General features: G+C 65.3%; 209 protein-coding genes and 13 pseudogenes (2 of these 222 running past the window's edge). 136 read left to right on the top strand and 86 right to left on the bottom strand.

The genetic code is table 11. The annotated features are described in order from the left end of the window. On the bottom strand, window positions 1–366 hold the beginning of the coding sequence (locus tag MVA47_RS24685) for a site-2 protease family protein (RefSeq protein WP_247210248.1). The gene continues 420 nt to the left of window position 1, outside the view; 366 of the gene's 786 nt are visible here — the first part of the coding sequence; the start codon lies at window positions 364–366; its stop codon lies off the left edge, out of view. Then, window positions 363–1037, bottom strand: coding sequence for a hypothetical protein (locus MVA47_RS24680; protein ID WP_247210247.1), 675 nt, complete (start codon window positions 1035–1037; stop codon window positions 363–365). The genes MVA47_RS24685 and MVA47_RS24680 overlap by 4 nt, the downstream gene beginning before the upstream one ends. Before the next feature lie 205 nt (window positions 1038–1242). On the opposite strand from MVA47_RS24680, the gene MVA47_RS24675 reads away from it, so the two are divergent. The 5 genes and pseudogenes from MVA47_RS24675 (at window position 1243) to MVA47_RS24655 (ending at window position 8274) form a co-directional block, all read left to right on the top strand. After that, a complete protein-coding gene (locus tag MVA47_RS24675) occupies window positions 1243–2529 on the top strand; it encodes an adenylosuccinate synthase (RefSeq protein WP_099383603.1) in 1287 nt (428 codons plus the stop codon). A gap of 233 nt (window positions 2530–2762) precedes the next feature. Continuing rightward, window positions 2763–4232, top strand: a complete 1470-nt coding sequence (locus MVA47_RS24670; RefSeq protein ID WP_247210246.1) for a CitMHS family transporter — start codon at window positions 2763–2765, stop codon at window positions 4230–4232. A 74-nt stretch (window positions 4233–4306) separates the two neighbouring features. Continuing rightward, window positions 4307–5998 carry a sensor histidine kinase gene (locus MVA47_RS24665; protein ID WP_247210245.1) on the top strand — a complete coding sequence of 564 codons (1692 nt, stop codon included), beginning with the start codon at window positions 4307–4309 and terminating at the stop codon, window positions 5996–5998. Continuing rightward, window positions 5995–6684 carry a response regulator gene (locus tag MVA47_RS24660; protein WP_247210244.1) on the top strand — a complete coding sequence of 230 codons (690 nt, stop codon included), beginning with the start codon at window positions 5995–5997 and terminating at the stop codon, window positions 6682–6684. The genes MVA47_RS24665 and MVA47_RS24660 overlap by 4 nt, the downstream gene beginning before the upstream one ends. 37 nt (window positions 6685–6721) lie before the next feature. Beyond that, a pseudogene (locus MVA47_RS24655) lies at window positions 6722–8274 on the top strand (adenylate/guanylate cyclase domain-containing protein). Between the two features lie 88 nt (window positions 8275–8362). Here MVA47_RS24655 and MVA47_RS24650 read toward each other — a convergent pair. Beyond that, window positions 8363–9958: a Na+/H+ antiporter gene (locus MVA47_RS24650; RefSeq protein WP_247210243.1), complete on the bottom strand. Its 1596-nt coding sequence runs from the start codon at window positions 9956–9958 to the stop codon at window positions 8363–8365. 164 nt (window positions 9959–10122) lie between these two features. On the opposite strand from MVA47_RS24650, the gene MVA47_RS24645 reads away from it, so the two are divergent. The 3 genes from MVA47_RS24645 to MVA47_RS24635 all read left to right on the top strand — a co-directional run bounded on the left by MVA47_RS24645 (window position 10123) and on the right by MVA47_RS24635 (window position 12478). Continuing rightward, a complete protein-coding gene (locus tag MVA47_RS24645) occupies window positions 10123–10443 on the top strand; it encodes a UBP-type zinc finger domain-containing protein (protein WP_247211062.1) in 321 nt (106 codons plus the stop codon). 163 nt (window positions 10444–10606) lie between these two features. Then, on the top strand, window positions 10607–11986 hold the full coding sequence (gene purT / locus MVA47_RS24640) for a formate-dependent phosphoribosylglycinamide formyltransferase (RefSeq protein WP_247211061.1): 1380 nt from the start codon (window positions 10607–10609) through the stop codon (window positions 11984–11986). A gap of 12 nt (window positions 11987–11998) precedes the next feature. After that, entirely contained in the window at window positions 11999–12478 is a 480-nt protein-coding gene (locus MVA47_RS24635) for a DUF456 domain-containing protein (protein ID WP_247210242.1), read from the top strand. Between the two features lie 15 nt (window positions 12479–12493). Here MVA47_RS24635 and MVA47_RS24630 read toward each other — a convergent pair whose 3' ends face one another. Genes MVA47_RS24630 through MVA47_RS24620 form a run of 3 tightly spaced genes read right to left on the bottom strand, consistent with a single transcriptional unit; the run spans window position 12494 to window position 15430 of the window. Next, window positions 12494–13306: an ABC transporter ATP-binding protein gene (locus tag MVA47_RS24630; RefSeq protein WP_247210241.1), complete on the bottom strand. Its 813-nt coding sequence runs from the start codon at window positions 13304–13306 to the stop codon at window positions 12494–12496. Further along, the gene (locus tag MVA47_RS24625) at window positions 13303–14403 is read right to left on the bottom strand and encodes an iron chelate uptake ABC transporter family permease subunit (protein ID WP_247210240.1); all 1101 of its coding nucleotides are present in this window, start codon (window positions 14401–14403) and stop codon (window positions 13303–13305) included. Before MVA47_RS24625 ends, MVA47_RS24630 begins: the two co-directional genes overlap by 4 nt. A gap of 19 nt (window positions 14404–14422) precedes the next feature. Beyond that, window positions 14423–15430: an iron ABC transporter permease gene (locus tag MVA47_RS24620; RefSeq protein WP_247210239.1), complete on the bottom strand. Its 1008-nt coding sequence runs from the start codon at window positions 15428–15430 to the stop codon at window positions 14423–14425. Between the two features lie 270 nt (window positions 15431–15700). Here MVA47_RS24620 and MVA47_RS24615 point away from each other — a divergent pair, with 270 nt between their 5' ends. Then, window positions 15701–16123 (top strand): hypothetical protein, encoded by a 423-nt coding sequence (locus tag MVA47_RS24615; protein WP_030172470.1) that lies wholly within the window; start codon window positions 15701–15703, stop codon window positions 16121–16123. 177 nt (window positions 16124–16300) lie between these two features. Continuing rightward, entirely contained in the window at window positions 16301–17044 is a 744-nt protein-coding gene (locus tag MVA47_RS24610; RefSeq protein WP_247210238.1) for a MerR family transcriptional regulator, read from the top strand. A gap of 172 nt (window positions 17045–17216) precedes the next feature. Here the strand turns inward: MVA47_RS24610 and MVA47_RS24605 are convergent, their stop codons facing one another. Both MVA47_RS24605 and MVA47_RS24600 read right to left on the bottom strand, forming a co-directional pair. Next, window positions 17217–18605, bottom strand: a complete 1389-nt coding sequence (locus tag MVA47_RS24605; RefSeq protein ID WP_247210237.1) for an FAD-dependent oxidoreductase — start codon at window positions 18603–18605, stop codon at window positions 17217–17219. A gap of 215 nt (window positions 18606–18820) precedes the next feature. Continuing rightward, window positions 18821–19852 carry an ABC transporter substrate-binding protein gene (locus MVA47_RS24600; RefSeq protein WP_247210236.1) on the bottom strand — a complete coding sequence of 344 codons (1032 nt, stop codon included), beginning with the start codon at window positions 19850–19852 and terminating at the stop codon, window positions 18821–18823. 143 nt (window positions 19853–19995) lie between these two features. Here MVA47_RS24600 and MVA47_RS24595 point away from each other — a divergent pair, with 143 nt between their 5' ends. The 6 genes from MVA47_RS24595 to MVA47_RS24570 all read left to right on the top strand — a co-directional run bounded on the left by MVA47_RS24595 (window position 19996) and on the right by MVA47_RS24570 (window position 24294). Then, window positions 19996–20484 (top strand): hypothetical protein, encoded by a 489-nt coding sequence (locus MVA47_RS24595; RefSeq protein WP_247210235.1) that lies wholly within the window; start codon window positions 19996–19998, stop codon window positions 20482–20484. Beyond that, window positions 20481–20894: a rhodanese-like domain-containing protein gene (locus tag MVA47_RS24590; RefSeq protein WP_247210234.1), complete on the top strand. Its 414-nt coding sequence runs from the start codon at window positions 20481–20483 to the stop codon at window positions 20892–20894. Before MVA47_RS24595 ends, MVA47_RS24590 begins: the two co-directional genes overlap by 4 nt. A gap of 34 nt (window positions 20895–20928) precedes the next feature. Further along, window positions 20929–22137 carry an O-succinylhomoserine sulfhydrylase gene (locus tag MVA47_RS24585; protein WP_247210233.1) on the top strand — a complete coding sequence of 403 codons (1209 nt, stop codon included), beginning with the start codon at window positions 20929–20931 and terminating at the stop codon, window positions 22135–22137. A 68-nt stretch (window positions 22138–22205) separates the two neighbouring features. Then, window positions 22206–22829 (top strand): DedA family protein, encoded by a 624-nt coding sequence (locus MVA47_RS24580; protein ID WP_247210232.1) that lies wholly within the window; start codon window positions 22206–22208, stop codon window positions 22827–22829. Between the two features lie 122 nt (window positions 22830–22951). Continuing rightward, window positions 22952–23779 (top strand): aminotransferase class V-fold PLP-dependent enzyme, encoded by an 828-nt coding sequence (locus MVA47_RS24575; RefSeq protein WP_247210231.1) that lies wholly within the window; start codon window positions 22952–22954, stop codon window positions 23777–23779. Further along, window positions 23776–24294 carry a hypothetical protein gene (locus tag MVA47_RS24570; RefSeq protein WP_247210230.1) on the top strand — a complete coding sequence of 173 codons (519 nt, stop codon included), beginning with the start codon at window positions 23776–23778 and terminating at the stop codon, window positions 24292–24294. The genes MVA47_RS24575 and MVA47_RS24570 overlap by 4 nt, the downstream gene beginning before the upstream one ends. Before the next feature lie 36 nt (window positions 24295–24330). Here the strand turns inward: MVA47_RS24570 and alc are convergent, their stop codons facing one another. Next, complete coding sequence (gene alc / locus MVA47_RS24565) at window positions 24331–25356, bottom strand: allantoicase (protein ID WP_247210229.1); 1026 nt, start codon at window positions 25354–25356, stop codon at window positions 24331–24333. Between the two features lie 166 nt (window positions 25357–25522). Here alc and MVA47_RS24560 point away from each other — a divergent pair, with 166 nt between their 5' ends. Further along, window positions 25523–25993: a MarR family winged helix-turn-helix transcriptional regulator gene (locus MVA47_RS24560; RefSeq protein ID WP_247210228.1), complete on the top strand. Its 471-nt coding sequence runs from the start codon at window positions 25523–25525 to the stop codon at window positions 25991–25993. Next, window positions 25990–27674, top strand: a pseudogene (locus MVA47_RS24555) (MDR family MFS transporter). The gene MVA47_RS24560 and the pseudogene MVA47_RS24555 overlap by 4 nt, the downstream one beginning before the upstream one ends. Window positions 27675–27754: 80 nt before the next feature. Here MVA47_RS24555 and MVA47_RS24550 read toward each other — a convergent pair. Further along, entirely contained in the window at window positions 27755–28267 is a 513-nt protein-coding gene (locus tag MVA47_RS24550) for an inorganic diphosphatase (RefSeq protein ID WP_247210227.1), read from the bottom strand. 105 nt (window positions 28268–28372) lie between these two features. Here MVA47_RS24550 and dacB point away from each other — a divergent pair, with 105 nt between their 5' ends. From dacB to tilS, 3 genes are read left to right on the top strand one after another with little or no spacing between them, the layout of a single operon-like run. Then, window positions 28373–29746, top strand: a complete 1374-nt coding sequence (dacB, locus tag MVA47_RS24545) for a D-alanyl-D-alanine carboxypeptidase/D-alanyl-D-alanine-endopeptidase (RefSeq protein ID WP_247210226.1) — start codon at window positions 28373–28375, stop codon at window positions 29744–29746. Next, window positions 29743–30759, top strand: a complete 1017-nt coding sequence (locus MVA47_RS24540; protein WP_247210225.1) for a zinc-dependent metalloprotease — start codon at window positions 29743–29745, stop codon at window positions 30757–30759. The genes dacB and MVA47_RS24540 overlap by 4 nt, the downstream gene beginning before the upstream one ends. Further along, window positions 30756–31718: a tRNA lysidine(34) synthetase TilS gene (tilS, locus tag MVA47_RS24535; RefSeq protein ID WP_247210224.1), complete on the top strand. Its 963-nt coding sequence runs from the start codon at window positions 30756–30758 to the stop codon at window positions 31716–31718. The genes MVA47_RS24540 and tilS overlap by 4 nt, the downstream gene beginning before the upstream one ends. A 17-nt stretch (window positions 31719–31735) precedes the next feature. On the opposite strand, the gene MVA47_RS24530 is transcribed toward tilS, so the two are convergent. Beyond that, the gene (locus MVA47_RS24530; RefSeq protein WP_247210223.1) at window positions 31736–32359 is read right to left on the bottom strand and encodes a hypothetical protein; all 624 of its coding nucleotides are present in this window, start codon (window positions 32357–32359) and stop codon (window positions 31736–31738) included. Window positions 32360–32707: 348 nt separating this feature from the next. Between MVA47_RS24530 and hpt the strand changes: the two genes are divergently transcribed. The 16 genes and pseudogenes from hpt (at window position 32708) to MVA47_RS24450 (ending at window position 48191) form a co-directional block, all read left to right on the top strand. Then, window positions 32708–33280, top strand: a complete 573-nt coding sequence (hpt, locus tag MVA47_RS24525; RefSeq protein WP_030172532.1) for a hypoxanthine phosphoribosyltransferase — start codon at window positions 32708–32710, stop codon at window positions 33278–33280. Between the two features lie 12 nt (window positions 33281–33292). Continuing rightward, window positions 33293–34654: an amidase gene (locus MVA47_RS24520; RefSeq protein WP_247210222.1), complete on the top strand. Its 1362-nt coding sequence runs from the start codon at window positions 33293–33295 to the stop codon at window positions 34652–34654. Window positions 34655–35513: 859 nt separating this feature from the next. Then, on the top strand, window positions 35514–37928 hold the full coding sequence (gene ftsH, locus MVA47_RS24515) for an ATP-dependent zinc metalloprotease FtsH (protein ID WP_247210221.1): 2415 nt from the start codon (window positions 35514–35516) through the stop codon (window positions 37926–37928). Continuing rightward, window positions 37925–38536: a GTP cyclohydrolase I FolE gene (gene folE, locus MVA47_RS24510; protein ID WP_247210220.1), complete on the top strand. Its 612-nt coding sequence runs from the start codon at window positions 37925–37927 to the stop codon at window positions 38534–38536. Before ftsH ends, folE begins: the two co-directional genes overlap by 4 nt. 108 nt (window positions 38537–38644) lie before the next feature. Beyond that, window positions 38645–39523 carry a dihydropteroate synthase gene (gene folP / locus MVA47_RS24505; RefSeq protein WP_247211060.1) on the top strand — a complete coding sequence of 293 codons (879 nt, stop codon included), beginning with the start codon at window positions 38645–38647 and terminating at the stop codon, window positions 39521–39523. Continuing rightward, window positions 39516–39889, top strand: a pseudogene (gene folB / locus MVA47_RS24500) (dihydroneopterin aldolase). Before folP ends, folB begins: the two are co-directional and overlap by 8 nt. After that, entirely contained in the window at window positions 39886–40428 is a 543-nt protein-coding gene (gene folK / locus MVA47_RS24495) for a 2-amino-4-hydroxy-6-hydroxymethyldihydropteridine diphosphokinase (protein WP_247210219.1), read from the top strand. Before folB ends, folK begins: the two are co-directional and overlap by 4 nt. A 35-nt stretch (window positions 40429–40463) precedes the next feature. Beyond that, on the top strand, window positions 40464–40931 hold the full coding sequence (locus MVA47_RS24490; RefSeq protein ID WP_247211059.1) for a DUF3180 domain-containing protein: 468 nt from the start codon (window positions 40464–40466) through the stop codon (window positions 40929–40931). A 113-nt stretch (window positions 40932–41044) separates the two neighbouring features. Continuing rightward, window positions 41045–42223 carry a DUF6779 domain-containing protein gene (locus MVA47_RS24485; protein ID WP_247210218.1) on the top strand — a complete coding sequence of 393 codons (1179 nt, stop codon included), beginning with the start codon at window positions 41045–41047 and terminating at the stop codon, window positions 42221–42223. Between the two features lie 169 nt (window positions 42224–42392). Further along, window positions 42393–43331 carry a Rossmann-like and DUF2520 domain-containing protein gene (locus MVA47_RS24480; protein ID WP_247210217.1) on the top strand — a complete coding sequence of 313 codons (939 nt, stop codon included), beginning with the start codon at window positions 42393–42395 and terminating at the stop codon, window positions 43329–43331. After that, complete coding sequence (panC, locus tag MVA47_RS24475) at window positions 43328–44245, top strand: pantoate--beta-alanine ligase (protein ID WP_247210216.1); 918 nt, start codon at window positions 43328–43330, stop codon at window positions 44243–44245. Before MVA47_RS24480 ends, panC begins: the two co-directional genes overlap by 4 nt. After that, the gene (gene panD / locus MVA47_RS24470) at window positions 44242–44673 is read left to right on the top strand and encodes an aspartate 1-decarboxylase (RefSeq protein ID WP_247210215.1); all 432 of its coding nucleotides are present in this window, start codon (window positions 44242–44244) and stop codon (window positions 44671–44673) included. Before panC ends, panD begins: the two co-directional genes overlap by 4 nt. Before the next feature lies 1 nt (window position 44674). Further along, window positions 44675–45498, top strand: a pseudogene (locus MVA47_RS24465) (type III pantothenate kinase). Window positions 45499–45668: 170 nt separating this feature from the next. After that, complete coding sequence (locus MVA47_RS24460) at window positions 45669–46109, top strand: hypothetical protein (RefSeq protein ID WP_247210214.1); 441 nt, start codon at window positions 45669–45671, stop codon at window positions 46107–46109. Window positions 46110–46174: 65 nt separating this feature from the next. Next, a pseudogene (gene lysS, locus MVA47_RS24455) lies at window positions 46175–47709 on the top strand (lysine--tRNA ligase). 149 nt (window positions 47710–47858) lie between these two features. Then, window positions 47859–48191: an Lsr2 family protein gene (locus tag MVA47_RS24450; RefSeq protein ID WP_023961146.1), complete on the top strand. Its 333-nt coding sequence runs from the start codon at window positions 47859–47861 to the stop codon at window positions 48189–48191. Between the two features lie 256 nt (window positions 48192–48447). Here the strand turns inward: MVA47_RS24450 and MVA47_RS24445 are convergent, their stop codons facing one another. Beyond that, window positions 48448–50052 carry a FadD3 family acyl-CoA ligase gene (locus MVA47_RS24445; protein ID WP_308280597.1) on the bottom strand — a complete coding sequence of 535 codons (1605 nt, stop codon included), beginning with the start codon at window positions 50050–50052 and terminating at the stop codon, window positions 48448–48450. A gap of 131 nt (window positions 50053–50183) precedes the next feature. Between MVA47_RS24445 and MVA47_RS24440 the strand changes: the two are divergent. The 6 genes and pseudogenes from MVA47_RS24440 (at window position 50184) to MVA47_RS24415 (ending at window position 56889) form a co-directional block, all read left to right on the top strand. Then, a pseudogene (locus tag MVA47_RS24440) lies at window positions 50184–51436 on the top strand (acyl-CoA dehydrogenase family protein). Next, window positions 51433–52245, top strand: coding sequence for an SDR family oxidoreductase (locus MVA47_RS24435; protein WP_247210213.1), 813 nt, complete (start codon window positions 51433–51435; stop codon window positions 52243–52245). The pseudogene MVA47_RS24440 and the gene MVA47_RS24435 overlap by 4 nt, the downstream one beginning before the upstream one ends. Before the next feature lie 45 nt (window positions 52246–52290). Then, on the top strand, window positions 52291–53445 hold the full coding sequence (locus tag MVA47_RS24430; protein ID WP_030172582.1) for an acetyl-CoA C-acetyltransferase: 1155 nt from the start codon (window positions 52291–52293) through the stop codon (window positions 53443–53445). Between the two features lie 209 nt (window positions 53446–53654). After that, the gene (locus MVA47_RS24425) at window positions 53655–55163 is read left to right on the top strand and encodes an aldehyde dehydrogenase family protein (protein ID WP_247210212.1); all 1509 of its coding nucleotides are present in this window, start codon (window positions 53655–53657) and stop codon (window positions 55161–55163) included. Between the two features lie 94 nt (window positions 55164–55257). Continuing rightward, window positions 55258–55890: a TetR/AcrR family transcriptional regulator gene (locus MVA47_RS24420; RefSeq protein ID WP_308280596.1), complete on the top strand. Its 633-nt coding sequence runs from the start codon at window positions 55258–55260 to the stop codon at window positions 55888–55890. Between the two features lie 18 nt (window positions 55891–55908). Further along, window positions 55909–56889, top strand: a complete 981-nt coding sequence (locus MVA47_RS24415; RefSeq protein WP_247210211.1) for a DUF389 domain-containing protein — start codon at window positions 55909–55911, stop codon at window positions 56887–56889. On the opposite strand, the gene MVA47_RS24410 is transcribed toward MVA47_RS24415, so the two are convergent. From MVA47_RS24410 to echA20, 5 genes are all read right to left on the bottom strand, one after another. After that, window positions 56861–58123: an HNH endonuclease signature motif containing protein gene (locus MVA47_RS24410; RefSeq protein ID WP_247210210.1), complete on the bottom strand. Its 1263-nt coding sequence runs from the start codon at window positions 58121–58123 to the stop codon at window positions 56861–56863. The genes MVA47_RS24415 and MVA47_RS24410 overlap by 29 nt on opposite strands. A 174-nt stretch (window positions 58124–58297) precedes the next feature. Beyond that, window positions 58298–59386 carry a nitronate monooxygenase family protein gene (locus tag MVA47_RS24405; protein WP_247210209.1) on the bottom strand — a complete coding sequence of 363 codons (1089 nt, stop codon included), beginning with the start codon at window positions 59384–59386 and terminating at the stop codon, window positions 58298–58300. Beyond that, the gene (locus MVA47_RS24400) at window positions 59383–60207 is read right to left on the bottom strand and encodes a CoA-transferase (RefSeq protein WP_247210208.1); all 825 of its coding nucleotides are present in this window, start codon (window positions 60205–60207) and stop codon (window positions 59383–59385) included. Before MVA47_RS24400 ends, MVA47_RS24405 begins: the two co-directional genes overlap by 4 nt. Further along, window positions 60204–61094, bottom strand: a complete 891-nt coding sequence (locus tag MVA47_RS24395) for a CoA transferase subunit A (RefSeq protein WP_247210207.1) — start codon at window positions 61092–61094, stop codon at window positions 60204–60206. The genes MVA47_RS24400 and MVA47_RS24395 overlap by 4 nt, the downstream gene beginning before the upstream one ends. Window positions 61095–61099: 5 nt before the next feature. Further along, entirely contained in the window at window positions 61100–61873 is a 774-nt protein-coding gene (echA20, locus tag MVA47_RS24390; protein ID WP_247210206.1) for a (7aS)-7a-methyl-1,5-dioxo-2,3,5,6,7,7a-hexahydro-1H-indene-carboxyl-CoA hydrolase, read from the bottom strand. Between the two features lie 91 nt (window positions 61874–61964). Here echA20 and MVA47_RS24385 point away from each other — a divergent pair, with 91 nt between their 5' ends. Genes MVA47_RS24385 through MVA47_RS24375 form a run of 3 tightly spaced genes read left to right on the top strand, consistent with a single transcriptional unit; the run spans window position 61965 to window position 64087 of the window. Continuing rightward, the gene (locus MVA47_RS24385) at window positions 61965–62750 is read left to right on the top strand and encodes an SDR family oxidoreductase (RefSeq protein ID WP_247210205.1); all 786 of its coding nucleotides are present in this window, start codon (window positions 61965–61967) and stop codon (window positions 62748–62750) included. A gap of 40 nt (window positions 62751–62790) precedes the next feature. Then, on the top strand, window positions 62791–63711 hold the full coding sequence (locus MVA47_RS24380) for an SDR family oxidoreductase (protein WP_247210204.1): 921 nt from the start codon (window positions 62791–62793) through the stop codon (window positions 63709–63711). A gap of 16 nt (window positions 63712–63727) precedes the next feature. After that, complete coding sequence (locus MVA47_RS24375; RefSeq protein ID WP_247210203.1) at window positions 63728–64087, top strand: nuclear transport factor 2 family protein; 360 nt, start codon at window positions 63728–63730, stop codon at window positions 64085–64087. A gap of 71 nt (window positions 64088–64158) precedes the next feature. Here the strand turns inward: MVA47_RS24375 and MVA47_RS24370 are convergent, their stop codons facing one another. From MVA47_RS24370 to MVA47_RS24350, 5 genes are all read right to left on the bottom strand, one after another. Then, window positions 64159–64812 carry a GNAT family N-acetyltransferase gene (locus tag MVA47_RS24370; RefSeq protein WP_023961176.1) on the bottom strand — a complete coding sequence of 218 codons (654 nt, stop codon included), beginning with the start codon at window positions 64810–64812 and terminating at the stop codon, window positions 64159–64161. Window positions 64813–64844: 32 nt separating this feature from the next. After that, window positions 64845–65924: a metallophosphoesterase gene (locus tag MVA47_RS24365; RefSeq protein ID WP_247210202.1), complete on the bottom strand. Its 1080-nt coding sequence runs from the start codon at window positions 65922–65924 to the stop codon at window positions 64845–64847. 25 nt (window positions 65925–65949) lie between these two features. Beyond that, window positions 65950–67686 carry an alkaline phosphatase gene (locus MVA47_RS24360; RefSeq protein WP_247210201.1) on the bottom strand — a complete coding sequence of 579 codons (1737 nt, stop codon included), beginning with the start codon at window positions 67684–67686 and terminating at the stop codon, window positions 65950–65952. A gap of 115 nt (window positions 67687–67801) precedes the next feature. Beyond that, window positions 67802–68281 carry a nitroreductase family deazaflavin-dependent oxidoreductase gene (locus MVA47_RS24355; RefSeq protein ID WP_062797177.1) on the bottom strand — a complete coding sequence of 160 codons (480 nt, stop codon included), beginning with the start codon at window positions 68279–68281 and terminating at the stop codon, window positions 67802–67804. A gap of 6 nt (window positions 68282–68287) precedes the next feature. Then, complete coding sequence (locus tag MVA47_RS24350) at window positions 68288–69454, bottom strand: steroid 3-ketoacyl-CoA thiolase (protein WP_247210200.1); 1167 nt, start codon at window positions 69452–69454, stop codon at window positions 68288–68290. Window positions 69455–69607: 153 nt separating this feature from the next. On the opposite strand from MVA47_RS24350, the gene MVA47_RS24345 reads away from it, so the two are divergent. Further along, window positions 69608–70879 (top strand): cytochrome P450, encoded by a 1272-nt coding sequence (locus MVA47_RS24345; RefSeq protein WP_247210199.1) that lies wholly within the window; start codon window positions 69608–69610, stop codon window positions 70877–70879. A gap of 69 nt (window positions 70880–70948) precedes the next feature. On the opposite strand, the gene MVA47_RS24340 is transcribed toward MVA47_RS24345, so the two are convergent. From MVA47_RS24340 to MVA47_RS24320, 5 genes are all read right to left on the bottom strand, one after another. Continuing rightward, window positions 70949–71779, bottom strand: coding sequence for a class I SAM-dependent methyltransferase (locus MVA47_RS24340; protein ID WP_247210198.1), 831 nt, complete (start codon window positions 71777–71779; stop codon window positions 70949–70951). A gap of 71 nt (window positions 71780–71850) precedes the next feature. Continuing rightward, on the bottom strand, window positions 71851–72294 hold the full coding sequence (locus tag MVA47_RS24335) for a nuclear transport factor 2 family protein (protein ID WP_247210197.1): 444 nt from the start codon (window positions 72292–72294) through the stop codon (window positions 71851–71853). 34 nt (window positions 72295–72328) lie between these two features. After that, complete coding sequence (locus tag MVA47_RS24330) at window positions 72329–73504, bottom strand: thiolase domain-containing protein (RefSeq protein WP_062797183.1); 1176 nt, start codon at window positions 73502–73504, stop codon at window positions 72329–72331. Next, on the bottom strand, window positions 73504–74526 hold the full coding sequence (locus tag MVA47_RS24325) for a thiolase domain-containing protein (RefSeq protein WP_247211056.1): 1023 nt from the start codon (window positions 74524–74526) through the stop codon (window positions 73504–73506). The genes MVA47_RS24330 and MVA47_RS24325 overlap by 1 nt, the downstream gene beginning before the upstream one ends. Before the next feature lie 17 nt (window positions 74527–74543). Then, entirely contained in the window at window positions 74544–75560 is a 1017-nt protein-coding gene (locus tag MVA47_RS24320) for a Zn-ribbon domain-containing OB-fold protein (protein ID WP_247210196.1), read from the bottom strand. A gap of 64 nt (window positions 75561–75624) precedes the next feature. Here MVA47_RS24320 and MVA47_RS24315 point away from each other — a divergent pair, with 64 nt between their 5' ends. Next, window positions 75625–76662 carry an LLM class F420-dependent oxidoreductase gene (locus tag MVA47_RS24315; RefSeq protein ID WP_030172645.1) on the top strand — a complete coding sequence of 346 codons (1038 nt, stop codon included), beginning with the start codon at window positions 75625–75627 and terminating at the stop codon, window positions 76660–76662. Between the two features lie 88 nt (window positions 76663–76750). Here MVA47_RS24315 and MVA47_RS24310 read toward each other — a convergent pair whose 3' ends face one another. Then, the gene (locus tag MVA47_RS24310; protein WP_247210195.1) at window positions 76751–77671 is read right to left on the bottom strand and encodes an endonuclease domain-containing protein; all 921 of its coding nucleotides are present in this window, start codon (window positions 77669–77671) and stop codon (window positions 76751–76753) included. 144 nt (window positions 77672–77815) lie between these two features. Then, the gene (locus tag MVA47_RS24305) at window positions 77816–79243 is read right to left on the bottom strand and encodes a cytochrome P450 (protein ID WP_247210194.1); all 1428 of its coding nucleotides are present in this window, start codon (window positions 79241–79243) and stop codon (window positions 77816–77818) included. A gap of 77 nt (window positions 79244–79320) precedes the next feature. On the opposite strand from MVA47_RS24305, the gene MVA47_RS24300 reads away from it, so the two are divergent. The 4 genes from MVA47_RS24300 (at window position 79321) to MVA47_RS24285 (ending at window position 81894) form a co-directional block, all read left to right on the top strand. Then, entirely contained in the window at window positions 79321–79950 is a 630-nt protein-coding gene (locus MVA47_RS24300; protein WP_247210193.1) for a TetR/AcrR family transcriptional regulator, read from the top strand. Window positions 79951–80177: 227 nt separating this feature from the next. Further along, window positions 80178–80552, top strand: a complete 375-nt coding sequence (locus MVA47_RS24295) for a hypothetical protein (protein ID WP_374474303.1) — start codon at window positions 80178–80180, stop codon at window positions 80550–80552. Window positions 80553–80561: 9 nt separating this feature from the next. Next, the gene (locus tag MVA47_RS24290) at window positions 80562–81218 is read left to right on the top strand and encodes a TetR/AcrR family transcriptional regulator (protein ID WP_247210192.1); all 657 of its coding nucleotides are present in this window, start codon (window positions 80562–80564) and stop codon (window positions 81216–81218) included. Between the two features lie 31 nt (window positions 81219–81249). Further along, window positions 81250–81894, top strand: a complete 645-nt coding sequence (locus tag MVA47_RS24285) for a TetR/AcrR family transcriptional regulator (protein WP_247210191.1) — start codon at window positions 81250–81252, stop codon at window positions 81892–81894. On the opposite strand, the gene MVA47_RS24280 is transcribed toward MVA47_RS24285, so the two are convergent. Next, window positions 81881–82675, bottom strand: a complete 795-nt coding sequence (locus MVA47_RS24280; protein ID WP_023961206.1) for a crotonase/enoyl-CoA hydratase family protein — start codon at window positions 82673–82675, stop codon at window positions 81881–81883. The two genes, MVA47_RS24285 and MVA47_RS24280, sit on opposite strands and share 14 nt — an antisense overlap. Window positions 82676–82777: 102 nt before the next feature. On the opposite strand from MVA47_RS24280, the gene MVA47_RS24275 reads away from it, so the two are divergent. The 5 genes from MVA47_RS24275 (at window position 82778) to MVA47_RS24255 (ending at window position 87911) form a co-directional block, all read left to right on the top strand. Beyond that, window positions 82778–84415: an acyl-CoA synthetase gene (locus tag MVA47_RS24275; RefSeq protein ID WP_247210190.1), complete on the top strand. Its 1638-nt coding sequence runs from the start codon at window positions 82778–82780 to the stop codon at window positions 84413–84415. Between the two features lie 3 nt (window positions 84416–84418). Continuing rightward, window positions 84419–85549: a nitronate monooxygenase family protein gene (locus MVA47_RS24270; RefSeq protein WP_247210189.1), complete on the top strand. Its 1131-nt coding sequence runs from the start codon at window positions 84419–84421 to the stop codon at window positions 85547–85549. Window positions 85550–85640: 91 nt separating this feature from the next. Then, window positions 85641–86063, top strand: coding sequence for a DUF1810 domain-containing protein (locus tag MVA47_RS24265; RefSeq protein ID WP_247210188.1), 423 nt, complete (start codon window positions 85641–85643; stop codon window positions 86061–86063). A gap of 173 nt (window positions 86064–86236) precedes the next feature. Then, window positions 86237–87034, top strand: a complete 798-nt coding sequence (locus MVA47_RS24260) for an enoyl-CoA hydratase (protein WP_247210187.1) — start codon at window positions 86237–86239, stop codon at window positions 87032–87034. A 7-nt stretch (window positions 87035–87041) separates the two neighbouring features. Further along, entirely contained in the window at window positions 87042–87911 is an 870-nt protein-coding gene (locus MVA47_RS24255) for an SDR family oxidoreductase (protein WP_247210186.1), read from the top strand. Between the two features lie 58 nt (window positions 87912–87969). Here MVA47_RS24255 and MVA47_RS24250 read toward each other — a convergent pair whose 3' ends face one another. The 3 genes from MVA47_RS24250 to MVA47_RS24240 all read right to left on the bottom strand — a co-directional run bounded on the left by MVA47_RS24250 (window position 87970) and on the right by MVA47_RS24240 (window position 91953). Beyond that, the gene (locus MVA47_RS24250) at window positions 87970–89514 is read right to left on the bottom strand and encodes a long-chain-fatty-acid--CoA ligase (RefSeq protein WP_247210185.1); all 1545 of its coding nucleotides are present in this window, start codon (window positions 89512–89514) and stop codon (window positions 87970–87972) included. Between the two features lie 32 nt (window positions 89515–89546). Continuing rightward, on the bottom strand, window positions 89547–90680 hold the full coding sequence (locus MVA47_RS24245; protein ID WP_247210184.1) for an acyl-CoA dehydrogenase family protein: 1134 nt from the start codon (window positions 90678–90680) through the stop codon (window positions 89547–89549). Between the two features lie 85 nt (window positions 90681–90765). Continuing rightward, a complete protein-coding gene (locus MVA47_RS24240) occupies window positions 90766–91953 on the bottom strand; it encodes an acyl-CoA dehydrogenase family protein (protein ID WP_247210183.1) in 1188 nt (395 codons plus the stop codon). A gap of 141 nt (window positions 91954–92094) precedes the next feature. On the opposite strand from MVA47_RS24240, the gene MVA47_RS24235 reads away from it, so the two are divergent. The 12 genes and pseudogenes from MVA47_RS24235 (at window position 92095) to MVA47_RS24180 (ending at window position 104460) form a co-directional block, all read left to right on the top strand. Beyond that, window positions 92095–92286 carry a ferredoxin gene (locus MVA47_RS24235; protein ID WP_030172694.1) on the top strand — a complete coding sequence of 64 codons (192 nt, stop codon included), beginning with the start codon at window positions 92095–92097 and terminating at the stop codon, window positions 92284–92286. 160 nt (window positions 92287–92446) lie between these two features. Then, window positions 92447–93337 carry a 3-oxoacyl-ACP reductase gene (locus MVA47_RS24230; protein ID WP_030172697.1) on the top strand — a complete coding sequence of 297 codons (891 nt, stop codon included), beginning with the start codon at window positions 92447–92449 and terminating at the stop codon, window positions 93335–93337. A 291-nt stretch (window positions 93338–93628) separates the two neighbouring features. Further along, window positions 93629–94392 (top strand): annotated as a pseudogene (locus MVA47_RS24225) (MlaE family ABC transporter permease). 5 nt (window positions 94393–94397) lie between these two features. Further along, complete coding sequence (locus tag MVA47_RS24220; protein ID WP_030172703.1) at window positions 94398–95249, top strand: ABC transporter permease; 852 nt, start codon at window positions 94398–94400, stop codon at window positions 95247–95249. A 2-nt stretch (window positions 95250–95251) separates the two neighbouring features. Continuing rightward, window positions 95252–96429: pseudogene (locus MVA47_RS24215) on the top strand (MCE family protein). A gap of 47 nt (window positions 96430–96476) precedes the next feature. Continuing rightward, window positions 96477–97538 (top strand): MCE family protein, encoded by a 1062-nt coding sequence (locus MVA47_RS24210; protein ID WP_247210182.1) that lies wholly within the window; start codon window positions 96477–96479, stop codon window positions 97536–97538. Beyond that, on the top strand, window positions 97538–98731 hold the full coding sequence (locus MVA47_RS24205) for an MCE family protein (protein ID WP_247211054.1): 1194 nt from the start codon (window positions 97538–97540) through the stop codon (window positions 98729–98731). The genes MVA47_RS24210 and MVA47_RS24205 overlap by 1 nt, the downstream gene beginning before the upstream one ends. Then, on the top strand, window positions 98731–99996 hold the full coding sequence (locus MVA47_RS24200) for an MCE family protein (protein WP_247211053.1): 1266 nt from the start codon (window positions 98731–98733) through the stop codon (window positions 99994–99996). The genes MVA47_RS24205 and MVA47_RS24200 overlap by 1 nt, the downstream gene beginning before the upstream one ends. Further along, window positions 99996–101291, top strand: a complete 1296-nt coding sequence (locus tag MVA47_RS24195) for an MCE family protein (RefSeq protein WP_247210181.1) — start codon at window positions 99996–99998, stop codon at window positions 101289–101291. The genes MVA47_RS24200 and MVA47_RS24195 overlap by 1 nt, the downstream gene beginning before the upstream one ends. Continuing rightward, window positions 101288–102760, top strand: a complete 1473-nt coding sequence (locus MVA47_RS24190; protein WP_247210180.1) for an MCE family protein — start codon at window positions 101288–101290, stop codon at window positions 102758–102760. The genes MVA47_RS24195 and MVA47_RS24190 overlap by 4 nt, the downstream gene beginning before the upstream one ends. Window positions 102761–103062: 302 nt before the next feature. Continuing rightward, entirely contained in the window at window positions 103063–103830 is a 768-nt protein-coding gene (locus MVA47_RS24185) for a hypothetical protein (RefSeq protein ID WP_247210179.1), read from the top strand. Continuing rightward, window positions 103831–104460, top strand: coding sequence for a hypothetical protein (locus tag MVA47_RS24180; RefSeq protein ID WP_247210178.1), 630 nt, complete (start codon window positions 103831–103833; stop codon window positions 104458–104460). It begins immediately after the preceding gene. A gap of 146 nt (window positions 104461–104606) precedes the next feature. Here the strand turns inward: MVA47_RS24180 and MVA47_RS24175 are convergent, their stop codons facing one another. Further along, window positions 104607–106094, bottom strand: a complete 1488-nt coding sequence (locus tag MVA47_RS24175; protein ID WP_247210177.1) for an aldehyde dehydrogenase — start codon at window positions 106092–106094, stop codon at window positions 104607–104609. A 196-nt stretch (window positions 106095–106290) separates the two neighbouring features. On the opposite strand from MVA47_RS24175, the gene MVA47_RS24170 reads away from it, so the two are divergent. Then, window positions 106291–107073, top strand: a complete 783-nt coding sequence (locus tag MVA47_RS24170) for a putative protein N(5)-glutamine methyltransferase (protein WP_247210176.1) — start codon at window positions 106291–106293, stop codon at window positions 107071–107073. On the opposite strand, the gene MVA47_RS24165 is transcribed toward MVA47_RS24170, so the two are convergent. Then, window positions 107060–107365 carry an antibiotic biosynthesis monooxygenase gene (locus MVA47_RS24165; protein WP_247210175.1) on the bottom strand — a complete coding sequence of 102 codons (306 nt, stop codon included), beginning with the start codon at window positions 107363–107365 and terminating at the stop codon, window positions 107060–107062. The two genes, MVA47_RS24170 and MVA47_RS24165, sit on opposite strands and share 14 nt — an antisense overlap. Window positions 107366–107481: 116 nt before the next feature. Between MVA47_RS24165 and MVA47_RS24160 the strand changes: the two genes are divergently transcribed. Further along, a complete protein-coding gene (locus MVA47_RS24160; protein WP_247210174.1) occupies window positions 107482–108252 on the top strand; it encodes an alpha/beta fold hydrolase in 771 nt (256 codons plus the stop codon). A 12-nt stretch (window positions 108253–108264) separates the two neighbouring features. On the opposite strand, the gene MVA47_RS24155 is transcribed toward MVA47_RS24160, so the two are convergent. Then, window positions 108265–109158: an A/G-specific adenine glycosylase gene (locus tag MVA47_RS24155; protein ID WP_247210173.1), complete on the bottom strand. Its 894-nt coding sequence runs from the start codon at window positions 109156–109158 to the stop codon at window positions 108265–108267. Here MVA47_RS24155 and MVA47_RS24150 point away from each other — a divergent pair. Continuing rightward, window positions 109157–109801: a carbonic anhydrase gene (locus MVA47_RS24150; protein ID WP_247210172.1), complete on the top strand. Its 645-nt coding sequence runs from the start codon at window positions 109157–109159 to the stop codon at window positions 109799–109801. The genes MVA47_RS24155 and MVA47_RS24150 overlap by 2 nt on opposite strands. 62 nt (window positions 109802–109863) lie before the next feature. Continuing rightward, window positions 109864–110661 (top strand): hypothetical protein, encoded by a 798-nt coding sequence (locus tag MVA47_RS24145; protein WP_308280595.1) that lies wholly within the window; start codon window positions 109864–109866, stop codon window positions 110659–110661. A 261-nt stretch (window positions 110662–110922) separates the two neighbouring features. Here MVA47_RS24145 and disA read toward each other — a convergent pair whose 3' ends face one another. Next, a complete protein-coding gene (gene disA / locus MVA47_RS24140) occupies window positions 110923–112005 on the bottom strand; it encodes a DNA integrity scanning diadenylate cyclase DisA (RefSeq protein WP_023961255.1) in 1083 nt (360 codons plus the stop codon). A 47-nt stretch (window positions 112006–112052) separates the two neighbouring features. Between disA and MVA47_RS24135 the strand changes: the two genes are divergently transcribed. After that, window positions 112053–112622, top strand: a complete 570-nt coding sequence (locus MVA47_RS24135) for a PaaI family thioesterase (RefSeq protein WP_247210171.1) — start codon at window positions 112053–112055, stop codon at window positions 112620–112622. Here the strand turns inward: MVA47_RS24135 and radA are convergent. After that, window positions 112619–114016, bottom strand: coding sequence for a DNA repair protein RadA (gene radA, locus MVA47_RS24130; protein ID WP_247210170.1), 1398 nt, complete (start codon window positions 114014–114016; stop codon window positions 112619–112621). The genes MVA47_RS24135 and radA overlap by 4 nt on opposite strands. Window positions 114017–114062: 46 nt before the next feature. Further along, a complete protein-coding gene (locus MVA47_RS24125) occupies window positions 114063–114692 on the bottom strand; it encodes a hypothetical protein (RefSeq protein WP_247210169.1) in 630 nt (209 codons plus the stop codon). Between the two features lie 358 nt (window positions 114693–115050). On the opposite strand from MVA47_RS24125, the gene MVA47_RS24120 reads away from it, so the two are divergent. From MVA47_RS24120 to rlmB, 5 genes and pseudogenes are all read left to right on the top strand, one after another. Further along, window positions 115051–115539 (top strand): CarD family transcriptional regulator, encoded by a 489-nt coding sequence (locus tag MVA47_RS24120; RefSeq protein WP_030172741.1) that lies wholly within the window; start codon window positions 115051–115053, stop codon window positions 115537–115539. Between the two features lie 18 nt (window positions 115540–115557). Further along, a complete protein-coding gene (gene ispD, locus MVA47_RS24115; protein WP_247210168.1) occupies window positions 115558–116226 on the top strand; it encodes a 2-C-methyl-D-erythritol 4-phosphate cytidylyltransferase in 669 nt (222 codons plus the stop codon). Then, entirely contained in the window at window positions 116223–116687 is a 465-nt protein-coding gene (gene ispF / locus MVA47_RS24110; RefSeq protein WP_247210167.1) for a 2-C-methyl-D-erythritol 2,4-cyclodiphosphate synthase, read from the top strand. The genes ispD and ispF overlap by 4 nt, the downstream gene beginning before the upstream one ends. Before the next feature lie 11 nt (window positions 116688–116698). After that, a pseudogene (gene cysS, locus MVA47_RS24105) lies at window positions 116699–118086 on the top strand (cysteine--tRNA ligase). A gap of 95 nt (window positions 118087–118181) precedes the next feature. Next, a complete protein-coding gene (gene rlmB, locus MVA47_RS24100; RefSeq protein WP_247210166.1) occupies window positions 118182–119141 on the top strand; it encodes a 23S rRNA (guanosine(2251)-2'-O)-methyltransferase RlmB in 960 nt (319 codons plus the stop codon). Window positions 119142–119185: 44 nt separating this feature from the next. Here the strand turns inward: rlmB and MVA47_RS24095 are convergent, their stop codons facing one another. Then, on the bottom strand, window positions 119186–119914 hold the full coding sequence (locus MVA47_RS24095; RefSeq protein WP_247210165.1) for a hypothetical protein: 729 nt from the start codon (window positions 119912–119914) through the stop codon (window positions 119186–119188). Window positions 119915–120096: 182 nt separating this feature from the next. Next, entirely contained in the window at window positions 120097–120867 is a 771-nt protein-coding gene (locus MVA47_RS24090) for an alpha/beta fold hydrolase (RefSeq protein WP_247210164.1), read from the bottom strand. A gap of 93 nt (window positions 120868–120960) precedes the next feature. Between MVA47_RS24090 and MVA47_RS24085 the strand changes: the two genes are divergently transcribed. From MVA47_RS24085 to MVA47_RS24075, 3 genes are read left to right on the top strand one after another with little or no spacing between them, the layout of a single operon-like run. Further along, window positions 120961–122523, top strand: a complete 1563-nt coding sequence (locus tag MVA47_RS24085) for a carboxylesterase/lipase family protein (RefSeq protein ID WP_247210163.1) — start codon at window positions 120961–120963, stop codon at window positions 122521–122523. A 41-nt stretch (window positions 122524–122564) separates the two neighbouring features. After that, window positions 122565–123023, top strand: coding sequence for a MaoC family dehydratase (locus MVA47_RS24080; protein WP_030172773.1), 459 nt, complete (start codon window positions 122565–122567; stop codon window positions 123021–123023). Between the two features lie 14 nt (window positions 123024–123037). Next, complete coding sequence (locus tag MVA47_RS24075) at window positions 123038–123532, top strand: DUF2599 domain-containing protein (protein WP_247210162.1); 495 nt, start codon at window positions 123038–123040, stop codon at window positions 123530–123532. Here the strand turns inward: MVA47_RS24075 and MVA47_RS24070 are convergent. The 9 genes from MVA47_RS24070 to MVA47_RS24030 all read right to left on the bottom strand — a co-directional run bounded on the left by MVA47_RS24070 (window position 123521) and on the right by MVA47_RS24030 (window position 134425). Next, on the bottom strand, window positions 123521–124918 hold the full coding sequence (locus MVA47_RS24070) for an FAD-binding oxidoreductase (protein ID WP_247211052.1): 1398 nt from the start codon (window positions 124916–124918) through the stop codon (window positions 123521–123523). The two genes, MVA47_RS24075 and MVA47_RS24070, sit on opposite strands and share 12 nt — an antisense overlap. Before the next feature lie 140 nt (window positions 124919–125058). Beyond that, window positions 125059–127110: a hypothetical protein gene (locus tag MVA47_RS24065; protein ID WP_247210161.1), complete on the bottom strand. Its 2052-nt coding sequence runs from the start codon at window positions 127108–127110 to the stop codon at window positions 125059–125061. After that, complete coding sequence (locus tag MVA47_RS24060; RefSeq protein ID WP_247210160.1) at window positions 127023–128519, bottom strand: BTAD domain-containing putative transcriptional regulator; 1497 nt, start codon at window positions 128517–128519, stop codon at window positions 127023–127025. The genes MVA47_RS24065 and MVA47_RS24060 overlap by 88 nt, the downstream gene beginning before the upstream one ends. 116 nt (window positions 128520–128635) lie before the next feature. Then, complete coding sequence (locus MVA47_RS24055) at window positions 128636–129535, bottom strand: metal ABC transporter permease (RefSeq protein ID WP_247210159.1); 900 nt, start codon at window positions 129533–129535, stop codon at window positions 128636–128638. Next, entirely contained in the window at window positions 129532–130407 is an 876-nt protein-coding gene (locus MVA47_RS24050; protein ID WP_247211051.1) for a metal ABC transporter ATP-binding protein, read from the bottom strand. The genes MVA47_RS24055 and MVA47_RS24050 overlap by 4 nt, the downstream gene beginning before the upstream one ends. 47 nt (window positions 130408–130454) lie before the next feature. After that, a complete protein-coding gene (locus MVA47_RS24045; protein ID WP_247210158.1) occupies window positions 130455–131471 on the bottom strand; it encodes a metal ABC transporter solute-binding protein, Zn/Mn family in 1017 nt (338 codons plus the stop codon). A 100-nt stretch (window positions 131472–131571) separates the two neighbouring features. Beyond that, a complete protein-coding gene (locus MVA47_RS24040; RefSeq protein ID WP_247210157.1) occupies window positions 131572–132168 on the bottom strand; it encodes a TetR/AcrR family transcriptional regulator in 597 nt (198 codons plus the stop codon). After that, the gene (locus MVA47_RS24035; protein WP_247210156.1) at window positions 132165–133403 is read right to left on the bottom strand and encodes a cytochrome P450; all 1239 of its coding nucleotides are present in this window, start codon (window positions 133401–133403) and stop codon (window positions 132165–132167) included. The genes MVA47_RS24040 and MVA47_RS24035 overlap by 4 nt, the downstream gene beginning before the upstream one ends. Window positions 133404–133450: 47 nt before the next feature. Next, window positions 133451–134425 (bottom strand): pirin family protein, encoded by a 975-nt coding sequence (locus tag MVA47_RS24030; RefSeq protein WP_247210155.1) that lies wholly within the window; start codon window positions 134423–134425, stop codon window positions 133451–133453. Between the two features lie 119 nt (window positions 134426–134544). On the opposite strand from MVA47_RS24030, the gene MVA47_RS24025 reads away from it, so the two are divergent. The 4 genes and pseudogenes from MVA47_RS24025 (at window position 134545) to MVA47_RS24010 (ending at window position 139300) form a co-directional block, all read left to right on the top strand. After that, window positions 134545–135432: an alpha/beta fold hydrolase gene (locus tag MVA47_RS24025; protein WP_247210154.1), complete on the top strand. Its 888-nt coding sequence runs from the start codon at window positions 134545–134547 to the stop codon at window positions 135430–135432. Continuing rightward, on the top strand, window positions 135360–136859 hold the full coding sequence (mshA, locus tag MVA47_RS24020; RefSeq protein ID WP_374474456.1) for a D-inositol-3-phosphate glycosyltransferase: 1500 nt from the start codon (window positions 135360–135362) through the stop codon (window positions 136857–136859). The genes MVA47_RS24025 and mshA overlap by 73 nt, the downstream gene beginning before the upstream one ends. Further along, window positions 136856–137458 (top strand): annotated as a pseudogene (locus MVA47_RS24015) (YbjN domain-containing protein); the annotation flags it as partial. The gene mshA and the pseudogene MVA47_RS24015, both read left to right, overlap by 4 nt. Before the next feature lie 237 nt (window positions 137459–137695). Beyond that, window positions 137696–139300, top strand: a complete 1605-nt coding sequence (locus MVA47_RS24010) for a 4-coumarate--CoA ligase family protein (RefSeq protein ID WP_247210153.1) — start codon at window positions 137696–137698, stop codon at window positions 139298–139300. A 107-nt stretch (window positions 139301–139407) separates the two neighbouring features. Here MVA47_RS24010 and MVA47_RS24005 read toward each other — a convergent pair whose 3' ends face one another. Together MVA47_RS24005 and MVA47_RS24000 are read right to left on the bottom strand one after the other, a co-directional pair. After that, window positions 139408–140799, bottom strand: a complete 1392-nt coding sequence (locus MVA47_RS24005; protein ID WP_247210152.1) for an MFS transporter — start codon at window positions 140797–140799, stop codon at window positions 139408–139410. A gap of 170 nt (window positions 140800–140969) precedes the next feature. After that, window positions 140970–141713 (bottom strand): tyrosine-protein phosphatase, encoded by a 744-nt coding sequence (locus MVA47_RS24000; RefSeq protein ID WP_247210151.1) that lies wholly within the window; start codon window positions 141711–141713, stop codon window positions 140970–140972. 132 nt (window positions 141714–141845) lie between these two features. Here MVA47_RS24000 and MVA47_RS23995 point away from each other — a divergent pair, with 132 nt between their 5' ends. From MVA47_RS23995 to MVA47_RS23980, 4 genes are all read left to right on the top strand, one after another. Further along, window positions 141846–142592, top strand: coding sequence for a phosphoglyceromutase (locus tag MVA47_RS23995; RefSeq protein WP_247210150.1), 747 nt, complete (start codon window positions 141846–141848; stop codon window positions 142590–142592). Window positions 142593–142740: 148 nt separating this feature from the next. Beyond that, the gene (locus MVA47_RS23990; protein ID WP_023961312.1) at window positions 142741–143034 is read left to right on the top strand and encodes a GNAT family N-acetyltransferase; all 294 of its coding nucleotides are present in this window, start codon (window positions 142741–142743) and stop codon (window positions 143032–143034) included. A 168-nt stretch (window positions 143035–143202) separates the two neighbouring features. Beyond that, window positions 143203–144522 carry a cell wall metabolism sensor histidine kinase WalK gene (locus tag MVA47_RS23985; protein WP_247210149.1) on the top strand — a complete coding sequence of 440 codons (1320 nt, stop codon included), beginning with the start codon at window positions 143203–143205 and terminating at the stop codon, window positions 144520–144522. After that, window positions 144519–145208 (top strand): response regulator transcription factor, encoded by a 690-nt coding sequence (locus tag MVA47_RS23980; protein WP_023961315.1) that lies wholly within the window; start codon window positions 144519–144521, stop codon window positions 145206–145208. The genes MVA47_RS23985 and MVA47_RS23980 overlap by 4 nt, the downstream gene beginning before the upstream one ends. Before the next feature lie 4 nt (window positions 145209–145212). Here MVA47_RS23980 and MVA47_RS23975 read toward each other — a convergent pair whose 3' ends face one another. Beyond that, window positions 145213–146079: a hypothetical protein gene (locus MVA47_RS23975; protein WP_247211049.1), complete on the bottom strand. Its 867-nt coding sequence runs from the start codon at window positions 146077–146079 to the stop codon at window positions 145213–145215. Window positions 146080–146131: 52 nt separating this feature from the next. On the opposite strand from MVA47_RS23975, the gene MVA47_RS23970 reads away from it, so the two are divergent. The 9 genes from MVA47_RS23970 (at window position 146132) to MVA47_RS23930 (ending at window position 154688) form a co-directional block, all read left to right on the top strand. Beyond that, window positions 146132–147088 carry a Ppx/GppA phosphatase family protein gene (locus tag MVA47_RS23970; RefSeq protein ID WP_247210148.1) on the top strand — a complete coding sequence of 319 codons (957 nt, stop codon included), beginning with the start codon at window positions 146132–146134 and terminating at the stop codon, window positions 147086–147088. Window positions 147089–147105: 17 nt separating this feature from the next. Continuing rightward, window positions 147106–148686, top strand: coding sequence for a hypothetical protein (locus MVA47_RS23965; RefSeq protein WP_247210147.1), 1581 nt, complete (start codon window positions 147106–147108; stop codon window positions 148684–148686). A gap of 50 nt (window positions 148687–148736) precedes the next feature. Next, entirely contained in the window at window positions 148737–149585 is an 849-nt protein-coding gene (locus tag MVA47_RS23960; RefSeq protein WP_247211048.1) for a sugar phosphate isomerase/epimerase, read from the top strand. A gap of 82 nt (window positions 149586–149667) precedes the next feature. Next, window positions 149668–150516, top strand: a complete 849-nt coding sequence (locus tag MVA47_RS23955; protein WP_247210146.1) for a thioesterase family protein — start codon at window positions 149668–149670, stop codon at window positions 150514–150516. A 137-nt stretch (window positions 150517–150653) separates the two neighbouring features. Beyond that, on the top strand, window positions 150654–151490 hold the full coding sequence (gene proC / locus MVA47_RS23950; RefSeq protein ID WP_023961327.1) for a pyrroline-5-carboxylate reductase: 837 nt from the start codon (window positions 150654–150656) through the stop codon (window positions 151488–151490). Between the two features lie 177 nt (window positions 151491–151667). Next, a complete protein-coding gene (locus MVA47_RS23945; protein ID WP_023961329.1) occupies window positions 151668–151883 on the top strand; it encodes a helix-turn-helix domain-containing protein in 216 nt (71 codons plus the stop codon). Window positions 151884–152108: 225 nt separating this feature from the next. Further along, window positions 152109–152210 carry a 30S ribosomal protein bS22 gene (locus tag MVA47_RS23940; protein WP_003402602.1) on the top strand — a complete coding sequence of 34 codons (102 nt, stop codon included), beginning with the start codon at window positions 152109–152111 and terminating at the stop codon, window positions 152208–152210. Between the two features lie 143 nt (window positions 152211–152353). After that, complete coding sequence (locus MVA47_RS23935) at window positions 152354–153415, top strand: NAD-dependent epimerase/dehydratase family protein (protein ID WP_247210145.1); 1062 nt, start codon at window positions 152354–152356, stop codon at window positions 153413–153415. Window positions 153416–153542: 127 nt separating this feature from the next. Continuing rightward, window positions 153543–154688: a lysophospholipid acyltransferase family protein gene (locus tag MVA47_RS23930; protein WP_374474452.1), complete on the top strand. Its 1146-nt coding sequence runs from the start codon at window positions 153543–153545 to the stop codon at window positions 154686–154688. Between the two features lie 88 nt (window positions 154689–154776). Here MVA47_RS23930 and MVA47_RS23925 read toward each other — a convergent pair whose 3' ends face one another. Then, on the bottom strand, window positions 154777–156012 hold the full coding sequence (locus MVA47_RS23925) for an HAD family hydrolase (RefSeq protein ID WP_374474299.1): 1236 nt from the start codon (window positions 156010–156012) through the stop codon (window positions 154777–154779). Window positions 156013–156072: 60 nt separating this feature from the next. On the opposite strand from MVA47_RS23925, the gene MVA47_RS23920 reads away from it, so the two are divergent. From MVA47_RS23920 to MVA47_RS23880, 9 genes and pseudogenes are all read left to right on the top strand, one after another. After that, window positions 156073–156330: a glutaredoxin family protein gene (locus MVA47_RS23920; protein ID WP_247210143.1), complete on the top strand. Its 258-nt coding sequence runs from the start codon at window positions 156073–156075 to the stop codon at window positions 156328–156330. Window positions 156331–156428: 98 nt separating this feature from the next. After that, window positions 156429–157259: a redox-sensing transcriptional repressor Rex gene (locus tag MVA47_RS23915; RefSeq protein WP_247210142.1), complete on the top strand. Its 831-nt coding sequence runs from the start codon at window positions 156429–156431 to the stop codon at window positions 157257–157259. Beyond that, window positions 157256–158614 carry a glutamyl-tRNA reductase gene (locus MVA47_RS23910; protein WP_247210141.1) on the top strand — a complete coding sequence of 453 codons (1359 nt, stop codon included), beginning with the start codon at window positions 157256–157258 and terminating at the stop codon, window positions 158612–158614. The genes MVA47_RS23915 and MVA47_RS23910 overlap by 4 nt, the downstream gene beginning before the upstream one ends. A gap of 3 nt (window positions 158615–158617) precedes the next feature. Next, complete coding sequence (hemC, locus tag MVA47_RS23905; RefSeq protein WP_247210140.1) at window positions 158618–159553, top strand: hydroxymethylbilane synthase; 936 nt, start codon at window positions 158618–158620, stop codon at window positions 159551–159553. A 45-nt stretch (window positions 159554–159598) separates the two neighbouring features. Continuing rightward, window positions 159599–161301, top strand: a pseudogene (locus MVA47_RS23900) (uroporphyrinogen-III synthase). Window positions 161302–161311: 10 nt separating this feature from the next. Further along, window positions 161312–162292, top strand: a complete 981-nt coding sequence (hemB, locus tag MVA47_RS23895) for a porphobilinogen synthase (protein ID WP_247210139.1) — start codon at window positions 161312–161314, stop codon at window positions 162290–162292. Between the two features lie 133 nt (window positions 162293–162425). Beyond that, complete coding sequence (locus MVA47_RS23890) at window positions 162426–163187, top strand: hypothetical protein (RefSeq protein WP_247210138.1); 762 nt, start codon at window positions 162426–162428, stop codon at window positions 163185–163187. Continuing rightward, window positions 163184–163570 (top strand): hypothetical protein, encoded by a 387-nt coding sequence (locus tag MVA47_RS23885; RefSeq protein WP_223249300.1) that lies wholly within the window; start codon window positions 163184–163186, stop codon window positions 163568–163570. The genes MVA47_RS23890 and MVA47_RS23885 overlap by 4 nt, the downstream gene beginning before the upstream one ends. A 12-nt stretch (window positions 163571–163582) precedes the next feature. Beyond that, a complete protein-coding gene (locus tag MVA47_RS23880) occupies window positions 163583–164176 on the top strand; it encodes a hypothetical protein (protein ID WP_247210137.1) in 594 nt (197 codons plus the stop codon). Between the two features lie 8 nt (window positions 164177–164184). Here MVA47_RS23880 and MVA47_RS23875 read toward each other — a convergent pair whose 3' ends face one another. The 3 genes from MVA47_RS23875 to MVA47_RS23865 form a co-directional block, all read right to left on the bottom strand. Further along, a complete protein-coding gene (locus MVA47_RS23875) occupies window positions 164185–166209 on the bottom strand; it encodes an acyl-CoA dehydrogenase (RefSeq protein WP_247210136.1) in 2025 nt (674 codons plus the stop codon). 78 nt (window positions 166210–166287) lie between these two features. Next, window positions 166288–167259 carry an isopenicillin N synthase family oxygenase gene (locus MVA47_RS23870; protein WP_247210135.1) on the bottom strand — a complete coding sequence of 324 codons (972 nt, stop codon included), beginning with the start codon at window positions 167257–167259 and terminating at the stop codon, window positions 166288–166290. Further along, on the bottom strand, window positions 167256–167732 hold the full coding sequence (locus MVA47_RS23865; RefSeq protein ID WP_247210134.1) for a nucleoside deaminase: 477 nt from the start codon (window positions 167730–167732) through the stop codon (window positions 167256–167258). Before MVA47_RS23865 ends, MVA47_RS23870 begins: the two co-directional genes overlap by 4 nt. 104 nt (window positions 167733–167836) lie before the next feature. Between MVA47_RS23865 and MVA47_RS23860 the strand changes: the two genes are divergently transcribed. Next, window positions 167837–169372 (top strand): PucR family transcriptional regulator, encoded by a 1536-nt coding sequence (locus MVA47_RS23860; RefSeq protein WP_247210133.1) that lies wholly within the window; start codon window positions 167837–167839, stop codon window positions 169370–169372. On the opposite strand, the gene MVA47_RS23855 is transcribed toward MVA47_RS23860, so the two are convergent. From MVA47_RS23855 to MVA47_RS23825, 7 genes and pseudogenes are all read right to left on the bottom strand, one after another. Beyond that, window positions 169360–170769 carry a cytosine permease gene (locus tag MVA47_RS23855; protein ID WP_247210132.1) on the bottom strand — a complete coding sequence of 470 codons (1410 nt, stop codon included), beginning with the start codon at window positions 170767–170769 and terminating at the stop codon, window positions 169360–169362. The genes MVA47_RS23860 and MVA47_RS23855 overlap by 13 nt on opposite strands. 114 nt (window positions 170770–170883) lie before the next feature. Then, window positions 170884–171903 carry an agmatine/peptidylarginine deiminase gene (locus MVA47_RS23850; RefSeq protein WP_247210131.1) on the bottom strand — a complete coding sequence of 340 codons (1020 nt, stop codon included), beginning with the start codon at window positions 171901–171903 and terminating at the stop codon, window positions 170884–170886. Further along, window positions 171903–172889: a nitrilase-related carbon-nitrogen hydrolase gene (locus MVA47_RS23845; protein WP_247210130.1), complete on the bottom strand. Its 987-nt coding sequence runs from the start codon at window positions 172887–172889 to the stop codon at window positions 171903–171905. The genes MVA47_RS23850 and MVA47_RS23845 overlap by 1 nt, the downstream gene beginning before the upstream one ends. A gap of 58 nt (window positions 172890–172947) precedes the next feature. Continuing rightward, on the bottom strand, window positions 172948–174441 hold the full coding sequence (locus MVA47_RS23840) for an NAD-dependent succinate-semialdehyde dehydrogenase (protein WP_247210129.1): 1494 nt from the start codon (window positions 174439–174441) through the stop codon (window positions 172948–172950). Continuing rightward, a pseudogene (locus tag MVA47_RS23835) lies at window positions 174434–176427 on the bottom strand (primary-amine oxidase). Before MVA47_RS23835 ends, MVA47_RS23840 begins: the two are co-directional and overlap by 8 nt. Next, complete coding sequence (gene gabT, locus MVA47_RS23830; RefSeq protein WP_247210128.1) at window positions 176417–177787, bottom strand: 4-aminobutyrate--2-oxoglutarate transaminase; 1371 nt, start codon at window positions 177785–177787, stop codon at window positions 176417–176419. The pseudogene MVA47_RS23835 and the gene gabT overlap by 11 nt, the downstream one beginning before the upstream one ends. 2 nt (window positions 177788–177789) lie before the next feature. After that, the gene (locus tag MVA47_RS23825; protein ID WP_247210127.1) at window positions 177790–179187 is read right to left on the bottom strand and encodes an aminobutyraldehyde dehydrogenase; all 1398 of its coding nucleotides are present in this window, start codon (window positions 179185–179187) and stop codon (window positions 177790–177792) included. A gap of 248 nt (window positions 179188–179435) precedes the next feature. Here MVA47_RS23825 and MVA47_RS23820 point away from each other — a divergent pair, with 248 nt between their 5' ends. Then, entirely contained in the window at window positions 179436–180935 is a 1500-nt protein-coding gene (locus MVA47_RS23820) for a PucR family transcriptional regulator (protein ID WP_247210126.1), read from the top strand. 88 nt (window positions 180936–181023) lie between these two features. Next, window positions 181024–182508, top strand: coding sequence for an FGGY-family carbohydrate kinase (locus MVA47_RS23815; protein ID WP_247210125.1), 1485 nt, complete (start codon window positions 181024–181026; stop codon window positions 182506–182508). 53 nt (window positions 182509–182561) lie between these two features. Here MVA47_RS23815 and MVA47_RS23810 read toward each other — a convergent pair whose 3' ends face one another. Continuing rightward, window positions 182562–183347, bottom strand: a complete 786-nt coding sequence (locus tag MVA47_RS23810) for an SDR family NAD(P)-dependent oxidoreductase (RefSeq protein WP_247210124.1) — start codon at window positions 183345–183347, stop codon at window positions 182562–182564. After that, window positions 183344–184357, bottom strand: coding sequence for a sugar-binding transcriptional regulator (locus tag MVA47_RS23805; protein WP_247210123.1), 1014 nt, complete (start codon window positions 184355–184357; stop codon window positions 183344–183346). Before MVA47_RS23805 ends, MVA47_RS23810 begins: the two co-directional genes overlap by 4 nt. Window positions 184358–184527: 170 nt before the next feature. Between MVA47_RS23805 and eltD the strand changes: the two genes are divergently transcribed. The 14 genes from eltD (at window position 184528) to ccsB (ending at window position 199826) form a co-directional block, all read left to right on the top strand. Beyond that, window positions 184528–185616 carry an erythritol/L-threitol dehyrogenase gene (gene eltD / locus MVA47_RS23800; protein WP_062797314.1) on the top strand — a complete coding sequence of 363 codons (1089 nt, stop codon included), beginning with the start codon at window positions 184528–184530 and terminating at the stop codon, window positions 185614–185616. A 15-nt stretch (window positions 185617–185631) separates the two neighbouring features. Beyond that, a complete protein-coding gene (locus MVA47_RS23795) occupies window positions 185632–187053 on the top strand; it encodes an ABC transporter substrate-binding protein (RefSeq protein WP_062797316.1) in 1422 nt (473 codons plus the stop codon). Window positions 187054–187070: 17 nt separating this feature from the next. Further along, on the top strand, window positions 187071–188027 hold the full coding sequence (locus tag MVA47_RS23790; RefSeq protein ID WP_030165525.1) for a carbohydrate ABC transporter permease: 957 nt from the start codon (window positions 187071–187073) through the stop codon (window positions 188025–188027). Between the two features lies 1 nt (window position 188028). After that, window positions 188029–188892 carry a carbohydrate ABC transporter permease gene (locus MVA47_RS23785; protein WP_062797320.1) on the top strand — a complete coding sequence of 288 codons (864 nt, stop codon included), beginning with the start codon at window positions 188029–188031 and terminating at the stop codon, window positions 188890–188892. Next, the gene (locus MVA47_RS23780) at window positions 188889–190028 is read left to right on the top strand and encodes an ABC transporter ATP-binding protein (RefSeq protein ID WP_247210122.1); all 1140 of its coding nucleotides are present in this window, start codon (window positions 188889–188891) and stop codon (window positions 190026–190028) included. Before MVA47_RS23785 ends, MVA47_RS23780 begins: the two co-directional genes overlap by 4 nt. Continuing rightward, window positions 190025–191170, top strand: coding sequence for an ABC transporter ATP-binding protein (locus MVA47_RS23775; protein ID WP_247210121.1), 1146 nt, complete (start codon window positions 190025–190027; stop codon window positions 191168–191170). The genes MVA47_RS23780 and MVA47_RS23775 overlap by 4 nt, the downstream gene beginning before the upstream one ends. Continuing rightward, complete coding sequence (locus MVA47_RS23770; protein ID WP_247210120.1) at window positions 191167–192948, top strand: dihydroxyacetone kinase family protein; 1782 nt, start codon at window positions 191167–191169, stop codon at window positions 192946–192948. The genes MVA47_RS23775 and MVA47_RS23770 overlap by 4 nt, the downstream gene beginning before the upstream one ends. Further along, a complete protein-coding gene (locus MVA47_RS23765; RefSeq protein WP_023961388.1) occupies window positions 192945–193430 on the top strand; it encodes a ribose-5-phosphate isomerase in 486 nt (161 codons plus the stop codon). The genes MVA47_RS23770 and MVA47_RS23765 overlap by 4 nt, the downstream gene beginning before the upstream one ends. A gap of 147 nt (window positions 193431–193577) precedes the next feature. Beyond that, window positions 193578–194897: a glutamate-1-semialdehyde 2,1-aminomutase gene (gene hemL / locus MVA47_RS23760; protein ID WP_247211046.1), complete on the top strand. Its 1320-nt coding sequence runs from the start codon at window positions 193578–193580 to the stop codon at window positions 194895–194897. Then, a complete protein-coding gene (locus tag MVA47_RS23755; protein ID WP_247210119.1) occupies window positions 194897–195529 on the top strand; it encodes a histidine phosphatase family protein in 633 nt (210 codons plus the stop codon). Before hemL ends, MVA47_RS23755 begins: the two co-directional genes overlap by 1 nt. Before the next feature lie 136 nt (window positions 195530–195665). After that, complete coding sequence (locus tag MVA47_RS23750; RefSeq protein ID WP_247211045.1) at window positions 195666–196211, top strand: TlpA disulfide reductase family protein; 546 nt, start codon at window positions 195666–195668, stop codon at window positions 196209–196211. Between the two features lie 8 nt (window positions 196212–196219). Further along, window positions 196220–197041: a cytochrome c biogenesis CcdA family protein gene (locus MVA47_RS23745; protein ID WP_247210118.1), complete on the top strand. Its 822-nt coding sequence runs from the start codon at window positions 196220–196222 to the stop codon at window positions 197039–197041. After that, complete coding sequence (locus tag MVA47_RS23740) at window positions 197038–198828, top strand: cytochrome c biogenesis protein ResB (RefSeq protein WP_247210117.1); 1791 nt, start codon at window positions 197038–197040, stop codon at window positions 198826–198828. The genes MVA47_RS23745 and MVA47_RS23740 overlap by 4 nt, the downstream gene beginning before the upstream one ends. A 23-nt stretch (window positions 198829–198851) precedes the next feature. After that, entirely contained in the window at window positions 198852–199826 is a 975-nt protein-coding gene (gene ccsB, locus MVA47_RS23735; protein ID WP_247210116.1) for a c-type cytochrome biogenesis protein CcsB, read from the top strand. Between the two features lie 47 nt (window positions 199827–199873). On the opposite strand, the gene MVA47_RS23730 is transcribed toward ccsB, so the two are convergent. The 3 genes from MVA47_RS23730 to MVA47_RS23720 form a co-directional block, all read right to left on the bottom strand. Next, the gene (locus MVA47_RS23730) at window positions 199874–200296 is read right to left on the bottom strand and encodes a helix-turn-helix domain-containing protein (protein ID WP_023961395.1); all 423 of its coding nucleotides are present in this window, start codon (window positions 200294–200296) and stop codon (window positions 199874–199876) included. A 238-nt stretch (window positions 200297–200534) separates the two neighbouring features. After that, entirely contained in the window at window positions 200535–200783 is a 249-nt protein-coding gene (locus tag MVA47_RS23725; protein ID WP_062797331.1) for a hypothetical protein, read from the bottom strand. A 125-nt stretch (window positions 200784–200908) separates the two neighbouring features. Further along, on the bottom strand, window positions 200909–201160 hold the full coding sequence (locus tag MVA47_RS23720) for a BldC family transcriptional regulator (protein ID WP_062797656.1): 252 nt from the start codon (window positions 201158–201160) through the stop codon (window positions 200909–200911). A gap of 258 nt (window positions 201161–201418) precedes the next feature. On the opposite strand from MVA47_RS23720, the gene MVA47_RS23715 reads away from it, so the two are divergent. The 7 genes and pseudogenes from MVA47_RS23715 to MVA47_RS23685 all read left to right on the top strand — a co-directional run bounded on the left by MVA47_RS23715 (window position 201419) and on the right by MVA47_RS23685 (window position 208501). Continuing rightward, window positions 201419–201865: a DUF4229 domain-containing protein gene (locus MVA47_RS23715; RefSeq protein ID WP_247210115.1), complete on the top strand. Its 447-nt coding sequence runs from the start codon at window positions 201419–201421 to the stop codon at window positions 201863–201865. 15 nt (window positions 201866–201880) lie between these two features. After that, a complete protein-coding gene (locus tag MVA47_RS23710) occupies window positions 201881–203023 on the top strand; it encodes a PLP-dependent cysteine synthase family protein (protein WP_247210114.1) in 1143 nt (380 codons plus the stop codon). Window positions 203024–203084: 61 nt separating this feature from the next. Further along, window positions 203085–203753 carry an ABC transporter ATP-binding protein gene (locus MVA47_RS23705; protein WP_023961404.1) on the top strand — a complete coding sequence of 223 codons (669 nt, stop codon included), beginning with the start codon at window positions 203085–203087 and terminating at the stop codon, window positions 203751–203753. Then, window positions 203750–206289 (top strand): annotated as a pseudogene (locus MVA47_RS23700) (FtsX-like permease family protein). The gene MVA47_RS23705 and the pseudogene MVA47_RS23700 overlap by 4 nt, the downstream one beginning before the upstream one ends. A gap of 140 nt (window positions 206290–206429) precedes the next feature. After that, the gene (locus tag MVA47_RS23695; RefSeq protein ID WP_247210113.1) at window positions 206430–207278 is read left to right on the top strand and encodes an endonuclease domain-containing protein; all 849 of its coding nucleotides are present in this window, start codon (window positions 206430–206432) and stop codon (window positions 207276–207278) included. A 132-nt stretch (window positions 207279–207410) separates the two neighbouring features. Then, on the top strand, window positions 207411–207626 hold the full coding sequence (locus MVA47_RS23690) for a hypothetical protein (RefSeq protein WP_023961410.1): 216 nt from the start codon (window positions 207411–207413) through the stop codon (window positions 207624–207626). Between the two features lie 32 nt (window positions 207627–207658). Next, window positions 207659–208501 carry a Clp protease N-terminal domain-containing protein gene (locus tag MVA47_RS23685; protein ID WP_247210112.1) on the top strand — a complete coding sequence of 281 codons (843 nt, stop codon included), beginning with the start codon at window positions 207659–207661 and terminating at the stop codon, window positions 208499–208501. 74 nt (window positions 208502–208575) lie between these two features. Here MVA47_RS23685 and MVA47_RS23680 read toward each other — a convergent pair whose 3' ends face one another. After that, entirely contained in the window at window positions 208576–209445 is an 870-nt protein-coding gene (locus MVA47_RS23680) for a 1,4-dihydroxy-2-naphthoate polyprenyltransferase (protein WP_247210111.1), read from the bottom strand. A gap of 123 nt (window positions 209446–209568) precedes the next feature. On the opposite strand from MVA47_RS23680, the gene MVA47_RS23675 reads away from it, so the two are divergent. Further along, window positions 209569–212793, top strand: coding sequence for a BTAD domain-containing putative transcriptional regulator (locus tag MVA47_RS23675; RefSeq protein ID WP_247210110.1), 3225 nt, complete (start codon window positions 209569–209571; stop codon window positions 212791–212793). On the opposite strand, the gene MVA47_RS23670 is transcribed toward MVA47_RS23675, so the two are convergent. From MVA47_RS23670 to MVA47_RS23620, 11 genes are all read right to left on the bottom strand, one after another. Next, the gene (locus tag MVA47_RS23670; RefSeq protein WP_247210109.1) at window positions 212790–213614 is read right to left on the bottom strand and encodes an ABC transporter permease; all 825 of its coding nucleotides are present in this window, start codon (window positions 213612–213614) and stop codon (window positions 212790–212792) included. The two genes, MVA47_RS23675 and MVA47_RS23670, sit on opposite strands and share 4 nt — an antisense overlap. Beyond that, on the bottom strand, window positions 213611–214594 hold the full coding sequence (locus MVA47_RS23665) for an ATP-binding cassette domain-containing protein (RefSeq protein ID WP_247210108.1): 984 nt from the start codon (window positions 214592–214594) through the stop codon (window positions 213611–213613). The genes MVA47_RS23670 and MVA47_RS23665 overlap by 4 nt, the downstream gene beginning before the upstream one ends. Before the next feature lie 119 nt (window positions 214595–214713). Continuing rightward, the gene (locus MVA47_RS23660) at window positions 214714–214971 is read right to left on the bottom strand and encodes a response regulator transcription factor (RefSeq protein ID WP_247210107.1); all 258 of its coding nucleotides are present in this window, start codon (window positions 214969–214971) and stop codon (window positions 214714–214716) included. 143 nt (window positions 214972–215114) lie between these two features. Beyond that, window positions 215115–216206, bottom strand: a complete 1092-nt coding sequence (locus MVA47_RS23655) for a hypothetical protein (RefSeq protein ID WP_247210106.1) — start codon at window positions 216204–216206, stop codon at window positions 215115–215117. Next, window positions 216188–217423, bottom strand: a complete 1236-nt coding sequence (locus MVA47_RS23650; RefSeq protein WP_247210105.1) for a sensor histidine kinase — start codon at window positions 217421–217423, stop codon at window positions 216188–216190. The genes MVA47_RS23655 and MVA47_RS23650 overlap by 19 nt, the downstream gene beginning before the upstream one ends. Then, window positions 217390–218058, bottom strand: a complete 669-nt coding sequence (locus MVA47_RS23645) for a response regulator transcription factor (RefSeq protein ID WP_247210104.1) — start codon at window positions 218056–218058, stop codon at window positions 217390–217392. The genes MVA47_RS23650 and MVA47_RS23645 overlap by 34 nt, the downstream gene beginning before the upstream one ends. Before the next feature lie 156 nt (window positions 218059–218214). Beyond that, entirely contained in the window at window positions 218215–219351 is a 1137-nt protein-coding gene (gene menE, locus MVA47_RS23640; RefSeq protein WP_247211044.1) for an o-succinylbenzoate--CoA ligase, read from the bottom strand. A gap of 19 nt (window positions 219352–219370) precedes the next feature. Further along, on the bottom strand, window positions 219371–219721 hold the full coding sequence (locus MVA47_RS23635) for a DUF3349 domain-containing protein (protein WP_099383746.1): 351 nt from the start codon (window positions 219719–219721) through the stop codon (window positions 219371–219373). 109 nt (window positions 219722–219830) lie between these two features. Beyond that, window positions 219831–220139 (bottom strand): DUF3349 domain-containing protein, encoded by a 309-nt coding sequence (locus MVA47_RS23630; protein WP_247210103.1) that lies wholly within the window; start codon window positions 220137–220139, stop codon window positions 219831–219833. Between the two features lie 13 nt (window positions 220140–220152). Further along, window positions 220153–220431: a hypothetical protein gene (locus MVA47_RS23625; RefSeq protein WP_030165443.1), complete on the bottom strand. Its 279-nt coding sequence runs from the start codon at window positions 220429–220431 to the stop codon at window positions 220153–220155. 3 nt (window positions 220432–220434) lie between these two features. Further along, window positions 220435–221667, bottom strand: a complete 1233-nt coding sequence (locus MVA47_RS23620) for an inorganic phosphate transporter (RefSeq protein ID WP_247210102.1) — start codon at window positions 221665–221667, stop codon at window positions 220435–220437. 213 nt (window positions 221668–221880) lie between these two features. On the opposite strand from MVA47_RS23620, the gene MVA47_RS23615 reads away from it, so the two are divergent. Further along, the gene (locus MVA47_RS23615) at window positions 221881–222933 is read left to right on the top strand and encodes an LLM class F420-dependent oxidoreductase (protein ID WP_247210101.1); all 1053 of its coding nucleotides are present in this window, start codon (window positions 221881–221883) and stop codon (window positions 222931–222933) included. Window positions 222934–223380: 447 nt separating this feature from the next. Here MVA47_RS23615 and MVA47_RS23610 read toward each other — a convergent pair whose 3' ends face one another. Both MVA47_RS23610 and MVA47_RS23605 read right to left on the bottom strand, forming a co-directional pair. After that, window positions 223381–223617 (bottom strand): hypothetical protein, encoded by a 237-nt coding sequence (locus MVA47_RS23610; RefSeq protein WP_247210100.1) that lies wholly within the window; start codon window positions 223615–223617, stop codon window positions 223381–223383. Next, window positions 223566–224309 (bottom strand): type IV toxin-antitoxin system AbiEi family antitoxin domain-containing protein, encoded by a 744-nt coding sequence (locus MVA47_RS23605; RefSeq protein ID WP_247210099.1) that lies wholly within the window; start codon window positions 224307–224309, stop codon window positions 223566–223568. The genes MVA47_RS23610 and MVA47_RS23605 overlap by 52 nt, the downstream gene beginning before the upstream one ends. Window positions 224310–224747: 438 nt before the next feature. Here MVA47_RS23605 and MVA47_RS23600 point away from each other — a divergent pair, with 438 nt between their 5' ends. Further along, the gene (locus tag MVA47_RS23600) at window positions 224748–225602 is read left to right on the top strand and encodes an oxygenase MpaB family protein (protein ID WP_247210098.1); all 855 of its coding nucleotides are present in this window, start codon (window positions 224748–224750) and stop codon (window positions 225600–225602) included. A 5-nt stretch (window positions 225603–225607) separates the two neighbouring features. On the opposite strand, the gene MVA47_RS23595 is transcribed toward MVA47_RS23600, so the two are convergent. From MVA47_RS23595 to MVA47_RS23585, 3 genes are all read right to left on the bottom strand, one after another. Further along, complete coding sequence (locus MVA47_RS23595) at window positions 225608–227482, bottom strand: ABC transporter ATP-binding protein (protein WP_247210097.1); 1875 nt, start codon at window positions 227480–227482, stop codon at window positions 225608–225610. Continuing rightward, window positions 227479–229224 (bottom strand): ABC transporter ATP-binding protein, encoded by a 1746-nt coding sequence (locus MVA47_RS23590; protein ID WP_247210096.1) that lies wholly within the window; start codon window positions 229222–229224, stop codon window positions 227479–227481. Before MVA47_RS23590 ends, MVA47_RS23595 begins: the two co-directional genes overlap by 4 nt. 444 nt (window positions 229225–229668) lie before the next feature. Then, the gene (locus MVA47_RS23585) at window positions 229669–229887 is read right to left on the bottom strand and encodes a hypothetical protein (protein ID WP_247210095.1); all 219 of its coding nucleotides are present in this window, start codon (window positions 229885–229887) and stop codon (window positions 229669–229671) included. 403 nt (window positions 229888–230290) lie between these two features. Here MVA47_RS23585 and MVA47_RS23580 point away from each other — a divergent pair, with 403 nt between their 5' ends. Beyond that, window positions 230291–230686, top strand: partial view of an alpha/beta hydrolase family protein gene (locus MVA47_RS23580; protein WP_247211043.1) — the start only. The gene runs 564 nt beyond the window's last position; only the first 396 of its 960 coding nucleotides appear in the window; it begins with the start codon at window positions 230291–230293; its stop codon lies beyond the right edge, outside the window.

Genomic DNA, 230686 nt, shown 5'->3' with positions numbered 1-230686 from the left:
CGACTTGTTCACGTAGACGGCGCCACCGGGAAAACCGATGCCGCCCAACAGGATGATGACCAGGGGCAGCCCGATCGACAGGCCGGGATGGGCGTACTTGAGAGGGTTGAGTGTGAGGTAGCCGCGGAGCTCGGCGCCGCGGTCGCCGAACTTGAACGCGGTGACGGCGTGCCCGAACTCGTGCAGCGACAGCGAGATCACCCAGCCGCCCACGACGAGCAGGAGCGCCCCGACCACCGCCACGGGGTCGTTGTTCCGGCCCGATGTCCAGAGCAGTGCACCGCCCAGCGCGGTGGCCGCGACCACGGCGAGGAACACCGGCCCAGGACGCACCGAGCGGATGATCTCGGTGGTGGTGGTGCTCAAGGGCGGACCAACTTCCAGTTGACGTGATGGCGGTAGAAGGTCGACCTCTTGACCGGCCGGGGACCGGGGACCCCGTCGCGGTCGACGACCAATTGTGGTGCGCCGGTCTGGACGGCCCTGCCGGTGAGCCAGGACGAACGCCAGCGGCGGTCGAGCTTGGCCCTGACCCCGGGCATCGTCATCAGCGGTTCGATGACAACTCCCTTGGTCCGCCCGCGGTAGAGCAGGTCGTTGTCGACGTAACTCTCGCCGCCGAGGTCGCCGTCGACGCCGCGCTGGTGGGCGCGGCCGAGCAACACGATGGCCGCATCGTCTCGGACCAGTGGTAGTTCGACGGCGGTGCCGGTCTGGGCCAGTTCGACGGCCGGCGCCCCGAACGGCAGCTCGTAGATCTTGGTGGCGAGAGTGGGGGCGGGCAGGACGAGGGCGACCTCGACGTCGAGCCGTTCGACGAGCATGAGTCGTGCCACCACGGCCGCGCAGAAGGCGTCGGGCAACTCGGGCCCGGCGACCACGACGACCCGTCGCATGTCCGGATCGGCCAGTGTGGCGGTGACGGCACCGATGATCGACGCGCGTTCGCGCACCGCCCGGACCGTGGCGACGCCCGGCGGGATGAGATCGTCGGCCGCGTCTTGCTCGGCGATCACGCGTAGACCCTGTGGCGCCACCGGTCACCTCACTCGTCTCTTCACCTGCGGCGATCATCCTCGTGACGCCCGTCCGTGATCGTACTGGCGGGCACCGCGGATGGGCTCGGCGCGGCGCCGTGAGGGGCTCGGGCCACCGGGATCGGGTAATCGTCGGTCCGAACAAGTAGGGTTGTCCCACGGTTCGGTGTGTCTACGTCACGCTCGAACCGGAAGGAGCGCATAAATGCCTGCGATCGTGCTGATCGGCGCCCAATGGGGCGATGAAGGTAAGGGCAAAGCCACAGATCTACTCGGTGGTCGACTGCAATGGGTGGTGCGATACCAGGGCGGCAACAATGCCGGTCACACGGTGGTTCTGCCCAACGGGGAGACCTTCGCTCTGCATCTGATCCCGTCAGGCATCTTGACTCCGGGAGTCAACAACGTCATCGGCAACGGTGTGGTCGTCGACCCGGGGGTGCTGCTCACCGAGCTCAGTGGCCTCGAGGATCGTGACGTCGACACCACGGGTCTGATGATCTCGGCCGACGCGCATCTGCTGATGCCGTACCACGTCGCCATCGACAAGGTCACCGAGAGATTCCTCGGGAACAAGAAGATCGGCACCACCGGCCGCGGCATCGGACCCTGCTACCAGGACAAGATCGCCCGGGTCGGCGTGCGGGTCGCCGATGTGCTCGACGAGAGCATCCTGACCCAGAAGGTCGAGGCTGCGCTCGAGATCAAGAACCAGATCCTCACCAAGATCTACAACCGCCGTGCTCTCGAACCGGCGCGCGTCGTCGAGGAGGTGCTGGGTCAGGCAGACGGTTTCAAACACCGCATCGCCGACACCAGGCTGCTGCTCAACCAAGCGCTCGAGGCCGGCGAGACGGTGCTGCTCGAAGGCTCGCAGGGCACCCTGCTGGACGTCGACCACGGCACCTATCCCTTTGTGACGTCGTCCAACCCGACGTCGGGTGGCGCGGCGGTCGGCTCGGGCATCGGCCCAACCCGGATCACCACCGTGCTCGGAATCCTCAAGGCCTACACCACGCGGGTGGGGTCGGGGCCATTCCCCACCGAGCTGTTCGACGAGTGGGGTGCCTACCTGGCCAAGACCGGCGGCGAGGTGGGCGTCACCACCGGCCGCGCGCGTCGCTGCGGCTGGTTCGATGCCGTGATCGCTCGGTACGCCACCCGGGTCAACGGAATCACCGACTACTTCCTGACCAAGCTCGATGTGCTCTCCAGCCTCGACACCGTGCCGATCTGCGTCGCCTACGAGGTGGACGGGGAGCGGGTGGACGAGATGCCGATGACGCAGACCGGATTCCACCACGCCAAGCCGATCTACGAGGAGATGCCCGGCTGGTGGGAGGACATCTCACAGTGCCGCACCTTCGACGACCTGCCGAAGAATGCCCAGGACTACGTGCTCCGACTCGAAGAGCTGTCCGGCGCGCACATCTCGTGCATCGGCGTGGGCCCCGGCCGGGAGCAGACCATCGTGCGGCGCGACATTCTCTAGCGCTCGGACCGTACTGCTTTCGGCGCAATAATCGTCCCCCTCGGCAGGGGCTGAGGGAAATAGTCCCTCGGCTCCAGTCGTGGGGAACGATTTTAGGTGCGAGCCAGTGAGCAAAACGCTCAAAACGCGACTTACGCGCTCAAGCGTGACTGTGACGTGCGCTACCTCAAGACTTCGGATGTAGCGGAGATCACTCCTCCAGTCCACAGTCGCCAACCGAGAGCAGCGTTGTCATGTTAGTAGCCTTGGGCCTCCTGATGGTGGCCACCTTCATGTTCCTGATCATGACCAAGAGGGCCACTCCGGTGGTGGGCCTCATCCTGGTCCCGATTGCCTTCGGTCTGTTTGCCGGCGCGGGCCTGGGGATCAGCGACATGATCACCGACGGCATCGAGGACCTGGCCCCGACAGCGGCGATGCTCTTCTTCGCCATCATCTACTTCGGCATCATGATCGACGTCGGCCTGTTCGACCCGATCGTGCGCGGAGTCGTTCGGGCGGTGAAGGCCGATCCGGCGCGGCTGGTGGTGGGAACGGCGTTGCTGGCGATGGTGGTCTCCCTCGACGGTGACGGCTCCACCACATTCATCATCGTCACCTCGGCACTGCTGCCCCTCTACCTCAAGCTGGGTGTCAGTCCGGTGGTCTTGACGGTCACCGCGGGTCTGGCCAACGGCACTCTGAACATCCTCCCGTGGGGTGGGCCGACCGCGCGTGCCGCTGCGGCACTGGGCATCTCACCGTCCGAGGTGTTCATCCCGATGATCCCGTCGCTGGTTGTCGGTCTTGTCATCGTGCTCCTGTTCTCCTACCACCTCGGCCTGATGGAACGTCGCAGGATCGGTTCGATCACCATCAAGGAATCGGTACTGTCCCGTGAGTCCGCCGACGTCCTGGTCGGCAGTGGCGGCGGCACCGGCACCGGCACCGGCAACGGCCGTGGTCGCGGACCGCGTCGAGGCGCCGGTGGTTCGGGCACAGGCGCATTCGGTGCAGGCTCCGGCGAGGACGTCCGAAACACCGATTCGGGTGCCGCCGCAGACGCCGGCATCGTCGCAGGCGCGCTGGACCCTGATCGCTCCACGTTGCGGCCCAAGCTCTTCTGGATCAACGCGGCGCTGACCGTCGTCCTGCTCGCGGTGCTCGGAATGGACGTCGTCGCCATCCCGGTGCTGTTCATGGTGGCCGCCGGCATCGCGCTGGTGATCAACTTCCCGCACATCAAGGACCAGCAGCAGGCGATCACCAGGCACTCGTCGAGCATCGTCTCCGTGGTGGCCATGGTCCTCGCGGCGGCAGTCCTCACCGGGGTCTTCGCAGGCACCGGCATGGTCGAGGCGATCGCACAGTGGCTGACCTCCGTGCTCCCTGATTCGATGGGACCGCACCTGGCCGTCATCACCGGCCTCCTGTCGATGCCGTTCACGTTCCTGATGAGCAACGACGCCTTCTATTTCGGTGTGCTGCCGGTGCTCTCGGAAACCGCCGCCACCTACGGGATCACCCCCGCCGAGATGGCACGGGCCTCCATCACGGGCCAGACCGTGCACATGCAGAGCCCGCTGGTTCCCGCGATCTTGTTGCTGGTGTCGCTCGCCGGGGTCTCGCTGGCCGACCACCACAAGAAGGTGCTGTGGCGGGCCGCGGCGGTCTCGGTCGCGATGCTCGTGGTCGGCACCCTTGTGGGAGCCATCCCCATCTGATCGACAACTCGATCGCCGAACTGTTGGCAGGCAACGTGGGCACCCGTCGGATGGCGGGTGCCTACGCTGTGTTCATGCGGTTGCGAAACCAGGTCCTGCTGCTGCAGGTGGTGGTGATCCTGGTCAGTCTCGGTGTCGGCTTCGGCATCGTGATCTCCGGCAGCGACGACAAACTGCGCGAGGAGTACGGCCAGCGCGCACTCGCCATCGCCAGATCGGTGGCGACCGACGATCAGGTGCGCGCCGAGGTGGCCGCGGGCAGCGGTGACTCGCTCGACCAGAACGCCCTGGCCGACGGACCGCTCCAAGCCCAGGCAGTCGCCGTTGCCGACCGCACCGGCGCCCTCTTCGTGGTCATCGCCAACAATCGCGGACTGAGGCTTGCGCACCCCGACACGACCGAACTGACCCGCCCCCTCAGTACCGATCCGGGCCGTGCACTCGGCGGTCGTGAGGACCTGGCCACCGACCGTGGAACGCTGGGCGAATCGGTCCGCGCCAAGGTGCCGGTCCTCGCCCCGGACTCCACCGAGGTCGTCGGGCTTGTGAGCGTCGGGATCTCCACGGAGAAGATCAGCGACGACCTCCGCGGTGACGTGATCGCCCTTGTCCTCATCGCACTTGCGGCGCTGGTCACCGGTGTCATCGGCTCGGCGCTGCTCGCGCGGCGGTGGCGTCGCCTCACCCTCGGCCTGGAACCGGATCAACTGGCCGAGCTGGTGCGTGAACAAGGGGCGGTGCTGCACTCGATCGGTGAAGGTGTGGTTGCCATCGACCCGTCCGGTGTGGTCCGGGTGATCAACGACAAGGCGCGCACCCTGTTGGGCGTGACCGCCGACATCGGCACCCCGGTCACCGAGGCGGGTCTGACCGCACGGGTACTCGAGGTCGCGACCACGCCCGTGCAGACGCCGCGGTCGGCCGCAGTGGGTGACCGTGTGGTGCTGGTCAGTTCCCACCGGGTGCGGCGCGACGGCACAGATCTCGGCATCGTGCTGTCGGTGGTGGACCGCACCGACGTGGAAGCCCTTACCCGACAACTCGATTCGATCAAGTCGATGACGGATGCGCTGCGCGCCCAGCGACACGAATCGGCCAATCGGATGCACGTCACCGCCGGTTTGCTGCGGCAAGGCGATGCCGGCGCTGCACTCGACTATCTGGACGAGGTGATGGGCACGGGTCCTTACGGCATCGACCTGCCCGGCAGCGAGAACATCAACGAGCCCCACCTGCGGGCATTCCTCGACGCCAAGGCCGCCTCGGCCCGCGAGCACGGCGTACTGCTCACGCTGGGTCCACAGACGTTGGTCTCCGGGACATTGCAGGACCCGGTGGCCGCAACGACCATCGTGGGCAACCTGATCGACAATGCAATCGAGGCCGCCTCCGGCGGGGCGCTAGAGGCCGCCTCCCGCGGGGCACCCGCCCAGGTCGAGGTGGAACTGATCGTCGCAGACGACACCTTGCTGGTGGTCGTGTCGGACTCCGGGCCCGGTGTGAGGCTCGCCGATCCGCAGCAGGTCTTCACCGAGGGCGTCACCACCCACAAGGACAACTCCGTGCCCGGCGGGCGGGGGATGGGTCTGGCGCTGTCGCGACAGCTGGCGCGAACCCGCGGCGGGGACCTGACGCTCGTGGACGCGGGCGGCGACGCCAGGCAACCCGACAACGTCCTCGGTGGCGCCGTCTTCGTCGCGCGGCTGCCCAGGATGCTGAGCCCGCACGAACCAGTCGAACCGCTGGACGAGGAGCCGGTGCGATGACAGCCCGGGAGTTCAAGGTGCTCATCGTGGACGACGACTTCCGGGTCGCCGGTTTGCACGCGTCCATCGTCGAGGCCGTCGGTGGGTTCTCGGTGGCAGGCACAGCAGGCAATCGCGAGCAGGCCCTCTCGGTCCTCGCCGCTCAACCCGACGTCGACCTCGCCCTCATCGACGTCCACCTGCCCGACGGTTCCGGACTCGAACTCGCGGCCCAGATCGGCTGCGACACGTTTGTCGTGAGCGCCGAGACCGACAGCGCTGCCATCCGGCGCGCATTCCGCGGTGGGGCGCTGACGTACCTGATCAAACCGTTCGAGAACACCGAACTCGCACGTCGACTGTCCGCATACGCGCAATACCGGCGCATCCTGGCTGCACCGGCGATCGACCAGAGCTCTGTCGACGCCGCGGTCAGCGCATTGCGATTCGGCCGCGTCATGCGAGAGAGCTCCGAGAGTGGCTCGCACACAGAGCAACTGATTTTGGAAGCGTTCGCGCAGTCGGGCCAGGTGATGTTCGCCGACGAGGTGTCCGCGGCGGTCGGCATCTCTCCACCCACCGCCCGGCGGCATCTCGCCCACATGGTGGCGTCGGGAAAGCTGGCGATGCGCCTGCGCTACGGCGCCACCGGCAGGCCCAAACAGGAGTACCGCTTGCCTGGTGAGCGCCGATCCGCAGTAGATTGACCGGCGTGAAACCCACTCGCACCACACCGGAGCGCCGATGAGGCTCTGGCGGCGCGAATCGGACTACGGATCCATCCTCCTGGGGTCAACGCAGGACTCCATCCACAAGAAGCGGATCCGGATCCAACTCCTGATCTCCGTCGGTGTGCTCACCGCCAACGCCATCGGTGCCGGCATGGTGATCCTGCTGGTGACCATCGGCATCCCGGAGCCGAGCGTGCTGCAGTCCGGTCTGTGGTGGGTCAACTTCATCGTGGTGCCGGTCTATGTGTCGCTGGCGTTCCTGATCGGACTGTGGGTGGGCACCACGCGGGTACTACGACGACTCCGGTGGGCGTTGCGCGACGAACCGCCGACGGCGGCCCAGGCGCGCGCAGCACTGAAGGCGCCCGCACTGCTCACCAGGCTGCAGGCCGCGCTGTGGGTGGTGGCAGGCATCCTGTTCACCACCGCGTACGGGGTCTACGACGCTGCCCTCATCCCCAAGATCGCATTCGTGGTCGGGCTCTCGGCAGCCGTGGTCTGCGCCATCGCGTATCTGCTGACCGAGTTCTCCCTCCGGCCGGTGGCGGCTCAGGCACTCGAAGCCGGACACGTTCGCGCCGCCCGCCGCGGCAGCCTGCGCACCCGCGGAATGCTGACCTGGTCGGTGGGATCAGGCATCCCCATCGTCGGGGTGATGCTCGTGGTCATCTTCGGGCTGTTCCGCGACGACACCACCAAGGTCGACATCTTCATCGCCGTCACGGTCCTGAGCGCCACCGCACTGTTCACCGGCTCGATCCTCAACTTCCTCAGCATGGACAGCATCGTCGCGCCCATCCGCACCGTCCGGCAGGGGATGAGCCGGGTTCGCAGCGGAGACAACGACGTACGGGTGGTGGTCTTCGACGGCACCGAACTCGGCGACCTGCAGGCGGGCTTCAACTCGATGGTCGCCGGGCTCGGCGAACGCGAACGCCTGCGCGACCTGTTCGGTCGCCACGTCGGCAAGGAGGTCGCCGAGGCCGCCTTGGCGCAGGACCCCGAACTCGGCGGCAGCGAACAGACTGTCGCTGTGCTGTTCATCGACGTCATCGGCTCCACCACCTTGGCCGCCACCCGGCCGCCCGCCGATGTGGTGAACATCCTGAACCAGTTCTTCGCCGTGGTGGTGTCGACCGTCGAGAAGCACGACGGGCTGGTCAACAAGTTCCAGGGCGACGCGGTGCTCGCCGTGTTCGGGGCCCCGATCGGCCTGTCCGATTCCGCCGCATCGGCCCTCGTCGCCGCGCGTGAGATCAGCGAGGAACTGGCCATCAAGGTGCCGCAACTGCAGGCGGGCATCGGGGTCGCCTACGGTCCGGTGGTCGCGGGCAACGTGGGCGCCATCCAGCGTTTCGAGTACACCGTCATCGGCGACGCCGTGAACGAGGCCGCCCGGCTCAGTGAACTCGCGAAAAAGACCCGGGCCGACCTCTCTCATCGGGCCGCGCGGTGGAGGCGGCATCGAAATCCGAAGCGTCACAATGGCACCACCAGGACTCGACGGTGTTACGCGGCCGCTCCGAGGCCACCGAGGTGTACGCGACCCAGACCTCTGCCGACTGACAGACCGCCCGTCACAACTGCTTTCGGCTGTCGGCTGCCACAACCGCTTCGGCTGTCGGCTGTCACAACTGCTTTCGGCTGTCGGCTGTCACAACTGCTTTCGGCTGTCGCCGAGACCTTCGGCGAGATCGAGCTGCCGCAACGCGCTCCGAAGCACCTCGTCGTCGATCCGCCCGCGGTCGCGTTCGTCGATGAACACCTCGCGCTGAATCTGGATGAGCTCGTTGCGGATCCGGTTGTACGCCTCCGTCGGACTCTCGCCGATCTCGTCGGAGTCCCGGCCCAGTCCTTCCCACGCAAGGTTCTTGCGGGCCCGGATCCAGTGCTCCAAGATCTTCACCTGCTCCAGGCGGGCGTCACCCTCGGGTATCTCGGCCTTGATCTGCTCGAGCCGCGCGAACGCGGTCCGACCGGCGCGGTCCTGGGCGCGGGCCAGGCCCACCAGATCGGCCTGCCTCTCATCACCCTGCACACCGAGCCACCTGATGAGCAGCGGCAGCGTGGTCCCCTGCAACAACAAGGTCCCGACCACCACCACGAAGGTGAGGAACAAGATCGCGTCGCGGGCCGGGAACCGGGAACCGTCGTCGACGGTGAGTGGAATGGCAAAGGCCGCAGCAAGACTGACCACCCCGCGCATGCCCGCCCACGACACCACGAACACCGCGCCGGGCTGTGGAGACGGTTCACGCTCACGTATTCGTGGGAACAGCCGGGCGCCGTATGTCGCGCCGAACACCCAGACGATGCGGATCGCGATGGTCGCGGCGAACACCGCCGCCCCTGCCCAGCAGATCGCGGCAGTCGACCGGTCTCCCAGCCCTTCGATGACCTGCGGGAGCTGAAGTCCGATGAGCAGGAACACAAACGACTCGAGGATGGCGTCGATCGAACGCCAGACGGCAGTGTCCTGCAGGCGGGTGGCGTATCCCTCGCGCACCGACCGCTGACCCAGATAGAGGCCCGCCGCGACAACCGCGATCACACCCGATGCGTGGATCTCCTCTGCGACGAAGTAGATCGCAAACGGCGCGATGATTCCCAGGGCCGTCTCCATCGGGGGATCGGTGAGAAAGTGGCGCATGAAGGCGACCGCGAGTCCGGCAGCAAGTCCAACGATCAGGCCGCCGACGGCAGCGATCAGGAAGGCCAGAATGCCGTCCCAGACGGTGGTGGTCGCGCCGACCGCCGCGGCCAGCGCCAAGCGGTAGGCCGTCAGGGCGGTGGCGTCGTTGAGCAGGCTCTCGCCGCCCAGCAGCGTCATCACGCGCCGGGGCAGACCCAGACGACGACCGACGGCTTGCGCAGACACCGCGTCGGGCGGGGCGATCACCGCACCCAGAACGAAGGCGGCGGCCCAGGGGAGGTCGGGGACGGCGTAGTACGCCACCACTCCGACCCCCGCGGTGGTCGCGAGCGGCAGCCCGACGGCCAGCAGTCCGACCGCGCGGACGTTTTTGCGCAGAGCCACATAGGAACTGTCCAGGGCCGCCGAGTAGAGCAGCGGCGGCAACACCGCGAACAGGACCAGCTCGGGTTCCAGGGTGAACTCGGGAAGACCTGGGATCCAGCCGAGCCCCAGCCCCACCACGACCAGCACCAACGGGGCAGAGAGACCGAATCGGCGACAGATCGCGGCCAGGATCACCGCGACCACCGCGACGATCAACAGTCCTTCGTCCACCGCCCGAATTCCTCCCTCAGCGCACACCCGACCGAACCAGCCAAAGATACGGGAGAATGGAATTGTTCTCGCCGCAGACGTCTCCCGCCGCCGAGGCCGGCCGCCTGAGCCCGCTCGCGATCCACATGAGGAAGGACCTGATGCGCAACCCCATCCGGTCGGTCATGCACCGCAACATCAAACCGTCCACGTTGCTCGCCGACGTGGCGGACGAATTGTGCCCCGAACTCGTCCAGACCAGCGAGGATCCGTCGGCGGACCCACCCGTCGACTCGCAAGGTGCATGCCAGGACTGCGTTGCCGAGGGCGTCGATCACTGGGCGCACCTTCGTAAATGCCTGACCTGCGGACACGTCGCCTGCTGTGATTCGAGCCCCCGTAAGCACGCCACCGCACATTTCAAGTCCACCGGGCACCCGGTGATGCGTTCGGCCGAGCCCGGCGAGACGTGGCGCTGGTGCTATCGGCATGCCCAGATGGGCTGACCCGGCCCCGGCAGTTCGCGCCCGGTCATCGTCAGGTGTAAAACGGCCGACCGAAGGCGCTAGCCTTAGCTCTGTGACTACCAATACCTCGGGAAGCGGCGTTGTCATCTCTGCCGTGCCCGACCGTATCGGCACTCCACTGACCCCGGGCGCCACCAAGGTGATGTTGCTCGGCGCCGGGGAACTCGGCAAAGAAGTGATCATCGCCTTCCAGCGGCTCGGCGTCGAAGTGGTTGCGGTCGATCGCTATCCGAACGCTCCGGGCCACCAGGTCGCCCATCGCTCACACGTGGTGAACATGACCGACCCGCGCGCACTGCGTGCCGTGATCGAGGCCGAGCAACCCGACTTCGTGGTCCCCGAGATCGAGGCCATTGCCACCGAGGTCCTCGTCGAAGTCCACGAAGACGGTCTGACGGAGGTCATCCCCACCGCGCGTGCCACGGCCCTGACGATGAACCGCGAGGGTATCCGTCGGCTGGCCGACGAGAGGCTGGGTCTTCCGACGTCGCCGTACGCGTTCGCTGATTCGGCCGACGAGGTCCGCGCCGCGACCAACCGGGTCGGGTTCCCGTGTGTGGTCAAACCGGTGATGTCGTCGTCGGGCAAGGGTCAGAGTGTGGTGCGCGGGCCGGACGAGGTCGACCGGGCCTGGGACCACGCCGTCGCCGGCGGTCGCGTCCAGGGTGGACGGGTCATCGTCGAAGGTTTCATCGACTTCGACTACGAGATCACCCTGCTGACCGTGCGCGCCGTCGATCCGAACACCGGCCGTCTCGGCACGTATTTCTGCGCACCGATCGGACACCGTCAGCAGCAGGGTGACTACGTCGAGTCGTGGCAGCCTCAGCCGATGAGCGAGACCGCGCTGGGCGGCGCCACGTCGGTGGCCGCGCGCATTGCCGCGGCGCTCGGCGACGGCCGGCTCGGTGGCCGCGGCATCTTCGGTGTCGAGATGTTCGTCAAAGACGACGACGTGTACTTCTCCGAGGTCAGCCCCCGACCGCACGACACCGGCCTGGTGACCCTCGGAACCCAGCGGCTCTCCGAGTTCGACATGCATGCGCGCGCGATCCTCGGGTTGCCGGTGGACGTCACGCTGGCCTCGCCGGGCGCATCCGCGGTGATCTACGGCGGCCTGGACGAACCGGCGATCGCCTTCGAGAACGTCGCTGCCGCCCTGGCTGTCCCGGAAACGGACATCCGGTTGTTCGGCAAACCCGAAAGCTTTGCGCGTCGCCGGATGGGCGTGGTGATCGCGACCGCCGACGACATCCAGACGGCCCGCGCCCGCGCCGGAGAAGCGGCCCGCCTGGTGCGGCCGATCAGCACGTCACCGCAGGCCGACACCCGTGCGGTGCCCGCAATCCGCGATGAACCACCGCGCGAGTCGACCCCTCCCGATCCGGGGATGACCCGGGTCACCCGACGTCCGCCGGGAGCGCAGTCCCCGCCGCCCAAGACTCCTGCCCCGGCACAGGCCGGACCGCCGGCCGGTCCCCGGCTGAACAAACCCGCCGGCTCGGGCGACGAGAACCGGTAGCGGGGAGAACACGTGCCTTTTGTCGGCGAGGTCATCGTCGCCCTGGTGATCTTTCTGGGGTTGTGCGGTGTAGTCGTGCCGGTGCTCCCCGGACTGAGTCTCATCTTCGTTGCCATCGGGGTGTGGGCGTTTGTCGTCGGTGGCGCGGGTTGGCTGGTGTTCGCCGGCGCTGCCGCGTTGCTCGGCGTCTCGGCCATCGTCAAGTACGTCTTCGCGAACAAGTCGATGAAGGACTCGGGGGTGCCCGGACGAACGGTGGTCCTGGGCGGTCTGCTCGGGATCGTCGGGTTCTTCGTGATCCCGGTGGTGGGCCTTCCGATCGGGTTCGTGCTCGGCGCGTTCCTCGCAGAGTGGGCGCGGCTCAAGAGCATCGAAGCGGGCTGGCGTGGAGCCATCGCCGCGACGAAGGCCGCGGGACTGGCCATCGTGATCGAACTGGCCGGCGCCCTCCTTGCCGCGTCGCTGTGGTTCGGAGCGACGTTCGCTTTCTAGTGGGCCGGCGGTCGGTCAGCGCTTGCGCCCGATGGGAACGATCATCGGCCCACCCGACACCGGGTCGGTGAGCACCTGCGACGACAACCCGAAGGCCTCTTGCAACAGATCGGTTGTGATGACGTCGGAGGGCGTTCCCTCTCGGATGATCTCTCCCTCCCTCATCACCACCAGCCAATCGCTGTAGCGCACAGCCAGATTGAGGTCGTGGAGCACCATCACCACGGTCTTGCCGTGCACGCGGCACAGGTCGTCGACGAGGTCGAGCACATCGATCGAATGTGACAGGTCGAGGTAGGTGGTCGGCTCGTCCAGCATCACCACATCGGTCTGCTGTGCCAGCGTCAACGCGATCCAGACCCGTTGTCGCTGACCACCGGACAGTGCGTCGATGGTCCGTTCGGCAAGGTCGGTGCAGTCGGTCAGTTCGAGCGCCTGCGCAACAGCGACCTCGTCTTCCGGGGACCACTGCTTGTACCAGGACTGGTGGGGGTGGCGACCTCGCGAGACCAGGTCGACAACCGTCAAACCCTCTGGCGCAACGGGGTTCTGGGGCAGCAGCCCGAGGATCTTGGCCACCTCTTTGGTGCGCAGCGTCGCGATGTCGCGGCCGTCGAGCAGCACCTGCCCCGCGGTCGGCTTGAGCAGACGTACCAGCGAGCGCAGCAGTGTGGATTTACCGCACCCGTTGGGGCCGACGATGGTGGTGACCTTGCCGTCGGGGATCGAGATGTCGAGATCGTCGATGATGGGTCGGTCGCCGTAGCCGACCTGGAGGCCGGTGGCCGCGATGCGTCCCGCGGACTGTTCCGAGTAGAGGGCACTCATACCGAGGCCTTTCGGTTGATCTGGACCATGAGGTAGATGAGGGCGGGGCCGCCGATGCCTGCGGTGACGACACCGACGGGGAGTCCGGCCGGCAACACCGTGCGGCACAACAGGTCTCCACCCAACACGAGACACGCACCCGTCAGCCCGGCGGTGATCGGTCCCGGGACTTCCGCTCGGGTGAGCCGCATCGCGATCTGAGGTGCGAGCAAGGCGACAAACGCGATCGGGCCGGCGGAGGAGACGCTGACAGCCGCCACGATGACCGCGACGATGAGGATGAGCGCCGACACCGGGTTGGCGCGGATACCCAGCCCGCGGCACACGTCCTCGCCCAGACTGAGGATCGAGAGATTTCGTGACTGGGCGAGAACGATCAGGATGGCCGGGATCAGCACGATCAACGGGGGCCACACCGCTTTCCAGCCCGCACCTGACACAGATCCGACGATCCACAGCTGTGCCCGCTGCACCTGGTCCACATTGGCGCGGGTGAGCAGATAGGCGATCACGGCCTGCAGACCCCACGTCAGTGCGACGCCGACCAGCACAAGACGGATGGGGTCGATGCCCTTGCGCCAGGTGAGGACGTACATCGCGGTGGCGGTGAGAAGTCCGCCGAGCATGGCCGCCACGGCGAGCCCGAGGTCGGCCAGCCACGAGGCCCACGTGGATCCGAAGGCGATCACGGCCACCGCGGCCGCACTCGCCCCGGAGGTGATGCCGAGCATGTCGGGCGTGGCCAAAGGGTTGCGGGCGATCACCTGGGTGAGTGCGCCGGACATGCCCAGACCCATCCCGACCAGCAGACTCACCAGGCCGATCGGCAGCTGGGTGTCGAAGACGACCACGTTCTCCGCGCGGGTTCCGCCACCGAGCAGGATCCGCCCGACGTCGATGGGGGACATCGGGAAGTCGCTGGTTCCGATGCTGACCGCGAACAGGACGACGGCCAGCGCGGCCAGCACCAGCCCGACGCCCGTTGCCCACGGCCGCACGATGAACGAGCCGCCGGCCACCCGCACCGTGGTGCGGCGCAGGTGCCGGGCCGGCAGCGGTGCCGGTTTGTGCTCGGGAGGATCGGCCAGTGCGGTCATGCCGCCACCGACATCACGGTCATACCGCCACCAACTTCTTTGCGCGTACCAAGGCGATGAAGAACGGGGCGCCGACGGCAGCCAGGACGATGCCGGCCTGGATCTCGCCGGGGCGGGCGATCATCCGGCCGAGCACGTCGCAACCGACGAGGGCGACGGCACCGATGAGCGCCGAGTAGGGAACCACCCAGCGATAGTCGGGGCCGGTGAAGAACCGGGCCACGTGCGGCGCCACCAGGCCGAGGAACACGATTGGCCCGCACGCAGCGGTCGCCGATCCGACGAGCAGGGTGATCGCGAGAATCCCGACGATCCGCACCTGGACGATCCGCGAACCCAGAGCTTTAGTCATCTCGTCGCCCAGGGACAGGATGTTGAGGAAGAAGCCGCTGGCGATGGCCAGGATGAGCCCGGGGATGATGAACGGCAGCGTGGCGAGGATGACGTCGAAGCCGCGTCCGGCCACCGACCCCACCTGCCAGAAGCGCCAGGCTTCCAGGGATGCGGTGTCGATCAGGACGATCGCGGACGTCAGTGCCACCAGCATCGCCGAGAGTCCGGTGCCTGCGAGGATCAGCGTCAGCGGGCTGGCGCCCTTGCCCACCGACGCGAGGAAGAACACCAGCGTGGAGGCTGCCATCGCGCCGAGCAACCCGAAACCCATGTACTGGATGGGTGTGGTGATACCGAGGACGTAAACGCCCGTGACCACTGCAAAAGCAGCTCCCGCGTTGACGCCGAGGATGCCCGGGTCGGCCAGCGGGTTACGCGTGTGACCCTGCGTGAGTGCACCTGCGGCGCCGACCGCAAGACCGACCACCAGGCCCAATACGGTGCGCGGGATGCGTAGGTCATGCACGATTCCGACAGCGTCGGGTGCTCCCGGGGCGTTGTCCGCCCACAGGGCGTCCCAGACCTCGGGCAAGGGGATGACGCGGGACCCGATCGCGATCGAGGCCGCGCAGACGATGGCCAGGAGGATCAGTAGCAGTACCACCCCGGGTATGCGTCGCGATTTGTTGACCAAGATCTACGGGACCTGTCTTGTGTAGTTCAATGCATGTGTATGCGGTAGTTGTGCGGGTGGTCGTGTCGGGATGACAACGTCGACGGTAGGCAGGTTACCCTAACCTTCTCCGCTACTGCGAAATCTTCCCGCGGTCCACGGCTTTGGATCACGGAACGGTAACGAATCGCAGACACCGTGTTTCTTATCTGTTTCTTGGCTAACACTCAGGCTGTCATCAGGCGATAACCCCATGAGTCACATCCGTGGCCAGACCTGGAGGAGTGAAGAATGAAACAGAAGTTGATTCGCGCCGCCGCAGCCGTAGCCGCGACTGTGGGTATTGCCGCAGGCAGCGTTGTTGCCGCCGCGCCCGCACAGGCCGCCCCCGTGGGCCCGTTCGACCTCGACCTCACCGGCGGCGTCAGCTGCGAATGGGGCAAGCCCGGTGATCCCTGGGTCAACGCCTGGCACACCAAGCGCTGGATGAAGGTCACCGCTTACGGCCGCGACTGGCCCAACGTCACGCTCCAGGAGTTCAACGGCGCGCAGAAGTTCGCCCCGGTCCTCAAGAAGGGTCAGTCCCTGACCATCGAGACCAAGTGGTTCGGCTGCTTCCCGACGTCCATCTCCGGCTACACGATCTCCAGCGAGATCGACCCGCTGCAGAACAACATCGGCTACTGGTTCAGCGTTCAGAGCATCCCGAACTGACGCTCGCACCCAGCACCCACCACGGCGGGTGAACGGCACCAAACACGATCCCTCTCCCGGACACGATCTGTCTGGGGGAGGGATCGTTGCGTCTCCAGGTGCGGGTGCTGCCAAAGGTCTTGCGGTTGACGCAGCGTCAACGGGCACAGTGGTTCTCGACCGCCTGAGGAGGCCGAGATGGATCATCCGATCGGGGAGATCGCCCGTAGTTCGGGCGTCACGTCGCGCACTTTGCGGCACTACGAACAGATCGGGCTGCTGTTGCCGTCACGGACGGGCGCCGGCGGCATCCGGTACTACGACTCGGCAGCAGTGGTCCGTCTGCAGCGCATCCTGATCTTGCGCGAGTTGGGTCTGTCGCTGCCACGAATCGCTGACGTGCTTGCCGGACAACAAGATCCACGAACAGCGCTCGGGGAACTCCTCACGACACTGCGGTCTCGACGCGACGCCATCGATGCCCAGGTGTCGTCGGTCGAACACACCATCACCCACCTGGAGAAGGGACTCGACATCATGCCCACCGACGCGTTCGCCGGATTCGACCACACCGTTCATCGCGAGGAGGTCGAAAGTCGTTGGGGCGCTGACACCTACGCGACATCCGATCGCTGGTATCGCTCACTCAGCGATGAGCAGCGTGCAGACTTCGCCGCAGAACATCGGGACATCGCTGCACAGTGGATCGAGCTCGTCGATGCGGGGGAGGGCCCGTCAGGGGAGCGAGCCCGCCACCTTGCAACCCGTCATCTGGACTGGCTCGCGCTGAGCGGTGCGACAGTGTCGGCCGACTACGTGCGTGGCCTCGGCCAGATGTACGTCGACGACGAGCGGTTCGGCAAGAACTACGCACCCACCGGTGTTGACCATCGCCGATACGCCGAGTTCGTGCGGGATGCGTTGGTGTTTGCTGTCGATTGAGGGGTTGGCTCTGCGAGGTTGGTGCGCTGGCCATCCCGGTCGCTCGGATAACCGGCGGATGCGCGGTTCGTAGGCCGAGCGTTGGCGAGTTTCGCGAGCGGCCAGTTTCGGCCGCTCACCGAACCGGCAGAAGCTCTGTCTACAGACCGAGCTTCCGCGACCCAACCCAGCGTCAGGCCCTGTTGACCTTGTCGGGCTCAGAGGCTGCGAGCATGTCTTCGCGTTCGACGACCTTCACGCGTTCGCGGCCCTCGGCGGCTCCGAGTGCGCGTTCGTGCTCGTCGAGCCGGTACCAGCCGTCCCAGGTGGTGAAGGCGACGCTCTTGTCCTCGAGGTACTTGATGATCGCGTCCTCGCCGGGCTCGGCCGGTTCGAGGAGCTTGCCCTCGTGCATGTCGTCGAGCAGGCAGTCGACGGTCTCGTTGGCGTCGCCCTTGGTGTGGCCGATGAGGCCGACGGGTCCGCGCTTGATCCAGCCGGTGGTGTACATGCCGGTCATGTGGGCGCCGTCGTTGAAGATGCGGCCCGCTTCGTTGGGGATGACGCCGGCCTGGTCGTCGAACGGGATCTGCGGCAGGTTGTCCGAGAGGTAGCCCACGGCCCGGTAGACCGCACCCAGTTCCCAGTCGGTGAAGTTGCCGGTGCCCTTGACGTTGCCGGTGCCGTCGAGCTCGGTCCGTTCGGTGCGCAGACCGACGACCTTGCCGTCGTCGCCCAGGATTTCCACGGGCGACTCGAAGAAATGCAGGAACAGCTTGTGCGGGCGGCCCTTGGGGTCGCGGATCGCGTACTGCTCGATGATCGTCGCGACCTGATCGGTGATCTTCGACGACCGACGGGCGACGGTGGAACCCTCGTCGTAGTCGATGTCCTCGGGATTGACGATCACGTCGATGGTGGGCGAGTGGTCGAGCTCTTTGAGCTCGAGCGGGGTGAACTTGGCCTGAGCCGGTCCGCGGCGTCCGAACACGTGGACCTCGGTGGCCTTGTTGTTCTTGAGGCCCTCGTAGACGTTGGCGGGGATCTCGGTGGGCAGCAGTTCGTCGCCGGTCTTGGCCAGCACGCGCGCCACGTCCAGGGCGACGTTGCCGACACCGATCACCGCGACCTTCTCGGCCTCGAGAGGCCAGGTGCGTGGGAAGTCGGGATGTCCGTCGTACCAGGCCACGAATTGAGCGGCGCCGTAGGAGCCGTCGAGGTCGATGCCGGGCAGGTTCATCGCCCGGTCGTCGGTGGCACCGGTGGAGAAGATGACAGCGTCGTACATCTGCTGCAAGTCTTCGAGGGCGATGTCGCTGCCGTAGTTGACGTTGCCGATCAACCGGATCTGCGGCTTGTCCAGCACCTTGTGCAGCGCGGTGATGATGCCCTTGATGCGCGGATGATCCGGTGCCACGCCGTAGCGGATCAGGCCGAACGGTGCCGGCATCCGCTCGAACAGATCGATCGAGACACCACGGTCTTTGGCCTTCTCCGACTTCATCAGGGCATCAGCGGCATAGATGCCGGCCGGACCGGCACCGACGATGGCCACGCGAAGCGGACGGTTCTGATCGCTCATGAGTCGGAGTGTCTTTCTCGTTCTGTTGGGGTCGCTGCCGAAAGCCGGGCGACCTGCCTGGTGCTGGCGTTGTGGACAGTCTGCCCACCACGGTAGGCGCTGGACCTGGCCGGAACAAAAACCTCATCCCAGACCAGGTCCAGCGGAGCTGTGACCTCGGGTTGTGCTGGGTCCAGCGGAGCTGTGACCTCGGGTCGTGCCGAGTCCAGCAGCGCCTATTTGCCGAGCTGCGGGGCGATCTGGTCGACAGCCCAGGGGATGGTCAGCACGGTCGGCACCGACATCGCGGTTCCGGTCTGCTGGTCGAGGTAGATGACGCCCCCGCGCTTGACGATGTCGAGGTTGTTGAAGACCGGGTTCGTCTTCATCCGCTCGTTGGAGCCCTCCCAGTCGATGGCCACGACCTGGTCGAGGTTGTTGAGCAGGTTGAGGTTCTCGTTCGAGATGGTTCCGTAGAAGCCGCTGGTCACGAGCTGCTCGAGTTCCTTGGGGAACACCTGTCCGAGGTTGGTCAGCATCTGGCCGCGACCGTCACCGGGGCCGTAGATGGAGATGGAGCCGTCGGTGCCGGCGATGATCACGGCCGACTTCTTGCCGACCATGTTCGGGTACTGCGCCTTGGCGTCCTCGAACTTCTGGTTGGTCTGGTCGATCAGTTCCTGGGTCTTCTCGGGCATGCCGACTGCCTTGCCGATCTCGGCGGTGGATGCGGCCCAGGGGATCAGCCAGTCCTGGTACTGCGCTTCGCGTACGAGGGTGGGTGCGACCTTCTTGAGGTTGTCGTACTGCTCTTGGGTGACCGCGTTGTTCACCGCGACGATCATGTCGGGGTTGGTGGCCAGTGCCTTGGGGATCTCACCGTTCAGGTCCTGTGCGGCCAGTCCGAGGATCTCGGGGGTGTTCTCGGCGATGTACTTCTCATTCCACGGCGCGACCGCGTTCTTACCGGTCGAATCGCCGAACGGCACGATGGTGGTCGGCATGATGCCGAGGGCCAGCAGGATGTCTGAATCGCCGGGGCCGAGCGTCGCGATGCGCTTGGGCTCGGTCTCGATGGTGGTCTCGCCGAGGTTGTGGGTGATGGTGACTGGCAGGGCGCCGGCTTCTGCGGAGACCGAAGCACCTGAGCTGTCACTGTCTTCATCGGGAGCCGAGCATGCCGCTGTTCCCACCAGGGCGGCAACTGCCACCGTGGCGACGGCCGTGCGGGTGAATCCGCGCGACAACCGGGCTGTCTTGATACGCACTTTTCTTGTCCTTACGTCCGGCAATCCAGAGGTCGAGTTCGCCCCCGACGGCGTCGATCAAGTTAGGATTGGCTCACCAATATCCGGATCAGCGTCTCACGGCGGCGCGGCATCCGGCAAATGCGGGTTATAAGCTCGCGACCATGGCATCAAGGAACGCCGGGACGTCCGGTGAAGGTGGTAAGTCGGGGCCGCCGAGCGATGACGAACGCCGGACCATGTGGCCGTTTCTCATCGCGGTGGTGATCGTCGTACTGACGCTCGGCACCATCGCCGTCACCTACGTGGTGCGCCCGGCGGACGAACGGCTCACCGAAGAGGCCAAGGTGGCCCGCTCCATCAACGACCACTACACCGCGAAGAACGCCGTCAACTATGCGAACTTCCGCGCCGCCACCTGTACTGCGGACCTTTCGTCGGTCGACTTCCCGACCGAGGACGAGTTCACCATCGAGAACTCCGACGCCCGCGACGCAGACGGGGCCATCGAGATCGATGACATCTCCGAGACGGTTGTCAACGGCAACCGCGCAACCGCGAATGTGCACTGGTCTCGCAAGGAGAGGGCCGAGACCCAGATCACCGGGGTGGTGCTGGTGAACGAAGAAGGCGACTGGAAGGTGTGCTCGTGAGCTACGCAGGAGACATCACGCCGGAGCAGGCGTGGACGATTCTGTCGGAAAACCCCGACGCTGTGCTGGTGGACGTGCGGACCAAGGCCGAATGGAGTTACGTCGGCATTCCCGACCTCACCGAGCTGGGCAAGCAGACCGTGCTGATCGAGTGGGTCACATTTCCTGACGGACAACGCAATCCGGATTTCGTCGGCCAGCTGCGCGAGGCCGGCGTCGCCGACGACCAGCCGGTGGTGTTCCTCTGCCGTTCCGGTCAGCGGTCGATCGGTGCCGCAGAGGCCGCCACTGCTGATGGGGTCTCAGAGGCGTACAACGTGTCCGACGGATTCGAAGGCGGCCTCGATTCGGCCGGTCATCGCGGGGCCGTAGGTTGGAAGGCGCTGGGGCTGCCCTGGCGCCAATCCTGAGGAACCGGCTCACCGGCCGGGGTGCTCATCTGCCATGGAGGAACATGTGATCAGCGAACTGCCCGACGGGGTGTCGCCGGATACGCTCGCGGTTCGCGGTGGTCTCGACCGCTCGGGGTTCGAGGAGACGTCCGAGGCGATGTACCTCACCTCGGGCTACGTCTACTCGTCGGCTGCTGCCGCTGAGCGCGCCTTCACCGGCGAGGATAAACGGTTTGTGTACTCGCGCTACGGGAATCCGACCGTCGCGATGTTCCAGGAACGCCTCCGACTGCTCGAAGGTGCCGAAGCATGCTTTGCCACCGCCAGTGGAATGGCCGCTGTGTTCGTCGCTCTCGGTGCGCTGCTCAAGGCCGGTGACAGGCTGGTGGCAGCACGGAGTCTGTTCGGATCCTGCTTCGTGGTCTGCAACGAGATCTTGCCGCGCTGGGGTGTGGAGACCGTCTTCGTCGACGGCGAAGACCTCGAACAGTGGGAACAAGCGCTCTCGACACCGACGACCGCCGTGTTCTTCGAGACCCCGTCGAATCCGATGCAGACGCTCGTCGATGTCGAGAAGGTGTGCGAGCTCGCCCATGCGGCTGGCGCAAAGGTGGTGCTGGACAACGTCTTCGCCACACCGCTGCTGCAGAAGGGGCTCGATCTCGGCGCCGACGTGATCGTCTATTCGGGCACCAAGCACATCGACGGTCAGGGCCGGGTGATGGGCGGAGCCGTCCTCGGTGACGCCGAGTACATCGACGGTCCGGTGCAGACCCTGATGCGGCACACCGGGCCCGCGCTCAGCCCGTTCAATGCATGGACTCTTCTCAAAGGACTCGAGACGATGCGGCTGAGGGTGGACCACTCGGTGGCCTCTGCGCTCCGGATCGCCGAGTTCCTGCAGGAGGATCCGCGCGTCGCGTGGGTCAAATACCCGTTCCTGCAGTCGCATCCGCAGTACGACCTGGCCACCCGTCAGATGTCTGGCGGCGGTACGGTCCTCACCTTCGAGTTGGCCGACCGCGGGTCGGCGTCGGGTAAGGCAAGGGCGTTCGAGGTGCTCGACGGGCTGAAGATCATCGACATCTCCAACAACCTCGGCGACTCGAAGTCGCTGATCACCCATCCCGCCACCACGACTCACCGGGCGATGGGCCCCGAAGGGCGCGCCGCGATCGGACTGTCGGACTCCGTGGTCAGACTGTCGGTGGGACTCGAAGGTGTCGACGACCTGCTGCACGACATGGACCAGGCGCTCTAGCGGCGTCATTGCACGGCGCCGGCCCCGGTGCCTTCTTCGGATCGGAGGGTGGAGACATCCTTTCCTCATTGGTCGACTGGGTCATCTCGGTTGTCGAGTCCACTCCGCCCTGGGCCGTGTATCTCGTTGTGTGGGGGGTCATCTACGGAGAGGCCGCCGCGCTGATCGGCCTGATCCTCCCAGGTGAGACCGTTCTGCTGGCGGGTGCCGTCGCTGCCGCCATCGGTCCGACGAACATCGGCTGGCTGATCACCGGTGCCTGCCTCGCCGCGGTGCTCGGCGACTGGACCGGGTACATGCTGGGTCGACGATCAGGGGAACGGATAACCCACTCCAGACTGGGCTCGTGGATCGGTGAGGAGCGCTGGAACCGCGCCGAGGAGCTGATCCGCAACGGGGGTGTGGTGGCGGTGATCGGGGCACGCTGGATCGGTTACGTCCGCACGGTGACGCCGTTTGTGGCCGGGATGAGTCAGATGCCCACCAAGCAGTACCTTTTCGCGAACGTCCTGGGCGGTGTCGTGTGGGTGGTGGTTGTCGGGGTGACCGGATACGCCGTCGGCGAGACCATCGGGGCCACCTTGCTGCTGTACCTGGGGTTCGCGGCGGCTGTGGTGGTTCTCGGGTACTTCGCATTCCGCTGGTGGCGTCAGCGCGACAACTCCGAAATAGGCTCCACCAGCGCCGAATAACATTCACCCGGGGTTTTATTTGACACGGCAATTATTCCGGCGACATCGTTGTTGACATGGAGGGCCGACCCGCTTCGCCCACCAGTTCTCACCTCTCGCTCGGAAAGGAAACGTGCCCGGCCATGGCCTCCACGCGCGACCCGCACACGGTTCTGGCCGAGTTCGTCCACGCCCGTTCCGGTGACACCCTCGTGCTCGCCTCCGATGCGGATGACGCGGTGCGGAAGATGGTCGACACGGCACCAGGACAGTCCGTGGTGCTCGACCTGACGGCCGGTCTCGGACACCGTCGGACCGGGGGCGACGCCGGCGACAGGGTCGTTGCCGCGCAGGTGGATCTCACCACCACCCTTGCCGCCCTGGACCGCGAGCTCTCCGTCCGGCCTGCGGCTCTGCTGATCGTTCCGGGCGTCGCCCCGTCCACCGGTGAGGTACTGCCGCTGTCGAAGCTCGCTGCGGTGGCCCATCGCCATGGGGCCCGGCTCCTCGTGGACGCAAGCGAACTCGCGGCCCGACGGGTGATCAACATGACCAGCCACGGCATCGACTACGTCGTGTTCACCGGACGGCAACTGGCAGGCCACGGGCCCGCCGCCGTCGTCGGTCGGCCGGATTGGCTGCGCGATGTCATCGGTGTCGACGCGGAGCCGTCTGCGCTGAGCGAGTTCGCGCAGGGTTGCGACGAGGTCGCGGGCCTGGGTTTCGAGTGGATCGGGCTGCACGAACAGGCGTTGTCGGACACTCTCGACGAGGCGCTGCAACGGTTGCCCGGCACCCGGCGGCTCCGACTGTGGGCCGACGTTGCCGATCGTGTGGGCATCGCCTCGATCGCGGTGGCAGGACGCGAGGCGCCGTTCGCACTTCGCTGGGGTTTCGAGACCGGTCGGTACGACGTTGCGCAGCAATTGGATTCACTGGCAGATGTGGTGTTCGAGCAGGAGAAGTCATGACATTTGAAGCTGTCGGTGCACCACGCAACCGGCCAGAACTACTCGTCGCCATCGACGGCGACGACAATCCCATCGCCTGGAGTGGTCCTCGTCCGCGCGACGCGCATGCAGGGGTGATCCGCCGGATCCGCCAGCAAGAACTGCGTGGTGGGATCCGGGAAAGAACGCAGATGCGAGCGGCGTGGACCAGCCTGGGCAATGAGCCCGCCGATCTTGTTGTCGCTCTCGAGGTCGATGTGCTGATCGCCGACGATGCCGCGACCGCACGAGCAAAACTGTTGCGACTCGGTGAGTCGAGGTTCGGGGACACCGTGCGCTACGTCGGAACGGCCAATGGTCTGTTGACGCTGATCCTCGACATCTACACCGCCGAGGTCGCCGATGCGGTGATCCTCCGGCCCATCGATTCCGCCGCAGGATCGGCCGACGACTCGGTGGACGCCGGCCGGAGCAGCGCTACATTGATCGCCGACCAGGTGTTGCCGCAACTGACCAAGAGGTCCGTCGCGGCCTGACCGGTCGTACGCTCCCGCGAAAGCCGTACGGGTGCGTCAGCTTTCGCCGTGTTCCCAGCGGTGGACGATCTGTTCTCGCGCACTGTCCGTCAGTTGACCGAAGAGTCGGAGCCTGGCCATCCCGCCGTCGGGGTAGATGTCCATGCGTGCTTCGGTGAGCGGTCGGTCCACGTCGACGAGGAAGCGGTGCCGGGTGTCGGGTTGCAGTGGAGTCCGCGGAACGAGGTCGAACCACTCGCCGTTCTCGCCGTAGCGACCACGGATCATCGCCGACCCCGGGGCGTTGCCGAGGAAGTAGCTGGTGTCGAGTTCGGTCAGACCGACGGTGGCCTCACCCGCCAATTTCACCTGCACCCAGTCGTTTCCGGAATCGCGGCGACGTGAGGTCTCCCATCCTTCACCCATGGTGCGGGCACGACCCGGCATCAGCAGGTTGTTCGGCGATCCGTAGAACATGTTGGAGCACGAGGTGATCATGCCGCCGTTCTCCAGCGCCGCGAGGTCGAAGTGCCCGTACGACAGGAACTTCGGATCGGGGATACCGCGTCCGTGTACGCGGAAACGGGCAACTCCTCCGTCGGGATAGATAGAGAGCCGCACGTGGGTGAACCGTTCCTTGGCGTCCACGCGGAACGGGTTGCGGGTGTCGCCGTTGACCTCGACGCGGTCGACGATCGTTGTCCACTCGGTCTCTTCGACCAGCTCCAGTGCGGTCGGAATGCCTTCCACCGCAGCAGCTTCCACAGAGATGTAAGGCGGGTAATTTCCCACGAACCACGATGTGTCCACGACGACGCCGTAGATCACGCCGGGAACTCCGAGCCGGACGATGGCCTGGTCGACGCCGTCTTCGCGACGCCGCCGGGTTTCCCAACCGTCGTAGACCTGACCTTTGTGACCAAATGTTGCGGGCTGGTACTCGGCCGCTGGGGTCTTGATCAGGTTCTGGGCTTCGGCGAACAGATCGTCGTTGGCCCAGATCACCGCTCCGCCGAGGGCACGCAACGCCAGATCCGGCATGGAGGTGAAGTGCGGGCGGGAGGCGGGCGGAGAGGGTGTCACGACATCTGAGGTTAGTGTGCCGGGGTCTGCGGGGCGAACCGGGCGGCGCCGATGGTTGCAGATGGCAACCGCGCCAGAGCATACTTGCAACGCACAAGTAGTTGCTGTGTGAAACTCGTGCTGCCGGCTAGATTGATGCATTTCGTGGGAAGGCTCGTTGCAGAAGATGTCCCGTTCGGACCAGGTTGAGGATTTCATCGAGGTACTCGCCCGATACGCACGCATCCGAGAACGACTGGCGACCACCCGCCTGCGCACCCCGGACGGCATCGTCGAAACGGCCGCCTACCAGTGCCTTTTCCGGCTGACCGACAAGCCGTCGCGGTCGGGCGAACTGGCCGAGGCCCTCTTCGCCGATCCATCCACCATCAGCCGTCACGTCGCTCACCTGGTACGCCTCGGCTATGTACGTCGCGAGGCCGACCCGCAGGACGGTCGTGCCACGATCCTGGTGGCCACCGATTCGGGCCGCGAGCGGGTGGCTGCGCTGCGTCAGCGACGCGGTGAGGAGCTCAAGTCGTTGATGTCGGATTGGCCCGACGACGACATAGACACCCTGATCCGGTTGATGGGCCGGTTCGTCGACAGTGCCGAAGATGCATTGACCTGTGCTCCAGCTGAGAGGCAACCGAATTGACCGACACCCCCGCTTCCGCTCCGGCTGGGAGCGCTGAGCTGTCGCACAAGAAGATCCTGACGATCCTCGGCGGACTGATGCTGGGGATGTTCCTGGCCGCACTCGACCAGACCATCGTCTCCACTGCCATCCGCACCATTGCCGATGACCTGCAAGGCTATTCGCTGCAGGCGTGGGTGACCACCGCGTATCTCGTCACGGCCACCATCGTGACCCCGCTCTACGGCAAGTTGTCGGACATGTACGGCCGCAAGAAGCTGTTCATGACGGCCATCACGATCTTCATCATCGGTTCGCTGCTGTGCACCACCGCGACCTCGATGTATCAGCTCTCGGGATACCGCGCGTTGCAGGGGCTCGGTGCCGGCGGCCTGATGTCGTTGGCGCTCACCATCGTCGGTGACATCGTGCCCCCGCGCGAGCGGGCGAAGTACCAGGGATATTTCCTCGCTGTCTTCGGCACCTCGAGCGTGGTGGGCCCCGTGCTCGGTGGCCTGCTCGCCGGTCAGGAGTCGATTTTGTTCGTGTCCGGCTGGCGTTGGGTGTTCCTCGTCAACGTGCCGATCGGTCTCATCGCCCTGGTGGTTGTCTACCGCGTGCTGGACTACGACCAGATCAGAGGCGCCCGCCGGCGGGTGGACTGGTCGGGAGCCGGCCTCCTGGCGCTGGGCGTGGTCCCGTTGCTGATCGTCGCCGAACAAGGTCGCGAATGGGGCTGGGCAGTGGGTGGGCCATCGCCTGTTACACGGCCGGTGTGGTGGGCACCGCAGGGTTTGTCTACGTCGAGCATCGGATGGGCGAAGCCGCCATCATCCCGTTGCGTATCTTCCGCAACCGGATCTTCGCGCAGGGCATCGTCATTTCCGTGGTGGTCGGCATGGTGATGTTCGGCTCGATCTCGATGCTGCCGCAATATTTCCAGGTGCTGCGAGGGTCGAGCCCCACCGTCGCCGGTCTGCAGATGTTGCCCATGGTCCTCGGTTTGATGATCGCTTCGGTGGCATCCGGACAGCTCATCTCCCGCACCGGCCACTACCGGATCTACCCGATCATCGGATCGATCCTCATCACCGTCTCGACGTTCCTGCTGCACCTGCTGAGCGTGGACACCCCGGTCGCACTGGTGATGACCCTGGCGTTCTTCCTCGGCTTCGGACTGGGCAACCTACTTCAGCCGATGACGCTGGCCTTGCAGAATGTGTTGCCGCCCAAGGACATGGGCGTCTCCACCGCCTCGGCCACCTTCTTCCGTCAGATAGGTGGAACGCTCGGCGTCGCGGTGTTCTTCTCGATCCTGTTCTCGCTGATGGGGCCCAACGTCACCGACGGGCTCAAGGACAGTGCGGACACCCCGCAGTTCAGGCAGGCCGTCGCTGCGGCCGCGCAGAGTCCGGACGCCCAGGTCGCCGCATTCGGGAAGGGCCTGATCGCTGCAGCCGCCGACCCGGATGCCCAGACCGGCAGTGTCATGGACGACACCTCGGTGATCCCCAAACTCCCCGAACCGATCTCGCGACCGATTCGCGTCGGGTTCGCCGACGCGATGGACACGGTGTTCCTGACCGTGTCGATCGTCTCGCTGATCTCGCTTGTGCTGGTGTTCTTCTGGAAAGAGGTTCCGCTGCGTACCAAGTCGGGGATGCAAGCAGCCAAAGACGACGAGGCCGCCGCCGAATCCTGAGGCCGAATCCTGAGGACGAACGCGAGCAGGGCCCGACTCCGTGGAGTCGGGCCCTGCTGTGCTGCGGGTGTGAGTGCAGATCAGCCGCGGGAGGGTTCGTTCGCCTCGTGCGGGTGAGCTTTGAGCCGATCGATGGCTTCCTGCGCCACCTTCTCGGCGTCGGCCTTCCCGGTCCAGCCGCCCGCCGTGACCTCTTTACCCGGCTCGAGATCCTTGTAGTGCTCGAAGAAGTGCGCAATTGCCTTGAGCTCGAACTCGGGCACATCGTCGATGTCCTGAATGTGGTCCCAGCGCACGTCCTTCGCCGGAACGGCCAGCAACTTGTCGTCGCCGCCTGCCTCGTCGGTCATCCGGAACATGCCGACGACCCGGGCCCGGACGATGACGCCCGGGAAGACCGACTCGGGCAGCAGGACCATGGCGTCCAGTGGGTCGCCGTCTTCGCCGAGGGTGTTGTCGATGAATCCGTAGTCCGCCGGATAGCCCATCGACGTGTACAGATAACGGTCGAGATAAACCTTCCCGGACTCGTGATCGACCTCGTATTTGTTGCGTTGTCCTTTGGGGATCTCGATCGTGACGTCGAAGTCCACGCTTCCTCCTGATGCATTCAGCGAATCCGGTCCGAAAATCGACTCAACGATACTGTGGACACAACGATCCGCCGCGCTCGGCGGCACAATTGACCGGAGGTATCGGTGGCAGGCACTTCGCTGGGCCGCAAAGGACTGTGGTGGACGCTCGTTCCCGTGGTGGCTCTCATCGCTGTGGCAGCTATTGCGCTGGTCATCGCCTTCCGCGTGGACGACGGCTCCGACGCCCTCCCCGCGGGTGCTTCGCCCCAGCCCTCGCCGGCGTCGCTGACACCGCGGATCAATCCGGTGCGAGCGGACGCGCCTGCGCCGACACCCGCAGGGGTACGAACCGAACTCACGCAGGCGTTGGCCAACCCGGATCTCGGTGAGTTGAGTGGCGAGATCTCCGACGCCCTGACCGGCGCCGAATTGTGGTCGACGAATCCGAATCGCGCGCTGATCCCGGCATCGACGATCAAGGTCCTCACCGCATCGGCTGCCCTGTTGGCACTGCCGCACGAGCAGAGGGTGACCACCACGGTGGTCGCGGGCGCGGGCGGACAGGTGATTCTCGTGGGCGCGGGCGACCCGACGCTGTCGGTGCAACCGGACGGGCAGGACACCTTCTTCACCGATGCTCCGCGGATCAGCGCGCTGGCCGACCAGATCAAGAAGGCCGGCATCGACGTCACCTCGGTGGCCGTGGACACCAACGCGTTCAGTGGTCCGACGCTGGCGCCGAGCTGGGATCCGGCCGACATCGCGGCGGGGAACATCACCCCGATCGAATCGCTGATCGCCGACTCGGGCCGCAACGACCCGCTTTTCATCGATTCGCCGCGCACCTCGACTCCGGCCCTGACCGCCGGCGCCGCTCTCGCCGACGCGCTCGGAGTGGACGCGGCGCCCACCGAGGCGACCGCACCCGCGAATGCCCGAGTGATCGCCCAGGTGCAGTCGGCGCCTCTCGTGACGCGCCTCGGGGACATGATGCGAGCCAGCGACAACGTACTGGCCGAGACCGTCTCCATCGAGATCGCGAAGGCCACCGGTGGTCGCCCGACGATGGCCGGTGGCATCGAGGCCGTGCGTAAGACGCTGAGCGACTACGGCTTCAACATGAACGGAACCGTGTTCGCCGATGTCAGTGGGCTGTCCGAGGACAATCGGGTCTCGGCGGCCCTGCTCGATCAGGTGGTCAACGCCGGTGCCGGAGACGCACAGCCCAAGCTGCGGCCCCTGCTCGACATGCTCCCCGTCGCAGGCGCCACCGGCACCCTCGCCGAGCGTTTCGACACCCAGAACAAGTCGGGTGCCGGCTGGGTGAGGGCCAAGACGGGAACACTGACCGGGGCGAGCGCGTTGGTGGGTGTGGTGCAGACGAGAGAAGGCCGCGTCCTGAGTTTCGCGCTGATGTCCAACGGGAGTTCGCCAGATGCGGCCCGCCCGGCGCTCGATGCAATCGCAGTGGCACTGCGGGAATGTGGATGCCGATGAGTATCGACTGGCAACTCGCCGCGACGGTGGGCAAGAAGGTCGCCCGTCCGGGGCCTGTCACCACCGACTACACGATCACCGCGGCGCAACAGGAACTCGCGCGGTCGTCGGCCGCTGCCGAAGGTCCCGTTCGTGAGGTCACCGGATTGGCCGACGGTCTGGCCGTACCCGCGGCCCAGATCCTCGACCGCAGTGGCTGGATCGAGGCCGCTGCGCTGTCGATGTCGGCGATGCTCGAGGGGCCTGAGCCCGACGGAAAACCGGGGATATCCGGACGCGTCGCCGGGGTCCAGGCCGGCGGACTGTTGGCGCTGCTCTCCGGCGCGATCCTCGGGCAATACGATCCGTTCACCGCCAACCCGGATACCGGCTCGGACGGGGTCTTGATGCTGGTGACGCCCAACATCATCGCCGTCGAACGGTCGTTGCGGGTTGTCCCTTCGGACTTTCGGTTGTGGGTGTGTCTGCACGAGGTGACGCACCGGGTGCAGTTCTCCGCGAACCCGTGGTTGCGCGACTACATGTCGTCCAATGTCGAAGCCCTGACAGCCGAGACCGCGGAATCCGCGGGTGAATTGGTGACGCGGATCAGTGCGGCGATGCGCAGCGACCAGCCTCGGGAAAAAGGCATCGTCGGTGCGATGCAGTTGTTGCAGAGCCCTGAGCAATACGAGGCATTCACCCGGATGATGATGCTGGGAACACTTCTCGAGGGCCACGCCGATCACGTCATGGATGCCGTCGGACCGCAGCACGTCCCGACCGTCGACACGATTCGCGCGGCATTCGACAAACGTCGGGGCCGGCCACAGAATCCCGTGCAACGGTTGCTGCGTGTGCTCCTCGGAATGGACGCCAAACTCGCTCAGTACATTCGCGGCAAAGCGTTTGTCGATGAAGTCGTCGGGACCGTGGGCATGACCCGCTTCAATGCGATCTGGACGGGGCCGGAGACCATGCCGCTGCCCGCCGAGATCGAAAAGCCACGATTGTGGATCGACCGGGTGTTGTGAACCCCGGGGTGAACTCGGGCGCCATCGCCGAGGTCACCGGCGTCGTGGCGTCGTTCGCCCACGATCATCTCGACGGGACCGCTGTGTGCGTGGGGTTGTCGGGCGGGGCAGATTCACTGGCACTCACCGCCGCTGCCGTCCGCGCCGGCCTGCAGGTGCACGCCCTGGTGGTCGACCACCGACTCCAGGAAGGCTCGGCCGCGGTCGCCGACGAGGCGGCGCAGTCGGCCCGGGCGATGGGTGCGCAGGCCACGGTGCTCCCCGTGGACGTGGTGGGTCGTGGTGGTCTAGAGGCGGCAGCACGCCGTGCGCGCTACGCCGCGCTCGACGAGGCGCGCGCGGGCAGGCCCGTCTTACTCGCGCACACCCTCGACGATCAGGCGGAGACCGTTCTCCTCGGCCTCGCCAGAGGGTCTGGGCCGCGGTCCATCGCCGGGATGCGTGCATGGATTCCGCCGTTCGGTCGCCCGTTGCTCGGTCTGCGGCGTGCGAGCACGGTGGCCGCGTGCACCGACCTGGGGTTGTCGCCGCATCACGACCCGCACAACACCGACCCTCGGTTCACGCGGGTTCGGTTGCGCACCGAGGTGCTGCCTCTGCTGGAGCAGGTGTTGCAGGGCGGGGTCGTCGAATCGTTGGGTCGCACGGCATCGCAGTTGCAGGACGACATCGACGTACTCGAGGACATGGCCGACGCCGCTGCCGAGGTCATCGCCGGAGACGAGGTGGTGTGCGCGGAGATGACACCCATACCGGCAGCGATCCGGCGGCGACTGCTGCGGCGCTGGCTCGTCGCGCAGGGGGCGACGGAACCGACCGGCTCAGTGGTGAACGCAGTGGACGGCCTGTTGGTGCGGTGGCGTGGGCAAGGGCCGGTCGCGGTCGGAGGGAACCCCGAGCACAGGCTGGAGATAGCGCGACGCGGCGCCCGACTCGTGGTCGAACGCCGCGTGCGTTGAGCTGTGTTCCGGCAGCCTTACTTGGCCGGCGGGACGAACGGGGAGTTGATGGTGTTGAAGAACTGGATGGCGGCACCGATGAGGACCGGACCACCCACGACGATGGTTCCGACGACGCCTCCGATGCCGGCTCCCGTCACGAGGCCGGGCAGGCACCCGGCAACAAAAGCGGGCAGGCCAACCACACATCCGATGACGCCGCCGACGATGGTCCCGATGAGGCCGCCGACCGCTGACGCGGTGTTGATGCTCTGGCTGAGGGTCTGCATCGCCTGGATGTCGCGTTGCTCTCGGGTGGCCGGGGCTGCGACCTGCTTGCGCACGGCATCGCTGACCTTGACGGGTTCAGCGGCGGCAGCATTGCGGACCGGTGTCAGAGTTGCGGTGCGGCCGTTGATGTCGGCGTTGATGGGGAACTGCTTGTCATTGAGGTTGTACGCCAGCGGAATGCTCGCAGCGACCTTGCCGGTGTTGTCGACGATCTGGAATTGACCGTCCGATGTGCGCAGTGAACCGATATCGGTCTTGAGCACAACGTGATCACCGACGATCTGTGCCGAATAACCGATGTTCTTCGCCGGCGGTGCGGCATTGGCCTGAGTTGCGGTGACCACGCTGGCGGCCGTGGCCAATACGACCATGGCCGAAACCACTGTCTGTCGGAACCTCATTGAGAATGAACCCCTCGTTCGTTTCTGTTTGTTCGCCTGCCCGCCTCGATCCCCACGTCGAAACAAGCAGAGACGACGTTTTCCTGGCCCCCGGGCAGAGGGGAATGTGACGCTCTGTAACGGCCTGATGTAGATCAAGCATCGCAATGCTAACGGCTGTCAAACTGGAGTTTGACCCAAATTGGGACAATTCGCAAAAAGTCATCTGAACCCCCGACGAATAGCGCGCGAAAACGGCGCATTGTTGTCATCCATTGGGGCTACCCGCGATTGAGCCGACGGCTGCGCGCCCCGGCCTGCGGCCGTTGAGGCATGATGATGTCCGTGAGCGAACAGCGCGATCCATATGGCGACGACATCGAAGCAGTTGTGGTCACCGAGGAGCAGATCCAACGGCGCATCGCCGAGCTCGCCGAGACGGTGGCGAACCGGTACCGGGACACTCCTGATGATCTGGTCCTCATTGGCGTGCTCAAAGGCGCGGTGATGTTCATGACCGACTTCGCGCGGGCGCTGCCGATCCCGTCGCAGCTCGAGTTCATGGCGGTGAGTTCCTATGGGTCCTCGACGTCGTCGTCGGGTGTGGTGCGCATCCTCAAGGACCTCGACCGCGACATCCACGACCGCGACGTCGTCATTGTCGAAGACATCATCGACTCCGGGCTGACGCTCTCGTGGCTGGTGAAGAACTTGCGTACCCGCCACCCCAGGTCGTTGGAGGTCTGCACACTGCTGCGTAAACCCGACGCCGTGCGGGTGGACGTGCACGTCGAGGATGTCGGCTTCGACATCCCGAACGAGTTCGTGGTCGGGTACGGGCTCGATTACGCCGAGAGGTACCGGGATCTGCCGTACGTGGGTCGGCTGAACCCGAACGTCTACTCCGATTAGAGGTCCGTTTCGGTGAGTGCGGTACAGACTGCAGAAGGTGTCCGGACCGGTCGCCTCGATCCGGTGGAGGTGACCCGGGATGCGCTGTCACGGATAGCTGATCGCGACGGTTCCATCGGCGCATTCGTCAAGGTCCGTGCCGGCAAGGCCGTCGCCGAGGCGGAACTGCTCACGGCCCATCCGGATCTGGCCAAGCTGCCCTTGGCCGGCGTGCCGGTAGCCATCAAGGACAACGTGTCCGTCGCAGGCGAGCCGATGACCGTGGGGTCGGCCGCAACAAGTCGAGCACCTGCGCTCAGTGACCACACCGTGGTCCGCAGGCTTCGAGCCGCGGGCGCAGTGGTCATCGGCCTCACCGCCGTACCCGAGCTGTGCCTGTGGGGGACCACCGACAACGAGCAGACCGTGACACGCAACCCGTGGAACCCGGCGCGAACCCCAGGCGGCTCGTCCGGTGGAGCGGCTGCGGCGGTGGCCAGTGGGCAGGTCGAGTTGGCGCACGGGAACGACGGCCTCGGCTCGATCCGCATCCCTGCCGCCGATTGCGGATTGTTCGGTTTCAAGCCCGGCCTCGGAGTGGTTCCCAGCGAGTTCGGCGGCAACGGCTGGTTCAAGATGAGCGAGAACGGGCCGCTTGCCACCACGGTTGCCGACGGCGCACTGATGCTGGGCGTGATGGCCGACGACATGGCCCTTGCCGCCGCCGGGACGGGCACCGACCCTGGGAAGCTCAGAATCGTTGTGGCGCAGAACTTTCCGCTGGCCGTGGGTCGGACGGACAAACATTTTGCGCAGGCGGTGTCCAGTTGCAGCGGATTGCTCGCCGATCACGGCCACAAGGTGCCGCAGTCCAAGCTCCCGTACCCGAACAATCCGGCTCCTCTGCTGCTGCGATGGCTGGCAGGGGCTGCCGCCGACGCGGACGACTTCGCCAAGGCGGGCGGCGATCTGTCGAAGTTGCAGTCGCGCAGCAAGATTCACACGTCGCTCGGCAGGGCGGTGCAACGCTTTGATCTGGTACACGACGTCCAGGCCAGCACCATCGAGCAGAAGGTGCTCGCTTACCTCGACCGCAACCAGGCCGATGTCTTGATGACCCCCGCCCTCGCAGCCCCACCCCTCGAGGCGAAGGCGTGGAGCAGCAAGAGCTGGGCGGCCAACATGTGGGCGAACATCAACTACGCGCCGTTCCAGGGACTGTTCAATCTCCTCGGATGGCCCGCGATGTCGGTGCCGTTCGGGGTGCACCCGGTGTCCAAGACCCCGGTGGCCGTCCATTTCGCCGGCCGCCCGGGATCCGAGGCAACGCTGCTCAAGCTAGCCGCCCAGATCGAGGCCGCCCGCCCCTGGCAACGAGTAGCTCCCGGATATTGACCGGCTAGACACTTTGCGAGCGTCACCGACGTCCAGCGCACGAAACTCGTCGTTGCGCTGTCCGTAGTCCGAGCTTCCCCAAGTTTCGTGAGCGGCGCCGAAGCCCAGCGCGCAAAACCGGCCTTCGCGAGCTCCGCAGACCGCGCTTCCCCAAGTTTCACGAGCGTCGCGACCAGCGAGCGCGCGAAACCCGCGTTTGCGATGCCCGCAGACCGAGCGTCGCCAGGTTTTGCGAGCGTCGCGACCAGCGAGCGCGCGAAACTCGCCTTTGCGAGCCCGGCAGACCGCGCTTCCCCAAGTTTTGCGAGCGCATAACCGGCCCGCGCCCGCACCTCCGCCCACTTTCGGTCTGTAGTCCCGAGCGTGGCCGGGTTTTGCGCGCAGCCGACGTCCAGCGCGCAAAAGCCGCCTTCGCGAGCTTCGCAGGCCGAGCTTCCCCAAGTTTTGTGAGCGTCGCTGACGTCTAGTGCGGGAAACTCGTCGTTGCGCTGTCTGTAGTCCGAGCTTTTCCAAGTGTCGCGAGCGTGGCCCCCGTTCAGCGCGCAAAACTCGCGTTTGCGCGGTCTGTAGACCGCGCTTCCCCAAGTTTTGTGAGCGGCGCCGAAGCCCAGCGCGCAAAACTCGCGTGTGCGATGCCCGCAGACCGAGCGTCGCCAGGTTTTGCGAGCGCCATAACCGGCCCGCGCCCGCGCCTCCGCCCCCACCCTCGGCAGACCCGCGTCCGTTTTCGCCGACGGGGAACGCGCGACCACGATGAATCGTTGACGGGTAGCCTGATGATTCAGACATCCCGACTGGAAGGACGCGCCGAAATCACAGAGGGCCGATAGTGGCCGTCGGGGTCGGCTGACACACCTCAATGAACCGCAAGACTGTCTTTCGCAACCTGGCGATCGTGGCCATCATCGTGCTGGCCATCTGGGGCTGGACCGTGCTCCGCGACAACAATCGTGACTACAAGAGTGTCGATACCTCTGTGGCGATGACGCAGCTCAACACGAAGAACGTGTCCGAGGTGCAGATGGACGACCGCGAGCAGACGCTACGGATGACGCTCAAGGACCCGGCGCAGGCCGGCGGCGACAAGAAGATCTCCGCCAAGTACCCCGCCCGCACCACCGAAGAGGTCTTCGACCGCGTCGACGCCTCGGGTGCGAAGTATCAGACGAACGTCAACCAAGAGTCGTTCCTGATGCAGATGCTGATCTTCATCCTTCCGCTCGTCCTTCTGTTCGGCCTGTTCTTCTTTGTGATGAACCGGATGCAGGGTGGCGGCAAGGGCGGCGTGATGGGCTTCGGCAAGTCCAAGGCCAAACAGCTGAACAAAGACATGCCGACCACCACGTTCGCCGATGTGGCAGGTGCGGACGAGGCGGTCGAAGAGCTCTTCGAAATCAAGGACTTCCTGCAGAACCCGGCCCGCTACCAGGCTCTGGGAGCCAAGATCCCCAAGGGCGTGTTGCTCTTCGGTCCTCCCGGAACCGGTAAGACGCTTCTCGCCCGCGCGGTCGCAGGTGAGGCCGGTGTGCCGTTCTTCACCATCTCCGGCTCGGACTTCGTCGAAATGTTTGTTGGTGTCGGTGCCTCACGTGTGCGCGACATGTTCGAGCAGGCCAAGAACAACAGCCCCTGCATCATCTTCGTCGATGAGATCGACGCCGTCGGACGCCAGCGCGGTGCCGGCCTGGGCGGTGGACACGACGAGCGCGAGCAGACCCTCAACCAGTTGCTCGTCGAGATGGACGGATTCGGTGAGCGTTCCGGCGTCATCCTGATCGCGGCCACCAACCGCCCCGACATCCTCGACCCGGCACTTCTGCGTCCAGGACGCTTCGACCGGCAGATCCCCGTCGGTAACCCCGACATGGCGGGCCGCAAGGCGATCCTCAACGTCCACGCACAGGGCAAGCCGATCGACGCCGACGCGGACCTCGACGGTCTGGCCAAGCGCACCCCGGGTATGTCGGGTGCCGATCTGGCGAACGTCATCAACGAGGCCGCACTGCTGGCCGCCCGCGAGAACCGCATCACCATCACTGCCGAACTGCTCGAAGAGTCCGTCGACCGTGTGGTGGGTGGTCCGCGCCGCAAGAGCCGCATCATCAGTGAGCACGAGAAGAAGATCGTGGCCTACCACGAGGGCGGGCACACACTGGCCGCGTGGGCGATGCCCGATCTCGACCCGATCTACAAGGTCACCATCCTGGCCCGCGGACGCACGGGCGGCCACGCCCTTGCCGTGCCCGAGCAGGACAAAGACCTGATGACCCGTTCGGAGATGATCGCCCGTCTGGTGATGGCAATGGGTGGTCGTGCTGCCGAAGAGCTGGTGTTCCACGAGCCGACCACCGGCGCGTCCTCCGACATCGACCAGGCCACCAAGATCGCTCGCGCCATGGTCACGGAGTACGGCATGAGCGCCAGGCTCGGAGCCGTGCGTTACGGGCAGGAGCAGGGTGACCCGTTCCTCGGCCGCTCGATGGGTTCGCACGCCGACTACTCACCCGAGGTCGCCAGTGAGATCGACGACGAGGTGCGACGCCTCATCGAGGCCGCTCACACCGAGGCGTGGGCCATCCTCACCGAGTACCGCGACACCCTCGACGAGCTCGCCACGCAACTCCTCGAACGCGAGACCCTGACCCGCAAAGACCTCGAGAAGATCTTTGACAAGGTGGTCAAGCGCCCGCGCATCACCACCTTCAACGACTTCGGCGAACGCACCCCGAGCGACAAGCCGCCGGTGAAGACGCCGGGTGAACTCGCCAAGGAGCGCGGCGAGCCTTGGCCGCCCGAACCCCCGAAGTCGCCGGAACTGGCGAAGGTCGGACCGTCGCACATGCAGCCCGGTCCGGGTGAGCTCCCGCAGCAGCAGTATCCGCCGCAGTCCCCAGGCAACCCGTACCCGCAGCAAGGTGGGCAGGCAGGTGCTGTTCCAGGAGGCACCCGTCCCGACTACGGTGCCCCCGCAGGTTGGTCGGCTCCGGGCTGGCCCCCCAACGGTGGGCCGAACGGCGGACAGGGCCAGAACGGTGGCACGGGCCAGAGCGGTGCACCGGGCCACAACGGCTCCTATCCGGCAGGCAACCCATACGGGCAACCAGGCAATTCGTACGGCCAGCCGGGTAACCCCTACGGCCAGCCCGGTTCGTATGGCCGGCCACCGAATAGTCATAACGGCCATGGCGGGCACAACGGGAACAACCAGGGTGACGGCGGGAACGACGGTCACGGCCAGAATGGCCATTCCCCGAATGGACAGAATGGACAATGACACAAGAGACCAGTGGGACACCCGCCAAGAACGGTGCGATTGCCCCCTTTGACGCCGAGCGTGCCGAACGTGCCGTACGTGAACTGCTCATCGCCGTCGGCGAGGACCCGGACCGCGACGGTCTGAAGGAGACGCCGGCCCGGGTGGCACGCGCTTACGTCGAGATGTTCGGGGGCCTGCACGTTGACCCCGACGACGTGCTGGCCACCACCTTCGACGTCGGACACGACGAGCTCGTGCTGGTCAAAGACATCCCGATGTATTCGACCTGCGAACACCACCTGGTGTCGTTCCACGGTGTCGCGCACGTCGGTTACATCCCCGGTCCCACCGGTCAGGTGACCGGCTTGTCCAAGTTGGCGCGTCTGGTCGACCTCTACGCGAAACGACCGCAGGTCCAGGAACGGTTGACCACCCAGATCGCGGATGCGATAGTTCGCAAACTCGACCCGCGAGGCGTCATCGTGGTGATCGAAGCCGAGCATCTGTGCATGGCGATGCGTGGAATCCGCAAGCCGGGCGCCACCACCACCACCTCTGCGGTTCGCGGTCAGTTCAAGACCAGCGCGGTCTCGCGGGGCGAAGCCCTCGACCTCATCTCTCGCTGACCTGCGCGACCACACCAGGAGCATCGTGAGGGGCCGGCATCACCGAAAGCCCCGGCGACCTGACGTGGTGGACGTCGTGATGGGGTGGACGGCGTGAGCACCATCATCATGGGCGTCGTCAACGTGACGGCCGATTCCTTCTCCGACGGTGGCCGGTACCTCGATACCGATGCCGCCATCGCCCATGGGTTGTCGCTGGCTGCGCAGGGGGCCGACATCATCGACGTGGGCGGGGAGTCCACCAGACCCGGTGCGCACCGCGTCGACACCGGTCTCGAGATCGCCAGGGTCACACCCGTCATCAAAGGCTTGGCGGCGCAAGGTGTTCGGACTTCCGTGGACACGATGCGCGCCGCAGTCGCCGACAAGGCGATCGCTGCGGGCGCAACGGTGGTCAACGATGTGTCCGGGGGACGCGCCGATCCGGACATGGCGGGAGTTGTCGCCGAGGCAGGTGTTCCGTGGATCCTGATGCACTGGCGCCCTTCCGACCCGTCGTTTGTTCATCGGACCGGCGAACCCGGGGTGTACCGCGACGTGGTGGCCGAGGTCAGCGGTGAACTGCTGGCGCAGGTCGATGCAGCCACGTCTGCCGGTGTTGATCCCAGTGCGTTGATCCTCGATCCTGGTCTCGGATTCGCGAAGACAGCCGAGCACAATTGGGCCCTGCTGCACGCACTGCCGACCTTGGTGGGGCTCGGGTTTCCCGTACTGATCGGGGCGTCACGCAAGCGTTTCCTCGGTACCCTGCTCGCCGATCGGGACGGAAACCCACGACCGCCGGATGGCCGCGAGATCGCCACCGCCGCACTGACCGCACTCGCCGCCGCGGGAGGTGCGTGGGGTGTTCGGGTACACGATGTGCGCGCCAGCCGCGATGCGGTGCTGGTCGCCGACGCCTGGCAGGCGGGCGGGCCGCGCGGCGCCGACACCGGTCCGACCACGTTCTCCGCTGGAGGCGCTGTAGCGAAAGGGCACGATGGCTGATCGAATCGAGTTGCGCGGACTGAAGGTTCGGGGCAATCACGGGGTGTTCGACCACGAGCGGCAGGACGGCCAGGACTTCATCGTCGACATCATCCTGTGGGCCGACCTGCGGGTGGCCGCGGCGACGGACGACCTCGCCGACACCATCGACTACGGGGGCTGGCGCACACCGCCCACGACATCATCGCCGGTACACCGCGCAACCTCATCGAGACGGTGTCGGCCGAGATAGCCGACAAGATCTTGCTCGATCTCGACGCCGTCCTGGCATGTGAGGTGACAGTGCACAAGCCCTCTGCGCCAATCGATCTCACGTTCGACGACGTGGCCGTCGTCGCACGCCGATCCCGCAAGGGGATGCAGTGAGCGGTGCGGTGCTCTCGATAGGATCCAACATCGGGGACCGGCTGGCCCATCTGCAGTCGGTCTGCGACGGTCTCGGTGACCGGGTGGTGGCGGCCTCGCGGGTCTACGCCACCGAACCGTGGGGTGGGGTGGAGCAGCAGGATTTCCTGAACGCGACCCTACTGGTCGAAGACGACGCCCGGACCCCACGCGATTGGCTGGACGTGGGTCAGCATCTGGAGAACGAGGCGAGGCGGGTTCGCGACCAGAGGTGGGGGCCACGAACTCTCGACGTCGACGTGATCTCGGTGTGGGACGACGGGGCAGTTGTCGAGTCGACGGATCCGGTGCTGACCTTGCCCCACCCGCGTGCCGCTGAGCGGGCATTTGTCCTGATTCCCTGGCTGGACGCCGATCCCGGAGCGGTGCTCCGTCATCGCGGTTCCGACGTTCCGGTGGCGGATCTGCTGGCTGCATTGACGCCGGCCGACCGCGACGGGGTTCGACTCACCGAACACACGCTGACCACCGCCGGTACCGACGCAGGGAAACAAACGTGACGAGCCGCAAGTCCGATCCCGGCAGCGACAACGCAATGGGCCCGACCCGTATCCGGGATCTCGCCATGCTCGCGGTTGTGGTGGCGGTTGTGGTGTTCCTGGTGGTCCGGGTCAGCTACGGATCGCTGCCGCCGCTGCCCCTGTTGGCCGGCATCGTGCTGTATGTGCTTGCCGCACTTGAAGTTGTGATCGCGTTTGTGGTGCGTGCCCGGGTGAACGACCGGGAAATCGGCTCGCACAGCGGCCAATTGCATCCGATCACGGCGGCGCGCGTGCTCGCGCTGGCCAAGGCGTCGGCCATCCTCGGTGCTCTCGCCATCGGCGTGTGGACCGGAACGCTGGCGTATCTGCTCACCCGGCAAGACGATCTCGCGGCGGCCGATCATGATCGCCCGGGCACGATCGTCGGCCTGATCGGTGGCGTGCTGCTTGTCGGTGCGGCACTGTGGCTCGAATACTGCTGCCGCACGCCGGACGATCCCTCGGACGACCTGGCCACCTGAGAGCCGCGGCATCTCACGCGAGATGTGCGGATCTCTCGACAAACACCATCGATAACTGGACTTGCCGCACCAGATGGCAAACGCGACACAGTCGGGCAGGTAAGTTTGCCACCATGACCACCCCTGCCGGCCGATCGGCTGATGCCAGAAGAGCCCGCCGTGGTCCTGGTCAGTGGTTGCTCGGTGTGCTGCTGTTGTTTGCGCTGGGCTCCAGCATCTTCATGATCTTCACCTCGGAGATGAGCATCGCCGCCTCGCTGGCCGTCATCACCGCGTTGTGGGCCGCTGTCATCGGCGCCATCCTGGTGACGAAGTATCGCCGGCAGGCCGATTCCGCGGACGCCAAGGCCCGCGACCTCCGACTGGTCTACGAATTGCAGCTCGAGCGTGAGATCTCCGCTCGCCGTCAGTACGAACTGGGCGTCGAGACGCAGGTTCGCAAGGAGATCGGCGAACAGTCGGGTGAGGAGCTGTCCGCGCTCAAAGCGGAGCTGCAGTCCTTGCGGTCGAGCCTGGAACAGCTGCTCGGAGAACTCCCGGACGAGCGGGTCGCCCTGGTCCGTGAACGTCTGCCGGAACTGGAGAACCGCGCGAACCGCCATGAGGGGCCGGGCAATCCGTACGCCCCGGCCGGCTTCGCCGGTCAGCATTTCCCGCCGGCGCCACTGGTCCCGGACGACGGAACCGTGGCCGAACGCGATTTCGCTTCCACGGCACCCCCGGCTGATCGCCGGCGCGACGACAACCCGAACGAGAGCACCCAGGTGATCCCGGTGGTGTCCGACGAGGATCCGGTGCCCGTGGAGCCTGCCGAAACGCCGGCAGACGTGACCGACACCGTTGAGTCGTCCGACGCCGGTGAGCAGGATGCGGTGACATCGGACCACCCCGGCGACGCCACCAATGCGCAGACACCGTCCGGCCGCCATGCGGGTAGCCGGCGTCGCGCCGATGACGTAGCACCGGAGGTCGTCCCGGCCGAGGACGTGGCCCGTACCGCTGAGCCGCAGGTGGCCGGCGCGCACGAAAAGCGTGCCGAGGAGGCGGACGGAACGTCCGAGGCGCAGGCCGAGTCGTCGGCTCCCGGGCCGTTCGTGGACGAAACCCCCACCGACGAGTGGGAGGTGGCTGTACCCGCGGAGGGTGGCATCCCCAACGCGTTGCTGGCCGATGACGACGAGCAAGCTGCGGACCATCCGGGCGCACATGCGTCCGGACGCTCGGTCTCGGAGTTGCTCACCCGATTCGAATCATCGGCACCTGCCGGTGGACGCCGCCGCCGTCGTAGCTGATCGCCCACGTCCGATCGGGTGAGCCCGATCACAGGCATTGGCAATATGTGTCCGCCTGGTTCTATTCTCGCTGCGAGACGTCTGGTACCCGTGCCTGACACTTCCCCAGCCGAGTTCGACTCATCGGCCGGGGAGAAGTCAGAGGGACTGGAACGAATGGAGGACGACGGTGACCTCGACGGGGATTACCAACTGGCCCGCGCCTGCCCGCCTGACGGTGGGTGTCGTGTCGGCGGGTCGAGTGGGAACCACCATCGGTCAGGCCCTCGAACGTGCCGAACACGTGGTCGGCGCCGTCGCTGCGTCGTCTCCGGCGTCACGCGCTCGCGCGGCACAGCGCCTCCCCGAGTCCGAGATCCGTGCGGTGGCCGACGTCGCCTCACAGTGCGAGCTCCTTGTCATCGCAGTTCCGGACGATCGATTGGCGTCGGTCATCTCCGATCTGGCGGAGTCAGGATCGGTCCGGCCGGGAACCATCGTCGCCCACACTGCGGGCGCACACGGTGTACGCGTGCTCGATCCGCTCAACGACATCGGAGCGCTCCCGCTGGCGTTGCACCCGGCCATGACATTCATCGGGACGGAAGAGGACACGGACCGGATCCGCAACTGCTGCTTCGGTGTCACTGCTGCGGACGAGGTGGGGCTGGCCATCGGACAATCGCTGGTACTGGAGATGGGCGCCGAACCGGTCCGTATAGACGAGAAAGACCGCACCCTTTATCACGCTGCACTGGCCCATGGCGCGAATCATCTTGTCGCGCTTGTGTGTGACGCGGCGGCAGCGCTGCGCAAGGTGGTCGACGGCCAAGACGTGCGGCCCGAACGGATCCTGGGGCCCCTGCTCACCGCGGCGCTCGACAACAGTCTGCAGATCGGCCCGAAGGCGTTGACCGGCCCGGTGGCTCGCGGCGACGCGGCGGCGGTGGCCCGACATCTGCAGGCACTGACGGCCGCTGATCCGGGCATCGCGGAGGGATATCGTGCGCTTGCCCGCCGCGCCGCCACGTACACCGATCCACCACCGGACCTGGTCGAACTACTCGGGGACGACAATCCGGGGGACAACGACTTCGGGAATGATGACAGACGGGACGAACATCGATGACCACTGGTGACCTCACGGGCCAGAAACCTTTCACCGCTGGGCAATTGACGGTCCATCGTGATCCTGCGCTGCTGAACAAGGTCAGTCGTGCCCTGCGTTCGACGGGTAAACGGGTGGTGCTGGTTCCCACCATGGGCGCGCTGCACGCGGGGCATCTCGAACTGGTCCGTGCCGCCAAACGCAAGGGCGACGCGGTGGTGATCGCCTCCATCTTCGTCAACCCGTTGCAGTTCGCCGCAGGCGAAGACCTCGACGCCTACCCCCGGACATTCGACGAGGACTGCGATCTGCTGCGGGCGGCCGGCGTCGAATTGGTCTTCGCCCCGAAGGTCTCCGACATGTACCCGACGGGACCGCGCACCACCGTGCACCCGGGACCACTCGGTGGTGAGCTCGAAGGTGCTTCTCGGCCAACGCATTTCGCCGGCATGCTGACCGTGGTGCTCAAATTGCTGAACATTGCCGCGCCGATGGAGGCCTACTTCGGGGAGAAGGACTACCAGCAGTTGGTGTTGATCCGGCAGATGGTCACCGACCTGAACCTCGACGTACAGATCGTCGGCGTTCCCACCGTGCGCGAAGCAGACGGATTGGCCATGTCGTCGCGCAATCGGTACCTCGATCCCGCTCAGCGTGAGCTGGCGACGACCCTGTCGGCAGCGCTGATCGCGGGCGCCTATGCGGCCGCCGGGGGAGAGCAGGCCATCCTCGACACGGCCCGCGGCGTGTTCGACCTGCACCCAGACATCTCGGTCGACTACCTCGAGCTGCGCGGCCCGAACCTCGAGGAACCGCCGGCCCGAGGCGACGGCAGGCTGCTCGTCGCCGCGCGAATCGGCTCCACCCGGCTCATTGACAACGTGGGTGTCGCGATCGGCACCGGTTTCGTCGAAAGAGGAGAGAACCCAGCATGATCCGCACCATGATGACGTCAAAGATCCATCGCGCCACGGTCACTCAGGCCGATCTGCACTACGTCGGATCGGTCACGGTCGACCAGGACCTGCTCGACGCGGCCGGTCTGCTCGAGGGTGAGCAGGTGACCATCGTCGACATCAACAACGGCGCCCGGTTGGTCACCTACACGATCTCGGGTCCCCGCGGGTCCGGGATCATCGGTATCAACGGCGCCGCAGCACATCTGGTGCACCCGGGCGACCTCGTCATCCTGATCGCCTACGGCGGACTGGATGAGCGCGAGATCCTTGAGTATCAGCCCAAGGTGGTGTTCGTCGACGAATCGAACCGCATCGTCGAACAGGGCGCCGACCCGGCACACGCACCGGAAGGCTCGGATCTGCTCGACCCCCGCCATCCGGTGCTGTCGAGCACCCCCGCCTGACATGTTGCTCGCGCTGGACGTCGGCAACACGAACATCCACCTGGGTGTCTATGCCGGCATCGGGATCAATTCGCGGCTGGTGCGCGACTGGCGGATGAGGACCGAGTCACGCATGACCGCCGACGAGCTGGCGCTGACCATTCGTGGCCTGCTGGGGCCGGACGTGGACCAGGTCACGGCCGTTGTCGGGCTGTCGACGGTGCCGTCTCTGCTGCGCGAGATGCGGGTGATGGTCGGGAAGTATTTCGGGGCCGGACCGCACGTGCTGCTCGAACCCGGTGTGCGAACCGGGGTTCCGCTGTTGGTCGACAACCCCAAAGAGGTCGGGACCGACCGCGTCGCCAATGCACTCGCCGCCTACACGGCCTACGGTCGCGGCTGCATCGTGGTCGATTTCGGAACCACGACCCTCGTCGACGTGGTGTCGGCAAAAGGGAGTTCCTCGGTGGGGCGATCGCCCCGGGCATCGATCTGGCGGTCGAGGCCCTCGCCGTCCGGACGGTGACGCTACGCAAGGTCGAGCTGTTGCCGCCGCGATCGGTGGTGGGTAAGAACACCGTCGAAGCACTGCAGTCGGGCATCCTCTACGGATTCGCAGGTCAGGTGGACGGGCTCGTGTCCCGGGTGCGGCGTGAAGTGCCGGGTTTCGACGGCGACGACATTGCGGTGATCGCCACCGGCTATCTAGCCCCGCTTGTCTTCGATGAGTGTGTGACGTTGCAGCACCACGAGCCCACTCTGACGCTCGACGGGTTACGGCTGGTGTACGAGCGGCAGCGCGATGCCCGGGCAAAGGGACGTTCGGCAGGCTCGCGTCAGGACTGAGGTGTTGCCGCGGTCGGGTGACGGTGGTGCGATCGTGATCGCTGTGGCACAATCTGCACCGTGATCACGCGGAGCTGTCAGGAGTGTTGTCGGGGCTGAAACGCCTCTTGATGACCCCTACGCCCGTTCTTCGGCCGATCTGCTGCCGATCATTCACGAAAGCTCCAGCCATGTCTGTGCTCATCGCACCCGCACCTTTTCTGTCCACCCGGCCCACGTCGGCATACCCCGTTGCGCCGCTGTCCGTCGCGGCGCACGACGTCGGTTCCCTGCTCCACAGCGGTGCTGTGGCCATCGACATCCGTAGCCAGCAGGAACGTGATCGGGACGGAATCGTTTTCGGCGCGTTGGCAATTCCCGCCGATCAGATTCTCGACCGCCTGATCCCGGGCTCGAGGGAGACACTTCGTTGCGCTGACGCCTCCAGCCGTTGGCTTCTCATCGGGGTGGATGGTCACGACGCCGAGATGCTCACCTGGCACCTGCAGGCCGCGGGAGTGCCCGGCGCCCGGTTTGTTGCCGGTGGCCAGATGGCGCTCGCGCGTTCGGCCGACCGGCGGCCGGTCGCCGGTCACACCGAGCGCGAGTGGAGCATGTTCTCCGCGCACTGATCACGCGCCGACCTGGCGACCCGTCGAATATGGCCAACCCAGGTTCGGCCGCTAGGGTCGTTGGCGTGAATGAAGCCCGTGGCCAAGGCCGGAAAAATGCAGCAGTCGACAACACCGAGGACCAGACCCCGGAGCAGTTGCGAGTTCGGCGCGAGAAGCGCGATCGCATCCTCGCCGAGGGCGGTCAGGCCTATCCCGTGTCGGTTCCGCGCACCCATTCACTGGCCGAGCTCCGCGCGAAGTACCCAGACCTCGAGCCCGACACCCAGACAGGAGAGGTTGTCGGCATCGCCGGCCGAGTGATCTTCATCCGCAACACCGGGAAGCTGTGCTTCGCAACACTGCAAGAAGGCGATGGCACGCAGCTGCAGGCCATGATCAGCCTGAACGGCGTGGGTGAGGAGTCGCTGGCCGCCTGGAAGTCCGACGTGGACCTCGGTGACTTCGTCTTCGTACACGGCGAGGTGATCAGCTCGCGTCGCGGGGAACTGAGCGTGCTCGCCGACACGTGGCAGATGGCGAGTAAGGCGCTGCGCCCACTTCCGGTGGCGCACAAGGAGATGAACGAGGAAACGCGTGTCCGCCAGCGATACGTCGACCTCATCGTTCGGCCCCAGGCCCGCGAGATGGCGCGAACACGCGTCGCGGTCCTGCGTGAGCTGCGCGCGGCGCTGGAACGCCGGGGATTCCTGGAGATCGAGACACCGATGCTGCAGACGCTGCACGGTGGTGCGGCCGCCAGGCCGTTCGTCACCCATTCCAACGCGCTCGACATCGACCTCTACCTGCGTATCGCTCCAGAGTTGTTCCTCAAGCGGGCTGTGGTCGGCGGTATCGAGCGGGTCTTCGAGATCAACCGCAACTTCCGCAACGAGGGCGCCGACAGCACCCATTCGCCCGAGTTCGCGATGCTGGAGACGTACCAGGCGTACGGCACCTACGACGACTCGGCGACGATGACACGTGAGGTGATCCAGGAAGTGGCGATGGCCGCCCTCGGCACCCTGACCCCGGAGATGGCCGACGGATCGATCAACGATCTGAGCGGGCAATGGAAGTCGGTGGAGATGTATCCCTCGCTTTCCGAGTCGCTCGGGATCGAGATCACCCCGGCCACGACGGTCGAAAAACTGCTCTCCATCAGCGCCGATGTGGGGCTCGAGATCCCGGCAGGCAAGGGCTACGGCCACGGCAAGCTCGTCGAGGAACTCTGGGAACACCAGGTGGGCGACGCGTTGTCGGGGCCGGTATTCGTCCGCGATTTCCCGGTCGAGACATCCCCCTGGTGCGTGAGCACCGCGGCAAGCCGGGTGTGAGTGAAAAGTGGGATCTCTATGTCCGCGGGTTCGAATTGGCAACCGGTTATTCCGAATTGGTTGATCCGGTGATTCAGCGGGAGCGGTTCGTCGACCAGGCCCGTTTGGCTCGTGCCGGTGATGATGAGGCAATGGTGCTCGATGAAGAGTTTCTCGCGGCCATGGAGCAGGGCATGCCGCCGACGACCGGTACCGGAATGGGCATTGACCGACTTCTGATGGCTCTGACGGGTCTCGGCATTCGCGAAACCATCCTCTTTCCACTCGTCAAGCCGCAGCAATGACGTTACTGGAAAACACTTCCTCTTATTAGCGTTGACGGTTCATTCGCGCTATGCTGGCGGCCGATAGGCGGCCACCATGAATATTGTTCGTTTGCGTTGTGTGCCGGAACTGTCAAAGTTGGATCCGGGAGCCATCAGAATGGAGCATTATGGCTAAGAAGGTAACCGTCACACTCGTAGATGATGTTGATGACAGCAAGACAGCGGACGAGACCGTGGAGTTCGGCGTCGATGGCGTCACCTACGAGATCGACCTGTCCAGCAAGAACGCTGACAAGCTGCGTGACGACGTGGCGAAATGGGCTGAGCATGCCCGACGTGTGAGTGGCCGTAAGCGCGCGAAAGGGATCGCCACCAAGGCATCTGTGGATCGCGAACAGACAGCGGCAATCCGTGACTGGGCCCGGCGTAATGGCCATCAGGTGTCGTCTCGTGGGCGTATTGCCGCAGATGTCGTCGAGGCTTACAACGAAGCGCACTGACGCATTGAACTGACCACAACTGTAGTCAAAATGACGGGCGGCCCGAGGAATCGGGCCGCCCGTCATTTGTTTCTCCGGCGGTTGTCTTCGAATTGTATTAGTGCGCATTCAGAAAAGAATCGAAAACATTTATGACCGTCGCGATCATTTGTGAACTTGTGTGACAATCCGTTGTCCCTTTCGGGTTACGGATAGTCGAAGTGAGACAAACTGTTCAGCAGCGGAACAAAGCTCGCGAAGACGGCCATGGCCGGGTTCAGTGCAGTTCGCGCTTGAGGATCTTGCCGCCGGCATTGCGCGGGAACTCATCGATGATGATGACCGAACGCGGAGTCTTGAAGTTCGCGAGTTTCTGACGGCAGTGCTCGATGACCGACTTTTCATCAACGGACGCGCCCGGTGACAATGTGAGGTAAGCGCGCCCCACTTCTCCCAAGCGCTCATCAGGCACCCCGACGACGGCAGCCTCGGCCACCCCGTCGATTCTGGCGAGAACCTGCTCGACTTCTGCGGGGTACACATTGAATCCGCCGCTGATGTACATGTCTTTCAGCCGGTCGGTGATGGAGAGATTTCCGTGCTCGTCGATTGTTCCGATGTCGCCGGTGTGCAGCCAGCCGTCGGCGTCGATCGCCTCTGCGGTGGCCTCGGGGTCGTCAAGGTAGCCGCGCATGACCATCTTGCCGCGGGCCAGCACCTCGCCGTTCTCCGAGAGCTTGATCTCCATGCCCGTGAACGGGCGGCCGCACGTGTTGGCCACTGTCTGATCGTCGTCGTCGGGTGTGCAGGTGGTGACGAAGCCGCTCGCCTCGGTCAGGCCGTAGGCGGTGATGACGGTCTCGATACCGAGGTCGCGTTGCATCCGCTCGACGAGCACCACGGGCACGATCGCGGCGCCGGTGACTGCCAGCCGTAGTGACGAGAGGTCGAACTCGGGGCGCTGCGGGGCGTCGAGGATCGTCTGGAAGATGGTCGGGGCGCCGGGGAACACGGTGGCCTTGCGTTGCTCGATCAGCCGCATCGCGGCATCTGTTGAGTACACCGCCAGTGGAATCATCGTGGTGCCCATCAGGGTGCACACGAGGATTCCGGCCTTGTAGCCGAAGGTGTGGAAGTAGGGATTCACCATCAGGTAGCGGTCGTCGGTTCCCAGTTTCCCGTTGGTGGCCCATGCGCGAGCGCCGGCGATCGTCTGTTGATGTTCGGCGAGGGCTCCCTTGGACCTGCCGGTGGTCCCCGAGGTGAACAGCACGTCGGAGATGTCGGTGGGAGCGACTGCGGATGCACGTGCGTCGGCTTCTGCCCTGCCCTCGTCGGTTGCTGCACAGAGAAAGTCGTTCCAGTCGACGGCGACCGCACCCCGATGGTCATCGGCCTCGAGTCGGACGCGGATGGCCACGGCCAGGTCCGATGCAGCGGCGAGGTCACCGCCCGCCTCGGCGCACAGTTGTTCGACCCGGTCGGCACCCAGGAATCGGCCGACCACGACGATCGCCCGCGCCTTGGTGCGCTGAATGATCTCCAGCGCCTCCGCGGCGGTGTAACGGGTGTTGAGCGGGACGAGGGTGGCGCCGGCAAACTGGGCGCCGAGCGCGGCAATGGGCCAGTGGAAGCTGTTCGGTGCCCAGACGGCGACCCGGTCGCCGGCCTCGATGCCCTCCGCGATCAGTCCGGCCGCGAAGGTGCGCACGGCGCCGAGGAGGTCGGACCAGGTCAGTTCGACCGTCTCGCCCCACTGGTCGTCGATGATCGCCAGACCGTCCGGCCACAATTCCGCGGCTCGGCGCAAGGCTTGCGGTGTGGTGATGACGGCGTCGACGTCGAGCCGGTCTGGGGTGGGCTGATCTGCTGAAATGGACACGATTCCTCCCGGAGCTCACACCTGCGTAAAAGGCTAGTACCACCTGGTACAGCGCAGGTTCCGAAGCCAAAACCTAGCACTTGCTTGGGTGCGCTAACCGAGCAAGTGCTTGGTCGGTTACGCTGGTTCTCATGACGGCGATCAACCTCGCTGACCGAGGCGTGGACCTGGGTGAATGGGATGGTTCGGCGGCCGATTTCGCGGCTGCCGTACGACAGTGGCTCGACGACAATTTGACCGGCGAGTTCGCGAACCTGAAGTCACGCGGCGGCCCGGGCAGCGAACACGAGTTCTACGGGCCGCGGCTCGCGTGGGACCGGCTGCTGGCCGCCTCGGGATGGACGTGCCTCGGCTGGCCCGTGGAACACGGCGGCCGCAACGCGTCCATCGAGCAGCGCATCATCTTTCATCAGGAGTACGCCCGGGCGGGCGCGCCGGCCCGGGTCAGCCACGTGGGCGAGGAACTGCTCGGACCGACGCTGATCGCCTTCGGGACCGAGGAACAGAAGAAGCGTTTCCTGCCGGGCATCACCACGGTCGACGAATTGTGGGCGCAGGGTTACTCCGAACCGGGCGCGGGGTCGGACCTGGCGAACATCTCCACCACCGCCACACTCGACGGCGACAAGTGGGTCATCAACGGGCAGAAGATCTGGACGTCGCTGGCACACGTCGCCCAGTGGGCATTTGTGCTGTGCCGCACCGAGCCGGGGTCCTCGCGTCACAAGGGTCTGAGTTTTCTCCTCGTGCCGCTCGATCAACCCGGCGTCACGGTCCGGCCGATCCAGCAACTCACCGGCACCTCCGAGTTCAACGAGGTGTTCTTCGACGACGCCACCACCGAGGGCGGCCTTGTCGTCGGCGAACCCGGTGAGGGCTGGAAAGTGGCGATGGGTCTGCTCGAGTTCGAGCGGGGTGTGTCCACGCTCGGTCAGCAGGTGGGTTTCTCGCGCGAACTCGAACACATCGTGGAGATGGCGAAGGCCAACGGCTCGGCGAACAGCCCGGTGATCCGGGAGCGGATCGCCCGGGCATGGCTCGAGCTCCGGGTGATGCGGGCCCACGCACAACGCACACTGGCCGTGGTCGACACCGGCGGCGCCGGGGGGCGGCCTCGGTGTCGAAGTTGTTGTGGGCCAACTGGCATCGTGACCTCGGCGAGCTCGCAATGGCGGTCCAGGGGGCCCCGTCGCTCATCGCACCCGATCGCACCAGCGAGGGTGAGCCCAACAACATCTTCGAGCCGGACCAGGTGGAACTCGATCAGTGGCAGCGCTTGTTCCTGTTCACCCGCGCCGACACGATCTACGGCGGCTCGAATGAAGTGCAGCGCAACATCATTGCCGAGCGGGTGCTCGGATTACCTCGAGAGGCACGACCGTGACAGTTGAGCAAGGTTCCAGTCCGCTGGCGACGCCGCCGGAAGAGATCCCAGGTCACGGCCTGCTCGCCGGCCGCAAGGTCATGGTGACGGCCGCCGCGGGCACCGGGATCGGGTTTGCCTCCGCGCGCAGGGCTTTGGCAGAGGGTGCAGATGTGCTGGTCAGCGATTGGCACGAGCGCAGGCTCGGCGAGACCGTGGACAAACTCAAGGGCGAGTTCGCCGACCAGACCGTGGCGTCCGTGGTGTGCAACGTGCAGAAGACCTCCGAAGTCAATGCCCTGATCGAGTCCGCGGCCTCCGAACTCGGCCGTATCGACGTGCTGATCAACAATGCCGGACTCGGTGGTGAGACCCCGGTCGTCGACATGGACGACGATGAGTGGGACCGCGTCATCGACATCACGCTGAACGGCACCTTCCGCGCGACCCGCGCGGCGTTGCGTTACTTTCGCGACGTACCCCATGGCGGCGTGATCGTGAACAACGCATCGGTTCTGGGCTGGCGTGCACAGCACAGCCAATCCCATTACGCCGCAGCAAAAGCCGGGGTGATGGCCCTGACCCGGTGTGCGGCGATCGAAGCCGCCGAGTACGGCGTGCGAATCAACGCGGTGGCTCCTTCCATCGCCCGCCATCCCTTCCTCGCCAAGGTCACCAGCGAAGAGCTGCTCGCCGACCTAGCCTCGCGCGAGGCCTACGGACGCGCCGCCGAGGTCTGGGAGATCGCGGCGACCATCGCGATGCTCGCCAGCGACTACACCACCTACCTCACCGGTGAAGTGGTCTCCATCTCCAGTCAGCGGGCCTGACCCACCAGATCGAACCGCCACGTTTTTTGATCGAAGGAGTACACAATGTCCAAACCTCAGGCGTACATCGTCGATGCCGTACGCACGCCGGTCGGCAAGCGGAACGGCTCACTGGCCAAGGTGCATCCTGCCGATCTCGGCGCGCACGTCATCAAGGCGACGCTCGAGCGCACCGGCATCGACCCGATGGTCGTCGACGACGTCATCTTCGGGTGCGTGGACACCATCGGTCCTCAGGCCGGCAACATTGCCCGAACCGCTTGGCTCACAGCCGGTTTGCCCCTTGACATCCCCGGCACCACCATCGACCGCCAGTGCGGGTCGTCGCAGCAGGCCATCCATTTCGCCGCGCAGGCCGTGATGAGTGGCACGCAGGACGTGGTGCTCGCCGGCGGCGTCCAGAACATGAGCGCCATCCCCATCTCGGCCGCCATGCTGGCCGGCGTTCAGTACGGCTTCGAAGGGCCGTTCAAGGGATCGGTCGGCTGGGACGAGCGGTTCGGCGATGCCGAGATCTCCCAGTTCGCCGGCGCCGACATGATGGCCAAGAAGTGGGACATCAGCCGCGAAGACATGGAGCAGTGGGCGTTGCAGTCGCACCAGCGTGCGCGCCGCGCCATCGATGAGGGCCACTTCGCCGCGGAGACCGTGGCGCTCGGCGACTGTGTCGTCGACGAATGCCCTCGCGAGACATCGCTGGAGAAGATGGCCGGGCTTCCGGTATTGGCCGAGGGCTCGTCGTTGACGGCTGCTGTCGCCTCCCAGATCTGCGATGGCGCATCGGCTGCACTCGTGGTGTCCGAGGAGGCGCTCAAGCAGTACAACCTCACGCCCCGCGCGCGCATCCACCACATCTCGGTGCGCGGCGACGACCCCGTGATGATGCTGTCTGCGCCCATTCCCGCCACCAAGTACGCACTGGAGAAGAGCGGCCTGAGCATCGATGACATCGACGTCATCGAGATCAACGAAGCTTTCGCCCCGGTGGTGCTCGCGTGGCTCAAGGAGACCGGCGCCGACCCGGCCCGGGTCAACCCGAACGGTGGCGGCATCGCCCTCGGACATCCCCTCGGCGCCACCGGCGCCAAGCTGTTCGCGACGTTGCTGCACGAACTCGAGCGCACCGGAGGCCGCTACGGCCTGCAAACGATGTGTGAGGGTGGCGGCACCGCCAACGTCACGATCATCGAGCGGCTGTAGGTCATGTTCGGCGGTGAGCCACGGTGTGAGGGTGGCGGCACCGCCAACGTCACGATCATCGAGCGGCTGTAGTCGAGGTCGCGTACCTCCGCTTTGCCTCCGGGCCACTGGCGCCTCTGGTGTGAGTTGGCGCATACTGGTTTGCGACATACTTGGAAAATCGTTCCAACGTTTCGTGTGTAACCAAGGGCAATTTGGAGGTCCGCGTTATGACCAAACCGGCAGACGTAGCTAAAAAGCAGGTCACAGAGCAAAAATCAGCCGACACGCTGTCGCTGCAGGAGTTGCTCGAGCTGCAGCGGGCGGCGTTCCTGCGTGACGGAATCCCCGACGCGCAAACTCGCATCGACCGGATCGTCCGCCTCCAGGCCCTGTTGCTCGACAACGCCGAAGAGCTCGCCGAGGCATTGAATGCCGACTTCGGGACCCGACCACGCGAGTTGTCGATGGCCGCCGACATCGCCGGATGCATGATCGACCTCTCGCACCAGAAGCGGCATGTCACCAAGTGGATGGAGACGTCCACTCCGGGCAAGCTGATGGCCCGCGCGGGATTCCGCCAGGAGGTCCGCCACGACCCCAAGGGTGTTGTCGGCATCATGGGGCCCTGGAACTTCCCCCTCAACCTGACCATCGTGCCGGCGGGTTCGGCATTCGCTGCGGGTAACCGCGTTCTGGTGCGTCCGTCTTCGGTCACCGCCAAAACCACTGCAGTTCTCGCCAAGCACGCCCCGAGGTACTTCAGTCTCGAGGAGTTCGCTGTGCTGACCAGCGCTCACGGCGGCGGTTCAGATTTTGCCAAGCTCGAGGTCGACCACATGTTCTTCACCGGCTCACCGGATGTGGGTCGATCGGTGGCCGCGGAAGCCGGCAAGAACCTTGTGCCCGTCACGCTCGAGCTCGGTGGCAAGAACCCTGTGATCGTCGACATCGACGCCGACATCGAGCAGGCGGCCACCCGCATCGCCGATGCGCGGCTGGTCAACGGCGGTCAGGTGTGCCTGTGCCCTGACTACGTGTGGGTGCCCGAAGCGAAACTGGGGGAGTTCACCGACAAGGTGTTGGCTCGCTGGCGCAGCAACCTTCCGTCGATCAAGGACAACCCGCAGTACACGTCGACCATCAACGAGAAGAACTTCAACCGCATCGTCGACCTCATCGACGATGCAGTGTCACTCGGTGCCACCAAGCACCAGGTGATCCCGGCAGGCGAAAGTCTTCCGGACGCCGAAGCTCGGAAGATCCCGCCAACCCTGCTCACCGGAGTGAAGGCCGGGATGAAGATCGAAGAGGACGAGGTCTTCGGCCCCGTGCTCACCGTCTACCCCTACCGCGATCTCGGCGAGGTGATCGCCCACGTCATAAGTCATCCGAATCCGTTGACGATGTACTGGCACGGTGACCGCAACGAGCGATTCGCCAAGATCGCCGACGCCACCCGGTCGGGTTCGATCAACGGGAACGACTTCGCCATCAACATGTTCGGGCCAGACCTGCCGTTCGGCGGCTCAGGCCAGAGCGGCATGGGCAGCTACCACGGCAAGTATGGTTTCGACACGTTCTCCCATACCCGGGCTGTTGCGTTCTCGACGTTGAAGATCGCGGTGTCCGAGATGATGTCGGCGCCGTTCACGGCCAAGGACACCAAGAACGCCAACGCGCAGTTGAAGTTGTGGAAGTTCTTCAACGCGCGGGCTCGTAAGAAGCTGGGACACTAGCTCTACCGACGGATCGCATGCCACCCGCTTCGTGCAGGTGGGACGCCTGAACAACCAAGCGCTTGCTAGGCTTGAGCTCTTGGAGGTGAGGCGGGTGGCTGCGACCCGAAAGCGGATCGAATCAGAGTCAGGCCTGGCGGACAGCCGTGCCAGGACGTCGCGGCGCGACGAGTTGCTGACGGTGGCGAGTTCGTTGTTCGCCGAGCGCGGGCTGCGCACAACCACCGTGCGCGACATCGCCGACAGCGCAGGCATCCTCTCCGGCAGTCTGTACCACCACTTCGATTCCAAGGAATCGATGGTCGACGAGATCTTGCGCAGCTTCCTGGACTCGCTCTTCGACACCTACCACGAGGTTGTCGCGGCGGGCATGCCCGCGCGAGAGACGCTGCGCGCGTTGGTTGTTGCCTCGTTCGAGAGCATCGACCGCGACCATTACGCCGTCGCCATCTATCAAGACGAAGCCAAGCGATTGTCCACGCAGGACCGCTTCGCCTACATCCGTGACCGCAATGTCGAGTTCCGCACCCTGTGGAAGGACGTGCTGAATCGTGGTGTCGCCGACGGTAGTTTCCGTCGCGACCTCGACGTCGAGCTCGTTTACCGGTTCATGCGTGACACCGTGTGGGTTGCGGTGCGCTGGTATCGGCCCGGTGGTGAGCTGACCGCGCACCAGGTGGCAGAGCAGTACCTCAGTGTGGTGCTCGATGGGATCATTCCCCGCTGACGTGGCACTCTTGTTGCGATGCTGCACATGCGGGTGGTCACGCCGACCGAGCTCACCGACCAGATCGTGGAGATGCTGATCCATGACTCGGCGGTCAGCAACGTCGCCGTGTTCGCCGGTTCGTCGGTCAAACCGGCGGGCGATGTGCTCGAGGTCGAAGTAGCCCGCGAGGGCGTGAACGAGATCATCAACGAACTGCGGGATCTGGGTGTGCACCGCTTCGGGTCGGTGCAGATCGCTCGAGTGCCGACTTGGATGTCGCAGAAGGCTTTCGACGCGGAACGCGTCACTCCTGGAGCGAGTGCGGACGCGGTGGTCTGGACTGAGGTCACCCAGCAGGCGTACGAGGATTCCGAGTTCAACTGGACGTTCTCCATGTTCATGTTTCTCGCGACGCTGCTGTGCGCGATTGCGATTGTGCTGAACTCGACGATTCTACTGATCGGTGCGATGGTGCTCGGCCCCGAGTTCGGTGCCGTTGCTGCTCTGGGAGTTGCGCTGGTGCGCCGGCGGTTCGGGCTGCTGCGGCGCACGGTGGCCACGTTGAGCGGCGGCTTTGTTCTTGCCATCGCGGCCACCACGATCTTCGCGTTGATCGCCCGCGCACTGGGGTGGATCACGGTGATCGACGTGGTGGAGGCGCGGCCGGACACCGAGTTCATCTACTCGCCTGACAAATGGTCGTTCATCGTGGCGATGCTGGCGGGTGCCGCTGGTGTGCTGTCGCTGACGTCGGCAAGGCTCGGTGGCTTGTCGGGGGTGTTCATCTCGGTCACCACGATTCCGGCCGCCGGCAACATGGCGTTGGGTATCACCTTTGGTCTCGGCGGCACCGTGGTGGGCAGTCTGGCGCAGTTGCTGATCAACTTGGCTGGGATGGCCGTTGCGGGTTGGCTCACCTTGGCGTTGCAGCAGGCGAGTTGGCAGAGGTTGTCTGCCTACCGCGCGAGGGTGTTGAAGAACCGGTCACTCAGGCAGCCTCGACCGCCGGAGATGTGACCGTCCTCGCGGCGTCGAATCCGTGCGGCCGTGTGGTGAATGTTTGCCCGTATTGGGTTGTCCAGGTGATGGTTCCGTGGGTGTGCATACGCGCTATCCAGTAGCCGAGTGTTTTGCGTTTGTGGTCGGGGCGGCAGATGGCGCCGAGGTTTTGTTCGATGGTCCAGCCGCCTGATCGGGGGTCGGCGTGGTTGAACGGGATGAGGTGGTCGATTTCGCATTCGGATGCCGGGGTGGAGCATCCTGGGGTGCGGCAGGTGCCGTCGCGCGCGATGATCGCTTCGCGTAATGCTTGTGATGGTTGATAGGTCAGTGCGCCGGGTGGTGGTTCGAGGAGTCCGCCGTGTCCATCGGGTGGCAGCAGCCCTGGTGGTGGGGCGGTGATGCCGGGTCGTCGGTGGCGGCAGTGTTGTCTGCTCGCTGGCGCTCGCGGGTATGCGGCCCTCAGCGCGTCGTCTTCCCTCGTCGACTCAGTCGCTGCGCTCCCTCGCTCCTCAGTCCAGACGACACGGGGCCGCATACCGTTCCGGTCAATCTGCTGGCCGCGGGTGCGCTGTCTGCTGCTGCTGCAGGCAGGTTTGTGGTGTGTGCAAAGGCCTCCACTAGCCTGCGCGTCGGCGCGTTGTTGGTGGGGTTTGCGGCCATCGCGGGTGCATACGGTGCCGGTGACTGCGGTGATTCGTGCGTCGAGTTCGGCGGCTTCGGCTGCGGTGATGGTCGCGGAGATGTGGGCGAGGCAGTTGAGGTCGCGGGAGGATCGGTAGTCGCGGTGCGGTTCCATCGCTGTGCGTCGTTCTGCTGCCCCGTCGGGGTCGGCAGCGATGACCATCCGGTCGAGTTCGTTGCGCAGGACGGAGCGTGAGAGTCCCTGCTGGGCAATCAATATGGCCTCTGCTTCGACGCGGTCGAGTAACTCGTCGTCGAGACCCTGGAGTGCGGTGACGATCTCGCGTACATGGGTGAATCCGATGTCGCCTTCTTCGAACGCTGTCCTCGTCGCGTGGAATCGATCGCGTAGTTGTAGGCCATTGTCGATATAAACGCCGGCCATCGTGCGTGAAACATCCAGCAGCATCGACACTTCGACAACCGGTATGCGTGCGGCCTTGTCCAGGTCGCCTGATACGGCGAGTTCTTCATTCACCCGCAGTGTCGCCAGCTCGACGACATCGGCGATCGTTTGCGCGAACCGGCGGTTCTCCTCGCGTGGAACAGCTCTCAATCCCTCGGCCAACTGTGTGACTCGAGTTCCCCCTCGACCAACAACATACGACCATTTTAGCGACGGGGTCTGACATCACCTGAGGCGTTTCTGGCGACCCTGAAAACCGCCAAATACAAAGCCGCCGAGGGAACATGTCCCTCGGCGGCCCGCTACCCGACAGTTTTCAGGGTGGTAGTGCCTTGCTCAGACTCCCGGAGTGAACTTCCCCAGACGTTCGAGATTGGTCCACGCCGACAACATGATCGACTGAACCAACTCGTCGCAGCTGGGGAGGTCATCGATCATTCCGACCACCTGACCCGACGCCAGCACACCGGCTTCGGTGTTGCCCTCGACGAGTCCGGCCCGCAACAACATCGGGGTGTTGCCGGCCATGATGATCTGCTGCCAGGTGCGTTCGCCCGACTTACGCATGGTGCGCCCGTCTTTGAGCATCACCGACCACTTCATGCCGGTCATCTGCTTGAACTTGTTGGCGTTTTTGGCTGCGGCCGCGAGGGCGGTGGGAGCGCTGCCCGATTCGAGCTTGTCGACCAACTCGGTCCGCAGAACCCGGTGCGGCATCCCGTCGACCTTTTTCGACACCACGGTGTCGCTGAGCCCGCGGGCCAGGTACTCCTTCTTCACCGCATCCGGCACAGCGGAATCGGAGGTCAGGAGGAAGCGGGTGCCCATGGCGACACCCTCGGCGCCATACGACAGGGCGGCGACAAGTCCGCGACCGTCGAAGAAACCACCCGCTGCGACCACCGGAATACCATTCGGGCCCAGAGCATCGAGCACGCTGGGGAGCAGAAGGGTCGTGGCCACGGGTCCGGTGTGTCCGCCACCTTCACCACCTTGCACGATGACCGCATCGGCACCCCAGGACGCCACCTTCACCGCATGCTTGGCCGCACCGATGGACGGGATGACCACAACACCGTTGTCTTTGAGCTTGGCGATGAGATCAGGCTTGGGCGCCAACGCGAACGACGCAACCTTCACCTTCTCGCGGATCAGCAGGTCGATCCGCTCCGGCGCGTCGGTGGCGTCGGCGCGGATGTTGACGCCAAAAGGCTTGTCGGTCAACGATTTGGTCTTCGCGACAGCGGTTTCGAGTTCCTCGTACGTCATCGTCGCCGATGCCAGGATGCCCAAACCGCCGGCGTTTGAGGTCGCCGACGTCAACGACGGCCCCGACACCCAGCCCATCCCGGTCTGCACGATCGGGTACTTGATCCCGACCAGTTCGGTGAACCTCGTGGCAAGCCCGGGCGCAGGCGCGTTCACTTCGCGGCCGATCCGGTCGAGCTCCGCTTCGCTGCGTCTCCTGCCTCCACAGGCTTGACTTCCTTCTCCCGCAGCCCCTTCGGGTCGAGGACCTCGCGGATCAGACGCAATTCCTCGTCGGACGGGGTGCGGGTGACGCCGGCCTCGGCGAGACCCGCGATCTCGAAGCCGGTGTTCTCGGCCACCTCATCGGCACTCACCCCGGGATGCAGGCTCAACGCACGCATCGTGTGGTCGGGACCGTTGAAGTCGAAGACCCCGAGGTTGGTGACCACGCGATGGATGTCGAGGAATCGGTATGCCGGGTTGGCCGGGTCGACCTTGTCGTACCCGACACCCGACACCACGTCGACAACTCCGCCGAACACTCTGGCCGAATGCTTGGCGACCCAGTAGCTCGTCGGATGGTTGATGGTGTTCCCGGGCGCCCCGCGTACACCGAACATCTGACGGGTGGGCTGCTGCAGTGGACCGAACGCCGACAAGTTCTGATTGCCGTAGCGGTCGATCTGGTTGGCGCCCATCACAACATGGCGGCGACCTGACGCGACCACGTCGAAGACCTTGCGGAACGGCATCCAGCCCTCGATCGGGCCGCTGGCACCCACAGCGGGGGTGTCGGCAAAGATCAGCGCCTCGCCGTCGGTGATGAGCAGGTCGGGTTCGCTCGTCAGACGGGCGAGGCGGGCGCCGATGAGCGGGGTGGTGGCCATGGGGGAGGCCATGGTCTCGCCGGCGCCGGAAAAGATCTCGGCACAGGCGATCACGCAGATCTCGGCCCGGGTGACGGTCGATTCGGTGGAACTCGCGGGTGATGTCACTGTGCGGCCTTTCGTTCGGCGTTCCATGCCTCGACCTCTTTTTGGTACTGCTCTTCGTCGACGGCGAGGAATCGGTCGGAGAACTCTTGCCAACTGGCAGGGTCTTTGGCGGACTCGGCGTAGAAACGCTGGAACGCCTCGTCGCGTTTGTAGTCGCCGGCGAAGGTGAAGTGCGCGCCGTTAGGGGTGTGCACCACGCGGTCGACATTCAGCCGGTTGAGCAGAAGTCGTTGCACGGGAACGGCAGCCACCAGCTCCTCGGTGCTCACCAGCTTGTCGGTCTCGAGGTAGCGGCGCTTGGCGGCACCGCAGTACAGGTCGTCGAAGTAGGGGTCGACGCCGGTGTAGGCGGCATTGCCGTGCTTGTCGGCGATGTCGAGATGCACAAACGCCGCATCCAGTTTCAGGGCCGGCATCGCGACAAGGGTCTCGCTGCGTCCGTCGGCGTCGGGGTACGGCGAGGTGACCGTTTCGAGTTCACCTTCCCAGAACTTCAGCACGTCCGACCCGAGTCCGGCGCGGATGGGCAGGAACGGAAGGCGCGATGCGGCGGCTTCGAGTCCGCACTTCACCATGCCCTCATCCATCTCACGCACGGTGATGGCGCCGGTGGTACGGGCGTGGGCGAACCAGGGGTCGTAGAACGGCGGCGAGTCGAGCGAGACGAAGCCGTAGTATGCCTTGGTCACTTTGCCTGCGGCGCAGAGCAACCCGAGGTCGGGGCCGCCGTAGGTGACCACGGTGAGGTCCTTGACGTTCGATCGGGCCAGGGCCCGCACGAGTGCCATCGGCTTGCGGCGCGAACCCCAGCCACCGATCCCGATGGTCATGCCGCTCTCGATCTCGCCGACGATGTCGTCGAGACTGCTGGTCTTGTCGGTTGCCACTGTGTTCAGGCCCCTTTACTCGTTGCGCTTTTGGGCTTTCCGGTCTCCACGAAGGCATCGCGGTGCTCGTCGGCGACACCGGCGAGGTTCAGCTCGAACGTGAATCCCTGTTCCAGGCGGTAACTCGTCTTCACATCGACCGGGTCGATGCCGTTGATCGCTTCCTTCGCCGCGCGGATCACGCGGGTGTCCTTCGCGGCGATCTTGCGGGCGATCTCCAGTGCGGCTTCGTCGAGCTCGGCACGCGGCACCACCCGCTGCACCGAGCCGAAGTGCTCGAGTTGTTGAGCGGTGACGTTCTGCGCCGTGAAGTACAGGGTTCGCATGGTGTGCTGCGGGACGAGGCGCGCGAGATGGGTGGCTGCGCCGAGCGCACCGCGGTCGACCTCGGGAAGTCCGAACACGGCGTCATCCGAGGCGACGATCACGTCGGCATTGCCGACCAGGCCGATGCCGCCGCCGACGCAGAAGCCGTTGACCGCGACGATGACCGGCACCTCGCAGTCGTAGACCGCGGCGAAGGCGACCGCACATCCCCGGTTGGCGGCGATGAGGGCGTCGTATCCCTCGGTGGCCTGCATCTCCTTGATGTCGACTCCGGCGTTGAAGCCGCGACCCTCGGCCCGCAGGATCACCACATGGGTGGCGCGGTCTCGGCCCGCGGCCGTGATGGCCTCGCCGAGTTCAAACCAGGCCGCCGATGGCAAGGCGTTGACCGGGGGAAAGTCGACTGTGACCGTGACTATCCCCGGTTCGACCGTGGTGGTGTTGATGGGCATCGATGCTCCTCGCGTACCGTCGGGCTGTAGACCAACCAAGCAATTGCTTGGTACTTTAACACCGAACGAACCGAGCGAAGCGGGAGACTGAATGGACCTGGAGCTGTCCGGGCGGGTTGTGCTGGTCACCGGTGGTGTCCGGGGAGTGGGTGCAGGCATCAGCTCGGTCCTCACCGGGCTGGGTGCCACGGTGATCGCGTGCGCGAGGCGACCTGCCGACGACCCCGATTCCACCCCGTCTACCGAGTTCGTGAGCTGCGACATCCGGGACGCCGAGGCGGTGGCCGCGATGCTCGACGACATCGTCTCCCGGCACGGCGCACTCGATGCCGTGGTCAACAACGCCGGCGGGTCACCCTTCGCCCTTGCGGCCGACGCATCCCCGCGTTTCCACTCGAAGATCGTCGAGCTGAATCTGCTCGCGCCACTTGTTGTCGCGCAGGCGGCTCACCGGATCATGCTCGGTCAGGAACGCGGCGGGTCGATCGTCAACGTCTCGAGTCTCAGTGGACACCGCCCGTCACCGGGCACCGCGGCGTACGGCGCGGCCAAGGCCGGACTCGATTCGCTGACCGGTTCGCTCGCCGTGGAATGGGCGCCGCGGGTACGGGTGAACTCGGTTGTGGTGGGCGCTGTCCAGACCGAACTGGCGGAGCTGCATTACGGAGACGAGGAAGGTATCGCCGCGGTGGGACGCACAATTCCCATGGGACGCATGGCGTTACCCGCCGATGTGGGTAACGCGGTGGCATTCCTCATCTCCCCGCTGGCCGAGTACGTGACCGGGTCGACGGTGGCCGTGCACGGTGGCGGCGAAAGACTGGCTTTCCTGGACGCCGCGACCGCGGACAACTCTGTTCACGCGCCAACGTCCTGACATATTTACCGACACAACAAGAACTTCGAGGAGCGAATTGATGAGTGGAATCGTGGCCGGCCGAGTGGTCATCGTGACCGGTGCCGGACGGGGGATCGGTCGCGAACACGCGCTCGCCTATGCGCGCGAAGGCGCGAAGGTCGTGGTGAACGACATCGGCGCGGGGCTCGACGGGTCGACCACCGGCGAGAGCCCGGCCGAACAGGTTGTCGCAGAGATCAAGTCGTCGGGTGGCGAGGCAGTTGTCAACGGTGACGACGTGGCCGACTGGGCCGGCGCGCAGAACCTGGTGAACACGGCCATCGAAACCTTCGGGGCACTGGACATCCTGGTCAACAACGCCGGATTCCTGCGCGACAAGATGCTGGTCTCCATGAGCGAAGAAGACTGGGACAACGTCATCCGGGTGCACCTCAAAGGTCACTTCGCGATGTTGCGTCATGCCGCCGCGTACTGGCGCGCCGAGTCGAAAGCCGGCAATCCGCGGGCCGCTCGTGTGATCAACACGTCGTCGGGCGCCGGTCTGTACGGATCTGTGGGACAGGGGAATTACGCGGCCGCAAAGGCTGCCATCGCCGAACTGACGATCCAGGCCGCCGCGGAGATGAAGGCATACGGCGTGACGGTGAACGCCATCGCACCGTCGGCCCGCACCCGCATGACCACCAGCGCAGGTGACGCGATGGCCGCGCAGATGGCGCCGCCCGAGGACGGCTCCTTCGACACGATGGACCCGGCCAACGTGTCACCACTGGTGGTGTGGCTCGGCTCCGAGGAGGCCGGCAGTGTCAGCGGTCGGGTGTTCGAAGTCGAGGGTGGGACGGTCTCCGTCACCGACGGCTGGCAGCGCAGTATCAAGCGGGACAAGGGCGCTCGATGGGATCCGGCTGAGCTCGGACCGGTTGTCTCCGACATCCTGGCCGAGGCACCGACCCCGATGCCGGTCTACGGTGCCCGATGATCCTGGGGCAGAAACGATGAGCTCCGACGCCGACCTGATCGCCGGAGCGAAAGCCTATGTGGACGCACTGGCAAGCCATGACCCGTCCGCCGTACCGTTTCACCCCGACTGCGTTCGTATCGAGATGGGTGTGAAAACGGGGCGCAGCGGTGATCATCTGCGCCGCAGCCTGAGTCGAGGACCGCAGTACAAGGTCATCCACGCGATCAGCGAGTTCCAGGCTCGGGTGGAAGGCCGGACCGTGCACGTCACGTTCTACGTGAACGTCCAGCCCAAACCGCTCGGCCTGCGCTCCAAGGTCATCGAGAGCTTCGAGTTCGACGAGTCCGGACAGATCAAGAAGATAGTTGCCAAGTTCGGCGTCCCGCACCGCTGAGCAGCGCCTGACATGACAAAGACGCTCCACCTAGAGCTTGGGGGAGCGTCTTTGCGGTCTGACGGGTAAAGCTAGGAGCTGGGAGCCCGGACGACCATGGGGACGCCGGGGAAGTACGCGGCCAGCTCGGAGCGTGAACGACGCAGGGCTGCCGTGCCGAATCCGCGCTTGCGGTGCTCGGGTGCGATCCAGATCCGGACATCCACCTCGCCGCCCGACAGCTCACCGAACACGATGCCCACCTTGTCGTCGCCTTCGACGGCCACGAGCCACACGGCCTCTTCTGCCTTCATGCGACTGCGGGCGGCGGCGATCTCGTCGTCGATGCCCGATGCGGGAGTGCCGCTTCCGTCGCCCGCCGCCCCGACATCGGAGGTGCGTGCGGCGAAGAGGTCAGCATCGCTGTCATCAAAAGGCCGCAGCGTCAACGTTTCTGCGGTGGCCGCGGGCCGTTCGGTCTGCGTGAACGTGAGCTTGCTGTTCAGATCTTCGAGCTCGGCAGCGTTGGCCCGCCGTGCCGACACGGTCAGGCGGTCGAACGACATCCCCAGCACTGCTTCGGCACCGATGGTGGGCACGGAGAGGAGGTTTGCGATGGCGGAGACGGCCGCGGACCGGTCTTCGGCCTCCACGATGGCATCGAGCACTTCGTGGCGGCGTTCGAAGGCGGCCTCGAGGGCAGCGGTGATGTCACGGCGGGTGGCGGCACGGTCTGGATCAGTCATGCCCCGATCCTATTAGGGATCGGCCGGTGGGGTCAGCCGGAGTACGACTTCGTGAACACCTGAGTGGGAGTTCTCGTGGCCAGGTCCACCGTGAACACCCGCAGATCCACACCCGAGGCCGTGATGTCCATCGTCATGAATCCGCGGTCACGGAAGTTCTCGTACAGCGCCGGATGCTCTTTGGACGAGCGGTCTTCGACCGTCTTGGCCGCCGCACCCGACACCAGCTGACGTGTTCCCTTGGAGGCGATGGTGGGGTCGAAGACCTGCAACGAATGGTCGTGACCGGACATGAAGAAGTGGAAGCGCCCGGCGATCTCCTGCTCGAAGAACTCCTTGACCAGCACGCCGTTGATGGGAGGTATGGGGATCCCGTCGTATCCACCGGCACTGCCGTGCGGCCCGTTGTTGATGTACGGGTGGTGGGTGCACGCGATCTTCCACGTGGCCGTCGATGCCGCGACAGCCTCGCGGAGCCACTTGCGTTGCGCCGTCATGTAGGTGCCGTTCGGTTCCCAGTAGGGCGCCAAGAACGGTGGGATGTAGGCGGCGATCGGATTGAGGTCGAGAACAAAGAACTCGACGACCGGCGCCTGCTCGGGAACGGCCACCGAGTAGTAGCGTCGCGGCATGTACCAGCGGCTCGACCGCGAGTGGTACGCGACCTCCGCATCACCGCGCAGCAGCCAGCCACCGTCACCAGGGAAGACCGCGGTGGTGTCGTGGTTGCCCAACGCCATCACCCATGGGAAGTCGAGGCCGGTGTTCGGCTTCTCGAACTTCTCCTCGAACTGTTTGTCGTCGGGACCGTTGGGGCCCGACTCGTAGATGTTGTCGCCCAGTCCGATTGCCAGTCCGAACGGATTCTGCGCGTGCAGCGCGCGAGCGGCCTTGGTGACCGCGTACTGCGGGGCTTCGCCGGTACCGGCATCGCCGGTGATCAGCACCCGCACCGACGAACCGGTCTGGGGAAAACCCGGCCGACCCGACGGGAGGCCACCAGCTCGCGCAGGTCCGGACAGGACCAGGCCTGCGCCTGCGGCGGCGGCCGATCCGGCGAGAAATGTACGCCGGCGGATGCCGTTGTTCGGCGAGGACGGGGTGTTGGTCATCAGGGAATCCTAGGTCGGGCCGGTACTACTGGGCTGGTGAACCGGAGGGCTGCACTCGCTGAGTGCCGCTCGGCACCCGCCACGACTGGCCGTAGCGCTGCCCGGACCGCGGGTCGGCGCGGTTGTTCACGAAGAACCAATCCATTTGTGTGGCAGCCGGAGTCACCGTCAGGACTGCGTAGCCGTGCGCGTCGGTGTCGACCCAGCGGATGTGCCGGTTGATGTTGGTCATCGCCACGGCTGCGGCCGCTCCCACCGTGTACTCGGGTGCGCCGACGATGTCGTCGATGTTGTTCGACGTCACCGAGGTCACCACGAGTTCGGTGCCGACCGTGCCCGCCCCGGGGTAGTTCGCGGCGTCCACGGGCACGTCGCAGGCAAACGACATGTGAATGTCGCCCGTGATGAACACGGTGTTCTCGACGTTGTTGTCGCGCAACGCTTTGTGCAGACGATCGCGGTCGGCGGTGTAGCCGTCCCACGCGTCGGAGTTCAGTGGGATGCCACCCTTCGGCACGCCGAGTAGGTCTGTCAGCGCTGCCGTGGTGGCCGGCTCCAGCGGGGGGATCAGGATCGGACTGATCATCACCGGGTTGCCGACGATCTTCCACCGCGTGGGGGAGGACACCACGCCGTTGGTGAGCCACGACATCTGTGCCGAACCGGTGATGCTCGCCGAGGTGCTGTCGACCTTGTTGGACAGCATGGACTGCTGTTCGGTGCGGTAGGTGCGCAGATCCAGCATCGAGATCTCGAGCAGATTGCCGTACCGCAGGCGCCGGTACAGATGGCGACCACCGGCGTCGACCTCCGGACGCACCGGCATCCACTCGAAGTAGGCCTGCTCGGAGGCGGCCTTGCGCGCGGGCCAGTCGCCTTCACTGGCGTCGTGGTTCTCGGCGCCTCCGGCGTAGGCGTCGTTGGCCGACTCATGGTCGTCCCAGGTGCAGATCCACGGCAGGTTGAGATGCGCGGCCTGCAGATCAGGATCGGACTTGTACTGGCCGTGCCGGGTCCGGTAGTCGGCCAGCGACACGATCTCGTGCAGAGGGTCGTGGGGGCGCACGACGCCGGTACCCCCACCGAATTCTGCGGTGCCGTACTCGTAGATGTAGTCGCCCAGGTGCACGATGGCGTCGAGCCCTGGCTGAGCCGCGAGGTGCCGGTAGGCACTGAAGTAACCGGCTTCCCAGTTGGAGCACGACACCACGCCGAAGCGAACCTTTGCCACGTCCGCGGCGGTGGCGGGAGCGGTCTTCGTCTGACCCACCGGCGACGTCGAACCGGCGGCCGGCCCACTGGTGACGTGGAACCGGAAGTGGTAGTTGGTGTTCGGTGTCAGACCGCCGGCATCGACCTTCACGGTGAGGTCTTGCTCGGGGCCGGTGGTGGTGACGCCGGACGAGACCACGGATCCGAAGTCGGGTGAGGTCGCGACCTCCCAGCGAACGGTGGTGGAAGCCCCCTTGCCCGATCCGGGTACGGCGTCAGGTGTCGGGGTGACGCGGGTCCAGAGGATCACCCGGTCGGGCAGTGGATCGCCGGACGCCACACCGTGACGAAAGACGTTGCCGCTCGGGGCCTTCGTTCCGTCGGCTGCTGCACTGCCCGCATAGACCGTGCCCAGGACGCCGACCGCGCCGATCGCGGCTCCGCCCAGGAATGTTCGTCGGGAGGGGCCGCTGACGGGTGGACCTGAGATCAGGTGGTCAGCCGATGAGGCGGGGGCACTGGCGCGTGAAGACTCTGGAATCGCAGACATGTCGCCTCGAATCCTGACACACCAGTTCCACCGACCATCGCGCTTCGTCGAGAATTTCAGGCGCCCAGGGGATGAATTCTTGTCCGTTGTGCCGCGCCGCCGCGCGACACAGGGCTCACCGTGGTTCGCAGATGATCACCGGGATCTTGCGTTCGGTCCAGGCCGCATAGTTGTCGAAGTCGGCGTACACCTCGACGAGTTTGGGCCACAGACGCGCCCGTTCCTGGTCGTCTGCCTCACGCGCTCGCATGGCGACCGTCTTGCGACCCTCCTGAACGCTGACGTCGGGATTGGCCTTGACGTTGTGGTACCAGGCCGGGTTCGACGCCATCCCACCTTGCGAGGCCACGACCACCACGTTGGCGCCGTCGCGCAGATAGAGAAGCGGCACCGTGCGCGGTTTGCCCGATTTGCGGCCCATCGCGGTCAGCAAGATGACCGGCGCAGGTTCCTTGAACCCGGCGCCCACCCGCCACTTCGACCCGATACGTCCACCGGTCAACTTGTAGATCTTGGTGTTCGCCCGCGACCCGAGTTTGACGATGGTGCTGACGGCCTTGCTGTTGAGCGCTTTTGGGGCTTCTTGTTGTGGCACGCGACCTCAGATCCGCTCGATGATGGTTCCGGTGGAGAGCGCCCCACCCGCGCACATCGTAATCAGAGCCGTCGAGGTGTCGGACCGCTCGAGCTCGTGCAGTGCAGTGGTGATCAGTCGCGACCCGGTGGATCCGACGGGATGGCCCAGCGCGATCGCACCGCCGTTGACGTTGACCTTGTCCATGTCGGGTCCGTGGACCGCAGCCCACGAGAGCAGGACAGATGCGAACGCCTCGTTGACCTCGAAGCGGTCGATGTCATTGATGCTCATCCCGGCCTTCGCCAGCACCTTCTCGGTGGACTGCACGGGCCCGTCGAGGTGGTAGTACGGCTCGGCGCCCACCAGGGCCTGGGCGACAAAACGTGCGCGCGGCTTGAGGCCGAGTGCCTTCGCCTTGTCCTCGTCCATGATCAGGACCGCGGCGGCGCCGTCGGAGACCTGGGAGGACGTGCCTGCGGTGTGGATTCCGCCTTCGATGACCGGGCGGAGCTTGCCGAGCGACTCGAGCGTGGTGTCGCGCATGCCCTGATCGCGGTTCACGTCCAGGATGTTGCCGGTGAACTCGCCCTCCTTGGTCCGTTCGGGAGCTTTGACGCCGAACACCTCGCGGTCGAACCGGCCCTCGTCCCATGCCTGCTTGGCGAGCCGCTGGCTGCGTTCACCGAGTGCGTCAACGTCGGCGCGGGTGATGCCCCGCCGGGTCGCGATGCGTTCGGCCGCCTCGAATTGGTTGGGCATGTCGATGCCCCAGGACTCCGGGCGTCGTTCGCCTGCGCCTTCGAGCATGACGTTTGCGCCCAGCGGCACCGTGGTCATCGATTCGACACCGCACGCGATGCCGACGTCGATGGTGTCGGTGGCGATCAGGCCGGCGATCAGGTGATTGGCCTGCTGAGCCGATCCGCACTGGCAGTCGACGGTGGTCGCGCCCACCTGCCACGGCAGCCCGGCATGCAGCCAGGCCGTGCGGGTGACGTTGTTGGACTGCGCGCCCACCTGCATCACACATCCGCCGATGACCTGCTCGATCTCCGACGGGTCGATTCCGGCTCGTTCGATGACGGCCCGTTGGGTGAGCCCCAGGAGTTCGGCCGGATGCAATCCGGACAGCCAACCGGCCCTCTTCCCGATCGGGCTGCGAGTAGCCTCGACAATCACCGGTTTTCCCATGTCAAATCCCTTCGAATGCAGATGTCTGGTTCCAAAACTAGAACAAGTTGCCAACTGGACACAAGTCCTATTTCACCAGGTAGTAGCCACTGTGACGCATCTTGCTCTACCATCGACTAGAACACGTTCATGTCTAGCATTTAGGTGGTTGCAATGACGCAGGCCGAGAAGGTTTGCCCTTTCGCGGAAGGGTTCGACTTCACCAGCCCAGACCTGTTGGAACAAGGCATCCCGGTCAAGGAATTCGCGGAGCTGCGTAAGACAGCGCCGGTGTGGTGGAACGCCCAGGAAGAAGGAAAGGGCGGCGGTTTCCACGACGGTGGGTACTGGGTCGTCAGCAAGCACGAAGACGTGCGCGCGATCTCGAAGAACAACGAGAACTGGTCTACCGCCGAGAACGGCGTGATCATGCGTTTCGAGGACTCGATGACGCAGGAGCAGCTCGACGTCACCAAGGCGCTGCTGATCAACCACGATCCGCCCGAGCACACCCGCCTGCGCAAGTTGGTGGCGAAGATGTTCACCCCGAAGGCGGTGCACGCGCTCGAAGAGAAGCTCGAGGATGCGTCGCAGAAGATCGTCAAAGACGCCGCTGCCAAGGGAACCGGCGATTTCGTCGACGACGTCGCGGTCAACCTGCCGCTGATGGCCATCGCAGATCTCCTCGGCGTCCCCGAGGACGACCGCGAGAAGCTCTTCCACTGGTCGAACAACATGATGAACGCCGACGACCCGGAGTTCAACGAGGTGGACCCTGAGTCAGGGCTCACCCCGGCTCAGCTCTCTTCGGCCGAGATCCTCGGCTACGCGTACACGATGGCCGAAGATCGCAAGAAGTGTCCGGCCGATGACATCGTCACCGCACTCGTCAACGCCGACATCGACGGCCAGTCACTCGACGAGATCGAGTTCGGCTACTTCGTCATCCTGCTGACCGTCGCCGGTAACGAGACCACCCGTAATGCCATCAGCCATGGCATGAACGCGTTCCTCGACAACCCGGAGCAGTGGGAGATCTTCAAGCGTGATCGCCCCGCGACCGCCGCAGACGAGATCGTCCGTTGGGCCACACCGGTCAACGCCTTCCAGCGCACCGCCCGCCACGACGTCGAACTCGGTGGTGTGACCATCAAGAAGGGTCAGCGAGTCGGCATGTTCTACGGCTCGGCCAACTACGACGAGGATGTGTTCGAGAACCCCTTCGAGTTCAACATCCTGCGTGACCCGAACCCGCACGTCGGATTCGGTGGCCACGGCGCGCACTACTGCGTGGGCGCGAACCTGGCCCGCATGGAGATCAACTTGATCTTCAACGCAATCGCCGACCACATGCCCGACATCACCAAGCTCGCCGAGCCGCGCCGTCTGCGCCACGGCTGGATCAACGGTGTGAAGGAATTGTCGGTCAAATACGGCACTGCCTGAGTCGCACGACATCTACGAGAGGCCCCGGACGACACGTCCGGGGCTTCTTGTGTTCTGGCAGAACGATATTTACGGACGAACCCCCGGCGACGTGACCCGCGCGATGACCTGTTCGTGACTGGCTGTGTAGCCGAGGTATTCGAACTCGATGCCGGTGCGACTCACGAACTCCTGCCATGCCCGATACTCGTGCTGCTGCCAGCCCGGGTAGTTGAAGAACTCGTCGAACACGATGATCGTGCCTGCAACCAGCCGCTGTCCGACGAGACCGAGCACCGTTGCGGTGGATGAATACAGGTCTGCGTCGAGGTGCAGGAACGACACCGGCTCGCGATGGGCGGTGAGGAACTCGGGCAGCGTGTCCTCGAACAATCCCGGTACCAACTCCGCCCCGGGAACGTCCGGCAACGTGTCCTGCGCGAACTCGCCGGCAGCGAAGCCGCTCCGCCACGTGTCCGGCAGTCCTGAGAAGACGTCGAATCCAAAGATGCGGTGCTCTGTCTTCAGTTCTGCGGCAATGATGTTGAGGGTGGTACCGGTCGCGACCCCGAATTCCAGTGCCATACCAGGAATGTGAACCTGCGAGAGCGCGTACCGCAGTGTGTCGTGAGGATGCCAGAACTGCTGAGCTTTGGGCATGTGCGCGAGGACGAAGTCGCCTGACTGGCGAGCGGCGTCTGTGTCCATCACATGGGTGAGGTCGCGGCGGACCTGCTGTTCGAGGTGATTCACCCGGCGATGCAGAGCAACGACTTCCTCTCGGGTCTCCGAGAGCAAGTCCATTGTCTGCCTGTGAAACTGTTCGACGAGGGTATTAGTCTCCCGGCTCGAGTCGTCGACCACCTCGGACACAGCACGCTGGAGTTTTTGTCTGGCACCACGCCGCACACGTTCGAACATGAGCCCATGGTGCCAGCCATCACGCGCAGGCCGGCACCACTGGACCTTCGGGCGTTTCCGGGGCGCGGACCTCAGGCCTTGCGCACCGAATTGATCGTCTTCTCCACTTCCCAGAACGCGCGCAGAGCGGCCAGCGAGCCGTCCGGGTTGGCGCGGTAGGTGAACACGCCACGGGCCTCGGAGGTGTGGCCGTGGATGTGGGTGACGATCTTGCCGATGTAGGCAACCTCGTTGCCACAGATGATCTCTTCGTCGAAGACGAACTCGATGCTCTCGGTGGTGCCGATCGACAGATCCCAGAAGTGACTGATCCGTTCGTGGCCGGTGAAGCCGATGCCCTCTTCGTCGAACATCGAGGGACCCACCGGGTCTTGCACGATGCCGTCGGGCGCAAAGAGCTTCACCCAGGCGTCCTTGTCCCGCGAGGCGACGTATTCGCGGGAGCGCCGTCCGGCGACAACCGCGGGGTTGTTCTCCCGATCGATGTTGAGGTACGCCGGTTCTGCTTTGGTCACGAGATCTCCGTAGGTTGGTCCAGCAGGCGGTCGGTCAGTGGGTGGGCTTGTCCGCGCCCACCAGCCACATCGAGAAGTACTGCGAGCCACCGCCGTACGCGTGGCCGAGTGCCTTACGCGCGCCCACCACCTGATGGTCGCCGCCCTTGCCCTGCACCTGGATGGCCGCCTCGGCGAAGCGGATCATGCCCGAGGCGCCGATCGGGTTGGACGAGAGCACTCCGCCGGACGGATTGACCGGCAGTTTGCCGCCGATCGCGGTCTCGCCTGCCTCGGTGAGCTTCCAGCCCTCGTTCTCGGGCATGAACCCGAGGTTCTCGAGCCACATCGGCTCGAACCAGGAGAATGGCACGTAGATCTCCGCGGCGTCGATCTCCTCGAGGGGATTGGAGATGCCGCCGGCCTTCCACAATGCGGCGGCGGCGTCGCGGCCTGCCTGTGGACTGACGGTGTCGCGGTGCGAGTAGGACAGCGGTTCGGTGCGCATCGCCGACGCGTGAATCCACGCAACGGGGATACCGTCGGCCGCCTTGGCGTCGGAGGTCTCCTCGTCGCCGATCACCACGGCACAGGCACCGTCCGACGACGGACACGTCTCGTCGTAGCGGATGGGATCCCACAGCATCTGCGAGCTCATCACCTTCTCCACGGTGAGGTCGGGCTGATGCAGGTGGGCCAGTGGATTGAGGGCGCCGTTCTGGCGGTCCTTGGCGGCGACGATCGCGCCGATGTGCTCGGGTGCACCGGAGCGGCGGATGTAGGAGCGCACGTGCGGGGCGAAGAACCCGCCTGCGCCTGCGCCGACAGGCATGGTGAAGGGAACCGGGATCGACAACGCCCACATGGCATTCGACTCGGACTGCTTCTCCCATGCGATCGCGAGCACCCGCCGGTGAACACCCGAGGTGACCAGGCTGGCTGCCACGTTTGCCGTCGAACCGCCGACCGATCCGGCGGTGTGCACGCGGATCAGCCGTTTGCCCTCGGCGCCGAGCGCTTGGGCCATGGCGAGTTCGGGCATCATCGTGCCCTCGAAGAGGTCGGGGGCCTTACCGACGACAACGGCGTCGATGTCGTCCATCGTCACCTGCGCATCGGCCAACGCCTTGTCGATTGCTTCGCGGCACATCCCGGCCATCGACACGTCATGGCGCTTTGCCACGTACTTGGTCTGCCCGGTGCCCTGCACCGCGGCCCGATAGCGGCCCATCAGTTCTTGCCTTCCATCTTGACGACCATGTTCTGCTGCAGCAGCGGTCCGCTGCTCGCGTGGGCCAGTGCGGTGTCGGCGTTGCCGGCGAGAATCGTGCTCGCGGCGAAGCCGATGCGCTCGAGGCCCGCGGAGAACAGCGGGTTGGCTGCCAGTGCGCCGCCCGACGGGTTGATGATCGTCGAATCGTCGAGTCCCAGCTCGTTTTTGAGGATCAGTTCCTGATGCGTGTAGGACGCGTGGAGCTCGGCGACGTCGACCTTGCGGTTGTCGCCGAGGACGGCATCTCCGGCGAGCTTGGTCGACAGTGACTTGGTGAGATCCCGTGCACCGAAGTTCGGTGTGTCGATCCGGTGGTCCCAGCCGGAAATCCATGCGGGACGGGCCACGAGCTGCTTGGCGCGGTGTTCGCTGGCGAGGATGATCGCAGCGGCGCCGTCGGTGTAGCGGCAGACATCATGTGCCCGAAGGGGATCGGAGACGTAGTCGGACGCCAGCAGATCCTCCACCGAGCGGTCGGTGCCACGTGCGGCAACGGCAGCCATGTCCGCTTCGGTCCATGCTCCCGAGTCGAGGCCCGCGCGGGCCTGCAGGGCTGCGAGCGAACGAGCGTCCGGCCACAGCGGGGCGACGGTGTGCGGGTCGGTCTGCAACGCCAGCACCTGATCGGTGTGCGATGCCGAAGGCTTGCCGAATCCGTAGGCCAGTGCCACATCCACCTCGCCGGTGGCGATCTTCACCCACGCCTCGTACAGAGCCCACGCGGCGTCCATCTCCACGTGTGATTCGTTGATCGGCGGAACGGCCCCGATCGAGTCGATCGCGGAGATGAACGAGAAAGCGCGCCCGGCAAGGTAATCCGAGGACCCCGAGCACCAGAAGTCGATGTCGGTGCGGGTAATACCCAGTTCGGCGTAGAGCTTTTGAAAACAGGGCACCAGCATCTCGACGCCGTTGGTGGTGCCGAATGTCTCGTCGACGTGCGGACTGTGCGCGAATCCGATCACTGCGATCGGCGGCATGTCGCGGTATGTGCTGCTCACAGGTGGTCCTTGTACGAGTCGTAGTCGGCGTCGGGTTCGCCCGTCGGCCGGAAGTGGCTGATGTTTCGCAACGTGTAGTCCCATTCCTCGCGTGGTCGCCACACGGCTTCCACACGAAGACCCATGTGCACCTCGCTGGCCTCGATGTCGAGGATCAGGTGCAGGAACGGGATGTCCGAACCGTCGAGGAGTACGTAGGCGGCAACGTACGGTGGCTTGATCTGCTGGCCTAGGAACGGCACGTTGACGATGCAGAACGTGGTGACGGTGCCCTTGTCCGACACCTCGACGACCTCGCCGGTCGGGTTGCCGTCGGTGGGGTCTGCGCCGCGGGGCGGGAAGTAGACCGGCGCGTCGGGACCGGTGCGGCCGCCGTACAGCTTGCCCTCTTTGAGTCCCTGCAGATACCAGGTCTCTTCGATCGAGGCGGTGTGGTTCATGGTCAGGGCGATCGGCGTGGTGATCATCACGCCGGGATGCGGCACCTCGGCGGTGTTGTCCGGTACCGATGCCACCTCGTCGCCGGGGGCGAAGTGCGCGATGTCGTCGATGCGGCCCGTGCGCTCGGTGTTCCAGACGGCGTGCACCCGCATCCCGGTGCTCAGTTCGTCGGGGGAGTCGACGGCGACTGCATGGAGCAGGCTGGTGTCCGCCCCGTCGAGCTGGATCAGAGCCCATCCGAAGGGCTTGGAAAGAGGTTGTCCCTCAAACGGTTCGGCCATCCAGGTCCATGACTTCACGGTTCCGGTCGGCGACACCTCGACGAAGTCTTCGATCCGTTTGTGCGTACCGGGGTCGAACTCGACCGGGGGTACGTAGACGGTTCCGTCGGCGGCTCGACCGCCGATGACCTTGCCGTCGAGCAACCCCTGGGCGAACCGCCCGAGTACCGGCCCGAGGGACCGGGTGTAATCAAAGGAGTTGCTCAACGGTGCGGACAGAACTGGATCGTCTGGATCTTCGATCGGGGCGACTAGGGCTGCGAATCCGGCAGATATCTGGTTCACGCTCACGGAATCGAGTAGAACAGGTTCTAGTTATTCTCGCAAGGAGTTGACCGAACAGGAGGTCGCGGCCATGAAGCTCGGTCTGCAATTGGGGTACTGGGGGGCCGCGCCGATCCCGGACGCGCCGGCTCTCATCGCAGCGGCGGAGGCCGCCGGATACGAGGCGGTGTTCACCGCCGAGTCGTGGGGTTCGGATGCCTACACGCCGCTGGCGTGGTGGGGGTCGCAGACGTCCACCATCAAGCTCGGTACCGGCATCGCGCAGCTGTCAGCGCGGCCACCGACATCGGCCGCCATGCACGCGCTGACGCTCGACCATCTCTCGGGCGGCAGGCACATCCTCGGACTGGGTGTGTCGGGTCCGCAGGTGGTCGAGGGGTGGTACGGCGAACCGTTCGCCAAACCACTCGCGCGCACCCGCGAGTACGTGCAGGTGATCCGCGACGTGCTCGCTCGTGAAGACCGCGTGACCAACCCAGGACCGCACTATCCGCTGCCCTACCCGTCCGATGCGCCGGGCTCAACAGGACTCGGGAAATCGCTCAAGCCGATCACCCATCCTCTGCGCAGTGACCTGCCCATCTGGCTCGGGGCAGAGGGCCCCAAGAACGTGGCGTTGTCGGCGGAGATAGCCGACGGATGGCTGGCCATCTACTACACCCCGCGGCTGTCGGACATGTACGAACAGTGGCTGGCCGAGGGCTTCGCACGGGCGGGAGCGCGGCGCACCCGCGACACCTTCGAGGTCGCGGCCACCGTGCAGGTCGAGATCACCGACAACCCGGCCGCGGTGATCGACGCCTACCGGCCGTCAACGGCGCTGTACGTCGGCGGTATGGGCGCCAAGGAACAGAACTTCCACGCCGAGGTCTACAAGCGAATGGGTTACGAAGACGTGGTCCGCGACATCGGGGAGAAGTTCCTGTCCGGAGCCAAGGAAGAGGCCATCGCCGCGGTTCCCGACGAGATGGTCCTCGAGACGCTGATCGTCGGTGACGAAGATGAGGTGCGGTCGCAGATCAAACGGTGGGAACAAGCCGGCGTCAGCATGCTGATGGTCACCACCCGCGACGTCGACCAGATCACCCGATTGGGCACCCTCGTTTGAGTGAACATGTTCTAGATTTCGCCGCGCCCGGGCACGTGCGCCACGCCCGTGTTCGAACACGGGCGTCGCGCACTTTCGCGGGCGTGGTCTATGCGTTCCGGGCATTCGAGAGCGCGTGACGGATTCGATTCGGGACCCGATCCGGTACGTCGAGGTCTGCCGATGACCAACGGACCACTCGCCAGCCTTGCTCGGTGATCCGGTCACCCCGGTGTTTTTCGCGACCGAGTACCTGGTGAAGGTTGTCGCCGTTGTACTTGACGAGGCCGTCCGCCTCTCCGACAACCCGCTGGGCGATCCACGCGAAGTCGACCCGGGCGATGAATCGTCCCGATTTGTCGACGATCTCGTGCTGCAAGGTCGGGGCCGCAATACCCGCGGTGTGCATCGAAGCGCGGCTCCGGCTTTCGAGCGCTGACTCGCTGCGGGCATCCATGATCGCAACGGCTCGCTTGGCCTGCGGATATCCCGGGAATCCCTCGATGAGTTTCAACTCCTTGTGCAAGTCCGCGACCGTGCACAACCCGCGGTGGAGTGCAGCGTCGCCGGTGACCAACGCCGATGGCAGGGACGAGCGGCGGGCGAGGTCGACGACTGCCCGCGCCGGAGAAGTCACCGGCACACCATCGAGCATCATGACCGACATCGGTCGGGCGTCGCGATGGATCCGGAGCAGTTTCGAGTTGCGTGATCCGGTTCCCGAGTCGGCGGTCGGTTTGACGAGGTGGACGACGCGTGGGTCCACCCCGAACAGTGGGAGTCCGTGCAGAGCGGCTGCGGACGGCCCACCGAGCAGGTAGTTTCCTCCGAGCTTGCGAACGGTCGCCTTGCCCAGCTCGCTGTGCCGCTTCTCCATCGGCTCATGCCACAGTGCGGGACCTGCGTAGATTCCTGGCGCGAGGGCTCTGATCTTGCTGGTGTGAAGGGCAGTTCGGATCTCCGAAGGGGTATATCCGTGTGCGATCAGGTCTGCGCGCAGGAATGCATCCCGCCGGCTCTCGATGTCCATGGGTAGATGGTGGTCCACCCGCAACCGTCCTGACCCCCGTCGAGGGGGCTTGTTGTGGATGGCTGCTGAACTGGGGACAAGTCCACGCCCGCTCTGGTGCGTGACGCCCATGTTTCGACATGGGCGTCGCGCACTGCGGGGGCGTCAGCGACGACGGATGCGCAGGCGCAGACCGTCGGGCATGAGGGTGAGGCGTTCGGTGATCGACAACTCGTAGTCGGGGTCGGCGGGTTCGAAGTCGTATCGTGCGATGAATCGCGCGAGCATCAGAACCGACTCGTGGAGGGCGAATTGTCTTCCGATGCAGGCACGTTCGCCGGTGCCGAACGGCTTGTAGGAGTGGGCGGGACGCTTCTTGACCTCGGAGGCCGCGAACCTGTCGGGGTCGAAACGCAGCGGGTCGGTCCAGACCTCGGGGTCGCGATGCACCTTGGGCAGGTGGACCACGGCCCAGTCCCCGGGCGACATCTCGTACCGGCCGCCGACAACCGTCGGCTCGATCGGCCCACGGGTGAACCCCGGAGCCGTCGGCCACAATCGCAAGGCTTCGTCGACCACCCGCCGGACGAAACGGAACTTGGCGACCTGCTGGAACTGGGGCACGGCTTCACTGTCGCCGAGGATCTCGTCGACCTCGGCCTGTGCGCGCTCGAGGAGCTCGCGATTTCGGGCCAGGTAGTGCAGCGCGAAAGACAATGTTCCTGAGGTGGTTTCGTGGCCCGCCACCAAGAATGTGACGATCTGGTGGCGGATGTTCTCGTCGTCGAGTGCGGTCTCGCCTCGATCGCGGTTGGCACGCAACATGATCGCCAGAAGATCCACCTCGCCTTCGTCGGCACGGCGGCGGCGTTCGGCGATCAGGTCGTCGAGCATGGCGTCGACATAACGTTTGTGCCGTGCGTTCGCCCGATGGAGCAGCGAGACAATCGGTTTGGATCCCGGTAGCCCCGACAACCCGCCCGTGCGCCTGCCGGTCTTGAGGCCGGCGACCATGGCCAACACGAAGTCGTGAGGCGTTTCGCGTTCGAATGAGCCGAGGTCTTTGCCGAAAGCGGCGCGGCTGATGGTTTCGAGCGTCAGGCGGGTCATGTCCGGGGCGACGTCGATGATGTCGCCCCGACCTTCCCAGAAGTCGAAGAGTTCGTCGATGGCCGACACCATCAGCGGGTGGTAATTCTGCATGGCGGTCTTGCTGAATGCGGGCATCAGGAGGTCGTGTGCCAGACGCCAGCTGGGCTCATCGGTTGCCGCCGTGAACAATCCGTCGCCGGCGAAATCTCGAAGCGCTGCGATTGCCGGCGTGAGTACCTTCTCGAACCGGGATTCGTCGCACAGTTCCCTGGTGAGTTCGGCGGACCCGATCATGACGAAGCGGTGGCGGAAGATCCGGAACTGCGCGATCGGCCACACATCGGCGGGCCAGTCGAGCATGCTGACGACGGGACCCTCGGGGTCGACCGAACGAAGATCGCCGACCACGGGCAGCCGGCCCGGGGGATGCGGAAATTGATCTGCCCATGTGTTGGGCCCCACCAAATCGTTCAGCGCGCCGAGATCGGTGCTGGTCACCATGTCCGCCCCCTATTGAATCGAAATCCAATAGCCATGGTGGTCCGCTATTGAACCCGTGTCAAGTAGTATTCGGCTGCATGGGTGTGAGAACGCGGATGACGCCGCAGCAGCGGCGTGCCCAACTACTCGACCTCGGCGCCGAGTTGTTTGCCGAGCAGCACTACGACGACGTCCACATCGAACGGGTCGCGGAGCTGGCGGGTGTCTCCCGCGGGTTGCTCTACCACTACTTCCCGACCAAGCGGGCCTTCTTTGCCGAGCTGGTTCGACGCGCCACCGAGCGGATGCTTGCCGACACTGCACCCGATCCGCAGCTGCCACTCCTGGAGCAACTCCGCCACGGAATCGACGCCTATCTGGCGAGTTGCCGAGCCAATCGGCATGGCTCCCAGGCCATCTATTCGGGGGCGGCGAGTTCGGATCCCGTGGTGATCGCGCTGATCGAGAAAGCAACCAGGGGACAGGAGGATCGAATACTGGCCGTGATCGATCCCGGACGGGACCACCCGGAGCTCCTGCGAATCGCCGTGCACAGCTGGCTGGTGATGCTGAGGGCCGCGTGTCACGCATGGCTGGCGAGTGAGGACATCTCCGCAAGCGACGTCCGGCAGATGGCCGAGCACGCCCTCCTCGGTGCCCTGGCCGGTCTGCCCGACCATGCTCGCGCCGGCGCGATGGCACAGTTGCTCGACATCAACGGGGCGTGAGCCAGGCGGTCCCGCGCTGATTTTGACAGCGCGCAATGCCGGCCCACCGAAATCCGAGTGACGCTGCGACATCGCGTATTTTTCTGACCGGGCATTTTGCGGTCCGATGCCAGGTTGCCGATCGACGGCGACATATTTGAGAGACAAAAGTACATGTGTGTAGCGCCACGTCTCCGGTGAGCGATAGAGAGGCTTAGATACTGTGATCGCGACGAAAGGTGCGGCAATTGAAAATTGTTGAAAATCAGCGGAGCAAGAAGTCGAAGGCGGCGCATGTGGTTGCGGCCGTTGCGTCTAAGAGCCCGGCGGTGGTGACGGCGAAAACCGCCTACAAGACCGGAAAAACGACGACGTCGGTGTTGCCGAAGTTGATCGGTTTCGGAATCGCCGGTACCGGGTTGGCGCACTTTGTTGTTCCGCAGGCTTTCGAATCGATCACAAAGCCTGTATTTCCCGAGAACACGCGTGAATGGATTTACGCGAATGGTGCAAGCGAGACGCTGATCGGCCTCGCCATCTCCGACAGCCGGTCCCGCGTTTACGGTTTGGTCGGGTTGGCCGCATATGTCGGATTCCTCGGCAGTCGAGCCGTGCGGGCCTGAACCACGTCCATGAACGCTGACGCTCCAGTACGTAGATCCAGAGGGCGCCCCAAGGTCGCAGGTCTGGCCGATCAGCGGCGTACCCAGATCATCGAAGCTGCTTTCCGGGTGCTGACCGAGCGCGGCTACGAGGGCACGAGTATCGCCGAGATCGCGCAGGAAGCGGGTATCGGTCAGGGCACCGTCTATCGGTACGTGAGCAGCAAACGTGAACTGCTGGACCACGTGTTCGATTGGGCGGTCGAGCGGTTGTTCCACTCGGTGGATCCGTACTCGATGCTCCAGGACGAGCCGACCTCTCCGACCGAGCTGCTCCGACGGTTCCAGATCATCGCCGATCGGCTGTACGACCTCATCGACGAAGATCCCGCGATGCTGAGACTGATCGGAGTGCAGGCCAGCGCCATCGACAAGGAACTCAAGGCCAGGGTCGTCGGCCTCGAGGGAATGCTGAATGCCGTTGTACTGCAATCGCTCACCCAGGCGATCGAGCACGGATGGCTGGTGTTGTCCACGGCTCAGAAGCCGGTGGTCGCCAGGATCTTGATGATGATGTCGCTTCCCGGCGTCGTGATGTCGCTGCGGCGCGGCACCGATGTGAAAAAACGCGGCCGGTACGTCGACGGCGCAGCCGAAATCGCGCTGCACGGGATACTGAAACGATAGAAAGGCTGATGAAACAGTGGTGCAGCCTACGGTGCGGTCGGATACCCGACGCACCCGGAAGCGTCGGATCCAACTGCTGGACGCGGCACTGGAGACGTTCGTCGAGCGGGGATACAGCGATGTCGGGGTCGCCGAGATAGTTGCCCGGATCGGCTGCAGCCACGGCACTTTCTACAACTACTTCGACAACAAGCGCGACGCTCTCGATGCATTGCTGTCACGCGAACTCGCCGAGATGGTCGCGGTGGCCGAGTTGCACCGTCCGCGTCCGCGTACGCGCGAAGAGTTCGTCACCGGCCTCGGTGAGCTGGTCGGACGCCTGCTCGAATACGCGCTCGAGCGCCCGCATGTCTTGACGTTCCTCGCCATGGAGGCCCCGGGCATCGACGCGGCCGCGATGGAGACGTTGGCAGGCAGCTACGCCCAACTGGGCCATCTGTGTGGGCAGTACATCCGCCACGGCATCGAGGACGGCTATCTCCGGGACGGACTCGACATCGACATCGCAGGCGAAGCGGTGCTGTCGTGCCTGATGGGCGCGGTTCTGCCGATCATCTTGGACAACAGTGCGGTGGTCGACATCGATGCCACCGCCGAGACGGTGGTCGAGTTCGTCTGTTACGGGCTGAACGGACTGGACGCGACCACCGCGGCAGGTATCGCTACTGGCCGGTGAACTCGGGGGTTCGCTTCTCCGCGAACGCTTTCGGTCCGATCTTGGCGTCCTTGCTCATGAACACCTTGACGCCGAGTTCGGCGTCGATCTTGAACGCGTCCTTCTCGTGCATGCCCTCGGTGTCGCGAATGGCCTTGAGGATCGCCTGCACGGCGAGCGGCCCGTTCGCGGCGATCTGCGCGGCGATGTCGAGGGCTTTGTCGAGTGCGGTGCCATCGGGCACCACGTGGCCGATCAACCCATAGTCGAGCGCTTCCTGGGCGGTGATGTGCCGGCCGGTGAGCAGTATCTCGGCGGCAACGGTGTACGGGATCTGCCGGACCAGGCGAACTGCACTTCCGCCGAGGGGGTACAGGCCCCATTTGGCCTCGGACACACCGAATTTCGCGCTCTCGCCGGCGACCCGGATGTCGGTGCCCTGCAGGATCTCGGTGCCACCGGCGATCGCGGGACCCTCGACGGCCGCGATGACGGGCTTGGTCACCCTGCGGCCCTTGAGGAGGGAGTCGAGCATGTTCGGATTGAAGCCGCCGCTCTTGAAGGAATCGCCGGGAGCGGACTTGTTCATGTTCTTCAGGTCGGCACCGGCACAGAAGTAGCCGCCCGCGCCGGTCAGGATCACGGTGCGGATCTCGTTGTCCTCATCGGCCTGGTCCCAGGCCTCTCCCATGATGGCCAACATGTCGCCCGACAGGGCGTTGCGGACTTCGGGCCTGTTCATCGTGACGATCAACGTGTGATCGCGCTTCTCGACGAGACAGTGGGGGGCGGAATCAGACATCTGGGCTCCTGAACGATGGCATGACGACGTGACGAAGGCCGTGTGATGCGGATCTCGCCCCGGCCTTGCCACCGAACGGTAACACGTTCTAGTTTTGGGGGTATGGCTTACAACATCGCCGACCTGATCGAGCATGCCGTCGACCTGATGGGCGACCGCGTGGCTCTCGAGACCGACGGCCGCAGCGAGACCTACACAGAACTGGAACAGCGGGCCAACGGGCTGGCGCACACCCTTCGGGCGCTCGGGGTGGCGCCCGGCGAGTCGGTGGGCCTGTACAGCAGAAACGGTATCGAGGCCGTCGAGTCGATGGTCGCGATCTTCAAGGCGAGGGCCGTGATGGTCAACGTCAACTTCCGGTACGTCGAGAGCGAGCTCGAACACATCCTCACCGACTCCGACACCAAGGTGCTCATCGTCGAGCGCCAGTACGTCGACAAGGTTGCGAACGTGTTGTCGAAAGCGCCGAAGCTGCGGGCCGTCATCGTCATCGAAGACGGGTCAGATCTCGACATCTCCGCCGTCGACGGGCTGCCCTATGAGAAGGCGGTTGCCGACGGCGGAACCGAGCGCGACTTCGAGGCGCGGTCGGACGACGACATCTACATGCTCTACACCGGCGGAACCACCGGCAACCCCAAGGGCGTCGTCTGGCGCCAGGAGGATGTGTTCCGGGTACTCGGTGGTGGGATCGACTGGTACACCGGTGAACCCATCAACGACGAGTGGCACTTCGCGAAGACGGGTGCCGAAGGTGGGCAGCTCGTCCGATTCCCGATCCCGCCCTTCATCCACGGTGGTTCCCAATGGGCCGTGTTCCAGGCGCTGTTCGGTGGCGGCAAGGCAATCGTCTATCCGGAGTTCGGGGCGCACCAGACCTGGGAGATCGTCGAACGCCACAAGGTCAACGTCATCTTCATCACCGGAGATGCCATGGGACGCCCCATGATCGACGCTCTCGGCGAGAAGGACTACGACCTCAGCTCGGTGGTGTCGGTGGCATCGTCGGCCGCGCTGTTCTCGGCATCGGTGAAGGATCAGTTCATCGACAAGTTCCCGAATGCGATCATCATCGACGCGATCGGATCCTCGGAGACCGGGTTCTCGGGAATGGGGATCATCTCCAAGGAGACCTCACACAGCGGCGGCGGTCCGCGTGTCAAGGCCGACCTGTCGACAGTTGTTCTGCGCGAGGACGGTTCGATCATCGAACCCGGCAGTGGTGAGATCGGCATCCTGGCCCGAACCGGGCACATCCCGCTGCGGTACTACAACGATCCGGTGAAGTCGGACAAGACGTTCAAGGTCTACAACGGTGTCCGGTACTCCATTCCGGGTGACCAGGCCCGTGTGGAGGACGACGGCACCGTGACGATGCTCGGTCGCGGGTCGGTGTGCATCAACTCCGGTGGCGAGAAGATCCACCCAGAAGAGGTCGAATCGGCCCTCAAGGCCCACCCCGACGTCTTCGACACCGTTGTGGTGGGTGTGCCCGACGAACGGTACGGGCAGCGGGTCGCCGCGGTGGTGGCCACCCGCGACGGTGTCCGACCGTCGCTCGAAGACATCAACAAGATCGCCCGCCAGGACATCGCCGGGTACAAATGCCCGCGCTCGGTGTGGTTCGTCGACGAGATCAAGCGGTCGCCCGCCGGAAAGCCGAACTACCGGTGGGGTACCGAGATCACCGAGTCGCGACCTGCCGACGAAACCCTCTCCACTTCTTCACGAAAGGCCTAACCGGTGCGTACCTCCCTGTCAGACGAGTTCGGGATCGAATACCCGATCTTCGGTTTCACACCGTCGGAGCACGTCGCCGCTGCAATCAGCCGGGCCGGCGGAATGGGCGTGCTCGGTTGCGTCCGGTTCAACGAGGCGGAAGAACTCGACGCCACCCTGGACTGGATGCGCGAGAACACCGACGGCAAACCGTTCGGCGTAGATGTGGTGATGCCGGCGAAGATCCCCACCGAGGGGTCGCAAGTCGACCTCGATTCCATGATCCCGCCGGAGCATCGTGCGTTCGTCGAGCGCACTCTCGACGATCTGGGAGTGCCCCCGTTGCCGGACGGTGACCGGGTGAGTGCAGGCGTTCTGGGCTGGCTGCATTCGGTGGCGCGTTCGCACGTCGATGTCGCGATGACGCATGCCGACAAGCACGGGCAGATCAAGCTCATCGCCAATGCCCTGGGCTCACCGCCCGAGGATGTCATCTCGAATGTGCACTCCCACGGGGTGAAAGTCGCCGCGCTCGCCGGCGCCAAAGAGCATGCCCTGCGCCATGTCTCGGCCGGGGTCGACCTGGTGATCGCGCAAGGGCACGAGGCGGGCGGTCACACCGGTGAGGTGACGTCCATGGTGTTGTGGCCAGAGATCGTTGACGCCGTAGGGGATGCGGCGCACGTGTTGGCAGCCGGAGGGGTCGGCAGCGGTCGTCAGATCGCTGCCGCGCTGGCCATGGGCGCCACCGGGGTGTGGATGGGCACCTACTGGTTGACCGCCGCGGAGTACCAGCTCGGCGTGCGGGGCGCCGGGCCGTCGGTGATCCAGCAGGCGATCCTGAACGCGACGTCACGCGACACCGTGCGCCGCCGCATCTACTCGGGTAAGCCCGCTCGACTGCTCAAGACGAAGTGGACCGACGCCTGGGATGCCGAGAACGCGCCCGAGCCGTTACCCATGCCGCTGCAGAACATCTTGGTGGCCGAGGCACATGCCCGGATCTCGGGTGCCGACGACCCCGGTGTCGTCGCCATGCCCGCGGGTCAGATCGTCGGCCGGATGAATGCCATCACCCCGACCGAAGAACTGATCAAGGGCCTTGTCGACGAGTACGACGCCGCCGTCGATCGTCTGGAGAAGGCCCGCCACTGACCGAACCACAGACGTTTGCCGCAGGGGCGATTCGCGCATCCATCTCATGGAGCGAGAGTCGCCCCTTCGACATCCGACGAGAGGTGAGTCCATGACACGTGACGCCGATCTGAGCCGTTTCATCGAGGCCCAGGAGCCCGTCTACGACCAGGTGGTCGAGGAACTGCGGTCGGGGCGTAAACGCACGCACTGGATGTGGTTCGTCTTCCCGCAGATCGACGGGCTCGCGCAGAGCTCCACGGCAAAGCATTACGCCATCGCCGATCTGCGCGAGGCGCGGGCATATCTCGCGGACGAGGTGCTCGGGCCGCGTCTGTACGAGTGCACCCAGTTGGTTGCCGACATCGACGGGCGGTCTGCCGAGGAGATCTTCGGCCACCCGGACAACCTGAAACTGCGTTCGTCCATGACCCTGTTCGCTCAGGCGAGCGGTACCAACGACGTATTCACAGCCGTCCTGCACAAGTACTTCGGCGGAGAACCCGATACCCGCACACTCGAGCTGCTCGGCTGAGCATGACCTTCGCGGTTCTTTCGTGGTCATCACTGACCTGCGCCTTTGTGCCGACCTGCGACCCGAGATCGGGGTGAGGGCGCCGACCCTTTTCTGGGGACGGGTGTGATCAGATATGGTTCCAGCCATCGGCTCACCGAGTTCCGGGAGTCGTCGGCGCAGGAGGCACAACCATGGCTGCACAGGATCCACCGCTGGTGCTCTCCGAGCGCGTCGAGACCGAGTCCGGCGCCACGTCGCTGATCACACTCAACCGGCCTGACGCGCGTAATGCGCTGACCGGGACGTTGATCGTCGCACTCCGTGAAGCACTTGCCGACGCAGACGCCGACGATTCCGTGCAAGCCGTTGTGCTCACCGGTGCCGACCCGGCATTCTGTGCCGGTGTCGATCTCCGGATGCTCGGTACCGAGGGCGGCTGGGACGAGGTCAACGTTCCTGGCGTGCCACTGGGATTTCCGTGGATACCGCTACACAAACCCGTCATCGGCGCGATCAACGGCGCCACCGTCACCGGCGGACTCGAACTCGCACTTGCGTGCGACATCCTCGTCGCCTCCGAGCGTGCCAGGTTCGCCGACACGCATGCCCGAGTCGGGATGATGCCCGCCTGGGGCCTGACTGCTCGGCTGCCCGCTGCGGTGGGCTGGGGCTTCGCCCGCCGAATGAGCCTGAGCGGCAACTTCGTCGACGCACCGACGGCTCTGCGGGTCGGTCTGGTGACCGAGGTGGTCCCGCACGAAGACCTGTTGTCGTCCGCGTTGTCCCTCGCGGCCGACATCGGCAACAACAACCAGCGCGCGGTCTCGGCGCTTCTCTCGTCGTATCGCGAAACGCAGCAACACGAACTCGACGCGCAGCTGATCACCGAGGAACGCAACTCGGCGGCATGGATGGCAAGTTTCGACCCGGCCCAGGTGGCCGCGGCACGCGACCAGGTGATGAGTCGTGGCCGTCAGCAGATGAATTGAGGAGATCATGGGCAGTCCCATCCAGCGAATGGTGTCGGTGAAACGCGGTCGTACCGGTCGCGCGATCACGTTGCGCGACAAGGTTGTCGTGATCACGGGCGGTGGCCGGGGAATCGGTCTCGCCACGGCAGAACTGCTGCAGGAACGCGGGGCCAAGGTCGTCCTGGGTGACATCGACGAGGAAGTCGTCGGCAAGGCGGCGGCAAACCTCGGCTGCGAGGGTTACCCGCTCGACGTCACCAGCGACGAGTCGTTTGCCGCATTCCTCGACCGGGTCGACAAGGAGTTCGGCCGGTTCGACGTGCTGATCAACAACGCCGGCATCATGCCCACCGGTCCGTTTCTGGAGTTCTCCGACTCCCTGATCAAGCGCAACTTCGAGATCGATCTACTCGCCGTGGTCCGCGGTAGCCGACTCGCGGCGCGCCGGATGGTCGAGCGCGGAGGCGGCCAGATCGTCAACGTGGCGTCGGTTGCCGGACTGGTGCCGCTGCCCGGACTCAGCATCTACAGCGCCGCCAAAGCCGGCGTCATCGCGTTCTCCGAGGCCCTCGACGGGGAATTGAGCATGCAGGGCGTCCGGGTGCTCACGGTGATGCCGAACTTCACCAAGACCGGCCTCATCGACGGGTTGCAGACCACCGCTCTGATGCCTCCCATCGAGCCCGATGACGTTGCGCGCCAGATCGTTCAGAGCATCGAGACCAATCGCGACCGCGTGGTGATCCCGAGGCAGAGCATGGCCACCCTGGGGTGGATGGTGACCCCGCGGTTCCTCAAGAACGTCTACGGCCGACGCTTCGGTTTCGACTCCATGTTCATGGCCTACGACCAGGACAAGCGATCCAAGTACCTCGAGCGGGTCACCCGCAGCTAGCCGATGATGGTGGCTTCGGGTGAGGCCCACCTGGGCGAATGCTCACCCGAACCCACCACTATCGGGGGTTGGCGGCGACGTACTTGAGATCACGGCCTTCGCGCACCCAGGTGGGCGGTGCATCGTCGGAGGCCAACGTGCGTTTGAGGATCTTGAAGGTGTCGGTGCGGGGAAGGTCGTCGACCAACCGAACGCGGGTGGGCCACTGCTTGGGACCGAGGTCTGACTGTGTGGCCAGAAAATCGGTCAACTGGTCGGCCGTGAGTCCCGGCGCCACCAGCGCCGCCGCGAGTTCGTCGCCGACGTCGGCCCTGACGCCGTACACGGCGGCCATGGCGATCGAATCGTGGCGTAGCAGCACCCGTTCGATCGGGCCGGTACCCATGTTCTCGCCGTCCACGCGGACCCAATCACCCAGTCGCCCTGCGAAGTACACGTATCCCCGGTCATCGACATAACCGAGATCGCCGGTGTGATAGATGCCGCCGCGCATGCGTTCGGCGTCGGCGTCGGGATTACGGTAGTAGCCGGTGAACAGTCCGCCACCCGCGCTGTTGACGATCTCTCCGACTGCTTCGTCCGGGTTCAACAGCTCACCGTGCACACCGAATCGGGCTGTCTCGCAGACCGTGCCCGTGTCCGGGTGCCGAACCTCGGTGGGCGGGACCAGGGGACCGAGCGCCTCGGGCGGAGTGTCAGGGGTGCGGGTGATCGAGACGCCACCCTCGGTGGAACCGAACCCATCGATCACCGTGACGTCGAAACGCTCTGTCACCGCAGTGATGTCAGCAGGCGACGCCTCGTTGCCGTACAGGATTCGGAGCGGGTTCTCTTTGTCGTCCGGACGCGGTTCGGTCGCCAGGACGTACGACAGTGGTTTGCCCACATAGTTCGCGTAGGTCGCGCCGAAGCGGCGGATGTCATCCAGGAACGCACTGGCCGAAAACCGTCGGCGCAGGGCGACCGACGATCCGCCCGCCACCGCGACCATCCACCCGGCGATGATCGCGTTCGAGTGGAACATCGGCATGGACAGATAGGCAACGTCTTTCGGTCCCAATCCGAACCTGGCGGACAACATGGAGCCGCCGACGGCGAACTTGCGGTGGCTGCACTGCACCGCTTTGGGGTCCCCGCTGGTCCCCGAGGTGAAGATGAGCATGAGCAATGTGTCGGGGTCGCAGTCCCTGAACGTCACGGGTGCATCCACGTGGGGCTCGTGCAGCCGGGACCATTGCGGGGAGTCGACGTCCAGAACGTGAACTCCGTCCAGATCGACATCGGCCAGCAGGCCCGCGGTCGCGTCCTCGACGATGACCACCTGACAGTCCGCGGTGGCGATGTCCCCGGCCAGTGCGGCGCCGCGCCGAGTTGGATTGAGGCCCACGATCACGATCTCGCCCATCACAGCGGCCGCGAGCAGGTAGCTGAACTCCGGGATGTTCTCGAGCAGAAGCGCAACATGCCGTGGCTTACCCGGTTCGAGCAACCCGTCGAGCGCGGCCGCCCTTGCCGCAGACAGGCGCAGATGGTCACGCCAACTGATGAATTCGTTCTCGAAGTACAGCCCCGCATCGTCGACGTTCGCGAGCGGCGCCAGCATTTCCCCTACCGTGCCGGGACCATCTGCCATCGTCAGGCGGGTTCGGCGGCGAGAGCCGCGCCGATGCGCCGCAATTGGACAGGCGCCGATCCGAGCGCGAACTCGTTCTGCTTGGCGTGCAGGAAGTAGCGGTGCAGCGGATGGTCGACATCGATACCGACGCCACCGTGCACGTGGACAGCGGTGTGTGCCACCCGGTGGCCGGCATCGGCGGCCCAGAACTTGGCCGTGGCAAGCTCTTTGCCCGCTTCGAGATGTTCGGACACCATCCAGGCGGCTTGCAGGGTGGTCAGCTTGAGTCCGCGGACGTCGATGTAGGCGTCGGCGAGCCGCTGCGCGACAGCCTGGAACGACCCGATCGCCCGGCCGAACTGTTCACGCTCGCGACCGTAGTCTGCCGTGAGTTCCAGAGCCCGTTCGAGCACCCCGGTTTGTTCGGCACACAGGGCCAGCGTCATCCGGTCGCGGAGAAAGGCGACCGCAGCAGTGCCGGCGGATCCGAGCACGCGGGAGCGATCGACCCGGACCCCGTCGAGTTCCACTGCGTCGCTGGGTGTCAACCCGGTGGACGGGGTGGGTGTGATGGTGACACCCGGGGTCGTGGCATCCACCACGAACAGCAAAACTCCCTCGGGGCCCTGCGCGTTGACCACCACGGCATCGGCGATTTCGGCGTATGGCACATTCACTTTGAGGCCTCGAAGAACCCAGTCGTCTCCCTCGGCGGTGGCCGTGGCGGCCGGCTCGAGTGGGTCGTCGGCGAGATCCTCATCGAGCGCCACCGTGATCAGCTTCTGACCCGACACCAGATCCGTGAGCCACTGCTGCTTGAGGGCGTCGGTCCCGAACTCGGCGATGGCGGGGATCGCGGCAATGGCAACCGGTCCGAAGGGAACCGGGGCCAGAACTCGGCCGAGTTCTTCGGCCACCGCCACGTTGTCGACGATGGTGAGCCCCGCGCCACCGACCTCTTCGGCGAGTTCGACTCCGAGTAGCCCGGAGGACGCCAGCTGCGACCACAACTCTCGGTCGAAGGCGACCGTGGTGGCCCCAGCCGAGGTGTCACCCTGCAGTTGGACGAGGCGGTCCGTGGTCACCAGCTTCTTGGCGATGTCGCGGGTGAGCCCGGCGAGATCGGTGGTCTGTTCACTGCGATGAAAATCCATGGTGTGCTTCCTGATTCCTCGGTGAGACGGTGGCGCCGCCGGAAATGGTGCCTGCCAGGGTCGGTTCGGTGGCGATCCGGACCGGTCAGCGGCGGGCGGGGGGCTGGCCGAGGGCGAGCATCGCGATGATGTCGCGCTGGATCTCGTTGGTGCCGCCGCCGAAGGTCAGGATCAGCGATGAGCGGTGGAAACGTTCGAGTCGACCACGCAGATGTGTGCCTGCGCTGCCCTGACGCAGTGTCGCCGAAGGCCCCAGGACCTCCATCAGCAAACGGTAGGCCTCGGTGGCGAACTCGGTGCCGAAGACCTTGGTGGCCGAGGCGTCCGCGGGCGAAGGTGATCCGCCCCCGGTGGCCTCGGAGGCGATGTTCCAGTTGATCAGCTTGAGGAACTCCACCTTGGCGTGCACCTTGGCGAGATTCATCTGCACCCACTCGTTGTCGATGACCCGCTGGCCACGAGCATCTTTGGTGTTCTGCGCCCATTCGATCGTCTCGCGCAAGGCGGTCTGAATCGGTGCGGCGCTACAGAGTGACACCCGTTCGTTGTTCAGCTGGTTGGTGACCAGCGGCCAACCGCCGTTGAGTTCACCCACCAGGGCGTCGGCGGGTACCCGGACGTTCTCGTAGTAGGTGGCGCTGGTGTCCACACCGGACATGGTGTGCACAGGTGTGTAGGAGAAGCCCTCGACGTCGGTCGGGACGATGAGCATCGAGATGCCCTTGTGTTTCTTCGCCTCCGGGTCGGTACGGCAGGCCAGCCAGATGTAGTCGGCGTACTGGATGAGGCTGGTCCACATCTTCTGGCCGTTGATGACGAAGTCATCGCCGTCGCGGACGGCGGTGGTGCGCAGCGACGCGAGGTCGGTGCCTGCGCCTGGTTCGGAGTAGCCGATGGAGAAGTGCACGTCGCCGGACGCGATCGGCGGCAGGTACTTTGCCTTTTGCTCTTCGGTGCCGAAGTGCATGATCGTCGGCGCCACGGAGTTGATGGTCAGGAACGGCACCGGTGCTCCGGCGATCGCCGCCTCGTCGGTGAAGATCAGCTGATCCATCATCGAACGATCCTGGCCGCCGTACTCTTTGGGCCAGCCCAGCGCCAGCCAGCCGTCGCGCCCCATCTCGCTGACGACCTCGCGGTAGACGTTGCCCTCGCCGAACTCGCCAGATGTGGATGAGAGTGCCGCTCGCCGCTCCGGCGTGATCAACTTGGAGAAGTACGCCCGGAGTTCGCGCCGAAGTTCCTGTTGCTGGTCGGTGTAGGCAATACGCATCGGTGCTCCAAGGTTTCGGGTGCGCGTGGGAGCCGACCGGACCAATCCGGTCGCACTCTTCTATAACACGTTCTAACCTGTAAGTTGGCTGCCCGTCAACAAGTGGCCACCGTGGCCAGGCGATGGAAGGAAACTCATCTCATGAAGATCAAAGCCGATTTCGATCTCTGCGAGTCCAACGGTGTGTGCGTGGGGATGGCGCCGGACGTTTTTGATCTCGACGACGACGACTACCTGGTGATTCTTCAGGAGGACGTTCCCGAAGAGCGTCGCGAGGAGATGCGCCAGGTGGTCGGCAGCTGCCCCAAGTCGGCCCTGTCGATCGAGGAATGACCGGCGGTTGCGGGCGTGTGTCGGATCGCTCGCAACCTGTGAATATCTTCAAACATTTGGCACAGAGTGAGAACACGTTCTACATTTGCGAGCAGACGTAGCCGGGAACCGAGGCCTGTGAGTGCGGTCCCGCGCAGCAACGCCGAGATGGAGGACGTTCGTGAGTGATCTGGATGGTCGCGTAGCCGTTGTGACCGGAGCTGGTGCGGGCCTGGGTCGCGCCGAGGCGATCGGCCTCGGTGCACTCGGCGCCACGGTGATCGTGAACGACCTCGCCGGCGCCCTGGACAAGAGCGACGTGCTCGACGAGATCAAGGCCGCCGGCGGGGTGGGAGTGCCTGTCGCCGGCGACATCTCGGATTCTGCGACGACCACCGAGATCATGCGGGTCGCCACCGAAGAACACGGTGGCCTGCACGTCGTGATGAACAACGCCGGTCTCGTACGGGACAAGATGTTGTTCAACATGACCGACGACGACTGGGATCTGGTGATCCGCGTGCACCTGCGTGGTCACTTCCTGATGAGCCGCAACGCAGGCGCGTACTGGCGAGGTCAGTCCAAGAAGGCCGGCGAGCCGGTGTTCGGCCGGCTGATCAACACCTCGAGCGAAGCCGGACTGACCGGTCCTGTCGGACAGGCCAATTACGGTGCGGCAAAAGCCGGTATCACCTCGCTGACCTTGACGGCCGCGCGCGGGCTGTCCGCTTATGGTGTGCGTTCCAACGCCATCTGCCCCCGTGCCCGCACGGCCATGACCGAGGGCACTTTCGGTGAGGCGCCCGACGGCACCGTCGATCCTCTGTCCACCGACCACGTGGTCACCCTCGTGCAGTACCTTGCCGGCCCGGACTCCGATGGGGTCAACGGTCAGGTGTTCGTCGTCTACGGTCCAAAGGTCACCCTGATGGCGGCGCCCACGGTGGAGCAGACGTTCGAGGCGGGCGGCGACGCCTGGGACCGATCGGATCTCTCCAAGACGATGTCCGAATACTTCGTCGGACGCGATCCGGACGCCACGTTCTCGGCCGGCAAAGCGCTGTTCGGTTAGCGCCGCAAACCTTCTTGACCGGGGGTTTCGACACTCCCTGTGAACGCTTCGCATAAGCCGATTTGAGCAACTGGACATGTGATAAGTTCGCGACGAACCACCTGGAACTGCAGAAATCCGTCACGGATCGGACCGGTGGAACGTGTTATAAAACGAAGACGTCGGGGATGGCTTCGAAGGGGAAAACTTCCTAATTGACAGTCTGACGATTCGTCCACATCGGAACTAGAACACGTTATGATCGAGCAGCCTCGTTCGATCCGGGTCTTTGCCGCAGTTAAAGGAGAGTTGGTGAACCGTAGACTGGCTGTCCCGTTCGAGAGCGTGGGCGATTTCGTGGCGATGAGCGTCAGCGCGGCCCGTGAACTCTTCCGCCCGCCGTTCCAGTGGCGCGAGACAATCGAACAGTCGTGGGCGATCGCCCGGGTGTCGATGGTCCCCACCGTCCTCGTGGCGATCCCGTTCACCGTTCTGGTGAGTTTCACCCTCAACATCTTGCTTCGCGAGCTCGGCGCACAGGACCTCTCCGGCGCAGGCGCGGCACTGGGCACCATCACCCAGATCGGCCCGATCGTCACCGTGCTGATCGTGGCAGGCGCCGGCGCCACAGCCATCTGCGCCGACCTCGGAGCCCGCACGATCCGCGAGGAGATCGACGCGCTCCAGGTTCTGGGCATCGACCCGATCCACCGCCTCGTCGTTCCCCGCGTGATCGCCTCCACGATGGTGGCCATCCTGCTCAACAGCCTGGTGTGCACCATCGGCATCGGCGGTGGATTCGTCTTCTCGGTGTACCTCCAGGACGTGAACCCGGGTGCGTTCATCGCGAACCTCACTCTGCTCACCGGTTTTCCGGAACTGATGATCTCGATGGTGAAGGCGGCGCTCTTCGGACTGGCGGCCGGACTCGTCGGCTGTTACCGCGGTCTGCACGTTGCGGCGGCGCCAAGGGTGTGGGCGACGCAGTCAACGAAACCGTGGTCTATTCGTTCATGGCGTTGTTCGTGGTGAACGTGGTCGTCACCGCCGTGGGCCTCAAAGCGACGGCAGGGTAGCAGCGATGATTCTTCCGGAAACCGTCCGACTACGCTCAACTCGCGTGGCGTTCAAACGAGCCAGCGGTGGTTGGGACCGGATCGGCGACCAGGCGTTCTTCTACTGGGACAGTCTGATCAGCATCCCCCGTGCCGTCCGCGGCTACAAGAAGGAGACGCTCCGGCTGATCGCCGAGATCAGCATGGGTTCAGGTGCTCTCGCGATGATCGGCGGCACCGTTGTCGTCGTCGGGTTCCTCACCCTGTTCACCGGCGGAACCATCGCGGTGCAGGGCTACAGCTCGCTGTCGAACATCGGTGTCGAAGCCCTGACCGGATTCTTCTCGGCGTTCATCAACGTCCGTATCGCCGTCCCGGTCATCGCCGGCATCGGTCTGGCCGCCACGATCGGGGCCGGTGCCACGGCGCAGCTCGGCGCCATGCGGGTCAGCGAAGAGATCGATGCCCTCGAGGCGATGTCCATCGCATCCATCCCGTACCTGGTCAGCACGCGCATCGTCGCCGGACTGATCGCGATCATCCCGCTGTACTCACTGGCGTCGGTGGCCTCGTTCCTGGCAAGCCGATTCGCAACGGTCTTCTTGTACGGGCAGTCCTCGGGCGTCTATGACCACTACTTCTCGACATTCCTCATATCCACCGACATCCTCTGGTCGTTTGTGCAGGCGATCTGTATGGCCGTGGCCGTCATGATGATTCACACCTACTACGGCTTCAACGCCTCCGGCGGACCTGTCGGGGTCGGCATCGCGGTCGGTAACGCGGTGCGCGCCTCACTCGTCGTCGTCGTGGTCATCACGTTGCTGACATCACTGGCGATCTACGGCATCGACGGAAAGTTCAACCTTTCGGGGTAGCCATGTCACAGAGAATCGAACGACCCCAATGGGCCAAGAAGCTCGCGGCCACCTGCATGGTGGTGGCGTTGATCGCCGTCTGCGCGCTGGCCGGTCTGCAGTTCCTGGGCAGCTTCTCCTCGACGGTGCCGGTGACGTTGACCGCTGATCGTGCCGGTCTGGTGATGAACCCCGACGCCAAGGTGCGACTTCGTGGCGTGGTGGTCGGCCGGGTCGGTGACATCAGTGAATCAGCCGACGGCGTGACGCTGAAGCTGAACATGAACCCCGACCAGCTGAAGTACATCCCGGCGAACGTCCGCGCGGACATCAAGTCCAACACGGTTTTCGGTGCCAAATCGGTCAACCTCGAGATTCCCGAGGACCCGTCCAAGGCGCGGCTCTCGCGCGGTTCGACGATCGAAACCGACCACGTCGTGGTGGAACTGAACACCATCTACCAGCGTCTGGTCGACGTGCTCGCCGAGGTGCAGCCGGAGAAACTGAACGCGACCATCGGGGCCATCGACACCGCCCTGTCCGGCCGGGGTGAGGAAATCGGCCAAGGATTCGCCGACCTGTCCGATCTGCTCCGCAAGACCAACCCGCACCTCGATGCCCTCAGCCGCGACATCGAGGCCGGCGCCGAGTTCACCAATGTCTATGCCGATGCGATGCCTGATCTGCTCAAGGTTGTCGAGAACTTCACGTTCACCGGAAACACGTTGCTGGACAAGTCGTCCGACCTCGACGCACTCCTGATGAACGTCACCGGAATGGCAGACACGATCAACGGGGTGATCGCACCGTCGAAGGCGACGATCATCTCCACCCTGTCCAACCTGAACCCCACCGCCGCTCTGCTCGGCTACCAGGCCCCCGGCTGGCCTGCTTCATCACCTCCACCGCGGCGGCAGGGCAAAAGGCCCTCCCGGTGTTCGGTATCGAAACCGGCTACGTGGCCTTGAACGCCGGACTGTTGCCGGGCAAGGAACCGTACCGGTACCCCGAAGACCTGCCCCGCGTGAACGTGGACGGCCCGCCGACTTGCCAGGACGGTTTGAGCGACCCGGATTCCGCGGCGCACACCGACTTCTACGTCGGCGACAACGCAGCGTTCCCGTATCAGCCACGTACGACCGCAAAAGCTGATCCCACCAAGCTCTTTCAGGTCATGTTCGGACCGGTGCCCCGTGGTTGAGGCATATGAGGTCCCGTCGATGACCCAGCAGAACAGGAAGGTGTGAGGTGGCGGTCTCGAGAGAGCGCGCGTTTCGCGCCACCGTCATCAAGCTGGGCAGCTTTGCCGTGGTGATGGTGCTCATCTTCGTGGTGCTCGTCGTGGTGTTCAGCCAGTACCGGGGTGGGTCCAGTTTCGGGTACAAGGCCACCTTCACCAGTGCCTCGCAGCTCAAGTCAGGAAGCAAGGTCCGCATCGCGGGTGTCGAGGTGGGCAAGGTGGGCTCTGTCGGCCTCAACCCGGACAACGAAGCCGTCGTCGAGTTCGATGTGAACGAGAAGTACCGCCTACCGAAGTCGGCTCGGGCGCTGATCCGTTACGAGAACCTCACCGGCGACCGTTTCCTGGAGATCCAGGAAGGTACCGGGGACCCCTCGGCTCTGATCGGTGACGGCGGATCCATCCCGATCGGTCAGACCGAGCCGGCTCTCGACCTCGACAAACTGCTCGGCGGGTTCAAGCCCCTCTTCCGCACACTGAATCCAGAAGAGGTCAACGAACTCTCCGCGTCGCTCATCCAGGTGTTCCAGGGCCAGGGACCCGCGTTGAGTGAGTTGCTGCGCAACACAGCAACATTCACCGACTCGCTGGCCGATCGCGATCAACTGATCGGGCAGGTGATCGACAACTTGAACACGACGCTGGGCACGATCGACGCCGACAACGCCGGCTTCGACAGTTCGCTCGACCAACTCCAGTTGCTGATCTCCGGGCTGGACTCACAACGCAACGTGATCGGCGAGGCGGTGACAAACGCCTCCGAAGTCACCAACGACCTCAACGACGTGCTGGCCACCAATCGTGCCGACCTCAAGTCCATGATCACGGCCACCGGCGAGGTCTCGGACGAGGTGCTCAAGGGTGAGCCCTACGTCCGCGGGCTGATCAGCCGACTGCCAGGAGACTTCAAGGCACTGTCGAATCTGGGCAGTTACGGTGCGTGGCTGCAGATCTGGCTGTGTCAGGTCAACTTGATCTTCACCGCTCCCGGCGGTCAGGAAATCGTGTGGAACAACATCGACACCACCGGTGTGAAACAGAACCCGGGTGGGAGGTGTGATCCTCGATGATGGCAGCACTGTTCAAAGGTCAGCGGACCACCGCGGACGAAGCGGATGAGGCCCGCCGCAAGAAGCGTGGCGAACCTGACCGCGCTCGTGTCGGATTCATCGGTGTGCTCATCGCCGCTCTCGTCGTGATCGTCGCGCTGCAGATGGACAAGTTGCCGTTCCTGGCAAACGGCAGCGTGTACACGGCGTACTTCGACGACGCAGGCGGCCTCGCCAGCGGCGACATCGTGGTGGTCTCCGGTGTCGACGTGGGCGCCGTCCAGGGCATAGCGCTGGCGGACACCGATGACGGCAAGAAGGCCAAGGTCACCTTCAACATGAGGGACACGGTCCGGGTGGGCGCCGACAGCCAGGCTGCCATCAAGACCGAAACCGTCTTGGGCAGGCGCAATCTCACGTTGATCCCGCACGGCACCGGGCAGCTCAAGCCGGGCGACGAGATCAGCAGTCGCAACACGGTGGCGCCCTACTCCCTGACCGACGCGCTCGAGGGTGCTACCGACACGATCGCCGAGACCGATACCGAACAACTCAATGACGCGTTGAACACGTTGACCGACACGTTCTCCGACACCCCGGAATCGGTCCGTTCCGCCGTCGATGGTGTGGCGCGTCTGTCCAAGGCGATCGCCGACCGCGACGAGTCGCTGGACCAATTGCTCAGTCGCGCATCGTCTGTCACCGACGTCATCGCCAAACGCAGTGGTCAGATCAACACGCTCTTGACCGATGCCAACGCGTTGCTCGGCGAGTTGCAGGCCCGACGGTATGCGCTCGGACAACTGATCTCCGGCACCGAGAACGTGACCGCCCAGATCAGTGGATTCATCAACGACAACAATGCCCAGCTCAAGCCGGTACTCGAGAAGCTGAACGGTGTTCTGGCGATCCTGCAGGACAACCAGGAGACGCTGGCGCAGACCCTCGACGAACTCGGCCCCTACGCCAACACACTCGGCGAAGCGGTGGCGAGCGGCCCGTATTTCTCATCGCTCGTCGGCATCCCGACCTTCGGCGACTACACCGAGGTGTTCTTGAACATCATGCAGCAGAAGTACCCTGAGGCCTACCGCGCCTTCCAGTACGCGTTCCCGATCCCGCCGGTCATCTCCACCCGACCGGATGCGGCCAATGACCCGAACTCGACGATCGCGCCGGCTCCGCCGCCCCGCTACCCAGGACCGAACGGGTGATGGGCATGGGACGGTTGAGCAAGCGGTTCTGGCAGGCGATCGCCATCGTCGTGGCCGTGGTGATCGTGCTGGTGGTGGTCTATGTGGGCTTCCAGAAGGTGGCGTACAAGACCTACACCGCCTATTTCGCGAGCGTGAACTCGATGTATGAGGGCGACGCCGTGAAGATCCTCGGCGTCACCGTCGGGTCGGTCAGCAAGATCACCCCTCGCGACGGCGACGTGAAGGTGGAGTTGAAAGTCGACCGCGACCAGACGATCCCGGCCGACGCCGAGGCGCTGGTGGTCGCGCAGTCACTGGTGTCTGGCCGTTTTGTCCAGCTGACCCCGGTGTACGAGGGTGGTCCGGCGTTGAAGGACGGGGGAGCGATCCCGATGGAACGCACGGCCGTTCCCGTCGAGTGGGACGACATCAAGTCCGAATTGACCAAACTGACCGAGGCCGTGGGCCCAGACGGAGCCGATCCGGGCTCGGTGGCCAGGGCAGTCGATGTCGCGGATGCGAACCTCGAAGGCAACGGCACCGCCCTTCGCCAGTCATTGCAACAACTTTCGGATGTGACCAGCACGCTGGCCGACGGTCGCGACGACTTGTTCAACACGATTCGAAATCTGCAGGCGCTGACCGAGGCGCTGTCGCAGAGTCACGAACAACTGGTGCAGTTCAACGGGCGAATCGCATCGGTCAGTCAGGTGCTGGCCGACAACTCCGAGAGTCTGAACGGTGCGCTGACCAACCTCGACACAGCACTCAGTGACGTCAAGAGCTTCATCGACACCAACGGCGCCACCCTCAGTGATTCGGTCGCTCGGCTCGGTGACGCCACCAACGTGCTCGCGCAGAAGGACGAAGAGATCAGGGGGCTGCTGCACTCGGGTCCGACCCAGCTGTCGAACTTCTACAACATCTACAACCCCCTGCAAGGGTCTCTGTCGGGCATCTTCGGTCTCGGCATGGGCGGCAACCTGATCAATCTGCTGTGCGGCACGATCCAGGCGAACGACCGCCCCGGACAGGAGGGCGACGTCGAGAAGTGCGTCGACGTGCTGGCCCCGGTTCTGGCGTCGATCTCCATCAATTACCCGCCAGCACTGATCAACCCGGTGACCGGCATCGACGCCCGACCCGACCAGATCCAGTACCAGAACGCCAGTGTCAAAGCCCGGGCGCAGCAGAGTATCCGCGATCAGGATGCCGAGACCCGCAAGAAGTACAACAACCCCGGCCTCGCACAACTCCTCGTCCCGTTCGGCGGTGAGGGCTGATGCGCACCGGTTCGTCGCGAAAGTCGGCCCTTCGCACCGTTTTCGGGGCCGTGGTGGTCAGTTCGGCCCTGGTGGCCTCGGGGTGCTCGTTCGACGGGCTGAACTCGTTGCCTGTGCCCGGTGCCGAGGGAACAGGCGCGGGTTCGTACGAACTGACCGCGCTGATCCCGAACGCGGCCAATCTGGTTCAGAACGCACCGGTGCTCATCAACGACGCGACCGTCGGCAGTGTCGGCAAGATCGAGGTGAAGAACTGGCAGGCCGAGTTGACGCTTCGGCTGAACAAGGGGACGCAGGTCCCGGTCGGCTCCTACGTCATGGTCGGCCTCACCAGCGTGCTCGGCTCGCTGAACCTGCAGATCGTGCAGCCCGAGGACGCGGACAAGGGGACGATCGCGCCCGGCGGCCAGATCCCGGCGGCGGACTGCCCTGAGCAGTCCAACATCGCCCAGCCGACCAACGCCGAGCCCATCCCCGACATCAACTCGGCGCAGCAGGTGTCCGCGTGTACGTATCCGACCACCGAGCAGGTTCTCAGCTCACTGTCGGTGGTCCTGAACGGCGGCGGACTTGCGCAGGTCGGTGACATCGTCCATGAGCTCAACACCGCCATGGCCGGGCGGCAGGACGTGCTGCGTGATCTGGTGCCGCGTCTGAACACGCTGGTCGGCGAACTGAACGTGCAGCGCGAGAACATCATCCGGGCGATGGAAGGCCTGGATCGACTCACCGGCCAGATCAACGAGCAGACCCCGGTGGTCGAACGGGCGCTGGCCGACGGTCCACGGATCCTGAAGCTGCTCGTCGACCAACGGGTGAACTTCACCGATGCGCTGGGCGCCCTGAGTCGGATGAGCCGCACCACGGACGACATCTTGAAGGCGAACTCCGAGGACATCCAGGTGGTTGTCAGCAACCTCGTCCCGGTGCTCGATCAACTGCAGTCCACCGGTCCCTCGTTGACTCAATCGTTGGGAATCCTGCTCACCTTCCCGTTTGCCGAGTCGGCGATTCCGCAGGTGGTCCGCGGCGACTATCTCAACGCCGTGATCAACCTCGACCTCACATTCGGCAGGTTGCAGCGTGGTGCGCTCGCGAGTGTTGGTGTCGCGAGCCAGTTCTACGGTCCCGAAGGGATGTTCGGTAAGCCGGCCGGCGCCGCGGGCAGAGGTGACGATCCCTTCACCGGACCTCTCGCCGATGCCCCGCCTGAGACGAGTCCGACACTTCCGGTTGCGCCCCAACCGGAGACACCTGCCGCCGATCGGTCACCTACCGGGGAGGAGGGCCCATGAGGATCACACCGTTTGTCCGCATGCAGCTGATCATCTTCTCGATCGTGACGACTTTGGCCATCATCGCCGTCGCCGTGTTCTACATCCGGGTGCCCAGCATGGTCGGCGTCGGCGAATACAACGTCGAGGTGGAGTTGCCCAGTACCGGCGGTCTCTACCAGAACGGCAACGTCAGCTACCGCGGGGTCGACGTGGGCAAGGTGCAGTCGGTGACCTTGACCGAAGAGGGTGTGACAGCAAAACTCTCGATCAACTCGGACACCAAGATCCCCGACAACTCCACCGCATCGGTGCACAGTGTCTCGGCGGTCGGCGAGCAGTACCTCGAGTTCATGCCGAAGCCGGGCGTCGAGTCGACCGGCAATCTGCAGGACGGTGCCGTGATCGAGGGCGGTACGGTCCCCGTCGAGGTCGGCACGCTGCTCGACCAGGCCAACGGGCTGCTCGAACGGGTCCAGGACACACAGCTGCGCCGGGTGATGGACGAGGCCTTCAACGCATTCAACGGCACGGGTGAGGACCTGCAGCGACTGCTGGACTCGATGGCCCTGCTCGTGGGTGACGCGAACAAGAACTCGGATGCCATCGTCAAGCTCATCGAGCAGGCGGCGCCGTTGTTGGAGACGCAGACGGCGACGGTGGACGACATCCGCGCCTGGACTTCGAATCTTGCCAAGGTGACAGATCAGCTGCGGGCCAACGACCCTCAACTGAGGGACATCCTGCAGAAGGGCCCTGGGGTCGCAAAGCAGACCCAGGAACTGTTTGCGTCGATGAACCAGACGCTGCCCCTGATGTTCTCGAACCTGAACACCACTGCTCGCACCCTTGCGATCTACCACCCGAACCTCCGGCAGATCGTGGTGATCTACCCTCGGTTGATCGCCTCGCTCATCACCGCACTGAACACCGAAGACGCACGTAACGGCGCCAACGTCGACTTCGCGCTGGGATTCCAGGATCCGGGTACCTGCACGGTGGGCTACCTGCCGATGACCCCGGACCGCAACGCTTCGGCTCAGACCCCCCGTGAACTGCCACCCGGAATGTTGTGCCGGGTGCCGCAGGATTCCAATCTCGGTGTGCGCGGTACCCGTAACTTCCCGTGCGTGGAGATCCCCGGCCGCCGGGCGTCGACGCCGGCGGAGTGCCGGACCGGCTACGTTCCCATCGGTGAGAACGTTCCCCTGCCGCGCGGTTTGCCGGGAATTGATGTGCCGCAAGGGTTCCTGACCAGTGCCGGACCGGGCGCCGACGACGGTAGCCCGTCGGTGTACGCCACGACCTACGATCCGGTCAGCGGCGACTACATCGGTCCCGACGGAAAAACCTACAATGCCGGAACCGGGTCTGCGACGACCCAGGGCGATTCTGGTACGAGTGGTGGAACCGGTACAACGGGTACCGGGGCGCAACCGCAGGAAGACAACAGCCAATGGCAGAGCCTGATCACGGGAACCGTGAGGTGACGGGACCCGGAGACGAAGCGGAGCGGAGCTCGACCGATAGTTCCGGAGACGAAGCGGAGCGGAGCTCGACCGATAATCCCGGAGACGAAGCGGAGCGGAGCTCGACCAGCGGGTCCGGAGACGGAGCGGAGCGGAGCTCGACCAACAGTCCCGGCGACGAGGCAAAGCGGAAGCGTCGGAGAGCGAGCCGAGCTGCAGGGCCTCCGCAGGATGTCGGGAAGACTGAGCCGGCGACGAATCCAGGTGTAGCGGACGGGCAGGCCCCGGGCGATGCGCCTTCTTCCGCAGACAAACCGGGCAAGGTGAAGCCGACCGGAAAGCCGGTCAAGTCCGCGCCGGTGGGACGCAAGCGTAAGTCAGCGCCCACTCCGCCGGCGTCCAAAGCCGCGGCCGCGTCTGACGAGGTCGGCGGGTCTACGGGATCGTCCACGGACGACGACGCCGTCGTGTCGACGGGGGTTTCCTACCGCGAACGTCGATCGGCGGCTCGCGGGGACTCCGGCCGGCCACGGAAGACCAAGGGGCGGGTCGGCAAAGCGGATCGGCCTTCCACGGCTGCGAAGAAGCGTGTGGGCCTGCGCGGAATGGGTGTGGTCCTGGCTGCGATCACCGCCGTCGGTCTGATCGCCGCAATGGCTGTGGCGTCCACCCTGTTCGTGTTGGGCACCAAGAAGATCGATGACCGCAATGAATTGCGGGCTGAGTACTCGGCTTTCGCGCGGCAGATGGTCACCAACCTGACAACCTTGAATCCGCAGAACATCGATGGCGCGATCAAGTCTTTTCAGGACGACACGAGTGGCAAGGCGATGGAGCAGGTCGGCCAATCCGTCCAGCAGACCGTCAACATGATCAAGTCCGAGAACGTGTCGACCAAGGGCGCGGTGATCTCCGAGGCCGTCACTGCGAGTGACAGCAGTACCGCGTCGGTGATCATGGTCTTCAGCTGGGAGATGAACCAGCCCAACGTCACTGATCAGCAAACGGTGTTGCAGGTGTTCAGATGGAAGTTGGAGATCACGCGTATCAACGGTGAACTCAAACTCACCAACGTCGAGTGGGTGACCTAGATGTCGCGTCGATTCTTGTTGTGGACGGTGTCAGTGCTGACCGTCTGTCTGCTGGTGGCCGGTGCCATCATCACGACGATCGTGGGTCTGGACTACCGAGACACCAAACTCGCCGAGGACGCCCGCGGCGAGGCGCTGGAGGCAGGCAAACAGACAGCGACATTGATGTTCGGCTACCAACCCGACAATGTCGAGCAGCATGTGGCCGATACGCGGAAGTCGTTGTCGGGCCCGGCTGAGCAGCAGTACGACGAGATCATCAAAGAGGCGAACCTTGTTGCGGAAGTGCAAAAGCAACAGGTCAAATCCGAGGTGTCCATTCAGGACGCCGGTGTTGTCACGTCGAGCCGCGACAAGGCGTTGCTGCTGATCTTCATGAACCAGTCGGTCACCAAAGGCGGTAAGGATTTGGTGTCGGTCAACGCCAGTCGGCTGCAGTACTCGATGGAACGGTCCGGCGACAAATGGCTGGTGACCAACATCGACATCCTCACCGACGATTCGGTGAAGGCCCGACTGGCGGAAGAGGGCGACAAGCCCGGTGCGTCGTCGGTGCCGGTTCCGGCGCCATCGGAACCTGCGCCTGCCCAGAGCCCGGCACCTGTCGAGACGTCGGCGCCCACTCCCTGAGCGGTACTAGCCCTACTCATCAGTCAGGCCCCCCGATCGTGGATCGGGGGCCTGACTGATGTTCGAGGTTCTGGCATTTCCTCCGGTTTCGGTTACTTCCTCCGACTGCAACCGGAGGGTCTGACTGCAGTCGGAGGAAGTGCGAACTAAGCGGTCGGATCGTAACCCATCGGGAGGATGACCGACTTGTGCTCGAGGTACGACTCGAGCCCTTCCGGACCGTTTTCGCGCCCGATGCCTGAGTTCTTGTAACCACCAAACGGTGATCCCGGGTCGATGGCGTACCAGTTGACGCCGTACGTGCCGGTGCGGATCTGTGCGGCGATTTCCAAGCCGTGCTCGACATCGGCGGTCCACACCGTGCCGGCGAGGCCGTAGTCCGAATCGTTGGCGATTGCGACGGCTTCTTCTTCGGTGTCGTAATCGATCACAGAGATCACCGGACCGAAGATCTCCTCGCGGGCGATCGTCATGTCGTTGGTGACACCGGTGAAGATGGTCGGGCTCAGGTAGTAGCCGGACTCGAGGCCCTCGGGGCGGGTGCTGTCGAGAACAGCTGTGGCACCAGCCTCTTTGCCCTGACGGATGTAGTCCTCGACCTTACCGCGCTGCTTCTCGGTGATCAGTGGTCCGAGCTGGGCCTCCGGATCGTCGGGGAGGCCCGGCTTGAGCAGCTTCGCCGCTTCGACCATGGCGTCGACGATCTCGTCCCGCTTGGCGCTCGGAACCAGGACGCGGGTCTGCGCAACACACGCCTGCCCCGTGTTCATCAGACCGGTGAAGGTGAGCATGCCGGCGATCTCGGCCGGGTCGGCATCGGCGAGCACGATGGCCGCTGACTTGCCGCCCAGTTCCAGCGAACAGCGCTTGAGCTGCTCGCCGCATGCTGCACCGATTGCCTTACCTGCGGCGGTGGAGCCGGTGAAGGTGATCTTGTCGACGTCGGGGTGTGCGACAAGCGCTTTGCCCGTGTCGGGTCCGCCGGGAACGACGGAGAGCACGCCTTCGGGTAGGCCGGCCTCGGTGAACAGTTCGGCGATCACGTTGGCCGACAACGGTGTTTCCGGGGCGGGCTTGAGAACCACAGAACAACCGGCCGACAATGCGGGTCCGAGTTTGTTGCAGATCAGGAACAGTGGCACATTCCATGCGGTGATCGCGCCGACGACGCCGACGGGCTCACGGGTGATCTGCGTCTTCCCGAACAGGCCGTCGCGGTACTCGTGCCAGGTGTAATTGACTGCGGCCTTGGCGTATTCGCGGAGCACGCCGGTCGCCGGGAGCTGCTGCAAGGTGGCGACGGCTGACGGGGGCGCCCCCATCTCCGACGACACCAGTTCGGCGATCTCGCCGCCGCGTTCGTCGATGAGGTCGGCCACTTTGGCGACCACAGCGGCCCGCTCTTCCGGGGTCTTGTTGCGCCAGACGCCTGAATCGAAAGCCGCTCGGGCCGTCCGAACTGCGGTGTCGACATCGGTCTCGTCGGCAAGGGGAGTGCTACCGACACGTTGGCCGGTGGCCGGCGAGTAGACCTCGAGGACATCGGTGGAGTGGGCGCTGGTCCACTTGCCGCCGATGTAGAGCTCTGCGTAGTCACGCGAGGTGGTGGGTGCCGCGTCAACGGTGTCCGTCATTGGTCCTCCAGTTGGTTATCACTTCAGCCCAATGTTAGAACACGTTCCAGTTTTGCGATACGGGTCTGATCTTTCACTTTGTGCCGGATGAGGGGGGTGGGTTGGCTCGGGGTATCGGGGGTTGCTCGGTCCGCAGACCGAGCGTGGCCGGGTTTTGTCGGGGCAGCGCCGTGCCCACTCCACTACCGTCACACGGGTGGAGGAATCCGACGCACTGCTGGCCCAGGTGGCAGCGCGGTTGCGGCCGGCGGGTTGCGTCTTCGCAGAAGATGAAGCCCGGATCCTGGTCGGCGAGGCCCTCGATACCGGCACGCTCGAAAAGCTGGTGCGACGTCGGGTGGGCGGTGAGCCGCTGGAGTACATCGTCGGAGCGGCCGAGTTCGGTGGACTGATGGTGACAGTGCTGCCGGGTGTGTTCGTTCCGCGCCAACGGTCTTTGTTGCTGGTCGAAGTCGCGGCAAACGGAGCGCCGCCCGACAGCGTGGTCGTGGATCTGTGCTGTGGCTCGGGGGCGTTGGCCGCTCTGTACGCGGCGCGACATCCTTACGCGGAGATTGTGGCTGCCGACATCGACCCCGTGGCGACCGAATGCGCGCGGATCAATCTGGCGGGTCGTGGCGAGGTTTTCTGCGGCGACCTCTTCGATCCGCTCCCTGAGCATTTCCGGGGACACGTGAATGTGCTGATGTGCAACGTGCCGTACGTTCCCACGGCCGCCATCTCGACCATGCCATCCGAAGCCCGGGACTTCGAGCCGGCCGCGACTCTCGACGGCGGCCCCGACGGCCTCGACCTGATGCGCGAGGTCGTCGCGCAGGCGCCGGCGTGGATGGCGCCACGCGGTCGACTGGTGATGGAAGTCAGTGCAGCGCAAGTCGATTCGGCCCGAGCAGTATTCACTCAGGCCGGGCTCTCACCGTCCGTCCATTCCGACGCTGAATGCGGTGCCACCGTGGTGGCAGGGGTCATGACGGGGTGACGTCCAGGACAACCTCGAACTCGAGCAGGTCTGCACCCGAGGCAACGGGCTTGGCGCGCTCGCCGGCATGCGCTTCCCGTGCGGGCCCCGCTGCCCAGGCCTGGAAGTCCTCCTCGGACTCCCACTGGGTCACCACAAAGTAGCGGTCGTCGCCCTTGACCGGTCGCAGCAACTGGAAACCGAGGAAACCTTTCGAGCCATCGACGCTGTGGGCGCGATGGGCAAAGCGCTTCTCCAGTTCGGGTCCGGAGCCTTCGGGAACGGAAATCGCATTGATCTTCACAACAGCCATGCCGGTCACACTACCGGCGCAGTGTCACCCCCACCCCCTCTGTGCAGCTGCCATCCATACCGGTTGTGCCTCTGGCCGGAATCCTGCGCTGATCGCAGCCGATAAGGTTCTACCCCGTGAGTAAGGACGTGGGTTTCATCGACTACGGCGGGGCGCCTGGGCGCCCGCCGATCGTGCTGTTGCACGGGTTGATGGGTCGAGGCCGGACCTGGCAGCGCCAGATCCCCTGGCTCCGCCGGTACGGACGCGTGTTCGCCTACGACGCGGCGTGGCATCGCGGAGCGAAGAGCATCGAAGAGCCGTCGCCCGAAAATCTCTGCACCGAGCGGTTTGTCGGTGACCTGGCCGAAGTGCTGACGTGGATCGACATGGGTCCGGCTGTTCTGGTGGGGCATTCCATGGGCGGCCTGCACGCTTGGTGTGCCGCTGCGGACTACCCCGAGTTGGTGTCCGCTCTGGTGATCGAGGACATGGCACCGGACTTTCGTGGTCGCACCACCGCGGGGTGGCGCCCATGGTTCGAGTCGTGGCCGGACCGGTTCGAGACACTTGCGCACGCGCAGCAGATGTTCGGAGAGGTTGCCGGCCGCTACTTCTACGAGGCATTTGACGACGGCGCGCTACACGGTCGTCTCGACGTGTGGGCGCAGATCGCCGAAGAGTGGGGTCGTCGGGACTTCTGGCAGCAGTGGGATGCGGTGGCGGTACCGAGCCTGCTGCTCGAGGCCGCGAACAGTGTCACCCCGCCAGGTCAGATGCACACGATGTCGCAAGCACACGAGAACGCAATCCTGTTGCGGGTCAAAGGATCCGACCATCTGATCCACGACTCTGCGCCCGACGAGTACCGCGGCGCGGTAGAGGCATTCCTGTCCGGACTGGCCTGATCGGTCCGGCGATCATCCTTCGCCGGCCAGTGCGAACCGCCCATCGTCGGTGATCTCCGCCAATCCGTCGACGAGCAGCGAGTCGAGCGCGCGATCGCGCTGCGCCGTATCGGTGGTCCACACCAGATCGAGTCGCGCCCGCTCGACGGGGATGTCGCTGCCCCGCAACACATCCAACAACAGTCCGCGCACCTGACGGTCGGTTCCGGCGAACTTCTGCACCTTGCGAACAGGACCATCGTGTGCGGGTCGTCCGGCCGCGACCCACCGGCACCCGGTGAGAGGGCAGAGCTGGCAGCGAGGGTTCTTGGCGACGCAGACCAGCGCACCCAACTCCATCAGGGCTGCGGAGAAGCGGGGCGCGCGTGAGTCGGCGGGTAAGAGGCCCGCGACATCAACGAGGTCGGCGCGTGCGGGATTGCCGGGTTCGGCGCGGCCGTGGACAGCCCGGGCGACGACCCGCCGGACATTCGTGTCGACCACGGGCACCGACTGACCGTAGGCAAAGCACGCAATGGCGCGGGCCGTGTAATCGCCGATTCCGGGCAGAGTGAGCAAGACGTCGACATCACTGGGGACCACGTCGCCGTGCTCGGCGGCGAGTACGGCCGAACACGCGTGCAACCGCATCGCGCGGCGGGGATAGCCGAGCTTGCCCCAGGCCCGCACCACTTCACCCACCGGGCTCGCGGCCATCGCAGACGGCACCGGCCAACGTTCTATCCACTGTTCCCAGATCGGCGCCACCCGTGACACCGGCGTCTGCTGGAGCATGATCTCGCTGATCAGGATGTGCCAGGCCGTGACACCGCGACGGCGCCAGGGTAGGTCGCGTTCGGCCTGATCGAACCAACTGAGCAAGTTGGTGGGCGGGACCGGAGAGGGGGAGTGCAGAATGTCAGCCATGGCTCAAACAACCCCCGCTCAGGCATGGAAATCGCTGCGTGAAGGCAATGAACGCTTCGTGGCAGGCAAGTCGCTTCATCCCAGTCAGGGTATCGAGGACCGCGCCCGGCTCGCTGCCGGGCAGCATCCGCGGGCGGTGCTCTTCGGGTGCGCCGACTCGCGAGTGGCAGCGGAGATCATCTTCGATCAAGGGCTCGGCGAGATGTTCGTGATCCGGACGGCCGGGCACGTCATCGACTCGGCCGTGCTGGGCTCGATCGAGTACGCCGTGGAGGTTCTCGACGTACCGCTGATCGCCGTCCTCGGGCATGACAGCTGTGGTGCCGTCCGGGCGACACTGGACGCACTCGACGACCTGCAGATACCCGGAGGATTCATCCGCGACGTCGTCGAACGCGTCACTCCGAGCATCCTGGCCGGACGCAGCGAAGGTCTCACCCGCGTCGACGAGTTCGAAGCCAGGCACGTCAAGGAAACCGGCCGCCTGATGGTTCAGCGCAGCCGGATCATCTCCGACAAGATCGCCAGTGGCGAACTGGGAATCGTCGGACTCACGTATGAACTCGCCGAAGGTGTGGTTCGCCTGAACGGGACGCTCGGCGAGATCGGTGAGGATCCGGAGATGCCGAGCCTGGCGTCGTGAGCCACCGCCTTTGAGATGTCTCGCACAGAGGTTAAATGCGACACGCCGCGCGAGGTGAGCCGGTGGCCACCGCGGTGCCACTAGCGTCGGGGTGTGCTAGATCCTCAGGGCCCCCTGCCGCCGGAAGTTACTGGCGCCGACGCGCACTCGCGGTCGGCGTCCTGGTGGTGGTGCTTGCCGTGATCATCGGACTCGTCTTCTGGGTGACCGGTGACGACAACGGGAAGAACACGGCCAACAGCACCGAGCTGAATGCCTCGTCGAGCTACGCGCTGCCGTCGGCCTACAAAGATCCGTCGGCATCGCAATCCGCGGTTCCCGGTGGCGGTTCGGGTGGTACCGGCGGAGGAAACGTCGCCGGTGCGAACCCCGACCAGCCCGGTGCCTCAGGTGCTCCCGGTATCCCGGGCGGCACCCCGGTCGGGGAGACGCCGCAACCTGTCCCCGCCAGCGGTCTGTGCCCCGATCAGAACATCTCCGTGGTGCTCTACACCGACAAGCCGGCATACGTCGAGGGCGAGCAGCCGATCTTCACCATCGCCATCACCAACGCGGGGCTCTCCGATTGCACCCGCGACGTCGGCAAGGGCATGCAGAACGTGACCGTGCTGAACCTCGCAGGAGACCGCCGCATCTGGTCGTCCGGCGACTGCGCGCCGGTCGAGGGCGTCAACAACCAGCTACTCAAGCCGGGCCAGCAGGTCAAGGACACCATCGACTGGTCGGGTACCACCAGCAGTCCCGGTTGCGAGACGCCGCGCCAACCCGTTGCTCCGGGCGCCTACCAGGCCGTCGCGAAGATCGGTGAGAAGCCGAGTGCCCCGATCACGTTCAACGTGAATCGACCGAACGCGCAGTAACTTCTGCTCGCTCCGCTCGCTTTGTCGGTGTGGCCGCCACGCGCGAGCTCTTCCTGCGTCGACTCAGTCGCTGCGCTCCCTCGCTCCTCCGTCCAGAGCACGCGGGCCACACCTCAGTAACATTTGCTCGCTCCGCTCGCTTTGTCGGTGTGGCCTCGGTCGGTTGTTCTTCCCTTCTCCTCACATCGCTGCGCTCGTTCGTCGGCAGTCCAGAACAACCGGGCCACACCTCCGGGAAAACCGTGGCGGGCCGGGCAGTTACTAATCGAACCGTTCGATGCTGGACTCGGCCAGCCGGGACAGTCCCTCGCGGATGTGCCTGGCCCAGATGCTGCCGATACCCTCGACCGCCTGCAGGTCCGCGGCGGTGGCTGCCAGTAGCGCTTGCAGCGTGCCGTAGCTGCGGACGAGCCGGTCGATGTGAGCGAACTGCAGACGCGGGATCCGGGCCAGCAATCGGTAACCCCGCGGGCTCATCGCGGTGTCCTGGGCATCGATCGTGTTCGGGTAGCCGAAAGCCCGGGCCAGTGCGGTGAGGTCCAAAAGATCGGTGTCCGTGAGGTTTTCGATGGCGGTGAGGGCCTGCTCGACCTCCATCGTGCTGGCGGGCTCGGGGCTGGCGAAGTAGTCGCGCACCACCAGCTCGCGTTGAGAGTCGTTGTCGCCCACCAGCTCTTCAAGCTGCAGCCGCAGCTGCCGGCCGTTGACGCCGAGTTCGAGAACGTAGTGCTCGATCTCCTCGGACACCCGGCGCACCATCTCGAGGCGCTGCACAACCGTCATCGCATCGCGCAGCGTTACGTAATCTTCGATCTCTGATCGTGAAAGCGCGGTACTGACCTCATCGAGTCGAGTCTTGTATCGCTCGAGAGTGGCCACAGCGAGGTTGGCGCGCGAGAGGATCGCGTCCGATCCCTCGACGACATATCGGATTCCGGCAACGTAGGCACTGACGATGGACATCGAGGCGCTGACCGAGATCACCGGGTAGCCGGTCTGGATGGCGGTGCGTTCGGCAGAACGATGCCGGGTGCCCGATTCTTCGGTCGGGATGGACGGGTCGGGCACCAATTGCACATTGGCACGCACGATTCTGGCGCCGTCGGTGGACAACACCACCGCTCCGTCCATCTTCGACAGCTCGCGCAATCGGGTCGGAGCGAACGCGACATCCAGATGGAAGCCACCGGCACAGATCCGTTCGACCTCGGGATCGTGCCCGATGACGATCAAAGCGCCTGTGCGGCCACGCAGGATGCGTTCGAGGCCATCTCGCAGCGGAGTGCCGGGCGCCAGCCGGGCGATTGTGGTGCGGAGCAGGTCCGAGGCCGGAACCTCAGCCATGAGGCGCCTTTCTGTTGTCCATGAGATGGAGACTAGATTAGCTGTCTGTGAAAACAACTTTCGTGCTGCCCGATGAGCTGGTCCCGGCAAGCCGTTCGGCCAAGGCCCCGGCGCCCGGTGAAGTGGTGCGGGCGCACAACCCGATGTGCTTCGGCTGCGGTGATCGCTCGGAGGCCGGTCTGCACATGAAGGCGATCGCGGGGGAGGGCACCGACGTCACCGCCCGGATGCAGGTGGAGCCCCGATTCGAGGGCGGCCCCGGCGTCATCCACGGGGGCATCCTCTCTACCGCGTTCGACGAGGTGATGGGTCTGACGCACTGGATGGTGGGCGCGATCGCGGTGACCGCGCACCTCGAGATCGACTTCGCCAAGCCCATCCCGGTGGGCAGTGAACTACGGCTCGAGGCCGAGACGGTCGGCACCGTTCGGCGCAAGCTGTATTCGCGTGCCGTGGCCTACCTGGGCGACGACACCGAGCCCGTGGGCGCCGCACACGCGATCTTCGTGCAGATCAAGCCCCTGGAGCACTTCAAGGACAGCTTCGAGGCGAGTGGTGCGGCCGAGTTCTACGGTGAGCGCATCGCCCGCCGCGACCGGGGAAGCAGCAGCGTCTAGAACCGGTAGGGGCTGGCGGGACCTTTCAGTGCCGTTCGCATGGCGGTCTGCAGATCGGCCACCTGGGTGATCTTCATGCCCGACGGCAAATCCATCGAACCGGCGGGGACGATGGCGTGTTTGAAGCCGAGTCGCTTGGCCTCGGCCACCCGTTTGCCGACGCCGGCCACGCGGCGCACCTCGCCCGCGAGGCCGATCTCGCCGATGGCGACCATGGACCCGGGCAACGACCGGTCGGCCAGGATGGAGCTGAGCGCCAACGCGACCGAGAGGTCGGCCGCAGGTTCGCTGAGCTTCATCCCGCCGACGGTGGCCACGTAGACGTCCTGGTCGTGGGTGGGCAGATGGGCGCGAGCCGAGCAGACCGCCAAAATCATTGCGACCCTTGCCGAATCGAGTCCGACAACCGCACGCCGCGGGTTGGCCAGACTCGATTTCGAGACCAGTGCCTGCACTTCGCCGACCAGCGGCCGTTTGCCGTCCATGGCAACGGTGATCGCGGTTCCGGCGACGCCGATGTCTCGGTGATGCAGGAACAGTCCCGACGGGTCGGTGACCTCGTGGATGCCGTCTTCACGCTGTTCGAAGCAGCCGACCTCATCGGCCGCGCCGAACCGGTTCTTGATGCCGCGGACCATCCGCAGGGTCGAATGCTTGTCGCCCTCGAACGAGAGGACCACGTCCACGAGGTGCTCGAGCGAGCGGGGGCCGGCGACCGTGCCGTCCTTGGTGACGTGCCCGACCAGGATCACCGCGATGCCCGAATTCTTCGCCAGTGAGGTCAAAGCCGTTGTCACCGCACGGATCTGGGTGACACCACCGTTCACCCCGTCGACGTTCTGGGCCACCATCGTCTGCACCGAGTCGACGATCATCAGCGATGGCATGACCGCCTCCGCGTGACCGAGCACCGCGCCGAGGTCGGACTCCGCGGCGAGGAAGATCTCGTCGTGTACCGCCCCCGTGCGTTCGGCGCGCAGACGCACCTGGCCCGCGGACTCCTCGCCGGTCACGTACAGCGCGCGTTTGCCTTGCAGCGCCCAACGTTTGACGGTTTCGAGCAGGAGGGTGGATTTGCCCACGCCGGGTTCGCCGGCGAGCAGCATGACCGAACCGGGGACCACGCCGGTGCCGAGGACGCGGTCGAGTTCTCCGATGCCGGTGGGAAATGCTGCGGTGTGGCTGACGTCGATCTGACTCATCGGCCGGGCGGGTGCGCTCGGGATGGTCGCGACCGTGGCGGACTTGCCGCCGCCTATGCCCGCTCCACCGCCGGTGGCCATGGCGACCGCGTCGACAGAACCCCATTCACCGCATTCCGGGCAGCGGCCCACCCATTTCGCGACCTGGTATCCGCAGGCGCTACATCGATATGTCGATTTGGGTTTGGCCACCGCGCAACTCTAGCCACGGTGACCGACACCGAACCGCCGGAGCGGACTAGTGGCCTCCGCCGTGGTCTTCTTCGACCACGCCGCGGGCCTTGTCCTGACGGGGCAGCAGTGGCCCGGCGTCGACCGGGACGTTGAGGGTGGTCTCACCGGCCTGCTGGAAATCGAAGGTCAGCGGGACCGTGAGGCCCGGGGTGATGGTCTTCGCGGCGCCGGTGATGGTGACGGTGATGCGCTTCTCGCTGGGGTCTTCCGGTTCTGCGCTGGTGGTGAGCAGCAGTCCCGGGGTGCCGGCCCGCAGCGATTTGGTGGCCGGGATCTCGGTGGGACCGTCGATGGTGACCTTGCCGTCGCCGTTCGCGAACTCGATGCTCTCGAGCTTGTCGGCGACGTCCGGGCTGGTGTTGGAGATCAGGAACGACATCTCGAGCGGCCCGCCGTTGGCGAAGGCCACATCTCCGGACTTCGGGAAGACAATCGCGACGTCGCGCAGGGCGAGCGGGCCGACGGTGGCCGAGTTGCCGTTGACGGCGGAGGCCTGGTTGGCGGTCTGCGAGGTCTGGCCCGCACCGCACGCGGTGGTGCCGAGTGCCAGACCGGTCGCGATCGCCCCGACGGCGATGGCCGAAGCCACCCGGCGTCGCCGGACATTACGGGCCGGCCCAAACTCTCGTTCCACCGAAACTCTCTCCACTGACACCGGTTTTCCTCCGAGGTAGGTCCTGATGCTGCGCCCGCTCGTCAGTCGGCTCAGGTGGCCCGAGAACCCGCTCAGGTCGACTGCGCAGTGCGTGCACTACGGAGCGTAGTGGGCCGGTCGCGAGAAATCGCGATGGGGTGCCGAAATCGCCGTGGAGAGCGTTCGAGATCGAGGTACCCCGCGAGCCGTCGATGAGGGAGTTCGGGCAGTGTCCCAGCACACTTTTCAGGCATCGTCAAGGCTTGGCGGACCATGCCTACGTCGCTGACCTGCATCGTTGTCCGATGACGCGGAAGGCACCGTGGTAGACTCGGGGAATGGAAAGGGGCATGAAACATTGAATTTCAAAGTTGGTGACACCGTTGTCTACCCCCATCACGGTGCTGCCTTGGTCGAAGACATCGTGATCCGGACCATCAAGGGTGAGGCTGTCGAATACCTCGTCCTCAAGGTTGCGGACGGCGACATGACGGTTCAGATTCCTTCCACAAAGCTCGAATATGTGGGTGTACGCGATGTGGTCGGAGAAGAAGGCCTCGGAAAGGTGTTCGATGTGCTTCGCGCACCGCACACCGAGGAGCCGACCAACTGGGCTCGCCGCTTCAAGGCAAACCAGGAAAAGCTGATCTCGGGCGACATCATCAAGGTTGCCGAGATCGTGCGCGACCTCTGGCGTCGTGAGCAGGACCGTGGTCTGTCCGCTGGTGAGAAGCGAATGCTCACCCGTGCGCGCCGCGTCCTCGTCGATGAACTCTCGCTCGCGCAGAACACCAACGACGAGAAGGCCTCCATCATTCTCGACGAGGTTCTCGCCGCCGCTTCGTAGACCGGGCATCTGGTCGTCTTGGCATCTACTGTCGCGCTGATCCCGGCTGCCGGTCGCGGAGAGCGGCTCGGTGCCGGATTGCCCAAGGCATTCGTCGACCTCGCAGGCCACTCCATGCTGCATCGCGCTGTGCGTGGTGTGCAGGCCAGCGGGGTCGTCGAGCATGTCGTGCTGTCCGTCCCGGCCGGTCTCGTAGACCAGGTCCGGGCGGACTTCCCCGAAGTGACCGTGGTGGCAGGCGGCGCTCAACGAGGCGACTCGGTGCGAGCGGCTCTTGCCGCCGCCCCCGCCGCAGACGTGGTCTTGGTCCACGATGCGGCCCGCTGCCTCACCCCGCCGACGTTGTTCATATCCGTCGTCGAGACCGTGCTCGCCGGGGCCCACGCCGTGGTCCCGGGGACTCCCGTCACGGACACCATCAAGTCCGTTGATTCTGCCGGTGTGGTCACCGGAACCGTCGACCGCACGAGTCTGCGTGCGGTCCAAACTCCTCAAGGCTTCGATTTTGATGTCTTGACCTCGGCATACGCCAACGCTGACGCCGACTTCACCGACGACGCCGGGCTCGTCGAATCCCATGGCGTCGCCGTTCACACCATCGCGGGAGATCCATTGGCTTTCAAGATCACCACCCCGTGGGACCTCCGCTTGGCCTCCTGGTTGCTGGCCGATGAGGCACGAACGTGAGGGTGGGCATCGGTACCGACGTCCACCCCGTCGAGCAGGGCCGGCCGTGCTGGATGGCCGGGCTGCTCTTTGCTGAAGCGGATGGCTGCGCCGGTCACTCCGACGGGGATGTCGCGGCGCACGCCCTGTGCGATGCCCTCCTCTCGGCCGCTGGACTCGGCGATCTGGGGTCGGTGTTCGGAACCGGACGTCCGGAGTGGGATGGCGTCAGCGGCGCCCGCATGCTCGGCCACGTCCGCGAACTCATCGAATCAGAGGGTTTGCGCGTCGGGAACGCGGCGGTGCAGGTGATCGGCAACAGGCCGAAGATCGGGCCCCGCCGCGCAGAGGCACAGCAGGTGCTCACCGAACTCCTCGGCGGTCCGGTGTCGGTGTCTGCCACCACCACAGATGGCCTCGGACTGACCGGTCGCGGTGAGGGCATCGCCGCCGTGGCCACAGCGCTGCTGCTTGACCAGTAGGATTGCCGATCGTGACCCTGCGCCTCTACGACACCGCCGCCCGAGATGTACGTGACTTCACGCCACTGCGTCCTGGCCATGCGTCGGTTTATCTGTGTGGCGCCACTGTGCAGGGCATTCCTCACATCGGTCACGTGCGCAGCGGCATCGCGTTCGACGTCCTGCGCCGCTGGCTCACCCACGAAGGCTACGACGTCGCGTTTGTGCGCAACGTGACCGACATCGAGGACAAGATCCTGACCAAGGCCGCCGATGCGGGCAGGCCGTGGTGGGAATGGGCGGCCACTCACGAGCGCGAGTTCAGCTGGGCCTACGACCAGCTGGGTGTGCTGCCACCGTCTGCCGAGCCGCGGGCGACGGGGTTCATCACCCAGATGGTCGAGTACATGGAACGCCTCATCGACCGCGGTCACGCCTACGCCTCCGACGGCAACGTCTACTTCGACGTCCAGAGTCTTCCCGAGTACGGCTCGCTGTCCGGTCATCGCCTCGACGACGTCCATCAGGGCGAGAGCGCCGGGACCGGGAAACGCGATCCACGCGACTTCACCCTGTGGAAGAGCGTGAAGCCAGGCGAACCCTCATGGCCGACGCCGTGGGGCCGCGGGCGCCCGGGATGGCACCTCGAATGCTCGGCGATGGCCACAACCCTTCTCGGTCCGGAGTTCGACATCCATTGCGGGGGATGGATCTGGTGTTCCCGCACCACGAGAACGAAGTGGCCCAGAGCCATGGGGCGGGAGATCCGTTCGCCCGCTACTGGTTGCACAATGGCTGGGTCACCATGGGTGGTGAGAAGATGTCGAAGTCTCTCGGCAACGTGGTCGCCATCCCGGCGATGCTCCAGCAGGTCCGGGCTGTGGAATTGCGTTACTACCTCGGCAGCGCGCACTACCGGTCGATGCTCGAATACTCACCACGTGCTCTCGAAGACGCCGCCGAGGCGTACAAGAGGCTCGAATCCTTTGTGCACCGGACGGTTTCGCGCGTCGGCGATGTTCCCGTCGGTGAGGTGACCGCCGAGTTCGCAGCCGCTTTGAACGACGACCTCGGAGTGCCTGCGGCACTCGCGCAGGTTCACGGAACGGTCAAGGCGGGCAACACTGCCCTCGAGAGCGGTGACCACAAGACCGCACTGGAGTCGGCATCGGCGGTGCGAGCCATGCTCGACGTGCTCGGCGTAGACCCATTGGCAGAGAACTGGGCGGACAGCCGCGATGACACTTCGCTCACCGCTGCGCTCGACGTTCTCGTCCGGGCAGAACTCGACCGCCGCACCGCCGCTCGGGCGGAGAAGAACTGGGCTGTGGCTGACGAGGTGCGCGACCGGCTGGCCAAGGCCGGGATCGACGTGACAGATACACCGGATGGACCGCAGTGGTCGTTGACGGACAAGTGAAACGACACAGAACATGGAGTCCGACCGGTGAACCACGAGGCAACGGCCAGAACCACGGGTCAATCGGCCCGACCTACCGAAGGGGCTGGTAACTGATGGCCGGCAATTCCAAACGCAAGGGCGCCATCCGCAAGGGTGGCACCAAGAAGGGGCAGACCGTCGGATCCGGCGGTCAGCGTCGGCGCGGTCTCGAAGGCAGGGGGGCGACCCCGAAAGCCGTTGACCGGCCTTACCATTCGGCACACAAGCGAGCCAAGGCCGCGGCGAAGACCTCGTCTGCCGGTGCCGGTCGTCCGCAGCGCAAGGCTGCCGTCGAAGGACCTGAATACGTCCTCGGGCGCAATCCGGTGGTCGAATGCCTGCGGGCGGGTGTTCCCGCCACCGCGCTGTACGTGGTGCTGGGCACCGACGCCGACGAGCGGGTCACCGAAGCCGTCCAGATCGCCGGCGACAAAGGCATTGCGATCCTCGAGGTGCAACGGCCCGAACTCGACCGGATGAGCTCGAACGGCATGCACCAGGGCATCGCCCTGCAGGTACCGCCGTACCGCTACGCCCATCCCACCGACCTGATGCAGCAGGCCATCGACAGCGGTCAGCCTCCCTTGCTGGTGGCCCTCGACAACATCACCGACCCGCGCAACCTCGGCGCCGTGATCCGTTCGGTTGCCGCATTCGGCGGACACGGTGTGGTGATCCCGGCTCGCCGCAGCGCCTCGGTCACCGCTGTCGCATGGCGCACCAGTGCGGGTGCTGCCGCACGGCTGCCCGTCGCGCAGGCCACCAACCTCACCAGAACACTCAAGGAATGGGCTCAGTCGGGTGTGCAGCTGGTCGGTCTCGACGCCGACGGCGACGTCACCCTCGACGACTACGACGGTTCGGGTCCCACCGTGATCGTGGTCGGTTCCGAGGGCAAGGGGCTGTCGCGGCTGGTTCGCGAGTCGTGTGACTCGATTCTGTCCATCCCGATGGCCGGCGACGTCGAAAGCCTCAACGCGTCGGTCGCCGCCGGGGTGGTGCTCGCGGAGTTCGCGCGTCAGCGCCGTTCCTGATCCGCTGATTTTGCGGAACCCACCGAGTTCGGGGTTGGGCGGGGTTAGTTCGCCGGTAGAAGCCTGCCCATCGCGATCTTCATCGCCACACCGACCACGATGATGACGATGCCGACTGTGGTGCTGAGCGAATCGGTGACCAGACCGGCGACACCGGTGACGATCACGAAGATCGGTACCCAGTCCCACAGACGCGCCAGCGACTTCGGGCTGACGTCTTCGCCGCGTTTCTGGGCTTCGCGGTCGGTTGCGTAGTCCGGATAGAACTCGGTGAACGACAGCGCAAAGATCGTGCCGGCGAGTTGGATGATCCATCCCGTCCAGAAATTCCCGGAGTCGTCGAGTACGGCGTCGCCGTAGAAACCGGCCACAGCCGCCAGCCCGAATCCGAACACCCATGACCACGTGATCATGTAGTTGATGTGGAGAAACAGGGGGTTCTTCCACAATTCCTCTGGCGTGCTCTCTTTTGCGTACTGCAATGTGAACGGTTGGCGGATGAGGATCGAACCGAGAGCAAACGAAACCAGGGCGATATTTGTCATCTCGCCGCCCCAATGCTCGAGCCATTTGATGACTCCGTCGGAGCCGAACTGGGCGAGCAGAACAAGAGCCGCGAAGTAGGTGACGTCGAAGGCCTCCAGGAACTTGATGGAGGTGCCGCGGCGATGGCCGCCGAGCACCAGCAACAATGACAGCCCGAACGCAGCGGCCGCGGCTTCCTCGAAACGCCCGGGCCCGGTGATCAGCGCCATCAAGATCCACGGCGACATCCCCGCGAATGGTGAATCGAGAAATGCGGAGAGTATCCGTCGGGATTTCGGTTGCTCGATCACCGGGTGTGCTGCAGTGTCTCGATCGTGCGGACTATCGGTCACGGTGGGCCCAATCTGGCGTCGATGAGTATTTCGACGTGATCGTAGCGCTGAATTGATTGTGCGACAGTGAAAGCGCTTCAGGCGGGATCGGCCTTCAGGAAATTGAGTATCACCGGGTTGACCACATTCGGGGTTTCGATCGGGACGAGGTGGGTTCCGGGGAGAACGGCCAGCCGCGCATTCTTCAGGTTCGCCACCATGTCCAGGCTGTGCTGCACGGTCACCTCGTCGTGGTCGCCTTGCAACACCAGCGTTGGCGCGTTCACCGCTGACAGGGACGTCAGGTCCATCTCGGGTTCGTTCGCGATCATCGTGGTGGTCTTCTCGAATATGACCGGGAAATGCTCATCGCCGTCGGGCGAGGTCTCCGCGTAGTCCGACCGCAAGAACTGCACTATCTCCGAATCGATGTCGTCGAGGGAGTCGAGCAAACCGCCGCTGGTTCGTCCGGACGAGTTCAGGTATTGCCCCAGGACAATCATCCGGTTCACCAGATCGGGACGTTTGAGGGCCACAAGAAATGCGATGACGGCACCGTCGCTCCAGCCGACCAGGTGCGCCGGCCCGCCGACGATCTCGTCGAGATATGCGATGGTCTCTTCGGCCATGTCCTCGTAGTGGAACTCCTCGGTGACGTCGGCGCTGTGTCCGTGACCATGACGCTCGGGCGCGTAGACCGTGTACCCGGCGTCGACCAAGGGCTGGAACTGTCCGCCCCAGTCCGCGGCCGAGGAGAACGCTCCGTGCAGCAGGACCACTGCGTCGCCTTCGCCGGCCACCTGATGCCACACCGGCGTGTCGGCAGACGGGTGGTTTATTTTGACGTATCCGGTGTACTCGGTGGTCATGCGCTCGAGTTTTCCAGATCACCGGCCGTGTCGTGTTGCGAATGAGCGCGATAGCGGGCGAGTGACCGCTATTGGACCGATAGGGTCGAAATCATGGTGAGTACTAGTACGAGGGTGACCCTGTCCGACGGGGTCGTCGAGGGTGTTCGCGACGGCGACATCGTCCGCTGGCGCGGCATTCCGTTTGCTGCACCCCCAGTTGGTGACCTGCGACTGCGGGCACCTCAGCCGGCGATCGGATGGGAAGGTGTGCTCAAGGCCGACAGCTTCCGGAACGCTGCGCCGCAGAATCCGAAGTATGCGCTGGTCGAGCGCGGACGCAAGCAACCTGTCAGCGAAGACTGCCTGACGGTCAACGTCGTGGCACCGGCACGCACGTCGAACAAGCCGCGGGCGGTGATGGTGTTCATCCACGGCGGCGCGTACATCCTCGGATCCACCGCCACGCCGCTCTACTACGGCCACGACCTCGTCCGGCGCGGCGACGTGATCTTCGTATCGATGAACTACCGGCTCGGTCCGCTGGGCTACGGGGACTTCACGAGGTACTCGACCCCGGAACGCCCATTCGAGACCAATCTCGGATTGCGTGATCAGGTGGCCGCGCTGCAGTGGGTGAAGGACAACATCGCCGACTTCGGAGGCGACCCCGACAACGTCACGATCTTCGGGGAGAGCGCCGGTGGTAACGCCGTCACCACGCTGATGGCCACACCGGCAGCCGGCGGGCTGTTCCACCGCGCCATCGCCGAGAGTTCTGCGCCGATGCTGACCCTGCACCAGCACTACGCACAGCGATTCGCCGACAAGATGGGCGAACTGCTGATCGCCGACACCGGCATCTCGGACGTGGCCGAGGCCCTGGCCTCGGCGTCGCTGGCCGAGATCGGCCGCGCCGGGCACCGCTTGGCCAGGTGGGTCACCCGGGACACCCCTGGGCTGCTGCCGTTCGGGCCCGTCGTAGACGGGGACTACCTGCCCGTGGCGCCCGTGGAGGCCTTCGCCGACGGTTCGGCCCACCAGGTGCCGATGATCATCGGCACCAACAAGAACGAGGGAACACTCTTCAAGCGCCTGCCGCAGGGCATGCTGTCCACCGAAGAGGTCATCACGGAGATGTTCGCCAACACCGAACCCGACGCGCAGGACCGCATCACGGCTGCCTACAACGGTTACCCCAGTCCTCGATCGATGGTGCAGTTCGGTGGCGATTACATCTTCTGGGTGGGCAGTGTTGCTGTGACACAAGCGCATTCCGAGCACGCGCCCACCTACGCCTACCGATACGACTACTCGCCCAAGGTCATGAGGTGGATGGGGCTCGGGGCCACCCACGCGTCCGAACTGCTTGCGGTGTTCGGCATCTACCGCGGTAAGGCCGGTCGGTTGCTGACCCAGCTCGGTGATCGGCGAGATGCCCTCCGCGTCACCGGTGAGGTGCAGGATCAGTGGCTGGCGTTCGCCAAAACCGGCGAGCCCCTGTCCAGTTGGCCCCGTTACACACCGAAGGTGCGCGCCACCAGAATCTTCGACAAGCACTCCTATGTGGAGGTGGACCCGATGCGGGCACGGCGCGAGGCATGGGACGGGTTCGGCGACTACGCTGCGAAGATCCCCGGCGCCGAAGCCGCCGAGGAAACCCTTGAGAACGTGTGACGGCCGCACGTCGGTGAATATCTGAAGCTGGGGAGATGCGAATGCGTGTATTTGGCTCCGCGACCGAGGTTTTGACTGCTGTCGGTAGCGAGTTGGGCAGCAGCGAATGGATCACGGTGACCCAGGAGCGGGTTGACCAATTCGCTGAGGCGACCGGTGATCACCAGTGGATTCACGTGGATGTCGAACGCGCAAAAGCAGAGAGCCCCTACGGCGGCACCATCGCCCACGGGTTCCTGAGCCTGTCTCTCCTTCCGATGCTGGGCGCGCAGATCTACGGGTTCGAGGGTGTGAAGATGGCCCTGAACTACGGCAGCAACAAGGTGCGTTTCCCGTCCCCGGTCCTGGTCGGGTCGAAGGTTCGGCTCACCACCACCCTCGCCGAGGCGACCGACCTCGGCGACGGTGCGATCCAGATCGTGTTCGGTCACACGCTTGCCGTGGAGGGCACAGCCAAACCTGCGGTGGTCGCGGAGATGGTTGTCCGGGTTGTGTTTTGAGGCGTGCAGCATGGTTGGGAACACTCGCCGCGGCGATGATCGTGGTCGCCGGATGCGGCGGGTCTGATCCCGACCCGGCGGTGACCACCGAACCGGTTACCGATGGGTCGACGACAACAACGGCCCCGACAACCTCAGCGCAGACGAACACAGCGACTACGGCCGCGGCCACACCGTCCACCCCCGTGTATCTGCCGCCGTTCATCGACCACGTCGCCTGGACGCAGACCGAGCAGGGCCCGAGTCTGCAGGTGTTTCCCACCGAGTCGGGACGCAACACGCAGGGCACCAGCGATCTGGACGCCAGCTGGGCCGAGGTGGTCGCGCTCGACCCCACGGCCGACACCCCGGGGATGCGCGACCAGTACGCCTGCCACTGGCGGTTCGCCCGGATAGTCGACCCCGACAAGACGAGCTGGAACCTGGAACCGTGGCGCCCCGTGGTCACCGAGTCGGAGATGATCTCGACCCGCTGCAATCCCGGCGGCGCCGAGGAATCAATTCCCTGACGTCGTCACCGACCGGACCACCTGACCGACACGCAGCAGTCCGTGGGGATCATGTTGCTCTGCAAGGGCTCCGAGCCACACCAGGGTGTCTTCGTCGTAGCATCGCGCCAATCGGGCCGGTCCGGTACCCGGAGCGAAGTTGGGCAGCTCACCCACCGACCACGGCGCCACGGCGTCCAGTACGGCGCTCGCGTGGGCGGGCACGTGTTCGGCAATCGGTGGAACGAGCGCACCGACCACCATCAGGTTGAATGACGCGCTGCGATGGCAGAAAGCGCTGCGTTGGGCTGCCGGCCGCGACATCGCACCCCCGAGCAACCGGAGTTCGACGACCACCTGCGGCGAACCCGATTCGGGGCCGGTGAGAGCGATGAGGGCGTCGATCGCATCGTCGCTCAGCTCGCCGAGCAGTGTGCTGCGCTCATGCGTCGGCATGGGGTCGACGGGATCGGCGTGGATCGCCCCCATCGCCGCGTACGGCATGGGCGCCACCGCGTCGATCAGTGGTGTCGCGGCGGTGCGGATCGGCGCGAACAGGGCTTCGGCAGCGGTCGGCTCTGCGAGTGATGCGTAGCGGACCGCGAGCGTCAACCTGCCGGCCAGCTGCGGCGGAACGCCTGGCAACGGCGGCAACTGCAGTAGGGCGATCGAGGTGTTCGTGTCCTCGGGAAGAGCCGCACTCCAGTCGCGCCAGACCCGCAGCACGTCGGCAGCGTCGGAACCATCGAAGTACACGGCGCCACCGTAGATTTCCGATATGGGCAGCAGCTCGATCTCGACCGAGGTGACGATCCCCAGTGTGCCTTTCCCGCCGCGCAGGCCCCAGAACAGCTCGGCATGGTTGTCGGGGGTGACCTGCAGGACCTCGCCGCGCCCGGTGACCAGTTCGAAAGAACGGACATGATCGGACGACAGACCCACGCTGCGCACCAGTGGGCCGATGCCGCCGCCGGTCAGGAAACCGATCACACCCACGTGGGGCGCTGAGCCGGCCAGGGCCGCGAGGCCGTGCGCTGCGGCCGCATCGATGACCTGCTGCCACCGCACGCCGGCGCCGACCCTGGCCGTACGTGTCTGCGGATCCACCACGCAGCCGTTCAACTCGGCGGTATGCACCAGGATCGTGCCCGAATCGATCGGCAGAGCGCCGTGCCCGGTTGCCTGTACGGCAACGGTCAGCCGGCGACGCTCGGCCACGCGCAACGTGGCCGCGACATCGGCGGCCGAGGTCGCGAACACAACTGCGCACGGCTCTGACGGCACCGAGACGTTCCAGGGCGTCGCGCGCGTGTAGTCGGGATCAGCAGGCCCGGCGACCACACCGGACACGGCGGCGCGCAGTTCGGTGGCCGGGTCGGCGTGGGTGCTCTCGGTGGTCGTGGTCATCGTGTGCGGACGCCTCTCGTCATCGGGGAAGTCGATGGCAACAGGTTGCGTCACATCACTTGGCATCTGCTTGGTGACGAGTCCAAGGAAACGTCAAGAAGTGGACCGGAACCGTTCGGGGATCTCGGCACAGGTCGGCGTCAGGCCTGCTCACGCACAGTGCGCACGTCCTCGAGGAGACCTGCCATCCCGAACTCGGCCGCCCGGGCACCGATGTCATCGAGTTCGTCGAGATGTCGTTCGGCCGGTGGACGCAGCTGCCACTGCAGAAGCAGGCAGCGGAGGACGGTCGGTTGCCCGCCGTTGCGCTCGGCGACCTCGGCCGCGACCGCCACTGCCTCGGTTGCGGCGGCGGTGTCGCCCAGCAGCATGTGAAGCCTGGCGAGCGCGAGGTCCACCGGGCCGACGGAACCGAGTTGACCGATCACGCCGATACACCCGGTGAAGGGTTCGAGTTCGGCGATGAGGTCTGCGGCGAAGTCGGTCAACTCGAACTGCGCCACCAGGTGGGCGAGAGCCGTCGCGTGACCGAGCGTGTGCCACACGTGTGCGCCGCGGGTGTCCTGCCGCTGCCGGATGAGCTTCTCGGCCAGGTTCCGGTCGACCGGAGCACCGGGGACAGTGGCCAATCCGGCCGCGATGACGCCGATCATGTCGGTGTCCTCGGCGCTGGCCGCCACACCCTCGATCAGGTCGCGGGCCATCGACGCCTCGTCGTCGGACAGATGGCCTTGCTCGCGGCGCAACCCCATCAACGACATGTTGGACTGTCCGGTCACGTACAGCTCGGTCTGCTCGTGGACACGTTTGGCGATTGCCCGGTGACGAGTGGCCCGTTCGAAGTCGCCGTCCCAGACCGCCACCACCACCTCCATCCAGCGGAGCTGTGCACGCAAGATCGGCAGGTTCAGCTCCTCGCTGCCGTTGATCGCCTCGAGCAGATGGCCTCGGACCGCGTGCACGTCGCCAAGGGTGAACGCGGCCATGGTCGCGATCGAGTGTGCGATCACGGTGTCGAATCGAGCCTGACTGTGCGCGAAGGTCAGCAGGTCACCGATCGTGGCGATGGCTTCGGCGGCATGGGTGGCGACGCCGGAGAAAGTGATCAACCGGGCCATCATCACCTCGGCCGTGATCTCGGGATCGTCTGCGATGGCCGCGAAATGTTCTGCGCGAACGATCAATTCGGGCGCCAGCGTGGGGTCGGGATGATAGCTGTGTCCGACACACAGAGCTCCGAGAACCTGTGCACGCGCGGCAGATTCGTCTGCGACGATCTGTTCGGCGCGAAACAGCAGGGCCAGCAACGGCGCGGGGTCCTTGCCCGGGGTGACCCACGGCCACCCGCCGCCCGAACGCAGCAGCGAACCGGCCAGTTTTCCGATGGTCGCGGTCTTCTCGGTGCGGATGGCCATGGCGAGTTCCGTTTCGACCGTGTCGAGGACGGTCTGTCCACGGCCCGAGCGTGACAGCGCCTCGAGATAGGACACGGTGAGGCCGTCCCGCTCTGCGTCGTCCTGATCGGCTGCGGGCAACAGGTCGTAGGCCACCAGTGCCTGATGCCACCAGTTGGCCGCGGACTCGGAGTTCCATCGCTCGGCGGCAGCGGTGGCGGCCGCGATGCATGCCGCAACCGCGTCGCGGGCCTCCACCAGAGGCAGCGCGGCCATGAGATGTTGGGCACGCCTGCCCAACACGTCCGAGCCCGATGCGCCGTCGAGTACCTCACCGACTTTGGCGTGCGCGCGTTTACGACGCAGCGTCGGCATCTGGGCCAGCACTTCCTCGCGAAGCAATCCGTGGGCGAACGCATAACCGTCGGTGCCCGGGGCCGCGGCGATGATGCGGGCATCGGCAGCCTCGTCGAGATGGTCGGCAAGCGAGTCGATGTCGAGGCGGGTGGTGGCAGAGAGCAGCGCCACGTCGATCGCGTCCCCGATGACGGCGGCCATCCGGAGCACCTGCAACACAGCAGGATCGAGGCCGGCCAACCTCAGGCCGAGGACGGACCGGACTGCCTGCGGCAGTTCACCGGCGTCACGTTCGTCCTTGGACAGGCGTGCGTATTCGGAGACGAACAGCGGATTACCCCCCGTGCGCCTGATCAGGCGGGAGACCTCCGTGTCGGACAGGGCTTCGTCGGCGATCTCATTGGCCAATGTTGCGGCATCGTCATCGGCCAGTGCCGACACGACGATCTGACGATTGCCACCTCCGCGGGCGACCGCGCTGAGGAGCCGCCGAGCGCGGTCCCGTGCTCGCCCTCGCGCAGAGTGATGATGAAGCCCACCGGGTGCCCGTGCACAGCGGTCGCCATGGAGGCGAGCGCGCCCACCGACATCGCGTCGGCCCATTGGGCATCGTCAATCACGACCGCCAGAGGTGTTGTCGCCGAACTCTGTTCGATGACGCGCTGTACCCGGTCGTACGTGGTGAAGCGGGCGGTGTCAGCGTCCACGCCGTCCTGTGTGGTGAGGATCTCGGCGGGGTCGCAGCCCAGCGCCTCGACGAGCTGACGGGCGGGCCACCAGGCGGGGGCGCCCTCCTCGGGATTGCGGGCCCACACGGCGCGACCACCCAGGGCCTGCATCCGCTGGGCGGCCTCGTGGGCGAGGCGTGTCTTTCCAATGCCCGGCGGGCCGATCAGGATGAGCCAGCGCGTGTTCCCCGCGACCACCTCACCGAGCAGCCGGCCGATGTGGTCGATCTCGCGCGCGCGGCCCACGAGTTTGCCGTTCGATGCGGCAGTCGAGGCCTGGGCCGGCTGATCCGGGACAGCCTCGGGTTCGGGTGAACGGATCTCGCTGGCCCCGGACCAGCTGGGTTTACGGGGCCACGCGGCCAACTCCGGGTCGTGGCGCAGGATCGCGCCTTGCAACTCGCGCAGTTCGGAGCTCGGTTCGAGTCCGAGATCGTCGTCGAGTCTGCGCGCGTGTTCGGTGAACACATCGAGGGCTTCGGCCGAGCGGCCCGCCCGGTGCAGCGCCATCATGTGCAGCCAGCAACTGCGATCGCGATAGGGCTGCTCGGTCTGCAGTGCCACCACATCGGCGAGGGCCTGGGGAACGCGCCCCAGCGCCAGGAGCGCGGTGATCCGGTTCTCCCGGCACCCACTGCGGAGTTCTTCGAGTCCGGCCGCCTCGGTCTGCACCCAGCTCTCGTCACCGAAACCGTCGAGCAGCCGTCCGCGCCACATGCCCAGAGCACGATCGGACGTCTCGAGGGCCGGCGCCCAGTCCTCGCGGTCGGAGGCCTGGCGGGCCGAATTGGCGAGGTCCAGGAACTCGTCGATGTCGAGTTCGGAATCGTAGATCTCGAAGATGTACCCGTTCGACTGCCGCCGGATGGGTGAGGTGCCGACCGCGTCGTTACGCAGCGCCCGGCGCAGATTCGAGATGTAGGCCTGCAGGCTGGAGGTGGCGCTCGGGGGTGCGTCTTCTCCCCAGATCGCGTCGGACAGCCGGTCGATGGAGACGACGGTGCCGCGATTGAGAAGCAACAGCGCCAGCACCATCCGCTGCTTGGGTGACCCGAGCTCCACGACCTGCGAGTGGTCGGCGCGACGGACCACAGACAGCGGTCCGAGCAACTGATACCGCATCGCCTGCCTTCCGGTCCGGGCCGCGCGCTACAGCGTCACCCGAAATGAGAGCTTAGGCGATCGGTCGATCTGGCGTGCCCTTGCCGAGCAGGTTCGATCCAGCGGGACAAAAAGTCTCAGAAACTGGTGCCGAGCAGCGGTTTGCTGGAGGTGGGAACCCGTCGGCGCCCAGAGCCGGCGGACCGTTTGGAGCCGACCACACGGCACACCAGGTAGATGACAAACGAGATGGTGGTGACGAAGGCGGAGACCGGCAGCCCCGGCGCCAGCGACAAGACGATACCGCCGACCGCGGCGATCTCGGCGAACAAGATGGACAGCCCCAGCACGACCGTGGGGTTCGACGACACGCGCATGGCGGCTGCGGCCGGGGTGATCAGCAGCGACATCACCAGAAGGGCGCCGATGATCTGCACACTCTGGGCCACAGCCGCGCCCAGCAGCACCGCGAACACCACCGAGAGCAGCCGCATCGGCACTCCACGGGCCTCGGCCACGCGGGGGTCGGTGCTTGCGAACAGCAGCGGCCGATAGATGACAGCCATCGCCGCGATCACGACGACAGTGGTGATGACCACGGCCTCGGCGCCCTGGGTGCCCGCATTGATGGCCTGCCCGGCGAGCAGGTTGAATCCGGTTCCGATGCGGCCCGGGTTGAGCGCGATGAACAGCACCGCCAGTCCGAGGCCGAATGCCATCACGACGCCGATCACCGAATCACGTTCGCGCACACGGTTACCCAGTAAGCCGAAGATGACGGCCGCGACGATCGCCCCGATCACACCACCGAGGTTGACGCTGAAGCCGAACAGCAGAGCAGCAGCGGCTCCGGTGAACGACAACTCACTGGTGCCGTGGACGGCAAACGACATCTGACGGCTCACGACCATCGGGCCCAGGACGCCGCCGAGGATGCCGAGAAGTGCGGTCGCCACCAGCGCCTGCTGGACGAAGTCGTAGGAGAGCAGGTTCATCGTGGCGTCGAAGTCGAAGAAGTCCGACCACTGGGCCTTCATTCCTTGACCTCGACATCGCGGGTGGACAGGTGGTCGAGGTCGGCGGACACATGGTCACCGTGGCAGGCGGATTCGTCGGCGCCGACGACGATCAGTCGGCCCTGCACCTCCAGGACGTCGACACGCGTCTGGTACAGCTCGCTGAGGGTGTCTGACGTCATCACCTGCGCCGGTGTCCCTATGCGGAATCGGCCGTCGACGAGGTAGACGACCCTATCGACGTACGGGAGGATCGGGTTGATCTCGTGGGTGACGAACAGGACAGCGGTTCCGTGGTCGCGGCGACGGCGGTCGATCAGTGCGGCCACCCGGCTCTGGTTGGCTGGGTCGAGACTGAGTAGCGGCTCGTCGCAGAGCAACACCGAAGGATCGCCCGACAGTGCCTGCGCCACCCGAAGCCGCTGCTGCTCGCCACCGCTGAGCAGCCCCAAAGGGGCGTCCGCGAACTCACGTGCGTCGACCTGGGCGATCGCATCGTCGACAAGAGCGTTGCGGCGCTTGCGGTTTCGCCACCCGATGCCCCACGCCTGGCCGTCCACACCGAGGCCGACGAGGTCCCTTCCGCGCAGTGGCACACCTTCGTCGTGGGTCTGCTGCTGCGGGATGTAACCGATGGTGCTGTCGCCGGCGCGCAGGCTGCGGCCTTGCACCGCAACCGTTCCCGCGTTCAGCTGGTACTGGCCCAGTAGTGTCTTGAGCAGAGAGGTCTTGCCCGACCCGTTGGGCCCGAGGATCGCGATGAACTCACCGGGGGCCACGGTCAGGTCGAACTCGTCCCACAGCACCCGCTGCCCGAACTTCAGGCGCGCGCCGCTGATCGTGACGGCGGCACCGCTGTTGTCCAGGAGTGATGCCGGTTCGGGCTGGGTCATGAACTGCGCTAACTGCTTGGTGTCGGTCTGGTCGATCACGAGGTCGATCAGGGAGTCGTCGTATCGGACGCCAGGGCGGACGTCAGAGCCTCAACATTAGCCTTCTGCCATTCGATGTAGTCGGTGGTCCCGGCGGGCAGGGTCTCGGTGAAGTCGACCACGGGCACGCCCGAGCTGTTCGCGATGTCGAGAAGTGCCTTGGTGCCCTCGTCGACTGCCTGTGTGTTGTAGATGAGGGCGCGCACCTGGCGTCCCCGCAGCAGATCCTGGGTGGCCGCGATGTCGCGGGCCGACGGCGACTGCCCGGCCTCGACCGCGTCCTGCAGACCGGCGGGGGTGACATCTTTGAGTCCGGCGTCGAGCAACAGGTAGTAGGCAAGCGGTTCGGTCTGGGCCACCGGGGCATCGGGGTTCGCAGTCTTGATGGCGGCAACCTGGGCGGTCAGTTCGTCGAGCCGCTTGTTGAACTCGGTGACGTTGTCGCGGTACGTCTGCGCGTTGGCGCTGTCTTTCTCTGACAGGGCCTCGGCGACCTCGTCGGCGACGAGTCCCGCGACCGCGAGGTCATAGAAGACGTGCTCGTTGGCCCCACCCGCTCCGTGATCGTGGCCGGACTCCTCGGTGCCGCTGTCTTCGTGGCCCGCGTCTTCGTGGCCCGCTTCTTCATGGCCGGCTTCCTCGTGGCCCGGTTCTTCGTGCCCACTCTCGGCGAGTTCGAAGGCGTTGATCACGACCGCACCGGAACTCTTGGGCGCGTCCTCCATGTAGGTGTCGTAGTGCCCGCCGTTGAGGACCACCACACCCGCTTCGGAGACCTTGGCCGTGTCCTGTGCGTTCGGTTCGAACTCGTGAGGGTCTCCGGTGGGGGAGTTGTACAACGACGTCACCTCGGCCTTGTCGCCGGCGACCGCAGCGGCGACCGAACCCCAGACGTCGGTGGAAGCCACGATGGACACCTTGCCGTCGGCGGTGGTGCCCCCGTCATCCGAGGAGCATCCGGCCGCCAGGGCGGCGGTGAGGGAGACGGCGGCGGCAACCGCCAGGGGTCGGGACCAGGTGCGCATCGGGAGGTGACCTTTCACGTCGAGACGATGGCCGCCTCATCAAGGCGGGGGCTCCATCGGGTAGACGCTAATGATAACCGTTACCGACAGCGAAGCGAAATCAGCCTGGCGCCACCACGGCCGGCGTCACGAACCGTTCGATGACCGCGCGCTCCTCGGCTGCGTCGGTGCCGGGAGTTGTCAACAGCGACAGGATCATTCGTACGATGAACTGCGCTCGCAGCGCTTCGTCGGCGCTCGGGCCTGCGGAGTCGTTTGCCGAGCCGCGTGCGGAGTCGTCGGAGAAAAACGCCGTGACGATCTTCTTGATCAGCTCGGACGACGATCCGAGTTCGGCCGCCACGCTTGCCGAGCCGGGGCGAAACCAGGAGTGCAACACCGGGTCGGCGCGCACTGCCTCGACCGCGGCGACGATCGCGTCGGTGGTCCGCTGTGCCGGCTCGGCGACGTCGCTCACACGCGCGGCGATCCGCCGGGAGAGCGCACGGGCCTCGCGTTCGACGAAGGCCATCTGCAGTTCGGCGCGGGACGGGAAGTAGCGGTAGAGCGTGGCCCGCGAGCATCCGGCGGCCGCCGAGATCTGGTTCATGTTGACCGCATCCACCCCGTGCTCGGCGAACAGTTCGGCCGCTACGTCGAGTATGCGGCCGGCAGCGATGGCCGATCGGCTCTCGCCCAGCCAGGAGGCGGCCGTCATCGGTTGGTCCGCACAACCAGTCTGGTCGGACGTCGTACGTAGTTGCCCTTGGCGTAGGTGATCGAATCGGCGTCGACCTCGAAGTCGGGGCAGCGCCTCAGCAGCTCTTCCAGCGTCACCCGGACCTGCATCCGCGCAGCCGCCGCTCCGAGGCAGTGGTGACCGCCTCTGCTGAACGTGAGTATCTGACGGGGGCGTCGATGGATGTCGAGTTGGTCCGCGTCGTCACCGTAGACCCGCGGATCGCGATTGGCCGCGCCGTAACAGAGCAAGACCTTGCGGCCCGCCGGAATGGTCACCGGCCCGGCATCCGTCTCGAACTCGGTGTCGACGGTGGTGGTCCGGGCCAAGCCCTGGACCGGTGAGGTGAGACGGAGGAACTCTTCGATCGCCCCGGTGATGAGCCCAGGATCGTCTGCCAGTTCGCGCCGTGGTCCCTGGTGTTCGCCGAGTAGCGCGGTGGCGCCGCCCAACACTCCGGTGGTGGTGTCGTTACCCCCGGTGACCATGGTGAAGGCGAAGGCGAGGATCGACAGCAACCCCTCAGTGTTGCCGTCCTCGCCGACTCCCGCCCTCACCAGATGCGACACGGTGTCGTCGCCGGGATGTTCTCGCCGATAGGCGATCAGCGTGCTGAAATACCCCATCAGCTCCACGACTGCCGCCGATGCGGCCTCGCCTGCCTTCGCCAGATCGGAGGTGTCGGCGCCGACGATCGCCTCGGTCCAGCCGTCGAATGCCCGGCGGTCGGAGTCCGGAACGCCCAGATAATGCGCGACGACCATGGACGGCAGCGGCTTGAAGAGGTCTGTGACGATGTCACCGCCGTCTGCGTCGATCAGATCATCGAGGCGCTCGGTGACGAATTGACGCACCGCCGGCTCGACATCGGTGACCTGTTTCGGGGTGAATCCGCGGGACACCAGTTTGCGGAACTCGGTGTGCGCAGGCGGATCCTGCATCACCATGGGCGGATTGTCGACGAGGCCGAGGCTCTCGAGTTCGCCATAGGTGACGGTGAGGCCTGCGGTGGAGGTGAAGGTGCGCCAGTCGTCGGCGGCGCGGCTGACGTCGGCGTGTCGGGTGAGCACCCAGAAGTCGCGGTCGCGGCGGTCGGTACGGACGCGGTGGACCGGGTCGCGGTCACGCAGCGCCGTGTACATCGCCCAGGGTTCGCGCCATGTCTGCCCAGAGCGCAGGGTGAACTCGGCTGGATATGACACATTGGCCCGCATGTCTCAACAGTGAGACACTTGGACCAATGTGTCAACCCTTTGTGGTGTCAGGCTCCCGAGGTGTGCGGCATGAGCGCGCCCGGCGGGATGTGGCCGAACTTGCCGGCGTTGAAGTCGTCCATCGCCTCGATGAGTTCGGCGCGGGAGTTCATCACGAACGGCCCGTACTGGAACACCGGCTCACGGATCGGGCGACCGCCGAGCAGCAGCACCTCTAGCGCGGGACGGTTCGAGTCCTGTTGCTGCGCAGCCGAGATGGAGATCCGGTCACCGGGTCCGAGGACTGCGAGCTGGCCCTGCTGAATGGGATTTCCCACGGGTCCCACGGTGCCGCGCCCGGACAGGACGTAGACAAGTGCGTTGAAGTCGCGGTTCCACGGCAGGTTCAAGGCCGCGCCCGGCTCGATGGTGGCGTGAGCCAACGTGATCGGTGTGTGGGTCGACCCCGGGCCGGTGTGACCGTCGATGCCGCCTGCGATGATCCGTACCAGCGAACCTCCGTCGGGCGAACTCAGCAGGGTGGCCTGACTGCCCTCGATGGACTGGTAGGCCGGGGTGGCGAACTTCGCCTTCTTCGGCAGGTTCACCCACAGCTGGACCCCGTGGAACAGTCCACCACTCTCGACCAGCTCTGCGGGCGGTGTCTCGATGTGCAGGATGCCCGACCCGGCCGTCATCCATTGGGTGGCGCCGTCTTCGATCAGGCCGCCACCGCCGTGAGAATCCTGGTGGGCGAACCGGCCGTCGATCATGTAGGTCACGGTTTCGAATCCGCGGTGGGGGTGCCAGCTGGTCCCACGCGGTTCGCCGGGCTCGTATTCGACCTCGCCCATCTGGTCCATGTGGACAAAGGGGTCGAGATCGGTCTTGGAGACGCCTGCGAAGGCTCGGACGACAGGGAAACCCTCACCCTCATACCCACGCGGTCCGGTGGTCACCGACCTGACGGGTCGCTCGGTGTCCGTGGCGACGGGGCCGGCGATGCGGGGCAGGGTCAAGGTATCGGCTGTGACGGCGGGCATGACGTGCTCCTTCGATGGAGGTGATTCGTACAGCCAGTGTAACCGGACCGTGGTCCGATTCATTCCGCGACCACGGTCGCCGGTCCGTGCGCCCTGAGCCGCACCATTAGTGTGGACTCATGGGCACCACCATGGGCCAGGTCGAGGCACTCGACGGCACGCGCATCAGCTATCGGGTCACCGGGCGGGCCGCCGACGCCGACAGCCCGGCACTGCTGCTCATCCACGGTTGGGCACAGTCATCCGCCTGTTGGGGTGATCACCTTCTCGACCTCCTGGGGCACGAGCACCGGGTCATCGCGATGGATCTGCGCGGGCACGGCGAGTCCGGCGTACCCCCGGGCGCGACGACCGCCGAGAACTTCGGACCGGCCGATTTTGCGGGTGATGTCGCGGCGGTGCTCGCCGCCGAGGTCGGACCCGCGCAGCCGGTGTTCTTGCTCGGCTGGTCGTACGGCGGGCTTGTCGTGTGCGACTATCTCGCGACCGTGGGGCGAGCGTCGGATGCCGTCGCAGGTCTCGTCCTGGTGGGAGCGACCACCTCGATGGGGCGGGGTAAGCCAGGTGGCCGGATCGGGCCGGCAATGCGGGCCGCGCTGCCGGATGCGCTGTCCGACGACCCGAAGGTCGCGGTGGCGGCGCTGTCCGACTTCGTCGCCGCCGTGACACCGCTCGGCGACGGTTCCACCATCCAGCGGTTCCTCGGCACCTCGCTGGCCACGGCGCCCGCGGTGCGCAGCGCACTGTTCGGCCGCGGCGCCGACCACGACGATGTCCTCGCGGCTCTCGATGTGCCCGCACTGGTCATCCACGGCACTGCCGACGCGGTGGCCGACATCTCGTGCGCCGAACACGCCACGTCGCTCATCCCGGCAGCCACCGCGGAGTTCTGGGACGGTGGCGGTCACGCACCGTTTGTCGACGATCCCGACACATTCGCGAGCCAGGTGAGGGCCTTCGTGGCCGAGTCCGTCCGGTCCGAGCAGGGCAGGGGAGTCAGGTCGTGAGTTCGGCAGGCGGTCCCGCGGTTCCGCGGCGGGTGGCGCTGATCTCGGTGCACACGTCGCCGCTGGCCCAACCCGGGGTCGGAGATGCGGGCGGGATGAACGTCTACGTGTGGCAGACCGCCAAACGCCTGGCGCAGCGTGGTGTGGAGGTCGAGATCTTCACGCGCGCAACATCATCGGCCGATGAGCCCGTGGTGGAGGCGGCCCCGGGGGTGACCGTGCGGAACGTGGTGGCAGGTCCGTTCGAGGGGCTGGACAAGCGGGACCTGCCCACACAGTTGTGTGCGTTCACGGCGGGTGTCCTGCGGGCCGAGGCGGGTCGGCCGGTGGGCTACTACGACCTCGTCCACTCGCACTACTGGCTGTCCGGGCAGGTCGGCTGGCTGGCCCGCGACCGATGGGCCGTGCCTCTCGTGCACACCGCGCATACTCTCGCCGCGGTGAAGAACGCCTCGCTCGCCGAAGGCGACACCCCCGAACCGCCGATGCGGCAGGTGGGTGAGCAGCAGGTCGTCGATGAGGCCGACCGTCTGATCGTCAACACCGAAACCGAAGCGCAGCAACTGATCTCGATCCATCACGCGGACCCGTCGCGGATCGACGTGGTCACCCCCGGCGCTGATCTCGAGTGTTACACGCCGGGGCCTCGGATCGACGCCAGGCTCGACCTCGGACTGGACCCTGACGAGGTGGTGGTGACGTTCGTCGGCCGGATCCAGCCACTCAAGGCTCCGGACGTGTTGCTCCGGGCCGCGGCGCCGCTGATCCGTCGCGGACTATCGAACGGACGAAAACTCCGGGTACTGGTGGCCGGTGGACCGTCCGGCTCCGGGTTGGAACGCCCCACGTCGCTGATCGAGCTCAGCCGTGACCTCGGCATCGAGTCGTCCGTCACGTTCATCCCGCCGCAATCGCCCGAGTCGCTGTCCAAGGTGTATCGCGCATCGAATGTGGTTGCGGTTCCCAGCTATTCGGAGAGCTTCGGATTGGTTGCGATCGAAGCGCAGGCGGCCGGCATACCCGTGCTCGCGGCGGATGTGGGCGGGCTGGGGGTGGCCGTCGACAACGGCGTCAGTGGTGTCCTGGTGGACGGGCACGGGATCGACCGCTGGACCGGGGAACTCGACCGTTTGCTGGGGGACGAAACCGCCCTCGCGGCAATGGGAGAGGCTGCGCACCAGCACGCCCAGAACTTCTCGTGGGATCACACCGCGGATCAGCTGCTGGCCAGTTACGGCAGGGCCATCGACAGCTTCCGGCGAAATCGCGCACAGGTATCGAATGCGCCCGATCCGGGTACAACCCAGTCGCTGGGCAACCTCTCAGAAGAAAGCACTCCGCACGGAGTCGTGGCCGAACCCGAAGCCCGACCTCTGGCCCGGATGGCACGCCGGTTCGCCGGACGTAGAAATGGGGCACGAACATGACATCACAGATCACCTCAGAGCTCGGTTCGACGATCGACCAATTTCTCACCCAGCGCGAGATGGCCTTCAGCCGTAAGGATTCCGGCGGCAAGGATGCCGACTACTTCGTGGTGGATCTACCGGGCGAGAAGAAGCTCAAGACCACGGTGCTGCTGACCGCGGCCCCACACGGATTGCGGATCGAGGCGTTTGTCTGCCGCAAACCCGACGAGAACCACGAGGGCGTCTACCGCTGGATGCTCAAACGCAACCGACGGCTCTATGGCGTGGCCTACACGCTCGACAACTCGGGCGACATCTACCTGGTCGGCAGGCATTCGGCGGAGTCGATCACCGACGCCGAACTGGACCGGCTGCTCGGGCAGGTCCTCGAAGCGGCCGACGGCGACTTCAACGTGCTCCTGGAGATCGGGTTCATCACCTCGATCCGGCGCGAATGGGCATGGCGGGTCTCGCGCGGTGAGTCGCTGAACAACCTCAAGGCGTTCGAGCACCTCATCGACGGTGACGGGTCAGACGGGGAGCCTGGTCGATCGGTGCCGTCGCACAACGGCAACGGCGGCGCGCCCCGGTCGCACGGCGAGCGCGCCCGCGGTGAAGGCGGAGCGCACCTTTCCGGGGGCGATGGGACGCCCTCTGCTGATGGTGCGCCGATCGGCGGCGTGGAGAAGGGTCGCGAAGAGGGCGACAACGGTCGGCCGCAGGCATTCGACGCGGCAACCCCGTCGTCGGACGTCGGTCTGGACGACTAACTGTCCGATTCGGCAGACCCTGACAACCGGCATTGCTACTGTTGTTGACTGATCGTCAACAACAACGCCGGAGGCCGAAGAATCATGAGTTTCAAGAGTCCCTTTCCCCCTGTGGAGATCTCCGAGGATTCGATCTACGAGACGTTGTTCGGGTCGATCAGCGAGGAGGACCTGGATCGGACCGCGCTGATCGACGCCGGCGCCACCGAGGGCACCACCTACCGCGAGCTGATCGGCCGGATCAACGCCTTCGCCGGGGCCCTGGCGGCGCGCGGCATCGAGGTGGGCGACAAGGTTGCGCTGCTGTCGCCGAACACCTCGGCGTTCGCGTTCGTGTTCCACGGCATCCTGCGTGCGGGCGCCACTGCGACCACCGTCAACGCGCTGTTCACCGCGCCCGAGATCGCCAAGCAGCTCACCGACTCGGGTGCCAAGATGCTCATCACGATCACCCAGCTCGGTGACCAGGCCAAGGCGGCAGCGGCGCAGGTTGGTCTGCCCGAGAGCGCGGTGATCTTGCTGAACGGGCCCGGAGAGGCCGAGAGCCCTCACCCGAACGCGCTCGATCTGTTGGGTGCCGGCCTTGCGGCTCCGGACGTCAGCTTCGACCCGGCCACCCATCTTGCCGTCCTGCCGTACAGCTCGGGCACCACCGGCAACCCCAAGGGCGTGATGTTGACCCATCGCAACCTGGTCGCCAACGTGGCGCAGAGCCAGCCGCTGCTGAACATGTCTCATGACGACTCGGTCCTCGCGGTGCTGCCGTTCTTCCACATCTACGGGATGACGGTGCTGCTGAACCTTGCGCTGTACAACCGGGCGAGGCTCGTGGTGATGCCGCGTTTCGATCTGGTGCAGTTCCTCGAATCCATCCAGAACTACAAGTGCAGCTACGTGTTCATCGCTCCGCCCGTGGCGGTTGCGTTGGCCAAGCACCCGCTGATCGACGACTACGACCTGTCGTCGGTCAACACCATCATGTCGGGTGCCGCGCCGCTGGACGAGGTGCTGGGCAATGCTGTGGCCAAGCGGCTGAACACCCGGGTCATCCAGGGCTACGGCATGAGCGAGCTGAGCCCGGTCAGCCACGCCATGCCCAGCAAACCCGGCGACGGCCCGGAGGCGCCGCTGTCGTCGTGCGGTTGGCCCATCCCGAACACGGTCAACAAGATCGTCGATCCGGCCACCGGCGACGAGATCGACATCCCGGCCGAAGGACTCAGCGAGCCGGGTGAGCTGTGGGTGGCGGGCCCGAACGTCATGGCGGGCTACCTGAACAACGACAAGGCCACCAAGGAGACCATCGACGACGACGGGTTTCTGCACACCGGTGACATGGCGCGGGTCGATGCGAACGGCTGCGTCTACATCGTCGACCGGCTCAAAGAGCTCATCAAGTACAAGGGCTACCAGGTGCCGCCCGCCGAACTCGAGGCGTTGCTGCTCACCCACGACGATGTCGCGGACGTCGCGGTCATCGGCGTGATCGAGGCCGACACCGGCGAGGAGATCCCGAAGGCGTTTGTGGTCAAGCGTGAAGGCTCCGAGCTCACCGAGCAGCAGGTGATCGACTTCGTCGCCGGTCAGGTCGCGCCGCACAAGAAGGTCCGTGAGGTCGAGTTCATCGACGCCATCCCGAAGAGCGCCGCAGGCAAGATTCTCCGCAAGGATCTGCGCAAGCCCGCCTGATCCGTCTGGTCCCGGCGTCTCACAGCGTCTCCAGACCGCTCCACCAAGACAAAAGACGCTCGACCGGCCGGTGGAGCGTCTTTTGTGAATCCGGTGGATATCCGGCGTTAATCGGTTGTGGCCGCGACCTTCTCGCTCGAACGGTTCGCCTCCACCGCGCCGGCGCCGGCGTGCCGGACGTGCTTGCTGGGGATGACAAGCGCCAGCAGCGCGGCAGCGAGAGCAGCGAGGCCACCGACGATGAACACCAGCTGGAAGCTGGACTCGGCGGGCACAGAGGCGGTCGGGCTGAGGTCGATGACGGAGCTGGCGAGGATGGTGGCCATCAGCGCCGACGCGATTGCCGTGCCGATGGATCGCATCAGCGAGTTCAGGCTGTTGGCGGCGGCCATCTGATGCAGTGGTGCGGCCGACATGATCAACGCCGGCATGGCCGAGTAGCCGATTCCCACGCCTGCGCTTGCGATCACCATGGCCACGCAGATCTGCCACGGTTCGGCCATCAGGAAGATCGAGAACAGGTAACCCAGTGCGATGATCACCGACCCGATGAGCAGCGTGAACCTCGGACCGATGTGGATGTTGAGCCGGGCCGAGACCGGCGAGAGGAACATCATCATCAGTCCTCCGGGGGCCAACAGCAGGCCGGTGGCGAGGATGGTCTGTCCCATCCCGTACTCCACGACGCCCGGGATGTGTGGGATCTGCAGCAGCTGCGGCGCCGCCAGGCTCATCGCCATGAGGGCGAATCCGATCAGCACCGACGCCGCGTTCGTCAGCACGATGATCGGCTGCGCCGACGTGCGCAGGTCCACCAGGGGTGTCTTGATACGCAGCTCGAACCAGCCCCAGAGGACAAGGACCACCAGGCCGGCTCCGGCCAGGCCGAGCGTCAACGCACTGGTCCATCCCCAGGTGTTGCCCTTCGACACGGCGAGCAGCAGCGCGACGAGGGCAGCAGTGATCCCGATGGCCCCGACGACGTCGAAGGTGCCGGGGGAGCGGACCGGTGATTCGCTGACCAGGATCAGCACCAAGAAGAAGGTGAAAGTGGCGAGTGCGCCCGACGTCCAGAACAGGACGTGCCAGTCGAAGGTCTGCGTGATGTAGGCGGCGACCGGCAGTCCGATAGCGCCACCGACGCCGAGGGTCGCCGACATCGTCGCGATGGCACCGGGGACTCGGGCCGGTTCGAGCTTGTCGCGCAACAGGCTGATGCCACACGGGATGAGGCCCATCGCCAGTCCCTGGATGCCACGTCCGATGATCATCGGCAGCACCATCGAGGTGAGCGCACAGATGATCGATCCGAGGATCATCGCGGCGATGCACGACAGGATCACCACTCGTTTGCCGAACATGTCGGCGAGGCGGCCCGAGATCGGCATCGCGATCGCGGCCGTCAGCAAGGTGGCGGTGATGACCCAGGAGGCGTTGTCGGAGCTGGTGTTCAGGTAGCCGGGCAGCTTGCCGACGATGGGCACGACCAGCGTCTGCATGAACGATGCCAGCAACCCCCGAAGCACAACACCGCGATCAGCAGGTTCGGGTTGGGATTGGTGTTCGACTCACGTTTCATTACTTGCATCATGCATGCAAATGAGTTCGCCAAACAAATCGGACACGAGCGCTGACCTGCACTCGGAGCCCGGATAGGGCCTGTTTGTGACTACGTCAGCATGCGGGCGCGCAAGCGATCCAGGTCACCTGCGGTCACCCGGCAGGCCGCCAGGTACTCGTCGAAGGTCCCGGATTTCGCCAGCGCGGCCTCGCGCGCGCTTTGCAGGTAGTCGGCCTTCACCCCGAGGAGGTCATCGGAGATCTCGATCGGTTCGCCGCCCTCCGGGGGGCCGTAGATGCGCTGGAGGTGCGCGCGAAGGGCGTCGATGTCGCCGTTGCTCTCCAGGTAGTCGGCCATGATCTCGTCGGGGTCCACCGCGAGCGCGGTGAGTACGGCAGCCACCACCCAGCCGGTGCGGTCCTTGCCTGCTGCGCAGTGCACCAGTACCCGCCGATCGGGGTCGCCGAGCAACTTGATCACCTGGTCCACCGTGCTCATCGCGCCGGGGAGCGCGGGCATCTGTGCGTAGACGTCGTACATGTAGCGGGTGCGGTTGGCGATGTAGTCGTCGCCCGACATCTCATGTGGAGCTTTGCCGTCCGGCCGGAGATCGAAGGGAACGACGTGCACCTCGATCGAGTCCGGAACGCGGTCCGACCCGCTCTTCTCGATCTCCGCGTAGTCGCGCAGATCGAAGACATCGGTGACGCCGAGGTTGATGAGATCTTGCCCGCCGGTGTCGTCGAGGTTGCTCAGTTCCGAACTGCGGAACAGCAAACCCGAAGCGACGCAACGTCCTTCGGTGGTCTTGAGGCCGGATACGTCACGGAAATTCCACGCGCCTGAGAGCATGGCGTCAGTGTAGGGGGTCGATCCGCGCGGTGTGTTGTGGTTGTGTGGCCTCGATCGACCGATAGGTGTCGAATGCCGCGACCGGCAGGTGACAAATGCTTCCGTGGTGGGCCTGTGGAAAACTACTGCTCTATGAGCAACGGAACCCTGATCTTGATGCGTCACGGTGAAAGCGTGTGGAATGCGTCCAACCAGTTCACCGGTTGGGTCGACGTTGCCCTCACCGAGAAGGGCGAGGCCGAAGCGGTACGCGCCGGAGAGTTGCTCGTCGAGCACGATCTGCTCCCCGACGTTCTGTACACCTCGCTGCTCCGGCGCGCGATCTCGACCGCTCAGATCGCCCTGGACAGGGCCGACCGTCATTGGATCCCGGTGGTGCGTGACTGGCGACTGAACGAGCGGCACTACGGCGCTCTGCAGGGTCTGAACAAGGCCGAGACCAAAGAGAAGTTCGGCAACGACCAGTTCATGTTGTGGCGCCGTAGCTACGACACCCCGCCGCCGGTCCTGGAGAAGGGCGCCGAATACAGCCAGGATGCAGATCCCCGGTATGCGGACCTGCCGGCAGTTCCACAGACCGAGTGCCTCAAGGATGTTGTCGACCGATTGATCCCGTACTACAACGAGACCATCGTCGCCGACCTCAAGGCGGGCAAGACGGTGCTGGTGGCTGCGCACGGCAATTCCCTGCGAGCTCTGGTGAAACATCTCGACGGGATTTCGGACGACGACATCGCGGGGCTGAACATTCCGACGGGCAATCCGCTGCGCTATGACCTCGACGACAATCTCGAGCCGGTCATCAAAGGCGGCGCATATCTGGACCCTGAGGCGGCCGCTGCGGGAGCTGCGGCGGTGGCGGCGCAGGGCAGTAAATAGCGAGCAATCGCTCTTTCTTTCCGATCGGAGATTCGCGATCAAGTGATTGCCGCATCCCGCTCTCGTAAGCCGTGATCAGGACTACCCTGGTCGCATGATGGCGTCTGCGCATCTGACCGGCGAATCCAGCTGAGGCGGGGGAGCTTGCATGGCAAATATCCGAGTGACACATTCTCAGGCCCAGGAACGGTACGAGATCTTCGACGGCGAGCAATATGTCGGATATCTCGACTACGTCAGTGAGCCCGAGCAGGTGGTGCTGACCCACACCGTGGTGCTCGATCAATTCAGTGGCAAAGGTTATGCCGGACACCTGGTGAAATACGTCCTCGACGATATCGAGCGCTCCGGTAAGAAAGTCGTACCTCTGTGCTCGTACGTCGGCTACTTCATCGAACAACATCCGCAATATGCGCCGATGGCCACCGAGGTCACCCGCTGATCGTCACCTCGATTCGATGAGCCCGATCCCTTCCGATCGCGCGTGCGGGGCTCTTTCGGCGACCATCGGATGAACAGCGTCCGAACACTTGCGCGCTGACTTGTTACCGACCGTCACTGCCCAGCATTCTGCTGTGGTGTCCTGTTGCCCTGCCCGTAAGATTTGCTTGTGACCGCAATTTTCATCGCGGCAGTGGGCGTGCTGGCACTTCTTATCGGCGTGGCGGCCGGATGGTATCTGGGCCGCAGGCGCGCCGCCTCCGCGTCTTACGACCTCACCCGATCGGCAACGCCGGTCGAGTCCGACGCCGCACCGCTTCTGCACTCGTCGTCCGCCCGGGTTCCCCGGATGACCCGGGCCACCCTGCTCGACCTGATCATCGACGGTGGCGAGACCGGTGTTGCTGTCGTCGACGACGTCCGCGACGTCGTGTTCTTCAACGATCGCGCCAACGCCCTCGGCATGGTTCGCGACCATCTCCTCGACGATGACGTGTGGGACTACGCCAGGTACACCCTCGAGAGCGGCGACACCAGCAGGTTCACCTTCGTGCCGCCGCAGGGCATCGGTGCCTTCGTGTCCACCGGCCGAGGGCCGGGCCGCAAGATCCAGTCGGTCTCGTGTGTCACCGAACGGATCTCGGACGGAGACGAGCGCTACACCGTCATCTACGGCCAGGACGACTCCGAACACATGCGGGTCGAGCAGACCCGCCGCGATTTCGTGGCCAACGTCTCGCACGAACTCAAGACGCCCGTCGCCGCCATCGGACTGCTGGCCGAAGCGCTGATGGAATCGGCCGACGACCCGTACTCGGTGGAGCACTTCGGAGAGCGGGTGCGCATCGAGGCCCTGCGCATGGGCAACATGGTCTCCGAGTTGATCGCGCTGTCGCGGTTGCAGGGCGCCGAGAAGCTGCCCGACCTCGAGGACGTCGAGGTGGACGTACTCATCGACGAGGTCATCGACCGCGCCCAGATCAACGCCGAGGCCGCGGGCATCAAACTCACCACCGACGAGGATTCCGATCTGCATGTCGACGGCGACCACACCCTGTTGCTCACCGCCCTGAACAACCTCGTGGCCAACGCAATCGCCTACTCGCCCAGCGGTACCGCGGTGTCGGTGAGCAGGCGTGTGGTGACCATCGACAACCGCCAGATGGTGGCCATCGCCGTCACCGACCGCGGCATCGGGATCGCCCCGCAACACCAGCAGCGGGTGTTCGAACGCTTCTTCCGGGTCGACAAGGCGAGGTCGCGGGCCACCGGAGGTACCGGTCTGGGACTGGCCATCGTCAAACACGTTGCGGTGAACCACGGCGGATCCATCGACCTGTGGAGCAAACCCGGCACCGGATCCACCTTCACCCTCACCATCCCGCTGGCGACACGCACCACGTCGCGAGCCCCCGAGTTGTCCACTGCCACAAGCGCAGAACCGACCACGCAGACCGTGGTCACCGAAGAGAGAGAACTGAGCCGTTGACACATGTGCTGATCGTCGAGGACGAGGAGTCCTTGGCCGACCCGCTTGCGTTCCTGCTTCGTAAGGAGGGATTCGAGGCCACCATCGTCACCGACGGCAACTCCGCGTTGCCCGTCTTCGAACGCGTCGGTCCCGACATCGTCCTCCTGGACCTCATGCTGCCGGGTGCCTCGGGTACCGAGGTGTGCAAGGCGATCCGCGCCAAGTCGTCGGTGCCGGTGATCATGGTGACCGCCCGCGACAGCGAGATCGACAAGGTTGTCGGGCTCGAGTTGGGCGCCGATGACTATGTGACCAAACCCTATTCGGCCCGCGAGCTGATCGCGCGGATCAGGGCGGTCCTGCGCCGCGGCGGTGATTCGGCCGAGACCGACGACCTCGACGGCGGACTCATCGAGGCCGGCCCGGTCTCGATGGACGTCGAACGCCATACGGTCTCGGCCAGTGGCCAGTCGGTGACGTTGCCGCTCAAGGAGTTCGACCTGCTCGAGTATCTGCTCCGCAATGCCGGACGGGTACTCACCCGCGGCCAGCTCATCGACCGGGTCTGGGGCGCCGACTACGTGGGCGACACCAAGACCCTCGACGTCCACGTCAAGCGGCTGCGGTCGAAGATCGAATCCGACCCCGGCAACCCGAAACACCTCGTGACGGTGCGCGGTCTGGGCTACAAGTTCGAGCCCTGAGTTCTCAGGTGACGTCCGGCAGACCGGGGTCGGCGATGTCTTCGGCCTCGGGATGCTGGGCGTACTTGCGGTCGCCCTCTTGACGCTGGGTGGCCTGTGCCGTGGCCGGGTGCACCGCGACGAGGCCCAGCGCGCTGCGGCGACGGCAGACGGTGGCCAATTCGTCGTAGGCCGGTTTGCCGATCAGCGCGATCAGCTCGGGTCCATACGACTGCCACACCTGCTTCTCGCCGATGTGCGCGTCCGGCGACCCCGAGCAGTACCACTTGAGGTCGGCGCCACCTGAACCCCAGCCCCTGCGGTCGAACTCGGTGATCGTGGTCTTGAGCACCTGTTCACCGTCGGGGCGTTCCACCCACTGCTCCTCCCGGCGCACCGGAAGTTGCCAGCAGACCTCCGGTTTGACCTCGAGCGGCTCGATGCCCTTGCGCAGTGCCATCGAGTGCAGGGCGCAACCCTGCCCACCGGCGAACCCCGGCCGGTTCAGGAATATGCAGGCGCCCTTGTACTTGCGCGTCTTGATGGCGGGCTCGTCGTCCAGCTCATCCTCTTCGAGGTACCCCCGCTTGCCCAAGGGGTCTTTGCCTGAACCCTTTTCGTAGAACTGCCAGTCGTCCGGCGTCAACATGGCCGCGGCCTTGGCAAGGTTCTTGCGGTCGCCCTTGTCAGACAGATAGGCGCCGTGGCTGCAACACCCATCGCTCTCGCGGCCCTCGATGATGCCCTGGCACGCCGGGGTACCGAAGACGCATGTCCAATGCGACAACAACCAGGTGAGGTCGGCGTTGATGATGCGCTCGGGGTCGGCTGGGTCTGCGAATTCGTACCATTCCCTCGGAAAGTCCAACGGGACCTCGGGGGTGGGCACCATTTTGGAGGCTGGCTGCACAAGTATCAACGGTAGACGCACTAGGTTGTAAGCCGTGCGTTTAGGAGTCCTCGATGTCGGCAGCAACACTGTCCACCTGTTGGTGGTCGATGCTCACCGTGGCGGTCACCCGACCCCGATGAGCTCGACCAAGTCCACTTTGCGGCTCGCCGAGCAGATCGACACCGATGGGCGGCTGTCCGATCCCGGTGCAGACAGCCTGGTGGAGGCAGTCGACGAGTTCACCAAGATCGCCTACACCTCGGGCTGCAAACAGGTGATGGCGTTTGCCACCTCGGCCGTCCGTGATGCCACCAACTGTGATGACGTGCTCAACCGGGTCGCCGACGAGACCGGCGTGCGGGTGGTTGTGCTCTCCGGCGTCGACGAAGCGCGACTGACGTCGCTCGCGGTGCGCCGCTGGTACGGATGGGGCTCAGGCCGAATCGTCGCCCTCGACATCGGCGGCGGGTCACTCGAGTTGTCGAACGGCGTCGACGAGGAACCCGACGTCGCGTTGTCGTTACCGCTGGGCGCCGGCCGGCTGACCCGCGAGTGGTTGTCGGACGATCCGCCCGGCCGCCGCAAGGTCGCGGTGCTGCGTGACTGGCTCGACGCCGAACTGGCGCCGGCGGCCAAAGAGCTCCTCGCTGCGGGCACCCCCGACCTCGCCGTCGGCAGTTCCAAGACGTTCCGCTCGCTGGCGCGACTCACCGGAGCGGCGCCTTCCAGCGCTGGACCCCGGGTGAGGAGGACACTGACCAGCAATGGTCTGCGGCAGTTGATCGCCTTCATCTCCAGGATGACCACCGCGGACCGGGCCGAGCTGGAGGGAGTGAGTGTGAACCGCGCGGGACAGCTCGTGGCAGGCGCACTGGTGGCCGAGGCGAGCATGCGAGCACTGTCGATCGATACTTTGGAGATATGCCCGTGGGCCCTGCGCGAAGGTGTCATTCTGCGCAGACTGGACCTCGAGTCCAGCGATACCGAGTTGCCGGCTGGTGAACGCTAAGGATGGTGAACTAACTCATGGCTAGAGGATCCGATCCCGAGTCACGCCCCATCTCGGTTGCCGAGTTGTTGGCGCGGGCCAAGGAGCAGGACGCGGAGAACGCGGCAACCGGGTCTCAACCTGCAGCCAACCCGCCGACCGGCCGTCGCCACCGTGGAGGCAAGGGCGCGGTGTCGGTTGCCGAACTCACGGGAGAGATCCCTCGGGTGAACGATTCTGCCCCGCCGCCCACCCGGGACTTCAACTCAGCAGAGGTGTCCAAACGTGCGCGGGACACCGACGATGCCGCCGCACCGACGCCGGGCGAGCCCGAGCGTCCTGTTCTGTCGCGCCCCCGTGATGTCGAGACGCCGGCGGATGAGCAGCAGGCCGATGAATCACCGGAGAGGTCGAACACCGAGTCGCCGAAAAGCGGCGACGAGACCGCAGCCATGCCGGCGGCCGAACGTGGCGAGCGCGAGGAGTCGCAGACCGCGTCGGGAGAGGCCAAGCAGTCCGACGGGCACCCCGACGAGGAGACCACCGGCGTCATCGCATCGGTCCAGGCGTATTCGCAGGTCGACGACAACGACCCCGACCGCAACAGAGAAGACGGTCAGCACGACTTCCGCACCGCCGCCGAGCGCGAGGCCGACTTCCAGCGGTACCGCAACTTCGAGGACGTCGACGACTCCTCTGCCGCCCCGAAGCCGGCCAAACGCAAACGCGGTCTGTTCGGCTTCGGACGTAAGGCGGACGAATCGGCACCTGCGCCGTCGGCGCCTGAGCGGTCCGACGACCACGCCGGTGGCAACACCGACCACCAGGTCACCCAGCTCATCCCGGCCGTCGATGACTCCGGCCACCCGCCGGCCCAGCCAGACGCGTCCACTCGATCGACGCCCACAGTGGACGGACCGAAGCAGGCTGAGCCGGAACAGACCGCCCCGCAACCTGCCACGGAGGCCGCCACCTCGCAGGCCTCCGCCACGGCAACGTCGGGCGCGGCCGCGGGTCGTTACCTCCGGTTTGATGTCGATGACGACGAGCAGACGCAGGGGTCAGGTCCAGATCTGACCAAACGCGATGTGCGGCAACCTGATCCGCGAGAGGTCGACCTCACGGGCACCGACCCGGTGGCGTCCGGCATGCCGGCGGGCCTGCGTGAGGTCGGGGCCACGGAGGAACACGGACCGCTGATCCATCCGCAGGTGCACCCGAGTGCCGAAGAGACCGAAGCCGTCAAGGCGCGGCTCACCGGATCCTCTGCCGACACACAGGCCGGCGGGACGGACGCTCAAGCTACCGGCGACGGCGGCAGCGCTCAGACCGCCGACGGTGATTCGCGACACTCGCCGACCGCGCAGTGGCTGATCCTGATCGGTCAGGTCCTCGCCGGATTGGCAGTCGGCGTCGCCCTCTTCTGGGGCTTCACCGAACTGTGGCGCTGGAACGTGTATTTCGCGCTCGTCCTGGCGGTAGCGGTCATCTTCGGCATGGTCACCCTGGTCCATGTGGTCCGTCGCAGCCAGGACCTGATCAGTACACTCTTGGCGTTGGGGGTCGGTCTCCTGGTGACCATCGGCCCGTTGGTTCTCTTGCTCGTCGCCGGAGACTGAGAGTGCCCGAGGAGATCGCCGTGTCCGCGCAGGGTTCTCCGAACGAGTCGATGAGAGAAGACATCGCGATCGGGCTGTCGACCGCGTCCGTGTATCCCCAGAACACCGAAGCCGCTTTCCAGTACGCAAACGATCTGGGGTACGACGGCATCGAGCTGATGGTGTGGGCAGAACCGGTCAGCCAGGACATCGACAGGGTCGCGTTCCTGTCCGACCGCTACCACCTGCCGGTGCTTTCTGTACACGCACCGTGTCTGCTGATCTCGCAACGGGTCTGGGGTCGCGACCCCGCCGCCAAGCTGGCGCGATCGGTGGCAGCGGCGGAGGATCTCGGCGCCGAGACCGTGGTGGTGCATCCACCGTTTCGGTGGCAGCGAAAGTACGCGGGTGGTTTTCGCGATCTGATCGACGCACTCGAGGACGACTCGGGGATCGCCATCGCGGTGGAGAACATGTTCCCCGTCCGCACCGACAGGTTCTTCGGCAAGTACGAAGAGGCCGCCGGGCGGATGCGAAGGCGCGGTGGGGGACCGGGCGCGGCGGTCTCTGCCTTCGCGACGTCGATCGACCCCACCGACGACGGTTTCGCGAACTACACACTCGACCTCTCCCATGCCGCGACCGCGGGCGCGGATGCGATCGAGATGCTCAACCGGATGGGCGGTGGCCTACGTCACCTGCACCTCACCGATGGTTCGGGGGCGGCGGTGGACGAACACCTGGTCCCCGGCGACGGTTCGCAACCCTGTGTGCAAGTGTGTAAAAGTCTGGCCGCCGGGGACTTCTCCGGATCGGCCATTCTGGAGGTCACCACGAGTTCGGTGAACACCAAGGCCGAGCGTCGTGAGATCCTCTCGCGCTCACTGGATTTCGCGAGAACGCATCTCGAGAGGCCGTAGCCGACCCATCCGGGCCGCCACCGGATCTTCCGATGGCCGTGGCCGGGATGAATGTAGAACCGTTGAAGGAGTACCCAGCACTGTGTCCGAGCCCAGCCTTGCCCGCCTGAACATCCTGCAAGAGATCACCGCTGCCAGCGGCGACCGAGTCGTGTACTCGGCTCAGATCGACCCCGTCTTCACCATCGGGCCCAAGGTGCACGGCGGCACACTGCAGATGCTCAGCGCCAATGCGGCCCTCGCCGGCTTCCGGGCCACGGCACCGGCCGACAAGCCCGCATCCGACGATCTCGCCGCGATGGCCATCTCCACCAACTACCTCGGCGCACCCGACCCGGCCGAGATCACGTTGCACGTCTGGGTGCGCAAGCGCGGCCGCCGGGTGTCGCTGGTCGACGTCGAGATCCATCAGAACGGCCGCAATCTGGTCCACTCGACCGTGACGGTCGGAACACCCGATGTGGACAACCACTACTCGGCCTCCACCCCGCTCTCCGCGATTCCGGCCTCGCCCACCGAAGACGTCATCTGGGTCGAGAAGAGCCCGGTCGGCGAGGTCATGCACCTGTCCGCGGTGCTCGACATCGCCATCGAGGAGCGATCCCTTGCATTCACCCGCGGGGAGAAGGCCGATCCGGTGTTCCGGATGTGGGCCCGGCCCAAGGAAGCCGACCCCGATGCCCTGTTCGCGATCCTCTGCGGCGACCTGAGTGCGCCGGTGGTGATGAACCTGAATCTGTTCGGCTGGGCACCCACCATGCAGTTGACGACGTATCTGCGACGTCGGCCCGCGCCCGGATGGCTGCGTATCCAGGCCTCGAGCACCGAGGTCGGGCATGGCTGGTTCGAAGAGGACCACGTGGTCCTCGACTCCGCGGGCCAGGTTGTTGTCCAATCGCGGCAGCTCGCGATGATCCCGGCCGCGGACTGACGACCACCCGGCAGCGATCCGGTCCATCGGCCGGCGGGTCGTCCACACCCCGACGACCCCAGGCGACCTGCGGCGAAACAATCAGCCCTGATGGACTCGCCAGAACACATCCACATCAGCGTGAGAAAGTGAGCAGCATGACTCAGCGAATCGCAATCATCGGCGGCGGCAAGATCGGTGAGGCGCTGCTGGCCGGCTTGATCAAGACCGGCAAGCCGACCAAGGATCTGGTCGTGGCGGAGAAGTCGACGCGCCGGGCCAAAGAGATCACCGAGGACTACGGGGTGCGCGTCACCGACATCCCCGACGCTGTCGAGGGCGCCAACATCGTTGTCCTCGCGGTCAAGCCGGGTGATGTCGACGCCGTCCTGTCGATCATCGCCGACGTCGAGGATGTCGGTGAGGCCGAGCGGCTCACCGTCACTCTCGTCGGCGGATTGCCGATGCTGAAGTACGAGAACGCTCTGCCTGCCGGCGCGCCAGTGGTGCGGGTGATGCCCAACACCCCGATGCTGGTCGGTGAGGCCATGTGCGGGATCGCGGCGGGTCGGTACGCCACCGACGAGCACGTGGCCACCGTGGTGACGCTGCTCGAGACCGTCGGCAAGGTGGTGGTAGTGCCGGAGCGGCAGATGGATGCCATCACCGCGCTGTCCGGATCCGGGCCGGCCTACGTCTTCCTGCTTGCCGAGGCCATGATCGACGCCGGTGTGTCGATGGGGCTGACGCGGTCGATGGCCACCGAGCTCGCCGCGCAGACCGTGCGCGGTGCCGGCGTACTGCTGACCGACTCAGGGGTCTCGCCGGTGGATCTGCGCGCGGCCGTGACCTCACCGGCGGGCACCACCGCCGAGGCCCTGCGTGAACTCGAGCGCTACGGCATGCGTCATGCGGTGTCCGAGGCGATGCGGGCGAATGCGGCCAAGAGTGAGGCGACCGGCCGCGCTGTGCTGGCGAACATCGAGACGTCCTGACTCTGCGTCAGGCACCGCGCCGGGACGATCTCATGCGACAAAATCGACCCAGTTACCTACTCACGTCGCATTGACCCCACCCGCCACGCTAAGCTTCGGGGAGCACGTGCGTGTCTGGAGTCCGCCGGAGGGGAAGCCGAGCGGCCGCGACGCGTGCCCCGGAGGTATGAAAATTTCATGGCATCTGCAAGCAAGTCAGGTGACAACGCCGGTGGTGGAACTCAGTTCCTGACCGTCGCGGAGGTCGCATCACTGATGCGCGTCTCGAAGATGACCGTGTACCGCCTGGTGCACAACGGAGAGTTGCCCGCGGTTCGCGTGGGCCGCTCCTTCCGAGTGCACGCCAAGGCAGTCCACGATTACCTTGAAACGTCGTATTTCGACGCCGGTTAGGCCTCACGAGGCATTCCCGACGGGCTGGGCCGCCATGGTGGCCCGGTCCGCGTCGGCCATTGGATCGAAGACCGCCGCGGTGGATTTCGTGACGAGTACGGTGGCGCGGTAAGGTCGGTAGTCGACCCGTTCGCCTGTGTTCTGGCGTACGACGTTATGTGAGCCAGCCTCGTTGGACGGCAAAACCTTGAAGGACCATCGGTCAGATCGTGAGGAAGTTCCCACATGGGTTCAGTGATCAAGAAGCGCCGCAAGCGCATGTCGAAGAAGAAGCACCGCAAGTTGCTGCGTCGCACCCGGGTGCAGCGCAGAAAACTCGGTAAGTGAGTTTTCTTTTTCGTTCAGAACCCGCCGACATATCGGCGGGTTTTGTTTTGCCCTGATAGAGGCGTTCTCGCCTGATGTGCCCGCCGGAAAATTACTGAGCCACTGACTGGATGAAGACGGGCAAAGTTCCGTACGCTGGGCACATGGTCGAGGGTGGGGATGTGGCGGATACGACGCCGCGCGTCGTGTTGGTGACCGGCGCATCGACTTTTCTCGGCGGATATCTGACCACTCGTCTGGCGCAGAATCCCGACATCGACAGGGTGATCGCCGTCGACTCGCGGGCCCCTTCCAAGGACATGTTGCGACGTTTCGGTCGCGCCGAGTTCGTCCGGGTGGACATCCGGCGTTCGGCGATCGCGAAGGTGATCGACAAGGCCGGGGTGGACACCGTGGTGCACGCCGCGACCTCGGTGATGGACACCGTCGGTCATTCGCCGGCCATCAAAGAGTTCAACGTCATCGGCACGATGCAGCTGTGCGCCGCCTGCCAGCGCAGCCCGACGGTCAAGCGTTTTGTCGTCCGCTCGTCCGGCATGATCTACGGCGCCAGTTCGGCCGACCCCGCGCATTTCTCCGAAGACACCCATGCCCGGCGTGAGCCGACACACGGTTATGCCCGTGACCTGCTCGACGTCGAGGGTTATGCCCGTGGCCTCGGCCGCCGACGACCCGACATGTCCGTCACCATCCTGCGGTTGTCGGCGATGCTCGGACCGCAGATCTCCACCCGCATGAGCAAGTACTTCTCGGCCACGGTGATCCCGGTGGTGATCGGGCACGAACCGCGACTGCAATTCCTCCATGAAGAAGACGCCCTGTCGGCGCTTGAGCACGCGACTCTCGCCGGTCGCGCCGGCACGTTCAACATCGCCGCCGACGGGGTGGTGACCCTCAATCAGGCGGTGCGACGGGCGGGGCGCGTGGCTTTGCCGGTCCCCGGCCGGATGTTGGGAACGGTCGCCGGGGTCTATCGCGGCATGCGCGTCGCCCCGTTCCATGGCGATCAGGCCGACTACCTGACGTTCGGCCGGGTGCTCGACACCACCCGGATGCGCACCGAACTCGGTTTCGAGCCGAAGCACACCAGCTTGGAGACGTTCGACGACTTCTTGTCCCGAAAACCGTTGGAGCCGGTGATCTCACCGGCGGCCTGGCGGCGCTTGGAGCAGTGGATAGCCCAGGCCGCGAAGCAGCTGACGTGAGCCGGGCGCCTGGAGAAGGTAAGTTCATCCGATGCCTGGCGCGGGGGCGACCATGGCGGGGACAATCGAAAAATGTTCGACACGACCACGTAGGGGCGGCGGGCATCATGCTTGAGGGAGGTGGGTGATCGTGCAGAACCGGAATCGTACGTCCGACGCGCGAACGGCCAAGGTGATCCAGCTGTACTCCAGTTCGCCGGGCCCCGGTGGACAGCCGCGTCGTCGGCATCCGTCGCAGACCAACGGGCACCCAGCCAAACCTGCTGCACCACAACAACACCCGAACCACCGCGGACATCCGAACACCGATGAGTTCGTGCAGGCGCCGGTCACCCCGATCAGCGAGGACGTGCGCGCACAGCTCGAGGCCGGACGGTTCGAGCAGGCCGCCGAGATGTCGTCGAACTTCCTGAATCTCGACGGTGTCCGGCAGACGATCGCCGACACAATTACCGGCGCCGCCGGGTACGTGCGGCAGCGCGTGACCGGTGACTACGAGGTGGACGACTTCGGCTTCGACGCCCACTTCACCGAGTCGGTGTGGCTCCCCGCCTTGCGGGTTCTGTTCGACAAGTGGTTCCGGGTCGACGTGAGCGGTATCGAGAATCTGCCACTCGACGGTGGGGGACTGCTGGTGGCCAATCACGCCGGCACCATCCCCATCGATGCCTTGATGACGTCGGTCGCTGTGCACGACTACCACCCGAGGAATCGGCACCTGCGCGTGCTCGCCGCGGACCTCGCCTTCGACACCCCGGTCATCGGTGACCTGGCGCGCCGCACGGGGTCCACCCTCGCCTGCACCGCCGACGCACAGAAGTTGCTGCGCGGCGGCGAGCTGACCGCGGTGTGGCCGGAAGGCTTCAAGGGCATCGGCAAGCTCTACAAGGACCGCTACAAGTTGCAGCGCTTCGGTCGTGGCGGCTTCGTCACAACGGCGCTGCGTGCCAAGGTCCCGATCATCCCGGTGTCGATCGTCGGGTCCGAAGAGATCTATCCGATGCTCAACGACCTGAAGCCGATCGCCCGCCTGCTCGGTCTGCCCTACATCCCGATCACGCCGACGTTCCCCCTGCTCGGTCCGCTCGGTCTGGTGCCGTTGCCGTCCAAGTGGCAGATCCACTTCGGCACCCCGATCGAGACCGGCCATTTCGACGATCAGGCCGCCGACGATCCGATGGTGGTGTTCGACCTCACCGACAACGTCCGTGAAGACATCCAGCAGACGCTCTTCCGCATGCTCAGCCGTCGATCGAGCATCTACTTCGGCTGACCCCCACCCCAACCCCCGATTTTGGTGGGTTAGGGCGAGCATTTGCCCAGTTCAGGCTCACCGAAACCCACCAAAACGGGGGGGGGAGTCAGCGGCGTAGGTGGCGGACCGCGGCAGCAGCGCCACCACCGGCCGCACCGAGCAGCACCGCCGTCGGCACGCCGATCTTCGCGGCCTTTCGGGCCGTGCGGTAGTCGCGGATCTCCCAGCCACGCACCCGGGCGACCTCACGCAGGTCGGCATCGGGGTTGATGGCCACGGCGGTGCCGACCAGCGACAGCATGGGGACGTCGTTGTGCGAATCGGAGTACGCCGTGCACCGCTTGAGGTTCAGACCCTCGCGGATCGCGAGCGTGCGGACGGCATGCGCCTTGCCGAGCCCGTGCAGGATGTCGCCGACCAGCCGTCCGGTGAACACCCCGTCGACGCTCTCGGCCACCGTGCCCAGTGCCCCGGTCAGTCCGAGCCGGTCGGCGATGGTCTGGGCCAGCTCCACCGGTGTCGCGGTGACCAGCCACACCTGCTGTCCGGCGTCGAGGTGCATCTGCGCAAGGGTGCGGGTGCCGGGCCAGATCTTGTCGGCGATGAACTCGTCGAAGATCTCCTCGCCGAGCTGCACGAGTTCGTCGGTCTCGCGCCCGGCGATGAAGGACAGCGCCTTCTCCCGCCCCTGCGCGACGTCCTCGGAGTTCTCCCGGCCGGTCATCCGGAATTTCGCCTGCGCCCAAACGAATTCCATCACGTCGCGGTAGCTGAAGTAGTCGCGTGCGGCGAGGCCGCGGGCGAAATGCACGATCGACGCGCCTTGGACGAGCGTGTTGTCGACGTCGAAGAACGCCGCAGCGGTGAGGTCCGGCGGGACGTCGGTCGGCGTGCCGGGCTCGTCGGATTCCAGGAAGGTGGAAGGTTCGCTCTCGTCGAGTCCGCGTTCCCGCAACTTCGACGACGCCGCCCGCGCACTGGCCTCGCCGGCGAGCGACTGGCGCAATTCGGCTGCCGACTGACGGAAACGCCCGACCCGGCTCGTCAACGGGGAGAGCGGGCCGGCCGTGGAGGTGGGACGCAGTCGCTGCCCGTGGTCGCCGGCCGGCCGGTCGTCGAGGTCGTCGTCCGCGGAATCGTCATCGAGGTCGTCGTCCCTGAAATCGTCTTCGGGGGAGTCCTCCTCGTCGCGGGCGTAGTCATAGGAGTCGTCGTCCGGACCGTCCCCGGGCAGCTCGCGCCGTCGGTCATCAGGCCCGTGGTCGTCGCCCTGCTCGGCGCGAGAACCGGTGGTGGCATCGTCCTCGCCGTCGGCGTCCCCGCTACCCGGAGTTGTGCTCACTCCATCGCCTCCTGTCGGTCGGTGCCAAGCCTAGTCGCCGATGCCTGCAACACTGGCAGGGTGAGGATCACGTTGCTGTCCCGGGCGGGTTGTGCCGCCTGTGCCCGTGCCAGGGCCGATCTACGGCCGGTTGTCGACGAGTTCGAGGTGGAGTTCGACGAGGTCGACGTCGATGCCGTCGCGACCACCGATCCATCCCTGCGCGCCGAGTTCGGAGACCGGTTGCCGGTGATCTTGCTCGACGATCGTGAGCATAGCTACTGGGATGTCGATATTCCCAGGTTGAGGGCCGATTTGCGGGGCGCCGCCGGACACTAGTCCAGACGCATGGCCAGAAGAACCCGAGCCGAGTTTGTGAATCGATTCACAAGCGGTACCGTAGTGCCTCGAGTTGGTGTTGAACCTGCCGTGAGCAGGTGAAGCGCAGCGAAGTCCGCAAAGCCGCGGACGATGCAGCCCAGAAGAAAGACGGACGCATGGCCAAGAGTTCGGCGGGGTTCAACGCCCAGTCCGAGATCCCCAGCGCCTCGGTCGCCCGGCTGGCCACCTACCTCCACGTTCTGCGTTCGCTGAGCGAGAGCGGCGCGATGGTGGTGTCGTCCGGTCAGCTGGCCACCGCAGCCGGGGTCAATCCGGCGATCCTGCGCAAAGATCTGTCCCATGTCGGGTCGGGCGGAGTCCGCGGCGTCGGTTACGACGTCGGCCGGCTGATCGCCCGGATCGCCTTGGCCCTCGGAGTCGAGCACAACCACAACGTGGTGCTGGCCGGCGCCGGCCACCTCGGCAAGGCGCTGCTGGGCCGGGTGGGGTTCGACCGACGCGGGATCAAGATCGTGGCCATGTTCGATGCCGATCCCGAGCTGGTCGGGACGACGATCACCGCGGCCGAGGGCGAGTTGGCCGTGCGGGCGCTCGACGAGATCGGGGACATCTGCCAAGAGCACGGGGTGGAGATCGCGGTCCTCGCGACCCCCGACGCCGACGCCCAGGCCACCTGCGACGCATTCGTCGAGGCCGGGGTGCACCAGATCCTGAACTTCACCGCGCTCGCGCCGCGCGTCCCCGAGCACGTGTACGTGCGGCCGGTGGACTTCGCGCTCGAGCTGCAGGTGATGGCCTTCAACGCTGCCCGACGGAACAACGCGGACTCCGCGGTGGTGCCACGTGAACAGCGCGGTAGTGGACGTGCCCCGAGGAGTGGGGCGAAGACGAGAGCACGATCAGATCAGAGATCGGTGGGCGTGTGAGTATTTTCCTGTTCGGCGTATCGCATCGCAGCGCGCCGGTACCGATCCTCGAGCGACTCGCCGTCACCGACGACGACCGTCCGAAGATCATCGACGATCTGCTGGCCAGCCCGCAGATCAGTGAGGCGATGATCGTCTCGACGTGCAACCGCGTCGAGGTCTACGCCGTGGTCGACGCCTTCCACCCGGCCCTCGAGGCCGTGGGTGAGGTGATGGGCAAACACTCGGGCATGACGGTCAACGAGATGACCAAGTACGCCTACGTGCGGTACTCCGAAGCCGTTGTCGAGCACCTGTTCTCGGTCGCCGCGGGCCTGGACTCGATGGTGGTGGGCGAGCAGCAGATCCTCGGCCAGATCCGGTCGTCCTACGCCAGCGCCGACGCGAACCGCTCGGCCGGGCGAGTGCTACACGAGCTGGCGCAGCAGGCGTTGCGGGTGGGCAAACGCGTCCACAGCGAGACCGGGCTCGACCGCGCCGGTGCATCGGTTGTGTCGGTGTCGCTCGAGCGCGCGCGCAGCATTCTCGACGGCGACATCACCTCTGCCGTTGTCCTCGGAGCCGGCGCGATGGGCGGCCTGGCCGCCGCCCACCTGGCCCGGTCGGGGGTGTCGGAGCTGGTGGTCGTCAACCGCACGTTCGAGAAGGCACAGCATCTGGCAGCCAACGTCACCAAGAACCACGGCATCCCCGCGCGGGCGGTGCGTTTCGACGACATGACCGACGCGCTGATCGGCGCCGACGTGCTGGTGACCTGTACCGGAACCATCGGCGCGGTCGTCGGTGTCGGTGAGGTGCATTCGGCGCTCGCCCGTCGCGAGAACAACAAACCGTTGGTGATCTGCGACCTGGGATTGCCTCGTAACGTCGATCCTGCGGCCGGTCGGCTACCCGGTGTCCACATCATCGATATCGAGGGTCTGCGTGGCGATGAGGCCACCAAGGCCGCCGATGCCGACGAGTTCGCCGCCCGCGAGATCGTCCTGGGTGAGCTGGCCGACTACCTGATGCATCAGCGTCAGGCCGAGGTCACCCCCACGGTCACCGCGCTGCGGCAGCGCGCCGCCGAGGTGGTCCAGGCGGAGATCCTCCGACTCGAGAGCCGGTTGCCGGGTCTGGACGACCCGCAGCGCGACGAGGTCGCCAAGACCGTCCGGCGAGTGGTCGACAAGTTGCTGCACGCGCCGACGGTGCGGGTCAAACAACTCGCGAGCACGCCGCAGGGCGATACCTACGCCGAAGCTCTCCGCGAACTCTTCGAACTCAAGCCCGGTGCGGCCGAATCGGTGTCGGCACCGGAGGTCGGGCTCGGGGACACTGCCGGACTCGGCGACACAGACGGAAAGGCCCGGTAGGACTTGAGCACCGACGAGACGAGTCCGATCCGTATCGGCACCCGTGGTTCGCTGCTGGCCACCACCCAGGCCGGCGACATCCGCGACGCACTGATCAAGGCCGGCCATCCTGCCGAACTGGTGATCATCAAGACCGCAGGCGACCTGTCGGCCGCACCCGTCCAGCAGATCGGCGTCGGGGTGTTCACCACGGCGATCCGGCTGGCGTTGACCGCGGGCGAAGTAGACGTCGCCGTGCACTCCTACAAGGATCTCCCGACGGCCCCTGAACCCGGGCTGCACATCGCTGCCATCCCACCCCGCGAAGATCCGCGAGATGCGCTGGTCGCAGCGGGTGGCAAGGTGCTCGGCGAGCTACTGCCGGGAGCCACTGTCGGCACCTCCGCGCCGCGCCGGGCGGCGCAGCTTAGAGCATTGGGTCTCGGTTTGGAAATCCGCCCCCTACGAGGCAACCTTGATTCTCGGTTGGGCAAAGTCGCGAGCGGCGAACTCGACGCGGTGGTAGTGGCTCGAGCAGGACTGGTACGCATCGGACGGGCCGACGAGGTCACCGAAGCGCTGGATCCGGTTCAGATGCTGCCGGCGCCCGCACAGGGCGCCTTGGCCGTGGAGTGCCGCGCAGACGATGCCCGACTGGTGAGCATTCTCGCCGAGTTGGACGATCCGTCCACCCGTGCGGCGATTGACGCCGAACGTGCGGTGCTGGGGGCCCTCGAGGCCGGATGCACCGCCCCGGTCGGTGCGATGGCCGAGGTGGTCGAGTCGATTGACGAGGACGGACGCATTTTCACCGAGCTGTCGCTGAGGGCGACGGTCGTGGCCGAAGACGGATCGGACGCGGTCAAGGCCTCGGTGGTGGGTCCGGTGGAACGGGCAGCCGAACTGGGCCGAGAACTCGCCGCAGAACTGCTGGATCAGGGAGCAAGACAGCTTCTCTAGAAACAGTGGGCCGAGCTACAGCCCCACGGGGCAGGAGTGCTGAGCATGAGCCGTAACAAAAAGGCCACCACCCCCGGTCGCATTCTCTTTGTCGGGGCAGGGCCGGGCGACCCCGGACTGCTGACCGTCCGCGCCCGGACCGCGATCGAGAACGCCGTCACGGTGTTCATCGATCCCGACGTACCGTCCGCGGTCGTCGAACAGATCGGTGTCGGCTGGGGTGACCAGGCCTCATCGAAGAGTTCGTCGACCGGTGCGACCCGCTCGGGCAAACAAGACATTAGCGGCGGCGAGCAACGCGATTCGCAGGGGGTGATCCCCAGGACGCCGACGGCACTGTCGCATCCGGGTCCGGTGCCGATTCGGCAGACGACTCGATGGGCAATGTGCGTCCCGCGCTGGGTGATCCCGCCGAGGTCGCCAAGACCCTCGTCGCCACCGCCAAGGACGGCCACGACGTCGTCCGGCTGGTGGCCGGCGACCCTCTGACCACCGATGCCGTGCTGGCCGAGGTGAACGCCGTCGCCCGTACCCAGGTGCAGTTCGAGGTCATCCCGGGACTGCCCGCGACGGCCGCTGTGCCGAGCTACGCGGGTATGCCGCTGGGTTCAGGGCATACCGAGGCCGATGTCCGCGGAGAGGTCGATTGGGCGGCACTCGCTGCCGCTCCCGGACCTCTTGTGCTCCATGCCACCTCGGGTCATCTCGCCGAGACCGCCAGTGCACTCACCGAGCACGGCCTGGCCGCACAAACCCCGGCCGCCATCACCGTCAACGGCACCACCTGCCAGCAGCGCACCATCGAGGCGACGCTGGCCACGCTCAACGAGAGCGGAAGCGCCCTCACCGGACCGCTGATCGTCACCATCGGCAAGGTGGTCACCCAGCGCGGCAAGTTGAGCTGGTGGGAATCGCGCGCGCTGTACGGCTGGACCGTACTGGTGCCGCGTACCAAGGACCAGGCCGGCGACATGTCCGATCGGCTGGTCACGCACGGCGCCATCCCGATGGAGGTCCCGACGATCGCGGTGGAACCGCCGCGTAGTCCCGCCCAGATGGAACGTGCTGTCAAGGGCTTGGTGGACGGCCGCTACCAGTGGGTGGTGTTCACCTCCACGAACGCTGTCCGCGCAGTCTGGGACAAGTTTGCCGAGTTCGGTTTGGACGCACGAGCTTTCAGTGGTGTGAAGATCGCCTGTGTGGGCGAGGCGACTGCGGAGAAGGTGCGCGGCTTCGGCATCAACCCCGAGCTGCTGCCCTCGGGCGAGCAGTCCTCGCTGGGCCTGCTCGAGGACTTCCCGCCGTACGACGACGTCTTCGATCCGGTGAACCGGATCCTGCTGCCCCGTGCCGACATCGCCACCGAGACGCTCTCGGAGGGGCTGCGTGGCCGTGGCTGGGAGATCGACGACGTCACCGCGTACCGCACGGTCCGCGCCGCGCCGCCGCCCGCCGAGACCCGCGAGATGATCAAGACCGGTGGGTTCGACGCGGTCTGCTTCACCTCGAGTTCCACGGTGCGCAACCTGGTGGGTATCGCGGGTAAACCGCACGCCCGCACCATCGTTGCGTGCATCGGTCCGAAGACGGCCGAGACCGCCACCGAGTTCGGCCTGCGGGTCGACGTGCGGCCGGAGAACGCATCGGTGCACGAGTTGGTGGACGCGCTCGCCGAGCACGCCGCTCGCCTGCGTGCCGAAGGTGCGCTGCCTCCGCCGCGCAAGAAGGCCCGCCGCTCACGCTCGTAGGCTGGAGGACATGACCTCACCGATCGATCGTCCCAGGCGTCTTCGTACCACTCCGGCCATGCGCCGGATGGTCGCCGAAACCTCCTTGGAGCCAAGGCATCTGGTGTTGCCGATGTTCGTGGCCGACGGGATCGACGAGCCGCGGCCCATCAGCAGCATGCCCGGGGTCGTCCAGCACACGCCGGATTCGCTTCGTGAGGCCGCGGTCGCGGCAGTGGAATCCGGTGTGGGTGGTCTGATGCTCTTCGGTGTTCCTGCCGAGGGCGACAAGGATGCCGTCGGGAGCGTCGGGACCGATCCGGACGGCGTGCTCAATGCGGCTCTGCGACTCCTGACGTCCGAGCTCGGCGATTCGACTGTCCTGATGGCCGACACCTGCCTCGACGAGTTCACCGACCACGGGCACTGCGGTGTGCTCGCCGATGACGGCACAGTCGACAACGACGCCACCCTGTTGCGCTACGCCGAGATGGCTGTGGTGCAGGCGCAGTCGGGCGCCCACCTGGTGGGGCCGAGCGGGATGATGGACGGTCAGGTGGCCGTGATCCGTTCGGCACTCGATGACGCGGGATACACCGACACCGGGATCCTCGCCTACACCGCCAAGTACTCGTCGGCCTTTTACGGCCCGTTCCGGGAGGCCGTCGGCTCGTCGCTGCGTGGCGACCGCAAGTCCTACCAGCAGGATCCCGCCAACCTCCGCGAGGCGATGCGCGAACTCGAACTCGACCTGTCCGAGGGCGCCGACATCGTGATGGTGAAACCGGCCATGTCGTACCTGGACGTGTTGCGACGGGTGGCCGACGTGGCCGATGTCCCGGTCGCGGCGTACCAGATCTCGGGGGAGTACGCGATGATCACCGCGGCGGCCGAGCGCGGCTGGATCGACCGCGATGCCGCCATCGTCGAGTCACTCACCTCCATCCGGCGCGCCGGTGCCGACATCGTGCTGACGTACTGGGCGCACGAGGTCGCCGACAAACTCCGGTGACCGTGCGTCTGCCCGCCTCGCGCCGGCCCTTGTCGCCGTCGTGCGGGCCCCTCTTGTCGTCGCGGGCGGCCACATCCGCACACCCGTCCGACGCCCGCGCGCAGCCGCCCGCCCGACCTCTAGGCTGGTGCCCATGTCCGTGACTCCACCGTCCTACAGCCAGGGCCCGTACGGCGGCTCCTCGCCCGAGTCACCGAACAAGCCGGCTCTGGCCAGCCCGATGGCCATCGCCACCGAACTGTGGGCGCTGATCATCTTGGCGCAGTGCGTGGTTTTCGGTGGTCAGTACCAAGTGGCCTTCGACGCCGCCGACGAGGTGTCCCGGGACATGCCTGAGGGTGAACTCCCTGATGGCGCCATCTGGGTGGTGTACGTCATCGTGGGGCTGACCCTCGCCGCAGTGTTCGGGGTGCTCGCGTGGCTCGCCCGCTCCGGGCGCAATTGGGCCCGCCTGGTTCTCGGTTTCGTCAGTTTCTATCTTGTTGTGCAGACCGTGTCGGCGTTCTTCATCGAGGAGGCCGATCATTGGACGATGATCCCGACCGTCATCGGCGGAGTCGCGGCACTCGGCGCGGGCGTCTTGCTGATGCATCGGGACTCGGACAAGTACTGCAAAGACATGGCGGCGTGGCGAAAGAGTCAGTCGCACAAGGGCGGGCAGGCGCCGTGGCCGCAGGGCCCGCCGAGTGGGTATCCACCCAACCCCACTTACCCGAACCCCTACCAGCAGTACCCGCAGCAGCCATATCAGCAGCAGTATTACGGGGCGCCGGGGTACCAGCAGGGTGGATACCAGCACCCCGCGGGTCCGGACAACAGCACGCCCTCGGAGCCCGGCAACACCGATCCGAGACGTTCTGACGACGCCGGATCAGATACAGGAGAACGCAAGTGAGCACCGAGTCCGTGAACCCGGGCGTGCCCCCGAACACCGTTGTGTGGGCGTATCGGTTGTGGCTTGCGTCCGGCGTCCTGCTCGCGCTGTGGGGTCTGTTCCAGATCGCCCTGGTGCGAACCGGGACCAGCGTGGTCTTCGGAGTGTTCTTCATTCTTGTCGGGGCTGCCCTGGTGTGGGCGGGCCGGCAGGCGTACGCCGGCGACCCGCGCTGGCGGTCGGCGGTGTCGGTCCTGACGTTGATGCTCGTCGCCATCGGGATCTTCGCCTCGATGCTCTACTCGCTGCCGATGGTGCCCGCGCTGCTCTTCGCGTTGATCGGACTGTCCGGTTCGCTGACCGCCAACCGCCCCACGTCCGAGCCCTGGTTCGCTCGCCGGTGAGGGACTGCGCCCATGATTGACGAGACAGACCACGAGCCCGAGACGCCGGGGGCCGAAGGCGAGGTCTTGTTCTACGAACCCGGCGGCAGCTGGTGGGTGGTCACCATCGGCCCGCTTCTGTGTCTTGCGCTGCTCATCGTCGAGATCTTCGGTGAAGGCAAGGTGCACTGGCTCGCACTCCTGATCTTTGCCGCCGTGATCGGCGGGTTCTCGCTCATCCAGGTGTACGCGGCTCGTTCACACGTCACGGTCCGGCTCACCGAGACCACCCTGCGTCAGGGCGCTCAAACCATCGCGCTCGACGAGATCGACGAGATCTTTCCGCAGAACAACAGCCCCGAGCATCAGAAGTGGGAGAGCGCTCCTGCCCTGGGTGAACTGACTGCCGTGCCGCGGCGACGCAAGGGTGTGGGCATCCGGTTGCGCAGCGGCAGACTGGCGCAGGCGTGGGCCCGTGACGTCGACCATTTCCGGTCGGAACTGACCCAGGCGCACCAGGCGATCGCCCTCGGACTGGGTCCGAAGAAGTCCAACTCGCTCCACAAGCCGAAGCCGAAACCGAAGAAGTCCCCGCCACCGGTACATGGTGACGAGGACTCTTCGTAGGTACAGCTCTAGCTGAGCTGGTCTTCGACCATCGCTGTCTTGAGCAGTTCTTCTGGCACAGCGAACCCGTCGACGAGCGTGCGCGCATGCGGACGCAGTGCCGCACACAAGTCGTTGACGCCGCGTCGGATCGCCTTTGCGCGTTCGACCGAGATGTGCCGGTGCATCAGGAACCATTCGAGGTCTGCCTCGAGAGCCGAGTAGACGTACAGGTCGCAGACCTTGCCGAGCAGTTCGGTTCCGGCCTTGCTGTCGCACTTGTCGATGGCCTCGATGAACGACTCGAGTACCACCCGTTCGATGTGCGCCGTACCCACTTTGAGCAGATGGTCCTGGGCCCCGTTGAACACCTCGAACGGATCGGCGTCGTCGTCGGTCGCCCGACGCAACCGGTTGGCGCAGGTCCGCAGGAGATGGTCTTCGCGGTTGCGGAACAGCCGGATCTGGGTGCCGCGGTTGGTCAGCTCGGACTCTTCGGGATCTTCGCCCGAGGTGTCCATCAGGGTCTGGACCACCTGGCGCGCAGCGGACTTCTCCAGGAACACGTCGCGGGCCATCCCCGCGATGAACCGCGCCCAGCCGACGGTGTTGAGTCCGCGAACGTCTTGCGCGTACGCCGACAGCAGTTCTTTGGCGACGAGCTGCGTGAGGACTGTGTTGTCGCCTTCGAAGGTCGTGAACACGTCGATGTCGCCGCGCATGATCGACAGCTGGTTCTCGTCGAGGTAGCCCGCGCCACCGGTGGCTTCACGACAGACGTTGATGGTGTGCGAGGCATGCCAGGTGGTCATCGCCTTCAGGCCGGCGGCAGCGCCTTCGAGTTGACGCTGACGGTCCTCGTCCAGGTCTTCGGCGGACTGCAATTCGTGCAGTTCCTCGATGATCTCGTTCTGTGCGAACGCCAGCGCGTACGACTTCGCGATGAGGGGCAACAGCTTTCGCTGATGTGCCAGGTAGTCCATGATGACGATCTCGTCGTCGGAGTCCGGCTGTTCGAACTGCCTGCGCACCAATGCATACCGGGTCGCGATGGTCAGCGCTTTGCGGCCCGCGGCACCGGCCGTGGCCGCCACACTGACCCGGCCCCGGATGAGGGTGCCGAGCATTGTGAAGAACCGACGGTTCTCGTTCTCGATGGGCGAACTGTAAGTGCCGTCCTCGGCGACGTCGGCGTAGCGGTTGAGCAGGTTCTCGCGGGGGATGCGTACGCGGTCGAAGACGATGCGGCCGTTGTCGACTCCCGCCAGGCCGCCCTTGTATCCGCAGTCGCTGGTGGTGATCCCCGGGAGATCGTTGCCGTCGTCGTCACGGAGCGGGACCACAAAACAGTGCACGCCTCGGCCGGTCGGTTCTTCGTCGGGACCACCGGTCACCAGCTGGGCGAAGACCGCCGCGACCTTGGCATGCTCTGCCGCGCCGCCGATGTAGTCCTTACGTGCCAGTTTGGTGTCTGAGTTGACGACGAACTCGCCGGTGGCGGTGTCATAGGTGGCCGTGGTCTGGATGGCCTGCACATTGGAGCCGTGTCCGGTCTCGGTCATGGCGAAGCAGCCGAGCACATCGAGATTGATCAGGCCGGGTACGTACTTCTGGTGGTGGACATCGGTGCCGAGGTTCTCTACCGCGCCGCCGAACAGGCCCCACTGGACTCCCGCTTTCACCATCAGCGACAGATCGGCGTAGCCGAGGAGTTCGATCGCGCTGATCGAAGCACCGATGTCGCCGGTGCCTCCGTGCTTCTCCAGGAATCCGGCGCGGGGGAACCCGTGACCGGCCAGTTCACGCATGATCTCGAGGATGCGAGCGCGGGCCTGGTCCAACGGGAGCGACGGGTCGGGTAGCAACTCGGAACGGTTCAGCTGCTCTCGCACCGCTTCACGGGTGGACCGCCAGCGTCCGTCGAGTGCGATGCGCAGGTTGTCGGCCAGCAGCTCGGTGTCTTCCTCGGGGGTGTGCTTCTCGGGTAGATCTGCGGTTCGGACCTCGGGATCGATGTCCGTTGCCGTGAAGGTGTCCGCTTCGTTCGCCGTCATGAATCCGATGTTACCCACGAGTAAGGACTTTGAACCGGCACTTCAGCAAACCCTCGGGGGCACCCGTGAGGGCGGGCATCAGGACGCTGTGACGGTGATCGCTTCGAGCCGCTCCATGATGAACTCACCTGCGACAACCGGGGGTTGGCCGTGTGCCGCACCGACCGGTGGGCCCAGTGGGGTCACCACCGCATCGTGATCGAGTTCATAGAAGAAGATGAGCGACATCAGGTCTTCGTCGGGAGCGTCGGCCTGCGGAGGCAACACACGGTGGCGGCCTGCCGGCCATCGTCCGCCCGTCCAGTATTCGAGGAGGTCTCCGATGTTGATCGTCAGGGCCTCGGGGTCGTAGGGGGCGTCCGCCCAGCCGCCGTCCTCGGTATAGACCTGGAGACCGCCGGACCCCGGTTCGCGGTCGAGAACGGTGACGGTGCCGAAGTCGGTGTGCGCCCCGATCCGGAACTGTCCTTCCTCGGGACGACCCACCTCGGTCAGCGCGGGGTAGTGGTTGATGTTGGACGTCCACGTGGCTCGTTCGGCCCGGCCGAGGAAGTCGTGTCCGGCATCGAGCCCGAGCGATGTACTCATCAGCGCGAGCAGGTCGTCGGACAGCAGCTTCATCTGACGGCAGTACTCGGTGAACAACTCCTCGAGTTCGGGCACCTCCGCCGGCCAGACGTTCGGCGGGAACCATGCGGCGTCCACCACCGGGTCACCGGTCGGCGTCTGCGCGCCGCAGTTGTAGGTCTCCTTGAGATCGGGCGGCGTCTCGCTCCCGTCGGCAGAACCGTTGGCCTCCATGCCCGGTCCGATCCATCCGCGACCACCGACGGCCACCGCGTAGCGGCTCTTGACGTCGGTCGGAAGGGCGAAGAACCGGCGCGCGGCCGCTCGGAGATCGGCGGGAAGTGCCGGGTCGATGCCGTGGCCGGTGACCAGCAGGAAACCTGCCGTCTGCAGGCTCTCGTCGACTGCCCGGCACAGAGCCTCGGCTGCGTCGCCGCCCCGGCGCCACTGTGAGATGTCGACGGTGAGAATCGGGCTGCTCATCGGCCGGTCTCCTCGGCGACGCCGATGTCTTCGTTCCACAGCCCGGGGTTGCCGTCGATGAAGTCGGCCATCATGGCCACGCACCGTGGGTCGTCGACGACGGTGACCGACACACCCAGGTCGGCAAGCCAGTCTTCACCGCCCTGGAAGTTCCGGGTCTCACCGATGACCACCGAGCCGATGTCGAACTGACGGATGAGGCCGCTGCAGTACCAGCACGGCGCCAGCGTGGTCACCATGATGGTCGATCGGTAGTCGCGTTGCCGCCCGGCGTTGCGGAAGGCCGCGGTTTCGCCGTGTACCGACGGGTCATCGTTCTGTACGCGCATGTTGTGACCACGTCCGAGCAGTGTTCCGTCGGCGGCGAACAGTGCGGCCCCGATCGGGATCCCGCCCTCGATCAGACTCTGCTGGGCTTCGGCGTATGCGGTCTCGAGCAGCGTTGCGGGCGAGACGTCGGTGGAGGTGCTCATGGAAACCAACGCTGCCCGTCGTGCGCGGCTGGGGCAACTGACATAGTGTCGCGGCACCGGGGGCTATGGACGTGCAATTCGTCGGTGACGAGAGGTTGGCGACAATGGTTCTGGCGTTACACGAGGTCCTCGACCGACACCTGGCGGCAACCGATCCGCAAGTGCTCAGTGGTCACGGACGGCTCGGCAACGAGGTCCGCTGGGTGCATTCCAGTGAGATCTTCGAGATCGGTCCGCTGCTGTCAGGTGGTGAACTCCTGCTCACCACAGGACTCGGACTGGCGGGCACCGACGCCGGTACGCGCCGTCACTACATCCGCGAGCTCGCCACTCGCGACGTCGCCGGTGTGGCAGTGGAATTGGGCAGAACCTTCGACGAGGTTCCTGACGAGATGATCCGCGAGGCCTCGTCGGTGCAACTCCCGCTGATCGCGCTACACACCGTGGTCCCGTTCATCGACCTGTGCCGCGCCGCCAACACCGACATCGTCTCGCGCGAAGTCGGGGTGCTCCGCCGACGAGGTGAACTCGACGCGGCGCTGCACGCGCTGATGGCGGCCGGTGCCGGTGCGCCTGCGATCGTGAAGGCCATCGCGGCTGCCATCGGTTGCCCACTGGTGGTGTTGGGCAAGAACAATGCGCTGATGGCCGCCGAGGGTGTGGACGACGACCATTCGGCGTGGCAGGTGGTGGACGCGCAATCCGCGTCGGTGCCGGTGCAGTCGCGTGGCCAGGTCATCGCGACCTTGGTCGCCGGTCCGTCGTCGCTCGATGCGGACACCATGATGTCGCTTCTCGACCTCGGTGCCGGACCTCTGGGTGTGGCGCTGTCGATGTCACGCGAGCTAGGAGGGCTGCGCCATCGGGCCGCGGCCACTCTGATGTCTGATCTGCTCAATCGGCGGGTCGATCGCCGCCCCGACCTCATGATGCGTTCTCGGGCAGCAGGTTTCGACCCGGCCCGCGCTGTGTGCATCGTTCCGGTGGCGATCTCTGCCCCGGCGCCCCGGATGGCTGCGCAGCTGACGGCGACCGTGACGAAAAAGCTGTCCGTGCAGTCGCTGCACGCCGACGTACATGCGACCTCCTACGCGCTGTTCGCCATGACCGATCAAGCCCGCGACCAGATCACCCAGGTCTGTGCAGCGTTCGCCGGAATCGCCGGGGAGGCAACGATTGTGGTCGGGGATGCTGCGCGTGTTGATGCCCGTGACCTGTCCGATGCCTTGCTGACCGCACGGCGAGCTCTGGCGATCGCCTCCGGATCCCGGCGGGCGATGGCCCGTCACACCGATGCGGTTTCCTCGGTTCGCGCGCTCGCGGCGGAACTCGCGGTGGAGACTCTCGGCGCAGCGGTCCGCGACGACCTGGTGACCTCTGTCGGGCCGCTGGTCGAATGGGATCGGACCCACGGGTCAGAGCTCACCCACACCCTCGAGGTGCATCTTCGACATGGTTGCAGCGCAACACGATCCGCGGTTGCCCTGCATCTGGGCAGACAGAGTCTGTATCAACGTCTCGAACGGATCCGGGAGCTGCTGGGATTCGACTTCGCGGCGCCCGAGACATACCCGTCTGTTTTGCTGGCCCTCTGCGCGCACCGCAGCGCGGTGCGATCGGCTTCCGGTCAGGCGGACTGATAGTCGCGACGAATCTTGTTGCGCGACAGCACGAAGTATCCGGCGAACGCGATGACAAATCCGGCGAAGAACGTGATGTCTCCCAATTCGGGGACGGCCTCGGCGACGAAACCGACATATCGTTCCTGGTTGCTGAAGAGCAACACCGAGGCGACGAGCGCGATCAGGAAGGCCGACAGTCCGCCCCAGTTCGTGTACTTCGGGTTGTACAGCATCGCGGCCACGGGACGGTTCCGGCGAAGGATCTGGTCGGCGAACACGATGCCGAGCCACGGGCCGATCCAGTAGGCGACGATCAGCAGGAAGGTCTCATACGACTCGGCCGCGTCGGCCAGTGCCCACCAGGCAACCAGGAATCCCACGACTCCGAACACCACGGTGACGAGCGCCCGCTGAATACCGAGCGACATCTTGAATCCCATGGTGACGAAGGCCATTCCGCCGGAGTAGAGGTTGATCGCGTTGGCGGCGACTGCCCCGACCGCGATGGCCAGCAACGTCAGATCCGCCACGGCCGACGGCAGATGCCCGGTGAATGCGTCGGTGGGACTCTCCGCATCCGAGCCGATGGTCACCGACGCGGCGCCGACGGCCATCAGTGCCGTGGTGGACACGAACAGCCCTGACGAGGCGAAGAACCCGGTCTTGAACCGGGACACGGTCGCGGGAAGGTAGCGGGTGAAGTCGGCCGCGTAGGGGGTCCAGCCGGCGGTGTAACCGAACGCCGTACCCACGGTCAGGAGGAATCCGCCGAGTCCGGCACCACCGTCGGTTCCGGGCGCGCCGAGATCGGCCTTGCTGAAGATGATGACGCCGGCGATCACGAACACGATGGCGAGCAGGGGCGCGGCAATGCGCTCGAACCCTTGGACGAGGTTGTGTCCGAAGAACGCAAATGCTGTCTGCGCCAATACGACGATCAAGAGCGCCAACACCGAAGGAAGACCGAACAGCGTGTTGAGGGCCAGCGCTCCGCTGACGCTGTTGGTCGCGAACCAGCCGATGCCGCACATGACGGTCATGAACGCGGCGGGCACGATGTTGCCGCGGTAGCCGAAGCCGAGGCGGCCCAGAACCATCTGCGGTACCCCGTGCAGCGGGCCGCGAGCGGAGAGGGCGTAATGAGCGAGGGCACCGAGGAGGTTGCCCAACGCCACCGCGGCGAGGGCCTGCCAGAAGCTGAGACCGAAGTACAGGACCGACAGGACCCCGACGAAGATCGTCGCGAACTCGAGATTGGGCGCGGTCCACGTCCAGAACATGCTGCGCGGTTTGCCGTGCCGGGCCTCGAGCGGGATGAACTCGTTGCCGCCTGGTTCGACCGCAAGCACTTTGCTGCCATACGAGCTGGGCGCCGCGTCGGCGACGGGCTCTGTTCGGGGAGTGGTCGATGTCATTGCGTCACGGTCCCCTACCCGCGGGTGCCGCGGCAACCTACAGAACGTCCGCTGGCGTGGTGTCGGGGGCGGGCGATTTGTCGGGCCGATAGACGGGGCTCATCGACCGGTGGTTCATATCCGACGGCCGGCCGGTTGATGCTGCGTGATGCAGTGGATGCCCCCGCCTCGCTCGAACAACGGCCGCGCGTCGACCGTGCGGATCTCACGCCCCGGGTACACCTCGGACAGGATTGCCGCAGCCCGTGCGTCATTCGGATCGTCGAAGCTGCAGGCGATCACGGCGTTGTTGATGACGAGGTGGTTGATGTAGCTGTAGTCCACGGGTCCCTCGTCGTCGGTCAGCACCGTGGGGGCCGGGACGTCGATGATCTGCCACCCGGGTTCCGCCGCGGCGATCACCTCTCTGATCCGAGCGCTCACCGCGTGATCGGGGTGGTCGGGGTCTTGCTGGTCGTGCACCAGCACCACACCCGGCGACGGGATGGCCGCGACGATGTCGACGTGCCCACGGGTGCCGAACTTCTGGTTGTCGCGGGTGAGGCCGTACGGCAACCAGATCGCCGTCTCGGCGCCGATCGTCCGCCGCAGCTCGTCCTCGACGTCTTCACGAGACCACGTGGCATTGCGGCCCTCGCCCAACTGGACCGATTCGGTCAGCAGCACCGTGCCGTCGCCGTCGACCGCGATGCCACCGCCCTCGTTGATCATCGGCGAGTCGATGCGCTGGGCCCCCGACATCTCGGCGATCAGCGTGCCGATGTGCTGGTCTCTGTCCCATCGCGCCCACGAGGCAGCCCCCCATCCGTTGAACACCCAGTCGACGGCTCCGAGGGTGCCGTCCTCGTCGAGCACGAATGTCGGCCCGACGTCGCGCGCCCAGGCGTCGTTGAGCGGAGCCGCGAGGATCTCGACGTCGCGGGAGAGGTATTTGCGGGCCGCGGGCAACTCATCCGGGTCGACGAGCATCGTGACCGGTTCGAACTCACAGATGCTGTGTGCCACCGCCGCCCATGTCCGGCGGGCTTCATCACGTGCGGCGTCGGTGTCGCCGAGTGAATAGCCTGGTGCCGGGAAAGCCATCCACACCTTTTCTTGCGGAGCTGTTTCGGCGGGCATCCGCCACTGCGACATCAGACGTCTCCGGCGCCGAAGTGGCCGTGTGTCGCAACCGGATCGACAAGACGACCATAGGTGTCAGGCCGCCGGGTCTTCAGGAACGGGAACAGTGTGAGCCAGTCACGACGCTGGGCGAGGTCGAGTTCGGCGACCAGCACGGCAGGTTCGTCGCGCGGCGCCTGGACAAGGATGCGGCCGTACGGGTCGGAGATGAAAGACGAACCGTAGAAGGTGATCTCGCCTTCGTTCCCGGTGCGGTTGGGTACCACCATGAAGGTGCCGTTGGCGATCCCGTTTCCGACGATCACCTGCTGCCACAGGGGTTGGGTGTCGAAGTCGGGGAAGTCGGGCTCGGATCCGATGGCGGTGGGGTAGACGATGATCTCGGCCCCGGCCAGCGAGTACGCGCGTGCGGCTTCGGGGAACCATTCGTCCCAGCATGTCGGCATCCCCAGGGTGGCGTCGAGTCCGGCCGGTGAGTGCACGGGGTACGGGTCGGGTTCGGCGGGTCCTGCCCGGAAGTACGTGTCCTCGTAATAGCCGGCCGTGATGGGGATGTGGATCTTGCGTGTCTTGGCCACCAGCTCACCGGTCGGTGAGACCATGATGGCGGTGTTGAACCCGAGGCCGTCGTCGTAGGTGGTGCCGTTCTCCGCCGAGTTCTTCTCGTACAGCGACGCGTGCAGGAAGATGTTGTGCTGCTTCGCCATTGCCGAGGCGAAGGCGAATGTGGGCCCGGTGTCGAGGTCCTCGGCGGACTCGCCCGGGTTGGCGCCACCTCGAACGAACGCCGGATACCGCAGCAGGGTGATCTCGGGCAGACACACCAGGCCCGCCCCGGCCCCGGCGGCCATCTCGACGCCCTCGGCGAGATCGGCCAGGAGGGCATCGGTGTCGGGCTGCCAGCGATGCTGCACGAGACCCACCCGTATCGGTGCACGTCCTGAGTCGGTGTCCCGGCACAGTGATGGCGGCGCCGTCAGGGCAGTGATGAGCTGCATGATGTCCTTTCCCGGACGGCGTCGCCGATCCGGTGTGTGTCCCTGCGTGTTTGCCGGACTACGTCAGTGCGATGTATTTGGTGGTCAGGTATTCGTAGATGCCTTCGGAGCCACCTTCGCGCCCGATCCCGGATTGCTTCACGCCGCCGAACGGTGCCGCGACATCGGAGATCACGCCTCGGTTGATCCCGACCATCCCCGACTCGATCTTGTCGGCCACCCTCAGCGCCCGGTCCAGGTCCTGGGTGTAAAGGTAAGCCGCCAAGCCGTATTCGGTGGAGTTCGCGGCCTCGATGGCTTCGTCCTCGGCGGTGAACGTACTGATGACGGCAACGGGACCGAAGATCTCGTTTCGCACGATGTCCGCGTCTGCCGGCACCTGGTCGAGAACCGTTGCGGGGTAGTAGCACCCCGCGTCATCGGTCGACGTGACAGAGTTCGGCAGGTTCTCCGGATCGGCGCCCAGCCGCACCCGGGCCCCATCGGCTACTGCGGCAGCCACAGCCTTCGCGATGGACGTCTGCTGCTTGGTGTTGACCATCGGGCCCAGTGTGGTCTTCGGATCGTAGCCGGGCCCCAGAACCATGGACTTCATCTTCGCCGTCAGCGCCGCGGTGAACTGTTCGGCGATACCTTCCTGGACGAGAAAGCGATTGGCTGCCGTGCACGCTTCGCCCCCGTTGCGGGTCTTCGCTGCGAACGCACCTTCCACCGCCTTGTCGAGATCGGCGTCGTCGAACACGAGGAAGGGTGCGTTTCCGCCGAGCTCCATGGACGTCCGCTGAACGTTCTCGGCTGCCTGTCCGAGCAGGCTCCGGCCGACCGGGGTCGACCCGGTGAAGCTGATCTTGCGTACGCGGGGATCGGCGATCAGCGGCTCGGTGACGTCGGCCGCCTTGCTGGTCGGGAGAATGGAGAGCACGCCGCCGGGCAGTCCTGCCTCGCCGAGCAGCTTGGCGAGGTACAGCATGGTCAGCGGGGTCTCCTGGGCGGGCTTGACGATCATCGTGCATCCCGCGGCCAGCGCCGGGCCGATCTTCCTGGTGCCCATCGCGAGTGGGAAGTTCCACGGCGTGATCGCCAGCGCCACCCCGACGGGGGCGTGGGTCACCATGATCCGTCCGGTGCCCCCTGGCGACGGGGTGAACCGGCCCGAAACCCGAACGGCCTCTTCGGCGAACCACCGCAGGAATTCGCCGCCGTAGGTGATCTCGGACTTCGAATCGGGCAGTGCCTTGCCCATCTCGAGGGTCATGATCGTGGCCATGTCGTCGGCGTGGTCCTGGACCAAATCGTAGGTGGCGCGCAGGATCTCCGATCGCTTGCGCGGCGCGGTGGCAGCCCACTCGTCCGCCACCGCGAGCGCGCTCTCGAGGGCGGTGTTCGCGTCGTCGGGCGTGGCATCGGCCACGCGGAGCAGGGACGTGCCGGTGGCCGGGTCGTCCACCGAGAACGTGGAGCCGTCGGATGCGTCCACCGAGGTCCCACCGATCCACAGGCCGGCGGGAACCTGCTCGAGGAGCTCGCGGAAGTCAGCAACAGGATCAGTCATGACAGTGTCCTCCAGGTGATTCGGGAGTTGTGGATGATGCGGGATGACAATGCGCGCTCGGGCTCGGTGCGACATCGAGGGATGGGTTGCGGTCAAAGAAGCCGAATGGCTTGAGCCAGAACGAGACCGTGTCGGCGGGCATGATCGGCCAGTCCTCGGGCCGGGTGATGTGGTGGATGCCGAAGGTGTACCAGAGCACCACGTCGGTGTTGTCGATGCTGCGGTTGGCCTTCGTCCATTCGCCCAGCCCCTTGTCGGTGGCCGACTGGTTCACGAATTCGCCTGCCGGCCAACGTTCATCGGGACTGTTCGGGGTGACCCACACGGTGTGGCCGATGACCTCGGCGCGCGCGAACACCGGTGAGGCCGGATCGAACATGGCAGGGATGGCGTCGCCGGGGACCAGTTTGTAGGCAGGATGGGTGCCCAGTCCGTTGGTGGTGTTGGTGTTCACCACCTTCCACGCTCGCTGGGTGGACCAGTTCATGTCCTGCTTGCCCTCTTCTTCGGTGCGCAGGGGGTGTTGCGCTGCACCAGGGACAGGCCGTACGGATTGGCCGGACCCATCGGCTCGATCTCGGTTTCGCTGGCGTAGACGGTGTTCTGGGTTCCGTCCACGTCGAGGTCGAGGCGGGCGACAAGGAAATGCTGATGGAACGGTGCGTAGGTGCGTTCGTCCACCAGGGTGCCGTGCGGGTGCGTGGCCCCGGGTGCGATCGGCGTGGTCACCATGATGCCGGTGGCGCGCACCTCGCACTCGATGTTGCCGTCCTGGTAGAAGCGCCAGTAGACGAGGTACTCGTAGTTGGCCACGGTGACATGGAACGACACCGTGAGCCGGCGCATACGGCGAACCTCGGCGCCCGCGTCGTGATCGACATGCTTCCAGAGAACCGCATTGTCCTCTTCGTGGATGCAGATCGCATTGGTGATCGTGTACGGCTCGCCCTTGCTGTTGTGCAGCACGGCATCGAGGTAACGGATCTCGCCGAGGCAGTCGCAGCCGAGTTCCAGGGAGGTCGTCATGAAACCGAGGCCCCACTCGCCGATGTCGAATGCTGTTCGGCGGTAATGGTCTTCGCAATGATCTCGGTACGGCACCATCATCTCGGCAAACGACAGCCGGTGGGCCACCGAGCGCTCGCGACCACCGTCGCTGTAGGTGACGGCGTGCAGGGTCATCCCCTCGCGATGGTTGAAACCCACGCGCAACGACCAGTTCTGCCAGGTCAGCTTGTTGCCCTCGAGGGTGAACGAGGGGCCGTCCGGCTGGGTGATCTCCAGGGGCTTGAGTGGTTGGCGGCGGGATTCGGCGCGGATGCGCTCTGGGATCCGGCCGGGCACGTACTCGCCCATGACATTCGGCGGTTCCACACCGCCGTTGTCCTCGATCTCGAGCAGTTCCATCGTGTTGAGGTCGATGACACAGTGCAGCCCGCTGACCGGGTGGGCGTAGGGGTTGGCCCCCGGTTCGGACCTGAGCCAGGTGTCCGACCATCCGAGCCGTCGGTCCCGGTACTTGTCCGGGGCGACGGCGTCTCCATAGGTCCAGGTGTCCATGAACACCAGGTCGAGGTCGGTGATCCCGCGCTTCTTCAGGGCAGCGATGACATCTGGGTGGCCCCGCAGCACCTGGTCACATTCTTCGAACTCGTCGACGGTGAAGTTCGCCTGTACGCCGGGGATGTGGGTGAAGGATTCGACCGCGTCCTCGGTCAGCGAGACGACCGCCTTGTAGGTGGCGTTGCGCGTCGTGTCCGAGCAGGTGACGATGCCCTTGCGAGGAGGCCGCGGGCCTCCCGTCGCGTGGTCCGCCAGAGCTTGTTTGCTGGGCTCGAGCAGCTCGATCGAATGGAACCGCCAGCCCTCGGCAACGCCGTGGTCTCGTGCGAGTAGTGCTGCCGTCGAACGGAATTCGTCGGCGCTGAAAGGGTCGAGAGGATGGCTGGTGGCCTCGGCTCGGCCGACTGTCGGATCAGTGGACACGCGCTGCTCCTGTCGACCCGGTCAGGTCGCGCAGGCAGTTCTCGAGTACGTCGAGCCCGTCGCCGAGCAGTTCGTCACCGATGACCAGCGGGGGTAGGAGCCGGATGACGTTGCCGTACGTACCGCAGGAGAGCAACACCACACCTTGTGCAAGACAGGCTGCCACCAGGGCCTTGGTCAGCTCCGGATTGGGCTTGTTCGTGCCCGGTTGCACGAGTTCGATGGCCAGCATCGCTCCTCGTCCCCGGACGTCGCCGATCTCGTCGGTGACCGAGGCCATCGCCCGCAGTCGTCCGACGGCGATCTCCTCGATCTCCCTTGCCCGTCTGGGTAGATCGAGTTCGGCCATCACGTCGAGGGTGGCAAGTGCAGCTGCGCAGGCCACCGGGTTACCGCCGTACGTTCCTCCGAGACCACCGGCATGCACTGCGTCGAGCAGATCGGCGCGCCCGGTGACCGCGGACAGCGGCATACCGCCGGCGATGCCCTTGGCCATCGTCACCAGATCGGGCACCACGTTCTCGTGTTCGCTGGCGAACCACGCACCGGTGCGGGCGAATCCGCTCTGCACCTCATCGGCGATGAACACGATGCCGTTCGAGGCGGCCCAGTCGGCCAGTGCGGGAAGGAATCCGGGGGCGGGCACGATGAAGCCGCCTTCGCCCATCACGGGTTCGATGATGATCGCGGCCAGCTGATCTGCCCCGATCTGCTTGTCCATCATCGAGATCGCGCGGGCCGCCGCTTCCGGACCGTCGAGTCCGTCATGGAAGGGGTAGGACCCGGGTACTCGGTAGACCTCCGGCGCAAAGGGTCCGAAACCATACTTGTAGGGCATGGTCTTGGCCGTCAGCGCCATCGTCAGGTTGGTTCGGCCGTGGTAGGCGTGGTCGAACGCCACGACCGCGTCGCGTCCGGTGGCCAACCGAGCCACCTTGATCGCGTTCTCCACCGCCTCGGCGCCGGAGTTGAACAGCACGGTGCGCTTCTGATGGTCACCTGGTGTCAGGTGGTTGAGCCGTTCGGCCACCGCGACGTATCCCTCGTAGGGCGTCACCATGAAGCACGTGTGGGTGAAATGCCGTGCCTGCTCGGCAACCGCTTCGGCGACCGCCGCGTTGCTGGCGCCCACGCTCGTCACGGCGATCCCCGACCCGAAGTCGATGAACGAGTTGCCGTCGATGTCGACGATCACGCCACCGTCGGCGTCGGCGGCGTACACCGGCACGGTCGAGCCCACGCCGCCGGCGACGGCCATCGTGCGGCGACCTTGCAGTTCATGGGATTTCGGTCCGGGGATGGGCGTGACGAGGTTGCGTTGCTGGGGGAGCCGGTAGGAGACCGCTGCTGATGTCGTCATGGTCATTCCACCGAACTCATCACGTGCTTGATGCGGGTGTAGTCCTCGACCCCGTAGGACGACAGGTCCTTGCCGTAGCCGGAGTTCTTGAACCCGCCGTGTGGCATCTCGGCAACCAGCGGGATGTGGCAGTTGACCCACACACAGCCGAAGTCCATGCCTGCGGTCATCCGGTTGGCGGTGCCGTGATCGGTGGTCCACACGCTCGAGGCCAGGCCGTAGCTCACGTCGTTGGACAGCGCGATGGCCTCGGCTTCGTCCTCGAAGGTCTGCACGGTCACCACGGGGCCGAACGTCTCTTCCTGCACCAGCGCGTCGGTCTGGCGGACTCCGGTGATGACGGTGGGCTCGATGAAGAATCCCTTGTCACCGCGGCGCTTTCCGCCGGTGACCACGGTGGCGTGCGAGGGGATCGAGTCGAGTATCGACGTCACCTTCGTGAAGTGGTTGATGTTGTTCAGCGGGGGAACCGTTGTCGCGTCGGCTTTTTCAGCGAGCGCGGCCACGAACTTGTCGTGGATGGAGGAATGCACGAGGATGCGGGTCACCGCCGTGCAGTCCTGGCCGGCATTGAAGAACGACGCCTCGCCGATGCCGTCGACGGCCTTGTCGAGGTCTGCATCGGCGAACACCACGGCAGGGGCCTTGCCGCCCAGTTCGAGGTGCGCGCGCTTGAGTTGCTGTGCGGCGGATACCGCCACGGCGATGCCGGCACGAACTGACCCGGTGATCGACACCATGCCCGGGGTCTTGTGCCCGACGATGGACGCACCCGTCCCACCGTCGCCGAGGACCACGTTGAGGACTCCGTCGGGCAGGATGCCCTTGGACAGCGAAGCCAGCACAAGCGTCGACTCGGGAGTGGTGTCAGAAGGCTTGAGCACCACCGTGTTCCCGGCGGCGATCGCAGGCCCGATCTTCCACAACGCCATCATCAGAGGGTAATTCCAGGGGGTCACCTGACCGATCACGCCGATCGGTTCACGCCGCACGTACGAGGTGAACCCCTCCATGTACTCGCCTGCCGATTTCCCCTCGAGGAGGCGGGCCGCACCGGCGAAGAACCGGATCTGGTCGGCGCCGACGGGCACCTCTTCGTCGGCGATCTGATCGGCCGGCTGCCCGGTGTTCCGTGCCTGGGCGGCCACGAGCGCATCGGAGTTCGCCTCGATGGCATCCGCCAGCTTCAGCAATGCGGTCTGCCTGGTCTTCGGGGTGGTCTTGCCCCAGGTCTCGAAGGCGGTGGCCGCAGCGGCCATGGCCGCGTCGATGTCGGCGGTGGTCGAGACCGGCGACGTACCGACGACCGATTCATCGGTTGGGTTGATCAGGTCGATCGTCTCGGTGGACGACGACGCGACGAACTCGCCGTTGATGTAGTTCTTCAGGATCTCGGGCATGACGCGCGATCACTCTCTGTCGGTTGGACTCGGGTCGGATTGGACTCGGGTCGTGCGGCTCGGGGGTCGATGTGGCTCGGGAATCGATGGGGGACAGGTGATGGTTACCAGTGTTCGCCGCATCGATGTGGTTGCGGACCTGACAAACTGTCCATGGTCGCCTCGCCGTCGGTACACTTTGTCCAACGATCGGGCAGTTTTTGCTGTTCTGCGGCCCGAAGCTGGGCCCGAGAAGGAAGGTGGAGCCGTTGACCACCACTGTCCGCTGGCTGCTGGGTCAACGTGACCTCGATCTGCGGTTGATCGGGGGAGCCGCTGGTCAGGACCGCGACATCGACTGCGCACTGAGTTCGGAACTTCCTGCCCCGCACGAGTGGCTCGCCGGCGGGGAGCTGCTTCTCACCACCGGTCTGCGGCTGCCGCCCACGGCTGCCGGGCGCCTCGAATACGTCCGGTTGCTGGATCGGGTGGGCGTCGCAGGTGTCGGATTCGGTGTCGGCCTCGGCTTCGACGACGTGCCGGCTGATCTGGTGGAGGCCGCCGATCAGGTGGGCCTGCCGCTTCTCGAGGTCCCCTTGCCCGTGCCGTTCTCTGCCATCGCGCGCACGGTGCTCGACCACATCGCCGCAGAGCGCTTCGACCAATTCGTCCGCGCGTCGCACACGCAGCCGCGCATCACCCGCGCGATCATCGCCGGCGGCATGCCGGCGGTCGTGCGCGAACTCGCCGACGCCATCGAGCAGACGGTGGTGCTGCTCGACCGCGATCAGCAGCTGGTGAGCGCACGGCCACAACCGGTGTCCGCCGAAGATCTGGAGTCGGTGCGGTCGCAGGTGGGACGTGACCCCGGGGCGGCCAGCGGCGTCACACTGACCGGCGACCGGGTGATCACGGTGCAGCGGATCAGTGTGGCAGGCAACGTATTCGGGCACCTTGCGGTCATCGGCCGAACCCCGCTGGGTGATTTGGAGCGGGTACTGGTGGGTCACGCGACATCGCTGCTCAGTCTCGAACACGCCAAACCCGGTCAGGTGATGCGCGACCAGCAGGCGCTGAACTCCGACGCGTTGACGCTGGCCATGTCGGGCCCGCCGCCCGCGGCAGCGCGCAACATCGTGTTGCGCGCAGCCGACCGGGACGGGCGTGTGCGGATCGCCGTCGCGCAGTACTCGGGGGTGGGAGGTGCACAGCAGGCTGCCGCGGCGGTGGCGGTGGAATTGCAGAACCACTGGCGACCGGTGTTCGTCGACCAGAGTGGTCCGGAGGTGGTGGTGCTCCTTCGCGGGGAGGACCAGCGTTCGTTCGCCGAATCGGTGCTCGCGATGGTGGGCAGGCAAGGGGCCCGTGCCGGATTGGGCACGGTGGTCTCGGTCGACGACATCAGCGACTCAGTCCGTCAGGCTCGGCTCGGATGTGCGGTGGCCGGTGAAGGCGAGGTGGTCGACCTGGCCGCACAGGGATCGGTGCTGGCGCTCGAGCCGGTGCGCCAGGCGTTCAGCGGGGCACACGAATCGGTACTGGGCCCGTTGCTCGAACACGATCGACGCAACGACAGCGCCCTGGTTGAGACGCTGCGTGGCTACCTCCTGGCGAATGGACAATGGGAAGCCGCCGCCACTTCGGTGGGTGTGCACCGGCACACCCTTCGTCACCGGGTGGACCGCATCGAGCAGCTCCTGCGCGTCGACCTCACCGACGCACGAACCCGCGCCGAACTGCTGCTGATCCTCCTGTCGGACCCACGCTGACCCGGTCATTTCCGCGGACCCCATGTCGCCGCTCGCGACGGCGCCAACCCGGTGACGACGATGATGTCCGGCCGATAGGCTGACTCAGGTGGAACTCGTCATCGGAATCGACATGGGCACCGGAAGCAGTAAAGGGGTTCTCGCCGACGCCGGGGGAACGGTGCTCGCCACCGAGACGGTTCCCCACGAGACGTCGATGCCGCGGCCGGGATGGGTGGAGGTCGACCCGGAACGGGTGTGGTGGCAGGAGATCTGCACGATCAGCTCCGCGTTGATGGCCGCCAAACCCGCGAACGGTGATGTGGTCGCGATCTGCGTCAGCGGGGTCGGCCCGTGCCTGGTTCTCTGCGACGCCGATCTCCGGCCCACCCGCCCGGCCATCCTGTACGGCGTGGACACCCGCGCCAGCGCGGAGATCGCCGAGTTGACCGAACAGCTGGGCGCCGAGCGGATCCTCGCCGATGCCGGGACGTTGCTGTCCAGTCAGGCGGTCGGGCCCAAGATGCTGTGGGTGCGCAATCACGAACCTGAGGTGTGGGCGCGCTCAGCGCGCTGGTACGGGTCCAACTCGTACATCGCCGCCAAACTCACCGGCGAGTACGTCATGGATCACCACACGGCCAGCCAGTGCGACCCGCTCTATGCGATAAAGGATTTCGAGTGGCACCGCCGGTGGGCGGAGCAGATCTGCGCAGACATACCGATGCCGCGGTTGTGCTGGCCGGGCGAGGTGGTGGGCACCGTTCACCGTCGCGGCGCGGAGGAAACCGGACTGCCGGAGGGGATCCCGGTGGTCGCGGGCACGGTCGACGCTTTCGCCGAGGCGTTCTCGGTGGGTGTGCGTCAGCCGGGTGACCAGATGCTGATGTACGGCTCGACGATGTTCCTGATCCAGATCATCGACGAGTTCCACAGCGACCCTGCGCTGTGGACCACTGCCGGCGTTCAGGAGCGCACCCTCGCACTCGCTGCCGGGACGTCTACCGCCGGTCGGCTGATCTCGTGGCTCCAATCGGTCACCGGGAACGCATCGTTCGACGAATTGACGTCCGAGGCGATGGCGGTGCCGCCGGGTAGCGAGGGATTGGTCTTGCTGCCGTATCTCGCGGGAGAACGTACTCCGGTGTTCGATCCCGATGCGCGTGGCGTGTTCGCCGGGCTCACGTTGCGCCACAACCGCGGACATCTGTTCCGGTCGGCCTACGAGGGGATCTCGTTCGGTATCCGGCAGATCCTCGAGATGTTCGATGACGCGCACACCGCCAAACGCACTGTCGCGGTAGGCGGCGGGCTGCGCAGCCCGGTGTGGGCTCAAGCGCTCAGTGATATCACCGGCCGTGCCCAGCTGGTCCCCGAACAGACGATCGGCGCGAGCTACGGCGATGCCCTCCTCGCGGCGATCGCGGTTGATCTCGTTGCGCCGGAGACCGACTGGACCAAGCTCGCTCGGGAGATCACTCCCGATCCGAAGGTCGCGTCACTCTATGACGACCTCTATCAGACGTGGCGCGAACTGTATCCGGCAACGGCAGATCAGGTACATCATCTGGCGCGGATGACCGACGACCGCTGAGACCTGGTGGTCGGGTCCACCGCGGCTTGGTCGGTCGCGCCTGCTGTTAACGCTCAGCCCATCGTGTAGCCGCCGTCGACCGGGAGGTCCACGCCGGAGATCATCGATGCCGCGTCTGAGGCCAGCCACAGCACGGTGTTCGACACTTCCTGGGGAATCGCGAAGCGGCCCAGGGGGATCCGGGCCAGCATCGGCGCAGCTTTGGTCTCCTCACCCCACACGCGTTGACCCATCTCGGTGAGCACGACGGTGGGACACACCGAATTGGCGCGGATCCCGTATTGGCCCAGTTCGAGCGCCAGTACCTTGGTGGCCATCACCAATCCGGCCTTGGAGGCGCAGTACGAGTAGTGCTCGCGCAGCGGTGCCAGGGCGGCAGCCGAGGCGACCGTGACGATGGAACCCCCGGTGCCCTGCTCGACCATGATCGAGCCAACCCGTGCGGCCAGCAGGGCGGGAGCTCGGAGGTTGACGTTCAGCACGGCGTCGTACTGCTCGGTGTCGAGGTCGAGAACCGAATGGGGATAGGAGATCCCGGCGTTGTTGATCAGGATGTCCAGGCCGCCGAACGCATCTGCGGCGGCACGCGCGAGTGCGTCGGGGCCATCCGTGTCGGCCAGGTCGGCGACCACTGTGGCAACCCGCGTGCCGTGTTCACGGCGGAGGGTGGCAGCGGCCTCGTCCAACTCGACCTTGTTGCGTCCGCTCAGGATGAGGTCGGCACCCGCGCGTGCGAGCGTGACCGCGATATCGGCGCCGATTCCTTTGGTGGCGCCGGTGATCAGCGCGCGTTTGCCGTCGAGGCGCAGAGTGGTCGGATCGACAGTCGGGGTGGTCATAAGCTCTCCATGATTGCTGTGGCGGTTGCGGGATCGGTGACGAGTTGGTTGAAGAAGCCCGCGGCTGCCCCGGCGACGATCGGGTCGACCTTGTCTTTGCCGACCGCCACACCGATGCCGATCGGCACCTGCTTGAGCAGGTCCAGTTCGATGGCGATGAGCCGCTCGCGTCCGGGGAAATCGACGGCCCGGCCGTCGCGGTCGTAGAAGCGCGAGCACACGTCCCCCACGGCCGAGCGCAGCGACGCCGAGCCGGTCGGGACGAATTGCGGTATGTCAGAACGTAACAGAGGCGGTGCACCGATGCCCATCAGCGCACAGCGGGCCTGCGACCACAGCCGTAGAACCGGCTGGATGCTGGGGTCGGCGGTGAGCGAGGCGTGCAGGTCCGGCCCGGGCAGGGCGGGTGCGAAGAGGTAGTTCGGTCGGCCGCCGATCCTTCCTGCGACGAGGCGGGTGATCTCGTTGGTCTGGTACCACGGCTCGGGCTGGTCGTTGCCGCCGACGGTTGGTACCACCAGTACGCCGGGCAGTTCGGCCATCTCGTACTGGGCCACCTCGTAGACGGTGCGGCCCGAGGACACCAGGAGCACATCGCCCGGCAGTAGGTTCGCGTCACGGAGGCTGCGTGCCACCGCAGGAGCGAGAACCGATCCCATGACCTCCACGGTCGGGCGCGCTGGCGTGGGCGGGGGCAGCGGGCTGCTGAGATACACCCTGTCGAGGTGCAGTGCTGCCGACAGGCTGGTCTCCAGGTCGGCGTCGAAGAAGTCTTGTGGCGCAATCACTTCGATGCGGACGATGCCCCGGCGACGGGCTTCGGCGAGCAGCCGGCTGACGGTTGCGCGGCTGACGCCGAGCTGTGATGCGACATCCAGCTGGGTGGCTTCCTCGGTGTAGTACAGGCGCGCAGCGGCATAGACCAGCGAGGCGGAGAAGTGGCCGGAATCCGACCCGTTCGCCGCATCGGCCGGCGGGGAGGCCGCCGACCTGCGTGTCTGGTTGGCCATGAGGCACACCCCTCCGTCGGTGACTGCGATCCCGCCGATTATGGCACTGCACATTTGTTCATGCGGTGAAAACTCGTGAACATCTGTTCTGTACATATGTATCAGGAAGCGCTAACGTGACCCGGAACACAGCAAAATGAACGCGGCCTCGGCCGGTGAGGAGTTGGCTAATGGGTGAGCAACTACCCGAGAAGATGCAGGCAGTTGTCTGTCATGGACCCGAGGACTACCGCCTGGAGCAGGTCGCGGTACCGGTCGCCGGCCCCGGTGAGGCGTTGATCAAGGTCGAAGCAGTGGGTATCTGCGCGAGTGATCTCAAGTGCTACCACGGTGCGGCGAAGTTCTGGGGGGACGAGAATCGTCCCGCATGGGCCGAGACGGAGGTCATCCCAGGTCACGAGTTCGTCGGCACGGTGGTCTCACTCGACGCCGCCGCCGCCGAGCGGTGGGGGATCGCGGTGGGCGACCGGGTGGTGTCCGAGCAGATCGTTCCCTGCTGGGAGTGCATGTACTGCAAGCGCGGCTGGTACCACATGTGCGCGCCGCACGACCTCTACGGATTCAAGCGCCGTACACCCGGGGCGATGGCCGAGTACATGGTGTATCCCGGAGAAGCGCTGGTGCACAAGGTCTCCAAGGACATCCCGGCGCACCACGCTGCATTCGCCGAGCCTCTGTCGTGCTCACTCCACGCCGTCGAGCGCGCACAGATCACCTTCGAGGACACCGTCGTCGTCGCCGGCTGCGGACCGATCGGCCTGGGCATGATCGCGGGTGCCAAGTCGAAGAATCCCGCTCGCGTGATCGCCCTCGACATGGCCGAGGAGAAGCTCGAACTCGCGAAGCGGTGCGGCGCCGACCTCACCATCAACATCGCGACCGAGGATGCGGTGGCGATGATCAAGGATCTGACGGACGGCTACGGTGCCGATGTGTACCTGGAAGCCACGGGGCACCCCTCGGCGGTCCCGCAGGGATTGAACCTGCTGCGCAAGCTGGGCCGGTACGTGGAGTACGGCGTCTTCGGGAGCGACGTGTCCGTCGACTGGAGCATCATCAGCGACGACAAAGAGCTCGACGTCCTCGGTGCGCACCTCGGTCCGTACTGCTGGCCCGCAGCCATCCGCATGATCGAGTCGGGGGTTCTCCCGATGGACGAGATCTGCACCCACCAGTTGCCGCTGAGCGAGTTCCAGCGCGGATTGGACCTGGTGGCCAGCGGTAAAGAGTCGGTCAAGGTGTCCTTGATCCCGGCCTGAGCGAAAGACGTATCCATGAATGAGAATTTTTCGGTCAACACTCCGATGTCCCGTCGAAACCTGCTGCGGGCGTTCGGCGTGGTGGGTGTGGCCGCTGCCGCTGCACCGATCCTGGGCGCCTGTGGCGTGGGTGGTCGAGTCGATGCGGAGAACGGTGCCGCTGCGGTCTCGGGCTCGTTCGACTGGCGTAAAGCCGAAGGCACCACGCTCAACATCCTGCAGACACCGCACCCCTACCAGCAGTCATTCCAGCCGCTGCTGTCCGAGTTCAGCGCTCTCACCGGCATCAAGGTGAATGTCGATCTCGTGCCCGAGGCCGACTACTTCACCAAGTTGAACACCGAACTCGCCGGCGGCACCGGCAAGCACGACGTCTTCATGCTGGGTGCCTACTTCATCTGGCAATACGGCCCGCCCGGATGGATCGAGGACCTGGGCCCGTGGCTGGGCAACAGCGCGGCCACCAGCCAGGAGTACGACTTCGACGACATCTTCGAAGGCCTGCGCACCTCGACCCGCTGGAACTTCGAGCTGGGCAGCCCTCTCGGCACCGGCGGTCAGTGGGCGATCCCCTGGGGATTCGAGAACAATGTGGTGGCGTACAACAAGGCCTACTTCGACAGCCGGAAGATCGCGCTACCGGACAACTTCGACGACTTCATCCAGCTCGCAATCGATCTCACCGATCGCTCGGAGAACCGCTACGGCATCGCGACCCGCGGGTCGAAGTCGTGGGCGACCATCCATCCCGGCTTCATGAGTCAGTACGCCCGTGAAGGCGCCGTCGACTACACGCTCGACGGAGACGAATTGGTGGCCCGGATGAACTCCGCGAAGGCGGTCGACTTCACGCGCAAGTGGATCGAGATGCAGCACAAGGCCGGACCCACGTCGTGGACCACGTACGACTACCCCAACGCCACCGGTGACCTCGGTGACGGCAAGGCGATGATGGTGTACGACGCCGACAGCGCCACGTACCCCAAGAACAAGCCCGGCGCCAGCGCGCAGGCAGGCAACCTCGGGTGGTACCCCGGACCCGCGGGACCGGACGGCAACTACAACACCAACCTCTGGACCTGGACGTGGGCGATGAACTCGCTGTCCAAGAACAAGCTCGCCGCCTGGCTGTTCATGCAGTGGGCCACCGGCAAAGAAGCGATGAACAAGGCCGTCGAAGGCGGCATCTACGCGGACCCGGTCCGTAAGTCGGTGTTCGACAGCACGTTCAAGCGAATCGCGGCCGATCAGCCGGGCTACCTCGAGACCTTCGAGACGGTCATCGGTTCCTCGAAGATCCAGTTCACCCCGCAGAAGAAGTTCTTCGACACCACCAAGGACTGGGCGGTGGCGTTGCAGGACATCTACGGCGGCGACGACGCCCAGTCCCGGCTGGACAGTCTGGCCAAGACAAACACCTCCAAAGTGAATCTCTAACGGAGAGAGAAGAACCAATGACCACTCAAGCGTCAAAGGCGACGACGGACGGTGTTTCGGGCCAGCCGCCTGTCCGTGCGGACAAACCGGTCGAGGTGCCGACCTGGCGCCGACGGCTGCGCCCCTACCTGCTCTCGCTTCCCGCACTCATCATCGTCATCGGCATCCTGTACCCGTTCTTCGTCGGTGCCTACTACTCGGTGCTCAACTACGCGGCGGTCAACCCCGATCCCGTGTTCGTCGGTTTCCGCAACTTCGCATCGGTGCTCGGCGACCAGATCTTCTGGCAGAGCGTGCAGGTCACCGGAGTGTTCGCGGTTGTTGCCACGGCGGTCGAGACCGTCCTCGGCGTGGGCCTCGCGCTGTTGCTCAACCGCTCCAGCATCATCGGCAAGATCTTCGAGAAGGTCCTGATCCTGCCGCTGATGATCGCACCCGTCATCGCGGGCGTGATCTGGAAGCTGATGTTCAACCCGCAGTTCGGAATCCTCAATCACGTTCTGGGACTGGGGAACACCTTCGACTGGTTGTCCAGCACCAATGCGCTCTGGTCGGTGATCCTGGTCGACGTCTGGATCTTCACGCCCTTTGTCGCGATCCTCGTGCTCGCGGGCATCCGCTCGCTGCCGAAGGAGCCGTTCGAGGCCTCCGAGGTCGACGGTGCCAACTGGTTCTTCATGTTCCGCAAACTGATGCTCCCCATGCTGTGGCCCTACATCCTGGTGGCCGTCATCTTCCGGTTCATGGACAACCTCAAGGTGTTCGACGCGATCTACGTGCTCACCGCGGGCGGCCCCGGCGTCTCGACCCGCACCCTGCAGATCGGCGCGTTCGAGGACGCGATCATCAACCTCGACTACTCCCGTGGAGCGACCTACATGTTGCTGCTCTGGATCATCGTGTTCATCACCGCACGCGTTCTCGTCAGCGTGCTCGGAAAGGCGCAGCGACGAGCTGCGGGAGCGGAGTCCTGACATGGCGCGTGAACTCTTGCCCGGTCAAAAGCGTTTCACCGTCGGGTCGGTTGCGGCCGACCTCACCCTGATCGCGTGGTTCATCTTCTCGCTGTTCCCGATCATCTGGATGGTGATCCTCTCGCTGAAGAACACCGAGCAGCAGACCAGCACCTACTTCTCCTTCAGCCCCACGCTGGAGAACTTCTCGACGGTGCTGTCCAACAAGGGAACCGAGCTGACCAGCGTCGACTTCAAGGCGTCGCTGCTGACCAGCCTGATCAACTGTGGTGGTGCGGTCATCGTGTCGCTGGTCATCGGAATCCCGGCGGCTTACGCGGCCGGCCGTTGGAAGTACCGCGGCAGTGAGGATCTGATGTTCCAGATGCTCTCGTTCCGGTTCGCCCCCGAGCTCATGGTGATCGTCCCGCTGTTCGTGATCTACAACCAGATCGGACTCTTCGACACCAACGTCGGAATGATCTGGGTGCTGCAGCTGGTCACCATGCCGCTGGTGGTGTGGATCCTGCGTTCCTACTTCCAGGATCTGCCCGAAGACCTCGAGCAGGCGGCCCTGCTGGACGGCTACACCCGGTCCCGGGCGTTCGTGATGGTGGCGCTGCCGCTGGTCCGTCCGGGCATCGCGGCCGCCGGACTGCTGGCGTTCATCTTCGCCTGGAACAACTACGTGTTCCCGTTGATCCTCGCCGACAGCAATGCCGGTGTGACGGTGGCTATCACCAAGTTCCTCGGCGGTGGCGGTCAGGCCTACTACAACCTCACCGCGGCAGCGGCGGTCATCGCGGCGCTGCCCCCGCTGATCCTCGCGCTGACCATTCAGCGTTACCTCGTCCGCGGTCTCTCGTTTGGAGCGGTGAAAGCATGAGCACTCTCAGGCTCGACAACCTCAGCAAGAACTACGGCAACACGGTCGGCATCAAAGACCTGTCCCTCGACATCGCGGACGGCGAGTTCTTCGTCATCCTCGGACCCAGTGGTGCGGGAAAGACCACCACCCTCAAGTCGATTGCCGGTCTGGTCGACGTCGATGCAGGTTCGGTGCACATCGGCGGCGTCGACATGACACTGGTGGAGCCCTACCGCCGGAACGTGGCGATGGCGTTCGAGAGCTACGCGCTGTATCCGCAGAAAACGGTGTCGCAGAACCTCGAATCGCCGCTGAAGTCGGGACGGACGGGCAAGTACACCGACGCCGAACGCAAGCAGCGCATCGATCAGGTCACCACCACACTGGGCATCAACCATCTGCTCGAGCGCTTCCCCCGTGAGCTGTCCAACGGACAGCGACAGCGTGTTGCGCTCGGCCGGGTGCTGGTGCGACCGGCGGATGTCTACCTGCTCGACGAACCGCTCAGTCACCTCGACGCCAAGCTCCGCGCAGCGATGCGTGCCGAGCTGAAGCAACTCGGCCAGATGTCGAGTACCACCACCATTTACGTCACGCACGACTACCAGGAGGCGCTCGCGCTCGGTGATCGCATCGGGGTGCTGCGCGACGGAGAACTGGTCCAGGTCGGCACGCCCGAGCAGATCTGGCGCAGCCCGGCCGACACCTTCGTGGCGAAGTCGTTGGGACAGCCCGAGATCAACGTCGTCGACGCTGTGATCGATGGCTCGACCGCTCGGCTGGGCGACGGATCGGGAAGGGTGCGGGTGCCGGACGGCGTGATGGCGTCGTCGGGCGACCGTGTGCGCGTCGGACTGCGGCCCTGTGATCTGAAGGTGCTGGGTCGCGGCGACCGGATCCCCGACGATGCGATGCAGTTGCACGGTCGGGTGATGCTGGCCGAGCGACTCGGTCGGAACGTGGAGCTCACCATCGACTCGTGTGGACGGCAGATCATCGCATTGTCCAGCGGGCGTGAACATTTCGCGGAAGGCGCCGAGGTGAGCCTCACCGTCGCCACCCGCGATGTCCACGTGTTCGACGACGAGCAGGCCGGCGCTGACAGCGTGCGGCTGATATCGAACGTGCAATCGGAAATGGAGGCAACCCGGTGAGCTCGACGACCATCCCCGCCCCGAGTCAGGTGTCGTCTGACGTCGCCAAGAGCCTGACCCTCGACAAGCTGGTGAAGACGTACTCGGCCCGCGGCCGCGAGAGTTTCCAGGCGGTCAAGGGCATCGATCTGACCATCGCCCCAGGGGAACTCGTCGCATTGCTCGGTCCTTCGGGCTGTGGCAAGACGACAACCCTGCGCATGATCGCCGGTCTCGAAACCGTCACATCCGGTTCGATCAAAGTCGGAGACAAAGAGATCTCGCAGCTGCCCGCAGCCAAGCGAGGCATCGGTGTGGGCTTCGAGAGCTACGCTCTGTACCCGCCCATGTCGATCCGCGACAATCTCGCGTACGGACTCAAGGCCCGCAAGGTTTCCGGTGCCGACCAGCTGGTGGAGACCATCGCCAGTCGTTTGGAGATGGAAGACCTTCTGTCGCTTCGGCCGGCGAGCCTGTCGAGTGGTCAGAAGCAGCGGGTGGCGCTGGCGCGAGCGCTCGTCCGCAACCCACCGGTACTGCTGCTGGACGAGCCGCTGAGCCACCTCGACGCATCAGCCCGGCAACGGGTGCGCCGCGAACTCAAGGTGCTGCAGCGCGAATTCGGATACACCACCATCGTGGTCACGCACGACCAGGTCGAGGCACTCTCGCTTGCCGACCGTCTCGCCGTGATGAACCACGGCGTGATCCAGCAGTTCGGCACGCCGGACGAGGTCTTCGACGACCCGGCGAATCTCTTTGTCGCCGAGTTCGTGGGCGAACCGCAGATCAACGTGCTGCGCGGTGTCACCCGCACCATCGACCAGACGGTTTTCGTCGAGATCGGGCGTGGTGCAGGACGATTGGCGACCACCGTGCGTGGCCCGATCGCCGATGGCACCCGGGTGTCGGTGGGGTTGCGACCGCAGGATTGCTCGGTTGTCCGGACCGCCGGTGATCCGACCGTGTCGGCGTCGGTGGCGTACTTCGAGCATCTCCTGGAGTTCGGGCTGGCCACGTGCACGGTCAGTGGCATCGAGGAAGGGATCGTTGTACAGACGCCCGCCGAGGACCACTTCACCACGGACCAGAAGATCGAGATCGGCGCCCCACCCGAGCGCGTGTACCTCTTCGACGCCGATGGCGGGGAGCGGTTGCGATGACCCGGTTGTTCAACGACCCGTCGCGGTTCTCCGAGGACATGCTCGCGGGCTTCTGCGATGCCAATTCCCGGTACGTCGCGGCCGTACCCGGGGGAGTGGTGCGTGCGCACAGGACGCCACCGGGCAAGGTCGCGGTGGTGGTCGGCGGCGGCTCTGGTCACTACCCCGCGTTCTGCGGCGTCGTGGGCCCCGGGTTCGCCGACGGGGCCGTGGTGGGCAACATCTTCACCTCGCCGTCCACCGATGAGGCCACCTCGGTGGCCCGCGCTGCCGACGGCGGTGCCGGCGTGTTGTTGACCACCGGGAACTACGCGGGCGACGTGATGAACTTCGGGCTCGCCGTGCAGCAGCTGCGGGCCGAGGGGATCGACGCGCACTACCTCGCGGTCACCGACGACGTCGCCAGTGCACCGGCCGGTGAGGAGTCCCGGCGGCGAGGCATCGCAGGCGATTTCACGGTGTTCCGGTGTGCCGGTGCCGCGGCCGATGCCGGCCGGGACATGGCCGGCGTCCTCGACATCGCCCGGCGGGCCAACGACGCAACGCGCACACTCGGTGTCGCTTTCGACGGATGCACGATGCCCGGGGCAGATGCCCCGCTGTTCACCGTCCCGGCCGGGAAGATGGGTGTGGGCCTCGGCATCCATGGTGAACCGGGCATCGCCGACGAGCCGATGCCGACGGCCGGGGAACTGGCTCGCACACTGGTCGACGGCGTGCTGGCCGCAGCTCCCACCACCGACTCGAAGCGGATCGCCGTGATTCTCAACGGGCTCGGCCGCACCAAATACGAGGAACTGTTCGTGGTGTGGTCCACGGCGTCGGCGCTGCTTCGCGAGGCGGGGTACACCCTGATCGATCCCGAGGTGGGGGAGCTGGTGACCAGCCTCGACATGGCCGGTTGTTCGCTCACCGTGATGTGGCTCGACGACGATCTCGAGCATTACTGGACGGCCCCCGCCGACACCCCTGCCTACCGGAAGATGACCGCCGACCACGTGGGCCCGTCGATGGGTGACGCGCAATTACGTTCGGAGACAGATGAAGTCGCGGTGGCCGCGGCCCCTGCGTTGGCATCCCTCTCGGACGAGGCGGGCCGCCGCACCGGACAGGTGGTCGGAGAGGCATTGCAGGCCCTTGCCGATGCGGTGGCGGGCGCCGAGACGGAACTCGGCCGCATCGATGCCGTGGCCGGCGACGGTGACCACGGTCGCGGAATGGTCAAGGGCAGTTCGGCCGCTGTCGCCGCGGCCGATGAGGCCATAGCAGCTCAGGCGGGTGCCGGATCGGTACTCGCCGCCGCCGGAAAGGCCTGGGCCGCAAAGGCAGGCGGCACATCGGGTGTGTTGTGGGGTGCACTGCTCGGTGCACTCGGCGCCCGGCTCGGCGACACCGGTTCACCCGACACCGCACTGCTCGGTGCCGGGTTGCGCGACGGGTATCAGGCACTGGTCGATCTCGGCGGTGCTGCGCCCGGCGACAAGACGATGCTCGACGCGCTGGGGCCCTTCGTCGAAGAGATCGAACGACAGGCCGCCGACGGCGTCGGCTGGCACGAGGCCTGGTCGGCCGCCGCAGTGGTGGCCGACGAGTCCGCACAGGCCACAGCTCGACTACGGCCGAAGGTCGGCCGTGCCCGGCCCCTCGCCGAACGCAGCGTCGGGACACCCGATGCCGGCGCGATCTCACTGGCCCTGTCGGTGCAGGCAATCGCCGACCGAACCAGCGCCCTCGTGGGCGCAGGGCACTCACGCGATGAGAGGACATCTCACTCATGACCGATTCACAGAACTCCGGCGCACTACGCATCGTCATCGGATCCGACGACGCGGGCTACGAGTACAAGGAAACCCTGAAGGCTGACCTGCAGTCCGACGGAAGGGTCGACAGCGTCGTCGACGTCGGCGTCGGTGCCGACGACCAGACCGCGTACCCGCACGTCGCGGTGACAGCCGCGCGAATGGTCGCCGAGGGCAAGGCCGACCGCGCGCTGCTGGTCTGCGGCACCGGGCTCGGTGTGGCCATCAGTGCCAACAAGGTGCCGGGTGTGCGGGCGGTGACCGCGCACGACAGCTTCTCCGTCGAGCGGTCGGTGCTCAGCAACAACGCCCAGGTGCTGTGTTTCGGGCAGCGGGTGGTCGGGCTGGAATTGGCCCGCCGGCTGGCCCGTGAGTGGCTCGACTACACCTTCGACCCCGAAAGTGCCTCGGCCGGAAAGGTCGCCGCCATCGACGACTACGAGCACAAGACCGCCGGCTGACAAGAACGGCTGAGGCAGAACTTGGTGGGTCCGGGTAGAACGTTTCTCCCCGGTCGCGTTCCCCGGGCCCACCATTCCCACCGCTGGATTTCAGGGATCACAACCATCCATGGCCGGGGTCACATCAGGACATTTGCCACACTGGAGATCGTGCCGCACACCACCGACCGTTCCGCCCAGCTGTTCGAGCGCGCTTCGCGCTCCATACCCGGCGGGGTCAACTCGCCGGTTCGTGCCTTCAACTCGGTTGGGGGTACACCCCGATTCATCTCCAGTGCCTCCGGGTACCGGCTGAACGATGCCGACGGCAACAGCTACGTCGACCTCGTCTCCAGCTGGGGGCCGATGATCCTCGGTCACGCCCATCCCGCCGTGGTCGAGGCGGTGCAGACAGCCGCGACCACAGGTTTGTCGTTCGGTGCACCCACCGAGGCCGAGATCGACCTGGCCGAAGAGATCATCGCGCGGGTGGACCCGGTGCAGCAGGTCCGGCTGGTGAACTCGGGCACCGAGGCAACCATGTCGGCGGTCCGGCTGGCACGCGGGTTCACCGGTCGCAGCAAGATCATCAAGTTCTCCGGCTGCTACCACGGTCACGTCGACGCGCTGCTGGCCGACGCTGGTTCGGGCGTCGCGACCCTCGGGCTGCCGACGTCGCCCGGCGTCACCGGCGCGCAGGCGCAAGACACCATCGTGCTCCCGTACAACGACCTCACCGCGGTCCGCGAGACCTTCGCCGCGTACCCCGGTCAGATCGCCGCCATCATCACCGAGGCGGCGGCAGGCAACATGGGCGCGGTGGCCCCGATCGACGGCTTCAACCAGGGCCTCAAAGACATCACGTCGGCAGATGGCGCCCTGTTGATCATCGACGAGGTGATGACGGGATTCCGCGTCAGCAAAGCCGGCTGGTTCGGCCTCGAGGGTGTCGCAGGTGACCTCTACACCTTCGGAAAGGTGATGAGCGGTGGCCTGCCTGCCGCTGCCTTCGGTGGCCGCGCTGACATCATGGCCTACCTCGCGCCGGCCGGCCCGGTCTACCAGGCCGGCACCCTGTCCGGTAACCCCGTCGCGGTGGCGGCCGGTCTCGCCACCCTGCGCCACGCCGACGACTCCGTCTACGCGGCACTCGACGCCAATTCCAGACAGCTCGGTTCCCTGATCGGCGAGGCGCTCACCGCGGAGGGAGTCGGCCACCGCGTCCAGTTCGCAGGCAACCTGGTCAGTGTCTTCTTCACCACGCAGCCCGATGCCGCCATCAACGACTACGCGGCCGTGAAGAACACCGAGACCTGGCGTTTTGCGCCGTTCTTCCACGCATTGCTCGACGCCGGGGTATACCCGCCGCCCAGCGCCTTCGAAGCCTGGTTTGTATCCGCGGCGCTGGACGTGGATGCTTTCGGTGTCATTGCCGACGCACTACCGGCAGCTGCGGCCGCGGCTGCACGTGCTCGGAAGGAGAACTGATGCAGCAGCGCACCATCGTGCACATGATGCGGCACGGCGAGGTACACAACCCGGACGGCATTCTTTACGGACGCCTGTCGGGCTTCCATCTCTCCGAGCTGGGCGCGTCCCAGGCGCAGAAGGTCGCCGACTCCCTGGCCGACCACGACATCACCCATGTGTTCGCGTCGCCGCTGCAGCGTGCGCAGGAGACGGCCACTCCCATCGCCGCCTCGCACGGCCTGGACATCATCACCGACGAGGGTTTGATCGAAGCCGAGAACACCTTCGAGGGCCTGCGCGTCTCGGCGGGCGACGGAGCTCTGCGTCGGCCGCGGCACTGGCCCAAACTGCGCGACCCGTTCACCCCCAGCTGGGGTGAGCCCTACATCCAGCTCGCGCACCGCATGCTCGCCGTCGCCAACAAGGCGCGCGAGGAAGCTCGTGGCCATGAGGCCGTGTGCGTCAGCCATCAGCTGCCCGTCTACACGCTGCGCCGTTTCCTCGAGGGCCAGCGCCTCTGGCACGACCCGCGTAAGCGGCAGTGCTCGCTGGCGTCGCTGACCAGCCTTCTGTACGACGGCGATGCGCTCGTCGACATCGTGTACTCCGAGCCGGCCGGATCGTCTGATCCGCTCGCCACAGGAGCTTGAGGGAAAACGGAACATCTTGACGGCGAACGACAATGGGGGCCAACTCGGCCGCGGGCGCAGTGTTGCGCGCGTATTGGCCCCGTTGGGATGGCGACTGGGTCTACTGGCCGTCCTCGGCCTGGTGACCCTGCTCGTGATGACGGCGTGCAGCACCGGCGATGACGCGGTCGCCCAGGGCGACACCTTCGAGTTCGTCTCGCCCGGCGGCAAGACGGTCATCTTCTACGACCCTCCCGCCGACCGCGGCAAGGTGGCCGCGATCTCCGGTGAGGACCTGCTCGACGACACCAAGACCATCAACCTGTCCGACTTCGCCGGCCAGGTCGTGGTGATCAACGTGTGGGGTTCGTGGTGTGGCCCGTGCCGCGGCGAGGCCGCGGCCCTGGAGCAGGTGTACGAAGCCACCAAGGCCCAGGGCGTGAGTTTCCTCGGCATCGACCTGCGCGACGAGAAGAGCACGGCACGTGACTTCGTGAAGGACCGCGGCGTCACCTACCCGTCGATCTTCGACTTCCCGGGCCGCACATTGGCCAAGCTCACCACCCCCACATCTGTGGTTCCGACCACCCTCGTCCTCGACCGCGAACACCGCGCGGCCGCCGTGTTCCTCAAGGCAATCACCGCCGAAGAGTTGCAGCCCGTCGTCGAGCGGGTCGCCGCCGAGAGTGCGCCGCAGCAATGACGTCGGTGATGCTGAGCGCCGGAGCCCAGAGCACGGCAACCCTCGCCGGTGTGGGGGACAGCTTCTCCGACACCGTCTCGACGGGCCCACTGTTGCTGGCCCTCGGTGCGTGTGTGCTGGCCGGTCTCGTCTCCTTTGCCTCGCCGTGCGTGGTGCCGCTGGTGCCTGGTTACCTCTCCTACCTTGCCGGTCTCGTCGGAGCGGAGGCACCGGCGATGTCGCCCAAGGAGTCGAGAAAGGCCGGGCGACTTCGGGTCACCGGTGCGGCTCTCTTGTTTGTCCTCGGCTTCACGGTGGTGTTTGTCCTCGCCACCGCATCGGTCTTCGGGATCACGAGCACGTTCATCGTCAATCGTGAACTGCTGCAACGCATCGGCGGCGTGGTCACCATCATCATGGGGCTGGTGTTCATCGGGCTGATCCCGATGTTGCAGCGCGACGCGAGGTTTCATCCGCGACTGGTGTCCAATCTCGTCGGCGCACCCTTGCTCGGCGCGGTGTTTGCACTCGGCTGGACACCGTGCCTCGGTCCCACGCTTGCTGCCGTCATCACCACCGCGAGCGGCACCGAGGGTGCAACGGCTGCGCGTGGGGTCACCCTCATCGTCTTCTACTGCCTCGGCCTGGGGTTGCCGTTCGTCTTGCTGGCCTTCGGCTCCGCGTGGGCTCTGCGTGCGGTGGGCTGGATGCGCCGTCACGCCCGGGCCATCCAGATCTTCGGAGGTGTACTACTGGTTGTCGTGGGCGTGGCATTGGTGACCGGACTGTGGGATCAGTTCATCGTCTGGGTCCGCGACATGTTCGTCACCGACACGGTGCTGCCGATATGACCGCCACCGCCACCAGGGCACCGCAGCCGGGCAAGGTGCCGCCGCCCAGCCCGATCAAGCGCTACCTCCTGTGGCCCGCGCGTAATCTCTGGCGCTCGCTGACGTCGATGCGCACCGCGCTGGCCCTGTTGTTCCTCCTCGCCTTGGCCGCAGTACCGGGCGCGCTGCTGCCACAACGCGACCTCAACGAGCAGAAGACCGAGCAGTACATCGCCGACCACGGCTTCTTCGGTGAGCTGTTCGACAAACTGCAGATGTACGACGTCTTCGGCAGTGTCTGGTTCACCGCGATCTACGCGCTGCTGTTCATCTCCCTGGTCGGGTGCCTCACCCCGCGCATGGTGGAGCACGCCAAGTCGCTCCGGGCGCGTCCGGTGGCCGCCCCGCGCAACCTCGGACGGCTGCCGCGGCACGAGAGCCACGAGGTGGACGGCAGCCCCGAGGCCATCGCGGAGCGGATCAACAGCGGACTCCGCGGATGGCGTAAGACCACCCGGACCACGCAGCGCACCGAAGCCGACGGGTCGGTGGTCACCGTCACCGAGATCTCAGCGGAGAAGGGCTACCTGCGCGAGTTCGGAAACCTGGTCTTCCACTTCGCTCTCCTGGCGCTGCTCGTCTCGATCGCGGCAGGCAAGTTGTACGGCTACGAGGGCACCCGCATCCTGGTGGCCAACGGCGACGAGGGACTGTGCAACACCTCCACGGCGGTCTACGACTCGTTCCGGGCCGGCAACCTGGTCGACGGCACCAACCTCAACGAGTTCTGCATGCAGGTCGACTCGTTCGAGGCCAAGTTCCTTCCCACCGGCCAGCCCGAGGACTACAGCTCAAAGGTGCGGTACCAGGTCGGCGACGACATCGACGGCGACACCTGGAAAGACGCAGAGGTCAAGGTCAACCATCCGCTACGGATCGCAGGCGACCGGATCTACCTGCTGGGCAACGGCTTCGCCCCCACCTTCACCGTCACCTTCCCGAACGGCGAGACCCGTTCGCAGACCGTCCCGTTCCAGCCCAACGAGCTGCAGACGATGATGTCGAGCGGTGCGGCCCGGTTCGACACCCCCGCCGGGCTGTATCCGAACGAGGACGAGCGGCGGAAGAACCAGATCGCGATCGAGGGGCTGTTCGCGCCGACGGCCGTGTTCCACGGCGGTCTGATGACGTCGTCGTTCCCGCTGCCGGAGAACCCCGCCGTCGCCGTCGACATCTACCAGGGCGACACCGGCCTCGACACCGGCCGGCCGCAGAATGTGTTCAGCCTGGACGTCAACCTGATCAACCAGGGCAGGCTGCTCAAGAAGGAAAGGGTCAACCTCCAGCAGGGTGAGAAGGCGACCCTGGAGAACGGCACCACCGTTTCCTTCGACGGCTATCAACGTTGGGTGTCGATGCAGGTGTCCCACGACCCTGCCCAGAACTGGGTCCTCGGTTCGTCGATCGCGATGCTGGCCGGACTGCTGGTCTCGCTGTTGATCAAACGCCGCCGTGTCTGGGCCCGGATCACACCACTGGCCGCAGGTACGAGCCTTGACGATGCCGGTGCGCGGGCGCCCGCAGACGCCGCAGATCAGGCTGGCGATTCCGCCCGCGGACCCGATTCTCACAATCGGCCCGAGACCTCTACTCTGGGTGTGCGACGCTGTGTAGTAGAGATGGCCGGGCTGGCCCGGACCGACCAGGCCGGATGGGGAGAAGGCTTCCCCGACATGGTCGCCGACCTGCTGGGGATCACCCCGCCTGCGTCCGGCAACCAAGCCACACAGGGCAACAAGCGTAAGTAGCGATCGGCTGCGGAAGGTGAGCGATGGACGTCAACGAGACGCTGTCCCGATATTCGGATCTGTGCTTCGGGACCGCGCTGACGGTCTACGTACTGGCGATGGTCATGTTCCTGGCCGCGCTGGCCAGCAAGCGACAGGTCGTCGAGAAGTCGGCTGAACTCGTCGCAGCAGGCGCCGGCCCCACCGTGGTGCCCGCGTCGGATGTCCGTACCCCGGGCAAGCTCGAGACGGCGGCCAAGGCGCCGCTCGGTGATCGGCTGGCCAAGATGGCGTTCGGCGTGGTGTTGCTCGCGACCGCGCTGCAGATCGGGTCGATCGTCCTTCGTGGTTTCGCGACCGGTCGCGCTCCGTGGGGCAACATGTACGAGTTCGTCTCGATCTCGTGCGCGGCGGGCATGGTCGCCGCCCTGTTCGTGCTCCGTAAGCGCGAGTACCGGCCGCTGCTCGGGTTCGTCCTGCTGCCGGTCGTCATCCTGCTGTTCATCGCAGGCACCTACCTGTACACCAACGCTGCCCCGGTGGTGCCGGCCCTCAAGTCGTACTGGCTTGCCATCCACGTCTCGATCGTCGCGACGGGTTCAGGGGTGTTCCTGGTATCCGGTGTCGCGAGCATCCTGTACCTGCTGAAGCTCAAGTACCCCAACCCGAGCGACCGGTTCTGGGGACGCATCCTGCAACGCGTGCCGGCAGCGCAGACCCTGGATCGACTGGCCTACAAGACCGTGGTCTTCGCCTTCCCCCTCTTCGGGCTCGGCGTGATCTGCGGGGCCATCTGGGCCGAAGCGGCATGGGGCCGATTCTGGGGGTGGGATCCCAAGGAGACGGTGTCGTTCATCGCCTGGGTGATCTATGCCGCCTACCTACACGCCCGCGCGACCGCAGGGTGGCGCAACACCGCCGCCGCGTGGATCAACATCGCCGGTTTCGTGGCGATGTTGTTCAACCTCTTCATCATCAATCTGGTTGTGTCCGGCCTACATTCGTACGCCGGACTCTGACCTGGCCCGAGGTGGACCGCCGGACCCGAGGGTCCGCCGGACCATGCTCACTCGTCGCGGTCGGCCTGCTGTTTCTTGACGACCTTGAGTAGCTCGATGACCACGTCGAGGGTGTCGGTGGAGATGGCCTCTTGGCGGAACGCGGCCAGGTGCGCGCCGGTCTCGGCGGCCATCTGGACGTACTCACGCTGCTGCTCTACCCGCTTGAGGTCTTCGTCGGGATCAGTCAGGAAATAAGTGACGCTGATCTCAAATGCTCGCGAGATCGCTTCGACGGTGCGGAACGACGGGGTTTTGGCCTTGCCCGTACGAAGCTGCGAGATATACGCATCGCTGAGCGTGTATCCCAGCTGATTCGCCTTCAGCGCGATCTTCTTGCCGGTGTAAGGAATCCCGTTTTCGTCGCGCACGGTGCTGAACAGCTCATTCAGGTGCTCGGCAAAGCTCTTTCCATCTTGTACAGCTGCCACTTCTCTATCTCCCAGACCTCTAATTTGACCCCGGCGGTATTGCAGGATCGAACTAGACCGAGACTCTACCTTTAAAGTTCGCAAAATGGGTACCCAGAAAAGCACACCGAACCAAGGGTTGACTTACTTAAGTTTATTCACACATCTACGCCTGAAACCGCTGGTCTCGGCCGACCGAACCTGGACGTTGGTTCAACAAACTTTGGACAGTTGTGCAGGTCAGTAGCCCAACCGGAAATTATTGGTCGGTGGCGCTGGGTTTGTCGTCACCATCGGCTTGGAATTTGGGATCTTTATTTCGGGCCTTGCGGTCGAGGTCGTTGAGGAACTCGGGATCGTCGTCCGGGCCGACCGGGCCGCGACGAATCTGCCGACCCGGGGTGCGATCACTCGATTGCCCCGGCATCGCCGGGGCGTCAGGGCCGAACGCACGCCACGCCAGGTATGTGAGTGCCAGCAAGCCGATGATGGCGAGTAGGTAGATCATGTCGGCACCTCCGAAATCAAAGCCGTGTCTTCCAGGCTACGGGAGGCGGGCTCGTGAGATGCCGGGCGTGGCGAGTGTGGGCCGCAAGGTTCGGCGCGATCCTGCGGTCTGGCCTGAGTTAGTTGTCAGCTGCCGGTTGCGGGGGTTCGCCGATTGAGCAGGGCGACCACGTCGGACTCCCGGAAACGGCGGTGACCGCCCGGGGTGCGGATGGCCCCCAGGAGGCCTGAACTGGCCCAACGCGCCACAGTCTTCGGATTGACGTTGAACATCGCGGCGACCTGGCCGGGGGTGAGGGTGTGCTGGCTCGCTGCCTGCGGACTCAGCGTCGGCGGGGCGATACCTGCCGCAGATCCGTTGATACCCGAGTTCGGCATGTTTGCACCGTGGGGGCTTGCAAACGTCATTTGTGCTCCTATCGAGTCCGGCCTCACATCGGCCGCGCCGTGACTCCTGACGGAGGTTTCGGCGGGTCGCGAAGAATCCTGCGGGTGTCGGTGGCCGCGACGATCCGCGAGTCACCGCGACCTCATGGTTACACCCGAAACCCCAGGTATTCGAACGGTCAGCTGTTGGTAAAGGGATCGCAAAGGCGCCCGTTTCGGGTCGGTGCGGAGAGAAGTAAGGTCTAGTTCGTGAGCGAACAAGCAGCCGGCGGCGGAACCGGACCTGACGGCGCAGGCGGATCCAAGAGCGACAAGCCGGGCGGCCGGCGCGCGCCGTCGGCGAAGAAAACGGCTCCGGCCGTCGAACCGAGCCCGGGAGCGGGCCGCCGTCTCGCGTTCGATCTGCTTGCCTTCACCGTCGCGCGGATCGCCCTGGTCATCGCATTGGCAGGAGGTATCTACCTCCTCGGCCGCGCGGTGGGTGTGGACGTCCCCATCCTCGTTGCGGCGTTCTTCGCGGTGATCATCGCGCTGCCCCTGGGAATGGTCCTGTTCCGCGGACTGCGTGACCGCGTCAATGTCGGCATCGCGACCGTCGATGCCGGCCGCAAGGCTCAGCGCGAGAACCTCAACGCCAGGTTGCGCGGTGAGGGACGGCCGGAGTCCGATGACGGCTCCGGTTCGTCGAGTGTGTGACGAGACGGGAATGACATGACCTCTGCCGATGGTGCAGCACGCACGCACGACATCGACCGCAGGTCCGACCGCGGATGGGTCGACAATGCCGTGCGGCTGATCGATGCCGACGCCACCCGCAGCGCCGACACCCACCTGCTGCGGTTCCCGCTCCCCGGGTGGTCGCGGTGGGAGGACGGCGCGGGTACGGCAGGGATCTCGCTGTATCTGAAGGACGAGAGCACCCACATCACAGGCTCTCTCAAGCACCGCCTCGCACGGTCGCTCTTCCTGTACGCGCTGTGCAACGGCTGGATCACCGAGGGCACCACGGTGATCGAGGCGTCGTCCGGGTCCACCGCCGTGTCGGAGGCATACTTCGCCCAGCTGATCGGGGTGCCGTTCATCGCGGTGATGCCCAGGACCACGTCGCCGGCGAAGATCGCGCTGATCGAACGGCAGGGCGGCCGTTGCCATTTCGTGGATCGGTCCGACGAGGTCTACTCCGAGGCGCAGCGACTGGCCGACGAGACGAACGGGCACTTCATCGACCAGTTCACGATGGCCGAACGGGCCACCGACTGGCGGGGGAACAACAACATCGCCGAGTCGATCTTCAGTCAGCTGTCGCAGGAAGAACATCCCATCCCGGCCTGGGTGGTGGTCGGGGCGGGCACCGGCGGCACCTCCGCAACGATCGGACGATTCATCCGCTACCGCAGGCACCGCACCTGGTTGTGTGTGGTGGACCCCGAGAACTCGGCCTTCTATCCGGCCTACCGAGATGGCGCGGAACCGCCGGCGGGTGGTGCACGGTCGTCACGTATCGAAGGGATCGGCCGTCCACGGGTGGAACCGTCGTTCATCTCGCAGGTGATCGACCGCATGGTGTCGGTACCGGACGCGGGAAGTATCGCGGCCGCGCGCCGGGCCAGCGACGTGCTCGGGTGGAGAGTCGGCGGATCCACCGGCACCAACCTGTGGGGCGCCCTGCGACTGGTCGCCGAGATGCGGGCGAACAAGCAGGCGGGCAGCGTGGTGACGCTGTTGTGTGATGGCGGTGATCGGTACTCGGGGACCTACTACAACGACGAATGGCTTGCAGGTAACGGACTGGACCTGGGCCGGGCAGAGGGGATTTTGGATGAGTTCTTCGCCTCCGGACAGTGGAGTGAGTGAGCAGGGTCCACACCCCGACCGAAGTGGGGGACACGGCGCGGTTGCCGAACCGCCGAGGCTGATGGTCGAGGCGACCGACCTGGTGCGCGAGTATCAGATGGGCGAGCAGAAGGTGCGCGCCCTCGATGGGCTGAACCTCACCCTCGAAGGCCGTCGTTTCGTCTCGATCGTCGGACCCTCCGGTGCAGGCAAGAGCACACTGCTCCACGTATTGGGGGCGCTGGACGTACCCGACTCCGGAAAGATCGTGGTGGACGGTCTTGATCTCGCCGCCCTGTCCGAGGTCGAGCAGTCCGAGTTCCGGCGGCATCGGGTGGGCTTCATCTTCCAGTTCTTCAACCTGATCCCCACCATGTCGGCGTGGGAGAACGTCGCGCTGCCAAGGCTTCTCGATGGGCGGTCGCTGCGATCGGCGAAGGCCGAATCGATCGCGCTGCTGGACCGGGTCGGTCTGGGCGACAGGGCCAAGCATCGTCCGTCGGAGCTGTCGGGCGGGCAGATGCAACGCGTCGCCATCGCGCGGTCGCTGATCATGAGCCCGCGCATCGTGCTGGCCGACGAACCGACCGGCAACCTCGACTCCCACACGGGCGAATCGATCCTCCAACTGCTGACCGAGGTGGCCCACGAAGGTGACGGGCGCCTGGTGGTGATGGTGACCCACGACAACAAGGCCGCGGCACACGCCGACCAGACGATCACGGTTCGCGACGGAAAGATCGAGGAGTGAGCCGTCTCCCGCTGGTGGGTTCGCTGCTCGCCGGGGCCACTCGTGTCCGGGTCGTCAATCTTCGTGAGCTGCTGGGGCACCGGCTGCGGGTGATCACCTCGCTGATGGTGATCGTCGTGGCCGCCACACTGATGGTCGCGGTGCTCGGAACCTACGGTTCGTTGACCTCGTCGGTGCAGAAGCTCAGCGCCACCATCTCCGGTACCGCCGACCTCGAGGTCGCGGGCATCGTCGACTCCGGTGTCGACGACCAACTGGCGGGGAAATCCGCCGCGACGCCCCGGCGGCCAGAAGTGTTGTCCCACTGGTCAACAGCTCGGTCTTCGTCGACGGCAAGCGAACCACTGTGCTGGGCAGCGACAACAACATCACCGCGCTCAGCGGCGATCTGCGCGACGCCGTGCAGGGCGCCGCGACCAGCGAGGGCACTGACCTCACCACCTTGATGTCGGGTATCAGTGTCGGCAAGGGCACCGGACTGCAGAAGGGGCAGGAGGTCACGATCAACGGGGTGGACACCACCGTCACCATGGTGATCGACGCGCCCGAGGCCCAGACCATCAACGGCGGACGCTTCATCTTCGCGTATCTCGGCCTGGCGCAACAGATCACCGACCACGAGGGCCGAGTCGACTCGATCCTCGTGACCAAGGAGCCGGGCGCCACCACCGACGAGTTACGTGATCAGCTCAAGGGAGTCGTCGACGGGCGCGCGGTGGTGGTCGATCCCGACTTCCGGGCGAAACAGGCAGAGACCGCGGCCTCGGTAACGCGCGATTCCACCCTGCTGGTCTCGCTGATCTCCTTGGTCATCGCCGGCTTCCTGGTGTTCAACACGATGAACATGGCTGTGGCATCGCGTCGTTCGTCCATTGCGATGATCCGCGCGCTGGGCGGGCGGCGTGGACCACTTGTCGCCGACCTCATCGGAGAAGCCGCGCTGTTCGGGTTGGTCGGAGGCCTGATCGGTGTACCGATCGGGATCCTGGCGGGCCGGTGGGCCATCGGCCAATTGCCCGACGTGCTGTCGTCGTACGGAGCGACCGTCGAGTTCTCGCTGCCCGGGTACGCGGCGCCCGCAGCTGTCATAGCCTGTGTGCTCGCCTGTTGTGCGGCAAGTGTTCTGGCGGCGCGGTCGGTGTTCACGGTGTCGCCGATCGAGGCGATGTCGAGCAGTGTCGCGGCCGACCAGCAGTCGGGCCGCGGTATTGCGGCGAAGATCTGTGCGGTACTGGGTGTGGTGCTCATCGTCGCCGGCTGGCTGATGTCCGACGAGATCCAGGGCAGGGCAGTGGTCACGGCCGGGATCGTCTTCTGTATCGGAATGCTATTGGTCTGTTACGCACTCACACCGCCGCTGGTGGCGGCCGTGACCTGGCTGGCCGGGCGGTTCGGTGGGCCGGGCAAGCTCAGTGCGGTCAACACCGAACGCGCGCCGCGTCGCGCCTGGGCCACGTTGATGACGGTTGCGGTGGCGATCACCGTGGGGCTGTGCACCTCTGGCGTGATGAACAACCTGGTGTCGTCGATCACCGGGTCGCTCAGCGGTCTCGCCGACCCGGACTTCTACGTGTCGTCGCAGGAGAAGTCGTCCATTCCCGATGGCCCGGTGATCGATCCAGCGGTCGCCGAGGCGGTGGCTGCGGTGCCCGGCGTCGAGCGGGTGGTCCGAGGTCAGTGGGCCGCGGTCAATGTCGGTGAGTCGCGAGTGTTGTTGCAAGGGTTGGAACCCGAAACTAGTGCACCATTCGTCCGCAAGGCTCGCCCGGAGGTCATCGCCGAGGTGCTGGCCGGACGTGGGATGGTCATGTCGCACACGTTGGCCCGGAACCTGGATGTCGACGCCGGGGACACGGTGGAGATAGCTTCGCCGACGGGTTTCCACCAACTGCCGGTGCTGCAGCTCGTCGACTACGTGAGCATCAACTCCGGGACCGCGGCGATCTCGTCGGACCTGTTGTCGCAGTGGTTCAATCGTCCGGGCGCGACGTTCTTGCAGGTCGATCTGGAGCCCGGGGTGGATCGGGAACAGGTGCGTCCGCTGATCGAGGCGGCGGCCGACGGGGCGACGTCGATGCCCATGAACGTCTACACCGGCCAGGAAGGTCTCGACGCCACCAAGGCGTCCGTCGAACAGTCCGGAGCGTTCGCGATCGCGATCCAGTGGATCGTCGCGGTGGTCGCCGCGGTCGCCTTGCTGAACACCCTGCTGTTGTCGGTGATCGAGCGCAAACGTGAGCTCGGGGTGCTGCGCGCAATGGGTGCCTCGCGGCGTTTCGTCCGCCGCATGGTGTTGGCCGAGGCGGCTGCGGTCGCGGCCGTGGGGTCGCTGCTGGGTGTGGTGATGGGCACCGCTCTGCACGTGGTGGGTAACAAGATCCTCACCGAGACCACCTCGGTCCAGGTGCAGTATTCGCCGCAGATCGTGATCGGCATCTACGTTGTGGTCGCGTTTGTGTTGTGTTTCGCCGGAGCCTTCTTCCCCGCCGCCCGTGCCGGTCGCATGAATATCAGCGAAGCCATCCTCACCGAGTAGCCCTTCCCCAATTTTGGTGGGTTCGGGAGAGCGTTTCCCCAGGTCAGCCTCACCCGTTCCCACCACTTCTGGGTGTCGGGGCTGTGGATAACCCTTGCTGGCCCGAGGTTCTCGTGCGTCAGTCTGTGCAGACTTTCCGCATGGGGGAATTACCGACCGGACCGGCGCGCGCGACGGACCTGCTGACCGTGATGTCGCGGCATGAACTTCGCCTCGAGTATCGCAGTGTCGCGCGGGGCGTGTGGCTCCGAAACGACCAGCCGTTGACGTTTCGAACGCACTCGATCGCGGCCGGCATGGTCCACGAGGACGCCGTGTTGTGCGGTTGGTCAGCAGCCGACTTCTGGGGCAATCCCTTCCGCCCGGACGGCGCACAGCCCGAGATCACGGCGCCGATCGAGGGCAACCGGCGGTATGACGGAATCTGTGTCCGCAGAGTGCAGATCGACCACGATGACATCGTCGACATCGACGGCGTCCGGCTCACCTCGCTTGCCCGCACAGGGATTGACCTCGGGCGATTCAACTCGCGGGAGGATGCCGTATCGGCTTTGGATGGCATGGTTCGTCTGAGGCCGACAATGCTCGACGAGATAAGAGTCGAACTCAAGCGGTGGGAGAACCACTGGGGAATCGGCAAGGCCATCACCGCACTGCGACTTGTGAACCCGCTCGCGGAATCACCGTGGGAGACCCGCCTGCGGCTGATCCTGTGTGACGAGTGTCTGGAGGGGTTCGTTCTGCAGCATGAGGTGATGGGCGGCAGGTATCGCCTCGACATCGCCTGGCCTGGCCTCAAGGTCGCCGTCGAATACGACGGAGCTCATCACCGTGAGAGCGAACAGCACGCACGAGACCTGGAGCGATGGAATCGGCTACGGGCAGCGGGGTGGGTGGTCATCGCGGTCACAGCCCGCAACATCACGGCCGGTCGCGATGAGTTTGTCATTCAGCTTCGGGCTGCACTCGCCTCCCGCGGCTGGCCGTAGCCGAAAGTGGTGGGAAATGGTGATGACGACCTGGGCTTTCTCTCACCCAAACCCACCAAAACCGGGGACCTGGGGCGATTCTTGCGTCAAGAAATGTTGACAACGTTGCGTTGTCAGGATAACTTGACAGTCGTGCAGGAGAACCAAGACGACATCACCACAGCAGTTGCAGATCGCGATCCGGCCAAAGGGCTGGCGGCGGTGCGGGCGCTGCGCACGTTGGCCGACCGGCTCGAAGACGTCCAGGTCGCCAACGCCCGACAACAAGGGTGGAGCTGGCAAGCGATTGCCGACGTACTCCAGGTGAGCCGCCAGGCTGTACACCAAAAACACTTTCGCGGCGAGTAAGAGTCAGCCGCTGCATCAGAGAGCGAGACAACATGCTTCACCAATTCACACGTGACAACAGGACAACCCTGGCTTTTGCGTATCAGGAGGCCGCCGACCTCGGGCACACCACACTCGGCAACGACCACCTCATCCTCGGAATGCTCTGCAATGCAAGGCTTTCCGCCTTCAGCATCCTTGGTGAGCAGGGCTTGACCTTGCCGCAGGCGCGCGAGGTGGTCCGGGCCCATCATGAGGTCAACGCCGCCGATTCCGATCCCGCCAAGGACCGGATCGACGAAGATCGCGATGCCCTTGCTGCCATCGGCATCGACCTCGACAAGGTTCGCGAAGCGGTCAAAGGCGCCTTCGGAGACGACATCACTGACAACTGGGGTAAACGCCGCGGAGGCCGAGGACGACCGGGTGGACCCGAACGTGCCGAGCGGTCAGAGCGCGGCCCGCACGGTCGTCGACACGGTGGGCCCCGGGGCCGACGCGGTGAGGGCGGTCCGTGGGTGCGCCCCGACGTCGACGGCCCTTGGGTGCGACCGGACGGGGAAGGTCCCTTCATCGGGGAGCGCGGACCGTGGCGGGGCGGACCCGGACACGGCGGCCCGGGTCATGACGGACCGGGATATGAAGGACCAGGAGAGGGCGGCCGCGGCCGGCGCGGACCGCGTGGCCGCACTCGCCGACCACAGTTCTCGAAAGACGCCAAGTCGGCGATCACCCATGCGGGCGTCATCGCCCGAGAGGCGAACCGCGACATCACGGCCGAGGACGTCCTGCTGGGCATCCTCGCGACCGGCGACGCCGCATCCACGGCGTTGATCGAGTCGACAACCACGGTCGAGGCCTTGCGGTCAGCACTGCAGCCGGCCTCCGCCAAGTAGTCGATCTTGGTGGGTTCGGGTGGGGGTGACCTGCGGGTTTACTCGCCCGAACCCACCAAAACCGGGGGCCGGGGTCAGCCGATCAGCAGGCCGGCCGCGGTGCCGATGGACCACAGGAGCATCGCCAACCCGGTCAGGGCGAGGGCGGGTATCAGTGCCGGACCTCCGGCGCCGGCCCGGACGGGTGCGTTGGCCTTGACGGCCAGCGGAGCGGCGACCAGTCCGAGCAACGCCCACGGGGTCGCGGCGATGAGCACCAGCGAGATCGCCGACGGAATGACAACGAGGACGGTATGGAACACCCGCGTGCGTTTGTCGCCGAGACGAACCGCGAGGGTGTTCTTGCCCGACACCGTGTCGGTGGGGATGTCGCGGAGATTGTTGGCGACGAGAACGCCGCTCGAGTAACACCCGACCGCAATCGCGCAGAGAAGACCCACCCAGTCGACCGACTCGGCCTGCACGAACTGTGTACCGAGCACTGCGACCAGACCGAAGAAGACGAACACCGCGACCTCACCGAAGCCGCTGTAGCCGTACGGATTACGGCCGCCGGTGTAATACCAGGCCGCTGCGATGCAGGCGAGTCCGATCAGGACGAGCCACCACGCACTGGCGAGGGCCAGTGCCAGACCGGCGACGCCCGCGAGCGCAAACGCCGCGATCGCCGCGGTCTTCACCGACTTCGGGCTCGCCGCTTTCGACCCCACGAGCCGCATCGGGCCCACGCGGTCGTCGTCGGTGCCGCGAATGCCGTCGGAATAGTCGTTGGCGAAGTTCACACCGATGATCAACGCCACCGACACCACCAGTGCGAGCGCGGCCTTCCACCAGATGATCTGGTCGAGCCAGCCGGCGGCTCCGGTGCCGGCGATCACCGGTGCGATCGCGTTCGGGAAGGTGCGGGGTCTGGCTCCTTCGAACCATTGCGCTGCGGTAGCCATGAGAGCATCCTTGCGCACGGGCTCGACCCCGGTGTCCGCCGGACCCACTAGTGTGTAAGAAGCGACCCCGACCTGCAGGTTTGCCGTCGATCTGTTCATCACCAGCGAGGAAATGTGCCGTCAGTGACAGTAGCGCCGATCATCGGACTGCTGGGACCGGTGGCTGTTGCGGATCAAAACGGACAAATGCGACCGGTGCAGGGCATCCGCGCTCGGCGATTGTTGACGGTGCTCGCGCTGATGCCCGGAACCCACCGATCGCAGTCAGCACTGATCGACGGGGTGTGGGGCGACGACTTGCCTCGGTCGCCGCAATCGGCACTCCACACACAGATCTCCAGGCTCCGACCACAACTTCCCGACGGCGCCATCGAGGTCGGGCCGAGGGGTTACCGCCTCACGCTCCCCGCCGATGCAATCGATGTGTTCGCCGCCAGATCTCTCGTCGCCGAGGGGTCGACCGAGGCGCTCGACACCGCGGCGGCACTGTGGCGCGGGGATCCGGGCGAAGACCTCGGTGACGATGACCTGGCCCGCGCCCTCCGCCAGACCGCTGACCGGATCCACGACGACATCGCCGCCTATCGATCACGTAAAGCTCTGGAAGACGGCGACTTCGAGCTGGCTCGCTCGCTCGCCCAGCAACGATGCGACGCTGATCCACTCGATGAGTCCGCCCACACCACCGTGATCCGGGCGCTGGCGGCACTGGGCCGCGACGCCGAGGCACTCGCCGTGTTCGCCCGCATCCGGCGCTCACTGTCCGCCGAATTGGGCGCTGACCCCGGGCCGGAACTCGCTGCGTTGCATCAGCATCTGGTGAGCCGACAGGGAACTGCTCCGTCGCCCGCACGTCGTGCCGCCCCCGTGAGGGCGGTGGGATTGTCGGCCGAACCGAATGAGTTGTTCGGCCGCGCTGCCGATGTCGCGAGGATCTGCCGGCTGTTCGAGACCTCACGCATGGTCACCGTGCAGGGGCCAGGAGGCGCGGGAAAGACGCGTATTGCGAACAAGATCGGGCACATCGTCGCCGGCGACGGCGCCCGTGTCTTCTTCGTCGAATTGGCGTCTGTCCGCGGCGACGACGACGTGCTGGCCGCGGTCGCGGGCACTCTCGGTGTCGGCGAATCCGACGTTGGTCCAGGTGGACGGCCGAGGGTGGCGTACTCAGATCTGCGTGCGCGGCTCGCCGACGCCCTGACCGCGGACACCCTGGTCATCCTCGACAACTGTGAGCACGTCGTCGACGCCGCCGCGCGCATCGCGAGCGAGTTGATCGCGGCGGCAGACGGGGTACGGATCCTGGCGACCAGCAGATCGCCGTTGCGGGTCAGCAGTGAGGTCGTCCATCAGCTCCCGACCCTCGATGTCGGCGAGAAGGGCTCGGCCGCAACGGATCTGTTCGTCGCCCGTGCACATGCGATCCGCCCGGATGTGGCGATCGACCTCAGTGAGGTCGCGGCACTCTGCCGTGCGCTGGACGGTCTGCCGCTCGCGATCGAACTGGCCGCCGCCAGGGTGAGAACGATGACCGTCGGCGAAGTCTCCCAGAGATTGACCGATCGTTTTGCGCTGCTGAGTGCGGGTAGTCGCTCGTCGCCACTGCGTCATCGCACCTTGCACGCGGTGATCGAGTGGAGCTGGGAGCTACTCGACCACGCGGCGCAGGTTGCCCTGCGTCGACTGTGCCGGTTCCCCGGTGGTTTCTCGCGTGAAGCGGCCTCGGAACTGGTGGGAGCAGGCGGTTTCGAGCTCGACGATGTTCTCGATGCGCTTGTCGACCAGTCCCTGCTGCACGTGGTGGAGAACGGTGGCGTTCGCTATCGCATGCTCGAGACCGTCCGGGAGTTCGGCGAAGAACAGATCGCTGCGGCCGGCGAAGAGGCCCAGGTCAATTCGGCGATCGCTCGGTGGGCCCGAAAGTTTTCCGAAGACGTCCGGGAGCCGTTCGAGAACGGGCGGCAACCGGTGGCGTTGAAGGCGATCGCTGCTGAGGCCGACAATCTGGTGTGGGTGCTGCGTCGCTGCATGGAGCCCGAGCCGCATGACCGCCCCGATGCCGCGGAATTGACTGTGGTGACCTGCTTTCCCGTGCTCGCCGGCTATTGGGCCATCCGTGGTCTGCACGCCGAGGTGATGATGTGGGGTCCGCGTGTGGTCGCGGCCCTGCCCGCAGAGACGCCTGCGGAGATCGCGGCGATGTCCGACTTCGAGCGCGAGAACCGCCAGGCCACCTACATTCTCGCGGCAGCACATCTGTTGATGTCCCGACATCTGCGGTCGCTTGCTGTCGCACGAACCCGGCTTCGGCGACTTCTTGATCCCGAGTTGTCGAATCGTCGTCCGATGGACTTCGCGTCGGCGATTGCAACCGCCCACCACCCGTTGTCCGCGCTGCGGATGTTGGTCATCGGCAGGGACAGTCCCAACCCACGCGTTCAGATACTGGCGGCGGTGTTGCGGGTGAACGTCCGAGAGAACGTGGGCGACCGCGAGGGTGCCATGCGCGACGCCGTCGAGAACCTGGCCCTCACCGAGGAGCGAAACGACTTGTGGATGGCCGCGGCGTCCAGGATGGAGATCGGAAGTCTCTACGGTCAGGTCGGTGACTTCGACGCGGCGCTCGACAGTTATTTCAAGGCAATTCATCTGCTGAACGAGATCGGGTCCGAGCAGGACAGTATGCAGGCGCGAGGGTACGTGGTGGCCGCTCTGATCGGATCTGGCCGGATCGACGAAGCCCGGGCGGAGTTCGCCGATCTCTCCGACGGCTGGCAGCCCAGTGACCCCGACCCGCAACTGCATCCGGAGGTCTCTGCCGGCATCCTCATCGCGGCGGCTGAGCTCGAGGTCTACGACCACAGGACCACCTCGGCGGCGAACCTGTACGAGCGCGCAGTTCGGCTGTTGCTGAGCGAACATCCCATGCCGGCGCAAGATCCGTTTGTTGCCATGATCATCAGTACGGCGGTGTGCGGTATGGCGGTCAACGGCGCCGTCGACCGCGCCACTCCGTACCTCGTTGATCTCGCGAAGATCGTCGACCACATGGTTGGGCCCAGTGGAATGGGTGACCTACCGCAAATGGGTTCGGTTGCACTGGGATGCGGGGTGTTGACATGCCTGCGCAGGCCCGGTTCACCGGACGGGGTGAGGCTGTTGCACCTGGCCGTACGGCTGGGTGGACGCCGCGATTTCCCCACACTCGCGTCAGCGATGGACCGTCGATTCGAGATGTCCGGTGTCTGCGACGACGAGTGGCGATCGGGTGAGGCGGCGGTTGCCACGATGTCCCGCAGGCAAGCCGTGCGGGACATCGTGGCAATCATCAAGAGGCTCAACGTCTAGGCGTTGCGCATGTACGACTTCACCGTGAGTGGAGCCATGATCACGATGATGATGGCGGCACCCACGAGTGACCAGACGACGTGCATGCCGACATGTCCGTTGTTGGTCAGTTCGCGGACCGCGCTGACCAGGTGCGAGATGGGGTTGACGTTGACGAAGGACTGCATCCAGCCGGGCATGGTCTCCGGCTGGACGAAGGCGTTCGACATGAAGGTCAGCGGGAACAGGATGAGCATGGAGATACCCTGTACGGCAGAGGCTTTCTTCATGATGGTGCCCATGAACGCGAAGATCCACGACACCGCGAAGCTGCAGGTGATGACGAGCAGGGTCGCACCGAGCACGCCCAGGGCGTCTGGTCGCCAGCCCATCGCGATGCCCACCACAAACGTGATCACGGTGGCGATCAGGTAGCGGACGACGTCGGCGAGAAGTGCACCCGCCAAAGGGCTTATCCGAGCGATCGGGAGCGACCGGAAGCGGTCGAAGACACCTTTGTCCATGTCTTCACGTAGCTGGGTGCCGGTGACGATGCTGGTGACGATCACCGTCTGCACCAGGATGCCGGGAATGATGATCGGCAGGTAGTCGTGCACGCTGCCGGCGAGGGCGCCGCCGAAGATGTAGGTGAACATCAGGGTGAAGATGATCGGTTGCAGCACAACGTCGAACAGTTGCTCGGGGTTGTGGCGGATCTTGAGCAGACCGCGGTAGCCCATCGTGAACGACTGCCTGACGGCGTCGGCGACGCTGACCGATCGGACGGGGACGGTGGTGTTGGTGGGTGCGGTGGTGATGGGTTTGTCGATGAGTGTGGTCATGCGGCTTGCTCCTCGGAAGTGGGGTCGGCGGGTTTGCCGGTGATGGTGAGGAAGACCTCGTCGAGACTTGGCTTCTGGACGTTCAGCCCTTCGATCGCGATGCCCTCCTCGCGCAACGCGATGAGGACGTCGGGCAGAAGATCCGGGCGGTCCATGGGGGCGGTGATCCGTCCGGCTTCCGCGCTGAGCGTGGCCGGTTCGGACAGGATTCTCTCGATGAGCGCGGCTGCGGCCGGGGCCATCGACTTGTCGGCGGGTGTCAGTTGCAGGGTGGACGACCCGACCGAGCTCTTCAGCTCGTCCGCCGTGCCATCGGCGATCACCCGCCCGTGGTCGATCACCGCGATGCGGTCGGCGAGTTGGTCGGCCTCGTCGAGGTATTGGGTGGTGAGCAGCACTGTGCTCCCACCGGCGACGAGACGCCGGATGGTGTCCCACATCTGTGCGCGGGTACGCGGGTCGAGACCGGTGGTCGGTTCATCGAGGAAGAGCAGTGGGGGAGTGGCTATCAGGCTTGCAGCGAGGTCGAGTCGCCGACGCATCCCGCCCGAGAACTGTTTGAGTGGTCGTTTGGCGGCGTCGGTGAGTCCGAACTCCTCGAGCAGGTCGTGGGCCCGTTGCCGCGACGCCCGGCGACTGTTGCCGAGCAGGCGACCGAAGACGATGAGGTTCTCGGTGGCGGAAAGGTCTTCGTCGACCGACGCGTACTGGCCGGTGACGCCGACCAGAGAGCGTACGGCGACCGAGTCGGCGGTCACGTCGTACCCGAATATCTTCGCCTGGCCCTCGTCGGGCTTGAGGAGGGTGGCGAGCATACGCACGGTGGTGGTCTTGCCTGCTCCGTTGGGGCCAAGGACTCCGTAGACCGATCCGGTGGGAACCACCAGATCGACGCCATCGACGGCCTTGGTGGAACCGAAGTGTTTGACCAATCCGCGGGCCTCGATGGCCGGCGCATCGGTGTGCAGTGGTGTGTTCATGGAACAGACTCTGCGCCGACGCGCTGTCGTGGCCCTTACACCGGCTGTCGTGGGCTGCCAGGTGCTGTCGTGAGTTCACCACCCGGCAGCAAGACAGTCAGGTATTACACCGAGACCGTTTACAACTCGTCGAGATCGATGTGACCGTCTTGTAGAGCGCGGGCGAGCAATGCCGCCTTTGTGTTCGCCGGACGACCCACCGACGCGTATTTCAGTCTGATCCGATTCACGTGCGTGCTCACCGTGGCGGGGGTGATGAACAGCGCTTTGGCCACTTCCGCTTTTGACTCGCGCATGACCCATTCGCGCAGAATTTCTATTTCGCGGGCGGTCAGTGGTGGGGCTGGTAGGGGTTTTGAACCGGTCAACGGCAACACCAATGCAGAGCTACTCCTCGGGCAGGCCACAGGCCGGAACTTGGGTCCCCCGACCCATCAGGAGAACTTATCGCGAGTGGCAACAACCCAACAGATATATCTTTTGGTGTCACACGAATAGGGGTCATCGTGAGCCTTGCAAACTATTCGTCTTCAATATCGGAGTTCGAAAACTTCACGATGTGATTGCCTTTTGACATCTTGCCTGATCTGTCAAGGTCTATGCGGCGGGTTCCGGAAACTCCACTGCGATAAATGGACAGGACCGTCGACCGGCCGGGTGGCAGCACGCGAATGCGCACGTCCCCGTCCCCCGCCTCGGCCAGTGCATCGGTGACCACGGTGCTGGCGCGGTCGCGGACCGTCGCGTCCGCGTCGTCGAGGCCCCCGTCGTCGATCATCAACACCTCGACGCCCCGACCGCGAGCCGCGCGTGCGGCCGCAGCCGTCGAGGGGGTCACCAGTGCTTGTGCTCGAAGCTGATCGCGCAGATGAGCTTCGAGCAGTTCGCACGATTGCCGCTCATGATCCGACAGAGGCGTGCCCGCGGCGATCCGTTCGAGCAGAGGGCGAGCGAGTTGATCGAGTTCGCGTAGCCGGACGTTGCGCTCGGATTGGGCCGCCGCAACGGCAGATGCCTCCGCCGCGCGCGTCATCGACTGCTGTCGGAGAGTGAAGATCGAACGGATCGTCGGGCGGACGGCCAATGCGAGCACGGTTACGACCGCGACCACGCCCGAGTTGTAGATCGGTGTGGTGGCTCCGGTCCACCAGCCCTGCTCGGTGAGCGCCGCCCAGGCGCCGTAGACCCCAACCGTGACGGCGATACTCGACCACGCGTATCGCGCGCGCCCGCGCAGACACATGAACACATAGATGATCGACGAATAGCCGGACACCCAGATCTGATTCGATGTCTCCAATGGCACCGGCACCACCGACAGCAGGAACGCCGCGGCCACGGGCGGCGACAACGCCAAGACGAGTGCCGCAGAATGAAGTAGCGGGTCGTGCGGCAACATGACCACGGCCACGGTCGCGGCGGCCATGATGAGAACGGCGACCACCTCGGGCCACATCGGTGACACTCCGGCGGTGTTCTGTAGCGCGCAGAAGGCCATCGCCAGCACCACCGCGCCCGTCAACCCCCGCGCCAGGCGGGTGTGCAAGCCCAGCACCTCGCGGACGTCGGTGGGACCTGTCGGTGTTGCGAGATTCATTGCGGTCGTCGCCATGTCAAATCGATGCGAGTGCCCTCGCCCGGCCGTGACGCGATTTCGGCTGAGCCACCAGGCAATTGCTTCATTCGTCCTCGGACGCTGACGGCGAGGCCGAGCCGGTGGCCGGGAACGGCCGCAGAATCGAACCCGAGGCCGTTGTCGCCGACCGTCACCCGGAGAAGATTGTCGCCGGCCCTCACCTGCACCGACCGGCGGGCACCCGGCCCGGCGTGTTGAACACTGTTGCGGAGGGCCTCGGCCAGTGCTGCGGACATCGTCCGAACGACGGTACCCGGGTAACGGGTGGCCGGATCGGCGGTTCCGTTGAAGCTGATCAACCGGATCGAGTCGTCGACTTCGCCGGTGGCACTGCGTAACTGACTGATGGCAGCGTCGACGTCGAACTCGGCTTGTTGCCGGACCCCGGATTCAAGGACCTCGAGTTTGGTGAGCGTGTCGGTGGCCTGTTCGACCAGTGCCGGTGACATGTCGTGGCGGGCGGCAGCCAGCAACGTGGCCATCACGCCGTCGTGGGTGAGTGCATCGAACCTCGAACGTTCATGTGCGCGAGCAACGTCCGCAGCGGCTTCGGCAGCAGCAGTGGCAGATTGGTGCCGAGTGGTGTCGAGGATGCGTCCCGAGCGAATCGCGGCTACTCCCATCGCGTAAGGCATCGCCGTGAGGCAGAAGCTCCAGGCGATCTCGACAGCGACCGGATTGCTGTGGTCCGACACGCGGACCACATCATTGACGAACTGCACCGAGACCAGGACGAAGAGCCAGTAGGGCAGCGACCACCGGACGCGCCAGGTCAGCGCAGCGCTGAAGGCGACCACCCCGTTGAACTGGGTGAACCACATTCCCTGCGCCACATCGAGTTGCACACCATTCCACACCAGTGGCCACGTGACGATGGTCAGTGCGTAGCCGATAACCACCGCACTCGATGCGGCCCGTACGGCACGAATATCCGGTCGGAACGAGGCAATGATCATCACGATCGCCGACCCGTATACGGAGAGCAGCGTGGCCACCGTCCACCACATCGGGACCACGTCGAGCGATCTCGTGATGACACTGCTCAGCCCGACGAAGCTGAGGCAGTAGCCGATTCCGAGATAGCGGCAGAACTGACGGAAGATCTTGTCGGCGGCTGATACGCCGCCTTCCGGATCAAAACCGGTCGCCGGAGTGCTGTTCAGCGCCGGAAGAGTCGCGGTATCGGAAGCCAACCGTCCTCCAATGCGCGTTTGTAGAGATCGGTCTTGGTCGGTGCCGGACGACCGGCATCGGCATACTTGCGGCGGATCCGGGACAAGTACACGTTGACGGTCTCGGTGGACAGACCGGTGAGCGATGCAACGCGATTGGCAGGCTCACCGGACGCATAGAGCTCCAGTACCTGCCGCTGACGCGGGCTGAGATTCACCTCGGACAGCGCCGGGTCGGCGTCGATGGCCGAAGCCCAGTCCATCGTCGCGACGGTGTTCCCGTCGGCTGCAGATCGGATGGCCTCCACCAGTTCGGTGTTGCGTACCGATTTGCGCACCACGCCGAGAACGCCGGCAGCGGTGGCGGCGCGAACGAGGTCGGGGTAGTCCGCCGTGGTGAAGACCAGCACCTTGATGCCGGCCGCGTGCAATTGCTCGACGTTGGATTTTGGCGTGGAACCGTCTTCGAGGCGCAGGTCCAAGATCACCAGATCGAGGTCGGTGGTGATGTTGAGCAAACCTTCCACGGTGCTCGCCCCCGCGGCAAACGTCATACCGTCGGAACCATTGATGATGGCAGCCAGTCCGGTGAGCTGGGACTCGAAGTCCTCCACCACACCGATCTTCCGTTCACGGTCACAACTCTGCTCATTCATCGCACTGCTGTTTTAGCCGGTTCCCCCGATTCATATAGTTAGTTTCACCCAACCAGTCGGGAACGGGTGACAAAGAACACGAATCGTAATGGGGTCGGAAAGCGGCGCCAGTCAGTCGGTTCTTGACGTGGCGCGGGCCTCCGAACCACCGCTGAATTACCGGCCGCGCCCGCTCAGTTGGCTGCGAAGTGCCGCACGATCCACCTTGCCTGGGCCCCGTCTGGGCAGGTCATCGACAAGGAACACTCGACGGGGGACGGCGGTCTTGTCCAGCTGTTTCGCGACGACTTCCTGCAAATCTTCGGTGGTGGCCAATGCGCCGGGAGAAAGAACAATCGCTGCGACGACCTGCTCCCCGAGCCTTTCGTCGGGTAAACCGAGAACCGCGCATTCGCTGACCGCAGGATCGGTGAGCAGGGCGGCCTCGACCACCTGCGGAACGATGGTGAGGCCCCCGGAGCTGATCGCTTCGTCGGCGCGGCCCAGTATCGACAGCGACCCGTCGGCGTTCAGGGTGCCGAGATCGTCGGTGCGGAACCATCCGGGTTCGGCGAATGCAGGATGATCTGGACGGCCTCGATAGCCGGAGGCGACCATCGGTCCGCCCAGCTGCACCCGGCCCGACGGTGAGCCGTCGATACGAATCCGGACCCCGGGCAGAGGCCGGCCGTCGTAGACGCAACCGCCGCAGGTCTCGCTCATCCCGTAGGTGCGCACGATCGGGATGCCGGCGTCGATCGCTCGTTCGCGTAGCGGCGCCGGGGTGGCGGCCCCGCCCACCAGGACGGCGTCCACGCCGCGCAGGGCGGCCACAGCCGACGGGTCGGCGAGCACCTTGATGAGCTGGGTGGGCACCAGCGAGGTGTATCGACGCGGGCCTGGCAACTTGTCCACCCCGGCGATGAGGTCGACCGGGTCGAATCCATCGGCAACATCGAGCGTCACCGGATCGAATCCGGCCCGCATGCTCCGCAGCAACACCTGCAGCCCCGCGATGTGATGAGGAGGCAAGGCCAGCAACCACGCCCCCGGCCCGCCGAGGTACTCGTGTGTGGCATCGATCGAGGCCTTCACCGAAGCAGCGGAATGCATGGCGCCTTTCGGGGTGCCCGTGGTGCCCGACGTCGCGACCACCAGCGCCACATCGTCGTCGATCGGTTCGCCCGCGCCGAGAGCCGCAGTGAGCCGCCGGGTTTCGGCCTCGTCGTGGGTGGGCACCGGTAGGTAGGAGCCTTCGCCATCCAGAAGTCGTTGCAGCGCATCAGTATTCGTAGATGCGGCCGACAGTGGCAGTGGTTCGAGCGGACGTCGGTCAGCCACGGGGTCGATCATCACCCGGCTGCTCGGGGGTCGGGGCGGGGTCGAACGGCCACCCCTGCTCCTCCAGATGCGCGCGGATCCGGGCGACGTCGGCTTCGAACGGCAGTTCGTCGGTGATCTTGGTGATGAGCACCCCGGCGTCCACTGCCTTGATGGGTTCAGGCCCCTCGTTGGTCACCTGGCCCTGGTGAATCAACTCTCGTGAGACTGCCTTCACCTCGTCCTCGGACAACTGTCGGCGCAACAACGCCACCAGCGGGACGTAGTCGCCGGACGGCACACCGTTCGGGTACCCGGCGCGTAGCCAGTTGACGACTCTCATCAAGAACTGCGGGCGATCCACTACGCCTCCTTCCGGGCATCAAAACCATCGACGAACAGCGACGGACCAGCCGACCAGATTCTACTGCGACCACCTGCAGGTCGCGTCCGGGTCGATCGGTCCGAAACGGTCAGGGGTTGGCCAATGGCCATCCGGCAGCGGCGAGGCGGGCCGAAACACGTTGCACCTCTTCGCTGTCGGGTTCGACACGGGTCACCTCGGCCACGGCGGCACGGATCTCCGCTGTGGTGGGTGCCGGACCCGAGATCTGGTCGTGCAGGTTGTCAACCACTTTGTCGAGCTGCTCATCGGTCAGTGATCGACGGAGCAGAGCCAGCACGGGGTGGTAGTCGCGGGGCGGGATCCCATCGGGGTAACCGCTGCGCAGCCAGTTCAAGACCGCCTCGAAAGGGTTCTCGTGCTGCGTGCTCGTTGTCATCGGGACGCGTCTCTCACTCGGCGAAGGGGAAGAGGGTGATGCCGAAGTAGTAGTCGATCGTCTCGCGGGTGATCCACAGGATTCCGGTGACGATGACGGCCGCGATGAAGGCGAACAGCAGGTACGCAACGTATTTCAGAGCCGGGTTGCCCGAGGATGCTGTGCCGTCGGCGTGGTTGTCGCCCGCACCCGCAGAGTGCAGACGCAACCCGACCGCGAAGATCGCAGGCAGTCCGGCACCGAGGATGAGCCCGACCACCAGGACCTTGAAGATTGCCTCAACGGTTTCCATCGATCACACCTTCTCGGTTTCAGCGCGGGCGGCGGCAGTCTCGGGCGGGACGATGCTGCCGGTCTTCTCGTCCCACTCGTCGTTGACGTTGTTGGCGTCCACTTTCTGTTGCTGTGCACGCCAGTACATGTACCCGGCGAGTGCGACCAGGACGAGGAAGATGACCACTGCTCCGGCTGCGCCGCCGATGATGTCGGCCACGTAGTAGCTCAAGGCGCCCACAAGACCCGCCGACGGCAGGGTGACGATCCAGGCCACTGCCATCCGGCCGGCCACCGACCAGCGGACTGTGGCGCCCTTCTTGCCGACGCCCGAACCGAGGATCGATCCGGTGGCGACCTGGGTGGTCGACAACGCCATACCTGCGGCGCTGGAGGTGAGAATGATTGCCGCAGAAGAGGCTTCAGCGGCCATGCCCTGGGGCGACTCGATCTCGACCAGGCCCTTGCCCAGGGTGCGGATGATGCGCCAGCCACCCAGGTAGGTGCCGATGGCGATGGCCGCTGCACAGCTGAAGACGATCCAGAACGGGAGGCCGTGCTCCACGCTCGATGCGTCGAGGTGGCCGCTGGCGATCAACGCCATCGCGATGACGCCCATCGTCTTCTGGGCATCTCCGGTGCCGTGGGCGAGAGAGACCAAGGAGGCCGAGGCGATCTGGCCGGCCCGAAAGCCTTGTGCCTTCTTGTTTTCCGCAACCTTCTTGGTGAGTGCGTAGATCACCCAGGTGCCAACGGCAGCCACCACGCAGGCGATGATCGGGGCCATCAGAGCGGGGATCAGGATCTTCGACGTGATGCCGTCCCAGTTGACGCCGGAGGTGCCGATCGCTGCCATGCCCGAGCCGATCAGTCCGCCGAACAGGGCGTGCGATGAGCTGGAAGGCAGACCGAACAGCCAGGTGAAGAGGTTCCAGAGGATGCCGCCGATGAGGCCGGCGAAGATGATGATTATCGCAGTCTCGGCATTCAGACCGGCGATGAGATCGCCCTTGTCCTCACCGCTCGTCTGCTGGATCTTGAGCACGTCCTTGGTGATGGTCGCGGCGACCTCCACCGAGAGGAACGCGCCGACCAAGTTCAGTATCGCGGCGATGCTCACCGCGGTTTTGGGCTTCAGCGCGCCGGTGGCGATCGACGTCGCCATTGCATTTCCGGTGTCGTGGAAGCCATTTGTGAAGTCGAGTCCCAGTGCTGTGATGACCAGCAGCACAAGAATCAACATTTCTGCGCTCATGAGTACTGATTCTGAGGCTGAGCTGAGGATTCTGTCGAAACGGACATGCTATGAAGAACACCACTGAACTGGGGTTTCATTCAGTAAACCGGGCGTGTTCACCCAATGTTCATGTGGCGTACGCCGAGTCGCCACACCCCTGGATCGCCTTCGCGCGCATATGAAACACTTCTGAGGAAATGTCTCGCAACGTCGCGGTCCGTGGGAGGACACATGAAGATCGGCATGGCCATCAACTACTCGGGAGATTTTGCCGAGACCATCGATAACCTGATCGATTTCGAGAAGGTCGGCCTCGACCGGATCACGGTGCCCGAAGCCTACAGTTTCGACGCTGTCAGCCAGCTCGGATACATCGCCGCGCGGACTTCGACGATGGAACTCGCGACCGGCATCCTGCCGATGTATTCACGTACTCCCACCAACTTGGCGATGACCGCGGCCGGGCTCGATTACATCTCCGGTGGACGCTTCGTGCTCGGCATCGGCGCGTCCGGTCCGCAGGTCATCGAGGGCTTCCACGGCGTCAAGTACGACGCCCCGGTTGGCCGCGCCCGCGAGAACGCAGAGATCTGCCGAATGGTGTGGCGGCGCGAGCGCACCGAGTACAACGGAAAATACTACAAATTGCCGTTCACCAAGGAAGACGGCGGCACCGGCCTCGGCAAGCCGCTCAAGATCATCAACCACCCTGTGCGCGAGCGAATCCCGATGTTGCTGGCAGCCATCGGCCCCAAGAACGTGGAGCTGGCGGCCGAACTCTTCGAGGAGTGGCAGCCGATTCTCTTCCATCCCGAGCACCTGTCGGTGGCGTTCGGCGACGCCCTGGACAAGGGCAACGCCAAGCGCGCGCCCGAACTCGGCAAGCTGGGCATCTCGGTGAACACCACGGCGCTGATCACCGACGACGAAGAGCAGCGCCAGAACGCTCTCGCCTTGGTCAAGCACCACGCCGCGCTGTACATCGGCGGCATGGGCGCCCGTGGCAAGAACTTCTACAACGACCTCGCCGTCCGCTACGGATACGCCGACGCCGCCAAGGAGATCCAGGACCTCTACCTCGACGGCAAGAAGCAGCAAGCCGCGGCAGCCGTCCCCGACGACCTCGCCTCCGGCATGTCCCTCATCGGCCCGGCGAGCTTCGTCAAAGAACGCCTCGCCGCCTTCGAAAGCGCCGGGATCACCACGCTCCTCGTCGCCCCCGCCACACCCGGCCATGCCGATCAGGTCGAGCAAATTCGTTTGCTGAAAGAGTTCGTCAGTTGATCTGACGGTTTACGCGCTTGCTCGGTCTGTGGGTCGAGCTTGTGCGGGTTTGTTGAGCTGCTCGGCTGGCCCGCTCGGGGTTCTCGTCGTTGCTCGGTCTGCGGGGCGAGCTACCTCGGGTTTGCTGAGCGAGTCCGCCGGTGCGTTAGCGTTTCTCGCGTTTGCTGAGCGAGGCCGGCCGGTGCGCTCGGGGTTCTCGCGTTTGCTCGGTCTGCCAAGCGAGCAAACGCGGGTTTGGTGCGCGGGCTCGCTGAGCTGCTCGCGGTTCTTGTGTTTGCTCGGTCTAGGGGGCGAGCGTTCGCGAGTTTGGCGAGCTGGCTGGCTGAGCTGCTCGGGAGTCTTGTGTTCGCTCGGTCTGCCGCGCGCGCTTGCTCGGGTTTGGTGTGCGAGGCCTCTGGTGTGCTCGCGGTTCTCGCCTTTGCTCGGAATCCAGTCCCTTCGGCGCCATCAGCGAAGTCCGGCGCGAACCATGGCCTGGCGGAGGATCTCCGGTAGACGGCCGGCTTCGAGGTCGGCCCACGTCCACCGGACGACTTCGAGGCCGAGTTGTCTGAGCCGGTCCTCGCGGATCTTCTCGGCAACCACAACGTCGTTCGGCGTCTGCCCTGGCGCCATCAGGCCCTGCCCGTATTTCACCAAACCGTCGAACTCGCCGACCAGGCGACCATCCCACTCGAAATCCACTCGGGCCACGAAACCCCTGTCGGAGTGTAGAATTCGCGCTGGAGCCGCGGACGCGGGATGTCGCGGCTGGCCAGCATCTGCGCCCGACTCCATGACTCTCCGACGGTCTCAGCCAATTGGTCGGCGGCCGCCAACGCTGTGCGAACTGGTCCGACGCCGCGCTTGGGCCCGCAGGATTCGACCATCGCAGACATCACGTCTCGGTCGGCGCCCGCTCTCAGCGCGCTGTCGAAAGTCACCAGCGCCTGATCGAATGACCCTGCGAGTGCGGTGTCGACCGCCGTGCGCTCGAGGCTGGTCAACGCAATCCCATCGACCTCGATGACCTCACCCGGAGCAGCCTTTCCGGCGTGCAAGTGCCGCCGGGTCTCGATGCGTCCGCCGCCGATGCGCCCGTTCAGCAGATGCACCCGTGCGTGGGAGGGCTTGAGGAGCGGGAGCTCATGCAACAAAGCTGCGGATGTGTGACTGACCACCAGCGGGTGGTTGCAACTTCGCGCGGCCGCGATCACACGGAGCCGGGCCAGCGCGTCGTCCGACAAATCGCGTGATGTCCTCACGTACGCCCCGTGCCAGATTCGACTGAGCATCCCGCCGCGAATGGCGCGCTTGATGTCGTCGTCGGAATACCCCAATGCGATGACGTCGCGGCGCCAGATCAAACCGTCGCCGTCTTCCATGAATTCCCCCATGAAGCGATTGTCAGTGACCTGATGGACCCGCCACCCCCGTCAGGCGGTGCTGATGGGGACAACCACGGAACTGTGGATAGGCGTAGTGAATCGATGAGCTGCTGGTGGGTTGGCGACGCCGGTGCGCTCGGGGTGCCAGGATCTGCGCAGTCTGCGGGGCGCGCGTTTGCGGGTTTGGTGGGCTGGGGTTCTGGTGCGCTCGGGGTTCTGGGGTTTGCTCGGTCTGTAGGGCGAGCATTTGCGAGTTTGGTGCGCGGGGGTTCTGGTGCGCTCGCGCTGCCAGGATTCGCTCGGTCTGCAGACCGCGCGTTCGCGGGTTGGGTGAGCCAAGCCCCGCCCGGTCCCCACGAACGACCAAAGACCAACACCACCCACCGCCATTGCCCCACACCACCCGCTAATCTGGAAACACCTGTTATCAGATAGAAGGGTGGATGGATGAGCCAGAACGGTCAGAGGATGTCCCGGGAGGAGATGGACAGCCTCGACAGCAGTGTGTTCGCCAGGTCGTTGTTGTCGATGGGCCGCACGATGAGTACGTCGAACGTCATCATGCAGCTCGCCAATCCGGCGGTGGGTTATGGCGTGGCCAGGAGCAAGGTGGAGAACGGGCGTCTCGATCGGCATCCGATCAAGCGGGCGCGCACCACGGGGGCATATTTGGCGGTGGCGGTGTTCGGCAACGCCGAGGACCGCAGCCGGTTTCGACAGGCCGTCAATCGGCAGCATGTACAGGTCAGGTCAGACGACGACAGTCCGGTGCCGTACAACGCCATGAACATCGACCTGCAGTTGTGGGTCGCCGCTTGTCTGTACTTCGGCTGGGAAGACATCTATGAGCGGGTGCACGGTCCACTGACCGGTGAACTACGCGAGCAGTTCTATCAGCAGGGCAAAGTGTGCGGAACCACCTTGCAGATGCCGGCCGAGGCCTGGCCCGCCAACCGGGACGCGTTCAGCGAGTATTGGGATGAGCAGACCGCGACGATCTCGATCAGCGACGAGGTCCGCGAGTTTCTCCTCGGGATCGCGAACTTCGACTACGCGCACCCCGCCATCAAGAAGCGGTACGGTCCGGTGAAATATCGCCGCACCATCGGGTATCTGCCGCAACCCTTTCGGGAGGCTTTGCGTGTCCCGTGGACCCAGGCCGACCAGGAATGGTTCGACGACTACGTTGAGAAGCTGGCCGAGAAGGAGCGTCGGACCCCGCTGTGGCTCTCGCAGTTGGGTTTTCGTCTACTGCTCTGGGATGCGCGGATGCGCAGCCGACTGGGCCGACCGCTGGTCTGATCCGATCACTCGAACTGGGACTTGTACATCACCGAGTAACGTCCCTGCCGGGCCAAGAGCTCGTCGTGGGTTCCTTGCTCGGCCACCACGCCGTCTTCGATGACCGCGATGCTGTCGGCCTCGCGGATGGTAGAAAGTCGATGTGCCACAACGATGGTGGTTGTGCGAGTGGTGAGTGCCTCGAGCGCTCGGGCGATGAGCAGTTCGGTGCGTGAGTCAACGGCACTGGTCGCCTCGTCGAGCACGAGTATGCGGGGCCGGGCGATCATGGCCCGGGCGATGGTGAGGAGCTGCATCTGCCCCTCGCTCAGTGTGGTCCCGCCGTCGCCGATGATGGTGTCGAAACCCTCGGGCAGGGCCTCGACAATCTGCAGCGCATGACTCTCGCGAGCTGCTTTTTCGATGTCGGCGCGGGTGGCAGAGGGGTTGCCGAACGCGATGTTCTCCGCGATGGTGCCGGTGAACAGCCAGCGATCCTGGGTGACCATCGCCGCCTGGCCACGTACGTACGACCGGGGTGCGGTGTTGATCGGCTCGCCGTCCACGAGGATCGACCCCGACGACGGATCGTAGAGCCGCAGAAGCAGATTGGTGAGTGTGGTCTTACCGGCGCCCGTGGGCCCGACCACCGCTACCGTTGATCCCGCCTCGACCTCCAACGAGAGGTCCTTGATGACGTCGATGGTCTTGGTGTCGTCCTCGGTGGACCGGCGATATCCAAATCGCACCTTGTCGAATGCGATGGCCGGTGGTGCACTGTGACGTCCGATGGCCTGCTTTGCCGAGTCCTCGATCGCCGGTGCGTCTTCGATGGGCTCGGTCAGCAAAGACTTGATGCGGCCGAGTGATACGAGCCCGGCCTGGAGCTGGGCCATCATGGAGGTGAGTTCGTTGACGGGCTGACTGAACATCCTGGAGAACGACACGAAGGCCTGGACCTGGCCGACGGTCAGCGATCCGCCGACCACCTGGATTGCGCCGACGATAGCGACTGTCAGATATCCGAATGCGGTGATCGCCTGCAGGACGGGCGAAACCGAGCCCGCGTACGACTGCGCGGTGCGTGATGACCGCGCGAGCCGTTCGGTGGTGGCCTCGAACTCGTCACGGGCCCGGTTCTGCGCCCCGTACACCCGCAGGGTGTGGAGTTGGGCGTAGCTCTCGTCGATCTGGGAGGTGAGTTTCGCGGTTGCCGCCATCTGATCTTGGAAATGGGGTCGTGATCGTTTGGCGATCAACACTCCCGCGACAATGATCAGCGGAATGGAAGCGAGCACAACAAGAGTCAGCTTCCAGGAGATGATCGGCATCACGACAAGTAGCGCGACAACGGTCAGCACGGCACCGGGAAGTTTCACGAATAGTGGTGAGAACACCGATGACACGTTGTCGATGTCGGCGGTCACCTTGGTGAGCATCTGGCCCCGCGCCGCGGTGTCGAAGTAGGCAACAGGAAGACGGTGAATGTGCGACTCGATATCGGCCCGCAAACGGTTCATCGCACGTTGGGTGAGGTTGTTGACCGCCGCGGCTTGCGTCCACGTACCCAGCGCTCCAATGGCATACACGACGACCAGCACGGCGAGGAGCGTGCCTACCGTGCTGAAGTCGATGCCGACTCCGGGCACCGCATCGGCGCCGGCAACCACATCTGCGTAACTGCCGCGGCCCTCGGCGCGCAGCTGGGCCTCCGCCTCGGCGGCGGACAACCCCTGGGGGAGTGTCATTCCGATGGCACCGGTGAAGAGAGCGTTGATGATTTCGGCCAAGATCAGCGGTCCGGCGATCAGTGCCGCGACGTTGATCGATGCCAGAACCCCGACGGTGAAGAGTTTGCGGCGTTCATGAGTCAGCCTGGCCAGCAGCCACTTCAGATTCATGCGAGGGCAGCCTGGGAATCGAGGATCTCGCGGTATGTGGCACTGGAGTCCAACAGTTGGTCGTGCGAGCCTCGGGCATTGATGCGGCCGTCGGTCAGGATCACTATGCTGTCTGCTCCGCGAGCCGACGACACCCGCTGGGCAGTCAGAAGGATGACGGCCTCCGGAAGAGACTGCCGTAGTCGGTGTTTGATGACACTCTCGATCTCGGCATCGAGCGCCGAGAACGGGTCGTCGAGCAGCAGCAGGCGTGGTTTGGCGGCGATGGCCTGTGCCAGTGCAAGGCGCTGGCGCTGGCCGCCGGAGAAGTTTCTGCCGCCGTGTCGCACCGGCTGTGCAAGTCCCATCTCGTGGGAGAAGACGAAGTCGGCTGCGCACGCCGTGGTGAGGGCGGCGCGGAGGTCTTCGTCGGTGGCTTCGGGGCATCCGAGCCGCAGATTGGATTCGAGCGTCCCCGACATCAACGACGGTGCCTGCGAGACGTATGAGATGTCCTCGTGCAACACATCTCGTCGCCGCTCCCGCACGTCCACTCCGTCGATCAGCACCCGCCCCGATGTGACGTCACTGAATCGGGGTATCAGTTTGAGCAGTGTGCTCTTGCCGTCGCCGGTTCCGCCCAGCACGGCGGTGACTGTTCCAGGGCGGCACACCAGGTCGATGTCGATGAGTACCGCGTGCTGCGCGCCGGGATAGCGGAAGCCGACGCCGTCGAGCTGCAGCGAACCCGTCCGCGACGACGGTGTCCGGTCGTTCGGGGGATCCTGCACCGACGGTTCCGTGTCGAGCACTTCCTTGATGCGACGGGCGCTCACCTGTGCGCGTGGGATGAGTGCGATCATCGCGGCGCCGATGGACAGTCCGATCAGGATCTGGGTCAGGTATCCGACAAACGCGATGATGTCGCCGACCTCCATCGTCTGATTGTCGACGAGAACGGCCCCGACGCCGATCACCGCGGCGGCCCCGAGATTCGCGATGAAGATGATGCTCGGCAGCAGCACAGCCTGCAGGGCTCCGATACGCCGCGCCGTTGCGGTGAGGTCTGTATTCGCCGCGTCGAAGCGCGACATCTCGAGTTCCTCGCGGCCGAACGACCGGATGACACGAATGCCGGTGAGTTGTTCTCGGAGAACTCGTCCGACGCGATCGATGCGCGTCTGAAGCTTTTCGTACGAGGGAATGAGTTTGCGGACGATGACAATGACGACGGCGGTGAGTGCGGCGGCGACCAGAACCACCAGAGGCGCCAATTTGTAGTTCTCGCTCAAGGCCATCACCGCTCCGCCGATGACAAGGACCGGGGCGGACGCGAGCACGGTCATCACGACGAACACAGCCAGCTGAAGCTGGTTGATGTCGCTGGCGCTGCGTGTGATCAGAGTGGGGATGCCGAACCTCTGCAGGTCGGTGTCGGAGAACGACTGCACTCGGGAGTATGTGGCGTTACGGATGGACCGGCCGGCGCTGGTCGAGATATGAGAACCGATCACGGTGGCCAACACAGAGGCGCACAGGTTGGTGAGGGCGAGCGCGAGCATGATCGCGCCGATGGTGACGATCGCGTCCATGTCGGCGCGGGCAATTCCGTCGTCGACGAGGCGGCCGTTCAGGTTCGGCAGCAACAGGGTGGTGGCAGCCGCCGTGAGTTGGAGAAGAAAGAGCAGGAGCAGGGTCCAGCGGAATGGCCGTAGGTGCGGCAGCAGTACAGCTCGGAGTGGTCGCTTGATATTGGTGGCCATATGCATCACACGTCCCCGAGGCGCAGAAGCGCGCGTCGGGGACGTGTAATCAATAGAGAACTAGGACTCAGGGCTACTAGTTCGCGCTTCCCGAGGCGAGGCCGGCGAGGAGTCCGCCGAGCAGCTGGAGGAAGGCGAGCAAGCCTGTTTCTGATGAAGTCATTTTCAATCCCTTTCGACGTACTTCTCAAGTGCGGCCCAGGTCGTCGACGCTGAGCTGTCCGCCGGTGTGCGCGGCGAACCGGTCTCACAATGTCATCTTCACGGCGACTTGTCAGCATCTTCGACGTGAATAGTTCGCCAAGGAAGCGATCGTGCAGGTCAGGTCAAAAGTACTGCGACACAACGGGTCGCCTGACCTGTTCAAGTGACGACTTGTCTTTTTGTCGAGCAGATGAAAAAACGTCCCCGGGATGACAGGTCATCCCGGGGACGAACGATGCTCTAGGTGGTGGTGGTGCCACCATCGCCGCCACCGGCCAGGAGGCCGAGCAGCAGTTCCAGCACACCAACGAAATCAATTTCTTCCAGCGAACCCATTGTAATCTCCTTTGTGTTGAATACATGAACAGGCCGGAGTTTGCCGAGGCGCATGCTCGTGTTTTGAATCCCCCGACTAACCGAGCCGATATCCACCATGGCATCTTCGATTCTCTTTGTCACCCCATTCGCAGAAAAAGAATGGGAAATGAAGACGGAGTGGGGCGCCAAAGTACGTTTGACCAGCGCGGATTGAGTCTTTCAACTCGCGAATTATGTTATTGAATGGGCGTCTAGGGTGCACATTCCTGAAACTTCCGGTGAACTCCCGTGGACCGGAATCGGTCGGGCACGAATGGCATTTCGATCTGTCGGGCAGGCGGTTGGCCGTAAGGGCAGCTTGTGGCTCGAGCTCCTGACCTGGTGTTTTGGACAGGTGGATATCGAATCGGCTACTGGGCGCACACTCGAGTGCTGACCAGGATATTGTTCCCCCGTGACGCGAACTGTGCGACGACTGAACTTTCCTGCCCGATCCTGGCGTGGCCTGCTGTCTGCAGCCGTGGTCACGGCGGCATGCGCATCGATGCTGACTGCGGCCCCCGCCTCTGCCGAGATGATCCCGACGCCGGGAATCTCATCCCCGGGCGGCTCGACCCTCAAAGCGGTGAACAAGGTCGGACCGAAGCGGCTTGATCTGGTGGTGTACTCCGCCTCCATGAACCGGGACATCCCGTTGTCCGTGATTCTGCCCAAGGATCAATCGGCGCCGCGGCCCACGTTGTACCTGCTGAACGGTGCCGGTGGCGGCGAGGATGCCGCTACGTGGCTCGCCAGGACCGACGTCGTCGATTTCTTCGCCAACAAGAACGCGAACGTGGTCATCCCCAACGCCGGCGCGTTCAGCTACTACACCGACTGGCAGCAAGATGATCCGGAGCTCGGCCGCAACAAGTGGTCGACGTTCCTCGGCAAGGAACTG

Origin of the sequence: Williamsia sp. DF01-3 (assembly GCF_023051145.1) — a bacterium.
GTDB lineage: Bacteria > Actinomycetota > Actinomycetes > Mycobacteriales > Mycobacteriaceae > Williamsia.
This window is presented reverse-complemented; position numbering and strand designations above follow the sequence as displayed.

Excerpts from the sequence above, each read along its gene's own strand:
- MVA47_RS24675 (WP_099383603.1), top strand. The coding sequence starts at position 1,243 with ATGCCTGCGATCGTGCTGATCGGCGCCCAATGGGGCGATGAAGGTAAG.
- MVA47_RS24670 (WP_247210246.1), top strand. The coding sequence starts at position 2,763 with ATGTTAGTAGCCTTGGGCCTCCTGATGGTGGCCACCTTCATGTTCCTG.
- MVA47_RS24665 (WP_247210245.1), top strand. The coding sequence starts at position 4,307 with ATGCGGTTGCGAAACCAGGTCCTGCTGCTGCAGGTGGTGGTGATCCTG.
- MVA47_RS24660 (WP_247210244.1), top strand. The coding sequence starts at position 5,995 with ATGACAGCCCGGGAGTTCAAGGTGCTCATCGTGGACGACGACTTCCGG.
- MVA47_RS24645 (WP_247211062.1), top strand. The coding sequence starts at position 10,123 with ATGCACCGCAACATCAAACCGTCCACGTTGCTCGCCGACGTGGCGGAC.
- purT (WP_247211061.1), top strand. The coding sequence starts at position 10,607 with ATGTTGCTCGGCGCCGGGGAACTCGGCAAAGAAGTGATCATCGCCTTC.
- MVA47_RS24630 (WP_247210241.1), bottom strand. The coding sequence starts at position 13,306 with ATGAGTGCCCTCTACTCGGAACAGTCCGCGGGACGCATCGCGGCCACC.
- MVA47_RS24625 (WP_247210240.1), bottom strand. The coding sequence starts at position 14,403 with ATGACCGCACTGGCCGATCCTCCCGAGCACAAACCGGCACCGCTGCCG.
- MVA47_RS24615 (WP_030172470.1), top strand. The coding sequence starts at position 15,701 with ATGAAACAGAAGTTGATTCGCGCCGCCGCAGCCGTAGCCGCGACTGTG.
- MVA47_RS24610 (WP_247210238.1), top strand. The coding sequence starts at position 16,301 with ATGGATCATCCGATCGGGGAGATCGCCCGTAGTTCGGGCGTCACGTCG.
- MVA47_RS24605 (WP_247210237.1), bottom strand. The coding sequence starts at position 18,605 with ATGAGCGATCAGAACCGTCCGCTTCGCGTGGCCATCGTCGGTGCCGGT.
- MVA47_RS24595 (WP_247210235.1), top strand. The coding sequence starts at position 19,996 with ATGGCATCAAGGAACGCCGGGACGTCCGGTGAAGGTGGTAAGTCGGGG.
- MVA47_RS24585 (WP_247210233.1), top strand. The coding sequence starts at position 20,929 with ATGGAGGAACATGTGATCAGCGAACTGCCCGACGGGGTGTCGCCGGAT.
- MVA47_RS24575 (WP_247210231.1), top strand. The coding sequence starts at position 22,952 with ATGGCCTCCACGCGCGACCCGCACACGGTTCTGGCCGAGTTCGTCCAC.
- MVA47_RS24570 (WP_247210230.1), top strand. The coding sequence starts at position 23,776 with ATGACATTTGAAGCTGTCGGTGCACCACGCAACCGGCCAGAACTACTC.
- MVA47_RS24560 (WP_247210228.1), top strand. The coding sequence starts at position 25,523 with ATGTCCCGTTCGGACCAGGTTGAGGATTTCATCGAGGTACTCGCCCGA.
- MVA47_RS24540 (WP_247210225.1), top strand. The coding sequence starts at position 29,743 with ATGAGTATCGACTGGCAACTCGCCGCGACGGTGGGCAAGAAGGTCGCC.
- MVA47_RS24530 (WP_247210223.1), bottom strand. The coding sequence starts at position 32,359 with ATGGTCGTATTGGCCACGGCCGCCAGCGTGGTCACCGCAACTCAGGCC.
- hpt (WP_030172532.1), top strand. The coding sequence starts at position 32,708 with ATGTCCGTGAGCGAACAGCGCGATCCATATGGCGACGACATCGAAGCA.
- ftsH (WP_247210221.1), top strand. The coding sequence starts at position 35,514 with ATGAACCGCAAGACTGTCTTTCGCAACCTGGCGATCGTGGCCATCATC.
- folE (WP_247210220.1), top strand. The coding sequence starts at position 37,925 with ATGACACAAGAGACCAGTGGGACACCCGCCAAGAACGGTGCGATTGCC.
- folP (WP_247211060.1), top strand. The coding sequence starts at position 38,645 with ATGGGCGTCGTCAACGTGACGGCCGATTCCTTCTCCGACGGTGGCCGG.
- MVA47_RS24490 (WP_247211059.1), top strand. The coding sequence starts at position 40,464 with ATGGGCCCGACCCGTATCCGGGATCTCGCCATGCTCGCGGTTGTGGTG.
- MVA47_RS24485 (WP_247210218.1), top strand. The coding sequence starts at position 41,045 with ATGACCACCCCTGCCGGCCGATCGGCTGATGCCAGAAGAGCCCGCCGT.
- panC (WP_247210216.1), top strand. The coding sequence starts at position 43,328 with ATGACCACTGGTGACCTCACGGGCCAGAAACCTTTCACCGCTGGGCAA.
- panD (WP_247210215.1), top strand. The coding sequence starts at position 44,242 with ATGATCCGCACCATGATGACGTCAAAGATCCATCGCGCCACGGTCACT.
- MVA47_RS24460 (WP_247210214.1), top strand. The coding sequence starts at position 45,669 with ATGTCTGTGCTCATCGCACCCGCACCTTTTCTGTCCACCCGGCCCACG.
- MVA47_RS24450 (WP_023961146.1), top strand. The coding sequence starts at position 47,859 with ATGGCTAAGAAGGTAACCGTCACACTCGTAGATGATGTTGATGACAGC.
- MVA47_RS24430 (WP_030172582.1), top strand. The coding sequence starts at position 52,291 with ATGTCCAAACCTCAGGCGTACATCGTCGATGCCGTACGCACGCCGGTC.
- MVA47_RS24425 (WP_247210212.1), top strand. The coding sequence starts at position 53,655 with ATGACCAAACCGGCAGACGTAGCTAAAAAGCAGGTCACAGAGCAAAAA.
- MVA47_RS24415 (WP_247210211.1), top strand. The coding sequence starts at position 55,909 with ATGCTGCACATGCGGGTGGTCACGCCGACCGAGCTCACCGACCAGATC.
- echA20 (WP_247210206.1), bottom strand. The coding sequence starts at position 61,873 with ATGCCCATCAACACCACCACGGTCGAACCGGGGATAGTCACGGTCACA.
- MVA47_RS24385 (WP_247210205.1), top strand. The coding sequence starts at position 61,965 with ATGGACCTGGAGCTGTCCGGGCGGGTTGTGCTGGTCACCGGTGGTGTC.
- MVA47_RS24380 (WP_247210204.1), top strand. The coding sequence starts at position 62,791 with ATGAGTGGAATCGTGGCCGGCCGAGTGGTCATCGTGACCGGTGCCGGA.
- MVA47_RS24375 (WP_247210203.1), top strand. The coding sequence starts at position 63,728 with ATGAGCTCCGACGCCGACCTGATCGCCGGAGCGAAAGCCTATGTGGAC.
- MVA47_RS24370 (WP_023961176.1), bottom strand. The coding sequence starts at position 64,812 with ATGACTGATCCAGACCGTGCCGCCACCCGCCGTGACATCACCGCTGCC.
- MVA47_RS24365 (WP_247210202.1), bottom strand. The coding sequence starts at position 65,924 with ATGACCAACACCCCGTCCTCGCCGAACAACGGCATCCGCCGGCGTACA.
- MVA47_RS24360 (WP_247210201.1), bottom strand. The coding sequence starts at position 67,686 with ATGTCTGCGATTCCAGAGTCTTCACGCGCCAGTGCCCCCGCCTCATCG.
- MVA47_RS24350 (WP_247210200.1), bottom strand. The coding sequence starts at position 69,454 with ATGGGAAAACCGGTGATTGTCGAGGCTACTCGCAGCCCGATCGGGAAG.
- MVA47_RS24345 (WP_247210199.1), top strand. The coding sequence starts at position 69,608 with ATGACGCAGGCCGAGAAGGTTTGCCCTTTCGCGGAAGGGTTCGACTTC.
- MVA47_RS24340 (WP_247210198.1), bottom strand. The coding sequence starts at position 71,779 with ATGTTCGAACGTGTGCGGCGTGGTGCCAGACAAAAACTCCAGCGTGCT.
- MVA47_RS24330 (WP_062797183.1), bottom strand. The coding sequence starts at position 73,504 with ATGGGCCGCTATCGGGCCGCGGTGCAGGGCACCGGGCAGACCAAGTAC.
- MVA47_RS24325 (WP_247211056.1), bottom strand. The coding sequence starts at position 74,526 with ATGCCGCCGATCGCAGTGATCGGATTCGCGCACAGTCCGCACGTCGAC.
- MVA47_RS24315 (WP_030172645.1), top strand. The coding sequence starts at position 75,625 with ATGAAGCTCGGTCTGCAATTGGGGTACTGGGGGGCCGCGCCGATCCCG.
- MVA47_RS24310 (WP_247210195.1), bottom strand. The coding sequence starts at position 77,671 with ATGGACATCGAGAGCCGGCGGGATGCATTCCTGCGCGCAGACCTGATC.
- MVA47_RS24305 (WP_247210194.1), bottom strand. The coding sequence starts at position 79,243 with ATGGTGACCAGCACCGATCTCGGCGCGCTGAACGATTTGGTGGGGCCC.
- MVA47_RS24300 (WP_247210193.1), top strand. The coding sequence starts at position 79,321 with ATGGGTGTGAGAACGCGGATGACGCCGCAGCAGCGGCGTGCCCAACTA.
- MVA47_RS24290 (WP_247210192.1), top strand. The coding sequence starts at position 80,562 with ATGAACGCTGACGCTCCAGTACGTAGATCCAGAGGGCGCCCCAAGGTC.
- MVA47_RS24280 (WP_023961206.1), bottom strand. The coding sequence starts at position 82,675 with ATGTCTGATTCCGCCCCCCACTGTCTCGTCGAGAAGCGCGATCACACG.
- MVA47_RS24275 (WP_247210190.1), top strand. The coding sequence starts at position 82,778 with ATGGCTTACAACATCGCCGACCTGATCGAGCATGCCGTCGACCTGATG.
- MVA47_RS24265 (WP_247210188.1), top strand. The coding sequence starts at position 85,641 with ATGACACGTGACGCCGATCTGAGCCGTTTCATCGAGGCCCAGGAGCCC.
- MVA47_RS24260 (WP_247210187.1), top strand. The coding sequence starts at position 86,237 with ATGGCTGCACAGGATCCACCGCTGGTGCTCTCCGAGCGCGTCGAGACC.
- MVA47_RS24255 (WP_247210186.1), top strand. The coding sequence starts at position 87,042 with ATGGGCAGTCCCATCCAGCGAATGGTGTCGGTGAAACGCGGTCGTACC.
- MVA47_RS24250 (WP_247210185.1), bottom strand. The coding sequence starts at position 89,514 with ATGCTGGCGCCGCTCGCGAACGTCGACGATGCGGGGCTGTACTTCGAG.
- MVA47_RS24245 (WP_247210184.1), bottom strand. The coding sequence starts at position 90,680 with ATGGATTTTCATCGCAGTGAACAGACCACCGATCTCGCCGGGCTCACC.
- MVA47_RS24240 (WP_247210183.1), bottom strand. The coding sequence starts at position 91,953 with ATGCGTATTGCCTACACCGACCAGCAACAGGAACTTCGGCGCGAACTC.
- MVA47_RS24235 (WP_030172694.1), top strand. The coding sequence starts at position 92,095 with ATGAAGATCAAAGCCGATTTCGATCTCTGCGAGTCCAACGGTGTGTGC.
- MVA47_RS24220 (WP_030172703.1), top strand. The coding sequence starts at position 94,398 with ATGATTCTTCCGGAAACCGTCCGACTACGCTCAACTCGCGTGGCGTTC.
- MVA47_RS24205 (WP_247211054.1), top strand. The coding sequence starts at position 97,538 with ATGGCAGCACTGTTCAAAGGTCAGCGGACCACCGCGGACGAAGCGGAT.
- MVA47_RS24200 (WP_247211053.1), top strand. The coding sequence starts at position 98,731 with ATGGGCATGGGACGGTTGAGCAAGCGGTTCTGGCAGGCGATCGCCATC.
- MVA47_RS24195 (WP_247210181.1), top strand. The coding sequence starts at position 99,996 with ATGCGCACCGGTTCGTCGCGAAAGTCGGCCCTTCGCACCGTTTTCGGG.
- MVA47_RS24190 (WP_247210180.1), top strand. The coding sequence starts at position 101,288 with ATGAGGATCACACCGTTTGTCCGCATGCAGCTGATCATCTTCTCGATC.
- MVA47_RS24180 (WP_247210178.1), top strand. The coding sequence starts at position 103,831 with ATGTCGCGTCGATTCTTGTTGTGGACGGTGTCAGTGCTGACCGTCTGT.
- MVA47_RS24175 (WP_247210177.1), bottom strand. The coding sequence starts at position 106,094 with ATGACGGACACCGTTGACGCGGCACCCACCACCTCGCGTGACTACGCA.
- MVA47_RS24165 (WP_247210175.1), bottom strand. The coding sequence starts at position 107,365 with ATGGCTGTTGTGAAGATCAATGCGATTTCCGTTCCCGAAGGCTCCGGA.
- MVA47_RS24150 (WP_247210172.1), top strand. The coding sequence starts at position 109,157 with ATGGCTCAAACAACCCCCGCTCAGGCATGGAAATCGCTGCGTGAAGGC.
- MVA47_RS24155 (WP_247210173.1), bottom strand. The coding sequence starts at position 109,158 with ATGGCTGACATTCTGCACTCCCCCTCTCCGGTCCCGCCCACCAACTTG.
- disA (WP_023961255.1), bottom strand. The coding sequence starts at position 112,005 with ATGGCTGAGGTTCCGGCCTCGGACCTGCTCCGCACCACAATCGCCCGG.
- rlmB (WP_247210166.1), top strand. The coding sequence starts at position 118,182 with ATGGCCGGCAATTCCAAACGCAAGGGCGCCATCCGCAAGGGTGGCACC.
- MVA47_RS24095 (WP_247210165.1), bottom strand. The coding sequence starts at position 119,914 with ATGTCGCCGTGGATCTTGATGGCGCTGATCACCGGGCCCGGGCGTTTC.
- MVA47_RS24090 (WP_247210164.1), bottom strand. The coding sequence starts at position 120,867 with ATGACCACCGAGTACACCGGATACGTCAAAATAAACCACCCGTCTGCC.
- MVA47_RS24085 (WP_247210163.1), top strand. The coding sequence starts at position 120,961 with ATGGTGAGTACTAGTACGAGGGTGACCCTGTCCGACGGGGTCGTCGAG.
- MVA47_RS24080 (WP_030172773.1), top strand. The coding sequence starts at position 122,565 with ATGCGTGTATTTGGCTCCGCGACCGAGGTTTTGACTGCTGTCGGTAGC.
- MVA47_RS24070 (WP_247211052.1), bottom strand. The coding sequence starts at position 124,918 with ATGACCACGACCACCGAGAGCACCCACGCCGACCCGGCCACCGAACTG.
- MVA47_RS24060 (WP_247210160.1), bottom strand. The coding sequence starts at position 128,519 with ATGCGGTATCAGTTGCTCGGACCGCTGTCTGTGGTCCGTCGCGCCGAC.
- MVA47_RS24055 (WP_247210159.1), bottom strand. The coding sequence starts at position 129,535 with ATGAAGGCCCAGTGGTCGGACTTCTTCGACTTCGACGCCACGATGAAC.
- MVA47_RS24050 (WP_247211051.1), bottom strand. The coding sequence starts at position 130,407 with ATGACCCAGCCCGAACCGGCATCACTCCTGGACAACAGCGGTGCCGCC.
- MVA47_RS24045 (WP_247210158.1), bottom strand. The coding sequence starts at position 131,471 with ATGCGCACCTGGTCCCGACCCCTGGCGGTTGCCGCCGCCGTCTCCCTC.
- MVA47_RS24040 (WP_247210157.1), bottom strand. The coding sequence starts at position 132,168 with ATGACGGCCGCCTCCTGGCTGGGCGAGAGCCGATCGGCCATCGCTGCC.
- MVA47_RS24035 (WP_247210156.1), bottom strand. The coding sequence starts at position 133,403 with ATGCGGGCCAATGTGTCATATCCAGCCGAGTTCACCCTGCGCTCTGGG.
- MVA47_RS24030 (WP_247210155.1), bottom strand. The coding sequence starts at position 134,425 with ATGCCCGCCGTCACAGCCGATACCTTGACCCTGCCCCGCATCGCCGGC.
- MVA47_RS24025 (WP_247210154.1), top strand. The coding sequence starts at position 134,545 with ATGGGCACCACCATGGGCCAGGTCGAGGCACTCGACGGCACGCGCATC.
- MVA47_RS24010 (WP_247210153.1), top strand. The coding sequence starts at position 137,696 with ATGAGTTTCAAGAGTCCCTTTCCCCCTGTGGAGATCTCCGAGGATTCG.
- MVA47_RS24005 (WP_247210152.1), bottom strand. The coding sequence starts at position 140,799 with ATGCAGACGCTGGTCGTGCCCATCGTCGGCAAGCTGCCCGGCTACCTG.
- MVA47_RS24000 (WP_247210151.1), bottom strand. The coding sequence starts at position 141,713 with ATGCTCTCAGGCGCGTGGAATTTCCGTGACGTATCCGGCCTCAAGACC.
- MVA47_RS23995 (WP_247210150.1), top strand. The coding sequence starts at position 141,846 with ATGAGCAACGGAACCCTGATCTTGATGCGTCACGGTGAAAGCGTGTGG.
- MVA47_RS23990 (WP_023961312.1), top strand. The coding sequence starts at position 142,741 with ATGGCAAATATCCGAGTGACACATTCTCAGGCCCAGGAACGGTACGAG.
- MVA47_RS23975 (WP_247211049.1), bottom strand. The coding sequence starts at position 146,079 with ATGGTGCCCACCCCCGAGGTCCCGTTGGACTTTCCGAGGGAATGGTAC.
- MVA47_RS23965 (WP_247210147.1), top strand. The coding sequence starts at position 147,106 with ATGGCTAGAGGATCCGATCCCGAGTCACGCCCCATCTCGGTTGCCGAG.
- MVA47_RS23960 (WP_247211048.1), top strand. The coding sequence starts at position 148,737 with ATGAGAGAAGACATCGCGATCGGGCTGTCGACCGCGTCCGTGTATCCC.
- proC (WP_023961327.1), top strand. The coding sequence starts at position 150,654 with ATGACTCAGCGAATCGCAATCATCGGCGGCGGCAAGATCGGTGAGGCG.
- MVA47_RS23945 (WP_023961329.1), top strand. The coding sequence starts at position 151,668 with ATGGCATCTGCAAGCAAGTCAGGTGACAACGCCGGTGGTGGAACTCAG.
- MVA47_RS23940 (WP_003402602.1), top strand. The coding sequence starts at position 152,109 with ATGGGTTCAGTGATCAAGAAGCGCCGCAAGCGCATGTCGAAGAAGAAG.
- MVA47_RS23935 (WP_247210145.1), top strand. The coding sequence starts at position 152,354 with ATGGTCGAGGGTGGGGATGTGGCGGATACGACGCCGCGCGTCGTGTTG.
- hemB (WP_247210139.1), top strand. The coding sequence starts at position 161,312 with ATGACCTCACCGATCGATCGTCCCAGGCGTCTTCGTACCACTCCGGCC.
- MVA47_RS23890 (WP_247210138.1), top strand. The coding sequence starts at position 162,426 with ATGTCCGTGACTCCACCGTCCTACAGCCAGGGCCCGTACGGCGGCTCC.
- MVA47_RS23880 (WP_247210137.1), top strand. The coding sequence starts at position 163,583 with ATGATTGACGAGACAGACCACGAGCCCGAGACGCCGGGGGCCGAAGGC.
- MVA47_RS23875 (WP_247210136.1), bottom strand. The coding sequence starts at position 166,209 with ATGACGGCGAACGAAGCGGACACCTTCACGGCAACGGACATCGATCCC.
- MVA47_RS23870 (WP_247210135.1), bottom strand. The coding sequence starts at position 167,259 with ATGAGCAGCCCGATTCTCACCGTCGACATCTCACAGTGGCGCCGGGGC.
- MVA47_RS23865 (WP_247210134.1), bottom strand. The coding sequence starts at position 167,732 with ATGAGCACCTCCACCGACGTCTCGCCCGCAACGCTGCTCGAGACCGCA.
- MVA47_RS23860 (WP_247210133.1), top strand. The coding sequence starts at position 167,837 with ATGGTTCTGGCGTTACACGAGGTCCTCGACCGACACCTGGCGGCAACC.
- MVA47_RS23855 (WP_247210132.1), bottom strand. The coding sequence starts at position 170,769 with ATGACATCGACCACTCCCCGAACAGAGCCCGTCGCCGACGCGGCGCCC.
- MVA47_RS23850 (WP_247210131.1), bottom strand. The coding sequence starts at position 171,903 with ATGTCGCAGTGGCGGATGCCCGCCGAAACAGCTCCGCAAGAAAAGGTG.
- MVA47_RS23845 (WP_247210130.1), bottom strand. The coding sequence starts at position 172,889 with ATGCAGCTCATCACTGCCCTGACGGCGCCGCCATCACTGTGCCGGGAC.
- MVA47_RS23840 (WP_247210129.1), bottom strand. The coding sequence starts at position 174,441 with ATGACTGATCCTGTTGCTGACTTCCGCGAGCTCCTCGAGCAGGTTCCC.
- gabT (WP_247210128.1), bottom strand. The coding sequence starts at position 177,787 with ATGACGACATCAGCAGCGGTCTCCTACCGGCTCCCCCAGCAACGCAAC.
- MVA47_RS23825 (WP_247210127.1), bottom strand. The coding sequence starts at position 179,187 with ATGCCCGAGATCCTGAAGAACTACATCAACGGCGAGTTCGTCGCGTCG.
- MVA47_RS23810 (WP_247210124.1), bottom strand. The coding sequence starts at position 183,347 with ATGACCACCCCGACTGTCGATCCGACCACTCTGCGCCTCGACGGCAAA.
- MVA47_RS23805 (WP_247210123.1), bottom strand. The coding sequence starts at position 184,357 with ATGGCCAACCAGACACGCAGGTCGGCGGCCTCCCCGCCGGCCGATGCG.
- eltD (WP_062797314.1), top strand. The coding sequence starts at position 184,528 with ATGGGTGAGCAACTACCCGAGAAGATGCAGGCAGTTGTCTGTCATGGA.
- MVA47_RS23795 (WP_062797316.1), top strand. The coding sequence starts at position 185,632 with ATGAATGAGAATTTTTCGGTCAACACTCCGATGTCCCGTCGAAACCTG.
- MVA47_RS23790 (WP_030165525.1), top strand. The coding sequence starts at position 187,071 with ATGACCACTCAAGCGTCAAAGGCGACGACGGACGGTGTTTCGGGCCAG.
- MVA47_RS23785 (WP_062797320.1), top strand. The coding sequence starts at position 188,029 with ATGGCGCGTGAACTCTTGCCCGGTCAAAAGCGTTTCACCGTCGGGTCG.
- MVA47_RS23780 (WP_247210122.1), top strand. The coding sequence starts at position 188,889 with ATGAGCACTCTCAGGCTCGACAACCTCAGCAAGAACTACGGCAACACG.
- MVA47_RS23770 (WP_247210120.1), top strand. The coding sequence starts at position 191,167 with ATGACCCGGTTGTTCAACGACCCGTCGCGGTTCTCCGAGGACATGCTC.
- MVA47_RS23765 (WP_023961388.1), top strand. The coding sequence starts at position 192,945 with ATGACCGATTCACAGAACTCCGGCGCACTACGCATCGTCATCGGATCC.
- MVA47_RS23755 (WP_247210119.1), top strand. The coding sequence starts at position 194,897 with ATGCAGCAGCGCACCATCGTGCACATGATGCGGCACGGCGAGGTACAC.
- MVA47_RS23750 (WP_247211045.1), top strand. The coding sequence starts at position 195,666 with ATGACGGCGTGCAGCACCGGCGATGACGCGGTCGCCCAGGGCGACACC.
- MVA47_RS23745 (WP_247210118.1), top strand. The coding sequence starts at position 196,220 with ATGCTGAGCGCCGGAGCCCAGAGCACGGCAACCCTCGCCGGTGTGGGG.
- MVA47_RS23740 (WP_247210117.1), top strand. The coding sequence starts at position 197,038 with ATGACCGCCACCGCCACCAGGGCACCGCAGCCGGGCAAGGTGCCGCCG.
- ccsB (WP_247210116.1), top strand. The coding sequence starts at position 198,852 with ATGGACGTCAACGAGACGCTGTCCCGATATTCGGATCTGTGCTTCGGG.
- MVA47_RS23725 (WP_062797331.1), bottom strand. The coding sequence starts at position 200,783 with ATGATCTACCTACTCGCCATCATCGGCTTGCTGGCACTCACATACCTG.
- MVA47_RS23720 (WP_062797656.1), bottom strand. The coding sequence starts at position 201,160 with ATGCCGAACTCGGGTATCAACGGATCTGCGGCAGGTATCGCCCCGCCG.
- MVA47_RS23710 (WP_247210114.1), top strand. The coding sequence starts at position 201,881 with ATGACCTCTGCCGATGGTGCAGCACGCACGCACGACATCGACCGCAGG.
- MVA47_RS23705 (WP_023961404.1), top strand. The coding sequence starts at position 203,085 with ATGGTCGAGGCGACCGACCTGGTGCGCGAGTATCAGATGGGCGAGCAG.
- MVA47_RS23695 (WP_247210113.1), top strand. The coding sequence starts at position 206,430 with ATGGGGGAATTACCGACCGGACCGGCGCGCGCGACGGACCTGCTGACC.
- MVA47_RS23685 (WP_247210112.1), top strand. The coding sequence starts at position 207,659 with ATGCTTCACCAATTCACACGTGACAACAGGACAACCCTGGCTTTTGCG.
- MVA47_RS23680 (WP_247210111.1), bottom strand. The coding sequence starts at position 209,445 with ATGGCTACCGCAGCGCAATGGTTCGAAGGAGCCAGACCCCGCACCTTC.
- MVA47_RS23670 (WP_247210109.1), bottom strand. The coding sequence starts at position 213,614 with ATGACCACACTCATCGACAAACCCATCACCACCGCACCCACCAACACC.
- MVA47_RS23665 (WP_247210108.1), bottom strand. The coding sequence starts at position 214,594 with ATGAACACACCACTGCACACCGATGCGCCGGCCATCGAGGCCCGCGGA.
- MVA47_RS23655 (WP_247210106.1), bottom strand. The coding sequence starts at position 216,206 with ATGGCGACGACCGCAATGAATCTCGCAACACCGACAGGTCCCACCGAC.
- MVA47_RS23645 (WP_247210104.1), bottom strand. The coding sequence starts at position 218,058 with ATGAATGAGCAGAGTTGTGACCGTGAACGGAAGATCGGTGTGGTGGAG.
- MVA47_RS23630 (WP_247210103.1), bottom strand. The coding sequence starts at position 220,139 with ATGACAACGAGCACGCAGCACGAGAACCCTTTCGAGGCGGTCTTGAAC.
- MVA47_RS23625 (WP_030165443.1), bottom strand. The coding sequence starts at position 220,431 with ATGGAAACCGTTGAGGCAATCTTCAAGGTCCTGGTGGTCGGGCTCATC.
- MVA47_RS23620 (WP_247210102.1), bottom strand. The coding sequence starts at position 221,667 with ATGAGCGCAGAAATGTTGATTCTTGTGCTGCTGGTCATCACAGCACTG.
- MVA47_RS23615 (WP_247210101.1), top strand. The coding sequence starts at position 221,881 with ATGAAGATCGGCATGGCCATCAACTACTCGGGAGATTTTGCCGAGACC.
- MVA47_RS23605 (WP_247210099.1), bottom strand. The coding sequence starts at position 224,309 with ATGGGGGAATTCATGGAAGACGGCGACGGTTTGATCTGGCGCCGCGAC.
- MVA47_RS23600 (WP_247210098.1), top strand. The coding sequence starts at position 224,748 with ATGAGCCAGAACGGTCAGAGGATGTCCCGGGAGGAGATGGACAGCCTC.
- MVA47_RS23595 (WP_247210097.1), bottom strand. The coding sequence starts at position 227,482 with ATGAATCTGAAGTGGCTGCTGGCCAGGCTGACTCATGAACGCCGCAAA.
- MVA47_RS23590 (WP_247210096.1), bottom strand. The coding sequence starts at position 229,224 with ATGGCCACCAATATCAAGCGACCACTCCGAGCTGTACTGCTGCCGCAC.